Source organism: Micromonospora arida, assembly GCF_042873195.1.
In the GTDB taxonomy this organism is placed as follows: Bacteria; Actinomycetota; Actinomycetes; order Mycobacteriales; family Micromonosporaceae; genus Micromonospora; species Micromonospora arida.
On sequence record NZ_JBIALC010000015.1, the window covers coordinates 13,182 to 174,724 of the forward strand.

The following is a 161,543-nucleotide window of genomic DNA, read 5'->3' on the forward strand; positions in this document are numbered from 1 at the left end:
GGGGGGGCGCCCACCAGGTGGGGGCTGGCACCGCCGGGGCCGCGGGCCCCCCCGGCCCCCCCCCCCCCCCCCCCCCCCCCCCGGGCGGGGGGGGGGGGGGGGCCCGCCCCCCCCCCCCCCCGCCGGCCAGGGCGAGCAGGCCGACGGTGAGCAGGTGCAGGCACCAGGTCAGCGTGCGGGTGGCGGGCGTCAGCACCGCAGCGGTGGTCTTCACAGTTCTTCCAGCCTAAGCGGCGATTCCCGCGCGATGCCTCCATCGAAAGTTAGAGCCGGCGTGCAGCCTTTCGACCCGCCACATGCTGTCCTGCGCCAGAAGCAGACCCAGGGGGTCAGCGGCGACGGTAGAGGCCTACCGAAGTTCACCTTCACAAAGGCGGGTCAAAGCGATGTTCGTCGCCTGGAGAGATCTGAAGTTCGCCAAAGGGCGCTTCGCCCTGATGGGGACCGTTATCGTGCTGATCACTCTGTTGGTCGGGCTGCTGTCCGGGTTGACCGCCGGCCTCGGTCAGCAGAATGTCTCAGCGATCACCGGCCTACCGGCCGACATGATCGCGTTCGCAGCGCCCGGCAAGGGCGAGAAGCCGTCATTCGCCAACTCCACCATCGCGGAGAAGCAATGGCAGCAGTGGGCGACTACCCCGGGCGTGAAGCGGGCGCAGCCGCTGGGCATCACCACCACCAAGGCCACCGCCGGCACCAGAAGCACCGCGGTGTCCGCCTTCGGCGTCCAGCCGGGGTCGACCCTCGCAACGGCCACCGACCAGATCGGCGAGCACGCGGCCGTGCTGTCCGTGACCGCCGCCGAGAATCTTGGTGTCGCCCGGGGCGACACCTTCACCCTGGCAGGGCAGCAGGTGAGCGTCGCCGCCGTCAGCGGTGACGCCTCCTACAGCCACACCCCCGTCATCTGGACCAGCCTGGACCTGTGGCAGAAGCTCGCCCCGGCGACCGACGCCAACGACGGCCCCACCGCCACCGTCATCGCCCTGAACATCACCTCCGGCGCCGATGTTCAGGCCGCCGACGCCGCCGCGGGCACCAGGACGGTCTCCACGGCTGACTCACTGTCCGCAATCGGCTCCTACACCTCCGAAAACGGCTCACTGCAGCTCATGCGCGGCTTCCTGTTCGCGATTTCCGCCCTGGTCATCGGCGCCTTCTTCACCGTCTGGACCATCCAGCGCAGCGGCGACGTCGCCGTCCTCAAGGCGCTGGGTGCATCCACCGCGAACCTGCTCAAGGACGCCCTCGGCCAAGCCGTGGTCCTGCTGACCGGCGGAACCCTGCTCGGCACCGCCCTGGCCGCCGGCCTCGGCGCGCTTGTCGCCGGCGCGGCCGTGCCGTTCCTGCTCACTCCCACCACCATCCTCGTCCCGGCCGCCGTGATGATCGCGCTCGGCGCGCTCGGCGCCGCCCTGTCCATCCGCCGCATCACCTCCGTCGACCCACTGACCGCCCTGGGGAGCGCCCGATGAGCCTGCACCTGCACGACGTCACCCTCACCTACCCCGACGGCGATACCCGCCTGACCGCCCTCGACCAGGTAACCCTGACCGTGCCCAAGGGCAGCCTGACCGCCGTCGTCGGACCGTCCGGATCCGGCAAGTCCAGCCTGCTCGCCGTCGCCGCCACCCTCATCACTCCGGACTCCGGCACCGTTACCATCGACGGCACCACCACCAGCGGCATGACCCACGGCGAACTCACCACCCTGCGCCGCAACAAGATCGGCATCGTGTTCCAGCAGCCCAATCTGCTGCCATCGCTCACCGCGGCCGAACAGCTCCAGGTCATGGCACAACTCGACGGCCGCTCCCCGGCCAAGGCCCGCAGCCGGGCGATGCAACTCCTCGACTCCGTCGGCCTCGCCGCACAGGCAGCCCGGCGCCCCCACCAGTTGTCCGGCGGCCAACGACAACGCATCAACATCGCCCGCGCACTGATGAACGACCCCACCGTGCTGCTGGTCGACGAACCCACCAGCGCTCTGGACCACGAACGAGGCGCCACCATCATCGACCTCATCACCCGCCTCACCCACCAGCAGGCCACCGCCACCGTTCTCGTCACCCACGACCGGACCCACCTCACCGCGGTCGACCAGATCACCAAGGTCCAGGACGGCCGACTCACCATGTCGGCGCTGACGCGGGGAGCGCGCGCTTAGACAGCCACGCGGACGGTAAGAACTGGTGGGAACCATCCGTTGTCGCTCCGCTATCGCGTTATTCCGTAGGCCACCGAACCGGTCCTCACGGTGAGCCGACCCTTGAAGCACGACGAGCCTCGAGTCGTACGCCTCAACCCGGCGGACCGGCCTGGCATCCTCCGCGGTCAATGGCTCACTGTTGGGTCCCCAAGCCGACCCGGCCTCGTCTCGAACTCGTTGCAACCCGCGGGGTTCGAATACTCAGGAGGGCTGAGTATTCGTCATCAGGTGGCCGGCTCGACCGACCCCTAGTGTTGCCGCGTGGTGACATTCCTGCGTCGGTGGACCCTGCGGGCCGCGAGCTTCGCCCTGACCTGGCTCTACACCCTCTACCGGATCCATCCGGCGGTGTGGCGGCTCACGGCACGTCAGTACCGTCCCTACATGGGCCGCTTCGCCCGGCTACACGCCTGGATGACCTGCCAGTTCGCCGCGATCGACGTGCCCGCGTACGGCGCCTTTCTCCGCCGCCACCACTGGCGGTTCCGCTGGTTCGATCTGTCGTCCTACCCGCCCACCGACAAGCGGTCGTACGTGCAGGCGTACCCGGAGGCGCAGCGTTGTCGGCACGGGCAGATCGAGATCGCCGGCAGCGTGGTCGACGAGTCGTCGGGCTCGTCCGGCCAGCCGTTCAACTGGATCCGCAGCCGCCGCGAGCTGCGCTCGGTGCACAAGAACCTGGCCGGCTACGCGACAATGGTGTTCCCGTCCGAGCGGCGCTTCGTCATCAACGCGTACTCGATGGGCGCCTGGGCCACCGGGACCAATACCGGCATCGCCATGTCGGCGATCGCGATGGTCAAGAACACGGGGCCCGACCTGCGGAAGATCGTCGACACTCTGTTGTACTTCGGCCCCGGCTTCGACTACATCGTCACCGCCTACCCACCGTTCCTCAAGCACCTGCGCGACAAGCTCGACGCCGATGACTTCCCCTGGGCCGAATACCGCATCAGCGGACTGGTCGGCGGTGAGGGGATGACCGAAGCGCTGCGCGACTACCTGGAGGAGCGCTTCGTCAAGGTGCGTTCCGGCTACGGGGCCAGCGACCTCACCATCGGCATGGCCGGGGAGAGCGACTTCAGCGTCTGGGTCCGCCGACAGCTGCGTACCGACGCCGCGCTGCGGACCGCGCTGCTCGGCGCCGACGAGCACCGGCTGCCGATGGTCTTCCAGTACAACCCGCTGGAGACCTACCTGGAGACCACAGCGGACCACGAGGTGCTCTGCACGATCAACTCCACGGCGGTGCTCAATCCCCGAGTCCGCTACAACATCGGCGACGAGGGCCGGCTGATCTCGTACCCGGATGTCCTGGCCGCGATCGCCGACCCCGCGGCGCGGGCCGCCGCGGACCGTGCCTGGCAAGTCGACCGGATGCGTCTACCACTGCTGTTCCTCTACGGCCGCAAGGACAGCACAATCTCCTATATGGGCGCCAACATCTACCCGCAGGACGTCGAATACGGGCTCTACGCGGGCAATCCCCAGGCGCACCTGCTGCAGAGCTTCTGCCTGGCGGTGACCGAGCAGGCCGACCTGGAGAGCCGGCCGGTGGTCAACCTACAACTCCGCGAGGGCCTGGCGCTCGACCCGGTGCAGCGGCGAACCCTCACCGACACCTGCCGCGCGGGGGTGTTGCGCCACCTCGCCGAGGTCAGCCGGGACTTCGCCGAATCCCTCGCCGAGGACCCGTCCGCGGCGGACCTGCGGGTGGAGGTCCACGAGTACGGCACCGGCCCGTTCGCCGACGCGGCGTCCAGAATCAAGAACGTCTACCTGGTGAAGGGCGCGCCGGCATGAGGACCACCGACTTCTCCGCCGCGCCCGCAGTGGGCCAGGCGACAGCCATGTTCGTCGGCGCCACCCGTTACCGGGGGCCGCGCTCGATCATCACGCTCACCCGGACCTGGATCCGAATGGTCCGGCAGATGAGACGGATGGACGGATACCGCTGGCACACCGTCTACTACCAGTTCCCGTTCACGCTCGGCACCATCGCCTTCTTCAGCGACCGTGACGCGCTCCTGACGTTCGCCCGCAGCCGCCATCACCGGGACCTCATGTGCTGGGTGACCGATCACGGCACGAAGAACGCGACAGGCGGCTACATCCGCCTCTACAACGCCGAGCCCGAGGGCTACAGCAACGGCATCTGGCGCGCCGAGTCCGACGTCATGGCACACATACCTACGTTCACGCCGCTCTCGCGTGAGACGTCCGGGCCGCCGGTGCACCGCGCATGAGAGTGGACCCCGTTCAGTCGCGGGCTGACCTGCGCGCATTCGTCGACTTTCCGCTCCGGCTCCACCCGACCGACCGGTACGTACCCCTGGTGTCCTCGGTCATCGCGGCCCACCGGGACGCCGCCGAGCTGTTCGTGGTCCGCGACCGACGCGGCGAGGTCGTGGGACGCACCAGCATGCACCGCAGCTCGCCCCTCGACGACAAGATCGGCCCACGACAACTGTTCGGGCACACCGAGTTCGTCGACGACGACGATGTCTTCACCGCCATCATGGACGCGGTTGCGACCCAGGCCGGCGGTCGACACCTGTTCGGGCCGGTGGCCCTGCTGCCCAACCAGACCGGCGGGGTGATCACCTCCGGCTTCGCCGACCGTGGCTTCGTGGACTCGGCGTGGAACCCCCCCTACTACCCCAAAATGTACGAGCGGCACGGCTTCCACCGTCGCTTCGAGGCCGACACCTGGCTGGTCGACCTCGACGGTACGGCCCCGGCTGCTCGGCCCGCAGCCGGTGCTCCGGCCGGAACCGACCACGGTTTCACCTTCGACGATGCTCGGATGGCCGCCGAACGGCTCGTCATCCGGCACGGCTCCCGGTGGCACCTGCGCAGCCAACTGCCGATCCTGCGCCGGATGCTCAACGCGAGCTTCGCGCAGTTGGGCTACTACACCGAGATCTCCGCCGAGCAACTGGCGGAGCAGACCGACGGCCTGGCGTTCCTACTCGACGAGGCGCTGCTGCTCTGGCTGGAGAAGGCCGGCCGACCCGTCGCGTTCGTCGTCACCGTGCCGGACATCTCCGACTACCTGATGAGCGTCGGCGGTCGGCTCGGCGTACTCAATCAGCTCCGGCTTCTCGCCACCCGCGGCCGGTACCGGCGGGACGCGGTCCTCATCATCAAGGGCACCGTTCCCGATGAGCAGGGCAACGGGTACCTGACGCTGCTGTCCCGGGAGTTGCATCGCAACCTCGCCCGCAACGGCTACCGGACGCTGCGCAGCACCTTCGTCGAGCGGGCGAACGTCGCTTCGGCCGCTCAGTACCGGCGCGCGGGTGGGCGGCCACTGCACGGGTACACCTTCTACGAGCGAGGAACAGCGGTGTGAGTTGGGTCGAGCAGTTGCGGGCTACCGAGGCGATCTGCCGCCGGGCACCAAGCGCACACAACACGCAGCCGTGGCGACCGGAATACCACACCGATGAGATCACCATCGACGTTGATCCCGCGCGCCGCCTTCCCGACTCCGACCCGACCGGGCGTGACCTGACCCTCGGTATCGGCGCGTTCGTCGAGACATGCCTCATCGTCTCCGCCGAACTCGGCCTCACCGTCACCGTGGCACCCGGTCCACGACTGGTCCCCGCGGCGGACAGGTACGCGACTCCGTTCACGATCGCCGACATCGAGGTCCGCCGGGTCGCCCGTGGTCCATATGCACCCGGGTACGTCGACGACGCCGTCCTCGCCGATCTCGAGCCGGGTATCGCGCACGTCCCGACCCGAGATCTCGTATCGGACCTGGCCGTCGCCGACCGGTGGATGTTCCGCACACCTGCCGTCGCCGTCGAGTTGCGGGACTGGCTGCGTCTCAGTCCACGCCATCCGCGATATCACCTCGACGGACTCACGGACCGGGCGCTCAGCCTGTCCCGGACCGAGGCGCGTGTCCTGTCCGCCGCGCTGCGCGCGTACCCGGTCACCCGCCGACTGGGCCTGCCGGCGCTGCTGGCCGCCAGCGGCCGCGGCCTGTTGCGCTACGACGGCAGCGTCCTGGTCCTCCTCGCCGCCGACGGCGACGACCAGATCACCTCAGGCCGACGTCTGCTGCGTACGTGGCTGGCTCTCGCCCGGCACGGCCTGGCGGTCCATCCGCTCAGCCAGCTCATCGACTGCCCCGCGACCGCCGGTCGGCTCGCCGAGCGGGTCGCCGGCCAACCGCTCGCCGTGTTTCGCGTCGGCCGACCCCGCATCGCCCCGGTCCGGTCGGCCCGCCGCGGCGAGCGATAGATCACTACGATCGCTAGCCTCGCGCGAGCTTCAAAATCGTGCCGAGTGTCATCGACGGTGGGACAAAGGGTCGTGTTGCCCCTCGGGCACGAATGATTTGCCCACGGTGTGCGCTGAGATCGACTGCAGCGCGCACCGTTTGCGTTTCGGTCTGGTAGGTGAGTCGGAGTCCGAGTTGCCGGTAGACCTCGGCTTTGTCGCCGTGGCGGCCTGCCGGCACCGCGCCGGACGCGCCCGGTTCTCAGCCGGTCTGATGCGAGAGCGTCACGGCGATCGCTGGACCGAACGCGACACTGAGCAGATAGGCAAGGTTGAACAGGCCCAGGGCTTCGGCCTTGTGAGAGCCGGGCACGACGCCGGTCGCTCGCAGGGCGAGTACGCCCTGGCCGGTCGCGGCGGCAAGGGACGCGAGTGCCATTGCCACCAGCAGTAGCGGCACGGCGGAGGCGACCGCAGCCAGCAGCGGTGCGGCGACGGCTCCGCCGAGCAGTGCGGCGGCCGTCACGCGGTGTGGCACCCGCACGGACGCCGCGATCAGGAACCCCGAGCAGAGGCCACCGAGCAGGTACGGCGCCAGCAGCACGACCCCGCTCCGCGTGCTGTCCCAGCCCGCGTGCTCTCGCAGCAGATCTGGGGCGGCGTAGAGCAGGGTGAAGTTCACCAGGCCCACAGTGAAAACCAGCACGCACGCCGTGAGGAACCGGCCGTTACGCGCCACTGCGGCGGGCAGAAAGCCGTCAGGGCGAACGTTCGTCCGGACCACGAGCAACACCAGCAGCGCGACGGTGACCGGGCCGGCCACCAGCGGACGGTGCGGAGTGAGAACTGCCGCGGTGACCAGCATGGCAAGGAGAGCCATGCCGAGCGCATCGAACGACGCCGGCACCGCGTCCGACGGTGTGGCGTCGCGGCGGGCCGCAGGCACGGCGGCCACCGCCAGCAAAGGCAACGCCAGCACCGCCTGCCACGAAAGGAGTTCGGCTACCAGTGCACCGGTCAGCGGACCGGTGGCCCCCACGACCGCCAGCGACGCGGCGACCACCCCCATCCGCCGAGGGGAGTCGGCCAGTTTCATGGCCGTCACACTGAGGCCGGCGGACCCCAGTGCCTGCACCGCCGCGCCAGCCACCAACGCCGGCAGTGTCGGCACCAGCACGAGGAGGATCGTCCCTGCGGCCAGCAGCGCGGCCGAGGCGGTCAGGGCCGTCCGTACGCCGCGGCGGGCCAGTAGCGCCGCCAGCAGTGGCGTACCCAACGCGATCCCCCAGCCGAAGGCGGTCACGCCGGCCGCCGCGGCCCGTTCCCCGGTGCCCGTCGCGCGTGCCAGCTCGTCGAGCAGCAGGGCCGGCGCGGCGATCCCGTACGACAGCGGACCGGCCAGCAGGGCCAGCCAGGGCGTGGCCACCCGTCGTGGTGCGACCTGCCCGTGACCGTTGGCGGTTCGGGGCCGCTGTAGGTAATCCATGTCATTCCTCCGGTGTCGGCTCGGTTCAGCCTCGCCGGGGTCGCTTACCGCCGACTGCTCGTCGACTGACGTTCGCCTCCGTGGCGTCGGCGCCGCGTCCCGGTGAGCGGGCCGACTGTCGTTCGACGTTTCGCGGGTGGGACAGCCGACTGGCTAGTGTGAAGCGGTGAGGTTCGGGGTGCTGGGCGAGATCGCGGTGTGGACGCCCGACGGCGAACCCGTCGCCGTACCCGGCCTGAAGGTTCGGGCTCTCCTGGCTGACCTGCTGGTCCATGAGGGGCATCCGGTGTCCTCCGATCGGCTCATCGAGGATCTCTGGGGTGACCGGGCGCCGGGCAACCCGCTCGGTGCGCTCCAGGCCAAGGTGTCGCAGTTGCGTCGCGCGCTGGAGTCGGGTGAGGCGGGTGGCCGTGCGCTTGTCGAGTCCGGTGATGCCGGCTACCGGCTGCGTACTTCGCCGGAATCGGTCGACGCTGGCCGCTTCGCGGCTCTGTTGGCGCGTTCGCGGGCGCAGCGGGAGCCAGTTGGCCGGGCCGCGGAGCTGACGGAGGCCCTGTCGCTGTGGCGTGGCTCCCCGTACGCCGACTTTGGTGACGAGCGATTCGTCCGTCAGGCGGTCGAGCGGCTCGACGACCAGCGCCTGGCGGCGTTGGAGGAGTTGGCCGAGGCCCGGCTCGATCTCGGTGAGCATCACCTGCTCGCCGGTGAGCTGGCCGACCTGGTCACCCGTCACCCGTGGCGCGAGCGGCTACGGGCCGCGCACCTGCGCGCCCTGTACGGCTCGGGACGCCAGCGTGAAGCCCTGTCCGCCTACGAGCAGTTCCGTCGGCAGATGCGTGATGAACTCGGCATCGATCCCGGCCAGGAGTTGGCCGAGCTGCATCGGGCGATTCTGCGCCAGGACCGCGCGCTGCAGCCGCCGGCACCGCCGTCGTCTCCGGTCCGAACCAACCTGCCGGCGCCTCTGTCACCTGGTCCGTACGGCGGATTGATCGGGCGTGACGAGGCCGTCGAGGCGGTACGGGAGCGGCTGACGAACGGGCGGCTGGTGACCCTTACCGGAATGGGTGGGGTGGGTAAGAGCAGGTTGGCGCTCGAGGCCGCTCGTCTGCTGGCCGACACGTTCCCCGCCGGAGTGTGGCTCGTCGAGCTGGCGGGCCAGCCGCACCGCGACGGCCAAGCGACCTCTACAGAGGTTGTCGACGTGGTGGCGGCGACTCTTGAGATCCGCGACGACGCCCCGGCCGGTCTGCCCGGTGATCGGCCAGGTGAGCCGATGGATCGGCTGCTCGCCGCACTGCGGGACCGGCGGATGCTGCTGCTGCTCGATAACTGCGACCATGCGGTGACGCCCATCGCTGAATTGACCGAGAGTCTTCTCGGCGCTGCGGCCGACCTGCGCATCCTGGCGACGAGCCGTGAACCGCTCGGGATCCCAGGCGAGGTCGTCTTGCCGGTGCCGCCGCTGGAGCTGCCGGAGCCGGGAGCGACCGCGGAACAGATCGCCGGTGCCCCGGCGGTTCGGCTCTTCGAGATCCGTGCCCGCGCCGTTGAGCCGGGCTTCATCGTCGATCAGCGGAACACGGACACGATCGCCACCATCTGCCGGCGTCTCGATGGCGTACCGCTGGCATTGGAACTGGCCGCGTCCCGGCTGCCCGTTCTCGACCCGGGCGAGTTGGCGGCACGGCTCGACGATCGCTTCCGACTGCTGTCATCCGGTCGGCGTACCGCGCCTCCTCGTCAACAGGGGCTTCGCGCCATGATCGACTGGAGTTGGGAGTTGCTGTCGCCCGGCGAACGGACGGTGCTGCGCCGGCTGGCGGTCTTCGCCGACGGCGCCACCCTGGCTACCGCCGAGCAGGTATGCGCGGGCGGACAGGTGGCGTCCGACGAGGTCCTCGATGCGCTGGCACGATTGATCGACCGATCGCTGGTCCTGACGCGCCACGGCGAGAGTCCACGACGCTATCGGCTCCCGGAGACGGTGGCTGCCTACGGTCTCGAACAGCTCGACAGCGCCGGCGAACTCCTGGCGACCCGTCGCCGTCACGCCGCGTGTTTCGTCCGTCTCGCCGAGCAGGCCGCAGGGCGGCTACGGGGTCATGACCAGAGTCGCGCGCTACGGGAACTCGATGCCGAAAATGCCAACCTGCGGGCGGCACTCGACGTCGCCGCCACCGACGGTCAGCCTCGCGTGGGCCTGACGCTCGCGACCTCGTTGGCCTGGTACCGGCTGCTCCGGGGTCGGCTCGGAGAGATGCGCCGGTCGCTGCGAACGGCGTTGGACATCGTCCCCAGAAGTGCGGACGACGTCGCACCGGACGCCCTGCGGCGACGTGCGGATATGTGGCTGACCGCCCTGGCCACCCGTGACGGCGACCCGAACGCTCCCCGGCAACGGATCCTGGAATGCCATCAGGACGCCGACGGGCCGGAGAAGGCGTTCGTGCAGTGGTTGTTCGCCTCCATGATGCTCGGTTCCGGAGACCCGGGTGAGGCTGCCGCCCTGGTCGACGCGGCGCTGACGACGTTCCGCGCCAACGGCGACCAGTGGGGCATCGCGGCCGCCTGCGCCACTCGGGCGGACCTCGCGCTCGTACACCGCAGCGACCTGCCCGGTGTGCTGCGTGACTGCGAGACCAGCCGGACGTTGTTCGTGCAACTGGGCGACTGCTGGGGGCAGGTGCATCCGACGAGCCTGTTGGGCACCCTGGCCGAGATCAACGGCGACTACGACAGCGCAGCCATGCGGTACCGGGAGGCGTTGCGCATCGCCGAACATCTGCGGCTGTGGACGTCGGTGTCCCGGCAGCTGGCGTGCATCGGACGGATCGCCCTGTTGCGCGGCGACCTCGACGAGGCGGCCGCCTGCCACGACCGCGCGCTACAGGTCGCGCGGGAACAGTCGAGCCGGTCCGCCGCCGCCTTCGCCGGCACAGGCCTGGCGATGATCGCTCGCCGCCGGGGTGACCTCGACGCCGCCGAGACCCAGCAGCGGGACCTACTCGACTGGAACCGGCACGCCGGTTACCTGCCCGGCTACGCGCTTGCGCTTGCCGAGTTGGGATTCATCGCGGAGCACCGCGACGATGCGGTCCTCGCCGAGCGCCACCACCGCGAGTCGCTCGACGCGGCCCACGCCACCGGGGATCCCAGGGCTGTCGCCCTGGCCCTTGAGGGCCTGGCCGGGGCGACCAGCCTCGGCGGTGACCATCGACTCGCCGCACGGCTGCTCGGCGCGGCCCGCACGCTTCGCGCGGGCGCCGGAACGCCGTTGCCCCCCCGGTGAGCAGCATGACGTCCAGCGCATCACCTCTCGCCTCCGCACGGCGCTCGGCAGCGAGGAACTCGCTGCCGAGATGAGCCACGGCGCACAGCTCGACCTGGGCAAAGAGGATTTCAGCGGCATCGGTAAGGGGATGGTCAGCGAACGGTAAGCCTGCTCGGCACGGTTGACCGAGAACCGAGCCGACCCAGGAGGTAACCGTGCAGACCGCTGCCAGGATCGCCGTCATCTACTACTCCGCCACCGGCACTGTGCACCGGCTCGCGCAGGCATTCAGCGACGGAGCGGCCGACGCCGGCGCGGAGGTCCGCTTGCGCCGGGTGGCGGAGTTGGCACCGGATCAGGTCGTCGATGCCAGGCCGCAGTGGCGGGCCCACCTCGACGCCACCGCCGATGTTGCGCTCGCCACCCTGGACGACCTGCGGTGGGCGGACGGGTACGCCTTCGGCACACCGACACGTTTTGGCAACGTCTGCTCTCAACTGCGCCAATTCATCGACACCACGACCGCCCCCTGGCAGGCAGAGGAACTGGCCGACAAACCGGCGACCGGCTTCACGGCCAGTTACGAGGAGCACGGCGGCCAAGAGTCGACCCTGCTCAGCCTTTACCAGACGTTCCACCATTGGGGGGCGGTCATCCTGCCCACGGGCTACCTGAACTACGACACCGCGCACGCCGCCGGCGGGAACCCGTACGGCGTCAGCCTCGTGGAGAGCCGCGCCGGCCGGGATCCGGAGTACGCCAGAGCGGTCCTCGAGACGGCCCGCTTCCAGGGCGCACGCCTCACCCGCCTGACAGCCGCCGTCCGCGCGGAGAGCCCACCTCGGGTAGAAGCCCGGCGACGAGCGGTACGGCATCCGGGGCGAGATCACGAGTAGTCGCCTCCGGGCGACGGATGCCCGTTTCCCGCCACCTGACGCATCGAATCACCGAGTAGAAACGAGAGAAATCATGCTGACAACAACCACCGCGGATCCGACCGAACAGGCCGGCCGGGTGACAGTGCTCGGTCTCGGCGAGATGGGCTCGGCGATCGCCAAGACGTTCATCGATCGTGGATACCGTACGACGGTCTGGAACCGGACCGTGAGCAAGGCCCTGCCGATGGTCGACTCCGGCGCCACGGCTGCCGCGAGCGCTGCGGAGGCTGCGGCGGCCAGCCCGCTCGTCGTGGTGTGTCTGCTCGACGGCGCGGCGGTCGACGAGGTGCTCGCTTCCGTGGACGCCGCAGTCGCGGGCAAGGTCTTGGTCAACCTGACCAGTGGCTCTCCCCACCAGGCACGGGCCAACGATCGCTGGGCGAGAGATCGCGGGGCCACGTACCTCGATGGCAAGATCATGGGAGATGCGGCAGACGTCGGTACGCCGCACGTCATGTTGTCGTTCAGTGGTCCCCGCAAGGCCTTCGATGCGCACGGGTCGACGCTGGGGGAGTTGGGCACGGTCACCTACCACGGGGAAGAAGCCGGCTTGGCCGCCGTTGAGTTCATGGCGCAGGTCGCGATGGGCTACGAGATCCTCATCGGGTTCCTGCACACCCTGAGGCTGGTGCAGGCAGAAGGAGTCGACGTAGCGGAGTTCGCCGAGCGTGCCGCCAGCTCCGTCGCCGCGCTGCCCCCGCTGTTGGCCTCGATCGGCAACGCGGTCAAGGCCGGCGAATACCCGCCGGATCTCGGCCCGCTCAACGTCCAGGCCGCCCTGATGGACGACATGATCAGCCATCGGGAATCCATTGGCGTGGAAGCCGTGCGGATGCGAGAGGTCAGGGACCTGATGAACCGCCGGATCGCTGACGGCTTCGGCGCTCAGGGGTTCTCGAGCTTGTTCGAGCTGCTGACAAAGCCCTGACGGCGGTCTCTCGGCACCCGTTCTGAGACGTTGACTGGAGTTGGGCGCGTGCCATCCGGCATGCGCCCAGCGCCCGGTCGTCACGAATGGCTCGACAAGGCCGTAGGCCTGCTGGAATGCGTCCGCCGGCCCAACCTCGGCCTTGCCTGAACCACCTTGCGGGCCTCATCCGCCGCCACCGTGACCAGCGCAGGTTCCGACGGCGGCGTCTCTTGTCCAGGCCGGTGAACCGCGCTCACACCCGCATCCGCGCCATCGGTGAAAGCGCCAATGCCACCCTCAAACCGGGAAGGTCCTGACGAAACTACGCTGCTGACCACGCCTCGCCACCGCGATCGTGCACTCCATCCTCGTCCTTTGTGAACGGACTCACTGGACCGGGACGAAGGTGGCGGCCAACACCCGCCAGTTGTCGTCCTCACGCACCCAGAGTCGGGTGTAGCGCAACCGCGCGGACACAGCGGCACCGCTCTTAACGGCATCCACCGCAGCGACCATGCGAGTCACCCCGGTCTGGCCGTCTTCCTGGATGTCGAGTGACTCCTCCACCAGGCTGGTGATTCGCAGTGCACCGGAGCGGTAGCCGGCCAGGTCGTCTTCCTTCGTAAAGACCGTGCCGTCCGGTCCGGCACCCACGACCTGCGGGTGCAGTAGCGCGTCGAGGGACTCGACGTCAGCGGCGCGCTGGGCGGCTTGAAGTTGCCGTTCCGCGGTGAGGAGATCCATCCACCGATCCTCCGCAGCTGGCCCCAACAAGACAAGCGGGTTCGCTCGCGGCAGAACGGCGACGTCAGCCCGGTAGTGGCGTGAGCCTCTCCTCAGATGCCCGAATCAGTGAAACCGCACGACTGGTCCGTGCACCGCAGTACCGGCCCACTCTCGTTGCAGATGTCGTCGGCGGTCGCGGCGCGCGGCCGCGCCGTCCGAGGACCGCCCGGACCGATGGGATGCGCTCAGGGCTCCTGCTTCGCTTCAGCCCGGTGGTGGCTCAGCAGTCGACTGAGCAGCCGCCGCAGCTCCGCGCGCTCGTTTCCGGACAATGGCGCAAGCAGATCGTTCTGGATGTCGAGGACCTGCTCGTCGAGCCAGCGCAGCCGCTGGCGGCCGGCTGGCGTGACGGTGATGACGTTGCGCCGCCGGTCGGCCTGGTCAGGCGTGCGCTCCACCAGTCCGGTCTGGGCCAGCTCATTGATCGTCGCCACGATGTCGCTGACGTGGATGCCGCTTCGCCGCCCCAGCGCGGCCTGGCTGGCCGGACCAAACTCGTCCAGCGAGGCCAGCACCCGGTAGTGGTAGCCCCGCGCGCCGGCCCGGGCGAACCCGTCCGCGACCAGCCGCCCCGCGTGAGCGGCGGTCTGCGTCATCAACCAGCTGGTGAGTCCGCTGAGTCGAGCCGGCGTCTCGTCCTGGACGGATGGATCCACGGACCCATCCTACCAGTCTGTTGGTGACACCTACGATTTGATACCGTTGGTCGACCAAACGTTGGGCTAACCAATGAATGAGCTGATCGCGAGGTGACGAACCATGAGCGAGGCCACCCACACCCTCGACATGACCATGATGTTCGCGGTGCACGACGCCCTGCGCCGAGACCTGGCCCAGCTGGCCCGGGTCTCCGCCACCACCGACGACGATCCACGGCAGATCCTGCGTGCGGCGGTCGGCTGGGAGATGTTCAAGTCGTTCCTCCGGGTGCACCACACCTCCGAGGACGTCGCGGTCTGGGGCCCGATGGAGACCCGGCTGGCCGACCAGCCGGACAGGGCACTGCTCGACGCCATGGAGGCGGAACACGCGGCAATCGATCCGCTGCTCGACGCCGTGGACGCCGCCATCGCCGACCGGGAGTCCGGGCCGCAGCGCCTCGGCGACGTCGTCGACGCCCTCTATCTGAGCGTCACCGGGCACCTGCGGCACGAGGAGGACGAGGGCCTGCGCCTCGTCGAGTCGGTGCTCACCCCGCGGCAGTGGGCGGCGTTCGGTCAGGACCACCGGAACCGCGTCGGCGCGGACTCCCCGCGTTACCTGCCCTGGCTGCTCCAGGGAGCGTCGCCGGAGACCGTCGCCGCCATCCTCGGCCGTATGCCGGAGGAGATCAAGAGGGCGTACGCCACCGAGTGGCGGGCCGAGTACCTCGACGTCCGCCCCTGGAACCCCCGCATTCGCTGATCCGCAAACGCCGACTCTGGAGAAAATCAATGCCTGTCTACGAAGAATCGAAGGCCTCGCTGGCGGTGGCGCCGGAAACGGGCCCACCACCACGACTCGGCCTCGCACTGCTGGTCATCGCGGCCGCCCAGCTGATGCTCGTGCTGGACAACACGATTACGAACGTGGCCCTGCCGAGCATTCAGCGGGCACTGGGGATGGCCACCGCCGACCTCAACTGGGTGATCACCGCGTACGCGCTCGCCTTCGGCGGTCTCCTGCTAGCCGGTGGCCGAGCCGGTGACCTGTTCGGTCGACGGCGGGTCTTCCGGATCGGCCTGGTCCTGTTCACCGTCGCCTCACTGCTGGGTGGCTTCGCCTGGTCCGGCACCGTCCTCATCGCCGCCCGGGTGCTGCAGGGCGTCGGCGCCGCCATCGCGGCGCCTACCGCGCTGTCGCTGCTGGCCACGACGTTCCCCGCCGGGCCGGCACGGAACAAGGCGCTGGGTGTCTACGGGGCGATGGGCGGCCTGGGCTCGGTGGTCGGCCTCCTGCTCGGCGGCGCCCTCACCCAGTACGTCAGCTGGCGGTGGGTCCTGTTCGTCAACGTGCCCATCGCCGTGCTCGTGCTGCTCGGCACGTCGGTGCTGCCACGAGGAGAGCGCGAGCGTGGTCGGGCGGACCTCTCCGGTGCCGCCACCGCCACCGCCGGGCTCGCCGCACTGGTGTTCGCCATCAACCACGCGGCCCTGCACGGCTGGCGTGACACCGTCACCCTGGGCTTTCTGATCGCTGCCGCGGTCCTGCTGATCGCTTTCGTCCTCGTCCAGCGCTCCGCAGCGGCGCCCATGCTGCCCGGCCGGATCCTCAGCGACCGGGCACGGACCGGCGCGTACGTCACCATGTTCCTGGTAGGCGGCGGCATGTTCGCCCTGTTCTATTTCCTCACTCTCTATATGCAGGTGGTCAAGGGCTACCCCCCGATGCGGACCGGCCTGGCCTACCTGCCGTTCACCGTCGGCATCGCGGTGGCGGCTGGCGGCGTCGGTCCCCAGTTGCTGTCCCGGCTGACGGCCCGCGCCCTGACGGTGGGCGGCCTGGTGCTGGCGGCCATCGGCATGGGCTGGTTCGGGGCGCTCAGCCCGACGTCGAGCGCCCTTGCCGCGCTGCTGCCAGCTCAGCTGGTCGCCGGCTTCGGATTGGGACTTACCTTCGTGGCCACCACAGTGGTCGCGATCAACGGGGTGACTCCGCAGGACACCGGTATCGCCTCTGGCGTGGTCAACACCAGTCAACAGATCGGCGGCGCACTCGGCCTTGCGCTGCTCAGCGGCGTGGCCGCCGCAGTGACCGCTGCCCAGCCCTCGGGCACCGCCCTCCCGGACGCACTGACCAGCGGGTACGTCGACGGGCTGCTGCTCGGCGGAGCGGTCTTCCTGGTGGCCGCGATCGTCGCGGCCGTGACGATGAACGCACGCGTGGTGGCATCGCACTGACACCACGCGGCTGCCGCCCGGTTTCCCTCTGCCGGGCGGCAGCTCCGCTGGTGAGGGCGGGCTCGCCCTTCTGCCGGTCAACATGTCACCCGGTGGTGGCCAACTCGTCTTCGGAGACCGTCGCACTGGTCGTCCGACGGATGGCGACGGTGACGAGCAACGCGGCGGTCGTCAGCGCCACACCGAACCAGAGGGCGCTGTCGACGCCAAGACTGTCGGCGAACCATCCACCAAACAGCGCGCCCAGCGCGATGGACGTGTTGTAGCCCATGGTGTTGATGGACATGGCTGCCTCGAACTTCCCGGGTGCGGCGCCGAGCATCAGGTTGATCTGGCACAGGTTCGCGGCGCCGAAGGACGCTCCCCAGAGGGCAACGGCGAGGATCAGTCCGGGCCGTGTGTGCCCGATGGTGAGCAGCAGCAACATCGCCGTCACGAGTCCTGCACAGGCAAGGACGAAGCTGACCCAGAGATTCTTGGTCACCGTGTGGCCGGCGATGAAGTTGCCGGCCGTACCGCCGATGCCGTAGATCACGAGCAACACGGTGATGAAGGCGGCCGACGCCGACGCCTGTTCCTCCGCGAAGGGCCGGATGTAGGTGTACGCGCCGAAATGGCCGAGCACGTACAGCGTCACGGCGACCATCACCAGGCGCAGTTGCGGGTACTGGAAAGGGAGTCGGAAGACATCCCGGACCGGGACGGCGTTCTGCGAGGGCAGCGAGGGAATGGCCACGGTGACCGCGAGGAACATCAGCGCGCTGAGGCCGGCCCAGATGAGGAATGTGGCTCGCCAGTTGGTGAGGCTTTCCAGGAAGGTGCCGAGTGGAATACCCACCACGGCGGCGATCGAGATGCCGGACAGCGCGACCGCCGAGGCTCGGGGGGCGAGACGTCCAGGTACGAGGCGCATCGCCATGCTCACACCGATGGCCCAGAAGACGCCATTGGCGAATCCCATGACGAGCCGGGTGGTGAGGACCAGGGCGAAGTTCGGTGCGGCGGCGGTGAGCAGGTTACCCAACGCCAGGATCGCCAGGAGTACCGACAGCAGGATGCGCCGGTTGATGCGCCTGGTCCACGCGACGATGAACGGCACGCCGAGCCCGGCGGAGATGCCGTACAGGGTGACCATCAATCCGGCGACGCCCGCGGACACATCCAGGTTCGCGCTCACCGGGGTGAGCAGGCCGACGGGCATCAGTTCGGTGGTGACGAAGGTGAACAGGCTGGCGGTGATGACGGCTACACCCAGCCATGACCTCAGGGTCGAGTACGGGTGCTCATCGATTGTGGTCATGTCTTCTTTCTTGTCGGGAGGGGACAGCGGTCGGCGATGGCGCGTGTGAAATCGGCCGGCTTCCGCTGATGGCTGGCGACGGCGAAGTTGGTCCGCGGTGCTGGAGGTTTCGGCCGGACAACGGCCGCGCCGTGCCGGTTCTACTCGAAGCTTCACCCGAATGGATCAATGAGTCCAACACATGCTTGTCACCTCATCGATCGTGAAAGAAGATGGATCTGTGGAGCTACAGCAGATGCGCTACGTGATCGCGGTCGCCGAGACGAGCAGCTTCACCCGGGCCGCCGAGCGCTGCCTGGTGGTGCAGTCCGCGCTCAGTCACCAGATCGCGCGCCTGGAACGGGAACTGGGCGCGAAGCTCTTCGAGCGCACCAGCCGACGTGTCCGGTTGACCCAAGCCGGCGCCGCGTTCCTGCCAGCCGCCCGTCAGTGCGTAGACGCCGCAGAGCGGGCTTCCGCCGAGGTCGCGGGGGTCGTCGGTGAGGTACGCGGACGGCTCGTGATCGGCCTGATCTCCACCGTCGCCGCAGTCGACCTTCCCGGCGTCCTGCGAGACTTCCGTCAGCGGTACCCCTCCGTACGCATCAACCTCTGTGCGGGTGCCAGCGAGGAACTCATCGAGCAGGTCAAGCAGGGCAGCGTCGAGGCGGCCTTTCTCGGCCTCCCCACCACCGCGCGACCCGAAGGCGTCAACGCTCGAGAGCTCGCCCGCGACCGGCTCGTCGCCGTGGTCGCCCCGGACCATCCCCTCGCCGCCGAGTCAGCGGTCAGCCTGCGTCGGCTCTCCACCGAAGTTTTCGTCGACCTGCCGGCCAAGACCGCCGGGCGAATCCAGTCCGATCAGGCATTCGCGGCCGCCGGTCTCAGCCGCGACGTCGCCTTCGAGGTGACCAACGCCTACCTCACGTCCCGGTTGGTCGAGCAGGGACTTGCCGTGGCGATGCTCCCGTCCGCCTATGCGCCGCAGCTCACCGGCGTCACCACCATCCAGGTCACGGACGCGCCGACCCGCGTCGAGCACGTCATTTGGAACCGGGCCGAACTCACGCCCGCGGCGAAGGCATTCCTCGCACTCCTCGACATCCACGTCAATGACACCGAAAGCCACGAGTGACGCTCGCTGGGCACCGCCGTAGGCGTTGCGATCGCCCACGCACCGAGCGCGACGGGTGCCAGCACGGGCCTGCGACGAAACGTCGGCCGCAACTCACCCTCGACCAGTTTCCGCGGCTCCGACTGGGGCGATCTTCATCGAGCTGCCCCGTCCGGTCCAACCTGCACGCCCGTCTGGCGTGGGCCGGCTGGCGTGGAGAGCTGTCCCGCGACGATTGCGGCGAGCGAGAGCCCGAGCCCGCAAAGCTGGACTGGGCCGAGCGTCTGATTGAGCAGGATGGCGCCGAGCAGCGCGGCGACCAGGGGCGAGAGTAAACCGAGAACCGCGACGGCGGTCACGGGCAGCGTGGTGACGCCGCGGAACCACAGGACATACGCAGCCAGGCCGCCGACCAGGCCCAGCCAGAGGTAGCCGAGTATGGCGGGCGGATCGATCACTGGTGGCGGCCCTTCGACGAGGAAGGTGATGGGCGTCAGGAAGAGACCGCCCGCGCCGAGCTGCCAGCCGGCGAAGGCCATCGGGCTCACCCCGGCGGGACGTCCCCAGCGCCTGGTGAGCGTCACCCCGAGCGCCATCGTGGCCGCGCCGACCAGGCCGGCCACGATCCCCACCAGGTCGAGCGCGGCATCTGGCCCGATCACCACGAGGCCGACGCCCAACACCCCGGTCGCGCCCCAGACGGCACGCCAGACGGAAAGTCGCTCCTGTAGGACCGCCGTGGCCATGACGGCGACGATGAGCGGCTGCACCGCGCCCAGGGTCGCCGCGACGCCCCCCGGTAGCCGCTCGGCCGCGACGAAGAGTAGCGGGAAGAAGAGTCCGATATTCAGTACGCCGAGCGCCCCCGCTCTTCCCCACCAGGCCCCTTTGGGCAGCGTGCGGGTGACCGCCAGCGCCACCAGGCCGGCGGGCAACGCGCGCAGGAGTCCCGCGAACAGCGGGTGGTTGGGCGGAAGAAGCTCGGTGGTGACGACGTAGGTGGTGCCCCAGGCCAGCGGGGCGAGCGCGGTCAGGGCAGTGCGCGGCAGGTTACTGGGCAACGTGCCGCCGCCAGCTCCGCGGAGGAGTCTCTCCGCTCCGGAACTTGTCATGTCGAAATTCTGATCACGTGCTTATCGATGACTCCAACACATGTTTGTCATCCGATCGATCGACAGGAAAGATGGATCAATGGAGTTCCATCAGCTGCGCTACGTTCTCGCCGTCGCCGAGACGAGCAGTTTCACCCGGGCCGCCGAACGGTGCCTGGTCGTCCAGTCCGCGTTGAGTCACCAAATTGCGCGCCTGGAACGGGAACTCGGCGCGAGGCTCTTCGAGCGGACCAGCCGCCGGGTGCGGCTGACCCCGGCGGGTGTGGCGTTCCTCCCTGCCGCCCGCCAGTGCCTGGACGCCGCCGAGCGCGCGGCCGCCGAGGTCGCGGCGGCGGTGGGGGAGGTGCGGGGACGAGTGACTGTGGGTCTGATCCCCACGGTTGCGGCCGTCGACATTCCGGCCACGCTCCGCGCGTTCCGGAAGCGGTACCCACACGTGCGCGTAAGACTGCGTGTCGGCGGGAGTGACGAACTCGTGGGGCACATCAAGCAGGGCGTCATCGACATCGCGTTCGTGGGACTGCCGGGAGGGGTTCCACCGAAGGGTGTTGACGTTCACGAACTCGCCCGGGACCGGCTCGTCGCCGTGATCGCCCCCGATCATCCGCTCGCGTGCGAACCGGCAGTCGACCTCCACCGGCTCGCTGCCGAGGTCTTCGTCGACTTTCCGGCCGGGAGCGCGGGGCGGGCCCAGACCGATCAGGCATTCGCTGCCGCCAACCTTGTCCGCGACGTCGCGTTCGAGGTGACCGCCGCTGACCTCATGGCTGAGCTCGTCGCTGCGGGTCTGGGCGTCGCCATGCTCCCCTCCGCCTACGTGCCACGGCTCAGCGGCGTGAGCACCGTTACGGTGGCCGATGCGCCGGCCCGTGTCGAGTACCTCGTCTGGAGCCACCTGGCTCGAACCCCCGCGGTAGAGGCTTTTCTCGCTGTTCTGAAGATCCCGACCGGGCCGCCCACCGGGGCGGCAGCGAACTGACCCGTGAGCCGAGCACGGCCTCCGGTCTCTCATGTGGCCCGCGCTGAGGGAGACGGTTGCGCTGCTACTGGGCGTACGTGGTGTCGGCACATCCGAATGCATCGGTTGCCGATCGGCCCGGCATCCCGGTCTGGGATGAAAGGTGTGCGGGCCAACTCATAGCGAACGCCACATCAGCGCGTGTCCCGGCGTCTCGACGACACTGTCGATGACGATGTCGACCATGCGCTCAGCGCCCGGGTGATCTGCCAGCCGGCCGGGGTTCCAGTCAATGGAGGCACTGCCCGTCACCTGTAGGGCAGGTCGGGAGCCGGTCCAGTCGATGAACAGCAGGCCGCAACGCGGCTGTACGTGGATATTGCCGAGGGTCATGTACATGGCGTTGCCGCGGTATTCCGGCCAGGACAGCGTCGTGGCGCTGCGGCCGAGGACAAACCCGGGGCTGCCGCCGCGGTGCGAGACATCCGCTCCATGGTCTTCGGCGCCGGTGGCGATGAAAAAGGTGTCGGCACCGGCCACGACGCGCAGTTGCTCGTCGGAAAGCCGGTCGCTGGGGGCCGCAAAGGTACCTGTGGTGACGTCACCGTGGGCTTCCCGGCGGGTGATGTGCCTCGGGCAGTTCGCAAAGATCTGGTCGGCCTTGATGATTAGCCGATCCCCTTGGACGTGACCTGTGCCGTTGATGCGCATGCGGTGGCGGGTGGCCGGCTCGATGGCGAGTGCACCGAGAGGAGCCGGGGCGGCGAACGCCGCTTCCAGTGGGTCGCCCGCGGCGGGCGCGGCGTCCGCGATCACACCGCGCTCGCCGCTGGCACGCAGGAAGCCGGGTGGCCCGTACAACGGGCTCGCCCATAACGCTCCGGCCGTGTCGTGTCCGCCGATCACCACCATGCGCTGCCGGATGAGGAACTGGCGCGCGATCTCCGGAAGGCGCACGCCGATGCTGGCCGAGCCGAGACCTTCGCGTGTGTAGCCGGACCTGCGTTGGACGTACACCTCGCCTGAGTGGATTCTCATGCCATACCCCTAGAAGAAGCCGCACGGCGGGCCGTCGCCGGTGGCGGTCGCCGGCCGGGGCGGACGCTGGAAGGCGTACACCTCAAGGCGGATGCCGTCAGGGTCGTAGAAGAACAGCTGCCCGGCGGCGGCTAGCTCACCCGGCACACCGTTGTCGTCGCGGATGTCGGCACCCAACCCGCGCAGCCGGCGCTCGACCTCGTTCAGGGCGGGGACGTCGGCGACCTGGAACGAGAGGTGATGCAGGCCGGCGCGGTCAGCCGCGAACGGCGAGCCACTCTGCTGCCAGAGTGTGATCATGAGCAGGTCGTGGCGGCCGAGGAAGCCGTAGCGCCGGCCGTCGACATCTGAGCGGCCGATGACCTCAATGTCGAGCGCCTGACTGTAGAAGTCGAGCGAGCGGTCAAGGTCGGTGACGTTCAACCCGACGTGGCCCGTGATGATGCTCTGATCGGTCATTCGCAGCCTTCCTAATGGTCGTTTCACCAGCGGCCGTTAGAAGCTAACAGGGGAAGCTAATGGCCACAAGGGGCAGGTATCATTAGTTCGTGCGTCTTGCGATCGAGCTCGCCAATACCGTCCGCACTCGTCGCGGGGAGGTCTGTGATGAGCTTCAGACACCTGCGGATCTCGCCGCTTGGCTTGGCCGCGTCAGCTTCCTGTGCGCCGTGCCGGTCGACAACGAGGCGCTGAACACCGTAGGTTCCGCCGAGCTGGCTGCCGCCCGAGGCATCCGAACTGTCATCCGTGCCATCGCTGGTGCCGTCTCGGCCAGCCAGATTCCCGCCGCAGCGGACGTCGAGAGCCTCAACGCCGCCGCCCGAATGGCACCGCGCTGGCAGGAGCTCGCCTTTGCCGATACGGAGCCACGACTGACGACGCGACACGGAGCAGCGGCCATGACCGGTGCCATCGCCGAGGTTGCCGCCGACGCTGTCGCCCTCGTCGCCGCCGGCCACCTGGGTACGTGTGCGGCGCCCGGATGCGTACTGCTGTTCCTCCGTGACCGGCCCAACCGCGAATGGTGCGGCAACTCCTGCGGAAACCGGGTGCGAGTGGCGCGCCACTACGACCGCCGTAAGCACGCCGCTTCGGATGGCGAGGCGGTCTGATACGCCAGGGCCTGCGAAATCGCGGTGCTGCAACGGGCCACGGGCGCGAGGGTCCCCCGCTCTCCACGTGCCGAACGGGCAGCTTGGGCCAGGTGTGGTGGCCTGCGGTCTACGTGCTCCCGCCGCGGCCGAAGGAGCGGCGGTAGGCGGTTGGTGTGGTGTTCACCGTGGTGCGGAAACGGCGGCGCAGGTTGGTGGCCGTGGACAGGCCGACTCTGGTCGCGATTGTCTCGACCGGCAGATCGGTCTCCTCCAACAGCGCTCGTGCAGCCGTGATCCGTTGCTGGAGCAGCCACTGTCCTGGGCTGATACCCAGTTGCGCGGTGAATCTTCGGGCGAACGTACGCGGTGACATTCTGGCCTGGTTGGCGAGGTCGGTGACGGTGAGCGGATCTTGCAATCTCTCCGTGGCCCAGTCGAGCACTGGACCCAGGGACACCGGAGTGTGCGCGGTCAGGGATGCTGCTGCGTACTGCAGCTGCCCGCCCTCGCGATGTGGCGGCATGACCATGTGCCGGGCGATCTGGTTGGCGTGAGCGGCGCCGTGGTCATTGCGAACCAGGTGCAGGCACAGGTCGATTCCGGCCGCAGTCCCCGCGCTTGTCGCGACGTCGCCGAGGTCGATGTACAGACTGTCGGCTTCGACATGCACGCCTGGAAATCGGGCGGCGAACTCGGCCGCCATCCGCCAGTGAGTCGTCGCCCTGCGCTGATCGAGCAGGCCGGCGTGGGCGAGCAGGAAAGCGCCGGAGCAAATGGCGACGATCCGGGCACCGCGCCGGTGAGCGCGCCGCAGCGCATCGATCACGGCGGACGGCGCGGCCTGCTCGCGGCGTTGCCAACCCGGAATCACCACAGTGTCCGCGGTCTCGAGCGCGTGCAGCCCGCTGGTGACCGCCATGTCGTAACCAGCCATGGTGGGCACGATGCCCGGCTGCTCGGCACACACGTCGAACCGGTAATTGACTGTTAGACCGGGGCGCCGCACGCCGAACACCTCAGCGGCACAGGCGAGTTCGAAGGTGGACTGCGGCGGCAGAACCAGGGCGACCACCCGATGAATGATCATGGCAGGAATGTACCTGTCAACGTCATTGCAGACACTGGCCGGTGCGGCGCGAACACGACGATCATGACTGCATGGCTAATGCATCTGATGATGTGCAGATCCTGCAGGTCGATGAGGTGGAACCCGTCGAGGTCGTGCCCGGCATCATCCGGCGGCGCCTGCCGGCGACCGAGCGGGCCCGTGGCTGGATGTACGACTTCGCCCCGGGCGCGGAGTGGCCAGAGGTGGACGTGCACGAGGGCGAGGAACGCTACTACGTGGTGTCGGGTGAGTTCATCGATCGAGGCCACCGTCTGGGCCCGGGCAGTTACGTGGTGTTTGCTCCGGGCAGCACGCACCGCCCGCGTACCGAGACCGGCGCACGAATGATCGGCATCAGCATCGTCGCGATGTAGCCGGCAACTCCGAACACGCCGTCGGAGAGCGGGCTCGTGATCTGCCGGCGACCCAAGGGTGGAGGATCGGTCTATATCGGGTCGAAACGGTCCACAGTGTCATACCAAGGCTCCCTCAATCCGCACGTGCAACTTGATACGTCCAACAACCTCCAAGCTAGGAGCGGTAGATGAGGAAGACCCTGGCTCTGGTCATAGCGACGGTAGTTCTGGCCGGGGCAGTGTCTACCAGCGGCGCTGCGCAGGCGGCACCCGACCCAGACACCGCGCGAGCCGCCAGCCGTGCCATTGGCGCCGCTCCAGCGCCGCACACCCCCGAGCCGGAACTGATCACCCCGCCGGTCCCGAGGCCCAAGCCGTTCGAGGAGGCCCCGCCCAGCATCGCGCCGCACAAGGCAGTCACTCCGCCCGACTTCGGACCGAACGAACGGATCCTCTCGGCGTACCACCGGGGCAAGCTCTCCCGGGACGACGCGGTGCGGTACGGACTCACCGCGCTTCGCTCACCCCGGGCGGTGCCCGCCCACCTACGGCAGACCGGTGCCATCCGCGACCCGCAGCGGTACCTGACCTACCTCTCGATGCTGGCGGCGGGCGTTGAGCCCGAGGCGGCGAGGATGATCGCGCCGGACGTCGCCGCCCCGGCTGCCGCCCCTGCGGCGGCCGGCTACGACGACTGCGCCGCCGACCCGTTCGACTATCTCGGTGTCACCTACCGCTGCCGGGCATCCGCCGGCGAGTTCCTCATCCTGTTCAACATCGCCGGAGCAGGCCGACCGGGCATCCCGGCGGACTACCATTCGAACGGCCGGGCCAAGGCCGTCCAGCACCTACTGAATTCGCTCGCGATCGCTGTCGACGAGTATCGCGAGATGGGTTATCCGCTGCCGGTGCGCGACGGCAAGCCGTGGGTGTTGGTCTACGGCGTTGACGAGATCCCTGTCGTCGGCGGGCTCGGCATCCCGATCGACGCGCCTTTCGTGTTGCCGTTCGGGCTCAATCAGCAGGCCACCATCCTGGTGCCGAACGGGCAGACCGACTGGGACTACCTGCCCCGGCATGAGCTGTTCCACGTCATGCAGTACCAGTACTGGGACAAGTCTGACATAGCCGTCGACTTCGTCTTCAATTATGTTGGCAGCAAGGAGTTCGGTTCGATGAACTGGTGGATGGAGGCCACCGCGGAGTGGGCCGCCCACCAGACCTACGTCCGAGAGCCGTACCTGCCCATCCCCGGCGAGGAAGAGCAGTATGCGCGCAACGTCTACGACGTGCTCAGCATGCCGGGCTCAGCGCTCAACTCGTGGGGTGGCCTGGGTGGCGGCCCGCAATACGGGGCGTTCCTGCTGCCCGCCTATCTCACGGAGCAGGTCGACCCGAGTTTCGTGCGGCGGACCTGGGAAAGCATCCGGGACCACGACCATCTGCCGATCGAGGCGATCCGGCACGCCGCGCAGGGCTATGGCCTGAACTTCAAGGACATGCTGCTGGGCTACCACATCGCCAACTATCGGCTGGCCAAGGCGAACGCCGCCCCCGCCCCGACGGTGGACGCGTGGCGCAGCTACGGGTATACGGACACCGATACGAAACTGTGGCGTGACAACATCTCCGCCCTGAACGGCACCGACAGCGACGTCCTTGGCAGTGCGAGACCCGCTCGCAAGAGCCACGCGACATCTGCTGGCACGCGTGTGGAGTATCAGGACATCCTGCGTAAGGGTGGTGCCGTCTATCACGACTTCCGGGCGGTGAAGAACTCCGGTGACCCGGCCTGCGGGTACTGCTCGACGCTGCTGATCGATACGAGCAAGGACACCAACCGCAGCTCCGCGGTCATCATCTGGTCACCGACCGGCAGCACCGGCACGCTGGCGAAGTACCCGAGCATTCAGACCGTGCTTTACCCCGACGCCGGTGGCCTGATCATGGTGCCCAACTTCGCCTTTCCCATGGTCGCTACCTTGGTGAGCACCTGGACCGAACTGGACATCCACTCCGCCGACGCGGACAGCAGCCCGAGGACGTTCTCCACACACGTGGAAAGCGTGCTGCCACTCACCGGCCGCTCGTGCGTGTTGCGCCCGCTGTCGGTGCGCAGCGTGGAGACCACCGTCGAGCCGGAGGGCACGTTCAACCGGTACGCCGCCAGCACGCGCGACGGCTGGACCGGCGGTGACTCCACGTACTCGGTGAAGCTGCCCGACGGTCGGATCGTCTGGCTGTTCTCCGACACCTGGATGGGACCGCTCAACGGCGACGGCACCCGACCGGTCAGCGCACCGCTGGTGAACAACACATTCGTGGTGCAGAGCGGTGGGACCCTGACCACCTACCAGGGCGGCACTGCCGGGGCTCCGCGAGCAGTGATGCCGCCCTCCGGGCCAGGTAAGTGGTACTGGGTCGGTGACGGTCACCTCTCCGGCGGGCAACTCCAGGTGGTGTACCAGGAATACGAGCGCTTCGGCTCCGGCGCCTGGGACTGGCGGTTCAACCGCAACGTGGTGGCGAACTTCGCCCTGTCCAACCTACGAACCCCGGTCAGCGTCCGACAGCTACCCTCGGCCAGCGGCGTCGCCTGGGGCTCGGCGCTCCTGCCGGCCAGCCGCAGCGGCGACGGCTACACCTACGTCTACGGCGTGGACGACTCGCCGATCAACAAGCAGATGCGCATCGCCCGCGTCTACGGCAGCGACCTCGCCACCGGTACCTGGCAGTACCACACACCGTGGGGCTGGACGATGCGTGAGCAGAACTCCCGCAACCTGCTGACCGGCATCGCCAACGAATACAGCGTCACCCCCTGGGGCGGACAGTTCCTGCTGCTCAGCCAGGACAGCACCCAGGCGTTCAGCGGCCAGATCAACGCCTGGACGTCCTGCTCACCCTACGGTCCCTTCACCCAGAAGACCCCGGTCTACCGAATGCCCGAACCCGGACCATACGGCAGCTACTGGAACCCGAACGTCATCTCGTACAACGCCCACGTGCACCCGGCGTTCAGCTCTGGCGACACGTTCATCGCGTCGTACAACGTCAACAGCATGGACACCAGCGTCTCGCCCGACGGTGACCACTACCGCGACCCCGGCATCTACCGCCCCCGCTTCTTCCGCTTCACACTCGGATAAACACCTCTGGTTCCGCCGGGCGTACCTCACGCCCGGCGGAACCAGCAAAAGGTCGGGGGGATCTCAAGGTGTTTCCGGCCTGACCCACCGGGCGTGGTGCCCGCTGAGGAGGGTGCCGTGATGACCGGGGCACTGAACGACCGAACCGGACGTAATAGCTGCACCACAGTCGCCTGACCGACCTGGCGAACGTCGGCGTCACGGCAATAGCGACGGCACCCTCGCCCTGCGTACCTGCGGATCTCCCGTACGTCGTCCGCCACCTGGGTCGTCCCGTCGGCAAAGAGGCGGTGTTGCGGTAGAAAGCCAGCGCCCGAGGGTTCGGACCGGCGACTGACAGCACCGCCGACTCCGCTGCGTCGATGACGGCCTGCATCTGGCACAGGTTCGCGGCGCGCCTCGGCACAACGGGCAGTGATGCGGTGATCACCACTACCAGTGTCGGCATCAGGAGCACCAGGGCGCTCCCGGGGAAGGACGGGGGATTTACGTTCGTGGCCGAGGGGCTGGAATCCGCCGTCAAGCGAGCCCAGTGACGCGGCCGAGGGCCGTGATGTGTTCCCGTCCGCTGGCGCCAGCATCGTCCAGCAAGACATCGCCGCAGGACTGCTCGACGAGCTGCGGCTGCACCAGGCACCGGTGTTGCTCGGCGCCGGGGTTCGGTTGGGGGATGGATCGGCACCGCCTGGATGGAACTCGCTCCCGTGTGAGTCAAAGCCGGCGACGGGGTGACCCACCTCTGTGGTCGTTCGTGCCGTTGCTGTCACCGGCCAGCCGCAACCGTAGACTTCCGGCTTTGTGATCAGGCTTGCTCCGTGGAAGCCGGCCATTCCTCGGTGAGCAGTCCATAAATCAGGGTGTCGGTCCATTCGCCCTTCGCCCACTCGTCGCGGCGCAGATGTGCCTCCCGGGTCATGCCCACCCGCTCGCAGAGCCGCGCCGATGCCTTGTTGCGCCCGTCGACGCGGGCGATGACGCGGTGCATGCCGTAGTGCGCGAACGCCACACCGATGACCGCGCGGACCGCCTCGGTGGCGAACCCATGACCGGCGACTGCCGGGTGAAAGGCCCAGCCCATTTCGCCGCGCGAGAGCGTGTCGTCGGCCGGCCAGAGGATCACGTCGCCGACGACCTTGCCCGCATGCTCCGCCACGACCGCAAAGCGGGCTTCCGGTCCGGTGATTGCGGTGCTGCCGAGCCGCCGGGTAACGATCTTGTCGGCGAACTCCCGCGACCACGGCTCCCACGGGATGTACCGGGCGACGAGCGGATCGCTGTAATACGCGAGCAGGGCGTCCACGTCGTCGGGCCGATACGCCCGCAGGACCAGTCGTTCGGTACGGATCGGCAGTGCCAGTTCGACCATGCCGCCCAGTATCAGTCTCCCGGTTCTGTGTCTCCCGAGGCCCCTACTGGCTTCGCGTCGGCGTTCGTGGAGCGGATGCACGGACCGGCGGCCCGCAGCCGACCTGCGCAGACGCTGCGCTGGTCGGCAGCGCCTGGCCATCCCGGGTGCTCGATCATCCGCAGGGCCGGAGGTGACCTCGATCCATACGCGACAGGCGGCGCCGGAAGGCGTTGTGGCCGGTCCGGAAGGCTTCCCGAGCGTCGCCGCTGGGACATGTCAGCGCTCAGCTACAAGAAAAGTTGATCACCGAACCGGTGATTATGCAAGGGCGTCGTGCTCGGCGTAGCGAGCCGATATGCCGAGTTCGTGGAATTCTGCCCGTCGCTGGCACATTTGGCACCTCCCCCGTGAGGCCATGACGTTGGGGTTGCATATCAACCACTGCGGTTCTTTTCAAACGACACGGGATGCTGATCATTTTTAGTTGTTTGTCCTTGACTCTGAGAGGTCCACTGTGGAAGTCCAGGATCTGTACCACGGCTTCGGAACAGTAGTGCCGCGAGCGCGGGAAGGGTGGCGGCGACGGCGATCGTCGCCCACGGCCCAGCGCCGGTGACCAGCACTCCGCCCGCGGCGTAGGCCAACGATCCGGCCAGCCCGTTCGCGGACGCCAGCCAGGCGAACGCGGTCAGCCGATGCCCGCCCGTCAGGTTCTCGCTCAGATCGGTCAGCAGGGCCGCTGCCGCCGGGGTGATGAATACTCCGGCGAGGAACGCCAGCGGGTACAGGGCCGGAGCGGACCGGGCGGCGAGCAGCAGGGCGAACCCGGCAGCGCTGCCGAGCAGCAGCAGCCGTACCTGCCGGCGCACCGGCGCGCGCCACGACCGCGACCCGTACCACAATCCACCCACAACACTGCCCGCCGCCCACGTTGCGAGCACTGCCCCGCTGGCGGCCGAGGAACTGAACGTGACCGCGACCGCGATCAGCGCGACCTCCACAAGACCGATCGCGGCCATCTGGACCGCCGCCACGCCCAGCCACGGGGAGAGCCGGATCAGCATCCGGCGGTCCGCAGCCTGCTCCGGCGCGTCCGGCGACGACTCCGGCGACGGGACGCGACGCTGCTGGATCAGCAGGGTGGTGGCACCGGCAACCGGGAGCAGAGCGGTCCCGGCCAGGGCAGCCGCTGGGCTGCTCAAGGCCACGACCAGCCCGACGAGGGCAGGCCCCAGTACGAACAGCACTTCAGTGCCCACAGTGTCCAGGCCGTACGCGGCGATGCGTTCCTGCGGGTCTTCGATGGTAGTCGCGATCGTGGCTCGCAGCGTTGCGCTCAGCGGCGGGATCGCCGCACCGGCCAACACGACACCGGCCCAGAAGTTCCACGACTGCCACGGCAGGACGATGACTAACAGGCCTGTGCTGCTCAGGATCCCGGCGATCAGTAGGACGAGGTTGCCGTAGCGCTCGGCCAGTCGGGCGATCAGCGGCCCGCTCAGGCTCGCGCAGAGTCCGTAGGTGGCGGCGGCCGCACCCGCAATGGCGAACCCGCCGTACCGCTGGTTGGCCAGCAGCAGGATGAGCAGCGGTGACATCGTCTGTGCGAGCCGTGCGACGAGTGCGCCGATCAGGGCCGCCAGAATCTGCCGGTTCGCGACCACTCCGGCGTAGCGGCGCAGGCCGGTCGTCTCGTTACCGGTCATTCCGCAGTCCCCGTCCCTGGTGCGGTCTGCGCGAAGCCACGCACGGCCAGCCGGACCGGGCCGCGCCCGTCGCGGCGGGTCCGGCTCGCCTTCTCCACGTGGCAGCGGGTGATGTCCTCGACCGCCTCACCCCAGGCTTTGAGTTCGGCGGGTGTCATGAGGACGGTCCGGGTGTGCACGGTGGTACTCGATGCCCAGTCGTCGCTCCCTGCCTGCGGTGACGCCAGAAAGCTCAGAAAGAGCCTGAGGTCGTGCCGGGCCGCCGCGCCCATCGCGTTCGTGCGGGCGTTGTCGGAGTCCGCGCCACCGGTCTTTCCGGGAAGGGGCATCCGTACCTCGTCGAAGCGGCGTTGCCAGGGTCGCTGCCGGGTGTCTTCGGCAAGTGGAGAGCCCTGCTCCACTAGGCCCTGTTTGGCGAGCACGTGCAAGTGGTAGGAGCAGGACTTGGGAGAGAGTCCGAGCTGCGCCGCGCATTCAGAGGCGGTCAGCCGGTCGTGGACGCGGAGCAGATCCAGGATCCGGAGCCGCGCGGGATGAGCCAGCGCACGCAGCCCTTCGACATCTGTGACAGATGTGGAAGACATGTTCCGAATCTACCCGCAGCACCGGACCCCCGCCACCGTTCGGCTGGGGCGACGGCAGGGCCAGCGAATGGGGTGAACAGGGCAGCCAACGGCGTGACGCCGATCCGGCGGCGGGCCTGGGCCAGAGCCGATGACGTCTGAGCGGCCACGGCGGGACCGCCGAGGCCAGAGACGAGTCTGGCCCAGACCTGGCGGACCGCAAGGTTGTTGGGCGGGGGATCTTGTGCGTTCTGCATACCGCGATCCCCTATGAGCACCTGCCCCAGGAGTTGGGGTTCGGCTCAGGCATGACCTGTTGGCGCAGGTTGCGGGACTGGAACGACGCCGGCGTCCGGCACCAACTGCACGAGGTCCTGCTGGGCAACTCCGGGCCGCCGGGCAGTGGGATATCTCCCGGCGGTGATCGACGGCACGTATGTTCGGGTGCTCAAGGGGCGGCCCAAAACAGGTCCGAGCCCGGTCAACCGCCGCAAGCCAGGCTCGAAACACCGCGTCATCACCGACGGGGGCGGCATCCCACTCGCCGTGTCCCTGACCGGCGGCAACCCCACGACGTCACCCAACTACTGCCCTGGTCGACAAGATCCCGCCGATCAAGGGCATCCGCGGCCGACCCAGACAGCGACCGAAACGCATCTACGCCGACCCTGGCTAACGGTGACTGCGGCGGACGGGTTCGGCCTGAACTGGCGCCAGGTGATGACCCGGGCGCGGTGGTGGCGGGCCGTCGGCCGAGCGCGATAGTCGCTCACCTGAGCTCTCGCCTGACATACGGCCGGGCGGCGGCGTGCCGCGCGCAGGGACCTGAGCGAGAATGGGCCAGTTCGAACTCTGCTCAACCCTGGAAGGACCCTCCCTTGGCCGGTGGACTCGTAGCCCTGCTGGATGACGTGGCGGTGCTGGCCCGGGCCGCTGCCGCGTCGATCGATGACGTCGGGGCGGCCGCCGCGAAGGCCGGCGCCAAGGCTGCGGGCGTCGTCGTCGACGATGCTGCCGTCACGCCGCAGTACGTGCGGAGCCTGGCGGCCGAGCGCGAGTTGCCGATTATCAAGCGCATTGCCGTGGGGTCGCTGCGCAACAAGTTCTTCATCATCCTGCCGGCGGTGCTGCTGCTCAGTCAGTTCGTGCCTTGGCTGCTCACTCCGATCCTCATGCTCGGCGGCGCCTACCTCTGTTACGAAGGCGCGGAGAAGGTGTGGGCCAAGATCGCCCATCACGGTGCCTCCGGCGCGGGCGAGGAGAAGGTGCAGGACGAGACGACACTGGTGTCCGGGGCGGTACGAACCGACCTGATCCTCTCGGCGGAGATCATGGTCATCAGCCTTAACGAGGTGATCGATCAGGCGTTCTGGTCCCGCCTGGTGATCCTGGCTGTCGTCGCCGTCGTCATAACCGTCCTGGTGTACGGCGTGGTGGCGTTGATCGTAAAGATGGACGACGCCGGGCTGCGCCTGTCGCAACGTTCCGGCGCCGTCGCCACGTTCGGCCGCGGTCTGGTGAGGGCGATGCCGGTGGTCCTCACCGTGCTGACGGTAGTCGGCACCGCGGCGATGCTGTGGGTGGGCGGGCACATCCTGCTGCTAGGCACGAACGAGCTGAACCTGCACTTCCTGTACGAGGCCGTGCACCACGTGGAGGTCGCCGCCCACGACGCCACGGGTGTTCTCGGCGGGCTCGTCGGCTGGCTCGTCAACACGGTGGCCAGCGCGATCCTCGGGCTGATCGTCGGAGCGCTGGTCGTGCTGGTCATGACTCTCACGCTCCACCGCCGCACATCCAAGGCTGCGGCAGCGACTGCGGCGGCCACGACTCGTGCTGACGGCACCATCCCCGCACCGCGGAGCCGTGCAGCTCGGCGTCGCGACGCTCCTGCGGACCAAGCGCCGCGCGGATGACCGCGAAATCGCCGCAACTCGACCACAGGCCTCATGCAGTCGTTGCCAGACACCGGCGTCGGCGTGCTCCAGATCTATGTGAAGCGTTGCGCGCGGGCAGGCCGGGGTCCGCAGCAGCTCCGTCATCTGAGACACCGATCCCACTGGCAGCGTCCTGACCGGGCACGGCAGGCTGGTGACCCGTTCGGCACCACCGAAGAGTTCCCAACGCGGACGTTCGATCTGATCACCTGTCTGCACGGACTGCACTACGTCGGAGACAAGCTCGCCGTCCTGACCCGGACGGCGGGCTGGCTGACTCCCGCCGGCCGGCTCGTGGCCGACCTGGGCCTGTCCAGCATTCGGCTTCCTGACGGGCGACCCGCTGGGCAGCGCCTCACCGCCCGACTCCGCGCCGCCGGGTTCTCCTACGACTCGCGTCGCCGCCGGATCAGCTGCACCGGCCGCCGCGACGCCCGCCTCCCGTACAGCTACCTCGGTGCCGACCAACCTGAAGAGGACGGCCTTCCTGTCAGGGACGAAGCCAGAAGACGTCCCGGAGGATTGCGTTGCCAACACGTTTGTCGGTGACCCAGGTGGCAACCTTGTGTTCGAAGGGCATGCCGGAGCGGTAGAACAGCACCATGGCCGGGACGAGTGTCACGCACCCGGCCGCCCAGGCGGCCATGAAGAGCGAGTCTGGCAGCGCGGGCACATTCGGCGCCCCGGAGGCGATGCCCCAGACAACCACCGGAAGCAGCGCGAGGTTGGCCGCGCGGGCCAGCCAGATCCCGGCGCGGTACGTCGAGCTTCTTCTCAAGTCCAGCAGGGCGTCATTCGTGACCGACGACATGCGGCCCATCGTAGAGCGCGCGCGCCTCGTCCAGTGGCCAGCGGAATAGGGTGACCGTGTTCCATGGGCTCAGCCGTGAGCTGGTGACCTTTTCGGCGAACCCGAAGATGTCAGCCATGGTGCTTCCGGTTATCACTCGGGTGACGTCCGCCCATGCCAAGATCGCTGCGTTCGTGAGGTCAGCCGGTCTGCCGAAGACGTCTCCGCGCCCCAAGTGATCACCGATGCCCGGACGGAGGCAACGGGCTTTGACCTGCGGTGATGGAGATTGAGCGGTGCGGTGTGGCCTCCCAGCGGATGCCGAAGTAGTCAGGGCTCGCCGCGCCGCACGAAGCCGGCCACCGAGGCCGGCAGTTCATCCTGCGGCCTGTCCTCGCAGCCGGGGCGGACGAAGTCGAACAGGAGCACAACGCGGTCACTACTGCCGTAGTTCCACGCCTCATGCGTGACGGTGTCGTCGAAGACGACGGTTTCACCCTCGCGCCACTGTCGAGTCTCGTCGCCCACTCGCAGCGCGCAGTCCTGGGGCACGACGAGTCCGAGATGCGCGCGGTAAACGGTGGTAACCCATCCTTGATGTGGCTTGATGTGGGTGCCAGGAGCCATCCGAGAGAACCCAGCGGTCGTCAGGTGAGGGATCTTCGTCAACGCGGAGGCAGTGTTCGGGCATGCCTCGAGCGCCTCCTCGATCCGCTCCCCGAAGGCGACAAGTCCATAGACACTCCAGCCCTGGCCGTACATCTCGCGCTGGACCCACGGCTGGTAGGTCTCACGCGGCAGAGCAAGGCATTCATCTCGAATGGCATCCCACCGTGCCCGAAGGTCGTGCCGAGACCGAGCGCGCGGGAGTTGTTGACCACCAGACGTCGGTCGGTCACCATGCTGCTCATGCCCCATCAGTCAGCTGAGTCGATCAGCTGCTCAGTCGTCGCGGTTCTGCCAGCGGAAGCGGGCTAGCTGCCGACGTCGAGGGCTTCAACTGGCGAGGACTTATCAACGAGCGCCGCGGCGTGAAGTCCATGCCGTGGATCAATGGCTTGCGGTGCTCGGCGACCTTCTCGTGATTCCGCGTCGACTCTGCTGATCCCGGGCACGGCCGACATTCGGCACCTAGACCGCGAGCGCGATCACCCTGGACCGGCGAGCCCATGGCCGCGCGCTCGACGTGATCCCGACGCCCGGAAACACCGCACCGGACCAGTGACCTCCCGGAGCCCTCGGTCGCACCTTGGAGGCGCCAGCTTCAAGACCACGAAGTCGATCACGATCTTCAGGGCTTCGCTCGCCGTCCGCACCCCTGCGGCGGTCAGGCGGAGGCCCGGCTTCATGAGAATCCGGGCCGCCCGCCGGGCGTACGCCCGTTGACCAAGCCGCTTACTCCGGCAGGCGGATTACCGGTGAAGTCAGGCGAAGAGCTTGCCGGTGATGTCGGCGTAGAAGTCGGCGGGATCGCGGGAGAGGGAGGCCTTGACGTTGGCGGTGGGCTTGTCAGCGATGACTTCGATCTTGCCTGCTTCCAGTCCGTCGAGGGCCTGGGCGACCACCTCGTGGGGCGCGAGCTTGGGGATGTCGACGCCAGCCATCATGTCCGTGTCGGCGATCGCCAGCGCCAGGGCGGTGACCAGAGTCTTCTGGTCGGCCAACTCGAGTCGGATGCCGTTCGTCAGCGACCACTCCGCTGCCTTCGAGGCGGCGTAGCCGTTGCTGCCGGGGCTGAAGGTGTACCAGCTCAGCGCCGAGATGACATTGAGGATGGCGCCACCGGCCAGCCTGGGCGCGAAGGCGCGGGTGACGTTGAGAGTGCCCCAGAAGTTGGTGTCGAGGTCGCGGCGGATGTTCTCCGTGGAGGGGCCGAGCAGCGGGGCTTCAGTGGAGGTGCCGGCGTTGTTGATGAGGATGTCGAGCTCGCCCACCTTGCCTGCGGCGGCCTCGATGGACGCGGGATCCGTGATGTCCAGCTGGAGCGCGATGGCGCCGGGGATGTCGATGCTTTCCAGGCGACGGGCGGTCGCATAGACGGTGGCGCCCCGGGCGAGGAGGGCCTCGGCGAAGGCCTTGCCGAGGCCGCGGTTAGCTCCGGTCACGAGAGCTGTTGAGCCGTTGATTTGCATATCGCCACGCTAAAACCTCACGTTGACGTCAGGGGCAAACGTGTGCGAGGTGAATCACGCTCGCCCGTGCCGGCAGCGCTCGGCTCAGGGCGACCCGGGGTGCGGCCGGTAACGCCCAGTCGGGCGGATCGGACGTCACCGACCGCGCGAACGGATCAAGAGCTGATGATTAAGATCCTCGGCCGGACGGCGGTACAGCGGGGAAGCGCGACCCAGCCGAGCTCCCGAGGCACGAAGGGATCGCGCTGCCGGTGAGCGAGCCGTTCGACCGGTGGCCCGACGGTGACTGCACTCGAACGGTGCCCCGGTCTAGGGCATGTGTTGAAGTCCGTCACAGCCATTCGTCGATGGCGGCGAGTTGGATGGGGCTTCGTAGCGGACGACCAGGTTGTCGGCACGCCATGGAGGGATGCCGCGTCACTGCATAGCGGTGGCCGGGGGATGGTCGATTGATTCGGGGCAGCAGAAGGTGTACAGCGAGTAGCCGCGCCCGATCTGCACTCCGACGGTGTCTGGGGACGCGGTCGGATTTTCCTCGGACGGGCGCCAGCTGCAATGCATGCCGTTCCAGTCGCTGGAGCCGACCGTGAGAATCAAGGTCATCGTGGTGCCGCAGGCAGCACAGTCCATCGGGTACGGATCGGTCAGTGACCAGTTCGCGTACCCGCCGACCTTCCATCCCGGCGCCAGCGACAAGTCGCTCTGATAGTGGGGACGGCTCTCGTCTTCGTCGTCATCCCACTCGTCGAGCCGCTCGCGTAGGTCATCGGGGAGCAGGTCGGCGTATTGGTACTCGCGGACCTGCTCCGGGTGCACCACGCACGGAAGCGGCAGGTACATGTCACTGATCACCGGCGGCACGGGAGGCGCTTCGAGCAGCGGGCCGACGGCGGAACTGTCGCGCCAGTAGAGAAATACGCGAGGGCTGTAGTGCCGGTCCGAGTGGTCCACAGGGCACCACAGCATCTGGAGCAAGTCGGTGCCGTCCGGACCGACGTAGTCCGGGATATCGCGTCGGTACAGCTGCGCGACTGGAACCAACGGGATGGAATCCTCGATCAGGTCGTCCAGGTCCAAAGCGTCGGCCGCATCGAGCTCGGCCCGCTCCTCCGCATTCAAGAAGTCTCCGCCCGGCAGCGGCTCCCGAGCTTCTGCGGTCGCGAGGATATTCCGCCTGCGGTGCAGGGCGGCCGGGGTCGTCAGGTTCCATGGCTCGTGCGCCCCGGCGTCGTCGCAGACCGGCCATACCTCGTCGGCCGGCCATAGCAGCGGTCCGCCGACCGAACTGTCCGTGATGGTCGGAGCGCCCGGTCGGGGATGCAGGCGGGTAGCGGTGATGGAATGTTCCCGCAGTTCAGGGAAGAGTGCCGCGATGTCCAGAGGACGCGGAGGTGTGGCGCGGACCATAGACGTGGATCTTATGGCCCACGTGCAGGTCCTGAGCTCCGGGATGGTCGTCGACCCTGGACAGTCGGGTGGGGGTCTGTGGATGACCCACGTGACCAACGTGCTGCCAGACCGGCAGTCGCGACCGGGTACGACCCGCCATCCTGGCGATCCAGGCCGGCCTTGCACACTGACCAGGACCAGCAGCGGTGCCGCCGGTTGAGCTCGTGGATTAGCGCAGCGCGCTGAAGAAGGCGCGCAGGTCGGCAGCGAGCAGGTCGGGCTCTTCCTGGGCGAAGAAGTGGCCGCCGACCCCGGGCTCGTGCCAGTGGGTGAGGTTGGCGTAGGTGCGTTCGGCGAACGACCGGGGCAGGCCGGCGTCCTCCACGCTGGCCGTGATACCGGCGGGCACGGCGACCATTGGCAGATGTGGGGCCAGGCGGTCGTCACGGTAAGGCCGGAAGGACGTGCCGATGCAGTTGGTGACCCAGTACAGCATCACGGTGGTCAGCAGCTCGTCGAAGCCGAACCGGCGGGAGATGTCGCCGCCACAGTCGCTCCAGCGCTGGTACTTCTCGATGATCCATGCGGCCAGTCCGGACGGCGAGTCGCTCAGCGCGGCCGCAAGGGTGTCGGGCCGTGTTTCCTGGAGGATTCCGTAGCCCCAGTCATCTTGGGCCTTCGCGTCGAGCATGGCGATGAACGCCTCCTCGGCTGGGCTGAGGTCGCCCCTGCGGTCCGCTGGCGGGAACTTGATGTGCTGCGAGAAGACCCCGATGACCCGATCTGCGTGGCGGGCGCCGAGCCACGTCGACACGCCGGACCCGATATCGCCACCGTAGGCGCCGAAGCGGTCGTAGCCCAAACGGGTCATCAGCTCAGCCCACACGTCCGCGACAGCCGCCTCGGTCGTCGGGCCCTCGGCGAGTGGACCGGAGAAGACGAAGCCGGGCAGGCTCGGTATGACGAGGTCGAAGTATGCGAGCCGGGGCACCAGGGGCAGCATCTCCGTGTACGTGCTGGGCCAGCCATGGGTCAGGATCAGCGCCGTGGCGTCGGGCGCCGCCGAGCGAACATGAACGAAGTGGACTGGCGTGCCTCGGACCGTGGTGACGAACTGAGGGTACCGATTGAGGGCACGCTCGACCGCACGCCAGTCGAATCCATCGAGCCAGTACCGCACCAGACCTGCCAGGTACCCAGGGTCGGTCCCGGCGGCCCACGGCTCTCCTGGGGCGGCTGGCGCGAGCCTTGTCCGCGACAGCCGAGCCCGCAGGTCGTCCAGGACGGCTTCGGGCACATCGATGTGGAAGGGCGTCATCCGATCATGATTCCATCGCAAGGAGTCGCTCGGCAGCCGCCCGAATGGGCAGGCGGGTGGCCTTTCTGCTTGTGTACAGCAACGGGGTCAGTGACCGAGTGAATCGCCGAGGCGTGCGGACACTCGGGGGACCGTCCACGGCTGGAGTGGGTCAGCCTTCCGGGTGCCCGTCGTAGACGCGGATCTTGTAGTCGGTGCTGTCGACCCGGTCGGTGAGTAGCTCCAGCTCTCGGCGTAGGACGAGCGCACCGAACCCGAGCAGCACGAGCCAGACCGCGGTGACGGCCAGCAGCGTCACCTCACCGATCGGCCGCTCGGCTTCCGTCGAGGGTGGTGCTCGCAAATGCCGCAGCGGGTCCAACACATCCGGTTCGTGAGACGCTGACCGCATGCCGTCCGCCGCCGTGATCGACCTGGACGCCACCGCCGACCCTGCCCCGCCCGGGACGAGGCGCTGGCTCCCGGCCCTGGTGGCCGTCGGCGTGCTGGCGTTCGCGGGCGGGGCCGAAGCTGCGCCACCGTTGAAGCCTCCGCTGGTCCTGCCGCCCGACGGTACCGCGGTGCACGTGCTGGGCCGGGCCGCCTCCCCGCCGACGAAATGCATCACGACCGCGACGCTCATGGCCTGTTGGAGCGGCCGGGTCTCGATCTGGAACCCGGCCGCCTGAGGAGAGAGGCAACGCTGTGCGAGCAATCCCGCTGTTCGTCGTGGCACTGGTGCTCTGCGGGTGTACTGCACCAGCCCCGCCCGCCGCCGGCCCGGCCTCGCCGGCCGGGTCGGCGGCGGTGCCGTCGTCGCCGGCCGCGTCGCCGCCGGTGCCGGCCTTCCAGCAGAGCCTGCCCGGCAGCGCCCGGCGCGAGTGCGTCGTGGTGCCCGGCGACGCCACGCTGGTGCGCTCGGGCGACTTCATCGCCGGGGACTTCGTCGAGTACCGCAGGCAATGGCATCCTGACCTCGGCCCCGACCTGGGCAAGCTGTTCTGGCTGCCGGCCAGCCCCCAGCTCAACGCCGCGCTCACCGTGACCGCGACCTCCGGCGGCCGCACCGAGACCTACAGCGCCGGCTCTCTGGCGACCAACGACGCCGGGCAGGCGATGTACCCCAGCGGCATCCCGTTGCCGGCCGCCGGAACGTGGAAGCTCGTCGCGCAGGCCGGCGACGGGTGGGGGTGCTTCGAGCTGACACTGCTCTGACCGGCGTTCGGCGCGCGACCGGGCCCATCTCAGCGGACAACACCAACGCCAGTCGGCTCCGATCCCAAATCGCGGACTACCCCTACGACGAGTACCACCGCCGGTTTGGCCGCGATGGCGCCTTGGTCGAGGTCACCGTTCTGGGCGCGGTCCCTGACATCCTCGATTTGACCGACAAGATTGAAGGCGCCATCAACTGGGCCTTCACCCTTCGCGGCCAGGCCACCGGATAGGGGTGCACTCGGCAGTTGCGAGATTCAGACCCGGGTGATCCGCACCGCGTCGGCGACCACGAGTCCGGTGCCGCTGGTCCAGCGACTCACGCCGACCTTGTTGCCCGTGCCCGCAGCCAGGGTGAAGACGCCGATCGAGACCCACCTACCGCCATTGACCCGCTGATTGACGGAGACGGACCTGCTGCCTGTGGTGGTCTCCACAAGGTATGGCGTCTGGTTGTTGTAGCCCGGGTCGGCCGGGTACCAAACTGAGATCTCATAGCTTCCGGTCGCCGGGATGGTCGACCGGAACCAGGCGACGTCGCTGGACGACACCGGACTGGTAAACCGGTAGTCGGTGCCGAACCGTTGGCCGGAGTAGGCCGACGTGCCCCATGCAGTGCTCGCGGTGAACCCGCCCGAGGCGCTGTTGTCGATGGTCGTGGTCCACTGCTGCGGCGGGGTTTGCGTGACCCTCACGTCGAGGTAGTTGCGGTCGATCTTCATCGTGACGCCACCCCACGTCTCGGTGACCTCCCCGGCGTACTGGTGCACGCGCTGCTGGTCCGCGTAGTAGGCATCGGCGCAGTAACTTCCGGCGTCCGTGTCAGCCACCCCGTTCCACCAGGCGATCCAGATCTGGTCGAGTCGCGCGTAGCTCGGGTTGTCGTATGCCTCGCAGACGTCCTTGATGCCGGACGAACCGCTGGAGTACATGCCGGCGAGGTAGCCCCGTACGTGCAACTGCTCGGTCCAACCGGACAGGAACGACAGCACGGCGGCGCGGCACGACGCGTTCGACGGGTACTGCTCGATGTCGTTGTAGATGGTGCTCGCAGTGCCGATGCCCAGTGCCTGGGCGGCATTCGCGGCGCTGTTGGCCGCGGAGACGCCTTGCGACCGGGCGGTGGTGGGATCGGCGGACATCTTCGGCGTGCGGGTGCCGCACGGTGCCTGGTAACCCAGTTCGATGGGGATCAGCCGCCATCCGTTGCTGGTCTGGTTGGCCACCCAGCTTGCGGTGAGGTTCGGCTGGGAACAGGAGCGGCTCGCCCCGCTGATGTAGATGCCGACCGCGCCGTAGGGCGAACTGGTCCGCCACGCGTTCATCGTGGTCTGTGACGGAGCGGCGCAGGTATCGAATCCCCGGCCGGTGAAGGTGCCGGGTTGCGGGCCGGTGGCCAGCGGCACCACTGCAGTCGATGCTTGTGTGGGTGTCGCGGCCACAGCAATCGACTCGGCGGGCGCCACGATTACTGCGGCAACGGTGAGACTCGCCAGCCACCCAGCAGTGACTCTCACATTGCCTCCGTCTGAAGAAATTATTGCCTGGGAACGGGCAGTGCGAAAGATTTCTACCACGAATCGATGAGTAGCAATAGAGGGCCGCCGCAGAGCCGGCGCCGAGGTCAGCTGAGGGGCGGGCCCACGTAGTTCTCGGCCAGACTGGTGGCGTACGCGCGGGAGCTGGCATGCTGCGCGAACGTGGCGACGACGACTTCTGACGCCCCGATACCGACTTGCGGGCGTTGCCCGACGAGACGGCTCTACGCCGATCGTTTGAGCCGGGACGTCCATCCCCTCGACCTCAGCCGCAGCCGGTCCGAGCGCCCGACCTTCACGCCGGACTGCAGAACACGCCGTCCAGCAGCAGGTCCACCGAACGTTCGGCTGCAACGCCGGCCTCGGTCGCGCCGTGCACCATCGCGAACAACAACGCCAGGTCGGCCGGTGTGAGGTCGGCGCGTACATGCCCGCAGGCCTGCGCGCGGCGCAGCGGCCCGGTGAGCGCGGCGATGACTCGGTGCTGGAGGCGGTTACGGCTGCCCTGCTCAAGCTTGAGGGCGAGCGGCACGAGCGAACGCATCGCAACTTGCCTGCGCAGCACCTCCAGCAGCAGCGCGCGGAACGCCGCCGGATGATCGACGGTCGCTGCGACGATCTCGAGCCGGTCGACCTGGTAGGTGACCACCGCCTCGGCGAGGGCGCGCCGGTCAGGGAAGTGTCGGTAAATGGTGGCCTGTCCCACGCCCGCCCGGCGGGCGATCTCGGGCATCGGCGGTCCCGAACGGACGCCGGTCATCAGGTCGCTCGCGGCCTGGACGATGGCGGCACGGTTACGCAGGGCGTCTCGGCGACGTGACGGCGGCGATCCGTACAGCACCAACATGCTCCTCGAAGCGGCTCATGTTACCGATCGGTAATGATGATGTCACACGATTTGGCTTGTCGGTACCAGTTTCTGCGCTGCTGGTTGCGCCCGCGCCTGCCGGACAACCCCACGCGCCCGGGGCGCCGAGGTGCCCGCAGTCGGCTGGCTGTGATGTTGGTGCCGCTCAACCCGACCGCCTCGAGGCGGTGGACGCCGACTGGGTGTCCGCACTCGACGCCGCGTTCGATGACGGCCGCCTGGCACGAGGCGCCGCGACGGTGACCACCATCCTGCGCACTGCCCACGACGCCGACGGGTTGCAGCCGCTCCGGGCAGAGCCGGCGGCTGCGTCGTCCAGTCACACCGGAGCACACACTGCTCCGGGTTGCATGCCCACGTGAGTGAGCCCTCCGGAACATGGCTCGAATCGTGGACGCCGTAGTGATAAGCCGCCCCTCTGGAGGTTCTCGGTTCTCCCGCCTACCGTCCGGTAACCGCCGCTCGCATCGATGCAGCCAAGTCCGCGGTGACACGAGAAAGGGCGCACATGTCGTTACGCACCCGCGTTTCCGCCACGCTGCTCGCCGGAACCCTCGCCAGCGTCGGCCTCGGGGCGATCCCCGCTCAGGCCGATACCTCGCGCGGCATCACCATCCCCGCCTTCTACACGCCGCCGGCCAACCTACCGGCAGCCAACGGAGGACTGATCCGCACCGAACCGCTCGCACTGGCCCTGAACCTGCCGGGTATCAACTCCAGCATGCCGGGCAGCGCCATCCGGATCATGTACAAGTCCACCGACTCCACCGGCAGCCCCGTCGCCGTCACTGGCGCCTACCTCGAACCCGCCGCACCCTGGCTGGGGGTGGGACCGAGACCGCTGGTGGTCCTCGCGCCGGGCACGATGGGCCAGGGCGACCAGTGCTCCACATCACTGGCCCTGCAGCGGGGTCTCGTCCTGGGGATCGGCAAGGAACAGAGCACCGTCTCGGTCGGCTACGAGATCCTCGCCATGTACCGGCTCCTCGCCAAGGGCATCGCGGTCGTGCAGACCGACTACGTCGGACTCGGCACGACCGACCGACTGCATACCTACGTCAACCGGATCGACAGCGGCCACGCCGTACTCGACGCCGCGCGGGCGGCCAAGGCGCTCCCGAACACCAAAATCACCGCACAGGCGCCCGTAGGCCTCTACGGCTACAGCCAGGGCGGCGGTGCAGTCGCCTCAGCAGCCGAACTCCAGGCGACCTACGCGCCCGACGTCGCACTCAAGGCCACCTACGCGGGTGCCCCGCCGGCCAACCTGGCCGACGTGACCGCCGCAATCGACGGCAGTGAACTACTGGGTGCGCTCGGTTGGTCGGTGAACGGCTTCCTGCAGGCGAAGCCGGAAATTCGCCCACTGATCGACCGGTACTTCAGCGACAACGGCCGCGCCGCGCTCCACGACATGTCAACCATGTGCGTCGGCGACGCGATCATCACGTACGCCGGAACACGCTCCTCGACCTGGACCACCAACGGCGAGTCCCTGGCCGAGATCATCGGAGCCGAACCCGTCCTGCGTGCGTTCATCAACGACCAACTCATCGGCACGCGTAAGCCCACCGGCATCGTGCGCGTCGCCACCGGTGTCAACGACAACCTCGTGCCGCACGCACAGGCACGCACGATGGCCGTCGACTGGTGCGGCCTCGGCGGCAAGGTCGTCTATGACCCGATCAACCTGCCCAAGGGCAGCAGCGCGCTGCTCAACCACTTCGGGCCTTTGCTCACCGACCAGTCCACGGCCGTGGACTGGCTTACCCACCGCCTGGCCGGCTGGCCGGCTGTCTCCAACTGCTCCATCCTGCCCCTGCTGCCGTAGCGGGGCGATCGACGCCCCAGCGCCGGAAATCCGACGCGGGGGTGCTCGACGGCCACGAACGCGAGCAGGACCATAGTCGCGGTTCTGCTCGCGTTCCGTACCGCGAGATCGTGACCGACCGAACCACGGCGGCCGGCCTGCGGAGGTGCCCGGCTGGGAGCGTGACCTGCTGCTGACGCCGCCGCGCACCAGCGCGGATGGATGGTGGTCCTGCCGACGGTGTAGGCCCACGGCGAAGAGGGACAGCGAGCCGACTGGCCAGGCCACGATGACCGCGTCCTCAGGCGAACTCGCGCGCGTGGATTCCAGCTTCTCGCGGTAGGTGGCCAACGCCGGTGTGCTGTCAGCTGTTGGTTCGTGCTCCCTTGAAAAAAGAAGTGCGGCGGGTTCGAAGCCGAACCGGCCGAACCCGCCGCTCGACGGGTGGAGGCGTCGAGAGCAGCTGGCGACCTGCGCTGCCCGCATGTGGGGGACGGCGATGCCCTGTCTGGACCGCACCGGTCGCCCGTCCACTACGGCTGGGCTCGTACAAGCCCACCTGGGTGCGCCAAGTCAATCCGGCCACCGTCGTTCCTCTCACCTCGTCCTTCCGACAACGAGCACATCGCGTAGGGGGTGTGCGCCACAAGGATCTTCACACCGCTGATACGGAGGCCGGCCGGAAATTGACGCCGCCGATACGCCAGCTTGCCGTCAGAAACCGCAAGTCCCGCAACGAATCGTGCTTGCGGAGGCTCGTGTCTGCCGATACGCGCATCCTGGCGCCGGCGCCGACCGGCTCGTATGACTGCGTAGGCCGCACCCGTAGCGTCGCAACACCGCCAGCGAGGCGAGCACGTAGGGATGCCATGTGTCCGAGCGGTGAGGATCGCCGCCGCCCGGTTCTCGTCAGTCAAGACCGATGCCGAACAGGCTTTCCCGGCGCTCAGGACCAACCGCGCCTGCGAGGTGTGCCTACCTCGGAGAAGCCGCGTGGCCGAGTGGCTGCCGTTATGGCCGTGTCAAGAATCGGCGGGTAGTCGTAACGGGTGCGTAAAAGCCGTCGACGGTGGCCGGCCAGCGGAATGAGATGGCGGAAAGTGGACCCGATGCGCGGGTCCGCACGGTCGCCGGAGGACTGCCATGGCGGTGGATCGCAGTCTGTGGGAAGCACGGGGCGCGCAGCAGACGCCGACGGGCGTCAGCGTTGCGATCGGCTGGACGGCGATGATGGCCGCGTGCCTTGCGGCGGCGGCGATGTTCTCGCGGTCGGAGATGCCAGGGCGGGTACTCGTTGTCGCTGTGGCAGCTGGTGCCTTTGCGGCGGTGGTCCCCGACCTGCGCGCCGTGGCCGCGGTTACCGGTTTGGCCATGGCCACGTTCGTCGGATTCCTGGCGAACCAATTCGGCGAGCTGACCGGGGGCGACGGTGCCTGGTCGTACGCGGTGGTGATCGGCTTCGGTGGGGTTCTCGGGATCGGCTACCGGTTCATGCGGCAGGTCCGGCAGGTGCGACGCGAGCATTCAGTACCGCTGCAGGTAGTGGCGGAATGCCCCTTGCCTGGTGGACGTGATGTGACGGTCGTACCACCGGACAACGCCTTCGACGGCCGCCGTGCGGCTTGAGGCGTTCGTCGTACCGCAGCGCCTGGCGGTTCGACGGCGCGGATCTCCTCGCCGTCCATGCAACCCGAAGCGACGGCCTCGCCGTTTCTGGCCCGACCCACCGCGCCCGCAGCCCCGTCGAGAACCAGATCCAGCCCTGAGACGGCCGGGAGACTGCCGATGTGGGCTGGCAGCCTCGCTGCCGCGACGCTGCCTCTACCTCTCGATTTCGACCCCCGCCCCTGGCCTGGGCGCCACACTTGGGCCCAACGCTGACCGCGCCGCAGCCGCTCATGACGCGACGAGAGGTCGCTCTTGGGCGACCGCTTGCCGTCGGACCTCGGCGCCTGAACACTTTCCCGCCTGATCGGCAATGTCAGGGTGAAGCGCGGACTTTGCCGAGGAGGGCCATGGCTTCGGATGCGGATTTGATTGGCCGGTCGCTGGATGGCGATGTCGACGCCTTCGTGGAGGTGGTCGAGCGTCATGAGGCCGCCGTCGGTTCGTACCTCGTTCGCCGGGCTGGACGGGATGCGGCTGAGGACCTCCTGGGCGAGGTTTGGGTTGCGGCGTTCGAGTCGCGGCGATCGTACGACCGGTCGTACAGCGATGCGCGGCCGTGGCTGTACGGGGTGGCATTGAATCGTCTGCGGCGCTACTGGCGGTCCCGGCCGGCCGAGGACCTGGTCGCGGACGTGCCGGACGTGGCTACTGGATGGGATCCGTGGTCGGCGGTGGACCTCGGCGTGGACGCCCGGGCGGTGCTCCGGTCGGCCCTGACGCGGCTCAAACCCGAAGAGCGGGAGGTCCTGAGGCTCGTCGCCTGGGAGGACCTGACCGCGGCCGACGCCGCGCGGGCACTCGGCATACCGGCCGGCACCGCGCGGCGGCTGCTGAGCCAGGCCAGGGCGGCATTGCGCGACGCCCCGGGGGTGTCCGCGCTTCTGAAGGACCGCAACAGCGCGAAGGAGAGACACCGATGACCGACGAGCTCGATCTGGTCGGTTCGTTGGGCAGCGCAGAACCACTGCGCCCGGAGGCGTATCAGCGGGCGCGGGCGGTGCTGCGGGCGGCTATGGCCGACCCCGGAACCGTGCGGCTGCTGGGCGCGATATCACCGGAGGAAACGACTATGGAGGCGACTTCAACCATGGAAACGACAACAACCACGCGGGACCACGAATCCAGCCCGGCGCTTCAGCGCCGCCGCCGGATCGGTATCGCGGGCCGATTGGGCATCGGCGCCGGGGTGGGGGTTGCCGCCGCGGCGGCAGTCGTCGCTGTGGTGCTCAACTCACCGGCGACCGGGGGCATCGAGGCCAGCAAGGATTCGTCAGCCGCCACCTCGGGCTCGACCGCCGTCGACGGCTCCGCCGAGCGCGCACCGCTGATGACCCTGGCCGGGTCCATCAAGACGGTCACCCCGGCGGCGGGCGACGCGTGGCTGGTGAAGGCGACGCAGGTCAACGGCACCAAGACCATGCAGGTCGTCTACACGCTGTACACCGACGGTCACGCGATCTATACGGGCAACAGCGTGAAGGACATCAAGCGTGCGATCGCCCGTCACCAGGACCAGATGACCGACGGCGGCTACGCTCCGCTCCTCAAGGCAGCCGTCGCCGCGGCGGACAGCAGCCCGGCCGACGGCCGGACTCAGATGCTCAAGGCAGCCAAGGATCCGCTGGTGGGCCTCGACCCCGCGGCGCAGAAGGCGGTGTGGGACAAGCAGCAGGCGGACGCCCAGGTGATCATCAAGCAGAAGGGCGGCAACGCCGAGCCGAAGCCGTACAGCCCCCAGGCCGTTCAGCGACACTTCGACAACGCCCTGTGGACGTACAGCACCCAAGCGCTGTCCGCTGGCGACGGCAACACGCAGGTCCGGTCCGGTGTGCTGCGTCTGCTGTCCACCATCTCCGCGGTCAGCGTCAAGAACTCGACCACCCACGGCAAGGCCACCCTGACGATCACCGCCGGCCCCGAGGTGTTCGGCGGCGTCAGCAGCGAGGTGCTGACCATCGACGCCACGACCGGCATGCTGGTCAAGGACGTCTCCACCGTGCCGGGCCTCCCCACGGCCTCCACGACGTACGAATCCTCCCGCGTGACAAAGGCCGACCTGTAGGCCGGGAACTCCCACCCACCAGCATTGCGGCAGACGGGGCGTAACGCGCCCGGCGTTCGATAACGGTGCGGGCCGCCCAGAGGCGGCCCGCACCGTCGTCTTGTGTTCGCGCGGCCCGCGGCTGGTAGCCGGTCCGGTCAGCGCGGCAGCGAGCGCAGCGCCTCCACCACGGCGTCGGGTGCCCGCAGCGGCACGAAGTGGTCGGCGCCGGGTATTCGCACAAGGCGGCAGCCGGGAATGCGCCGCGCGGCCTCGACGCAGGTCGGGACGAACGACCGGCGTTCGAGATCGCCGAGCAGCAGCACGCAGGGAGTAGCAACGTCCTCCAGTCGGGACCACGCGTCGCCGTCATCGACGAAGGTATCGCCCCAGTTGAGCCAGAACCGGACCGCCGAACGCAGCAGATCGACGACGAGCGGGTCGCGGCCGGCCCGGGCCCACCGGGCGACACCCTGCTCGACGAAGGTCTCTGGGTCGACGCTGTCCGGCTCGTCGTCGGGATCGTGCGAGGGCGGGGCGCCGGAGATGCCGGGGCATGCCAGCACCATCCCGCGAACCCGATCCGGCTCGGCGAGGGCGAGGTCGAGCGCGGTACCGCCGCCCATGCTGCAACCGACGAACAATGCCGGCCCGACGCCGAGCAGGTCAAGAACCCGACGCAGGTCGTCCACCCGGGAGAATTGCCCGGCCGGCGGCGCGGAGCGGCCGAAGCCCCGCGTGTCGTACCGGATCAGCCGGTGTTGCCCGGCGAGTCGCTCCCAGACGGGGTTCCAGATGCGAGAGTCGCCCACGCCTGGGTGCAGTAGCACGACCGGCGGCAGGCCGCCCCCGGTGTCCTCGGCCCAGACGGAGCCGTCCCTCACATTGATCAACTGCCCCATGGCGACGAGCCTCCCACACGGGGCGGCGCCCAGGCGTGGGGATATCGACTCGAGAGTCACACGCCCAGTGATCGATAACAGAAAGATGCCTCCGGTGTTTGGTGCTGCGACCAAGCAAGCCACGCCGTGACCTCGACGCTGCCGGCCTGACTCAAGAAACACGCCTTAGGCGGACCCGACGGCGTCATCGCTGGCGCTCCCGCGGGTGGTCGTGGCTCGTGGCTGTTCGCCGGATCGCCGTGACCACGGTCGCCCGGGCCCGCAGCCGGTGGGTGCCTGCCCGCTCTGAGTGCTGAGTAGCGCCGAGAGTCAGCGTCCCCGTGGGTGTTGCCGCACTCACGGGAACAGACACGCCCGACCGCGAAGTGTCGGCCCGGCGGCTCAGGCCGGGCTGAACTGGATGAGGACCGATGCGGTCGGCAGCTCGTCCGGAGCGGGTGGCGCCTCGGTGCGCCAGGCCAGCCGTACGCTCCATCGGCGGCCCGGCGGAAGGCGGTACGCGTCGGTGATGCCGCCGGCCGTGCCGCTGGAGAACCCGAGGATGCCCGACTCGAAGACCACCTCGAGGACGTCGCTGCGGTCCCAGCCGGCCGGATCGAAGTCGGCCGGCCCGTCCCAGGTCTCCAGCCGGGTGTCGCTACCCAGCACCACGGCGTCGTCGATGTTCTCGACCACCACGTAGCCCGGCGTCGAGCTGACCCATTGATCGAGTTCGTGCGGCGGGGGCGGCACGTTGCGCCGGTCGTTGCTGTCGTCGATCATCGCGAACAGTCGATAGTCAACATCGACGTACAGCTCGGTGCGCTCGACCAGCGCCGCCATGCTGACCCCTTCCCCGCTCGGTCGACTACGAGAGTAGCGATCTCCCGCCGACCGTGAATGCCTGCTTACTTACTCACCCTTGCATCGGCAGGTGCCGTTGGCTGAACTACTCCTGCCACCAGCTGTCCAACGGGGGAGTTGCGCTGATGCGACGATGTTCCTGCCTGTCACAATCCTGATGTCGATGCTCGTGGGCCTGATCAAGGCGATGGGATGCTGCGGTCCACCGTGCGTCCCGACCTTTTAATCCTGGCCTCAGGTTGATCGGGGACCATGAGCGGCAAAAGCATCGACTGGAAGGGGGCGCGTCGGCGTGCGGATCATGATCGCGGATGATGACGCGGCCATCCGTGAGTCGCTGGAGCGGGTTCTCCAGGTCGAGGGTTACGACACCAGCACCGTCGCCAACGGTCTCGCCGTGCTCGACGGGGTCGGTGGGGCCGGCGGTGACACGCTGGATCTGCTGATCCTCGACGTGATGATGCCCCGCCTCGGCGGGTTGGAGACCTGCCGGCGGTTGCGGGCGGCGGGTCGGGATCTGCCGGTGCTGATGCTGACCGCTCGTGACCAGGTCTCGGACCGGGTCGCAGGGCTGGACGCGGGCGCCGACGACTACCTTCCCAAGCCGTTCGCCACCGAGGAGTTGCTGGCCCGGGTGCGGGCCTTGCTGCGCCGGCGAACCTCGGGCGACGGGGAGTCGCAGGTCCTGTCGTTCGCCGACGTCCGGCTCGATCCCGACAGATTCGAGGCGTGGCGTGGCGGGCGGCCGCTGCGCCTGACCCGGACCGAGTTCTCCCTCCTGGAGGTCCTCGTGCGTAACGCGACCCGGGTGTTGACCCGCGACGCGCTGTTCGAGGCGATCTGGGGCTTCGACATGAGCGCCACCGCCAACAACCTCCAGGTGTATGTGAGCTACCTGCGCCGCAAGATGGAGGCCGAGGGTGAGCCGCGATTGATCTACACGCTGCGCGGCCTGGGATACACGTTGCGGGAGAATCCTCCGTGAGCAGGCCGGCAGGCCGGGAACCGCGCCGGCTGACCCGATGGTGGCGGCGGCGGTCGCTGCGGACCAGGCTGACGGTGATCGCGGCGACGGCCATCGCGGTCAGCGTGTTCATGGCCTTCCAGGTGGCCAGCGAGCTGCTGGACTGGGAGCTGCGGGACACCGCCGAGGATCAGCTGCGCGCCGACTCCCGCGTCCTGGCGACGGACGCGACGCGCGCCGGTCTGGCCCAGGTCCAGCTACCGCCGTATCCCGGATCCGGTCGACTGGTGCGGGTCATCCTGCCCGACGGTTCGACCCGGACGCCGGCCGGCCAACCCGCGCTGCCCCCGGTCAGCGAGCACGCCGGGCGCGTGGCGCAGGGCGCGTCGGCCGACCTGATGGAGTCGAACGACATCGACGAGGACGGCTACCTCATCTACACGCTGCGGGCGGGCGACGGCGCGGTCCAGGTGGCCCGCGTCGCCAACGACAGCCCGATCAACCGGTTCGGGTTCGGCATGCTGCTGATCGGGCTGCTCTGCGTGGTCGGCGGCGCCCTTGTCGGACGGACCGTGGCGCGGGCCGGGCTGGCACCGATCGACCGGCTGACCGCCGCCGCGGTACGCGTCGCGCACACCCAGGACCTCGACGCCGACATCCCGGATGAAGGCGGCGGGGAGATCCGGCGGCTGATCCAGTCGATCAACGACATGCTCGCCGCGCTCCGGGACTCCCGGCGGGCCCAGCGGCTGCTCGCCGAAGACGCCGCCCACGAGCTCAAAACCCCGCTCACCAGCCTGCGCCTCAACGTCGAACTGCTGATCCGGCTCGATCGGCGCGGCACCCTGGACAGCGCGCTGCCGGCGGAGAGCCGGACCCGGCTGCTCAACGACCTCGGTGCCCAGGTAGCCGAGTTGAGCACCCTCGCCGCCGAACTGACCGACCTGGCGCGCGGTGACGTCACCGACGAGAGCACCGACCTCCTCGACCTCGCCGACGTGGTGGTGGCCGCCGCGACCCGGGCGCGTTCCCGCGTGCCCGACATCGAGGTCGCGCTCGACGTCACCTCCGTGTGGGTGAGCGGGCGTCCCGCTGCGCTCCAACGGGCGGTGCTCAACCTCATCGACAACGCCGGCAAGTGGTCCCCCGCGGACCAGCCGGTCCAGGTTCGGCTCCGTGCCGAGGGCGCGACGGCGGTGCTCGAGGTCGACGACGCCGGGCCGGGCATCGACGCCGCCGACGTACCGCGGGTGTTCGACCGGTTCTACCGTGCCGACAGCGCCCGGGCGTTGCCAGGATCCGGTCTGGGGCTGTCGATCGTGCAGCGGGTCGCCGGCGCCCACGGCGGCCGGGCCACCGTCGCCCGCTCCGCACGCGGTGGCGCGCTGCTTCGGGTCGACCTTCCCGCCGCGGCCCCGCCCGGTCGAATCACGCGGCCCACAGCCGGGTCATGAAAAAGATCCGGGACGGGCCTGAGGCTCCGTCCCGGATCTCGCCCGTGCCGCCGCGCTCACCGTTGCAGCGCGGGGTCCTCGTCGTCGGCGAGCGACTGTCGCCCGTCCGGCGGCTCCACCGGTCGGGACAGCCGGCTCGGCCACCACATCCGCCGGCCGATCAGCAGGGTGAGGGCGGGCACCAGGATCGATCGCACCAGCAGGGCGTCGAGCAGCACGCCGAAGGCGACCAGGAACCCGACCTCGATCAGCATCACCAGCGGAAGTGAGACGAGGACCGCGAACGTGGCCGCCAGGACCAGGCCTGCCGAGGTGATGACGCCACCGGTGGCGGAGAGGGCTTTGAGCATGCCCTCTCTGGTGCCGAGACGCACGGCCTCCTCCCGGGCACGGCTGGCCAGGAAGATGTTGTAGTCGACGCCGAGCGCCACCAGGAACAGGAATGCCAGCAGCGGCACCGAATAGTCGATGCCCTTGAACCCGAGGATCGTGTCGAAGACGAACACGCTCCCGCCGAAGGCTGCGGCGAATGAGACGACCACGGTGGCCATCAGGATCAACGGGGCGACGACCGCGCGCAGCAGCAGCCCGAGCACGATCAGGACGACGGCGAGCACCAGCGGGATCACCAGCTTCTCGTCGCGGCTGGTGGTCACCTCGGTGTCGAGGTTCTCCGCACTGGGCCCGCCGACGATCGCCTCCGCCCCGCTCACCGCGTGCACGGCGGTGCGTACCCGCTTGATCGTGTCGTACTCTGCGACGGTGTCCGGCGCGTCCGTCGGGAACACGGAGATGTCGGCCCAGCCACCCTTGGTCTGACCCGGGATGGCCATGGCCACACCGCTGGTGCCCTTGACGATGTCGAGCACCCCCTCCTGGTACGCCGGCCGCGTGAAGATCGTCATCGGCTGGCCGCCGAGCTCCGGGAAGTGCTGGCGGAGAACGGTGAAGCCGGTGACCGACTCCGGCGCGGACAGGAACTGGTCCTGCTCCCGCAGGGCGCCGGTGTTGCCCGCCAGCCCGACGGCGAGCACGCCGAGGACTCCGAGCGAGCCGAGCGTCGCCACCCACCGGCGGCGGCTGATGGCGGTGCCAAGCCGTCCCCACAGCCCCGGCTTCTGCTCCACGGTCGTGCTGAACCGCGGGATGGCCGGCCAGAAGATCCGCCTGCCAAGCGCCACGAGCACCGCCGGGAACAGCGTCAACATGGCCACCAGCGCGCACAGAATGCCGGCCGCACCGATCGGGCCCAACCCGCTGGTGCTGTTCAGGTCCGCGACGAGCAGGCAGAGCAGGCCGGCGACCACGGTGGCCGCGGACGCGACGATCGCCGGCGCCGCGCCGCGCAACGCGTGGACCATCGCAACCCGGACGTTCTCGTGGTGGTGCAGTGCCTCCCGATATCGAGCGATGAGCAACAGCGCGTAGTCCGTGCCAACGCCGAATACCAGGATCGTCAGCAGCGCCGAGTTCTGGTCGTTGACCACGATGCCGAAGCCTTTGACGAGCAGGTAGACGGTTGCCATCGCGGTCAGTGCGGCCGCGCTCACGACCACCAGCGGGATCAACCACAACACCGGGCTGCGGTAGGTGAGGATGAGTAGGAGCGTTACGACGACGACGGTGGTGAGGAAGACCTGCAGGTCGATGCCGTCGAAGACGGCGTCCATGTCGCCGTCGACCGCGGCCGGGCCGGTCACGTCGAGTTCCAGGCCGGCGGGGCGGTCCTTCGCGGCGTCACGCAACGGCCCGACGATGGCCTCCGGTGCGCCGTAGGTCGTGCTCACGTCGAGGGTGAACATCATCGCCTTGCCGTTGGTGGAGAGTCTCGTCGGTGGGCCCTCGTCATCCTCGCCGGCCGGGGCCGCCACCTTCGGCGGGTACCGCTTGGCAAGGGTGTTGTAGTGGCGCTCGGCCGTCGCGCGGTCGGCGGCGGTCATGCCGCCGGCGCGGTGGTACACGAATACGAACGTGTTGTCCTCACCGCCCGGGAGACTGTCCTCCAGCACCGCCACCTTGGTGGACTCGGCACCGGCCGGCAGGGTGTCCACGGCTCTGTCGGTAGTGACCGAGCTCAGCTTTCCGCTCAACGGCACCATGACCGCCGCCAGCGCCACCCACAGGCCGATCACCAACCACGGCACCCACCGACCGGCCAACCGACCGGCCGGCGCTTCCCCGGACGGCGCTGCGTTGACTGCCATCACTAGCCTCCTACAGACGGGTCACATCGCTTATCTGATGGCGACTTCGTACCGAGCGAATCTGAGACGACTGTTAAAACGGTGCTCAGGCCGGTTGGCCGAACCAGGTGCCCAGCGCCCGTCACCGTGGTGGCGTCGAGGTCCTGCCCTGTGTAGGCAAGGCCCAGGCGACAGCCGTCGGGCCGGATGAGCCACGCGTCGACGTCCACCCGGTCCGTGCGGATAGCCTGCCGCTGTCAACCCGGTCACGAGTACGCAGCATCGCTGACGCCATCGGCCGCGACATCCGCGGTATCGACATGACGGCCGCCGAAAGTCGCGCAGTCTGGCAACGCAACGGCTGGCCCGAGGGTGCCATCGATGTAACGCTGTACGCCCTACAGGAGTACGGTGCGCGCCTAGCCGAACTGACCGAGTGGACCCTCGCGCAACGCCCCTCCGTTGCCGAGATCATCGGCCGCCCACCACGCACATACGACGACTGGGCCGTCGAGAACGCCCACCTGTTCCGCTGACTGAGAGGCCGAACGCCAGAAACGTGAGTGCCGCTCAAGCTTCTGGTGCTGCCACGCCGCTGCCAAGGCTGCGAGCGCCGCACGCGTGATCGTCGGCGGAGCCTGCACCCACCGACTACAGGATCGCCGCCGGCCGCACCGGGACGCCTGATAACCGCTGTAATTGTGACGGCGTATTGGGGCAGGATCATCAGTCGTGACACTTGTCCTGCCGCCGCGCCTGACGGCCTCGGCTCGGAGCCTGCGCGACGCCGCTCATCGCCGCGGACTACGTACCGTCCAGCTCGGCTCTTCCGAAGTGCCCGCTGGACTGCGTGCTGATCACCTTCACTCGGGACCGAGCTTCGCCGACGTCGTCGCACCGCTGCTCGGGATCGCGCCGCTGGAAGCTGAACCTGGCTGGCTGACTGGCCTTCCTCGTGAACTTACCCGCCGCGAAATCACCCTGGTCGCCATCGGCGAGGCCTACGAACTCCGTCGACCGGCGTTCATCAAGTCGCCCAATGACAAGACCATCCCGGCGATGATCTACACGGATGGCTCCCGCCTGCCCGGCCCGGATGCTGTCGACCGGCGGACTCCAGTGCTCGTTAGCGACATCGTCGACTTCACCGCCGAGTACCGGCTACACGTGCTCGACGCTGTTGTCTACGCAGGCAGCCAGTACGCCGTTCACGGCCGGTTGCACCTCGGGCCTCCGTCAACCGAAGCGCTAGCCTTCGGCGCCGATCTCATCGCCGGTTACGGGCACACGTTGCCCTCCGCCATCGTCGTAGACGTAGGACTGGTCGAGGGTTATTGGGCCGTGATCGAGGCAAATGCCGCATGGGCCAGCGGCGCCTACGTAGCGGATCCAGACCTGGTCCTTGATGTCGTCCTTCGAGCGGCCAGCCCAACGGCTTCGGTGACCGCCCGCGACCGACAGTTCGTCCGACGGCCTCAGCGGACCGCTGCGCTTCAAGCCGGCAGGTCCAAGCCGGTGTACTGATCTGTCGATGTCAGTACGTTCGATCAGGCCTGTGAGGACCCCGAACTATTGGAGGAACGCCCGGTCGTCGGAGCCGACGTCGCTGTTCGATGGGCGGGCCGAGGTCAACCGATCCGCTGATTCTGGCGACGATGCCGTCTGCGGTGTATGTCGCGTTGGCGAAGACCGATGATGGGCTTTGGTGCGTGTCACCCTGGTGGATTTCGATTGCGCCGTTGCCGGATGTGTCGAGCAGGTGAGCGGCGAGGCAGCCGACACTGTTGGCGTTCGCGATGTCCTCGTCGACGCCGATCGCTGGGGCGAACATCCGGGCGGTGCCCGTTCTTGCGGTCGGCTGCAGCGCGTAGGTGAAGCAGCCGAGATACCCGAGTCGCCGACACTCGGTTGCCAGCCGATCGAAGTCGGGCTGCATGGACAGCAGCGTCCGGCGATCCCGGACGGGGACGAGGAGTCGTGGCATGCCGGGTGAGGCGACCCGTAGGTCGGCGGCGATGTCCGCTCGTTCCAGGCCGAGGGCCGCGATGATGCCACTGCCGGTCGCGTCAGCGTCGTCCGGTAGGGCGATGACGCCTTGGTCGAACCAGACCTCGATGCCGTCCTGGCGCCGGATGGCGGTCGTGGCGAAGGTGCGGCCTCCGCTGCACTGGCGGCCGTGGTGCTCGTTGGCGCCGCTGCGGTCCAGCAGGACGGCCTGCGCGGCGATGGTGCCATGCCCGCAGTTCGTGAGCTCCCCGGCGCTGGTGAAGAACCGCACCCTGGGTGCATCCGCTGTGCTGGTGTCGATGAACGCGGTGTGGGAGGTGTCGGCTCCACGGGCGATCGCATGCCGTTCGTCGTCGATGAGCATGGCATCGTCGATCACGACTGTGGTGGGGCTACCGCCTCCCCCATAGCGGGTGCAGGCGTTCACCACTACCACTGGTGGGCCGACCATCAGGCGGCCGTGACGTCGGCGAAGCGGGGAGCACCGGGCTCGAGGTCGGTGCGAGCGGTGCGGGCGGCGAAGCGGATCGCGTGGTACCACCCGTCCCGCTCGCGAAGTGCCAGGGACAGTTGACGGTCGAGTTCATACCGGCCCCAATGGCTCGTCGCGAGGGTCATCGGCAGGTTCTTGGCGAACGTCCGGAACAAGCCGATGGGAGGAATGCCGGGCGGCATCATCGTGGCGAGTTGTGCCTCCACGTTGGGCGTGAACTGGGGTTCGAGCGCTGGGATGCGAGCCATGGCCAGACTCCGGATGCTTCCGATTTAGAAGCACGGTAGCGATTTTGCCTCCGAAACGCCAGGGCAGGCGTTTGGCGGGTTCAGGCCTTGTCGTCCACGCTCAAGGTCGAGGCCCATGCGTCGGACCAGCGAACAAGCGGGCGCAAGGCCTGGTAGGCGCCCCGGCCGAGGTCGGTGAGCGCATAGGCCGTGTCCGCCTGCTGAGCGACGAGGTGGGCGTCGAGCAGTTCGGTCAGCCGCTGCCGCAGAACACTGGATGACATGTTGTCGCAGCGCTGCTGCAGCGCGCGGAAGCCGACCGGCCCATGCTGCAACTCCCAGATGATGCGCAGGTTCCAGCGGCGCCCGAACAGGTCGAGGGCGGCCATGAGGGGTCGTCCGGTACTCGATCCGCGTACCGGCTTGCCCGGCCTGGGTGCCGTCATCGCCTGCGCCGCCCCTCTTGATGCTTCGATATTCGATACAGTACCGTCTGGAGCGTTGATTCGATTTCCGAAGCGATCGGGGCTGCTTCGTGAGGCGATTGCGCACTGCATTGTGTGACCGGTTGGGCATCGATCTGCCAATCGTTCAGGCGCCCGTAGGTTCCGCGGCGGTACCGGAACTGGTGGCGGCGGTGTCCGAGGCCGGAGGTCTTGGCATGCTCGCGTTGACGTGGCAGACCCCCGATCAGGCACGGCGGAGCATCCGGCGTACCCGGGAGCTCACGACCCGGCCGTTCGGGGCAAACCTGGTTCTCGACTTCCCGGTGGACGATCTGCTCACCGTGTGCCTGGAGGAGAAGCTGCGGATCATTTCCACCTTCTGGGGCGACCCGTCGCCGGTGCACGGCCGGATTCACCGGGCCGGCGCGCTGCACCTGCACACTGTCGGTGACATCGCCGAGGCCGTGCACGCCGTCGCGGCCGGGGTGGACGTCGTCGTGGCCCAAGACTGGGAGGCAGGCGGTCACGTCCGCGGCGGCACGACCACGATGTCCCTGGTGCCGGCGGTCGTCGACGCGGTCGGGCCGGTACCGGTGGTGGCTGCGGGAGGGATCGCGGACGGGCGTGGCGTCGCGGCGGTGCTCGCGCTCGGCGCCCAGGGCGCCATGCTGGGCACCCGCTTCCTGGCCGCTGCCGAAGCCGCCACCCACGAGGTGTACCGGCAGCACTTGATCGCGGCCACCGGAGCGGACACCGTGCACACCCTCTGCTTCGACGGCGGATGGCCGAACGCCGCGCATCGCGCGCTGCGCAACACGACCCTCCAGCGTTGGCAGGCGGCCGGCTCGCCGCCTGCCCCGCTGCGGCCCGGCGAGGGTGATGTCGTCGCCATCGACGCGTCTGGCGAGAACCGACCTCGATACGAGGACCTGATGCCGCTGCCCGGGATGACCGGTGACCTGGCAGCCATGGCCCTGTACGCGGGCCAGTCCGTGAGCCTCGTCCACGACGTCCGGCCTGCTGCCCGCCTGCTCCACGACATCGCCGGTCAGGCCGCCGCCACCGTCGACCTGCTGCAAAGCCCGGCGACGTGATGGCCACCGCGGTGTTGTTCGATGTCGACGGCGTGCTGGTCGACTCCTATCCGGCATACCGCCGGATCTGGAGTCGGTGGGCGACACTGCGCCACCTCGACCCGGACCTGGTCTGGTCCCATACCCACGGCCGCCGGCCAGTCGACACCATCACGGTGGTGGCCCCGCACCTCGACGTTGACGCCGAGTACCGGCTCGTCCGAGAAATTATGGCCGCCGAAGGCGACGCCTTCCCCGTCTACCCCGAAGCCGCCGCCGTGTTGAGCCTGCTCGATGGTTACCCGTGGGGTGTGGTCACGTCGGGCCGAATGCCGACCGTGAAGCAGCGGCTGCGCGCCGGCGGGCTGCCGGATCCTCCCGTCATGGTCGACAGCAGCCAGGTCCGGCGCGGCAAGCCGAGCCCCGAGGGCTATCTGCGCGCTGCGCACCTTCTCGACACCCCCGCAGCGAACTGCCTCGTGATCGAGGACGCTCCCGCCGGGATCGAAGCAGCCCGGGTTGCCGGCATGACGGTCATCGCCGTCCGCACCACACACCCTGCCGACGAACTGACTGGCGCCCACCACGGTGTCGACACCCTCAGGGACACGATCCCCCTCCTCACAGAGTGGCTGAACAGGACTCGACCATCAACGAGGTGACCGAACAGTTCGATCTGGTGGTCCTCGGGGCAGGCTTGGGCGTCTGCCTCAACGTGGGCCGCATCCCCTCCGAAGCGCAGCTGCAACGCAACGCCGAACTCGCGTCGAGCACCGGCGTGGGCTTACCGAGTTGCTGCATGCCAACCCGGGTCTGCGGGACCTGTTGCTGTGGCGGCTGCCCGGATGCGAAGCAGACCGAAAACCGGCCGTCGCTGGTTCTGGAGGTGGTTGGCCCAGCGACAGAAGGGTCCTCGCGCTGTGCCGAACCGCAGGCAGCCCGCCCGCTACCATCCACGCGTGATACGAAACCGTCGATGGATACGGTGGATCTTTCTCGTCAGCGGTGCGGTCTTTTTGCTGATCGGCGGGTACTGGCTCTTCACCACGACCCGGGCGCAGGCCAACGGGCAGGCGGGTTGGACCGGTGGGTTCATCGCGGTAGCTGGGTTGGCGTTCGGGATGGCCCAGGTTGTTCTCGGCGCCCTGGCGCTGCGCCGACAGCAGCCGGCCCGCGGCGTAGCGCCGACCGTGGCGGCACCCCCGGGCACACCAGGGATGATCTCGCTTGCCGTGCCGGAGCCGGCAGCATTCACGCGGGGCCGTGACGAACTGGTCGGCGAACTCGCGGGGCTCGTGCGCCGGCGGTACCAGCCAGCGGCGCGGGTACGGGTGCTGCACGGCATGGGCGGTGCAGGCAAGAGCACTGTGGCCCAGTTGGTGGCCAGGCGATTCGCCGATCGCAAGGGAAAAGTCTGGTGGGTCTCGGCGGCGAACGCCACCGCCCTGCAGACCGGAATGCGGCAGCTCGTCGCCGATCTCGGCGCCTCCGATCACGACATTCAGCGAGCCTGGTCCGGGCTCACCGGCGCTCCGGATCTGCTATGGAGGCTGCTGGCCGCCGTTCCCGGACGATGGCTGCTGGTCATCGACAACGCCGACGACACCCGGTTGCTGGGACTGGACGGTGAGCCGGTCACGTCCGCCCGGGGGTGGGTCCGGCCGGTACCGAACCGTCGGGGCTTCCTACTGGTTACGACTCGCGACGGTGACCCCGAGTTGTGGAACACCTCCTGGTGCCGAATGCACCGGATCACGATGCTGTCCGCCTCTGACGGTGCGGCTGTACTGCTCGAACATGCCGGGAACCACGCGGGCGGCGTACGGGAGGCCGTCGCCCTGTCGCAGCGTCTCGGCGGCCTGCCGCTGGCTCTCGGCCTGGCCGGCCGAGCCCTGGCCGACGCACAGCTATTGCGGCTACCCGGCATCGCGACCACCTTCGCGGCCTACCAGGCCGCGATCGATCCGCTCGGCGAGTCCACCATCGGCGAGGCCGTAAGCCGTACCTGGGAAATGTCGCTCGACCTGCTCGACAGTCGTGGCCTGCGTGAAGCCCGGTCGCTGATGTGGCTCCTCGCAACCTTCGCCGACGCCCCGATTCCGACCGGGCTGCTGGGATCACCTTTGAATCCTCGCGATACGCAGGAGTTACTGCGCGCCCTGGCCACACTTGGCCTGATCACCGTCGAGGATGGTGAGCAGGACGCGGCGAGCCTGCGCATCCATCCGCTTATCCGCGCCGCCGCTGATCCGGTGGCTCAGTTGAGCCTGGCGGTCACACTGCTGGCCGGATTCGCCGACGGCGACCCGGACGACTCCGGGCAGTGGCCGAAGTGGCAGGCAGCTGCCCCGCATGCCTTCCACCTGCTGAACCAGGCAGCCCGCACCACCGACACCGACCTGATCATCCGTGCCGCTCGCATTGCCGAAGACGCCGCCCGTCACCTCAATGCCACTGGGCTGTACGCCGTAGCCCTCGACCACCTAAGCGCCCTGCGGTCGATCCGAGAACGGGAGCAGGGCGCATCCCATCCCGACACCCTCACCATCCGGTACCGCCTGGCATACACAACCGGATTCGCCGGCGATCCGGTGGCCGCCCGCGATCAGTTCGCCGCGCTATTGTCCGCTCAGGAACGGGCGCTGGGCGCCGACCACCCGGACACCCTTGACACCCGCAACCAGTTGGCCCGCTGGACCGGAGAGACTGGCGACATCGTGGCGGCGCGTGATCAGTACGCGGCACTGCTGCCCGTCCAGAAGCGCATCCTCGGCCCAGAACATCCGGCCACCCTCGCGTCGTGGCAGGGGCTCGCCCAATGGACTGGCTGGACCGGCGACTCAGCCGCTGCCCGCGATCAGTTCGCCGCGCTGCTACCGGTGCGGGAACGGGTACTGGGCGACGAACACCCGGACACGCTGGCCACCCGGCATCGGCTGGCCCAGTGGACCGGCTGGTCAGGCGATGCCGGAGCGGCCCGCGACCTGCTCATCGGCGTGGCCGACAGTTGCCGCCGGGTACTCGGTGCGGAGCACCCGGATTGTCTGCACGCCCAGCATGACCTGGCGCGCTGGATCGGATACGCGGGCGATGCCGCCACTGCTCGCGACCAGTTTGCCGCGCTGCTGCCCATCCGTGAGCACGTCCTCGGCCCGGAACATCCCCAGACCCTGGCCACCCGCCACGGCCTTGCCTTCTGGATCGGCGCCGCGGGTGACGCCGCCGCCGCACGAGATCTGTTCGCCGCACTCGTCCCCGTCCGCGAACGCGTCAAAGGCCCGGAACACCCGGACACCCTGGGCAGCAAACACGAACTTGCCTATTGGACGGGGAAAGCGGGCGACGCCGAAGGCTCCCGGGCCCAATTCGCCGCGCTGCTACCGCTTTGCGAACGGGTGCTGGGCGTCGACCATCCCGACACCACCGCCACCCGTCGCAGACTCATCGAGCCTCTGGACGTAACCACTATGCCCGCCCCGCGTTGGTCTCAGCTCAGGCGAGGGGAGGAGGCTCGTTGGTCAGGGCCGCCAGAGCGGCAGCAACCTCCCGAAGGCTCGCGCGGACATACGTAGTGGTGGTGCCGACCCGGCAGCGGGCCTGGCACGATCTCGTCTCTTGCTGGGAGAGGTCTCCGGTATTACCGAGCCCTCTACACCCAATAGGCCGAGCCGCCCGACGGTACGACGATCCAGACTCATATACACCTGTCGATCTCTCGTATATCGTCCTTCGGATATATGTCAGCCTCTCAACCCCCTCTGGAGAGGACATGATCATTAGTCGACGCTGGATCGGTACCGCCACGGCGGCCCTGCTCGTTGCCACCATGACCAGCACCGTCCCGGGCGGCGCCCACGCCGCACCGGCCAACGACGTCACCACCGCCGTACAGCAGAAGCTGCTCGCGGAGGCCGCAGTCGCTGCGGACCAGGCGTTCCGGACCGCCGATGTGGCGGACACCCGGGTGGACGTCACCCGCAAGGACGGCCGGGCCTGGGCCTTCGGCACCGCCGTGCTCGTCGCCCCGCAGGGAGAGGATCTCCACCCCTCCGGTTGGCTCTTCGTCGCCCGTCAGCACCGCGGCGGCTGGCAGGTCGCCTTCGAGGGCGAAGCCACCTTCGCCGAACTGACTGCGGCCGCGCCCGTCTCCGTCGTCACTGAGCAGGAGAGGGACACCTTCACCGCCCCCAGGACGATGGCCGCCAACGGGGACTTCCGCACCGGCATGCGCCTGCCGTTCACCGTTGGCCAGTCCTGGATCCTCCGGGGCGGCCCACACGGCTGGTCCGGCTCCCCGCGACCGTTCAGTTCCATCGACCTCTACGGCGGTGACGAGCGGGTGCTGGCCGTGCGTGCCGGCACCGCGTACACGATGTGCAAGGGCTGGATCCGGGTGGTCCACGACCGGGGGTACGCCACGGACTACTACCACCTCTGGAACAACATCAACGTTGACGGTGCCTCCGTCTCGGCGGGCACCTTCCTCGGCAATACCGGCACCGACATCACCTGCGGCGGCTCCGCCAGCAGCCGGCACGTGCACCTGGGGCTGCGGCAGAACAGCGCGTACGTGGCGGTCGCCACCCACAACCTGGGCAAGTGGGTGCCGCGAGAGGGCAGTGTGGCCTACGAGGGCTCCGCGCTGCACGGCTCGAAGCGCGTGAACGTCAAGGGCACGCTCTACAACTACGGCGCGCTCGGCTTCACCGAGGGCATCGTCGACAGCAACGGCGGCACGTCGGTCAGCCGGCGGTCCGGGCCAGGCACCGGGTACGGCGTGGTCGGTTCGGTCGCGGACGGTGCCACGGCGGCAGTGGCCTGCTCGTCGAACGGCACCTCCCAGACCGGCCGCTGGGGCACCACCGCCCTGTGGAACCGGCTCACCGACGGCACCTGGATCCCCGACGCGTACCTGTACACCGGATCGGCCAACCCGGTCAACGGCTGGTGCTGACGCCCTTCAGCGACCGCTTCCCAGCTGCCGAAACCTACTAACCAAGATCGCCGGAAACCCTTAGCGAGACAGGCCCGGGTCCGCAGCCGTTCAGGCTCCTACCAGGCCGGCTCGCTCGGCGGGTCTAAGACTGGGTTTCCAGTGGTTGGTGGGTCGGTGCGTTGATGGTTTCCCGGTCCGAGTGCGGGGGAGCGGGGCTGCGCCATTCGACGAGCAGGACGGTGGCGTCGTCCTGAAGGCGGTCGTCCTGATGGTCGAGAATGGCGTGCACGAGCCGGCGGGCGGTCTCGGGCAGGGGCAGTTGATCGGCGACCGCTCTGGTGGCGAACTCAACGAGCCGCTCCATGCCGAACGTCTCGCCGTCGGATGTGCGGGCTTCGATGATGCCGTCGGTGTACAGCAGCACCTGGTCGCCGGGTTCGAGGGCTTCCTCGACGACCACCGGCGGGCGCCGGTCGCCGAGGGTGACCGGAAGGGCGGTCGGGGTGGGCAGCACCTTGACGACCTTGCCCTCGCGCAAAACGATCCCACTCGGGTGACCGGCGGAGATGACCTGCAGGATTCCGGTGCGCTGGTCGAGCTCGGCGAGCACCGCGGTGATCATCCCGTACCGGTCGTGGTCGCGGACCGCGACATCGATGTGATGGTAGGTGGCGGTCAGGTCCAGGCCGGTGCGCCGGGCGTTGCGGTAGGCAGCGAGGGCGATGGAGGCGAGCACCACGGCCCGCATTCCGCCACTGGAGCCATGACCTGCCGCGTCGAACAACGCCAGGTGCGCCGTGTCACCGTTGACCGCGTAGTCGAACGCGTCGCCGCCCACGTCGTAGCACGGTTCGAGGATACCGCTGATGATCAGGTGCCCGGTCGAGAAGGTCAGCGGCGGTAGCTGCGCGCGCAGCATCTCCGCGGCCAGTTGCATCGGTGCCCGGCGCCGGAGCCGCTCGATCGTGTCGCTGTATGAACTTCGCGTCACGACCAGCTCGGCGAGCAGGGACGCGACCGCGGCGCAGTCGTCAACGCTGCGATCGGCCAGCGGGCCGTCGGTGACGACTTCCAGCACGCCCATGCGTTCGCTGCCGTCGAGCACCGGCACCCATACCCGCACACCGTCATCGCCGCTGGAGCTGACGCAGGTCGACGCAGTGCTGAACGCTCGACCGGCGAGGGTGCCGTCAATGTCGATCGGGTCGCGGGCCGGCGCGCTGCCACCCAGCAGCGGGAGCAGCAGCCGCTGCTGATGGTCCACCAGGTAGATCACCAGGGCACGCGCGTCCAGCAGCGGCGCCGCCCGCATCGCCATCTCCGGCAGATCATCCGGACGCGCGTGGTGCGACTGCTGCAGCAACTGCCGCAGCGATTCCAAACTACTCACAAGCATCCTCCCATGGACCAGCCCGTAGATTGTCACTCAGCGCCGGCCTGGAGGCTCTCGCTGCGGAGCCACGTCACACGAGGGGCCAACCTCCGCTACCTGGTGCCGCCGTGCACGTATTCAGCCACTGCTGCTGCCCGGCCGGTGTTGTCGAACCGCTTCGTCGGGGCGTCCCATCCTCACGCCGTCATCCGTCCCGGCTAGATCAACTCACGCGTGCCGTCCGACCGGCTGAGGCCTGTCGCACGATGAGGAGCGCCCCGTGCGTGAGTGGTTGCCGTCCGCCGGGTGATCGTGCGGCGGGCCAGCGCGGCAGACGTGGCGATGCGCGCGTCAACTGGGCGGCATCGACGGGAACAAGCTCGGCGCGTAGACCGACCTGGTGGGCGCTCACGCTGGAACACACCTGCCGTTTGTCGCCTGGGTGGACGGGCACGTGGTCGGCGTCGCGTCTAATCGGCGACTTGCATGGGGGTGAACGGTGCTTGCGCCGTGGTTGCCGTGAGCTGTCGTTTCCTCCTGAGAGAGGCGGCTGTGAGGAAGACTGGAACCATCAAGCGGGCGGTTCGCTCGTTTCGATGACTGCCGCACTCGAATGGGTCGCGTGCGTGCCCGCTCGTGGCTGCTGGCTGACCCCTAGCCTGAATGGGCGGTCGTACAGGAGGGGCAACAGTGAGTAATGCGGATCTTGGCACCCGTAGTGACCGTGGCAGTGCGTACGCCGAGCTGTCTCGCCTGGTCCGAAGCGCGGGTCTTCTCGACCGTCACCCGCGGCGCTACGCGGCCCGGGTGACGGTTCTGCTGGGTTGTCTCGTGCTGATGGGCGTGGTGTTCGTTCGACTCGGGTCGTCGTGGTGGCAGACCGCCACTGCGGTCGGGGTCGCGGTGCTGCTCGCGCAACTGGCGTTTCTCGGTCACGACGCCGGGCATCGACAGATCTTCCGATCCCGACAGGCGAACGACGTGCTCGGCATGATCTGTGCAAACCTGATGACCGGGATCAGCTACGGGTGGTGGGTCGACAAGCACAACCGCCACCACGCCCATCCGAACACCGAAGGCCGCGACCCCGACATCGCGGTGGCTCCGCTGTCCTTCACCGCAGGTCAGGCCGCGACGCAGCGCGGCCTGCGGGCGCTGTTCGTCCGGCACCAAGCGACGCTGTTCTTCCCCCTGCTGATGGCGGAGGGTCTGCATCTGCACGCCGCCAGCGTCCGGGCGGTCGTCAGCCGTTCCGGGCTCCGGCACCGACCTGCGGAGGCCGGCCTGCTCGTCCTGCATTTCGCTGGCTACCTCGCAGCCGTGTTCCTGGTTCTGAGCGTTCCGCAGGCGATCGTGTTCATCCTGGTCAACCAGGCCCTCTTCGGCCTCTACCTGGGTAGCTCCTTCGCCCCTAACCACAAGGGGATGCCCATCCTGACCGAGGCCGACGACCTCGACTACCTACGCCGACAGGTCCTCACCTCCCGCAACGTACGCGGCGGCCGGCTCCTCGACGCAGTCCTCGGTGGGCTCAACTACCAGATCGAACACCACCTCTTCCCCAGCATGCCCCGACCGAACCTGCGCCACGCCCAGCCACTGATCCGTCAGTTCTGCACCGAACACGGCATCGCCTACCACGAGACCACCCTGATCCAGTCCTGGTCGCAGGGGCTGACCCACCTGCGCGCGATCGGGACCGGCGCGAACCGCCCGGGCAACGACTGAGTCTGGTCCGCGCACGCTCTGGTCACCGACCATCGCCGCCGGACACCGGGACGGCAGGTGCGGGGCGGAGGACGTGATGGGCGCCTCGGTACCGGGCAGGCCACCGCCGAGAGACGGCTGCTCGGGTACTGGGAACACCAACAGGATTCCCGGCTGCGACGGCGACAGCGGTGGTGGTTGCACCTAGCCGAGGGCGGGGGAATCGCCTGCGGCAACGCCAGCCGCGTGACCTATCCGAGGTCCGACGGTGCGAGAGGAAGCGAAGCGACCGTGCTGTAGAAGCGGTGGATGTCACGGATGACGCGCTCGAAGGTGGGAAGGTCGACGGGTTTCGTGACGTAGGCGTTGGCGTGGGCGGCGTAGCTGCTCAGCACATCCGCGTCGACGGCGGAGGTCGTGAACACCACGATGGGAATCGCCTTCAGCTGGTCGTCGGCTTTGACCGCCGACAGGACCTCCCCACCGTTCATCCGTGGCATGTTCAAGTCGAGGATGATCAGATCGGGGCGTGGTGCGTCGGTGTGGGTGCCCGTACGGTTCAGGAACGTCATAGCTTCCTCGCCGTCGCCGACCAGGTGTAGCTCGGTGGGCAGGTCGCACGCCGCGATAGCGCTTTCGATGAGTGCGACGTCGGCCGGGTCGTCCTCGACCAGCAGGATGCGCAGTGCGGCAGCCAGGGTGCCGTTGGCATTGGCGACAGCGTTCACGCGCCCGAGCCTACGACCGAAATGCATCAGCCGCCATGACCGACCGTCTGTCCTGCTGGCTGGTGGTCTCGACCATCGCCCCTACCCGCTCCCGCGTGCTGTCAGCTTCCGGTAGCCGCAGTTGCCGGCCGTTGCGGTGGCGGCCAGCCGCCCGGGGGAATCGAGGTGACCCCTCGTGGTGGGCGGGCTCGTCCGTCCGACCGGATCGGCCCGAAGCGTGGGGTGCTCTCGACCCGCGCCCGCCGGCTCGTTCGACGATCTCGTCGCGGCCGCTGGGCCTACCGGTCAGCGGGCGGGTGCTGCGCGGGCTTCGGTGAGGTGTTTGGTGATGCGAAGCAGCACCTGGCCCGGAGCTTTGTTGACGAAGGCGGCCGTGTCGGCGAGGGCGCCGATCAGGGGCAGTCCACGTCCGCCGATGGTGAGCGGGGTGGGGAGGTCGGCGTCGAGTCTGGTGTTGTCGGGGCTGCGGCCGCGGTTGCCGACCTCGATCCGGCAGACGTGGTCGTCGATGCTGATGGTGATGTCGACGTCGCTGTCGGAGTCGGCGTGGATCACCGCGTTGGCGCATGCCTCGCTGATCAATACGGCCAGGTTGGCGCGGGTGTCCTCGCTGACGTCGGTGAGGCTCAGCAGGGTGGTGAGTACATGGCGAGCGCGGGTCGCCGAAGACGGTTGGCGAGGGAGTGACAGCGTCATACTCACCCGCATCTGCTCACTCCTCCCGGCCCGTGCCTGACCCGCCGGACCACTGTTCACACCCTAAGGCGGGATGCGCAGGTTCTGATCAGCGCTACCCGACGTCTCATGGCTACCCCGGCCCAGCTGAGGTAAAACGGGCGAGTTGTCCGCTCGATGTGCACCGGCGTCGGCGGTTTCGTCCGCCGGCGAAATAGGGTAAGCGGGGATCATCGGCGTGGGGAGGTTGTGGTGGATCTGCAGTTGTCGGTCCGGGCTGGCCGGGGTTGCACCGTGCTCGAGGTGCGCGGCGAGCTGGACATGGCGACGTCCCCACAGTTGCGTGAGGGTCTGCAACGGTTGGTCGACGCCGGTGACCGTCAGGTGGTGGTGGACCTGGCCGGGGTGGGTTTCATGGACTCCAGCGGGCTGGGCGCGTTGGTGGTGATGTTCAAGGCATGGCGCGATGTCGGGGGTCGGATGTGCCTGGCCGCGGTGCAGCCCGCCGTGCGCAGCGTCCTGTCGGTCACGTCGGTGGATCAAGCTATCGACGTGTACGACAGCGTGCCGGAGGCTGAAGCCGACATGCGTCCCACCGATATGCCAGCCGGCTAGTCAGCCGGGCGACACGGCGCTGGCGCGCGCCTGGTCCGCGCCGGCACTGGTGCCTCCGGAGCGCCGCCCCCGTATTCCGGCGCGGGCCGCCCCAACCTGCCCGCCGCCTACCACCGTTGCTCCTCGGCCCTGTCAGTCCACCTGTCGGCGTACGGATGAAGGTGTCCAGCTCGGTACGAATGAACGGGACCAGGTGCTGCTGCTGCGGTTGTAGGTTGCGGCTATGGATCTTGAGAGCTTGAGGCTGAGGGCCGTTGCGATCGCTGAGTTGTATGACCGGCACAACGTCGCCGCGGGTCGCGGGGCGTGGAGCACCGGCGATCTGGCGTTGGGGTTCGTCGGTGACGTCGGGGATCTCGCGAAGCTCGTGATGGCTGTCGACGGGCGCCGTGAGATCACCGATGCTCGTGAGCGGCTCGGTCATGAGTTGGCTGACTGTCTCTGGTCGATTTTGGTTCTTGCTGACCGGTATGGCGTCGACTTGGCTGCGGAGTTCGCGCGAATGACCGCAGGGATTGAGGAACATCTCGAAGCGCGTGGCCTGCACGAGGCCGGGTAGCTGCCGGCCCGCCCAAACAACCCTGACCGATCAGGCAGGAGTGACCGTCATCAGGTCGCCGAGGCCTGCGATGGTCAGGACGGGAGCCAGGAGTGGGCTGGTGATGAGGTGGATCCGTTCGACGTGGGGGAACAGGACGGCGAGGCCCGCGCTGTCGAGGTATTGCAGTGCGGTCAGGTTGACCGTCAGTTGGCCGGGGGCGGCTTCTACGGCGCGGGTGAGGGCGGCCGCGAAGTCGGCGGCGTTGCTCATGTCGACCTCGCCGGTCGCGGTCAGTACGGGAGTGCCGTCGGGTCGGTGGCTGGTGGTGAGGGTCAGCGCGGTGCTCATGGAATCCTCGCCTGCATGTCGATGGTGGTGCCGGTGGTGCCGGGCGTGACGGTGATGGCGTCCATCAGGGCACGCATGAGGACCAGGCCTCGTCCCCGGTGGGTGTCCACGTCCGGTTGAGGTGTCTTCCAGCGTCCGCTGTCGGTGACGCTGAGGTGCAGGCCGGTGGCGGTGGCGGTGGCCCGCAGCCGGATCCGTCCGCCGGGGTCGTCGCGGTGGCCGTGCTCGACGGCGTTGGCGCAGGCTTCGCCGGCGGCCACCAGGACGTTGTAGGCGTTGGTGGGATCGAGTCCGCAGCGCTCGAGCCAGCTCCGCAGGGCGGTGCGTACGGGTGCGAGACCGGCGCGCTCGGCGGCGAAGTTGAGTTCCAACGGGCCGGGGTGGCGGTAGAGCAGGACCGCGACGTCGTCGTCGTATCCACCCGGCGGACTGAGTTGGTTCATGACGTCGGTGGCGAGCGTCTCGATGGGGTGGGCGCGTCCGTTCTGGATCACCGTCACGACGCGGTCGATGCCCGCGGTGAGTGGTTGGCGGCGGCGTTCGACGAGCCCGTCGGTGTAGAGCATCAAGGTCGCCCGCGCCGGCACGAATTCCTCAGCTTCGGGCCGTTCGGCGCTGCCCCGAACTCCGAGGGGACGGGAGTGGCCCTGGTCGAGCAGTCGGGTGGTGCCGTCGGGAGAGGTGACGATGGCGGGAGGATGCCCGGCGCTGGCATAGCGCAGCTGTCCGGTCGTCGGGTCGAGGACGCCGCAGAAGACCGTCGCGCACAGGGCCCCGGGTAACTGGGCGGCGAAGCGGTCGAGTGCGGTGAGGGTGCGGGACGGGCTGGAGTCCTGTAGCAGCAGGGCGCGGCAGGCGCTGCGTAGTTGTCCCATGACGGTGGCGGCCTGCAGTCCGTGACCGACGCAGTCTCCGACGACGATGCCGATCTGCCCGTCGACGAGCGCGATGGTGTCGTACCAGTCACCGCCGACCTTCAGCGGTCGCGTGGCGGGTGCGTACCGCACGGCGAAGCCGCTGGGCAGCTGCGCGGGGCCGAGGATGGCCCGTTGCAACGCGAGGGCTGTTTCCCGCTGCTGATCGATCTGCTGTACGCGGTGCAGTCCCTGACCGAGGTGACCGGCCAGCAGGGCCAGCAGGGTCTCGTCCTGCTCGGTGACGGGGCGCCTCTCGCCGAGGTCGATCCACAGGGCCATCCTGCCGTAGGGGTGCTCGACGGCGATTCCGACGCCAGTGGTCTGGTCCGCGACCGTGGTGAGCAGGGGCCGATCCCGCAGGGCGGTGAGAGTTCGCCGGCGCTGGTCGGTGAGGGTGTCCCAGTGTTGGTGTGGGTCGGTCGTGGCGAAGGTTGGGGTGTGGGAGCCGTCGAAGACAGCTGCGAGGACGCGGGTGGCGCGCCACAGCCCCTGTAGCTCATCGAGGACGCCGTGCAGGGCGTCGGTGAGGTTGTCCGCCTGCGACAGCCGGATGCTCAGGGCCGCCAGTGCGCTTTCCCGTTGCACGGCGTAGTGCTCCGCCGTGACATCGCGGAAGGTGCCGACGATGACCCGTCGGCCGGTGTCGGGGTCCTGCACCTGGTTGAATGCGGCGGCGACCCACAGACGATGCCCGTCGCGGTGAGTCACCGGGATGGTGTACGTGCCGCTGGTCTGACCGATGAGCAGGGTGAGGGCATCGGCGACTTGCTGGTGTGCCTCCGGCTCCGTCTCCCGGCTCGGCCACCAGGGGTGCGTGGACGCGTAGGGGAGCCCTTCGGGGCCGTAGCCGAGGATGTCGGTGAAGGTGGTGTTGATCTCGATGACGGCACCGCTGTCGTCGCAGACGAAGAACGCCTCCTGCAGCGAGTCGACCAGCGCGGTGCGCCACCGGGCGTGGTGATTGCGCAGGCGGGCCAACTTCACGTTCGTCCGCACCCGGGCCAGCAGCTCGGCGGCGGCGAACGGCTTGACCAGGTAGTCGTCCGCCCCCGCCTCCAACCCCTCGATGGAGGCCTCCTGCCCTGCCCGCGCCGACAGCAGCAGGACAGGCGTTCCCGTCGTACGGGGGTCGGCGCGCAGTGCGGCTAGCAGCTGCAGACCGTCCAAGTGGGGCATCATCACGTCACTGACGACCAGATCGGGATGGTGGACGCGTGCCGCTAGCAGTGCGGCTTGACCGTCGTTGACCGCCTCAACCCGATAACCAGCCATGCGCAGCATGCGGGTGAGGTACTCCCGCATGTCCGCGTTGTCGTCGGCGACCAGGATGTGAGCCGGGCTTGCGCTCACGCCTGGCGTCGTCTCCTTCACGCTCGAAGCGACATCCTCTTCGAAGAGCACGGCTGGATCCCCGCTCGCTGCCGACTGTGCTGGCAGCCATCGCAGCGCCTCCTGGACGAACGGCTCGGCGGTGGTGGAGATGTCGTAGTCACCCGCGCGGGCGACGCTGCCAGGCGGCAGGTGAACGCTGCCAAAGGGCAGCCCGATGGTGAAGGCCGTGCCGTGTCCGATGGTGCTGTCGGCGGTGATGTCGCCGCCCTGCAGCCCGACGAGTTCCCTCACCAGCGCCAAGCCGATGCCGCTGCCCTCGTTCGAGCGTGAGCGGACGTTCTCGATGCGGTGGAACCGCTCGAACAGCCGCGGCATCTCCTCGGCCGGCACGCCGATCCCCGTGTCGGCGACGGTCACCACGGCCCGGCCGGCCTCGGCCCGCAGCCTCACTCGGATCGAACCGTCGAACGTGAACTTCAGGGCGTTGCTGAGGAGATTCAGGATGATCTTTTCCCACATGCCCCGGTCGACGTACACCGGCTCGGGTAGCGGGGGGCAGTCCACCTCGAAGGTGAGACCCGCGCGTTCGACGGCGGAGCGGAACACGCTGGCGAGGTCCGCGGTGACCGCGGCGAGGTCCACCGGTTCGTAGCGGGCCTGCATCCGTCCGGCCTCGATCCGGGAGAAGTCCAGCAGCGCGTTGACCAACTTGCCGAGCCGCAGCCCGTTGCGGTGCATGACCTGCAACTCCTCGCGCACCCCCTCGTCGGTGTCGCCGACACGGGAACGCAGCTCCTCCAACGGTCCCATGATCAACGTCAGTGGAGTGCGGAACTCATGGCTGATGTTCGAGAAGAATGCCGTCTTGGCGCGGTCGATCTCGGCGAGTTCCTCGGCCCGCTGCTGCTGCGCCTGGTAGCTGCGCGCGCTCGCGATCCCGGCCGCGACGTGGCCCGCGGCCAGTTCGATGAACCCTCGGTAACCGTCATCGAGTGGCCGGTACCGATTCAAGCCGGCCACCAGGAAGCCGTACGGCGTGTCGCCCTGTTGCAGCAGCGGTACCAGGAGAGCCTGCGTGGGCGGCTGTGACCAGGCACCGGTCGGCAGTCCTCCGAACGGGGCGCCATCGAGCGGAACACGTCGCGATTCCCCCCGCGTCAGTGCCGCCACCGGCCACACCGGGGTCGACTCGTTGGCCGGAATCGTGCTGGGCGCTGCGGAGTGACCTGCGGGGATGCCCGCAGCCGCGGCCAGGCGGGCACTGCCGTCACTGTCGAGAAGGTAGATCGCCGTGAACGGCAGGTCGAGGTCGTTGCGGCCGAGTTGCCGGCCGGCGAAGGTCAACATCTCCTCTTCGGTACGCACAACGCTGGGATCGGACCCGAGATCACGCAACGTGGCCATCCGCCGTTCGCCGACGACCCGCTCGGTGTCCTCGCTGACCACGCACAACATGCCGACGAGGACGTTGTCGTCGTCGCGCAGCGGGCTGTAGGAGAAGGTGTGGTAGGTCTCCTCCCGGTAACCGGACCGCTCCAGGAACAGCAGCAACGCCTTGTCCCACGTCGCCACCCCGGTGGTCAGCACCCGATCGATCCGGGGGCCGATGTCCGGCCAGATTTCCGCCCACACCTCACTGGCCGGCCGACCCAAAGCCCACGGATACTTGCGGCCGAGGGTGTCGCGCCGGTACGCGGCGTTGCAGAAGAACGTCAGCTGAGGACCCCAGGCCATCCACATCGGGAAGCGCGACGACAGCAGGATGCTCACCGCCGTCCGCAAACTCTGCGGCCAGCCCGCAGGGTTCCCCAGCGGAGTCGAGGCCCAGTCCACCTTCGCGAGGTCACGGCCGATCTCGCCGTCGCCGGCGAACACGTCAGCCCTGGTAAACGGCCGCTGTTCAGCGCTGCTCATCGTTGCGACACTCCCTCGAACCGCAGGCCTGACCCGGCGGCCACCAGTCGGGCCGTCCAGGGTCGGTGCCGCCCTCAGCGCCGACTCGCCAACGGCACAGACGCCTCGCGGCATCGTAGAACAAGGCCAGACTGCCGGCCCAGGCGGCGGAATAGGGTGAGCGGGATAATCGGCGTGGGGAGTGTGTTGTGCAACTGCTGTTGTCGGTGCGGCCGGGCCGGGGTTGCACCGTGCTCGAGGTGCGGGGCGAGTTGGACATGGCGACGTCCCCGCAATTGCGGGAGGCTCTGCAAGGGCTGATCAACGCCGGTGACCGTCAGGTGGTGGTCGATCTGGCGGGGGTGAGATTCATGGACTCCAGCGCGCTCGGTGCCCTGGTGGTGATGTTCAAGGCGTTCGGTGCTGGCGGCGGTCGGTTGAGCCTCGCCGCGGTGCAACCCGCCGTGCACCGCGTCCTGACCATCACGTCGGTGGATCGAGTCGTTGACGTCTATGACACTGTGCGGGCGGCCGAAGCCGATGTGCTCTCCTCGGAAGGCGCAACCGGCCGGTAGTCAGTCGGGCAGCGCGCTGCTGGCACGCGTCTGGTCGGCGCCAGCGCTCGTACGCCGGTTCTCGCGGTGCCCACCGTGCCAGTCGAGGATGAAAAGGGTGGCGTCATCGGTCAGGTCCGGTCCGTTGACCTCGATTACGGCGTCGGCCAATGCCCGGGCAGCCTCGCGCGGGTGCAGACCAGCGATCGACCGCAGCATGGCCGGCAGATCCAGGCTGGCGGCGCTGCGCTCCTGCACCCCGTCGGTGACCAACACCAGACGGTCGCCCGGTCGCAGCGTGATCTCACCGGCGCGGTAGTCGGCCTCGGCGAACATGCCCAACGGGTAGCCGGCCGGTAGCGGCACCGTCCGGGTGTTCCCGTCCCGTACGAGCATCGGCGGCAGGTGCCCTGCGTTGAGCAGGGCGCACACCCCGGTGCGAAGATTCAGGCGGCCGAGGACCGCGGTGATGTAGCTGCCCGGCACGGCGGTGTGTCCGGCCACGTCGGCGTTCGCGGCAGCGGCCTGCTCCACCAGACCCACCCCGCGGCGGCGGCTGTTGCGCAGGCTGCCCACACCGAGGGTGGCCGTCAGCGCGCTGGCCACCCCGTGACCCATTGCATCGGTCACGCTGAAGTGCAGGAGGTCGCGGGCGAGGCTGTAGTCAAAGGTGTCCCCGCCGATGCTCGCGGCGGGTTCCAGCCACCCGGAGAGGGTGAACGCGCTGGCCTCACAGGTGAACGAGGCGGGCAGCAGGCGGCGCTGGATCTCCCCGGACAGGGTGAACGGGGTCGTGCGTTGCCCCCATTCGAACAGGTCGGTATACCGCCGGTTGGCGATCACCACGAACGCCAACACGTGCGCCGTGCGGGCGATCTCCTCCAACGCCGGCGTGGTGGGCTCGTCCGGCAGGGTCATCTCCAGCAGGCCGATCGCCTCACCGCGGTCGGTCACCGGTGCCAACACCGTCCACCGGTCAGACTGTGCGACAACCTGCACCGTCTGCGTGCGGAGCGCCTGCTCGGCGGGCCCGCCGTCGAACGGCATCACCGTGGCGACCTCGGCGCCGTCCCGGCGTCCCGTCGCGGTGTCGTCAAGCGGCACGTGAGCCAACCGGACCAACGCCCGACCGCTGAGGTCGGCGATCAGGAACGCGACGGTACGTGCCCCCAGCGCCACACCGAGTTCCCGGGTGACCGCCTCGACTGCGTCGACCGGCGAGGCGTTTTCCGTCGCGTCCAACATCTGAGCCACGATCCGTCCTCGACTAGTTTCCACGGTCTCAGCCTACGAGACCGGCGGGTCAGCCCCGAGCACGAGGATCCTCACCGCCCGGGATGGCCGGCCGTCGACTCGATGACCGGTTCACTGAGATGACCGCGCTGCGCGTCGATGGTGAGACCAAGCGTTCGGGCTCAGCAGCGCGGTGCCACTCGTTGTGGGAGGGTCACGCGGAGTTGCGCCACTTGCGGCCGTGCCGGCCGATGAGCCGGTCGGCGTCGGTCGGGCCCCAGGAGGCGGCCTCGTAGGTGGGGATCGGCGAGTTGTCCTTCTCCCAGTTGTCGATGATCGGGTCGACGATCCGCCAGCACTGCTGCACCTCGTCGCTGCGGATGAACAGCGACGCGTCACCGATCAGCGCGTCCAGGAGCAGACGCTCGTACGCCTCCGGGGATTCCTCGACGAACGTCTGGTCGTAGGAGAATTCCATTGTGGCGGTGCGGACCCGGAAGGAGTGGCCCGGCACTTTGGCACCGAAGCGCAGGGAGATGCCCTCGTTCGGCTGGATCCGCAGGATCAGCGCGTCAGCATCGAGGCCGGTGAGCTGGTCGGTCGGAATCGGCAGGTGCGGCGGCCGCTGGAACTGCAGTGCCACCTCAGTGAGCCGGGCCGGCAGGCGCTTGCCGGTGCGTACGTAGAACGGCACCCCGGCCCAGCGCCAGTTGTCCACGTTGAGCCGCATAGCCGCATAGGTCTCGGTCCGCGACAGGGGATCGACGCCGGCCTCCTCGCGGTAGCCGGCCATCAAATCCTCACGGGTGCCGCCCCGGGTGTACTGTCCCCGGACCGCGGCCTCGGCGATGTCCCGGTCGGTGGGAAGCCGGATCGCCTGCAGGAGCTTCACCTTCTCGTTGCGTAGGCCCTCAGCCTCGAATGAGGCCGGCGGCTCCATCAGTGCCAGCGCGAGGACCTGGAGCACGTGGTTCTGCACGATGTCCCGCATCGCGCCGGCGTCTTCGTAGAAGCCGCCGCGGCTGCCGACGCCCAGGGTCTCGGCGACGGTGATCTGCACGTGGTCGACCCAGGAGCGATCCCAGATGGGCTGGAAGATCGAGTTCGCGAAGCGCAGCGCGAGCACGTTCTGGACGGTGTCCTTGCCCAGATAGTGATCGATACGAAAGACCTGGTGCTCGTCGAACGCGCTGTGCACGACGCCGTCGAGCTCGCGGGCCGTGAGCAGGTCGCGCCCGTACGGCTTCTCGATGACCAGGCGGGAGAAGGAGCCTTCGCGTGGCTGGTTGAGCCCGGCACCGGCCAGTCCGTTGATCACCGGCTCGAAGGCCCCGGCCGGGGTGGACAGGTAGAAGAGCCGGTTGCCGGACGTTCCCCGCTGTGCGTCCAACTCGTTGAGGGTCTCCACGAGCCGCTTGTAGGTCTCCGGGTCGTCGTAGCCGCCGGCCACGTACCGCACGCCGCCCTGGAGCTGGCGCTTGCTGGCGAGGGTACGTTCGCCGAGGGCGCTCTCGGCGAACTGCTCGTCGGTCATCGACGTGCGCGCGACGCCGACCACCGCGAACTGGTCCGGGAGCCGCTCGTGCCGAGCCAGGCTCTCGACTGCGGGCAGCAGCTTACGCCGGGTCAGGTCACCGGAGGCACCGAAGATCACCAGCGTGGCCGGCGGGGCACTCCGCTCCTGGATGAGCTGAGATGCGTGGTCCATGTTCTGCTTCCTCCGGGCACAAGGGGTGTGGGGTTTGGGGGTGCCGTGCTGTCATGCCAGGAATTGTGGCTGTGGCGGTAGTGTCCGGGGGCCACCCGGCGTGGCCCGTTGGTCGCGGAGCTTGAGCGTCGCATGCCGGGCTACCGGATAGGCGATTCGGTGGCCTCCCCATCACCGCCGCAGGCGACATATGGAAATGCCTACAGGTCCTGCGTCCGACTGACAATCTCAGACAAGGCCAAGGAGCACCGCCTGGCACTGGGCCGCCGTCGAGCGGTAGAAGCGGCAGAGCTCCGCGAAGACCGGCGCCAGGAAGCTGTCGAAGTCGTCAGCGCCGCTAACCCATCCACCTGAACGAATGTCTGCGGCCCTGAGGGCGCCTTGGTCGAAAGCGGTCGCGCGACGCGTCGACGTCCAGCATGTCGAGCGCGATGGCGACGACGCGGACCGTTTTCCACATCGGGTCGGGAGCAACAGGGTGCCCTGAACGGTCTTGAACCGCACCCAACGGCGCGTACTGCGTCGACCCCGCCTGCGGCTCCAGGTTTCCCTAGGACCCGTCCTCTGTAATGACCTCCTCGGCGTATCCGAACGCGGTGTCCGCGCCCTCGGTCTCGGCCAACCGGTCGGCCGGCGCCTGCGCCACCGGGTGACCGGTGTCGTCGACCAGCCCCGGCGCCATGCTGCCACCGTGGGCGTCCTGTACCGCCCGGGTGCCGCGGGCCGCCTCGTCCTGCGGCACCCCGGTCTGATCCTCGTCGCGCTGCTGTTCCCGCTCGGCCATGGGCGTCCCTTCCTCGGTCCTGACCAGCGGCGGTACCCGCACGAGTGGCCGGGAAACCGATCAATTACGCCTACGCCGGTACTACCTGCGAATCGCCGGCGGCGTCATGAGTGACCATCGTCTCCTGCCGGAGAGGTTCCTCTCTCAAGATGGCGCAGTGCAGCCAGGAGTCCGGGATGGCGAAGCCGTCCACGAGCGTCCGCATGTGCGGGCGTAGCTCTTTGAGTAGAGCATTGACCACTCCGGTGATCGCCTTCGAGCGGGCCGGAGTGAGTCGGCCGTGTTCCAGGAACCAGCCCTTGTTGGCCTCGATGACGCTGAGCGCGTACAGGTCGCAAACGCGGGAGAGCAGCGCCCGGACCGCGGTGTCGGCGGTGTCTTCGATGCCGGCGACGAACGCCTCCAGGGTGATCCGGTCGGTGTGCGCGGCGGCGACGGCGAGGACGTGGTCCTGGACGTCGTTGAAGATGTCGAAGGGCTGGTTCTTCTTAGTGGCCGCGCCGTTGCGCAGGCGGCGGACCGCGCCGTCGAGGAGGTGCCTCTCGCGGTCTTCGAAGGCCTTGAGCTGCCAGCCGCGGTCGGTGACGGCGACCTCGTCGTCGCGACCGGGTACGGCGCTGATCAGCCGCTCGATGAGCGACCGCGCGGCGGTGCGTTCGAGCACCATCTCGCGGACCTGCTCGGCGACGAAGGAGGCGCGCCCCCAACCGTCCAGCGAGCCGAACTCGTCCCGGTAGCCGGTGAGCAGCCCTTTGGCCACCAGCTGCGACAGCACCGTGTTGTCGCCCTCGAAGGTGGTGAAGACGTCGGTGTCGGCCTTGAGGCTGGGTAGCCGGTTCTCGGCCAGGTAGCCGGCACCGCCGCACGCCTCGCGGCACATCTGGATGGTGCGGGTCGCATGCCAGGTCTGCGCGGCCTTGAGACCGGCGGCCCGGGACTCCAGCTCCCGCTGCCGGTGCTCGTCGACCGGCCCGTCGCCGCCCTGCACCTCGCTGAGCGCGGCTACCAGCTCGGTCTGGGCGAAGTGCAGCGCGTACGTGGTGGCCAGGGCGGGCAGCAGCTTGCGCTGGTGGGCCAGGTAGTCGTTGAGCAGCACCTCCCGGTCCGCGTCGGGCGTGCCGAACTGGCGGCGGATGTCGCCGTAGCGCACCGCGATGGTCAGCGCCGACTTGGTGGCCGCCGACGCGGCGCCACCCACGCTCACCCGGCCGCGGACCAGGGTGCCGAGCATGGTGAAGAAGCGTCGGGAGTCGTTCTCGATCGGGCTGGAGTATGTCCCGTCCGGTGCGACCTGACCGTAGCGGTCAAGCAGCATGTCCCTCGGCACCTGTACGTGGTCGAAGGTGAGCCGCCCGTTGTCCACGCCGAGCAGGCCGGCCTTGGGCCCGGCGTCGCCGATGCGCACGCCAGGCAGCGGGTTGCCCTGCGCGTCGCGGATCGGCACCAACCACGCGTGTACGCCGTGCCGTCGGCCGTTCGTGATCAGCTGCGCGAAGACCACCGCCATCCGCCCGTCCCGCGCGGCGTTGCCGATGTAGTCCTTGCGGGCCGCCTCGTGCGGGGTGTGCAGGTCGAAGGTCTGCGTCTGCGGGTCGTACGTGCAGGTGGTGCGCAGCTGCTGGACGTCGGAGCCGTGCCCGGTCTCGGTCATGGCGAAGCAGCCGAAGATCGTGCCCGAGACGATGTCCCGGAGATAGGCGTCATGGTGCCGGCGGGTGCCGAGGGCTGCGACTGCGCCGCCGAACAGGCCCCACTGCACTCCGGCCTTTACCATCAGTGACAGGTCGACCTGCGCCAGCATCTCGCTGGCGATGATCGAGCCGCCGACATCGGAGCTGCCGCCGTACTCGGTGGGGAAGGCCGACGCCATACCCAGCTCGGCGGGGAGTTCGGTGAGCAACCGGGTGATCCGCTCCCGTGCCTGGTCACCGGTCTCGCCGTAGACCGGGAGGAAACGCGCGTCGAGGTGCTCCCGGTGCGCGTTGCGGACTGCGGCCCACGGTCCGTCGAGCACGTCCCGCAGGCGAGCGAGGTCGATCTGATCGGGCACGGTTCCCCCTCAGCTGGCGGACATATGCGTACAGGTCGTACTCGATCAAGGATAGCGGCGACCGTGAGCACCGACAGCGACCGTGCCACAGTCGCCGCGCCACCCCCTCCGGCGTTGGTGATCTGCTCGCCGCCGCTTCGTCGTCTGTGGGCCGCGTGCAGACGGAGGGGCCATTCGCGCCTTGCCTGTGGCCCTGAGCCGGAGTCACCGATGATCGTCGGTCACCAGTGGCTTCGCCGCGGGCCGCTGAGCCGCAGTGTGTTGCAGAGGTCGAAGACGCCCGGCACGTCGTAGGCGAGGTCCGCCGCGACCTGCCGCGCGTTCGCGTCACTCACCACGCCGGCGAGGATGACGACCCGGTTCTGCACGGAAACGGTGATCTGCTGGCGCCTCGTGGTCCAGTCGATGCTCAGTCGTTGCGCGACCAGCGCCTCAAGTCTCAGGTCCTCGGGGTCCGGCTCGGGCTGGTGGGAGGTGTCGGCGAACCAGTTCTCATCGGGCAACGGCCATGGCATGTACACGGTCAGCTCCTTGATTGTGATGAGGCCGCGCGGGATAGCGGACGGTGAGCCGGCCTGACCGTGCTCGTGGCTGGCTCCTGGTGCTGGCGCTGCGTCGTCTCCGGTTCAGGGGGAGTCGGATGGGTCGGGCCTGGCGGTGGCCACGACGAGTACGACGCCGATGCCGGCGAGGCCGGCCTGGATGACCAGGGCCAAGAGGTTGAGGGTGCTGGTGTCGACGCCCGCGAGACGGGCGACGATGCTGCCCGCCAGCGCGGCGACCACCCCGACGGACACTGTCAGCCAGATCGGGGCCTCCTGGCGTCCTGGGACGACGAGCCTGCCGAGCAGGCCGACAGCGACGCCGACGAGGAGCGCGGTGACGAGGCCAGCGATGCTCATGGGCTCCTCGGATGTCCTTCGAGTACGAGTGCTACGACAGAGTGGGGTTGGTTCTGGAAAATTGGCCGTGCACCAGCGGCCATTCGAACGGCCTTGGCTCCTTGTGATCCGATCCCTGGGTGCCGGTTGTCGCTACCGGCGGCGAGGATTCCCTCGGTCCGGGACCGATTTCGATCAGGAAGGGGTGGCCGTGGCGGCGGTGGCGGTTGACCGCTCCGACACCGACCCCTCGGACAGTTGGGCGAGGGCGTCCTCGCGGCTGTCAAAAGTGGGAAAGGCGCCGTCCAGGCGCATCGTGTGCAGGACGGTGCGGATGAACCGCGACGGCGCGGCCAGGCAGAGGGTGGCCCCACGGTCTCGGGCCTCGCGGTGGGCACGGACGAGGTGACCGAGGCCGGTGGAGTCGATGAGGTGTACTCGGCTCAGGTCGACCACGACGTGTCCGCCCATGTCGGCCGCGTGCCGCAGGGCGGTGCGCAGGGTGTCCCCGCTGTCGAGATCGACGTCACCGCCGGCGGCGACAACGGTCACATCGTCGAGGTGGTCGATGCCGAGGATGCCACCAGGACCGTGATCGCCGCACGACGCGTGGCCGCCACCAGATGGCGGCAGCAGGCTGCAGTGCGGGCAGCGGTGCGGGCCGGTGGCGAACGGGGAACCGCTCCAGCCCTGTTCGGACACCAGGGTCCAGACGACCTCCGCGTCGGGGAGCACGCACGCGGTGGCTTTGACGGTGTCGCCGCAGGTGTCGCAGATCAGGGTCATGAGGTGGTCGTCCGGGACAACTGTCATTCTTCTGGTCCTTCCTGGGTCCATGTCTCTCCAAGCGGTGGGACACGGCATTCGTGCAGTGCCGAAGCGGCTTGGCTTCCGAGCCAGGTGTTTCCGTGCCGGGCGGCGGTCCAGCCCGATGGTGGGAAGGTGAGACCGTTGGCGCTCGTCAATGCCGGGCTCTCACCGGGGCGCGGCCATGAGCGACCAACGCCGGTGGTGCGGAGGCGGGTTCCTGTCCCGTCCCGGGCGTGCAGGACGGCAACGATGAGGCACCGTCGACGACCGGCAGGATCTGGTCCAGATGGGCGGTGTGCAGGATGCGCCGGATGCGCGGGTTCGGGTTGCGGATGGTGAGGACCCCGTCGGCACGGGCCAGCCGCCGGTGCACGTCGAGGAGGAGGCCGATGGCAGCGGCGTCGATGTGCCGGCACCCAGACAGGTCGACCACCACCTGTGCGGGGTGTAAGGCCAACAGTCGGTCGAACACTGCTCCGGTCGCCGGCAGGCAGGCCAGGGCGAACTCGGTGATGCACACCTCGACCAGCGGCAGCGTGCACGTCGTGTTTGCCAGCGGTCCTGTCACGGGCACACTCCTCTCCTTCACCGACGCGGTCGTCTAGGACCCTGCCGTGCTGGCTTGGCGATCACCACGCGGATCTGTGACAGTTCCGTGACAAATCAGCCAACCGGCTGCCACGGTTGGCCGCCGAGCCGGTCGTCTGGGGATGATGCCCGGTATGACGGCCGTACTGGTGATCGAGGACGACGACCGCATCCGTCTGGCGTTGTTGCTCGCGCTCGAAGAGGAGGGCTACGACGCTCTCGGGACGGCCACGGCCGAGGAGGGCCTGCGCGTGCAGCGCCGCGACCCGGCCGACTACGTGCTGGTCGACTTGATGCTGCCCGGCCTCGACGGTTTCGAGTGCATCCGGCAGTTGCGCCGTCACGACGACGTACCGATCGTGGTGGTCAGCGCCCGCGACGACACGCACGACATCGTCACCGCTCTCGAAGCCGGCGCCGACGACTATGTCGTCAAGCCGGTGGCGATCAAGGAATTGACCGCGCGGCTACGCGCCCTGCGCCGCCGCGCCCGTACCAGCGTCGCAGGGCACGTGCCGGAGCCCGTGCCTGTGCTCGTGGTCGGCGAGCTGGAGATCATCCCTGACGGGGGAGAGGTGCGCCGAGCCGGCCAACCTGTACCGGTCACTCGTACCGAGTTCCGGCTGCTGTGCGAGCTGGCCGAACATGCCGGCAGGGTGCTGTCCCGCCAGCAACTGCTCGAACGGGTCTGGGGGTATGACAGCGGCGACGAACGGCTGGTCGACGTGCACGTGGGACGGCTGCGGCAGAAGATCGAGCCGGACCCGGCGAACCCGCGGCACCTGGTCACCCTGCGGGGCCTGGGCTACAAGCTGCAACGATGAGACGCCTCGGACTGCGCACCCGGGTCACTGCCGTGTTCGCCGTCGGGGCGCTTCTGCTCTCGGCGTCGATGGCCCTGGTCTCCTACGAGTTGACCCGCCGATCCCTGCTCGACGAGCGGGAACGCACCGCCCTGCGCGCGGCCTACTTCGACGCTACCGTCGTTCGCGCCGGGCTCGACACCGACACCCCCGATGTGGTGGAGGTGCTCCGGTCGCTGGACACGGGCGGGATTCGACGGCCGGTGCTGCACCTGGACGGCGAGTGGTATGCCCGTACCGCCGACCCCACCACCACCGCTGCCGTTCCCGTTGAGCTGCGTCGGGTCGTCGCGGCCGGCGAGCCCGCGGTGCAGCGGGTACGCGTCGACGGCCAATCTGTCCTGGTCGTCGGGGTGCCCCTGTCGGCGTCGGCGACGTACTTCGAGATCAACTCGCTCCGGGAGCTGGAACAGACGTTCCAGGTTCTGGCGCTCGCGCTGACCACCGTCGCGATCATGGTGGCCGGCTCTGGCGCGGCGCTCGGCTGGTACGCCACCCGGCACGGGCTACGCCCGCTGACGGCGGTCGCCGACGCGGCCGAGAAGATCGCTGCCGGTGACTTCACCGCCCGCCTCGACCCGGCCACCGACCCCGATCTGACCCGCCTCTCTTCGTCGTTCAATCAGATGGTCGACCGGTTGGCCCGCCGCATCGAGCGGGACCGGCGCTTCGCCGCCGATGTCAGCCACGAGCTGCGTTCCCCGTTGCAGACCCTCGCTGCGGCGGCCAGCGTCCTTGCCCGCCGTCGGCAACACCAGGACGAACGAACCGCCATCGCGGCCGGGCTCGTCGCCGACGAGATCGACCGTTTCCAACGGCTCGTCAACGACCTGATCGACCTGGCCCGCAGTGACCAGCCAGCCCACCGGGACCCTGTGGACGTCGTGACGCTGGCCCGCGATGCCTGCCGGGCCCTCGACCTGCCCACGACCCTCGTCCATCTCGCACCCGACGTGCCGGCGGTGTGGCTGGTCGAGCGGCGCCGTGTCGCGCAGGTCCTGGCGAACCTGCTCGACAACGCGGTGACCTACGGGGGCGGTCCCGCAAGCGTCCGACTGGGCCGCGACGGTAGCGCCGGCATCATCGAAGTCGACGACGACGGACCCGGGGTGTCCGTCGAGGATCGTGAAGCGATCTTCGACCGTTTCGTCCGGGGGCGGGCAGCTCACACCCGCGGCACCGGCGACGGCACAGGGCTAGGACTCGCGCTCGTCGCACAGCACGCCGCAGCACACGCCGGTCAGGTCACCGTCGGGGACCGGCCCGGCGGAGGCGCCTGCTTCCGTGTCACCCTGCCGGAGAGCCTGCCATGAACCGCCGTCATCTCGTCGTGCTGGCGCTTGCCGCACTGCTGACCGGCTGCAGCATCCCCACCGACGATGCCCCCCGCGTAGTGCAGGCCCCGCAAGGACCATTTCAGAGCTCCGCGCCCGCCGACACCACCGCACCAGCCGGCCCTGCCGCCGAAACACTCTGCTTTGTCCGCGACAACCGCATCATCTCTTTCGTCCGGCGCGTCGACCGGCTGCCAGGGATCGAGGACCAACTGCGGCATCTGCTGGCCGGACCGACCGCAGCCGAACGGGACACCGACCTGACCAGCGCGCTGCCGGGAGCGGTCAACGCCGCCGGCGTCACCGTGATCGGCGGCCAGGCCCGCGTCGTGGTCGACAAACCCGGCGACGACGCCGGCCGCAGCGACGAGGTCCTCGCCTTCGGGCAGATCGTGTGCACCCTGACCAGCCGCGACGACGTCGCCACCGTCACGTTTTTCCGTGATGGCCGACCTCTCAGAGTGCCTCGGTCCGACGGTTCACTGTCCGACCAGCCCCTCACCCGCGCCGATTTCGCACCACTGATCACCCCTCGTTGATCTTCATCCCTACCGCCCGCTGAGCCTCGATCCCTGCTCCAAGGGGGGATCTGCGGCTTGCCGGGAACAGCGCGCCGCTCTTAGCGGTGGCTCGCTGGGCGTCGCGCAGGCTGACCGTGGGGTGCTCCGAGGCCGCTGGCCCAGGTGGCGCAGGCCGCACGGATATGCGAATCGGCGGTGACCGTCCGAGTGACGGTCACCGCCGATTGCGTGGTCGAACCGGTCAGGCGGCCGAGCAGGCGGTGTCCAGTTCCTTGATGGCGGCTTCCAGGGCCTTCTTGCTGGGCTTGGCCTTGGCGGACTTGTTGTACGCGTCGCTCAGGCCCATCATCTCGTTCTGGATTTTCTCGGAGGCGGCGGTGACTGCCTCGTTGGCGCTTATCGAGTGCGCCAGGATCGCGACCGAGCCGGCGGCCCACTGGGCACTGACCGCGAAGTGCCCGGCTGGCGGGCCGATCTTCTCGGCCTCGGTGACCTTGGCCGCGTTGTCCTTGATGTCCTTCTTGATGTCGGCGCAGGCCTTCACTGTGGCCGCGTCGTTGGCCGCGGTGCTGGTCGCGGTGGTGGTCGGGGCGGCGGGTGTCTTTTATGGACGCGACCGCGAAGCAAGGGACGCCGCGACGCCTACTCCCTCACACCGATGTTGTCGATCGGAGGTGCGCTGAGCAGCCGTCGGACGGGCCACACCGTGGTCGCCAACGCTAGCAGTGTCGTGCCGCCGAGCACCGCCACCCAACCGAGCGGCGGGACGTACGGGATCGGGCTGCCGGTCAGTCCGTTGACGATCGCGCTCAGGCTCAGTGCCGCGATCGTCGCGCCGATCAGTACCGCGGTGCCGAGCAGCCCGGCCTGTTCGGCCTGGACCATTCTCCGAATCTGCCGGCGGGTGACCCCGACCAGTTGGAGCAACGCCAACTCGCGGCGGCGGGCCAGCGCGGCCATGACCATCGTGGTGGCCGCCGCCAGCGCCGCGTACCCCACCATCACGCCGATCAGCAGCCGGTTCAGCCACGCGCCGATCGCCAGATCGGTGCTGATCAGACGCGTTCGGGTGGCGGCGTCGAGAACCTCGGTGCCCGGTCGCCCAGCCGCCCAGGTGGCCAACGCGGTGCCGGCCTGCGGGCCGGCGCTGACCAGGATCTCGTCGCCGGTATCCGTGGCCGTGTGCCCGGCGACCGTCTCGGCGGCCAGCGTGACGTCGCCGAAGCCGAGGCCACGGCCGTAGATCGCGATGACGTCCAACGTGACCGGGGTGCCGTCACCCAGCCAGAGTTCCGCCTGATCGCCGACGTCCCAGCCGGACGAGGACGCCTGCGTCGCGGACAGGGCGACAGTGCCCGCGCGCAGGTCGGCCAGGTTGCCCTCGCGCACGTCGAGGTCCATCGTCGACGTGATGCCCGCCGGGTCGACCGACTGCGCGTTGACCGGCTCGATTCCGCCGAGCACCCGCATCAGCACCTGGGTACGGTGCACACCGGTGGCCGCCCGCACCCCCGCCAACTCGCGGATTTCCCGCGCCGCGTCCGCCGGCAGCCCACCCGGAGCGACGAGCACCCGCTCGGCGAGGGTTCCCGCGCTGCTCTGCGTGGTGGTCTGCCGTTCCAGGTTGTTCTGCAGGAACCAGACCGAGCCGCCGAGCCCCACGGACAGTACGAGGGCGGTCAGGACGGTCGCCATGCCCTGCGCGTTGGCCCGCAGATTGGCCGCAGCCAGGTAGCCGCTGACCCTCCACATCCGCGGCAACAGCGGTGTCAGCAGGCGTGCCGCGTACGCGTTGATCCTCGGTGCGAGCAGCGCCACCGCGATGACGAACAGGTACAGCATGCCGACCGCGCCGGCCAGCGCCCCGGTCGACCCGGCGGCACCGAGCGTGAACGCCCCGGAGGTGCCGGCCGCCGCCAGCGTCAGCACGCCGGCGATCAGCCGCACCCGGCCGCTACGCCGAGGCTCGACAGCGATCTCGCCGAGCGCCTCGATCGGCTTGATCGCGGTGACCCGGCGTCCGGCGACCAACGCGGCGAGCACGGCCACGAGGACCGCCGTACCGACTGCGGCCGGCACCGCGAACAGGCCGCCGGCCAGCGGGAAGCTGGCCGGCACGAACCCCCGTTCGACCAGTTCGCCGTGCACCCAACGGGCCGCCAGCAGGCCGGCCGGGCCGCCGATCGCAGAGCCGACCAGGGCGAGCAGCGCCGCCTCGGCGATCAGCATGCGGCGGACCTGCCCCGGCGTGGCCGCGACCGCGCGTAGTAACGCCAGATCACGTCGACGGTGCCGGACGGACAGCCCGATGGTGCCGGCCACCACGAAGACGATCAGCAGGACGACGTACCCCCCGAAAGCCGATCCGGCCGTGACCAGCAACGTCTGGGCGGCCTGGTTCTCCGACTGCTCGACGTTGCCACGGTCTTTCCCGGCGTACGTCGTGGCGCCGGCCTCCGACGCGATCTCGCGTACCGCGCCGAGGTCGGCGCCGGGCGCCATCCGCACGCCGATCGCATCCACCCGGCCTGGGTGGGCGGACAACCGGGCGGCCTGCGCGTCGGTGAAGAACACCTCCGCCGAACCGGTCTCGGCGGTTCCGCTCACCCGGTACGACCGGCTGACCCCGCCGACGACCAGGTCGATGCGGTTGCCGGGTGCCACGCCGAACCGGGTGTCGACAAGCGCCTCGTCGTCGGCCCGTGGCGCGGCACCCGCGGCGATGGGACGACCGGTGAAGGCGTACGTGTCCCAGCCGTGTCCCACGGCGGCGGGTGAGCCGATGACCACCTTTTCGTCGCCGGTGACGGCCGTGACCCCCGGCACCTGGCGGATCCGGTCCACCACTGCCGCGTCCACAGTGCCGCCCTCGGGCAGTATGACGGTGCTCGTGGTGGTGTCGCCGCCGAACTCCTTGAACGTGTGACTGACCGTGCGGTTGGCGACGACCACGTCGGCCGCGGCCCAGAGCCGTGGCTCCGCGCGGAAACGCAAACCGGACTCGACGAGCGTGCCCATCGCTACCAGGATCAGCACGCCGGCCATCAGGGCCAGCAGGGTCGCGGCGGCGGGGCCGGCGCGGTGCCGCAGCAGGCGGGCGGCGAGGCCGGTCATCGGAGGACCCGGCGATCCAGCGATGCCAGGTGCTCGGCGATACCGGCGGCTCCGAGCTGCGGAAGGTCGGCGACGATCGCACCGTCGGCCAACACGAGCACGCGGTCCGCGTACGACGCGGCGATCGGATCGTGGGTCACCATCACCACGGTCAGCCCGTGTTCGTCCACGACCGCGCGCAGCAGCGTCAGCACCTCCGCCGCGGTCCGCGAGTCGAGGGCGCCGGTGGGCTCGTCTGAGAAGATCACCTCGGGGCGGGTGGCCAGCGCCCGGGCGATCGCCACCCGCTGCTGCTGGCCGCCGGAGAGCGCGGCCGGCCGGTGGTGCAGTCGGTCGGTGAGGCCGACCCGCTCGACCACCCGGGTCAGCCAGGCCCGGTCCGGCCGGACGCCGGCCAGGCGCAGGGGCAGCACGATGTTCTCCTCGACGGTGAGCGCGCCGATCAGGTTGAACGCCTGGAAGACGAACCCGATCCGGGTACGACGCAGCTCGGTCAGGCGGGTCTCGGACAGGCCGGACAGGTCGGTGCCTCCGATGACCACCCGACCGGAGGTGGGCCGGTCGAGCCCGGCGGCGGTCTGCAGCAGCGTGCTCTTGCCGGAGCCCGAGGGCCCCATCACCGCGGTGAAGGTGCCCCGGTCGAACCCGACATCGATGCCGGCAAGCGCAGTCACCTGATCAGGGCCGGTGTCGTACACGCGGGTGAGTTGTTCGACGCGTACCGCCGGTTCGATTGTCTGTCCCGGATACTCCGGCATTCTGGTGGCCTCTCTCCGTTTGATCGGCAAGAACTGCGCGCACCAGAAACGCTATTGACGTGGGAGAACGGCGACCATCCCGCGGGCTGCCAGGTCCGGGTACAGCAGGCGCTACCGCCGATCGCCGTTCAGGTAGCGCAGCACGGCGGTGACCCGCCGGTCGGCGCGGTCGTCCGGTGGAAGCTGAAGCTTCGCGAAGATGCTGCGGATGTGCTTGTGCACCGCGCCGTCGGTGACGAACAGCCGCTCGGCGATCGCGCTGTTGCCGAGCCCTTCGGCCATCAGCCCCAGCACCTCACGCTCACGCGGCGACAGCTCGCTCAGTGCCGTGTCCGTCCGGCGGTTGCGGGCGAGCAACTGCGCCACCACCTCCGGGTCGATCACGCTGCCGCCGCCCGCGACCCGGTGCAGCGCGGCGAGGAACTCCTCGACCCGGCCCACCCGCTCCTTCAACAGGTAGCCCAGCCCGACGGCGCCGACCGAGAACAGGTCGGTGGCGAACGCCTGCTCCACGTACGCCGACAGGACCAGCACCGCGAGGCCGGGGCGACGCCGCCGGGCCTCCACAGCGGCCACGATGCCCTCGTCGGTGTGGGTCGGCGGCATCCGTACGTCCACGATCGCGACGTCCGGCGCATGTTCGTCGACGGCGACCAGGAACTCGCCCGGAGTGCCGGCGGTGGCGACCACGTCCAGATCCTCCGCCCGCAGCAACAGGGCCAACCCCTCACGCAGCAGCGGGTCGTCCTCGGCGATCACGATCCGCATGGCAGCTCCACGTCCATTCTCGTCGGCCCTCCCGGTGGGCTCGTCAGTGTCATCCGGCCGTCGTACGCCTCGACCCGCCGGCGGATACCGGTCAGCCCTGAGCCACGTGTCTCGTCCGCGTCGCCGTGCCCGTCGTCCTCGATGCACACCAGCAGTCGGCCGCGCTCGCGGCGTACGGCCACGTCCACCTGGCTCGCGCCGCTGTGCCGGACGACGTTGGTCAGCGCCTCGGCCACCACGAAGTACGCGGTGGCCTCGACCGAGGCCGCGCACCGCACGGTCACGTCCACCTCAAGTCGGCAGGGCACCACGCAACTGCCGGCCAGGCCCGCCAGAGCGCCGGCGAGACCCCGGTCGTCCAGCACGGGCGGCAGGATCCCGCGCACCACCGTACGCAGCTCGCCGAGTGCCTGTTCCGCGGCGTCCTGCGCCTGCCCGAGGATCTCGTCGGCGCGGTCCGGATTGCGGCGCACGGCCCGTCGCGCGGCACCCAGCAACACGTTGACCGCGACCAACCGGTTCTGCGTGCCGTCGTGCAGCGACCGCTCGATCCGGCGCAGTTCGACAGCGTGGGCGTCCAGCGCCGCAGCGCGGGTGGCGGTCAGCTCGGCCACCCGCAGCGACAGGTCGACGCCCGGCGGCGGAGGCAACAGCAACCGGCCCGGCCACGCCTGGAGACGGGCCAGGACCGGGCTGAACCAGAACGCGGCGGCCAGGCAGCCGACCCCGAGCACCCCGACCCAGAGCGCGTCGGACAGGCCATCGATGCGCCACCAGACGATCCCCGGCGCGGCGTCGGGGGGGACCAGCCGGTACCACAGCGGGAAGGTGCCGTCCTGCACCGCGTAGAGCGGCAGCGCGATGCCGACCAGCCCGGTCACCAGGCCGACGAGCGAGTACAGCGCGACCCAGCCCAGCTCCCGGCGTACGAAGGGATCGCGCGTCGCCGTCCGCAACCCGGCGGGCACCGGCCCCGGCGTGGGGATCGGCTCGCCCCAGCGCGACAGCCGGGTCCGCTCGCGGTCGCTCACCCAGCGCACCGCCCGCAACGCACCGGGTGCCGCCAGCAACCCCACCCCGACCAGGCAGGTCACCGCCACGATCGCCGCCCAGAGCAGCGCGCCCAGCGCCAGCGTGGCGGTGCCCAGCCCTCCGACCAGGTGCTCCAGAGCGTCGACCGAGGCGCGAACCCGGCCCCGCACGTACGCCATCGACCCACCTCCCCCGCCAACATAGGCCACCGCAGGCCGCGCCCGGCAACGCTCGGCGCGGAAGGTACAGCCTGCTGTACCACGGTCGTCGAGCTGGCGGGATCGTCCCCGCCGCGCCCCGCGCCTAGCGTTGACGGCATCGAGGAACGCTCGCTCAAGGAGGCAGTCATGACCGATCCGTACCGCATCACCGAGGCTCCGGTCGCCGCACCGAAGAAGCCGGGCGGCCTGCTACGCCCGCTGCTGTGGCTGGTGCTCTTCATCAGCGCGGCGGCCAACGTGGTGCTGTCGACCGCAGCGGACAACCAGTGGATCAGCTCGGCGTTCGGCCTGGTGGCGGTGCTCTGCGCGGTCGCGCTGATCGTCCATCACCGCCGTAACCGCGCGCGAGAGTCGTAGGGGTCAGGCGGATGTCGGGCAGGGGGAGGGTGGCGTCGGATGCGTCGGCGGGACGGCCTGACAGCAGCGGCGCTTCTCTTCTGGGCCGTGCGGCGTCCCCAGCTGACGGACCTACCCGAGCAGCGCCGCCGCCGTGGCCAGGGTTGCCAGCGACAGCGTCGTGGTCACCACCACCGCCCGGTTGGCCACCGCCTCGCCGACACCGTACTCCTGGCCGTAGATGAACGTGTTCTGCGCTGTCGGCAGGCCCGCGCACACCACCACGGCGAGCAACTGCGGCGCGGACAGATGCAAGGCCAGCCCGGCCGCGTACGCGATGACGGGCTGTGCGACGAGCTTCAGCGCGGTGATCACGGCCAGTCCGGCCAGCTCGGCCGACTCGGCCCGCGACGGCACCGTGCGGTACAGCGACGCGCCGAGCGCGACCAGGGCGGCCGGAACCGCGGCGCCCGACAGCAGGGTGAGCGACGCGTCGGCCGTCGACGGCAGACGCAGGCCGGCAGCCGAGCACGCGACACCGAGCAGTGACGCCAGGATCACAGGGTTGCGTACCGGCAGGGAGGCGATGCGGCGGACTCGTATCCGCCCGGCCGGGTCGGTGTGCCGGTCCAGGGCGACCAGGATCACGGGCGTCACCACCAGCACCTGCAGCAGCACCACCTCCGCCAGGAACGACACGCTGCCGAGAACCTGCGTTGCGATCGGGATGCCGAGGTTCGCCGAGTTTACGTACCCGGCGGCCATGCCCCAGATCGGCCGTTCGCCGGCCTCGCGACCGAACAGCCAGCTCGCTCCGACCCACCCGAACCCGAGGACCGCGGCCGTGCTGACCGCAAAGGCGAGCAGCGAGCGGCCGGCGAACCCGGAAAGCGGCATCCGGGACAGGGCCAGGAACAGGGCGGACGGCATCGCAAGATGGAACACGAATCGGCCGAGCACCGACGCCACCGCCTCGCCCAGCAGGCCCCAACGGCAGGCCGCGTAGCCGACCGCGGTAAGGATCCAGATCGGTGCGAACGCCGACACCAGGCTCATGCGGGCATCACCGGCGGGCGGTGATCGTTTGTTCGATGTGGCGGGGTGCGAAGGCGGAGGCCAGCCAGGTGTCGATCGGGTCGGTGCGGACGTGTTGTCGGCATCCGGTCACCGTCCTGTCGTCGTCATTCCCGGCGGATGGTGAAGTTCCTACACTTGTGAGCCAACACCACCTCCGATACATAATGGGCAGTGCTCTGAGCGCCGCTTCAGCGACCAATGTGATTCGCCGACCCGATGGAGGCCCGTCCATGGCGTTGACCCCGGCGACTGGGGGCGGTTGCGGCGAGTCGACGCCACACTCGCCGATTCAGTCGCCGAGGCCGGTCAATTCCGACGTCGAGTGGGACAGCTTCGACCCGCAGGCTTATGTCCGGCACAACTACGCGGATCTGCGGTCCGACGATCGGGAGATCCTCTGCCGCATCCGAGACTTCTTCGCCGAGGCGAAGCTCTCCGACGCGCGGTGCGTCGACGTGGGGTCTGGAGCGAACCTGTACCCGGCGCTGTCGCTTCTGCCGTTCGCGAAGGCCGTCGACCTGTGTGAATGGTCGACGGCGAACGTGAACTGGCTGCGCACGCAGGTCGACAGCTACGACGAGCTCTGGGACCCGTACTGGCAGGTGTGCGCGGAGCACCCGGCGTACGCGGCACTGGCGGACCCGCGCCGGCGCCTGGCGCAGGTGGGCCAGGTGGTGCGGGCCAGCGTTTTCACTCTGCCGAGGCACGCCTGGAGCGCCGGCACGATGTTCTTCGTGGCCTGCTCCATCTCGGCGGACCGGGCCGAGGCCGAGCACGCGATCGGTCGGTTTCTGGACGCGCTGCGGCCCGGGTCGCCCTTCGCCGTGACGGTCATGCTCGGGTCCCTCGGCTACAGCGTCGGTCGGCGGATGTTCCCGGCGGTGGCACTGCAGCGCGCCGACGTGGTGGCCAGCATCGCGACGGGCGCGTACAACCTGGACGTCCACGAGGTGCGGCCCAAGCCGCCGCTGCGGGACGGGTATTTGAGCATGCTGCTGGCCACCGGCCGTACCCGCGGATAGCGCCGATGCGTGCCTGTGGGATGCGCCGATGTGGCGCTGTCGGCGCAGCGTGGCGGCGTGGCATTCCATCGCGCCCGATTGGCCGGAGTGCCGACACGCGGCCATCGACGCCTTTCAAGTGGCACTCGACTGGCCCGCTACGATGATGCTGTACGTCATAGTGGACCATCGTGGGCACGGCAATACCAGAGGTTCCGAGTCGACGACTACAACAGACGGCGGTGGATCATGCGGATGCAGCCGCGCCAGGAGATCCTCGACATCTGGCGGGCTACGGTTCGCAGTTGCTGGGCGAACGGTGAATGGCACTGGGGCAGCCGAAGTGGTAGCAACTCGATCAGCGACGCAGAGCAACTGCTGACCCTGTTGCTCCCCGCGGCCAAGGTCCCCGTGTTGTCGCTGGACGACCCGGACCGCGCCGACGAAGAGGTGATCGAGGCGCTCAGCCCGATCGGCGGTGCGATCGAGATTCCCCGCCGGCTGGTCAGCGTGATGATCGACTATTTTCGGCGGTACACCGACGACGCCGGCGCTCCGATCTTCGGCGGGGGCAGTTACCTCACCCCGCTGGAGGGCGGTCCGGAGCTCACCGACGAGCAGCGTTCCCTGGACATCGTCGACTCGTTCGCGGTGTCGGTCACACTGACGCTGGCGACGATCGGTTTCGTGAAGGTCTACCGGGGCTCCACCCAGCGGCGCGACCTGTTGGCGCATCTGGACGAACTGGAGGAGATGGCGGGCGTGCGCCTCACGGCGGCGATGGTCGGCCTGCTCCGCAGCTTCAGCACCTTCGTCTTCACCTCCACCGACGAGTACGGCACCCGTCTGTGCGACATGGTCAACCAGGACGAGCTACCGCGCCGCGAGCTGGTGGCGGCGCTGCGCGAGCAGTTGCGGGACACGATGGCGAGCCTGCGTAGCGTGATCATCGGGTCGGGTCGGGTGACCGAGGACCTGGACAACAGCGAGATGCTGTTCGAGTGCGGTTGGTCGTGGGGGATCATCTCCGGGGCCGAGGAGGTTCCGACCACAGAGCCGATCGGCCTGCAGCGTGAGGGCTCTGCGGAGAACGCCCCCTACCTCTACTTCACCGTGATCGCGATGGACGCCATCGAGGACCTGAACTCCGAACGCACCCGACTGCTCGGGTTGCTCAACGAGGAGCAGCAGCGGCTGTCCCGGGCGCTGCAACTGCGCTGGGAGCTCACCCGGACGTACTGGGCGACGGTGGCGACCTTCGGCAACCGACGGCGGTGGCCCATCGAAGACATCCCCTGGCGGACGACCGACGGCGACCGGACCGACTACTACACCCTCCAGACCACGTCGCTGGCGGTGAAGGGCCTGATCGCCGTCGGGCGCGGCGGTGACGAGGAGCTCGGGCGGATCGCCTCGGTGCTGGTGGAGTTGGCGCAGCGGGCGAGGATCACCCGGCGGGCGTCGCCCGGCGAGCCGGCGCTGTTCGTGCACGCGCCAGGCAAGCGGGTGACCTTGAACGACGACACGTCAAAGCCGATCATGACGTGGAACGTGAACGAATTCTCCACGGTGCTGCTGCAGCGGGCGACCACCGTCGCCGGTCTGCTGAGCAACGCCCGACGGCGCAGTGAACTGCTCGAGCTGGCCGACGAGGTGTGGGACCACCTGCTGCTGCGGCGCATCCCGGACGGCCGGCACCAGGGGCTGTGGGACCACGCCGGTGGCGCTTTTCCCGGCCTGGCACCGAAGCCGGACGCACCCTCCTGGTATCTGACCGAGCGGGTGGTGCAGGCTCTGGTCACCTCCGGTCAGCTGCTGTGGGAGAGGCCGTTCCCACGAGCCGGCCGGCTGGCCGACTACGCGCAGGACCTCATCGACGAGGCCGAATACCTGTTCGACCGTGAGTTGATGCGCGGCACCTTCGACGGTGAGGCGATGCAGCGCAGCATGCGCAGCATCCGAGCCAGCCTGGGCCAGGCGCAGCTGTTGGTTGACGAGCGTCCCGGCACGGCGGCCGCTCTGGCGAACACTCTCCTGTTGCTGCTCAACGACGTCGCCACCGGGCAGCAGAAGGCCAGCGAGGGGATCTGAATGCTGGTCTTCGTCACGTCGCACAAGGGCGGCACCGGGCGGTCGGTGACCGCGGCGAACATCGCCTACCGCAGCGCGTTGTCCGGTCGCCCCACCTGCTACCTGGATTACGACTTCGGCTCGCCGACCGCCGGCATCACGTTCCAGATTCCGCAGGCCGTCAATGGCGTCGAGGGCGCCGGACCCAACGGTGGCGGCCTGCACCGATACTTGCGCGGGGAGATCCCGTCTCCGGAGCAGTTGGACGTGTGGGGCACCTCCGAACGTGCCAGCCTGCGTCAGAGGCCCATCGGGTCCGGTTCGCTGGTGCTCCTGCCGGGGCAACGCAACGGCAGCGAGTTCGGTTTCACCAACGACATCGCCAAGCGCTGCGCTGAGCTCTTCCTCCGGCTGGAGGAGGAGTTCGACCTGACCCTGGTGGACCTCAGCGCCGGCCGGTCGTACGCCAGTCAGATCGCGCTGGCCGCCACCGCGACCTCGACCCTGCGCAAGGTCGCCGTGCGCTGGTTGGTCTTCCACCGGTGGACTCCCCAGCACGTCACCGCAGCGGCGGACCTGGCCTTCGAGGCGGGCGGGATCGTGGCCATGGGCAAGGAGTACGGCCACGAGCCGGACAGGCTACGGGAGTCGCTGCGCTTCATCCGTACGGCGGTGATCGACTCCCGTGGCCCGGAGGTCGGCCACCTCGGCCTCGCGCAGCAGGCCTTCCTGCGCAAGTGCGACGCGGAGCTGTCGGAGCTGGCCCGACGGCGAGGTGTCGGGCGTACGACGCTGCTCGGCATGGTGCCGCTGGATCCTCTGCTGCAGTGGCGGGAGCAGCTGATCTCCGATCACGACGTGCAATCCAAGATTGCCAACGTCAAAACGGTGGACGCCTTCGTTGACCTGACCGAGAAGCTTTTCGACGAGACGGCATGGGACACCGCGTGATCGGCATGGATGTCAGGTTCCAGGAGGCAGCTGCGGTGCGTCGTACAGAGAGCGTGGCGTACTCGCACCTGTCCGTAGAGCTGGGGCACTTCTACGCGGAGGACTTCGGCGACGGCTGTGAGGAGCTGAGGCGCAAGTTCGAGCGGATCGCGGACTGGTCGGCCGCGATCCCGGCTCTGGCCCGACGAGGGCTGCCCGCACACCGGGAGCCCCGGATCAGCACCTGCTTCATGTTGGACGACTACTTCCACCGCTTCGGTACCCCCCGTGAGGTGATCCCGCAGGTGCAGAGCGCCGCGGCGGAGCACGGCCTGATCTTGGACTACGTGGCCCGGGAGTCCAGCTTCGCCCGGCACGACGGTGCCGAGCTGGCCCGTCTGGTGGTCGACACACTGGTGGTGGAACCCCCTCGGCACACCACCGGGAGTCGACCACCGTTGAGCGAGTCGGGCTGGCTGTCCAACGGTAAGCGGTCCCCCGGGCACGTCGACGCGCCGGCGATGACCCTGCCGCGTCCGTGGTCTCCGCCGTTGCAGTCCGGCGATCCCCGGCACTCCATCTTCGTCGACATCGAGCTCTGGTCCGACGAGCCGGACGCCCGGGTGTGGGCGTGCGCCCTGCTCGCCTCGGTCTGGCAGATGACCCGACTCGGCGTGCTACGGCATCGGGGCGAGACGATGACGCAGCCGTGTCGGCTAGCCGGCGAGCTGCCGACGGACTGGGACGAGCTGCCGGCGATCGTCCAGCTGAACCCGACGGCCGCGCCGTTCTGCGCGTATCGCACGCTGACCCTGATGGGCACCCAGTACCTGCCGGTGGAGCTGGCCGTACGGACCATCCTCGGCCAGGTGGCGGTGCCGCCGGCGGTCGCGCAGCAGGTCGCCAAACGGGCCGGCGGCGAGGGTCTGCACCTGCCCAGCGAGCTGGTCGACCGGCTGAGCTACGTGTTCATCAGCGACTGAGCGTGCTCAGCGTCGGCACGGCTCGTCGACGGCAACCCGACCGGCCAGGTCGCGCAGCAGAGCCATGTTGCTCACGCTGATCTGATCCCGGATCCAGTTGACCGACGAGTTCCACTGACGGCTGAACCCGGGTACCTGCTCCAACTGGTCCCAGATCGGCCGCAGCCGCGGGTGCACCCGCGCGCCGGGCAGCCACAGGTGCAGCAGGTGCTCCAGCACCGGCCGCAGCCGCTCGACGTGCTCCTGCCCGGAGGCCGATCGGGTGACCACGGACTCCACCAGCGAGGACAGCATGGTCAGCAGCCAGTCGTGCAACGCGAGATCTTCGCAGAGCCCGGCCACGGCGGCCGGCACGTCCTGCGGGTCGAGCACGAGTTCGACCGTACGCAGGGTGGGCGAGTCCACGGTGACCACCGCCGAGACGTCCCGGTTCGGACGCTCGGCGGTCTGCGCGGTCCAGCGCAGCCGTGTGCGGGCGGTGCGCAGTGGCGGGCGCCTGTCCAGCAGGTCGGACATCTGCACACCGTCGAGCACCCTGCCGGTGATCGCCTCCAGGTTCAGCACGTCGGCGTTGTTGCCGTGCAGGAAGCCCGCGCCCAGGTCGGCTACGTCGAGCTTGCCGACCGTCTCCAGGACGCCGGGGTTGGCCAGATAGTGCGACCACGGCTGGCGGCGCTCGCCGGCGACGACGTGGATGACCGAGGAGGCCTGCACGATCCGGCCGCCGGTGATGATGGCCCGGGTGACGACGGCCCCCACCCCACGTAACTGGCGCTGTCTGGCGCTCGGGAGCCAGCAGTCGACACCGGTGCGGACATCGGGTGACACCGCGTACAGCGATGGACGCCGAGAGGTCAGCACGGCCTCGCCCTCGATCAGGCTGAGTACTTCGGCGCTCTGCTCCTGGGCCAGCGCCGTGCTGTGCTGCAGAAGGCTGGTGTGCACCTCACCGACCGTGAGCATGGCTTCCTCCGCAACGCTGCCACCGATCCGCGCTCATCCCGCGGAATGCGGCTCATGCTGATTGACGTACACACCTCGCGACCGGCACCGACACGGATCCGCGTCGGACAACCGAAACTCCACGAGTACGAGATTCGACCGCCGGATCCGTATCTGTTGATGGCCATCATAAGCCCGGGGTCGGCGGGAATCCCATGCACGGCCGGCGTTCGGAGTGTTCGCGGGTCGGACGGACGTGACAACTGCTGATATTTTCAATGGTGCGGTCGCCAGCCACCCCCTGGAGTTTGCCGTTCATGAAGGTCTACATTTCGGCCACACAAAAGGACCTGCTGGAATACCGCGCTGCCGTGCACGCCGTGGCTCGCCGTCTGGAGATCGACGACGTGGCCATGGAGGCGTACGGCGCCGACATCCGGCCGCCGCTGGAACGCTGCCTCGCCGACGTGCGCCGGTGCGACCTCTACGTGGGGCTGTTCGCCTGGCGGTACGGGTTCCGGCCGCCCGGCCAGGAGTCCTCCATCACCGAGTTGGAATACCGGGAGGCGCTCGCGGCGGGAAAGCCCTGCCTGGTCTTCCTGCTCGCGGAGGACACGCCCTGGCCGGTCGACATGATCGATCGGGATGCCGACTGGCAGCAGATCGTCGCGTTGCGCCGTGAGCTCAAGGAGCGTCACCTCTGCGCCTTCTTCTCCGGCGTGGACGACCTCACCGCCAAGGTGACCGCCGCACTGGCCGACGTACGCAGTGGCAGGTCGCCGGCGCGCGAGCCCGCCGACCCGGACACCCACCTGCCGACGGCCGTTCGCAACCAGTACTACAAGCAGTTGTCGCTGAGATACCAGGCCGTCTCGGTGGACGCGGTCTCACCGCGTCCCACCATCGGCTACCTCACCGTCGGGCTGCCCAAGGTGTTCGTTGAACCCCGCGTCCACGAGGACGCGCGACCGGAGATGCCGCTGGCGTGGTGGCGTTGGGCCGGGTCCACGCCGGGCGACGACGTCGGCGGGCTGCCCGGGGTGGTCAACCCGGAGGAGGTGGAGCGGCTCTGGGAGGAGTACGCGGCCAAGGACGAGTTGTCATTGTTCGACGTGGTGTCCGACCCGGGCCGGCGCACGATCGTGCTGCTCGGCGACCCCGGTTCCGGCAAGTCCGCCGCCGCGCGGTACCTGGCGCTGACGCTGGCCGAGGTCTGCGTCGAGCCTCGACTGAGTGCGCTGGACCGGTACCTACCCGTCCTGATCGAGCTGCGCTCCTACGCCACCCATCACGGGGACGGCAGGTGCGACGGCTTGCTCGACTACGTCGGCCACCGCCACCAGCAGGGGCTGGCCGGTATCGACCAGAACGTGCTGGAGGCGTACCTGCGCCAGGGCGGCCAGGCGCTGTTCCTGTTCGACGGCCTGGACGAGGTGTTCGACCCGGCGCAGCGGGAAGAGGTGGCCGCGCAGATCGCCACGTTCGCCAACGAGTACCCGGGGGTGCTGACCGTGGTCACTTCGCGGGCGGCCGGCTACCAGCGGCACACCTTTGCCAACGCAGGCTTCGACCACTTCACGCTGGAGGATCTCGACGACGAGCAGATCGCGAGGTTTCTCGGCAACTGGTACCGCTATGTGATGCCCACGCCGGCTGCGGAGGCAGAGCGGCAGCGGCGGCAGATCCTCGACGTGGTGGGCAGTTCTCGAGCGATGCGCGAGATCGCCGGCAACCCCCTGCTGCTGATGCTCATGGCGATCGTCGGCCGGGGTCACCCGCTGCCCCGCAACCGACGCCGGCTCTACGCGCACGTGACCGACGTCCTGATCTCCGAGTGGGATGTGACCAAGCAACTGCGCGAGAGCCACGGCGACGTGCCGTCGCTGGACCTGCAGGCGAAGCGTCGGCTGCTGCGTCACCTGGCGTATTGGATGCAGTTCCGCGAGTCCGGCCCCGCCGGAAACTACATTGAGTCCGACGAACTGGCGCGCATCTTCCGGGACCACCTCGTCGCGTTCTACGGTTTTGAGAATGAGCGGGCGCTCGCCATGGCCTACTCGATGATCGACAAATTGCGGCAGCGAAGCTTCATCCTGGAACGTTACGGACTGCGACTGTTCGGGTTCGTGCACCGCGCGTTCCTGGAGTTTTTCTGTGCCGAAGAGATCGTGGACAGATGCGAGCACGATCCGACCTGGGGCCTCGATCGTCTGCGTTCGCTGTTTCGCGAGCACTGGGCCGATCCGTCGTGGCGGGAGGTGCTTCGACTGGTCGCCAGCGCCCTGCCCGCCCAGATCGCCAACGAACTGGTCACCCTGCTCGCCACCGAGGCCACTCAACCGTGGCCGCCGCTGAACCTGACCGGGCCGCCGTGGAACCTGGTGCTGGCGGCGCAGTGCGTGGCCGAGGCGCCGCAGCCCGCCGAACTGGCCGGCGCGGGCGACGCCGTGCTGCGCCAGGTCGTGCGTCTCATCGAGCATGGCATCTCCGCCGACGACCCGAACCTGGTGGATCTCACCGAGCAGGAGCTGCTGTCCTCGATCCGGGCGCTCGGCCCCAGCTGGCCCGGCCGGGAGATCTTCCTGCACTGGTACCGCCGCCGCGGGGTCCGGACCAGTTGGCGATCGGGCTCTCCCTTCGCCACCCGGATCGCGGCGGTGCTGTCCACCGCCGAGGAGCAGATGGAGGACCTGCTCGTCCGGGAGTTGGGGCAGGGCCGCGAGCGGCAGGCCCACCTCACCCTGGTCGCCGGGCTGGCCGAGGCCGCCGGCCGCCTCGAGGCCACCGGCGGCAGCAGTCGCCGATGCCGGGACGTCCTGCTCGCCCAGGCGCAGGCCGAGGTCTCCACCGCGGTGCGGCAGGCCGCCGTCCGCGCACTGGTCGCCCACTTCGGCGCCGACCTCGACCTTGTGGACCTGCTGCGCAGCCTCGCCAACTCTCCCGATCTCGCAGTGCGGGCGCTGGCCGTGCAGTCCCTCGGCACCCGGCCCGAACTCTCCGACGACGTCCGTCAGGTATTGGCCAGGGCCACCGGGGACACCGCCGTCGCGGTGCGGCGAGCCGCCGCCGGAGTGCTCACCGCGCGTTGCGCCGACCTGCCGGACGCACCCGAGACGATGCAGCGACTGCTGGCCACCGACACCGACCCCGGTGTGGTGCAGTGCGTGCTGAAGGGTCTGCTGGTTCTGCCGGAGTACGCCGAGACCGCACGAACCACAGCGTTGCAGCGGGTCACCGGCGATTCCCCGGACGAGGTCCGACGCTGCATTCTGACCCAGCTGCTGCCCGAGCGACCCAGCCCGGAGAGCACTGAGCTGTTGCTGAAGCTGGCCTGCTCGGACACGTCGGCGCGGGTCCGCGCGGTGGCTGTGCAGCGGTTGGCGCTCGTGCCCGACCCGGAGGGGCGCTGTCGGGCCCGGCTGATCGACCAGATCGAGCAGGACGAGGAGTCCTCCGTGCGGGCCGCCGCGGTCACCGCTCTGATCGACCAGGACCGCGCCGACGACACCGGGTGGACCGTGGTGGCCCGCTCGGCTCACGTCGACGAGGACGCGACGGTACGCCTCGCCGCGGTGCGCGCGCTGGCCGAGGCCTACCCCGACCACCGCACCGGGGAACTGCTGTTGGAGAGCGCTCGACGCGATCCGACCGCGAGCGTCCGGCTCGCCGCGGTCGAATTGCTCACCGGGCGACCGCTGTTCGGCCACGCGACCCGGGATCTGCTCATCAGCCGCGCCTCCCAGGAACGGGACCCGATCGTACGGCTGCGGGTCACCCGTAGCCTGGCCCGTCTCGCCGACCCACCGGACCTTGAGGTGCGGGAGTGCCTTGCCGAGCAGGTCAGTCGGGACCCCGACCCGAACGTGCTGTGCGCCGCCGCCCAGGCGCTCGCCCGTCACGGCGACGCCCCGGGCCTGATGGAGACACTGTGCCGGCGGGCTCGCCGAGACAGCTACGTCGGCATCCGGTTGGCCGCCGTACAGACCCTCTGCGCGTACGGGAGCCCGGAACTGGTGACCGACGTGCTGCTGGAATGCGTCGAGTCCGACACCGACCCGACCGTGTTCGATGCGGCCGTGCGCTGTCTGACCGAGCAGGGCTCGGCGTCCATGGCGGTGACGCTGCGGCTCATGCGCCGACTGTCGGACCAGGACCCGGCGATCCGCGCCCGCATCGCCGCCGCGCTCGGCGAGCACTTCGGCGCCGACCCGGAGGTTCAGGTGCTGCTGGTCGGGCTGGTCCGCGACGATCCGGCCCTGGAGGTTCGCCGCCGGGCCGTGGAGCAACTGGGCGCCAGCCTGGCCGGCCGCACGGGGGTACGGGACCTGCTGCTGCGGCTGGCTGACGACGATGACTGGGAGATCCGCCGGACCGCGCTGCTCGCGTTGACCCGTCACTACGACAGGGACACCCGGACCCGGGAGGTGCTCGTGCGGTTCGCGCATCAGGAGGATGACGGCGCGGTGCGGCGGCTGGCCGGGCAACTGCTGGCCACGCTGCCCGACACCCGACCCGACGACTTTCCGTGATCGACCCGGAGCCGTAGGTGCCCGCGCGTGCGCGTCGAGCGACGATCCGATCGACCTCGTCAAATACCATGACCTCATGACGGATCCGGTCGCCGGCTCGTCCCGCTCGGCCGGCTGGAGTCTGCGAGTCCTCTTCGGAGTGATCGGGCTGGCCGCTCTCGTCCTCGGCTATGTCGGCTTCGAGCGCCTGCTCCAGGCCCGACCGGACGTCGCCCACGATCCGTACGACGTGCTCTACTACGACCTGCAACTCTTCGTCTTCGGCGCCGAACCCTTCCAGGACGCCGGCCCCTACCCGTGGCAGCTGCAGGTCGCCCGGTTCGCCGCTCCGCTGTTCACGCTCCTCGCCGTGGCCGAGGCCAGCCGGCTGCTGCTGGCCGCCGAGAGTCGCCGCCTGCGTGCCCGGCGGGCACGTGGTCACGTCCTGGTCTGCGGCGACTCCCAGTTCGCCCATATGCTCGCTGACCGGCTCTTCGCCGACGGTGAACGTGTGGTGGTGGTGCGCTCCGAACCGTTCGGGCCGCTGGAGTACCGGTGGCGCCGGTACCTCGGCGTGGTCGGCGACCCGACCAGCCCCGAGGTGTTGCGCGGCGCCGGTCTGCCCCGAGCCCACACCATCTACGCCTGCAGCGAGGACGACGACCGCAACCACGCGATCGCCAACACCGCCAACCGGCTCATCCAGGACCGACGACAACCACCGCGGGTCTACATCCTGGTTCACGACTCGGAGATGTGTCTGTCCCTGCAGGCCCGACGACTCGGTGCCGCCGGGTCCAGCCGGCTGCGGCTGGACTACTTCCACGTCGACGACGTCGCCGCACGCGCACTGCACCGGCACCACCCGCTGCCCAGCGGGGGAGACCAACCAACCAGGATCCTCATCGCGGGCACCGGCACATTCCGCCGGGCTCTCCTGGTGGAGACCGCCCGGCACTGGCGCGCATCCCGAGCCGACACCCCGGGTGGCCACGCCGTGCCACCCCTGCGGGTGGACGTCGTGGCACCGGATGCCGGCACCGAGATCGCTCTGGCGTCGTCGCGTTACCCGTTCCTGGCCACCGTCTGCCAGTTGACCGCGTACGACCTGGATCTCGACGGTGTCGTCGGTCTCGGCCGTGACCGCTACGACCGCATCTACGTCTGCGCACCGGACGAGACCAGCGGCCTGCAGTTCGTGCTGGACACGCCCGCCCTGTGGCAGGGCGCCGAGAGTGCCGTGTTCGTGCCGGTCTACCGGCAGGCGGCGCTCGCCGCGGCCTTCCACGGCGACTCCCGTCACGACCTGCTCGACGAGGTGCACGGCAAGCTCCGCCTCTATCCGGTGCTCACCCACGCCTGCGACGCCCGGCTGATCGCCGAGGACCTCACCGAGCGGCTGGCCCGGCTGATCCACGAGCGGTACGTCCAGGCCCAGCAGCGCGCCGGGGTACGGCTCGGCGATGCCCCGGCAATGGTGGACTGGTCACGACTGCCCGAGTCGTTGCGGCGGGCCAACCGGGCCCACGTGCAGGACATCGCCGCCAAGCTGTTGGATCTCGGTTGCGTCGTGGCGCCCCGGCACGGTGGCACGGGTGACGCCTCGGCCGCCGGGCAGGCCATCGACGACCGGATCGAGGAACTCGCCCGCACGGAGCACGACCGGTGGTGCCGGGAACGGCGCGGGGACGGTTGGACGTACGGCGACCCGCGTGATGACGTCCAGCGGCGGCATCCCGCCCTGCGGCCGTGGGAGGAGCTGCCGTCCGACGTGCAGGAGCAGAATCGCGAGGGGATCCGGGCGCTGCCCGACGTGCTGTCCGACAGCGGGTTCGAGCTGATCCGGCTGGCACCCCCGGTGCCCGCGCAGCGGAGAGGCCCGAGGGATGCCGCCTGACCTGGGCCCGGTCCGCGTCGGCGTGACCGGGCACATCAACCTGACCCGCGAAACCGAGCTGCTCGTCGCCGACGCTCTCCGCGTCGAGTTGGGCCGGATCAGCGACCGGCCCGTGCACGGCGTGACCTGCCTGGCGGCCGGCGCGGACCAGGTCTTCGCGCGCACGATCCTCGATCTGGGCGGCACCTACGAGGTGATCCTGCCGGCCCGCGACTACCGGGTCGCGGTGATCAGGCCGGAGAATCGGCCGGCCTTCGACGAGTTGCTCGACCGGGCGGCAGCGGTCGTCCACACCGGCTACGACCGCTCGGACACCACCGCCTACGTGTTTGCCAACCGGGAGCTGGTCCGACGGGTGCAGCGACTCGTGGCGGTGTGGGACGGCAAACCTGGCCGTCACCCCGCGTCGACGGACCGGACCATCGACTGGGCGCGGCACCACGGCGTTCCGACCACGATCCTCTGGCCTGTCGGTGCCCTCCGGACACCCATCGAGGGCTGACGGGCCGGTCCTGCTGTCGGTGGCGAAGCACCCGGCCAGGGCGCCTGACCCCGACACATGCGTTCGTACGGTGAGTCACCGTAGTGCTGCTGCGAGTTCGGCGGCGTTGTCGAACGCGGGTGCCGCCCTTTCGGATTCGTCTTCCGTGAGCGTGACGGACTGGGCGCGGGCCAGCATCTCGGCCGCAGTGTTCGGATCGTGCAACACCATCGCGAGTTCGGCGCGGTAGACCAGTACCTCTACCTGATCGACCGGGTCGTCGTCGGCTTGCGGGCGGGCCAACGCGCTGTCGAGGATCCGAACCGCCTGTCCGACGCTTCCCCTGGAATCGGCCTGCACGACAGCATTCGCCAGGGCTTTGGCCAGCCGCCCGACAGTCGTGGCGGCCGGCATGGGCGCGGTGGCGGCCTCCCGAAAGACGCGGATCCAGTTGCCGCCCGGGTCGATGACGGTGAAGCCGCCCAACCCGTCGGCGTTCTTCCGCGCCCTGGGCCGGGTCATCCGCGGCGTTCCGGACACCAGCACCTTGCCGTACGCGGCCCGCATGCCGGCCGCGAATGCCCGATGCAGTCCCTCGATGTCCGCGCTGAGTACGAGACAGGAGCCATAGGACTGCTCGGGGTCGAATCCGGCGATCTCGAAGAACTGCAGATGCAGGTCTTCGCGCTGCACCCCCACACACGCGTTGGGCTTGCGTTGCTTGTAGGTGGTGCGGAAACCGAGAACTCCGTAGAAGGTTTCGATGTCGTCGATGGATGCGCACGGCAGCAGGGGAACGGTCCGCTCGTTGGCCATGCCTCCTTCCTAAGCGTCGCAGGGCGCCCGTCGCACATGGAAATAGCCGATCATCGCCTTCGGCCGTCCGATCGGCTGATGACCCAGAAACCTGACGCTACCCAGCCGAGCCGTCGGCGGTGCCTTCCTGCCGGCCAGACGTCTCGCCAAGATCAGGCGCCCGGATCTGCCGCTGACAAGGCGCGGCGATCGTGGGCGTGCTCCCCGGTCGACCGATGCGGCTGCGGGCGTCGACGTTGTCGGCAGCTATGACATAGATGGGATTACATGTCTTGCGTGATCTCAGGTATGAAGACCGAAGGCACGTCTCGGTGCTGATTCCTGAGAAGGAGCGACAGATGAAACATGCCCTGCGCCGCCTACGAACGGGGGCGGTTGCGCTCGCTGCCTGCACACTCGGGCTGAGCCTACTGTCGGTACCCGCCGCCGAGGCGTACTCGGTTGCCCCTCTCGCGCCACAGTCCGAACGGGCACCGGAAGCGACCCAGTTCTCGGCAGAGGGTGTGACCACGATCGGTGAACTCCGCACCGTCGACAGCTCCCTGTCCTACGCCCCCAACGGCGGAACACAGATCATTCAGCATCCCGGTGCCACCTACGTGAAGGTGCACTTCAACTCACTGCGACTGGCCGAAGGCGACTACGTCACCGTGTCGAGCCGCGACGGCAAGGAGAGCTACCGGTACGACCGCCACCTGAACCGGGCGACCGGTTCGGACTACACCACCGACGGACAGCCGGGTTTCTGGGCGATGTCGGTGGAGGGCGACACCGCCGTGGTGACACTGCACAGCAGCCGTCCCTCACGTGGTAGCGCCGCCATCATCGACCGGTTCTGGCGTGGATACGACCGCACGGAAATCGCCGCGCACAACTTCTCCACCCAGTCCGTGTGCAGCACCGACGCCCGCCGGGACGTGGTCTGCTACCAGAACAGCCACCCCACCGAGTACGCCCGCGGCAGGGCGGTGGCGCGGCTGCTGATCAGCGGCGGTGGACTGTGCACCACCTGGCGGGTCGGCAACACCAACCGGATGCTGACGAACAAGCACTGCTTCTCGACGCAGTCCGCCGTGAGCGGCAGCGAGATGCAGTTCAACTACCAGTGCGCCACGTGCGGCGGCGCGAATCCCGGCGCCGGCACCAAGGTCAGCGGTGCCACCCTCTACCGGGTGAGCAGCGGCGGCTCCAGCCAGCTGGACTACGCCCTGTTCTCGGTCAACAACTTCGCCGCCATCCAGGGTTTCGGCACGCTGTACCTGGCAACTACCGCCACCAGCAACGGCACCCGGATCTATGTCCCCGGCCACGGCGACGGCACTGCGAAGCGGCTGTCGATCTTCGAGGACACCCAGAACGGCGCGACCTGCGCCGTCCGGAACGCGAACTACAACACCTGGAACATCAGTTACAGCTGTGACACCTCCGGCGGCAACTCGGGTTCACCCGTGCTGAACGCCAGTCACCGTGTGATCGCCCTGCACCACCTCGGCGGTTGTCCGTCGAACCAGGGCGCGAAGGCGCACCTCATCTACAACGAGATCGCCAGTCTGATCGACAACGGCTGAGAGCCCGCATCGCCCGCACCGGCCACGTCCACGAAACTCGCGATGACCGTCGCCGACCTGCTGTGATCTCTGGGTCGTAGTCGAGGAACAGGATGAACCCTGTTCAGGCGTTGTTTTGCAGGTGGATCACCGCCGGCCACCGGTCGCCCGGCCCGACTGCGTGCCAGGGCCCGCCGAACGGCGGGCCCTGGCACCCGGAAGAAGATCAGCGCAGGGTGTCGATGTCGATGACGAACCGGTACCGCACGTCCGAGGCGAGCACCCGCTCGTACGCGTCGTTGACTGCCTCGGCGCCGATGACCTCGACCTCGGGAGCGATGCCGCGCTCGGCGCAGAAGTCCAGCATCTCCTGCGTCTCGGCGATGCTGCCGATGCTGGAGCCGGCGAACGAACGTCGATTGCCGAACAACGCGAAGACGGGCACCGGGAGCGGCTCCGGCGGGGCACCCACGCTGACAAGCGTGCCGTCCAGACGCAGCAGACCGAGGTAGCTGGCCATGTCGATAGGCGCGCTGACCGTGTTGATGATCAGGTCGAAGCTGTTCTTGAGCGACTCGAACGTCGCCGGGTCCTTGGTGGCGTAGTAGTGCTCGGCTCCGAAGCGCAGGCCGTCGTCCTTCTTGCCCAGCGTCTGTGACAGCACGGTCACCTCGGCGCCCATCGCTGCGGCGATCTTGACGGCCATGTGGCCCAGACCACCCAGGCCCACCACGGCGACCTTCTTGCCGGGACCGGCGTTCCAGTGCGCCAACGGAGAGTACGTGGTGATGCCCGCGCACAGCATCGGCGCGGCCGCCTCGTACGGGATGCTTTCCGGCACCCGCAGCACGAAGTCCTCGTTCACGACGACATGGGTCGAGTACCCGCCCTGGGTCACGGTGCCGTCCCGGTCGACGCCCGCGTACGTCTGGGTGTTGCCCTTGAGGCAATACTGCTCGTTTCCGGTGCGGCAGTTCTCGCACTCGCGACACGAGTTGACCATGCAGCCCACACCAGCACGGTCGCCGACAGCGTGCCGGGTGACGTCGGCGCCGACCTCGGTGATCCGGCCGACGATTTCGTGGCCGACGGTGAGCGGGTAGGGAACGCTGCCCCAGTCGCCGCGCACGGTGTGGATGTCGGAGTGGCAGATGCCGGCGTAGCGGATTTCGATGAGAACATCGTGCGGGCCCAGGTCCCGCCGTTCGATCGTGGTACGCACGAGCGGTTCGGTGGCAGAAGGCGCGGCGATGGCGTTGACGGTGAAGATGATGTCCTCCGGTGACGTGATGCTGACCTACCCGCAGCTCACCACAGCCGTGGCGGCGCTGCGAGTCTCTGTCGGGCGCGTACTGCTGGTACCCCTCAGGCGCGCCGGGTGGTCGCTCCGGCTGACCAGGCTACTTCTTTTGCTGCGCCCACTTCCCTGGCAGCACCTGCTGGCAGGCAGTGAGCGGTGATGCCGGCTACAGCGCCGCCATCGCCGACAGCGATGTGAGTGTTCGTGCGGCTGGCGATCTCGACGTCCCTTGCTGGCCGGCGACGAGGCGCAGGCGACCTCACCGACGACCCGGTGAGGTGTCATCCGGGCATTCCACCCGACCGGACAGTTCGGTGGCTTATGGTGAAAAGCCGGCGCGTCCAGGGCCGTGCGACGTCCGGATCCGGACCACAGACCTTCACGTTGTCCACCGAAGGGCGGACCGATGACCGAGAAAACGTCGCGGTGCCGCGTGTCGACCGGCACCGCCGCCGCGCGCGACGTCCAGCACGGCTGAGATGGACTGGGCCGGATGGGCGTTGTTCGGGTTGGTCGCCACCGCGGTGCTGACCGCAGCGCTGATCACCGCTCAACTGGCCGGCCTCACCCGCCTCGACTTTCCCCTGGTGCTCGGGACATTCGTCACCGAGGACCCCGACCGGGCCCGAGTCGTCGGGTTTTTCATCCACCTCTGCGCCGGTCAGGGCTTCGCTCTCGGCTACGCGGCCACGTTCGCCCTGCTGCACCGCGCCACCTGGTGGATCGGTGCCCTGCTCGGGACCGTCCACGTCGGAATCGCGCTGACGGTCCTCCTGCCGCTGCTTCCGGGGGTCCACCCGCGCATGGCCTCCCAACGGGCAGGTCCGGCCAGCACGGCCGTGCTGGAGCCGCCCGGCCTGTTCGGCGTCAACTACGGCATCCAGACTCCAGCGGTCGTGGCTGTCGTGCACGTCTTCTACGGGGTGGTCCTCGGGCTGCTCCTTCGGGCCCACTGACCCGCGTCCCGCCACTCGTCAGGAAGCGATCACCATGACCGGTGGATACGACAGGACGCGTCCCCGGCCCCCGGCGCCGATCAGTGACTACGGGCTGCTGAGTGACACCCGCACCGCGGCTCTCGTCGACGGTGACGGCGGGATCGACTGGCTCTGCGTACCCCGCTTCGACGGCGAGCCCCTGTTCGGCCGGCTGGTCGGTGGCCCCGATGCGGGGACGTTCCGGCTCGGCCCGGCCCGACCGGCCACGGTCGTCGAACGGCGCTACCGGCGGCACACCGCCACCCTGGAGACGACGTGGGAGGTACGCGGCGGACGGCTCACCCTCACCGAGGGGATGGTGGCCGAGGTCAGCGGTCGCCTGCTGCCCACGACACTGATCGTGCGGCGCCTGTCGACCGATGATTCGGCGGTCGACGCCGTCGTCGAGTTCGACCCCCGGTTCGGTGTGCGGCACCGCCGGCCACGGGTCCAGCACCGCCGCCAGGCGCTGGTGTGTCAGTGGGGGTCGCTGGCGGTCTCCCTGGGCAGCGCGCCGCGGCTCTCCATCGAGCCAGGCCGCCCCACCTCGATCACGGTCAGCCCGGACCGTCCGGTCACCCTCGTGCTTGCCGTGGCGCACCGCGAACCGCTGATCCACGTCGACCCGGCAGCGGCCTGGGACCTCCTGACCGAGGACGAGGACCGCTGGCGGGACTGGACTGCGGAGATCGACCTGTCACTGCCTTTCCGGGAACACGTCGTTCGAAGCCTGCTGACCCTGCGGCTACTGACCTACTCGCCCTCACGAGCCCCGGTGGCCGCACCCACCACGTCTCTGCCGGAGGATCCCGGTGGGGTACGGAACTGGGACTACCGCTATGTCTGGCCCCGTGACGCCAGCATCGGCGTCAGCGCCTTCCTCAGCGTCGGCAAGCCCGAGGAGGCACAGGGTTTCCTCGCCTGGCTGCTGCACGCCAGCCGGCTACAGCGGCCACGCCTACCGGCGCTGCTCACCCTCCACGGCCGCCGGGTGCCCGCCGAACGGGAACTGCCCGGCTGGCCGGGCTATCTCGGCAGCGTCCCGGTACGGGTCGGCAACGGCGCCGCCGGGCAACACCAACTCGACGGCTACGGCTGGGTGATCGACGCCGCCTGGGCGTTCGTGCGGGCCGGGCACCGTCTCTATACCGAGACATGGCGGGCGATACGCGGCTTCGCCGACATCGTCGCCCGTTACTGGCAGGAGCCCGACGCCGGAATCTGGGAGGTACGCGAACCTGCCCAACACGTGCATTCCAAGCTCATGGGGTGGCTCGCCCTGGATCGAGCCCTGCGCATCGCCGACACCCACCCCCTGTCCGGCCGCCGACGTCGACGTTGGCAGGAAGCACGAGATGCCATCGCCGCCGAGGTACGGACATCCGGCTTCAACCCGACGGCGGGCAGTTACGTCCGCAGCTACGGCTCCGATGCCTTCGACGCGGCTCTGCTCGTCCTGCCGCTGCTGGACATGGACAGCGTCGAGTCGCCCCGGGTACAGGGCACCATCAACGCCATTCGGGACCAGCTCTCCGCCGGCGGTCCGCTGCTCTACCGCTATCCGCCGGGAAGTGACGGCTTCCACGGCACCGAGGGCGCATTCCTGCCGTGCTCGTTCTGGCTGGTGCAGGCCCTCGCCCGCACCGGGCGCCGCACCGAGGCGGTCGAACTGTTCCAGTCCATGCTCGACCACGCCAGCCCACTCGGGCTCTACGCCGAAGAGTTGGACCCGGCGACCGGCGCTCACCTCGGCAACTACCCCCAGACACTGACCCACGCGGCGCTCGTCCAGGCCGCGCTCGCCATTCGCGACGCCTCCGCTGGCTAGGTTGCTCCGATGTCGGCTGCTGCGGCCACCGACCCTCCCAGCGCGTCATCCATTCACTGACGGCTCTCCCTTACCTTCGGCAATAGTGTGCCGTCGTCACACCGCGCCTTGATCTCGCTCTTGTTGTCTGCGGACAGCAGCACCACCTGGATCTCCTTGACGGGTCCGGCGTTGTAATCCTTGAGGCGGTAGCTGGGGGCAGGAGCGACGTCTACGACGCGAGCCTGATCGCCGGTGCAGAGCACAGTCACCACGCCACCGAGTGCCCGAACGGGTGTACCTGGCTTCGAGGAGGTCGGCGCCGACGCGGCACTGGACGGCCGCGTCGGCTGTTCGGCGCTGGGTGAGGTTGCAGGGCCAGGGCCGGCCGTCGGACCGGCTCTGGCGGTCGGTTCAGCCGGCCCAGCCGGAACGGTCACCGTGCGGCTTGGTCTCGAGACTGGTGCGGGCTCCGCGGACGTCTGCCGGGGAGCAGATGCCTCAGTGGCAGACACATCGAAGGCGGCGCCGGGCGGGGTGGCACCGTCACCTGTGGCGACCCCGCCCGATCTGCCATCGACAGGTATGAACTGGGGGAGCAGGAGCGAAACGGTCCCTGCCGTCACCACGAGAACGGGTATCAACACGGCGTTTGGGATGCGGCGACGCCGACCGGCGGCGGTCGGGGCCGACACGGGCGAGTCGGGTGCTCGCTGCGTCGCCTGTGTCACCCGCCGATCGGCGTCATCGGTCAGACCGTGCAGGGCCGTGGCCACCTCCGCGGCGTCCGGCCGATCCGCGGGATCCCTGGCGAGGCAACGGTCGAGGAGGTGGTGAACCTCGGGTGACACTCCCTCGATGTCAGGCAGCGGTGCCGGATCGACGTACACGTGAGCGGTCAACATCTGCGTGGGGGTCTCCGCCGACCAAGGCAGCTCATTGGTCAGCGTTCGGTACAGCAACAGTCCGAGCGCGTAGACGTCGGAGGCAGGCAGGACATTGCCACCGGCGAGCCGTTCGGGCGCGAGGTATGCCGCGGTGCCCAGCAGCTGTCCGTCCGCCTCCAGCTCCGGCCGACCGACAGTGGTGGCGATACCGAAATCGACCACCTTCACCCCGGCCGGTGTCAGCATCACGTTGGACGGCTTGATGTCCCGGTGCACCAGCTGACGTTCGTGCGCGGCGGCGAGCGCCTCGGCGACCTGCGCGCACGTCCGCATCGCGGCGGCCGGCGGCAGTGGACCGGCGGCAAGTCGCTGGGACAGGGTCTGGCCGGGCAGCAGTTCCATCACCACATACGAGACCTGGCGACCGGCGGCATCGGTGTGCTCGCCATAGTCGTACACACTCGTCACGTGCGGGTGCCAGAGGCCGGCTGCGGCCCGGGCCTCTGCCTGGATGCGGTGTCGTGCGCCCCGGGCGGTAGCTTGCTCGCCGGCCAGGACCTTGACGGCCACCGCGCGTTCGAGGACCCGGTCCCACGCCCGCCAAACGGCCGACATGCCACCAGTACCGAGACGGCTCTCGACCTGATACCTGTCGTCCAATAGATCACCGGCCATCACTGGGACAGCTTGCCAGAATGGACCCGCAGCGGCATGGCGGTCTGATCCGATGCTGGTCACCGGCCGTCCCCTCGGCTCTACCCGCCTCATCGCCCAGCGCACCTGACCGGACCGATGAGAGCGGCGGTAAGGGCCGGCCGTGCTCGGCCGGCACTTAGGTGCGCGGTGGGGGAGAATCGAATCATGTTTGTCATCAAGGAGCGGTTCTTCTCGATCGGCGACGACTTCGATGTGCTCGACGAGCACGGCACCAAGGTCTTCCATGTCGACGGCAAGGTGTTCAGCGTCCGCAACAAGGTCGTCATCGAGGACGCGTCCGGCCGTGAGGTCGCCACGCTGCACCGGCACCTGGTGGCGCTGCGTCCCACGTACGAGATCCGGATCGGCGGCGAGAAGGCCGCAGAGGTCCGCAAGAAGCTGCTCACGCCGTTCCGCGACAAGTTCACCATCGACGTGCCGGGGCCCGACGACCTGGAGATGAAGGGTGACCTGCTCGACCACGAGTACGTGATCGAACGCGGCGGCACCGAGGTGGCCTCGGTCTCCAAGCGGTGGCTGACGATCCGGGACACCTACGCCGTGCAGGTCACCGCCGGCGTCGACCCGCTGCTCATCATCGGCAGCGTCCTCGCCCTCGACCTGGCCATGAACCGCGACAAGAAGAAGGCCGACGACGAGTGATCCTCTGGACGGCAACCGCATTGCTCGGGCTCGTGGCCAGGACGGTCCGACCCGTTCCTACGCCGCGAACAGTCCGTAACCAGGCTGGGGCAGGAGCAGCCGGCTGCGTTACTGGCTGTGGGGCCGGATGTTGTGGTTGAGGTGGAACACGTTGCGCGGGTCCCAGATCGTCTTGAGCGCGGTGAGCCTGGCGAGCTTGGCGGTCGGGTATGCGCGGCGTACCCCGCGTTGCCCCTCGTCGGCGGCGAGCGAGTTGACGTAGACGCCGTCGGCGTACGGGTCGAGCACGGCTGCGGCACTGCGAGCCGCCGCCGTCCGGATGTCGTCTTCGGATGGCTCGGTCCAGCGGGAGCCGGCGCCGAACTCGAACATGGTGCGGCGGTGGCTGAACGAGGCGTCGGCGTCCGCGACGTCGGCGATGGCGCCGCCGTGCGCCTGTAGGCCGACGTTGGCCAGGTGGGCGCCGGTGTGCAGGTCCGACGCGCCGCGCAGCAGGAACGCCTCGATCGCGGCGGTGGGGAACTGCCGCAGATAGTGCGCACTGGAGTACCGGCGGTAGGCGTGGCCGCCGACGGTGTCGTCGCGTTGCTGCAGTTCCAGGTACGACGGCGTGCTGACCCGTTCGGCGACCGGGCGGCCGAGCGCGCGCAGTGCCGGCAGCAACCGGTGACCCTGTGCCGGGTCGCCGACCCATACGAAGCCGACGGTGGCGAGAGGGCCCCTGGCCGTGCTGTGGACGTCGGCGGTGAAGGTCGCCTGCCGTGGTGCGACGGCGTTGAGGTCCCGCCAGCCTTCGAGCACCGGTACGGCGTCCTCGGCGCGGAAGTCGAACTCGGCGACCAGGGTCCGCGTTCCGGTGTGGTGCAGTCGAAATTCGAAGTCGGTGACGATGCCGAAGTTGCCGCCCCCACCGCGCAGGCCCCAGTAGAGGTCGGGGTTCTCGGTTCGGCTCGCGGTCACCACCTCCCCGTCCGCGGTGACCATCGTGTAGGAGACGACGTTGTCACAGGCCAACCCGTGTTGGCGGGCGAGCCAGCCCATACCGCCGCCGAGGGTCAGGCCGCCGACCCCGGTGTGCGAGACGTTGCCGGCGGTCGTGGCGAGGCCGTATGGCTGCGACGCCCGGTCGAGTGCGCCGAGCAGCGCGCCGCCCTGGACCCGGGCCCGTCGCCGGATCGGGTCGACCCGAACGCCGTTCAACGGGGTCAGGTCGATCATCAGGCCGTTCGCGGGGACGGCGAGGCCGGCCACGTTGTGCCCGCCGCAGCGCACCCCGATCTCCAGGTCGAGCTCGCGGGCCAGGCGCACCGCGGCCACCACGTCGGCGAGGCTCGCGACCTGCACGATCATCCGCGGGCGCCGGTCGATCATGGCGTTCCAGACGGTGCGGGCCGCGTCGTAACCCGGATCACCCGGGGTGAGGAGGCGGCCGTCGAAGCGGGGATTGATCGTCGTCATACGTCTGAGCCTGACGTAAATCGGTACACCCGGTAAGGTCCGATTTCATGGGCCGTACCAGGACCAATTCGAGCACGGCGGGGGACCTGCTCATCCATGTCGACCGGTCCTCGGCCGAACCGCTGCACCGGCAGATTGCCGCCTCGATCCGGGGCAGCATCCGGGCCGGCCGGTTGCGTCTCGGGACGTCCCTGCCGCCCACCCGCACCATCGCAGCCGATCTGGGAGTCTCACGCGGCGTCGTGGTCGAGGCCTACCAGCAACTCGTCGCCGAGGGCTACCTCACCAGTCGGGCGGGCGGCTACACCCAGGTCGCTGTCGAGTCGGCTCCTCCGTCGGCGGGTCGGCGCGGCGGGGATCGGCCGGCGGCCCGGATCGACTTTGGGTACGGCCGCACCGACGTGTCGTCATTCCCCCGGGCCGCCTGGCTGCGTTCGGTGCGAACGGTCCTCACGACCACGCCGAACGAACGTTTCGCCTACCTCGACGGCCGTGGCGTACCCGAACTGCACGCAGCCCTGATCGACTACCTCAGCCGGGTCCGCGGCACATCGGCCCGCCCGGAGAACGTCGTGATCTGCAGTGGCTACGGTCAAGGCGTCGCGCTGATACTCCAGGTGCTCGCTGCGCGCGGCGCCCGCAGGGTGGCCGTTGAGGACCCATCTGCGGACGACGACGCCCGCCTCGTCGCGGCCGCCCTCGGCCTGGACGTGATCGGCATCCCGGTCGGGCCGGACGGCATCCTCGTCGAGAAGCTCGAACGGGCTGACCCGGACGCCGTCGTGCTGACGCCCTCGCACCAGTGGCCCACCGGCGGCGTCCTGTCGGCCACGGCGCGGGCCCGGATCATCGGCTGGGCGCAGCGTCGCGGCGCCGTGGTGATCGAGGACGACTACGACGCGGAGTACCGTTACGACCGCTCGCCGGTCGGCGCCATGCAGGGGCTGGCACCCGACTCCGTCGTCTACTGCGGCACAGCAAGCAAGACCCTGGCGCCAGGGCTGCGTCTCGGGTGGCTGCTTGCGCCGTCACACCTGGTCGACGACATCACGGCCGCCAAGGTACGGGCCGACCGCGGTTCTGCCGTCATCGACCAGTTGACCTTTGCCGACTTCCTCACCCGCGGCGAATTCGACCGACACCTACGGCGCATGCGCCCGGTCTACCGCCGCCGCCGCGACGCACTCCTGGCCGCGCTGCGCGCACGCCTGCCCGACCTGGAACCGGTCGGTGTCGCGGCGGGCCAACACGTCGTCACCTGGCTCCCGCACGACCTCGACGAGGCTCTGGTCGTGGCTGCCGCCGCCCGGCGCGGACTGGGCGTGCAAGGCGTCTCCCGGTACCGACTGAGCCCTGCCGGACCCGGCGGGCTGATCTTCGGCTACGCGACCCTCACCGAACGCTTGATCACCGAGGGAGTGGAAGCCCTTGCCGACGCGGTCGCAGAGGTCCGAGCGCAGATCTGCCGCTGATGGCACCCGAGCACGCCACGGGTCTGGCCCGGACGGCTGCTCGAGGCCGGAGGGGGCCGGGGTGCCGTTGCGCCCCGGCCCCCTCCGGCCTACTCCGTCGGTACGGAGTAGGGATCTCTCAGGTCACCCGCAGCGTTGACCGTTGAGGTTGAAGGTGGTTGGCGCCGGATTGGTGCCGCTCCACGTGCCGTTGAAGCCGATGCTGGTCGACGCGCCGGGGGCGAGTTTGCCGTTCCAACTCATGTTGTCTGCGGTGACGCTCGTTCCGTTCTGTTTCCAGGTGGCCGACCAGCCCTGACTGACCTTCTGGCCGGTGGTGGGGAAGTCGAATGCGAGTTTCCAGCCGTCGATCGCGGTGGTGCCGGTGTTCTTGACCGTCACGGTCGCGGTGAAGCCGCCCGGCCAACTGTTCGCCGTGTAGCCGACCGTGCAGCCGACGGTCGGGGCGGTGGGCGCGGTCCGTACGGTCAGGCCGGGGGAGGCCGCCGAGACGTTGCCCGCCGCGTCGCGGGCGGTTACCACGAAGGTGTACGGGGTGTCCGGCGTCAACCCGTTCACGGTGTACGTGGTGCCGGTGGCGCTGCCCACTTTCACGGTGCCGGTGGTGTCGACCCGGTGCACGTCGTAGCCGGTGACGGCGGTGTCGTCGGTGGACGGCGTCCAGGACAGCGCGACGCTGTCGCCGGTGATCGTGCCGGCGGTCGGCTTGCCCGGGGAGGTCGGCGCCTGGGTGTCGCCGGGCGTGGTGTCGCGCGGCAGCACCAGGTGGGTGATCGAGTTGGCCGGGAAGGTGGCCGTGAGGCCGCCGGTGGTCACCGGCTGGTCGGCCTCCCGGACGACGCCGGCGAGGTCTGCCCCGCTGTAACGGTAGACCTGGGCGGTGCTGGCGGAGGCGCCGGTGAGGGCGATCGGGCTGGTCAGGTCGTCGCCGGTCTTGTTGACGACGACCAGGGTGAGTGCCTTGTCGGCGCTCCGCTCGGCGGCGTACACGGCCAGCTTGCCCTGGTCGGCGCTTGTCGCCTGGACGGAGGTCTCGCCGAACGCGCCGCCCTTGCCGTCGTAGTTGCGGTAGACGCGGAAGGCGTTGGCCACTGGTTGGTCGGCCGTGGGTGCGGTCCAGAGGGTGGCCAGGTCGAGCCCTTCGCGGCCGAAGATGCCGAGTACGTCAGCCTGGGCGAGCGCGCCGTTGAGCGACCCGAAGCCGCCCCAGTTGTACTCGGTCATCGCGACCTTCGTGCCCGGGTAGTGCTGGTCGACCAGCTCGCGCAGGCGCGGGATGAAGCGGACCGGACTGTTGATCCAGCTCTCGTCCACGTAGGTCGGGTCCCAGAGCTGGCGGGTCGAGCGCAGCCGCAGCGCCTGGGTGTCGGCGTCGCCGGCCGCGTCGCCGAGCACGCCGGACTGCTGCGGGTAGAGGTGGACGTCGAAGTAGTCGAGGATGCGGGTGCCGTGCTGCTGCTCGTACTCGCGCATCCGGTCCAGGTACCACGGGCCGAGGTCCTGGCCGCCGTGCGCGGCCTTGTCCGGTGGGTTCGACCAGCAGCCGGTGCGCGAGCAGGTGTCCTGGTCGAGGCCCGAATAGAGGATCGAGTTCAGGCCCCAGCCGACGGGACCGAGCGTCTTCGCGCCGGGGTCGGCAGCCTTGATCGCGGCGGCGTACCCGTAGGTGCGGTCGCGTAGCTCGTCGTAGCCCATCCCGGTGGGGCGGACGTCGCGGTGGGTGGATTGCCAGAGGTCCGGCTCGTTGTCCAGGTTGTAGAACTGGACCCCGCCGTTGGCGGCGGCGCCGAACTGCCCCTTGAGGTGGTTGACGAAATCGGTGACGTACTCCGGACCGACGGCGACGCTGGTGTCCTTCGGATCGTTGCCGGTGACCAGTGAACCGTCCGGCTTCTTACCGTTGCCGCAGTCCGGTGCCCAGGTGTCGGTGGACTCCTGCGGGCCGTACTTGGCGACGCTGAAGCCACACGCCCGCGACCGGTCCTTGGCGATCCAGCCGAGCATCGGCACGGTCATGACCGTGGCGGCGCCGGTGGCCTTGTTCTGCTGCACGAACCGGTCGGTCTCCGAACCGCTGGGAAGGTCGCCCGGACTCGGGTTGTCGTTGGGGATGTTCTCGAAGTACCAGTCCGACGCACGGTTGGTGGTGTCGGCACGGAAGTTGTAGCGGGTGGTGGCGTTGCCGCCGTAGCGGTGCACCGGCAGCCGCAGGTCGCGGGCGAGGGCCTGGTCGGCGAAGTTCATGCCGTAGACGTACGGGCTGATCTGGTGCCGGGCGGCAGTGGTGTCCACGGCCAGCGCCGGGCCGGTCGCGGCCTGGGCGGGCTCCGGCAGGGCCAGACCGCCGAGGGCCGTGGCGAGCACGACGGGGAGTAGAGCTGTGGTGGGTCGCACGAGCATTCCTTTCGCATAGGAGCTCGACGATGGGAGCGCTTCCACAGCGTTGCGCTTTCCTGGCTCCGAGTCAACGCCGGAAGGCCCATTGTTGATCATGTAGATCCACTCGGCCTGTGCAGGGAGTTGGCACGTCGGGCCGTACCGATGCTCGTGGTTGCACCCGCCCGGCTTCAGGCCCGACCTCCTCTGGCCCGCCGAAGTCAACCTCTTCACATATGATGACGTTCATCGATGTGGTCGTAGCTGAAGCGGCATGCCGGAATAGCTCGGATCGCCGCAGCGCGGAGGCAACCGCGCCGCAACGGTGCAGGCGGGAGCACCTCAGCGTCGCACGGCCGGAAAGTTCCTGCTGGCCCAGCCCTGGTGGCCGGGGACCAGCCGTCTTGGAGGATGACAATGCGCAGATTTCTCGCGGTGTTCAGCGCCGCCCTGATCCTCGGCGCCGCAGTCGGGAGCGTTCCGGCCGGCGCGTCGGGGGCCTCCCCTCCCTCGTGCCCCCGCGGCCTGCTCTTCTGTGAGGACTTCGAGCGACTGCCTCCCGGGGGGCCCAGCACGTTGAACTGGGGCGTCGACACCCGCCACGGCACGCTCACCGTCGAACGTGCCCGCCGTGGCAACCAGGTGCTGCACATCCACACCGTTGACAACGGACGCGCCTTCCTGCGCGTCGACGACTTCGCCGCGCCGGGCAACCGCTTCTACGGCCGTATGCGTCTGCGCGTCGACGCCTTCCCCACGGCCCCGGACTGGGCGCATTTCACGCTGGTGGAAGCGACCGGCACCGGCAGCGCGGAGGTCGTCCGTCCGGTCGGTGGGCAGTACGCGCCCACGGTCCCCGGAACCTTCTGGGGGGTCGGCGCCGACGGCGGTCCGACCGGCGACTGGACCAACTGGCGGGAGTCCGCCCCGGTCACTGAGGACACCTGGCAGTGCTTCGAGTGGAAGATCGACGCGGCGGACAACCGCGTCGCGGTGTGGATCGATGGCGTGGCGAACCCGGAGCTGACAGCCTCCACGAGCGACCACGGTGGCAACGACGTTCCCTTCGTCCTGCCGACGGTCGACACGGTGAAGATCGGCTGGCAGCTTTACCAGGGCGGCACGACGCCGGGCGAGTTTGACCTCTGGATTGACGACATCGCCCTTTCGGGCAAGCGGCTGGGCTGCTGACCTGGAGCTGGGTGGCTCGGCGGCTCTCGACACATGTGGTCGTGATGTCAGTCCCGATTGGTGTCCCTGCCGGGGTGCGGCTTTGCTGCCGCACCCCGGCGGCGGCTGCGACCTGCGCTACGTCGCTGCAACCGAGGCGTACGGATGCGGAACCAACCTCCATGGCGATCATCGACATCTATCGCTACGATCCGACATCGACGGATTACTGAGCGTTGATGTGTGCTGTCCGCAAGCCCTGGACGCTGGCAATCCGGCGCCGCCACGAACTGGTGCCGGCCTGAGGATCACGCCGTCTCGACGAAGGGAATCCGGATGACGGAGAGCGCGCAGACCACCGAGAGCCGAAGCGTTCCGCCCGCGCGGCCGTACCCGTTCAGTGTGCCCGACCGCCTCGTCGTCGACCCGACCTATGGCGAGCTGCGCGAGAACGAGCCGATGACCCGGGTGAAGCTCCCCTACGGCGAGGAGGCGTGGCTCGCCACCCGTTACGAGGACGTCCGTACGGTCCTCGGCGACGTGCGGTTCGGCCGCGCCCCGGCCGTCCAGCGCGACGAGCCCCGGCTCACCCCGCGCCAGCAGTACAGCGGCATGCTGACCATGGACCCGCCCGATCACACCCGGCTGCGCCGGCTGGTGGCGAAGGCGTTCACGGCACGTCGGGTAGAGGCGCTGCGACCCCGCACCCAGGAGATCGCCGACGGGCTGGTCGACAACATGGTCCGGCTCGGTCCTCCGGCCGACCTGGTGGAGCACGTCGCCACGCCGCTGCCGATCCAGGTGATCTGCGAGCTGCTCGGGGTCCCGTACGCCGACCGCGACCGCTTCCACATCTGGTCCGAGGCGATCGTCTCGACCACATCCCTGCCCATGGAAACGATCCAGGAGTACCTGAACAATCTCTGGGGCTACATCGGTGCTCTGGTCGCCGAGCGCCGCCGCGAGCCGGGAATCGACGACCTGCTCGGCGCGTTGGTGCGGGCCCGCGACGAGAATCAGGATCGGCTCAGCGAGACCGAGCTGGTGGAGCTGGCCGGAGGGCTGCTCGCGGCCGGCCACGAGACCACGGTGACCCAGATCCCCAACTTCATCTACGTCCTGCTGCACAATCCGGACCAGCTCGCTCGGCTACGGACCGACCCGTCGCTGGTGCCGGCCGCGGTCGAGGAACTGCTGCGGTACGTGCCGCTCGGCGTCGGCTCCTCCTTCGCCCGGTACTCCAAGGAGGACGTCGAGGTCGGCGGGGTGCTGGTCCGGGCAGGTGAGCCGGTCCTCGGCTCCCTGTCGTCGGCGAATCGGGACGGTACCGTCTTCGCCGACCCGGACCGCTTGGATCTCGAGCGCGAGCAGAACCCGCACATGGGCTTCGGGCACGGCGTACACCACTGCGTCGGCGCGCAACTGGCCCGCATGGAGTTGCAGGTCGCCGTCGCCACCCTCGTGACTCGCCTGCCCGGATTGCGGCTCGCCGTGCCGGAAGCCGAACTGCAGTGGAAGCGGGGCATGTTGGTGCGGGGCCTGCTCGGCATGCCGGTGGCCTGGTGAGTACCGCCTGGCGGATCGGGGTGGACACGAGCCGCTGCATCGGCACGAGCATCTGCGCCGGTACCGCGCCCGAGCACTTCCGCCTGGTCGGCGGCTTGTCCGCGCCGCTGGCGGACGTGGTCGCCCCGGCCGATGTCATCCTCGACGCCGCCGACTCGTGCCCGGTGGAGGCGATCACGGTCCACGACGCCGCGGACGACCAGCTGATCGCGCCGCAGGAGTGACCCGAAGTTCGGCAGGGCAACACTGGCGTCGGCACCACGCGCTCGTGGTGGAACTCGGTAGACACACACGGCTCAGACCCGTGTGCCGAGAGGCGTGGGGGTTCGACACTTGCGGGGTAGAGGAGTGTCAGCGGGCCCGCTGAAGTTCCCGATCGCGTCGGTCGGCGACGCTGGAACCGGACTCGCGGCGGGCCATCTGGCGCAGCACCACCGGGGCGATCAGCAGCCCCGCCACTGCCCAGGCGCCCAGCACGGCGACCGTCTCCAGGTGCCGCCAGGAGTGACCGATTTCGACGACGACCGCCGAGGGTGGGAGCAGCGCTGAACGCATGCCCAGGCCCAGCCAGTAGATCGGGAACACCTGTGCCGCGGTCTGGAGCCACTGCGGCAGCACGGTGATCGGGTAGAAGATGCCGGAGATGGCGATCACCGCGAGAATCGGTAGGGTCAATATGCCCTGGCTGCGTGCGCTGGTGAAGATGGAGCCGAGCACGGCACCGGCCGGCAAGGTGGCGATCAGGCCCAGCATGAGCACTGCGAGCAGGGTCATCCAGGCGGTGGGCCGGGCCGTGCTCAGCCCATCCACCAGCAGCAGTGCGGGTAGAAGGAAAATTGCGAGTTCGATGAGCAGGCCACCGGAGACCGATATCAGTTTGCCGGTCAGGTAGCCGAGCATGCCGTTCGGTATGGCCTTCGCGCGAAGCAGCGTGCCGTCTTCGCGGTCGGCGGTCAGCTGCTGGCTCATGCTCACCATGGCCATGGCCGTGTTCATGCCGAGGATGCTCGGCAGGGCCAGGGCGCCGAGCGGGAACCCGCTCGGCCCGAACTGTCGGTCCCGCAGGAACCACAGCGTGATCAGCATGAGTACCGGCCAGAAGACGTGGTTGAACAGGTCGCCGCCGTTGGTGACCGACTGCCGTAACTCGACCAGGCCGCGGGAGCGGCCGGCTCGCAGGGCGATCCGTACCGGGTTCATCGCAGTCCTCTATCCGCCGGTGCGCCCTGGTGCGCCTGTTCCGCCCGGCGCATGAGGGTCAGGTACGTGTTCTCGAGCGACGCCCGGCGCACGTCGAGGTCGTGCAGGTCGTCGCCGTGCTCGCGGTACAGCTCGTAGACCAGCCGCGCCGGGTGGTCGGTGGGTTGGCTAAATCGTTCGCCGTCAAGGGACCAGTGCACTTCGTCCCGGCCTGCGATCCGGCGGGACAGTTGCTGGGCGGTGCCGTCGCCGATGATCCGGCCGTTGTCGAGCACCAGGATGCGTGCGGCGAGTCGCTCGGCCTCGTCCAGGTCGTGCGTGGTGAGCAGGATGGTGGTGCGGTGCTCGGTGGCGAGAGCGCGAATGAGGTCGTGAAAATCGTGGCGGGCCGCCGGGTCAAAGCCCACGGTCGGCTCGTCGAGGAAGAGCACCTCTGGGCGACCCACGATGCCGATGGCCACGTCGAGGCGGCGGCGCTGGCCACCGGAGAGCGTGCGGATCTTTTGGTCAGCCTGCCCATCGAGACCGACCGCGGCGAGCAGGTCGTCGGGATCCCAGGGCGTCGTGTAGCCGGTGTAGTAGGCGGCGAACTGCGTCAGCAGTTCGCGGACCCGCCACTTGCCATGGTCGCGCCAGGACTGCAGGACGACGCCTACCCGGGCGCGCCAGTCCTCGCCCGCCCGCGCCGGGTCGGTGCCCAGCACGTGGACGTGTCCGGCCGACCGGGTGCGGAAGCCCTCCAGGATCTCGATCGTGGAGGTCTTGCCGGCCCCGTTCGGCCCGAGCAGCGCCAGCACCTCGCCGCGGCGGGCCTGGAAGGTGACGTCGTGCAGTACCTCGGTCGTCCCGTACCGCATCCGGAGGGCCGCCACGTCGACCACGAGGGTGTCGTCAGCGGCCATCGCCGCCGCCGGCGATCTCACGGCGTACGTCCTCGGCAAGTCCGTCCCGGTCGGCCGCCGCCAGCTCGAGCGCCCGGGGCACCGTGCCGACCGGGGTGAGCAGGACTCCGAGCAGTACGTGCCCGGGTCGGCAGTCGCGCTTGCGGTGGGCCGCCGCGAAGCCCCGCTCCAGCGCGGCCTTCGCCGTGGCACCCAACTGCGGCGAACCCTCTGCCAACGGGGTCGCCAGCGGGAGCCCGCCGTCGACGCGCACGCCGGCGGCGGCCAGGCTCCGCTCGAACTCGCGGTCCAGCGCTCCGCGAACTGCCGCGTGATCGAGGCCAGCCGAGGCCAGCACGGGCGAGCCGTCCCGGGCGATCGCGAGCAGCAGATGGTGGGCCTCGATCACGGTAGAGCCCTCGGCGCGAGCCTCGGACCCGGCCGCGACGAGGATCCTGTTGAGGTAGTGGTCGAAACTGCTCATCCCGCACGCCTCCTCAGCGCGACGCCGGCGGCGATGAGCCGCTTGGCATGCTTCTTGTAAACCGCCTGGCGGGTCACGCCCAGCGCCTCGGCCACCTGCGGCCAGCCCCAGCCGGACCGCATCGCTTCCTCGACGGCGGCATCCTCGACCCGGTCAGCCAACCGCCGAAGCGCGCCGACTGACGCGAGGCGGTCGGCGACTTCTCCAGAGGCGGAAATCTCCACGGACATATAAGCAACCGTAGTTGCTTATATGTGGATAGTCAACCTGGGTTGCTTCAGGTTCGTGGGGTCTCACAGACTCAGGCCCCACGAGCGTCCATGCCGGTGATCCCGCCTCCGCGGATGTGCAACGCCGGACAGCCGTTGGGGCTCGACATGCCCGTCCGTCCGTCCGCCCGGGCAGGCGAGCCGCAGCGTCCAATTCCGCGTCGACGTCGTCCAGCGTCTGCCAGGTGTCGCGTAGCCAGGTGTGCTCCTCGACGTTCCGCTCGAGGCTCCTGCGGACCAGGCCGGCTCCGTACGCGTGGTGGTCGACATCCAGCGAGAGGTCTCAGGCTGTCACGGTCGCTCGCGACTGACGCAGCCAGCTCGGCCCCAGGGGTTCGCCAATGTGCTCTTCGAGGCGTACGCCGCCGCGGTGCAGGCCGCCCTCGAATTGGCGGCGCTCCTCCGTCTGAAGACGGAGGAGAAAGGCCCTGAAGCGCCGGCTCAGGAACCGCTGGAAGCCGGAGCACTCCTCGGGTCGCAGTTCACGTCCCGTCTCGCGCAACGCACGATTGGCCTGCTCGCGCACGGGGGAGTCGCCGCCTCAGGAAGTCCAGACTCGGCAGCTTGAGGCGTTCATGCCTGCTGCCCTGCTGCATTCGCCCGCGGCCTTCTGCGGTCAATGCTGTCCGTAGTGCACCCACCAGGGCAAGATAGAAACACGGTACGTGAATGACCAAGATCCGTGGGACCCCGGCCGTTTGCCTGAACCCTCTCGGTTGGCTTGAGTCGGGTATTCGACTGTCCGTCCAAATGTCATCTCGGGCCACCGCGCCTGGCTCTGCGTCGGGAGTTGCGTCTCTCGGGCATGGACAGTACTGGCGTAGCCGAGGCCCCGCCGTGGCACCGGCAGCTGGGAATTCTTTTGTACGCTTGGAGGGCATAAGCTTTCGTGAATAGACGGTGCGGTGCTACGCACGTCGGGAAGGGAAGACCGTGGCAGACCTGACATCCCCTGCGGAGTCCGACAGCACCTCCGGCTCCCTGGTGGTCTCCTTCCGACTGGAGTTGGCCGGCGCGGATCAGCCCGGCACACCCGCTCGTGATCCAGAACCTGACGACCTGCGATCGTTGCGGGCATGGCTGCGCGACGACTCGCACGTCGGCCGGCACGCGATCGCACAGCCGGTAGACGAGGTGCCAGACCCGGGCCAGATGGGGATCGTCGGTGATGTCGTGCAGTTTGTCGCCGACACGGGCTTGGACGCGGCGGCACTCGTGATCGCGATTCTCGCCTGGCGGGACAGCCGTCCTGCCAGCCTGCAGCAGAAAGTCACGATCATCCGAAACGGAAAGAGGTTGGAGATCACCGGCGACCCCGCAACGATCGACCGGATCGTGCGGCTATTCGAGGACGAGGAAGAGTAGACGTGTCGGTTCCTGACCCTGCCGAATCTCGAGTGCTACTCGTCGGGACAGCCTCCTATCAGGACGAAAGCTACAGGGCTCTGCCTGCGGTCGAGAACAATCTGATCGACCTGAAGGTGGCCATCATCGACTCCAGCATCTGGGGGCTCCCTCCCGATAATGTGAAGGCCGTCCTCGACCCGTGGGACCCCAAGAGGATCATCGCTCCGCTTCAGAAGGCAGCCCGAGAGGCAACCGACACGCTGCTCTTTTACTACGCGGGACATGGTTATTTGAGCCCAAAAGACTCGGCTCTCTACCTGACGTGCAACGACTCCTCCGGGGACAATCACTCGAGCGCCTTGGAATACAAGCACATAAGGGAGGTGGTGCTGGACAGCCGCGCGAGACGGAAGGTTGTCATCCTCGACTGTTGTTTCTCGGGGAATGTGCACGCGCAGATGGGCGTCGAGAGCAACCTCCAGAGTATTGAGGGTGCCTACGTGTTGACCTCCACGGGACGGAACCAGGCCAGTACCGCACCCCCGGGACTACGGAACACCGCATTCACCGATGCTCTGCTGATCTTGCTGAAGGACGGGATCAGTAGTCTGTCCAACCAGGGTTTCTTGACTCTCGACAACATCTACCGCGAACTGCACGCCGGGTTGCCCAGAAAGTCGTACCCGAGACCGGATCGCCGTGACCACGGCAACCTCAGTGACCTGCCCCTGGTCCGCAATCGCGCCTATCAGCGGTCGGATCGGCAGGTGGCCGGAGGTCGCTCACACTCGGTGGCGCCTGAGGTATCGCCGGCAACGGATGAGACGGTGCCTGCGCCTCAAATAGTCGTCACCAGAGACAAGACCCGCGGCCTCCGATTTTGGCGGTCCGGACCGGCGGTGGTGTCCGGTCTGCTCGGCACCCTCGGTGGGGGTGTTGTGACGGCCGTGGCCGGCGGAGTGGCCGGTGTGATCGCTGGTACAACCGCGGCCCTGCTCTGCTACGTGACCACCGTGATCGCTGAGGGTCAGGACGACGGCTTCCGTTCCCGCTGATTAGAAGTTGCTGATCACCTCAAGCAGGACCTCCCGAATTGTCGAACGGTCCACTGCGGGGTAGCTCCCCCCGCCACTGACCGAAGCGATGGTACCCAATTGTTCCAACATTTCCCCCTTCGCGTCGACACCGTAGGCGATCGGGAAGACCCGCACCGGGTCCCTGGCGGCGCCTGAGGCGCTGATCGCCTGCGTGAGCTGGCTCTGCTTGTAGGCACCGCCCTTATAGGAGTCAGCGCCATCGGTCAGTACGATGACGGCCTTGATGTACGACCCGGTGGTGGACTTCTCCAGCCAGTCGTGGGCGGCTGCGATCGTGACGTACAGCGCGGTCGCACCGCTGGGTCGCATCCGGTTGATTCCGCTGGCAAGTTCCTCTCTTTTCGTGTCGATCAACCCTGGTGCCACCACCTCCCGATACGGCTTGTCGGAACTGGAACTGTCGCCGGAGAACGTCCACAGCCCCACCTCATCACGCCGGCTGAAGTCCGCGAGGGAACTGGTCAACGCGTCCTTGGCGCGATCGAGCCGGCTCTCCTCACCCGTCTCGGCCGGGACGTTGTCGATCATGCTGTACTTCATCGACAGCGACGTGTCGACGACCAGCAGAACCCGGGCGGGCTTTCGGATGTTCTCCCAGGAGTCCAGCACTGCGTCGATGACCGGGCCGTCCGGCAGCTGCGTGAACTTGGTGAGAGGCGTCTTCGTCACTCCGAGTTCCTTGGCCACAGCCTCGTCCAGGGTGCCGTCGAGATGGCGGAAACCAGCCTCTGTGAATGTCTTTTGCTGATCTTGCTCGCCAAGCCAAGCGTGGAACTGGTGAGCCAGGGCGACCTGGTCGGGTGTCGCACGGGCTAGCACTGCGAACGGCGAGTCGGACATGATCGTCCCGTCAGCCAGAGCCACCGGCACAAGCGGAACCTTCGGCTCAAGTTTGTGTTCGCACCAGTCCCGGTTGCCACTGTTGTAGTCGTAGACCGACTTCTCCTCGACTGGGACGGCACTCACATACCTGAGCGCGTTTACGGCACTGTCCTTGTCCGCGGCCGCCAACTTGCACAGATAGTCCAGGGTGGTCTTGCCGTAGTGGATGGTGGCGAGCTCCAGCGTCTTGAGCTTCTCCTGCAGGATGCTGTCGCGGGTGTCGGGCTCGCTAACGGCACCCGGGTTGGCGGTGGAAAGTGCCGCGTACTCGGTCAGGAGCGAAGTCAACCCGGCCGTGGAGAAATTGGGGTTGGTCTTGCCGAGGGTGAAAGGCCCCCATTGGTCCTTGCTCAACTCCTTCCATGCGGCGGGGTCGTTCGCCAGCCCCAAAATCCGGTCCCAGGTGAGTGGCCCCGTCTTTGTCAGCTCCTCGGCGATTGGCTTAGGGAGGGCGATGACCAGCGGAGTCTGGGTGATCGGAGCGAGGACCTCGTCGAACAGCGCCTTCCCGCTCTTGTCCGTGCGTCTCTCAAGCAGCCGGTACCAGACGCTCGATGCGGGGCTCCACACCTCTGGAAGGTCCGCCGCGGAGCCAGTGCCCGCCTGTAGCCCTCCTGCCAGAGCAGTCAGCGCGGCACCGGAACCTGTCGCTGTGATCTCCACCTGGTAACAGCCGGCAGGCGTCTGTACAAATTCTTCGGCCAGAGCCTTCAGCAGCACGGCCTTCTCGGTCGACGACATCACGGTGATCTTCGTGCCGCATGCGGCCTTCTTCGGCGGAGCCGGTGGCTCCGGTGAACCGTCGGGCCACAGAAGAAGGCACGCGATGAGGATCGGCGCCAGACCGGCTCCGATGCCGATCGCGTAGGCACGCTGCCTTCGGCGGGCGTGCGGCAATGGGACCGCGCCGGCATTTTTTGAGCGGAACACGCGTCACCACACTTCCACGCGGGAGCAGACGATTAGCTCGGGTGAATGCGATTGTCACGGCAACTACCGAAGCGGTAATCCTGCCACGCTCGGCGCGACTCCAACAGCAGCAGCGTTGTCGACATCACGTCCAGCCAGGGCTCCAACCCCGTTCGGATCGCGCTGACTCGGGTCTACCGGGTCGGCTGACACCTCGATACCCGGATCGGTCCGCGAATCCGGCACCGGCCGTGCTCGTCGGCCGGGCGCAGCTACCAGGCGCCGGGCGGTACGCACTTGACGTACCAGCAGCTGTGGGACCTGACCGCCAAGTGCCCTTCCTGCCGGCGCTGGTGTGGCTGGTAGCCGGGCTGGTGGCAGCCGCTGGTTGCGGCAGCGTTGAGGGCGAGTGCAGGAGCGGGCGGATTTCTGCCGGGTGGCGCGTCTATCTCGGCGTCGTGAGGCGACGGTTGAGTTCCGCCCGGACGGCGGGCCACTCGCTTGCGATGATCGAGTAGACGACGGTGTCGCGCACCGTTCCATCGGGCATGATCGTGTGGCTGCGCAGGATTCCGTCTTGTTTGGCTCCGAGGCGTTCGATCGCCTTCCGCGAGCGGTGGTTGAGCCAGTGTGTGCGGAATTCGACCGCAATACAGCCCATGTCGTCGAAGGCGCGTGTCAGCAACAGGAGCTTGCAGGCTGCGTTGATGCCGGTTCCTTGCTGGGAGGCTGCGTACCAGGTGTAGCCGATCTCAGCGCGGCGGTTGGCCGCGTCGATGTGGCACAAGCTGGTCACCCCCACCGCTTGGCCGGTGCCGGAAAGGCACACGGCGAAGGGCTGCATCGTGCCCGCGGACCGCTCGACGATGAATCGCCCAACGGTCTCGCCCATGGTGTCGGGGGTGGGAACGCTCGTGAAGAACAGTTCCCAGAGGTCTCCGTCGCTGGCCGCGTCGACCAGGCTGTGCACGTGAGACTCCTCCAGTGGCTGTAGCTCCACCCCGTGGCCGCGCAGTCCTGCCTCAGCAGGCGCCACGACACGCCTCCCACATCGCGCGCGTCATCTCGTACTCGACCTCCACTCCCGACAGCGGATCATCTCAGAGTGGCGGTAGGTGCGCACGTACCGCATGCCGGTGGCTTCCATCACGGACACCGACCGGCCGACTCCTGTCGGGAGTCAGCACGGAGTTCGATCGAGATCAGTCACCTGTCGGGCTTGTTCCGGGGACGGCTGGTCTCGTTCCGGAGAGACCCGGCTCCGCCACCGGCCGTAGCGGCAGTGCCCGCTGCCGATCAGCCAGACGGGAAGGCGGATCTTGGACAGTGCGATGCTGGCGGGCTCCTCTGATCCGCAGGATGCCAGGTAGCTCCCGGTCGCACCGGCGTCAGACCGCCGCCGTCGCCGGCTGTCGGACGATCGGAGATGCTCATGACCACCCCGATGGGCTCGCGCCGGCACCGCCCCAGCGATGACGTCCGGCGGCTGCACACCGCGCTGCTGCGGATGCCCGCCGACATTGCCACCGACGAACTGGTCGACGCCCGATACGGGCCGACCACCCGTCGTGGGGTGGCTGAGTTCCAACGGGCGCACAAGCTCCCGGTGACCGGCACGGTGGACGGGGCGACCCGGGACGCGGTGCAGATGGTGCTGGCCGAGCCGCCGTCCCGGTTCGTGGTGGTGGGTCGGGTGCGTTGGGTCGACGGGCAGCCGGCGAACGCTCTGACGGTCGGCGCGTTCGACCGGGATCTGCGCGACGCCGAGCAGCTCGGCGAGGCGACCACCGGGGACGACGGGCTGTATCGCGTCGACTATTCGCGGGACCGGTTCACCCGCTCCGAGAAGCAGTCCGCTGACCTGTTCGTCCGGGTGTCCGCTGGTGATCGCCTCCTGTCCGACCCGCCGCTGAGCGCGGTGCTGTTCAACGCCCCCGAGCTGGCCGTGCTCACCGTGGATCTGTCCGGTGGCGGGGACCGGGAACGCAGTGAGTACGAGCGGATCCTCGCCACGATTGTCCCGCTGCTCGGCCAGGTCCCGCTGTACGAGCTGCGGCAGGACGACGAGGCCGAGGACGTGACGTTCCTGGCCGCCGAGACCGGGCTGCCCGCGACGGCGTTGGCGCACTTCGGTGTGGCGCAGAAACTGGCCGCGTCCTACAAGTTGCCAGCGGTGTTCGGTTACGCGCTGTTCGCCGAGCGGACGCTGTTGACCACGAGCCGCACCGGCGCCGCGCTGGCCCGGTTCGACGTCGATCTGAACACCGAGCTGCGGCCGCTGTACTACGACATCGCCCTGCTCGACGAGCAGACCGTCCGGAACGCCGTCGCCGACGCCGTGCGCCATCGGTACGTTCCCGAGGACCTGCTCGGCGAGCTGGACCGGATCCTCGACATGCTGGCCCGGGTACGGCCGGAGGCCAAGGAGTACGTCGCGCAGGAACGGCCGAAGGTGTTGTACGCGCGGGTGGAGCGGTTCCTCGCCGACGGCGCGCACGAGCGGGTCCAGAATCTCCTCGCCGTCGACGCTGCCGGTGACCTGCCCGGGCTGATCGCCCAGCTGGCCGACGCGGCGGCGTTTCCCGACCGGTCGGCCGCCGAGGCGGCCGGTGCGGCGAGCGTGCTGGCCGACGTGCTGGGCTACGACGAGACGATTGTCGACCGGGTCCTCGACCGCGAGGGGATCGAGGGGGCCGCCGACGTACGCCGGCTGGCCCGGCTGGCCCCGGCGGACTGGCGGCGCGTGTTGCGGGACAGCACCACGGATGTCCGGGTCGCCGGTCAGCCGGTCCGGCCGGAGCTGATCGACCTGCACGCCGGCGCTCTGGCCCGCAAGCTGGAGAGGCGCTATCCCACCACGGCCTTCACCGCGCAGCTCGAACGAGACGCGGGCGCCGTGGCCGGCACCGCAGCGAACGCCGCAGCCGACGCCGACACCGCAGGCGAACGATCCGACGGCGGCGGCGATCGGCCCGGCCACGGTCGACGGGCTGATCCCTCCGAACAGCCCGGCAACGACGAGCGGGCCAGCGCCGTCGAGCGCGCCTTCGGTGGGCACCGGGACGCGGTGCTCGAACTGCTCACCGCGAATCCGGACTTCGACCTCGCGACCGGCAACGTGGAACGGCTGCTGCGGGACCACCCGGAGCGGCTGCGGACCGGGCGGCCGGCGCTCAAGGCCGCGCAGCGGATCTTCAAGCTGGCGCCGACCTATCGGCAGACGACGGCGTTGCTGGCGGCGGAAGTGCCGTCGGCGGCACGGATCCACGCCCTCGGCGAGACGAGGTTCGTGGCCACCGCCGTGAACACCGGCCGGTTCACCGACGAGCAGGCCCGGTCGGTGTATCGCCGGGCCGTGGACGTGCACGTCGCGAGCGGACTGCTGGCCGGCGAACTCCAGAGCGCGGCGCGGGCGCTGCCGGTCCGGGCCCTGGGCGGCTCGGCGGCCCCGGACCTCACCCCCGTCAGCGCCGACTTTCCCAACCTGAGCAGCCTGTTCCAGCTCGCCGACTCCAGCTACTGCGAGCCGTGCCGCAGCGTGCACAGCGCCGCCGCGTACCTGGTGGACGTCCTTCAGTTCCTCGGCAACCGGCTGGTCACCGACGCCGACACGCCGGGTCCGGCCACCAAGGTTGCCCGGGACGTCCTGTACGGGCGCCGGCCGGACCTCGGTGACCTGGATCTGAGCTGCGAGAACACTGACCTTCCGCTGCCCTACCTGGACCTGGTGTGCGAGCTGCTGGAGGAGGCGGTGGCGCCGGACGTGGGCCTCGCGTTCGGCGGCCCGCTGAGCGGCGGCGTCGATCCGGTGGAGGCGCCGTCGGCCGGGCTGCTGGGCCTGTTGCAGGGCCAGGGATGGCCGTTCACCGACCGTTCCCTCGTGTATGAACCGGACCTGGCTGGGGCCCGGGTGGTCCGGGACATCGGCGTGGTGGCCAAGGCGACCCCGGACGGGGCCGGCGGGTGGTTCGTGCGCCGACTGCGCCAGACCACCGGCACCGCGCTGGAGTTGGCGGCCGCGCCGCAGTACGTGAATGCCGCCGCCTACACCCTGCTGGCGGGCAGCCGGTACGCGTTCGCCCTGCCGTTCGACCTGGCGCACGAGGAGACCCGCAGCTACTTCGCCCAGTTCGACATCGCACGGGCCGACGTGATGCGGGCGCTGCGCCGGTCGGCGGGCCCGAGCGGCGAGGCCATCGCGGCCGAGGAACTGGGGATCAGCGACGCGCAGCGGCAGTTGGTGGTCACAGCCGACCCGGCCGCTCAGGACGACATCTGGAACACCGCGCCGCTCGGCGCTCTGGGCGGCATCGCCCGGGTGGACAACTTCCTCGCTCGGGCGCGCCTGGACTATCGGGAGTTGACCGAACTGCTGGCGCTGGCCTGGGTCAATCCCGGGAACGCCATGTTCGTCAAGCACCTGGACACCGGGTCCGACCTCAGCGCAAAGCGGATCCAGCAGCTCACCGACGCTCGCCTGGACCGGATCCACCGGTTCCTGCGCCTGCTACGCGCGCCGGCCTGCACCGGTTGGACGCCGCCGTTGCTGGACCGGACGATCCGGGCCGACGCGCTGGGCGGCGGCGCCCTGGACGACGACCTCCTGGTCACGGTGGCGGCGCTGCACCGGCTGGCCGCGCGGCTCGGGCTGCCGTTGCCGGAGGTGGTCGACCTGTTCGCCCCGCTGGACGAGTCGCGGTACGCCGAGGTGTACCGCAACTCGGCCAACGGCCCGGTCCTCGAAGCGTTCGAGCCGGCCAACGTGCTCGCCAACGAGCAGGCGGAGCTGACCACACCCGGCTCGGGTGCTCCGCTGTCGGCGCACGAGGCGTACCTGGCGACCTGCCTGGGGGCCACGACGGCGGACACCGCCCTGCTGGTGGCCGACCTTCCGGCCCCGGCGATCGTCAGCAACGTCGGCCTGCACGCGGTGTACGCCGGGACGCTGCTGGCCCGGGCGCTCGGGCTCACCGCCACCGAGTATCTGATCATGAAGGGTCTGATCGGGTCGGATCCGCTCACCGCACCAGCCACCGCGCTGGCCTTCGTCGAGCGGTTCGACGCCGCCCGATCCGGTACCGGCATCCGCCCGGCCGACCTGCGCTACCTGCTCCGACACGAAGCCGACGACCTGGCCGCGCGGGACCTGCCGGACGAGACGCTGACCGCGGTGCTCACCGGGTTGCAGGCCGCCTACCAGAGCGGGTACGCGGCGACCCGACCCGCTGTCGATCCGGCGGCGCCCCCCGAGGAGAACCTGCCGGGCATGCGTGCCCTGCTGGCCACCGTGCCCGGGATGACCGAGGCGGACCTGGCCGGCTTCGCCTCGATCGTGGACGGTGGTTGGACCGACGCGGTGACCACCCCGGCGCAGTTCGTCGACGCCAAGCTCGCCGCCCTGGTGGACACCACACCGATAACGGCCGCGATCGTGGCCAGCCCCACCGAGGCCCAGCAGACCACGCTGCTGCTGGCCATCACCACGGCCCTGTCCAGCTACGCGTACACCCGTACCAAGCAGGAGCTGGCGGTGGCGGCGGTGGCCGACACCTTCGGGTTCTCGGCGGATGCCGCCGCCACCGTGCTGGCCGGCGCGGAGCTGACCCGGCCGCTGCTCGCGGTGCTCACCGACGACGCGCTGGTGGACCTGGTGAACGAGCCACCGGCGCCGCCGGCGGTCACCCCGGCCGGGTTCGACGAGCAGTACCGGGCACTGCGCCTGCTGCACGTGCTGAGCCGGCTCGTCGAGCACCTGACGGTGCCCGACGCGGACCTCGGCTGGCTGCTGGCGAACGCCGGGTCACTCGGCTGGCTGGCCCCGGACCGGGTGCCCTACCAGACCGGCCGCCCTCCGGCCCCGTTGGCCGACTGGATCCGGTTGGCCGCCGGGGTCGAGCTGGCCTGCACCTACCCCCCGGTGGCGAACCCGCTGGACGCGGCCGCGCCGTGGACGGTGTACGGACTGTTCGACCTGGTCCTGGCAGCCGGCACGACCGCCACGCAGGTCCACACCCATCTGGCGCAGCTCGGTGGCTGGGACGCCACAGTGCTGGCCGACCTGGACACACACCTCGAACTGTCGGCGGTGGACCTCACCGCGTACCGGTCGCCGGTCACGATCCAGCGGCTGGTCGATGCGCTCACCCTGCTGCGCCGGCTGGGACTACCGGTGGCGGCGGCGGTGCCGCTGGGCCAGCCGGTCACCACGGCGGCGGGGGCGGCCACCATGCGGCAGGCCCTGAAGGCGCGCTACGCCGAGGCCGAGTGGTTCGGGGTGCTCCAAGGGGTGCAGGACCGGCTGCGGGTGGCCAAGCGGGACGCGCTGGTCGCGTACCTGTTGGCCGAGAACCCGGGGCTGCGCGACACCAACGACCTGTACGACCACTTCCTCATCGATGTCGAGATGGGCGCCTGCATGGCGACATCGCGCATCGTGCAGGCACACGCCACCGTCCAGTTGTTCGTGCAGCGCTGCCTGCTGGGCCTGGAGCCGGACAGCGTCGCGGCGGTCACCGAGGATCCGGGTTGGGACCAGTGGAACTGGATGGCCAACTACCGGGTGTGGGAGGCCAACCGGAAGATCTTCCTGTATCCGGAGAACTGGATCCTGCCGGAGTTGCGGGACGACAAGTCGGAGCTGTTCACCGAGCTGGACGACCAGTTGCAGCAGGACGAACTGACCGACCTGGCGGTGGAGAACGCCACCATCACGTACCTGGAGAAGCTGGACGACCTGGCGCACCTGGACGTGATGGCCTGCTACTACCAGCACGACCGGCATCTCATGCACGTGTTCGCCCGCACCCGGGGCGGCGACCCGACGGTGTACTACCACCGGCAGTTCGAGCGGGAGCGGTACTGGACGCCGTGGCGGCGGGTGCCGCTGGACATCGCGGGCGACCACCTGCTCGCCTTCGACCGCAACAGCCGGCTCACGCTGGCCTGGCCGGTCTTCACGCAGGAGACCGACACGGCGCAGACCTCCCAGATTCCGGACCCGGACGGCATCCCGCCGGGCGGCACGGAGACGGAGCGGCCGCGCCGACGGTGGCGGATCCAACTGGCCATCGGCGAGCGGACGCAGGACCGCTGGCAGCCGAAAAAGATCTCCAAGGACGCGCTGTACTACCCGGCCAGCGGCTACCGGGAGGACCTCCCCGCGGCGGACGAGTTCACCTGCTTCGCGTACGCGGCCGGAGCGGCCGGCCAGGCGATCAGCGTGCTCACCGGCACCGAGTTCGTCGGCTCGTTCGCGTTGACCGGCTGCCGGGGCTTTCCGGAGCCGGTGCCGGGCGGCGGTTCCGGCAACCTGCTGCTGTCGCCGGTGTTCAAGGACACCGAGCTGCTGGCCGAACGGTTCACCGAACTGGTCTCCCGGACGCAGAACGACCTGGCGATCAGCACCCCGCTGATGGGCGCGTTCCAGACGCTGGTGGCGCAGACGCCCGGCCGGTTCCGGGTGACGTACCCCATGCAGATGTCGTTGCTCGACTGGATCATCATGCTGCTGGGGCTGGCGCAGAGCGTCCGAGGCACCCACGACCGCCGGCCGGTGCTGCCACTGGGCACCCTGATGCCGTACTTCTACGGCGACTACGACCGTGGTTACGTGATCATCCCGGGCTTCTACGACCGACGTGCCGAGGACCCGGCGGACCGGATCGAGAAGACGTACAGCGACGTGGACGAGTTCGCCCGCGACGTGCTGGCGCTGCTCACCGAGTACCTACGTCGATACGCCGAGGATCCGGCGCACGACCTCGCGGCCGCCGTGCAGGCGATGACCGAGGACGCGGAGTACCACCGGCTGGTCGCCGAGTTCGAGGTCTACGGCACCCTGTCGTACGGGGTGAGGTTCGCGAACTTCTACCACCCGCTGCTGTGTTTCCTACGGGCCACTGTCTACCGGTCTGGCGTGCCGGCGTTGCTGAGTCGGACCACCCAGCTCACCAACACGGGGTTCGACTTCGCCGCCACCTACCAGCCGGCGCCGGTGGTCGTGTCGCCGTACCCGGTGGAGGACCTGGACTTCGCCGCGGACGGCGCGTACGCGGGCTACAACTGGGAGCTGTTCTACCACCTTCCGTTCGACATCGCGCTGCGGCTCAACCGGGACCAGCGGTTCGCCGAGGCGCGGAACTGGTTCCACCACATCTTCAACCCGGTCGGCACCGCCGACGGTGCTGCCGCCCCGCAGAAGTACTGGGTCACCAAGCCGTTCTTCCAGACCGGAGTGCCCGAGCTGCTCAACCAGCGGATCGGCGACATTCTCACGGCGATCGCGGCCGACCCGTCCGGGGCCAGCATCACCGACCTCAAGTTCGCTGTGGAGCAGTGGCGGGCGAAGCCGTTCAACCCGCACGTGGTGGCCCGCAGCCGGCCGGTCGCCTACCAGCTCGCCGTGGTGGTCAGCTACATCAAGAACCTGGTCGACTGGGGTGACCAGTTGTTCCGGCAGTTCACCCGGGAGTCCGTGACCCAGGCCACCCAGCTCTACATCCTGGCCGACAAACTGCTCGGGCCGAAGCCGAGCGTGGTGCCGCCGCTGGTCAGCCCGGCTCCGGCCACCGTCAACCAACTCCAGGCCAAGGTGGACCTGTTCGGCAACGCGCTGCTGGACCTGGAGAACCTGATCCCCGACCTGGATCTGCTGCCGCACGGCGGGGCGGAACTGCCCAGCCCGCTGAGCTACTCGGCGCTGTACTTCTGCGTCCCGCCCAACGAGGAGATGCTTCGGCTGTGGGACCTGATCGCCGATCGGCTGTTCAAGATCCGCAACTGCCAGAACATCGACGGGGTGGAGAGCATGCTCGCCCTGTTCTCACCGCCGATCGACCCGGGGGCACTGGTCCGGGCCGCCGCCGCCGGCATGTCCGTCTCGTCGTTCCTGGCCGGGCTCGGCGCACCGCTGCCGAACTACCGGTTCCGGGTGCTGGCCCAGAAGGCCACCGAACTCGTCGGGTACGTCGGTGAGCTGGGCGGCGGGCTGCTCGCGGCCATGGAGAAGCGGGACGCCGAGCAGCTCACCCGGCTGCGCGCCGGCCAGGAGATCGCCCTGCTCGACGCGGTACGGGCGGTGAAGGTCGCCACCATCGCGGAGGCCGAGGGCAACGTCGCGGCGCTGGAACTGAGCCGCAAGGTGGTGGAGGAGCGGCAACGCTACTACGCCGGCCGGCCGTACATGAACGCCTGGGAGATCACCGCCACCGCGTTGTCCGGGGTGTCGCTGCTCGGCGAGACCGCGATCGCGGTGGGCTACATCCTGTCCGGCGGGCTGAAGCTGATTCCCAACTTCACCGCCGGCGGCGCCGGCTTCGGTGGCTCACCCACGGTGACCCTCACCCTCGGCGGGGACAAGGCCGGTGCCGCCGCCGACTCGGCGGTGATGACCCTGGAGGCGATCGCCCGGGCCCTGGACAAGGCCGCCGGGATGGCCGCCAACCAGGGCGGCTACCGCCGCCGGATGGACGACTGGGAACACCAGGCGGCGCTGGCCGGTCTCGAACTGACCCAGCTCGACCAGCAGCTCCTCACCGGGCGGCTGCACGTGTCCATGCTCACCGACGAGTTGGCGGCGCACGACCGGGAGGCCGACAACGCCCGGGCCACCGAGGAGTACCTGCGCGGCAAGTACACCAACACCGAGCTGTACCAGTGGATGGTGAGCCGGGCCAGCTCCGTCTACTTCGGGGCGTACCAGCTCGCCTTCGACGTGGCGAAGAAGGCCGAGCGGTGCTTCGCCCACGAGCTGGGCAGCGAGGCCACGTTCCTGCAACCCGGCTACTGGGACAGCCTGCGCAAGGGGCTGACCGTGGCGGACGCGCTGCGCCACGACCTGAAGCGGATGGAGGTGGCCTACCTCGATCAGCACAGCCGCGAGCGCGAGCTGACCCGGCACGTCTCGCTGGCACAGCTCGACCCGGCGGCGTTGATCGAGCTGCGGGCCACCGGCAGTTGCGTGGTCAACGTGCCGGAGGCGCTGTTCGACCTTGACCACCCCGGGCACTACTTCCGGCGGCTCCGCACGGTCAGCCTGTCCATCCCGTGCGTGGCTGGCCCGTACACCCCGGTCACGGCGAAGCTCTCCCTGATCGGCAACCGGTACCGGACCGCCACCGCGGCCCGGCAGGGCGCCACCAGTGCCAAGGACAAGTACGCCGAGGCGCCCGGCGACGAGCGGTTCGCGTACAACGTGGGCGGGATCGAGTCGATCTCGACCAGCAGCGGCCTCAGCGACAGCGGCATGTTCGAGCTGAACTTCGCCGACGACCGCTACCTGCCGTTCGAGGGCAAGGGCGCGATCGGCACCTGGCGGCTGGAACTGCCGACGGCAGTCCGCCAATTCGACTACGACAGCATCAGCGACGTCATCCTGCACCTGCGGTACACGGCCCGCGACGGTGGCTCGACGCTGCGCGGCCTGGTCGAGGACTCCCTGCGGGAGGTGCTCAACGAGATGCTCGTCGACGCCGACCGGACGGGGCTGTACCAGGCATACAGCCTGCGCCACCACTTCCCGGACGAGTGGTGGCAGCTCACCCAGCAGCAGAGCACCGAGCTGGCCATCGGGCCGGAGCACCTGCCGTACCTCGCCCGCGACCACCAGCCGGTGGTGGACCAGGTGACCTGGTACGCCCGGGTGGACGGTGATCCCGGGACGTACGACCTCACGGTGGCCGGTGACCCCGTGACGTTGAACCGGGACGCCGACCTGCGGCAGTGCGTGGGTCAGTCCGATCCGCTGGTTCTCGGCACCCCGGTCACGCTGGCGGCCGACCCGGACGGCCTGACCGACCTGGTCGTCCTGCTGCACTACCGGCTCGACGGCTGAGGGGGCGCGGTGACGACCAGCTACCCGGTCGGCGGCGGATCGTGGGGGCCGGGGCCTGGCTCCCGGTGGCGCGGCTCCGCCGACCCGACCGGCGCCGGCGCTCCCGGCGGAGCGGGCGGGGCATTCGGACCGGGCGGGCCGCCGACCGACGCGACCGGCGCCGCGCCGCCGTCGGCGGGTCGGGGCACGACCGGGCCGGGACTCGGTGGACCGGCGATCAGCCTGCCAACCGGCGGCGGCGCGATCCGGGCCATCGGCGAGACGTTCGCCGCCCACCCGGTCACCGGGACCGGCGGCATGTCCGTTCCCATCCCGGTCAGCGGCGGCCGGTCCGGGTTCCAACCCGACCTGACGCTCGGCTACGACTCGGGAGCCGGGAACGGCCCGTTCGGCCTCGGCTGGCAGCTGCCCGTGCCGGCCATCAGCCGGCGCACCGACCGTGGCCTGCCCCGCTACGACAACACCGACACCTTCCTGCTGTCCGGGGAGGACGACCTGATCCCGGTGCCCGGCGGCGCTCCTGTCGCCGGGCACACGGTGCAGCGGTTCCGGCCACGGATCGAGGGGGCGTTCGCCCGCATCGAGCGGTGGACCCGGGACTCCGACGGTGACGTGCACTGGCGCACCCTGTCCGGGTCGAACCTGCTGGCCGTGTACGGCCGCGACGGCAGCTCCCGCATCGGCCTGGGCGGGCGGGTGCACACCTGGCTGCTCTGCGAGACCCGCGACGATCGGGGCAACGCGGTCATCTACACCTACAAGGCCGAGGACGCCACCGGCCTGGACCTGGACCGGCCACACGAACGACACCGCACCGACCGGAACGCCAACCGCTACCTCAAGTCGGTGCGTTACGGGAACACGGTGCCGTTGCTCGACTCCGACGGCCGACGCCCGGTGGACCTGACGCCGGCCCAGATCGCCGATGCCGGTTGGCTGTTCGAGGTGGTGCTCGACTACGGCGAGCACCACCCGGACAACCCGTTACCTGCTGACACCGGAAACTGGACCTGCCGGCCGGACCCGTTCTCCACCTACCGCGCGGGATTCGAGGTCCGCACCTACCGGCTGTGCCGCCGGATCCTGATGTTCCACCACTTCCCGGACGAGCCAGAGGTGGGCGCGGACTGCCTGGTCCGCGCGGTGGAGCTGGAATACGCCGCCGGGCCGGTGCTGTCCACCCTGGTCGAGGTGACCCAGCGCGGCTACGCCCCGGCCGCCGGTGGCGGGCACACCAGCGCCGCGCTGCCCCCGGTGACCTTCGAATACACACCGGCCAGCATCGCGGCGACCACCCGGGAACTGGAGCGGGGCAGCCTGGAGAACCTGCCGGCCGGCGTGGACGGGCGGACCGAGCTGTGGGTGGACCTGGACGGGGAAGGGCTCGCCGGGGTGCTGACCGGGCACGAGGGCGCCCTCTACTACCGGCCGAACCTCGGCGCCGGCCGGATCGGCCCGGTCGCCGCGCTGCCCACCGTGCCGTCACTGACCGACCTGGCCGGCGGACGCCAGCAACTGGTCGACGTGAACGGTGACGGGCGGATCGAGCTGGTCCAGCTCGGTACCGTACCGGCGGGTTTCGTCCGCCGCACCGACGACGCCAGCTGGTCCGGCTTCCAGCCGTTCCGCGAGCTGCCCGCCGTCGACTGGGCCAGCCCCGACCTGCTGCTGCTGGATCTCACCGGGGACGGCCGGGCCGACCTGCTGATCACTGGTGACACCGTGCTGGCCTGGCACGAGTCGCTGGCCGAGGCGGGGTACGGCCCGGCGCGACCCGCGCTCTGGCCTGCGGACGAGGACCGTGGGCCGCGGCTGCTGCGCTCCGATGACCGGCAGAGCATCTTCCTCGCCGACATGTCCGGCGACGGGCTCACCGACCTGGTTCGGGTCCGCGACGGCTCCGTCTGCTACTGGCCCAACGTCGGTTACGGACGATTCGGCGCCAAGGTCGAAATGGACGACGCGCCGTGGTTCACCGGGCTGGACGAGTTCGACCCGGCCCGGGTGCTCCTCACCGACGTGGACGGCACCGGCGTGATGGACCTGTGCTACCTGGGCCGGCGGGAGATCCGGCTCTGGTACAACCAGTCCGGCAACGGCTGGTCGGCCCCCGTCGAGCTGCCCGACCTGCCGCATGTCACGCCCGATTCGACGGTGACAGTGACCGACCTGCTGGGTGCCGGCACCGGCTGCCTGGTGTGGTCGTCACCGCTGCCGGGCGACGCCGCCGGCCCGGTGCGCTACCTGAATCTGGCCGCCGACGGCAAGCCGCACCTGCTCACCCGGGTGGTCAACAACCTGGGCGGCGAGACCATCATCCGGTACGCCGCGTCCACCGCCTTCCAACTGGCCGACCGGCTCGCCGGCCAGCCGTGGGTGACCAGGCTGCCGTTCCCGGTGCAGGTCGTCGAGCGGGTGGAACAGGTGGACCGGATCACCGGGACCCGGCTGGTCACCGCCTACCGCTACCACCACGGGCACTATGACGGCGTCGAGCGGGAGTTCGCCGGCTTCGGCATGGTCGAGCAGATCGACGGCGAGTCGTTCGTGGACCACGTGTTGGGCGTCGAGGCGGTCGACGGAAACCAGGACACCTCGCCCGAGCTGTGCCAGCCACCGGTCACCACGAAGACCTGGTACCACACCGGCGCCCCGGTCGACCTGTCCGCCGAGTGGTACGCCGGCCGGCACCTGCCCACCCCGGAGCTGCCGGCCGGAATCTCCGCCACGGAGCTGCGGGAGAGCCGGCGGGCGTTGCGCGGCCTGCCGTTGCGGCAGGAGGTGTACTCGTACGACGGCAGCGCCGCGCAGGAGCACCCGTACGGGGTGGTCGAGCAGACGTACCAGGTGCAGCGGCTGGACCCGCGGGTGTTCGTCGCCGTCGAGCGGGAGGCGGTCAGCCTCTCCTACGACCGGGAGCCGGACGAGCCCCGGATCAGCCACCGGCTCAACCTGGTCCTCGGCCCGTACGGCACCGTCGTCCAGGCTGCCGCGGTGGTCTACGGCCGCACCACGCCCGACCCGGAGCTGCCCGCCGAGGTGACCGCCGAACAGCGGCGCCGTCACGTCACGTACGGCGAGCAGCGGTACACCCCGGACATCGACGAGACGCTCCCGGTGCCGGCGTACCGGATCCGCGCCGCGTACGAGGCGGTCGGGCACGAACTGACCGGGCTGGACCCGGCCGGCCCGCTGTTCACCCGCGCCGAACTGCTCGCCGGGTTCACCGCGGCCACCCCGATCGGGTACGAGGTGGTGGCCGACGAGGTCGGCGCGCAGCGGCGGTTGCTGTCCCGGTCACAGGTGCGGTTCCGGGACAACGCGCTGACGCCGCTGCCGGCCGGTCAGTGGGACAGCCTGGGGCTGGGGCACCAGACGTACCAGCTTGCCTTCACCCCGGCCGCGCTGGCCGCCGGCTACGGCACGGCGGTGACCGACGCGGACCTTGCCGCCGCCGGCTACGTGCACCTCGACGGCGGCCCGGACTGGTGGATACCCTCCGGCGAGCTGCGCTATCCAGCTGATCCGGCCGCGCACTTCTACCTGTCCAACGGGGCCCAAGACGCGCTGGGCCTGGCGACGGCGGTCACCTTCGACGGCTACCACCTGCTCACCGAGCGGATGACCATCGACCAGGCGGCCTGGTCGGTCACCACAGCGGTCAACGACTACCGGGTGCTCGGCCCGAGTCTCGTCACCGACCCGAACGGGCAGCGCCGCGCGGTGCGCTACGACGAGTTGGGCCGGGTGGTGGCCTCGGCGCTGCTCGGCCGGCCCGGTGCCGGGGACGGCGACACGCTCGACGATCCGACGTTGACGTTCACCTACGACCCGTTCAACTGGGTGGCCAACGGCCAGCCCGCGTACAGCCGGGGCCGGCACCGGGAACGACACGGCCCGACCAACCCGCGCTGGCTGGAGAGCTACGAGTACAGCACCGGCACCGGTGGTGTGGCGATCACCAAGTCGCGGGTACATCCGGGCCGGGCCCTGGAGGTGGGTGAGGACGGGGTGGCCGTCGAGGTGGACGCCGACCCGCGCTGGGTCGGCACCGGCCGCACGGTGGTCAACAACAAGGGCAACCCGGTGAAGCGGTACCAGCCCTACTTCAGCACCACCCACGAGTACGAGGACGCGGCGGCGCTGCGCGAGATCGGCGCCACCGCGATCCGCTACTACGACCCGCTGGGCCGGGCCGTGCTGACCCGGTATCCGGACGGCACCCTCAGCCGGGTCGAGTCCACGGCCTGGTCGCACCGGTTGTTCGACGCCAACGACACGGTGCTCGACAGCCAGTGGTACGCCGAGCGGGGCAGCCCCGCGGTGTCCGATCCGGAACCGGCCGACCCGGCCACCCGCGCCGCGTGGCTCGCCGCCGGGCACGCCGACACGCCCTCCGTGATCCACTTCGACAGCCTGGGCCGGGCCGTCTACACGCTGGCCGACCGGGGCGCCGGCCAGCGGTTCGGCGTACGCACCAGGGGAGACCTCACCGGCCGGTCCTCGGACGGGTACGACGCGCTGGGCCGGCACATCGCCAACGCGGTTACCGCCATGCACGGCGCGGGAGTGCGGTCGTGGAGCGCGGAGAAGGGCGAGCGGTGGGTGTTCCAGGACGTTCTCGGCGGGGTGCGCCGGATCTGGGACGAACACGGCCGGACCTTCCGCACCACGTACGACGCCCTGCACCGGCCCATCGGCCTGTACGTCAGCGAGTCCGCCGGCGCGGAGCGCTGCGTGCAGTACGTGGTCTTCGGCGACCGCCATCCGGACGCGGCGACGCTGGGCCTGCACGGCGTGCCGTACCTGGTGTTCGACCCGGCGGGCCAGGTGCGGGTGCCCGAGGTGGACTTCAAGGGCAACCCGCGCCGCGCCGAACGGAGACTCGCCACCGATCACGTCGACGGCCCGGACTGGTCGCCGGTGGCCGCCGCGCCCGACCACGCCGCGCTGCTGGCCGCCGCGGCGCCACTGCTGGAGAGCGAGGTCTTCGGCACCGCCGCCGAGTACGACGCGGTGAACCGCCCGACCCTGGTCACCCTGCCCGACGCCACCGAGCTACGACCGACCTACCTCGAGGGCGGCATGCTGGGCCGGCTCACCGCGCGGCTGCGCGGCCAGGGCGCGGAGGTGGAGTTCCTGTCCGAGCAGGACTACGACGTGCTGGGTCGGCGGCGGTTCGCCCGGCACGGCAACGGGCTGGTCACCGAGTACTTCTACGACCCGATGACGTTCCGGTTGGAACGTCTGCTCACCGCTGGCGTGCGCGACCTGCGCTACACCTACGACCCGGTGGGCAACCTCACCCGGGTGGCCGAGCCGGGCGCGCCCACCTTCTTCGGCAACGCGGCGGTGCCAGCCGCCAGCGACTACGCGTACGACCCGCTCTACCAGTTGATCCGGGCGAGTGGGCGGGAGTTGGCCGGGGCGCCGAACGACGCGATCCGCGACCAGACCGACGTGCCGCCGGCCGGAAGCCTCACCGATGCCGGCGCGGTCCGTGCCTACACCGAGGAGTACGAGTACGACCCGCTGGGCAACCTGACAGTGCTCCGGCACCGGTTCCGGACGCAGGCCGGGGTGGGTGCCGGCTGGACCCGGCACCACCGGTACGCGTACCAGGACGACCCGGCCGACGCCACGAACCGGCTGGCCGCCACGAGCCTGCCCGGCGACGCGGACGGCGGCCCCTACTCGCCCCTGTACGCGCACGACGCCGTCGGCAACCTGACCGTCATGCCGCACCTGCCGGCCCTGGAATGGAACGTCCACGACCAACTCCGCCGGGTCGACCTCGGCGGCGGTGGCGAAGCCCGGTTCGTCTACGCCGCGAGCGGGCAGCGGCTGCGCAAGGTCGTGGACCGGCCGGGCAGCGTCCAACTGGAATGGATCTTCCTGGGTGCGGTCACCGTGTTCCGCCGTCGCAACCGGGTCACCGGCACCCTCCAGCACGAACGGTGGACCACCACGATCGCCGACGACACCGGCCCGGTCGCCCAGGTGGACGTCAAGACCGTCGACGTCGGCGGCTTCGACCCGGCCAACCCGCTCGGCGTTCCGCTGATCCGTTACCAGCTCACCAACCACCTCGGCTCGGCCACGCTGGAGACCGACGCGGCCGGGCTCCTCATCTCCTACGAGGAGTACCACCCGTACGGCACGACCGCGTACCGGTACGGCCGGCCGGGCGCCGACCTCAGCCTGAAGCGGTACCGCTTCGGCGGACACGAGGTGGACGACGAGACCGGCTTCTGCTACGCCGGGGCCCGGTACTACGTGCCGTGGCTGGGCAGGTGGGCGAGCAGCGATCCGGGCGGCTTCGCCGACGGGGGCAACCTGTTCCGGTACTGCCGCAACAATCCGGTGGGAATGGTCGATCCGGCCGGGTTCAAGCCCACCACGGTCAAGGGGCCGGAGACCCACAACATCTCCATCACGGAGTCCCACTTCACCGGGTCGGAAAACCCCACAGTGGAGGACTTCCGCCGCTATCTCAGCAGCCATGGCGCGACCCTCGATCCACGGATCAACAACAAGAACTCGGTCATCTACTACCAGGCCAACGTCACCCTCAACCTGGAGGGAGGCAACTGGTCCGAGCATCCGGGCGGCACCTGGGTGCTGCACGCCGTACTGCCGCCCCCGGCACCGCCGAAGCCGAAGCCGGCGCCGCCTCCGCCGCCACCGGAGCCGCCACCTGCCGAGCCGCCGCCGCCCGCGCCGGCCCCGCCACCCGAACCGCCGCCGGCCGCGCCGCCGGCCGACTCCGGCGGCGGCAAGGCTCCGGCCGCACCCGGCGCCGTCGGCGGGGCCGCCGCGCACACCGCGCCCGCCGCCGAGAAGTTCATCTGGAACTTCAAGTTCAAGGGCGGCCGGGGGACGTTCCGCGGCAACATCCTCGAATGGCTGTACGGCATGCCGTGGCGCGACAACACGGCGAACTACGACCTGGAGACCAGCACCGCGGTCAAGCAGATCAAGTCGACCGACGTGTACGACAAGGTCGGTAACATCGCCCGGTCGGCGACCCGGGATGCGAACACCGCGATCCGGGCCAACCCGAGCGGCACCATGGCCGGCAAGCGATCCCAGGCCGTCATCATCACCGAGACCGACGCTCCGGCCAGCGCCGGAAACGCGATCCGCACGGCCACCAACCCAGGACGCGGGCGGAAGATCCCGGCCACCGCCACGGCGCCGGAGCACGTACGCGGACTGCCGGGCCGGACCGGCATACTCGGCAAGGGGCTCGGTGTCGTCGGGTTCGGCCTGTCGGCGTTCGCCCTGTGGGGCGACTACCAGCACGGCGACTGGGAGATGGGCGTCGGTGACGCGCTCGGCGCGGTCGGCGGTGGCCTGGAGTTGTACGCCATCGCCGTGCCGGGCGCCACGGTCGCCACCGTCAGCGCGATGACCGCTGGGCTGGTGATCGGTGGCATCGGTCTGGCCGCCGTCTCGTACGTCAGCATGAACCGGGCCGCCGAGGCCGGCGACACGCCCGGGGTGGTGGCCGGCGGCGTCGGCATCGGGGCGGGTCTGGCCATCGCCGCGGGTGCCATCGGCATCGCGGCCGGCAGCGTGGTGATCGCTCCGGTCGTGCTCGTCGTCGGCATCGTCGCCGCCATCGGCGTGGGGATCTTCCACGCAGGCCGCTACTTCGACTGGTGGTGACCCAGGTTTCCCGGGGTCACGTCGGCGATACTGTCGGCGTGGAGTACGTGTCCAGAGTGCCGCGACCGCCGCTGGACGGGCTGATCGACGACCTTTACTACCTGGAGGGCGCACCGCCGTACGCCCGGCTGACGCTGCCGGCAAGTCCGGCGGCGTTCCTCATCGTCAACCTCGGGGCACCGTTTCGCATTCGTGCCGGCACCGACGTCGAGACGGCCGAGTACGCCGACGGCTGCGTGGTCACCACGCCCACCCGCGCGTTCGAGTTCGGCTACCCACTCGGGACCCGGTCCGTCGGCGTGCACTTCAAGCCGTGGGGGCCGGCACCGTTCCTGCCGATGCCCGCAGCGGAGCTGTGTGACCGGCCGGTGACGATTGAGCAGGTCTGGGGCCGACCCGCCGTCGCTGAGCTGCGAGACCGGCTGGCTACGGCCGAGGGACCTCACGAGATGCTGACGCTGCTCGAGGAGGAGCTGATGCGACGGCTGGGCGACGCGGCCGGCCTGGGGCTGGTCCGCCATACGAGCCGCATCATCGCCGCGGCCAGTGGGGCGGTGGCGATCGACGACCTGAGAGTTTCCGCCGGTGTCAGCAGCACTCACCTGGCACAGCGGTTCAAGGAGCTCATCGGTGTCACGCCGAAGCGGTTGGCCCGCACCTACCGCTTCGCCGCCACCGTGCTCTCGATCAACCCCGCCGAACCGATCGACTGGGCCGACCTCGCCGGTGGCGCAGGCTACTTCGATCAGGCCCACTTCGGCCACGAGTTCCGGGCCTTCACCGGGCTCACACCGACACGGTACGTCGAAGTCAGGCGCCGCTTCCTGCGCGAACATCCCGGCCACGTGCTGGACGGCTGGCCGCTACCGACCGATTGATTTCTTACAAGAGTGACAGCCCACGAAAATCTAGCCTGAGGGCATCCCAAGCAGAGGAGCGCGCCGATGGGCAAAGTAGTCATGTACAGCTCGGTGTCGGCGGACGGCTTCATCGCGGACGAGAACGACCAGCCCGGACCGCTGTTCGACTGGTTGACCAGCGGTGACGTCCCGTTGGACGAGAGCGGCACGTTGAAGGTGTCACAGACGTCCTACGACTACACCCGGCCGTACTGGGACCACATCGGGGTGACAATCGCCGGCCGTCACGTCTTCGACATGACGGACGGCTGGGACGGGAAGCCTCCGAGCGGAATCGACCACGTGGTCGTCGTGACGCACCGGCCGAAGCCCGAGGGCTGGGACCCGAAGGCGCCGTTTCACTTCGTCGACGGCGTCAAGGCAGCCGTGGCCAAGGCGCAGGAGCTCGCGGGCGACCGCATCGTCGAGGTCGCCGCTGGCGACGTCGGCGGCCAGGTGCTTGCCGCGGGCCTGGTCGACGAGGTGCGCATGGACGTCGTACCCGTGGTGTTCGGGTCCGGCAAGCGCTACTTCGGCTCGGTCCACGCGCAGCACCTGTTGGAGGATCCTGACGTGGTGATTCAGGGCAACCGGGTGCTTCACCTGCGCTATCCGGTGCGCCGTTGACCGATCTCAGCGGCCCGGCGGTCGTTGAGCAGGCCGCCGTCCAGATGGAAGACGCTGTGACCGGGGCGGGGTGCGTCGCCGCAACCCGCCCCGGATCAGATCAGAGTTCCCGGTAGTAGACGGCCACCGGCAGCGGCGTGCAGCCCAGTGCTTCGTACAGGGCTCGGGCGGGCGCATGGAATCCGTCCCCGCCCGTGCCGATCATGACGACGTCGGCGCCCAGTTCCCGCATCGCGGCGAACGCATGCTCGCACAGCACGGTGCCCGCGCCGAGCCGGCGGTGCTCCGCGGACACGGCGAGGATGGTGACGCTGGCATTTCGGCGCTCAGGCTCTACCGCCCAGGCCACGTAGCCGGCGATGGCGCCGTTGATCTCGGCGACCGCAACGTACCGGTGCTCGGCCGGGTCGTGGAGCTCGGCAACCTGCTTGACGTAGTCGTCGCGCCACTTGCCGTGCTGGTTGGCGAAGACGACCTCGCCCACGAGAGGGCGGAAGGAGTCTTCGTAGAACGGTCCGAACGTCTCGATGGTCAGTTCGGTGAGCCGGGCCAGGTCATGCTGAAGAAACGAGCGGATACGCATGTGAGTGTGCCTCTCGAGCTGAGGTTCTGAAAACCAACAAACGGGCATCAGATGGCCAGCCGGCGGCCGGAACGGCGGCGAGCCGACCCTCAGTGGCGGGTACGCCAGGCGGCGAAGCAACTCATGACAGGAATCCTACGGGGCGCTGCACCGCATTCGTGGCACGGAGTATCCGCCAAAGCTGCGTACAGCCGTGCCGCTCATGACCAGGCATGGCTACAGGCTCCCGGACTCCGGCCAGTTGGACCAGTGCGTGTTGGGCCGCATGTCTGGTGCGTATCGTTTCACGTCTCCTGTCGCCAGCACGTCGGCGAGCTGGCGGAAGGTCTCTGACTGACTGGGAAGCGTGTCCTGGAGAAGGTATGGATGGTGCCACTGATCCAAGCGAATGATCTCTGGGATGTCGGCCGGGATGCGCCGCCGTAGCTCGACTTCGTCGGCGAGCAGCAGCTCCCGGTGGTCCGGGACGAGCCGGCGAAGCACGTCGACCAGTTCCTCGCCCCGCTCGGCGGCGACCGTGATCCGCCGCCCACGTACCACGATCGACCCTCCGTCATAGATCTCAGGCTCGTCAACGTCCTCGATCTCGTCCCAGTTGTCGATCCGGTCGAGGAAGTCCTCGCTGGTGTAGCCGGACTCGCCCTCGGTCAGACAGTTACCGAAGACGTGAAGGACGTCGGTGAGGTTGCCGGCCCTGGGGGAGTATCCCAACACCTCGACGATGAGCGCCCACCGCTGCGCGTCACGGTAGGCGTGAAGCCGGGCATCGACCGCGTAGTAGTAGCCGTGGCCCAGGTCCGGAAACTTGAAGTCTGCGGCCGCGGTGTCGAGCTGGTCGAGGATCTCGGCGGAACGCATGGTCGTGCAGTGTAGAGCCACGGCTTCTCCACCAGGTTCGGTGCGCGTATCTGCCGCGAATCCGGCGTCACTTCTCAGCGTTCAGCGACGGACCGGCCGGCTGTGCCGAGCGGTAGGCGCGTGCGACCGTTGACGATGTGGCGGCCAGGTGCGGACGGGACGGCACCCAGACGGTCTGCATGCCGAGTCGCTCGTTCATAGCAGCGAGTTGGTACTCGTAGCGGAAGTCCGCAGCCGTGCGCACGCCACGGACGATGACCGTGGCACCGCGGCGCAGGCAATAGGCAGTGGTCAGGCCGGTCACCCAACCATGGGTTTGTCATCGTCGACGCGGGCTGGGCGGCCCAGGACCGGGGAGCAGGCAAGCAGGGCCTGGTCCCAGATACGCTGCCAGGGTGCAGATCGACTTGGTTGCCCTGATTGTCGACGAGTACGACCCCGCAATCGCGTTCTTCACCGACGTACTCGGCTTCGACCTCGTCGAGGACTCCCCATCGCTGACCAATGACGGTCGACCCAAGCGGTGGGTGGTCGTTCGGCCGCCGGGTGCCCAGACCGGGATCCTGCTCGCTCGCGCCGACGGAGAGGGCCAACGCGCCGCAATCGGTAACCAGCTGGCTGGCCGAGTGGGCTTTTTCCTCCGCGTCGACGACTTCGACGCCACCTACCGGCGGATGGTCGAGGCCGATGTCACCTTCGTTCGGGAGCCGCGGACGGAGCCCTATGGTCGGGTCGCGGTCTTCCTCGACATAGCCGGCAACCGGTGGGACCTGCTCGGGGCCAGCTGACGTAGCGCACCTCCGTCTGGTCCCGTCCGGTCAGGCTGGGCCGTTGACCAGCGGGTCGTGGACCCGGCCGAGGAACAGCGGTACGCCGGTGAGCCGGTCGTGGATGACGTACAGGAATGGCCGGTTGACGAAGAACTGCGGCCCTTGCGGGATCGACGGCGGCCGGACGATGACGGCCGACGCGGCTGCGGCCTCGGTACCCTTCTCGTCCACCGCGATGAACGTCTCGTGCACCACGTCGTCGATGCACAGGGCCGGTTCGGTGCTCATGCCGGTGAAATCGGCCTGTGACGTGAATGCCGTGGGCATGCCGAGGCTGCTCAGCGCGGCGCCCAGCTCAGCCGGCAGGCGGAACGTCCACCGGGGCAGGCGCAGTTCGACGTCGGTGATCCGGAATCCGGTCAGCAACGCGCCCAGCCAGGTCGCATCGAGGCTCGCCTCGACCGCGGCGAGGTCGTCCCGGGTCGGCATGACGATGGCCATGGCAAGCCCGTCGCCCGCGTACGGCACGTCGACTGCGCGCCACCCGTCCCCCTCGAGGTAACCCATTCGGTCGAACGGCCCGCGCATCATCGGGACGTCGACAATGGTCCCGTCATCCCTTGTGAACGGTGCCACCGCGGTGGCCGCCACGGTGAACGGGTACTTCCAGGCCGCCTTGAGGTAGATCGCGTTGGTCAGTATCAGGCTGGTGTTGGGGCTGACGGCGTCGGGTTGCAACAGCTCCGGAATCTTCGCGTTTGTCCGATCGGACACCCAGGTGTTGATCTCCTGGCGGGCCACCTCCGGCGCGCGGCGAAAGTCGACCGGTCGCGGCGTGGCGCCGTAATAGCCGGCCAGGGCGTCCCGGAACCCGGGTCGCAGACAAAGATCGAGTCGTGTCCACAGCGCGTTGGCCGTGGTCAGCCGAGGCTGCTTGACACCGTCACCGTCCTGGTAGCGGCCGGCGAGCGTCTGCTCGACGGTGTTGAGCCCGCTGTCGAGCGCGCGGGGGCGCGGATGCGGCGCATGGAGCACCGCGTCCATCTCATCCGCCGTGGTCGAGCGGGCGCCGGCCCTGGTCATCGCGAGCGCGAGCCCGACCGAGTACGGCGCGCACACCACATTGCCGCCTGCCCGGGTCGCCGCCACCGTGCGGTAGAGGTCGGCCGTGAAGCCGCTGACGGCGGTAGCGGCGGCCTGCATCGTGGCCGGGTCGGCTGGTACGCGGTCCACAGCCGTCGAGGTGGACGGCGGACCGAGCCAATGGGGACCACCTGGGGCGGCGGTAAGGGCAGCGGCCGCAAGCGGGACCGCCCGCAGAACGGATCGACGCGAAACCATGTATCGAGGTTAGAGCAGTCCCACGGAAACCCACCAGGCACAAACCCAAATTCATCGAAACTCGGCAATGTCTGTCACTCGTTCGTTGAAAAGCGCGAGACACCACAACGATCGCTGTCCGGCTTGCTACTCGTACCGGTACTTCAGTGAGTCTGCCTCGGCCTTCTCGATGTCGGCGATCGTCAGCTCGGGCATTCGTAGCTGGGCCAGCGTCACCTCGGCCGAGGTCGGCTGGGCGTCCGCCGGCAGCCACTGCTCGGGCTTCCAAGCCCCGCTGCGCAGCAGCGCCTTGGGGCAGTGCGGGTAGACCTCATCGATCCCCAGCACCAGGGCACTGGCCGGTGGCTTGCCCACGGCGGTCAGCTGCGACAGCAGCTCCGGGCGAGTGGAGACGCAGGCCCGGCCGTTCACCCTGAGCGTCGTGGTGCGCCCTGGGATGATGAACAGCAGCCCGGCCCGCCCGGTCGCGACGACGTTCTGCAGGCTGTCCAGACGCTTGTTGCCGGTGGCGTCCGGTATTGCCACCGTTCGTGCGTCCAGGACGGCGACGAAGCCGGCAGGGCCGCCGCGTGGGGAGACGTCGCAGTTGCCCTTGGTGTCCACGGTGGCGACCAGGACCAGCGACGAGCAGCCGATCAACCGCCGGGTCTGTTCGGTGAGCTCGGTCATCTGCTTTCGCACGGCCGCGTCGCTGGGGAGTTCGTAGGCCCGGCGCAGCGCCTCCTGGTCGGGCACGGCGTCGAGGCGCAGCGAGTCGAAGGCACTGGCGGCAAGGACTGGCGTCATGCATCGACACTAATTCACCCCCGCCGGGCGGCTTGGCGGGCCGCGGTGTGGCATGCCGGCGGCCTTGCCCAAATCATCTTAGTCATTAAGATATCCCTGTGAGTATATCGACGGACTTCTCGGTGGCGATCGCCGGCGCCGGCCTCTCCGGCCTCTGCCTCGCCCAGTACCTGATGCGCGCCGGCATCGATGTGCACGTCTACGAGCGGGATTCGGGCCCCTTCGTCCGGCGGCAGGGCTACCGGATCATTCTCGACCGGTACGGCATCGAGGCGCTGCGCGAGAGCCTGCCCCGCTCGCTGTACAACCTGGCGCTGACCACCGGCGACGAGCCCGGCGGGCACCTGCGCTTCACCGACGGCCGGCTGCGGGACGCATTCACCATCACCTTCAAGGACGAGCCGCACGCGACCCGCCAGGTCGACCGGCTGACCCTGCGGTCGATCCTGCAGTCCGGGCTGAACGGGCGCATCCACTACGGCAAGGACGCCGTCGCGGTGGACAGCGGCGACCCGGCAGGGCCGCGGCTGCTGTTCTCCGACGGCGGGGCCGCCTCGGCAAGCGTCGTCGTGGGCGCGGACGGCGTCGGCTCGGCGCTGCGCGCACAGATCATGCCGGACGCGAACCCGGCGAACACCCCGATGGCGGGCATCTACGGCCGGTCGCCCCTTTGGCGCAACGGCGAGAGCATCATCCCGGACGCGCTGCGTACCAGCGGGGTCCTGGCCATCGCCGACCGGCCGGGCCGCGCCTTCTTCTTCACCTCCATGCGGTTCGGCGAGAGCCCGCCGGAGGCGTTCGCCCGCCTGGCCCCGGGCAGCTATGCGCCCACCGGCGACGACTACGTCATGTGGGGACTGCTGCTCCGGCAGGAGGAGGTGCCCACGGGCATCCGGGGCGACCTGCTGGCGCTGTGGAGACTGGCCTCCGGGATGAGCATGGATTTCCACCCGGTCATCCGGCGACTGGTCGGCACGGCCGAGCTGGACGCCACGGTGCTCAACCTCTTCGCCACCGGCCAGCGCCCGCGCCGGTGGGCGGTGCCCCGGGCGACGATGATGGGCGACGCCGTGCACGTCATGCCGCCGTTCGGCGCGCACGGCGGCAACACCGCGCTGCGTGACGCCGCCCTGCTCGGCCACAAGCTGGTCGAGGCCCGGGCCAGCGGCACACCGGTGGAGGAGGCGATCGCCAGCTACCAGGACGAAATGGTGCCCTACGCCTTCCGTGCCGTCGACACCGCCGCCAGGCTGATGCGCCGACTCACCGGGGGAGCGGCCGCACCCCACTGGGTGCTGACCCGCGTGTTACCTCGGCTGCATCGGGTCACCGTGCCGGAGGGATGATTGCTGGCATGTCCCACGAGCCGGCCCGTGCGTCCGCGATCGCCGACCTCATGCGCGCCGGGCGGGAGATGTCGCGGCTGTCCATGGTGTTCCGGTACGCCATCGCGGAGCGGCTGGGCCTCACCGTGAGCGACCTGGAGTGCCTGGACTACCTGGCCGACGTCGGATCCGCCACCGCGGGGCAGGTCGCCGAGCGGACGAACCTCACCACCGGTGCGGTGACCAGCATGCTCCGCCGACTCCAGCAGGCGGGCTACGTGACCGCCGAGCGCGATCCGGCGGACCGGCGGCGGCTGATCGTCACCCTGCGGCCGGAGCGGACCGCCGAGTTGAAGCAACCGTACGAGCAGTTCGCCGAAGGGGCCGAGCGACTCATCGAGGGCTACAGCGTTGAGGAGGTCCGGCTGCTGGTCCGGCACTACGACCGCATGCAGGCGATGTACCTCGCCGAGTTGGACCGCCTGCGCGGCGGCGAGACCGCGCAGCGGTCTGCCTGAGCTGTTGTCGGCCTGGTGGGGCATTATCCGGGCAAGGCAGGCACAATGCGGCGGTGTCAGATTTCGCAGAGCCGCTCGGCTACCGCCTCATCACCGGACCCGATGACGCCGAGTTCTGCAAACGCGTGAGCCTCCTACTCGACCAGGGTTATCAGCTGCACGGGTCGCCGGCGCTGACCTTCGACGGCGAACGCGTCATCGCCGCTCAAGCGTTGGTGCTGCCGCACTCCATCGGCTCCGCGCGACCGTCAGCGGAAGGCGTCGATGTTGCGCGTGGCCCAGGCGGCGAAGGGGCGTGGTGATCGGCCCAGGACCTCGGAAACGTCCGGGCTGATCCGCTGTTCGGCTTCGGTCGGCGTACCGAGGATCGCCAGCGTCCCCTCGACAACCGGCGGCGGCATGAACCGCAGCATCTGCTCGCGGGCTTCGTCGGGCGTCTGGTCCACGAACTCGATCGGCTCGCCGAGCGCGGCGGCGAGATCGGCGACCCGTTCGCGTGGCGTGCGCAGGACCGGGCCGGTCAGTTCGTAGGTACGGCCATCGTGCGAGCGGTCGAGGAGCACGGCGGCCGCCACTTCGGCGATGTCGGCCGGGTCGATCACGGGCAAACCGACGTCGCCGAACGGTGCGGACACGGTCCGCCTGCCCCGGACCGGTCCGGTCCAGGCAAAGGAGTTGGAGGCGAAACCGCCGGGGCGAAGGATCGTCCAGTCGAATTCGGATCGGCGGACGAGGTCCTCGATGGCGCGCAGCGGCGCGTGTGACGGCGAGTCCGGTCGTGTGGCGACCGCCTGCGAGGACTGGAGCACAACGCGCTTCACGCCGCCGGCTGCGGCGACCCGCAGGATTTCGCGCATGTCGAGGTGGGCTCCGGCGCCCTCCACGAGCAGGTACAGCGCCTCGGCGCCGGCGAGCGCCGGGCGCAGGCTCTCCGGCTGCTCGAGGTCCGCGCGATGGTGGCGGATGCCCTCTGGTACGGCGCCCGGACGTTGCCCCCGGGACACCGCCGTCACCGCGGCACCCGAGGCCGCGAGGGCGCCAGCCTCGGAGAGGTCGAACGCGCACGGCGCGCCTACGACGCCCAGCGATGAGGCCGCGGAGGACATGCTGCGGGCCGGTCGCTCCGAGGCCGTCGCGCAGGGCATGCTCGACATGGGCGTGGCCATGACGCCATTCCGGTCGGCGTGCCGATGCGGACGGCCCGCGTCCGGCTTCGCCTGATGGCGGTCGCGCGGAGCGCGGGCCGAGGGTCCGCACCCGGGCGGTCACCTCCTCCGTCGGTATCGGGCCGGTCCTGACGTTCGTTCGCGCGTCAGGAGCGACCTCGCGCGGACCGAGGCCTGATGCAGCCACGGGCGGGGCCAGCGATGCTCTCGCCCCAACGGCGGCCGACGACCCGAGGACCTGCCGGAGTGGCCCGTCACGAGGATCGGGTGCGCATGCTGGCCCGGGAAGCCGGCGCCGTAGGCGACCAGGGGTCTGTTGTGGACGAGCCCGCCGTCGACCGTGATGCGGAACGGCCGGTCGCCGATGCCGGAATCGCAGTGGACGCAGCCGAGTGCGAGCAGGGGAAGCCCGGTGCGCCCGACGGGCCAGGGCAGCGCGGTATGAGGACGCGTAGACATGATCTCTCCAAAGACCTGACGGAAGGCATGGGAACGAACCGACGGCGACGTCGGCAACCCAGGCGCGGGGAACGTGTCAGGTCTAGAGAGCAGGCGGTGTCACGCGGGGTGAGGTCCTCTCGTGAATGCGTCGGAGATGGATACCTCGTTGCACGGTAGATCGGATCGGGTCGGTGAGGCCATTCATTTCGGTGCGGTGTCGGGGCAGTCGCCGGTCACCACCAAAGCCGCGATCCGGGAAGTCGGTGAGGGGAAATCGGCGAAACGTCGGCATTGGCGCGTGGTGAACGACGGCTATCCCGGGCGGGGGTCCTGCGTCGATCATTGCCGAAGATAGATGTGAGTCACTCTCACCTCCTGGTGGAACGCCCGGGCGCGGAGGGCGAGACGTCGGCACCGGAAGCCGGGCGTGACCGAACGGCCCGACTCCGCGTCCCCGGAGGATCGCCATGCCCCGTCCCGCTTTCCGTAACCGCCTCGCGGCGTTCACCGCCGCCGTCCTGACCGCGAGCGTCCTGACGGTGACCCCGCCGTCACCGGCGCTGGCCGCCGCGACGTTCGCCGCCAACGACTACTGCCTCGGCCAGTGTGCCGACATCCTGCCCCCCGGGCAGAACGGCAACGCCACGCTGGTCGCCATCCTGGCGCACCAGGCGCTCGGCACCCGCCCGGCGCACTCGAGCGACCAGCTCGACGAGTACGCGAACCTGGTCTACAACTACGCCGGGCTGACCGACGAGCAGATCGCCCACTTCTACAACGACGCCTCGTTCGGTGTTCCGGCCGCACAGGTGGAGAGCACCGTCTCGCCCCGATCGGACGTCACCATCGTGCGGGACAAGGCCACCGGCGTCCCGCACGTCACCGGCACCACCCGCGCCGGCACCATGTTCGGCGCCGGCTACGCCGGAGCCCAGGACCGGCTCTGGGTGATGGATCTGCTGCGGCACGTCGGTCGTGGCAACGTCACCTCGTTCGCCGGCGGCGCGCCGGGCAACCGGGAGCTGGAGCAGAGCGTCTGGGCCAACTCGCCCTACACCGAGGCGGACCTCCAGGCCCAGGTGGACGCGCTGCGCCTCAAGGGCGCCCGGGGCCAGCAGCTCTACACCGACGTGGTCGACTACATCGCCGGCATCAACGCCTACATCGACAAGTCGATCGCCGACGACAACTACCCGGGCGAGTACGTGCTCGCGGGCGCGGGTAAGCCGAAGCACTTCACCATGACCGACCTCATCGCCACAGCCGGCGTGATCGGCGGGCTCTTCGGCGGGGGCGGCGGCAGCGAGATCCAGTCCGCGCTGGTCCGGGTGGCCGCCCGCGCCAAGTACGGCGTCACCGAGGGCGACCGGGTGTGGGCGGCGTTCCGCTCGCAGAACGACCCGGAGACCGTGCTCACCCTGCACGACGGACAGAGCTTCCCGTACGGGGCCACGCCGCCCGGCGCGAGCAGCGCGGTGCTCCCCGACGCCGGCTCGGTGGTCGCCGAACCCCTCGCGTACGACGCCACCGGCGGGGCCGCCGCCCGCACCGGTGCCAGCACCGCCACCCAGGGGCTGATCGGCGGCCTGGCCAACCTGCGTGCGCACGGCATGTCCAACGCGGTGGTGGTCTCCGGACAGCACACCACCACCGGCAACCCGGTCGCCGTATTCGGGCCGCAGACCGGCTACTTCGCGCCGCAGCTGCTGATGATTCAGGAGTTGCAGGGGCCGGGCATCAGCGCTCGCGGCGCCGCGTTCGCCGGGCTCAACCTCTACGTGCTGCTCGGCCGGGGCCAGGACTACGCGTGGAGCGCCACCTCGGCCTCGCAGGACCTCACCGACACGTACGCGGTGCCGCTGTGCACCACCGACGGCAGCGCCCCGACGCTGCGCACCAACCGCTACCTCTACCACGGGCAGTGCCTCGCCATGGAGGCGCTGGAGCAGCGCAACTCCTGGTCGCCGACGCTGGCCGACTCCACCCCGGCCGGCTCGTACACGCTGCGCGCGCTGCGCACGAAGTACGGGCTGGTTTCCTACCGGGGCCTGGTGAACGGGCAGCCGACCGCCTTCACCAAGCTGCGCTCGACCTACCGGCACGAGGCCGACTCGGCGATCGGCTTCCAGGCCTTCAACGACCCGTCGGCGATGGGCAGCGCGGCGGCGTTCCAGGCGTCCGCGGCCAGCGTCGGGTACGCGTTCAACTGGTTCTACGTCAACTCGACCGAGGCGGCGTACGTCAACTCCGGCTCGAACCCGGTCCGTCCGGCCACCGCCGACCCGAACCTGCCTACGAAGGCCGAACCGGCGTACGAGTGGGCCGGCTGGAACCCGGACACCAACGACGCCACCTACACCCCGGCGTCGACGCATCCGCAGTCGGTCAACCAGGACTACTACGTCAGCTGGAACAACAAGCAGGCGCGGGACTTCGGGGCGGCGGACGGCAACTTCAGCTTCGGTTCCGTACACCGGGCTCAGCTGCTCGACGGCCCGGTGCGCGCCGCGATCGCCCAGCGCAGGCTCGGCCGCGCCGACGTCGTCAAGATCATGGCGGATGCGGCGGTGACCGACCTGCGCGGCCAGCAGGTTCTCGGCGACCTGCTGCGGGTGCTGGACAGCACGCCGGTCACGGATCCGACGCTGGCCGACGCGGTGGGCAAGCTGCGCGCCTGGCAGCAGGCCGGGGCCCGCCGGGTGGAGACGTCCCCCGGCTCCAAGGTCTACCAGCACGCCGACGCCATCCGGATCTTCGACGCCTGGTGGCCGCTGCTGGCCTCGGCGCAGTTCCGTCCCGGCCTCGGGCCAGACCTCTACGCCGCGCTGGTCGACGCCATCGAGGTGAACGAGGCGCCGTCGGGCGGCCAGAACGGCGGACGCGACGGCGCCGCAAGTTGGGCGTTGCAGGGGCAGGCGCACAAGGGCTCGTCGTTCCAGTACGGCTGGTGGGGCTACGTCGACAAGGACCTGCGGACCGTACTCGGCGACCCGGTGGCGGGTGGGCTGGGCCGCTCGTACTGCGGCAACGGCAACCTCGGCGCGTGCCGGCAGGCCCTGCTCGACGCGCTCGGCCAGGCCGCCGCGGTGCCGGTCACCACTGTCTACCCCGGAGACAAGTCCTGCGGCGCAGGCGACCAGTGGTGTGCCGACTCGATCGCCCAGTCCGGGCTCGGCGGCATCACCCACCCGGTGATCGCCTGGCAGAACCGCCCCACCTACCAGCAGGTCGTCTCGTTCCCGGCGCGCCGGGGCGACGACGTCACCAACCTGGCGCAGGGCCGTCCGACCACCGCATCGAGCACGCAGTTCCTGACCAGCCACACGCCGGACAAGGCGGTCGACGGCAGCCTCGGCAGCCGGTGGGCCAGCAGTTACAACGACAACCAGTGGCTCCGGGTCGACCTCGGGGCGGCCCGCAGCGTCAGCCGGGCCGTGCTGCGCTGGGAAGCCGCGCACGGCACCTCGTACCGGATCGAGGTCTCCGGCGACGGCAGCTCCTGGACGCCGGTGTTCGCCACCACCACCGGCAACGGCGGCGTCGACAACGCCACCTTCGCCCCCGTCACCGCCCGCTACGTGCGGGTGTACGGGGTCAAGCGGGCCACCTCGTACGGGTTCTCGCTCTACGAATTCGAGCTGTACGGCAAGTGACCGTGCCCGGAGGGGTTGGCGGGAATCACGCCAGCCCCTCCGGTGCGCGGTGCGTCGTGGCCGATGCGGGGCCCAGTCAGCGGGTCGGCTCCTCGGACGGCTGCACGAGGAACGACTTGATGTGTTCCAGCGCCATGTCCAGAGCGACTTCCATGGGTGCGACGTCGTGCGCGGCGTTTGCCAGCAGGTAGCCGCCCTGCAAAGCGGCCATCAATCCCGTGGCCAACTTCTCCGGGTTGGCATCCTGGCGCAGTAGGCCGCTGTCGCGCATCCGGTGCAGGCCATCACTGATCAGCCTTTCCCATGCCGCGAACGTCTCCGACAGGGCCGATCGAGCCTGCTCATCCTGATCAGACAGTTCGAGAGTCATCGACCCGAGGCCGCAGCCGTATTTGCCGTTGTTCAGCGAGTTGGCCTGGACCAGAGCGTTACGCCACCGGACGAGTCCTGAGAACGATCTGAGTCGTTCGAGCCCTGCGCGTTCACGCTGAAGCACAAGCGCGCCTCGATAACTGACCAAGGCGCGCACGAGTTCCTGCTTGTCGGCGAAGTGGTGGTAGAGCTGAGACTTGCTCGTCTGGCTTGCCTCGCGGATGTCGTCAAGCGTTGTCGCGTTGACTCCGCGCACGAGCATCAGCCGGTTCGCTGCATCGAGGATCCGGTCTCGCGTCGCGATGCCCCGTTGACTGATCCTCCGCCTATTCGTCGGCGCAGCCACCTGCTCGTCGCTCATCTGTCAAGTGTATCCAGCGAACCAGATTGTCCCGGGGGAACGGGACCTTGGAGTCCATTCGGCGACACGACGCATTCACGTGATGGGCGGCCCGGACCGGCGGGGGGGCCCCCGGGGCCCGCGCCCGGGGGGGGGGGGGGGCCCCCCCGGGGGGCGCCCCCCCCCCCGGGGGGGGGCGGGGGGGGGGGTTAACGCGGGGGGGGGGTGGC

At 69.2% G+C, this 161,543-nt stretch carries 134 protein-coding genes and 2 pseudogenes (1 of these 136 only partly in view); 69 read left to right on the plus strand and 67 right to left on the minus strand.

Annotated elements, in window-relative coordinates; translation table 11 throughout:
- Positions 1-257 carry the 5' end (the start) of a sensor histidine kinase gene (locus tag ACFYP0_RS29660; RefSeq protein WP_449289057.1) on the minus strand. The gene continues 931 nt to the left of window position 1, outside the view, so 257 of the gene's 1,188 nt are visible here — the first part of the coding sequence; its start codon is at positions 255-257; its stop codon lies off the left edge, out of view.
- A gap of 195 nt (positions 258-452) precedes the next feature.
- Here ACFYP0_RS29660 and ACFYP0_RS29665 point away from each other — a divergent pair, with 195 nt between their 5' ends.
- The 6 genes from ACFYP0_RS29665 to ACFYP0_RS29690 all read left to right on the plus strand — a co-directional run bounded on the left by ACFYP0_RS29665 (position 453) and on the right by ACFYP0_RS29690 (position 6,466).
- Entirely contained in the window at positions 453-1,475 is a 1,023-nt protein-coding gene (locus ACFYP0_RS29665; protein WP_386998304.1) for an ABC transporter permease, read from the plus strand.
- The gene (locus tag ACFYP0_RS29670; protein ID WP_386998305.1) at positions 1,472-2,167 is read left to right on the plus strand and encodes an ABC transporter ATP-binding protein; all 696 of its coding nucleotides are present in this window, start codon (positions 1,472-1,474) and stop codon (positions 2,165-2,167) included. The genes ACFYP0_RS29665 and ACFYP0_RS29670 overlap by 4 nt, the downstream gene beginning before the upstream one ends.
- Before the next feature lie 303 nt (positions 2,168-2,470).
- The gene (locus tag ACFYP0_RS29675) at positions 2,471-4,012 is read left to right on the plus strand and encodes a phenylacetate--CoA ligase family protein (RefSeq protein WP_386998306.1); all 1,542 of its coding nucleotides are present in this window, start codon (positions 2,471-2,473) and stop codon (positions 4,010-4,012) included.
- Entirely contained in the window at positions 4,009-4,455 is a 447-nt protein-coding gene (locus ACFYP0_RS29680) for a DUF4188 domain-containing protein (protein WP_357194291.1), read from the plus strand. Before ACFYP0_RS29675 ends, ACFYP0_RS29680 begins: the two co-directional genes overlap by 4 nt.
- Positions 4,452-5,564 carry a hypothetical protein gene (locus ACFYP0_RS29685; protein ID WP_386998307.1) on the plus strand — a complete coding sequence of 371 codons (1,113 nt, stop codon included), beginning with the start codon at positions 4,452-4,454 and terminating at the stop codon, positions 5,562-5,564. Before ACFYP0_RS29680 ends, ACFYP0_RS29685 begins: the two co-directional genes overlap by 4 nt.
- Positions 5,561-6,466, plus strand: a complete 906-nt coding sequence (locus tag ACFYP0_RS29690; protein ID WP_386998308.1) for a hypothetical protein — start codon at positions 5,561-5,563, stop codon at positions 6,464-6,466. The genes ACFYP0_RS29685 and ACFYP0_RS29690 overlap by 4 nt, the downstream gene beginning before the upstream one ends.
- Before the next feature lie 241 nt (positions 6,467-6,707).
- Here ACFYP0_RS29690 and ACFYP0_RS29695 read toward each other — a convergent pair whose 3' ends face one another.
- Positions 6,708-7,931, minus strand: a complete 1,224-nt coding sequence (locus ACFYP0_RS29695) for an MFS transporter (RefSeq protein WP_386998309.1) — start codon at positions 7,929-7,931, stop codon at positions 6,708-6,710.
- A 166-nt stretch (positions 7,932-8,097) separates the two neighbouring features.
- Between ACFYP0_RS29695 and ACFYP0_RS29700 the strand changes: the two genes are divergently transcribed.
- The 4 genes and pseudogenes from ACFYP0_RS29700 to ACFYP0_RS29715 form a co-directional block, all read left to right on the plus strand.
- Positions 8,098-11,223 carry a BTAD domain-containing putative transcriptional regulator gene (locus ACFYP0_RS29700; RefSeq protein ID WP_386998310.1) on the plus strand — a complete coding sequence of 1,042 codons (3,126 nt, stop codon included), beginning with the start codon at positions 8,098-8,100 and terminating at the stop codon, positions 11,221-11,223.
- Positions 11,224-11,420: 197 nt separating this feature from the next.
- Complete coding sequence (gene wrbA, locus ACFYP0_RS29705; protein ID WP_386998311.1) at positions 11,421-12,101, plus strand: NAD(P)H:quinone oxidoreductase; 681 nt, start codon at positions 11,421-11,423, stop codon at positions 12,099-12,101.
- Between the two features lie 73 nt (positions 12,102-12,174).
- Positions 12,175-13,071 (plus strand): NAD(P)-dependent oxidoreductase, encoded by an 897-nt coding sequence (locus ACFYP0_RS29710; protein ID WP_386998312.1) that lies wholly within the window; start codon positions 12,175-12,177, stop codon positions 13,069-13,071.
- A gap of 221 nt (positions 13,072-13,292) precedes the next feature.
- Positions 13,293-13,384: pseudogene (locus ACFYP0_RS29715) on the plus strand (IS5/IS1182 family transposase); the annotation flags it as partial.
- Positions 13,385-13,440: 56 nt separating this feature from the next.
- Here the strand turns inward: ACFYP0_RS29715 and ACFYP0_RS29720 are convergent.
- Both ACFYP0_RS29720 and ACFYP0_RS29725 read right to left on the minus strand, forming a co-directional pair.
- Positions 13,441-13,797 carry a nuclear transport factor 2 family protein gene (locus ACFYP0_RS29720; protein ID WP_386998313.1) on the minus strand — a complete coding sequence of 119 codons (357 nt, stop codon included), beginning with the start codon at positions 13,795-13,797 and terminating at the stop codon, positions 13,441-13,443.
- Positions 13,798-14,024: 227 nt separating this feature from the next.
- Complete coding sequence (locus ACFYP0_RS29725; protein ID WP_386998314.1) at positions 14,025-14,495, minus strand: MarR family winged helix-turn-helix transcriptional regulator; 471 nt, start codon at positions 14,493-14,495, stop codon at positions 14,025-14,027.
- Positions 14,496-14,598: 103 nt separating this feature from the next.
- On the opposite strand from ACFYP0_RS29725, the gene ACFYP0_RS29730 reads away from it, so the two are divergent.
- Together ACFYP0_RS29730 and ACFYP0_RS29735 are read left to right on the plus strand one after the other, a co-directional pair.
- A complete protein-coding gene (locus ACFYP0_RS29730; RefSeq protein WP_386998315.1) occupies positions 14,599-15,243 on the plus strand; it encodes a hemerythrin domain-containing protein in 645 nt (214 codons plus the stop codon).
- Between the two features lie 29 nt (positions 15,244-15,272).
- Positions 15,273-16,718, plus strand: a complete 1,446-nt coding sequence (locus tag ACFYP0_RS29735) for an MFS transporter (protein WP_386998316.1) — start codon at positions 15,273-15,275, stop codon at positions 16,716-16,718.
- Positions 16,719-16,803: 85 nt separating this feature from the next.
- On the opposite strand, the gene ACFYP0_RS29740 is transcribed toward ACFYP0_RS29735, so the two are convergent.
- On the minus strand, positions 16,804-18,174 hold the full coding sequence (locus ACFYP0_RS29740) for an MFS transporter (RefSeq protein WP_355498340.1): 1,371 nt from the start codon (positions 18,172-18,174) through the stop codon (positions 16,804-16,806).
- 64 nt (positions 18,175-18,238) lie between these two features.
- Between ACFYP0_RS29740 and ACFYP0_RS29745 the strand changes: the two genes are divergently transcribed.
- On the plus strand, positions 18,239-19,132 hold the full coding sequence (locus ACFYP0_RS29745) for a LysR substrate-binding domain-containing protein (RefSeq protein WP_355498337.1): 894 nt from the start codon (positions 18,239-18,241) through the stop codon (positions 19,130-19,132).
- Between the two features lie 134 nt (positions 19,133-19,266).
- Here ACFYP0_RS29745 and ACFYP0_RS29750 read toward each other — a convergent pair whose 3' ends face one another.
- Positions 19,267-20,223 carry an EamA family transporter gene (locus tag ACFYP0_RS29750; RefSeq protein WP_386998317.1) on the minus strand — a complete coding sequence of 319 codons (957 nt, stop codon included), beginning with the start codon at positions 20,221-20,223 and terminating at the stop codon, positions 19,267-19,269.
- A gap of 79 nt (positions 20,224-20,302) precedes the next feature.
- Here ACFYP0_RS29750 and ACFYP0_RS29755 point away from each other — a divergent pair, with 79 nt between their 5' ends.
- Complete coding sequence (locus ACFYP0_RS29755; protein ID WP_355498331.1) at positions 20,303-21,202, plus strand: LysR family transcriptional regulator; 900 nt, start codon at positions 20,303-20,305, stop codon at positions 21,200-21,202.
- A 156-nt stretch (positions 21,203-21,358) separates the two neighbouring features.
- On the opposite strand, the gene ACFYP0_RS29760 is transcribed toward ACFYP0_RS29755, so the two are convergent.
- Positions 21,359-22,219 carry a pyridoxamine 5'-phosphate oxidase family protein gene (locus ACFYP0_RS29760; protein ID WP_355498328.1) on the minus strand — a complete coding sequence of 287 codons (861 nt, stop codon included), beginning with the start codon at positions 22,217-22,219 and terminating at the stop codon, positions 21,359-21,361.
- A gap of 9 nt (positions 22,220-22,228) precedes the next feature.
- A complete protein-coding gene (locus tag ACFYP0_RS29765; protein WP_355498325.1) occupies positions 22,229-22,678 on the minus strand; it encodes a VOC family protein in 450 nt (149 codons plus the stop codon).
- Between the two features lie 89 nt (positions 22,679-22,767).
- Between ACFYP0_RS29765 and ACFYP0_RS29770 the strand changes: the two genes are divergently transcribed.
- Complete coding sequence (locus ACFYP0_RS29770) at positions 22,768-23,331, plus strand: CGNR zinc finger domain-containing protein (protein ID WP_386998318.1); 564 nt, start codon at positions 22,768-22,770, stop codon at positions 23,329-23,331.
- A gap of 109 nt (positions 23,332-23,440) precedes the next feature.
- Here ACFYP0_RS29770 and ACFYP0_RS29775 read toward each other — a convergent pair whose 3' ends face one another.
- Positions 23,441-24,400, minus strand: a complete 960-nt coding sequence (locus tag ACFYP0_RS29775; protein WP_386998319.1) for a helix-turn-helix domain-containing protein — start codon at positions 24,398-24,400, stop codon at positions 23,441-23,443.
- 71 nt (positions 24,401-24,471) lie between these two features.
- Between ACFYP0_RS29775 and ACFYP0_RS29780 the strand changes: the two genes are divergently transcribed.
- The 3 genes from ACFYP0_RS29780 (at position 24,472) to ACFYP0_RS29790 (ending at position 28,658) form a co-directional block, all read left to right on the plus strand.
- Positions 24,472-24,795, plus strand: coding sequence for a cupin domain-containing protein (locus ACFYP0_RS29780; RefSeq protein WP_386998320.1), 324 nt, complete (start codon positions 24,472-24,474; stop codon positions 24,793-24,795).
- A gap of 170 nt (positions 24,796-24,965) precedes the next feature.
- The gene (locus ACFYP0_RS29785) at positions 24,966-27,926 is read left to right on the plus strand and encodes a hypothetical protein (RefSeq protein ID WP_386998321.1); all 2,961 of its coding nucleotides are present in this window, start codon (positions 24,966-24,968) and stop codon (positions 27,924-27,926) included.
- Between the two features lie 555 nt (positions 27,927-28,481).
- A complete protein-coding gene (locus ACFYP0_RS29790; RefSeq protein WP_386998322.1) occupies positions 28,482-28,658 on the plus strand; it encodes a dihydrofolate reductase family protein in 177 nt (58 codons plus the stop codon).
- Between the two features lie 70 nt (positions 28,659-28,728).
- Here ACFYP0_RS29790 and ACFYP0_RS29795 read toward each other — a convergent pair whose 3' ends face one another.
- From ACFYP0_RS29795 to ACFYP0_RS29810, 4 genes are all read right to left on the minus strand, one after another.
- On the minus strand, positions 28,729-29,292 hold the full coding sequence (locus tag ACFYP0_RS29795) for a GNAT family N-acetyltransferase (RefSeq protein ID WP_386998323.1): 564 nt from the start codon (positions 29,290-29,292) through the stop codon (positions 28,729-28,731).
- Between the two features lie 416 nt (positions 29,293-29,708).
- The gene (locus ACFYP0_RS29800; RefSeq protein ID WP_386998324.1) at positions 29,709-30,980 is read right to left on the minus strand and encodes an MFS transporter; all 1,272 of its coding nucleotides are present in this window, start codon (positions 30,978-30,980) and stop codon (positions 29,709-29,711) included.
- Positions 30,977-31,564 (minus strand): ArsR/SmtB family transcription factor, encoded by a 588-nt coding sequence (locus ACFYP0_RS29805; protein ID WP_386998325.1) that lies wholly within the window; start codon positions 31,562-31,564, stop codon positions 30,977-30,979. The genes ACFYP0_RS29800 and ACFYP0_RS29805 overlap by 4 nt, the downstream gene beginning before the upstream one ends.
- Positions 31,465-31,800, minus strand: a complete 336-nt coding sequence (locus ACFYP0_RS29810) for a transposase domain-containing protein (RefSeq protein WP_386998326.1) — start codon at positions 31,798-31,800, stop codon at positions 31,465-31,467. The genes ACFYP0_RS29805 and ACFYP0_RS29810 overlap by 100 nt, the downstream gene beginning before the upstream one ends.
- Here ACFYP0_RS29810 and ACFYP0_RS29815 point away from each other — a divergent pair.
- A pseudogene (locus ACFYP0_RS29815) lies at positions 31,753-31,899 on the plus strand (transposase); the annotation flags it as partial. The gene ACFYP0_RS29810 and the pseudogene ACFYP0_RS29815 overlap by 48 nt on opposite strands.
- Positions 31,900-32,421: 522 nt before the next feature.
- Positions 32,422-33,459 (plus strand): DUF808 domain-containing protein, encoded by a 1,038-nt coding sequence (locus tag ACFYP0_RS29820; RefSeq protein ID WP_386998327.1) that lies wholly within the window; start codon positions 32,422-32,424, stop codon positions 33,457-33,459.
- A gap of 511 nt (positions 33,460-33,970) precedes the next feature.
- Here the strand turns inward: ACFYP0_RS29820 and ACFYP0_RS29825 are convergent.
- The 7 genes from ACFYP0_RS29825 to ACFYP0_RS29855 all read right to left on the minus strand — a co-directional run bounded on the left by ACFYP0_RS29825 (position 33,971) and on the right by ACFYP0_RS29855 (position 39,500).
- The gene (locus tag ACFYP0_RS29825; protein ID WP_386998328.1) at positions 33,971-34,291 is read right to left on the minus strand and encodes a hypothetical protein; all 321 of its coding nucleotides are present in this window, start codon (positions 34,289-34,291) and stop codon (positions 33,971-33,973) included.
- Positions 34,272-34,409 carry a hypothetical protein gene (locus tag ACFYP0_RS29830; RefSeq protein ID WP_386998329.1) on the minus strand — a complete coding sequence of 46 codons (138 nt, stop codon included), beginning with the start codon at positions 34,407-34,409 and terminating at the stop codon, positions 34,272-34,274. Before ACFYP0_RS29830 ends, ACFYP0_RS29825 begins: the two co-directional genes overlap by 20 nt.
- A 191-nt stretch (positions 34,410-34,600) precedes the next feature.
- Positions 34,601-35,188: an aspartyl/asparaginyl beta-hydroxylase domain-containing protein gene (locus tag ACFYP0_RS29835; RefSeq protein WP_386998330.1), complete on the minus strand. Its 588-nt coding sequence runs from the start codon at positions 35,186-35,188 to the stop codon at positions 34,601-34,603.
- A gap of 506 nt (positions 35,189-35,694) precedes the next feature.
- Positions 35,695-36,402, minus strand: a complete 708-nt coding sequence (locus ACFYP0_RS29840) for an SDR family oxidoreductase (RefSeq protein ID WP_386998331.1) — start codon at positions 36,400-36,402, stop codon at positions 35,695-35,697.
- A gap of 417 nt (positions 36,403-36,819) precedes the next feature.
- Positions 36,820-37,809, minus strand: a complete 990-nt coding sequence (locus ACFYP0_RS29845; RefSeq protein WP_386998332.1) for a hypothetical protein — start codon at positions 37,807-37,809, stop codon at positions 36,820-36,822.
- A 211-nt stretch (positions 37,810-38,020) separates the two neighbouring features.
- Positions 38,021-39,109: an epoxide hydrolase family protein gene (locus ACFYP0_RS29850; RefSeq protein WP_386998333.1), complete on the minus strand. Its 1,089-nt coding sequence runs from the start codon at positions 39,107-39,109 to the stop codon at positions 38,021-38,023.
- 151 nt (positions 39,110-39,260) lie between these two features.
- The gene (locus ACFYP0_RS29855; protein WP_124858728.1) at positions 39,261-39,500 is read right to left on the minus strand and encodes a hypothetical protein; all 240 of its coding nucleotides are present in this window, start codon (positions 39,498-39,500) and stop codon (positions 39,261-39,263) included.
- Here ACFYP0_RS29855 and ACFYP0_RS29860 point away from each other — a divergent pair.
- Positions 39,499-39,777, plus strand: coding sequence for a hypothetical protein (locus tag ACFYP0_RS29860; protein WP_386998334.1), 279 nt, complete (start codon positions 39,499-39,501; stop codon positions 39,775-39,777). The genes ACFYP0_RS29855 and ACFYP0_RS29860 overlap by 2 nt on opposite strands.
- 16 nt (positions 39,778-39,793) lie before the next feature.
- Positions 39,794-40,303, plus strand: a complete 510-nt coding sequence (locus ACFYP0_RS29865; RefSeq protein ID WP_124858726.1) for a hypothetical protein — start codon at positions 39,794-39,796, stop codon at positions 40,301-40,303.
- Positions 40,304-40,560: 257 nt separating this feature from the next.
- On the opposite strand, the gene ACFYP0_RS29870 is transcribed toward ACFYP0_RS29865, so the two are convergent.
- Positions 40,561-41,709, minus strand: a complete 1,149-nt coding sequence (locus tag ACFYP0_RS29870; RefSeq protein ID WP_356979796.1) for a glycoside hydrolase domain-containing protein — start codon at positions 41,707-41,709, stop codon at positions 40,561-40,563.
- Between the two features lie 427 nt (positions 41,710-42,136).
- Positions 42,137-42,688, minus strand: coding sequence for a TetR/AcrR family transcriptional regulator (locus tag ACFYP0_RS29875; RefSeq protein WP_357009615.1), 552 nt, complete (start codon positions 42,686-42,688; stop codon positions 42,137-42,139).
- A 529-nt stretch (positions 42,689-43,217) separates the two neighbouring features.
- Here ACFYP0_RS29875 and ACFYP0_RS29880 point away from each other — a divergent pair.
- The 4 genes from ACFYP0_RS29880 to ACFYP0_RS29895 all read left to right on the plus strand — a co-directional run bounded on the left by ACFYP0_RS29880 (position 43,218) and on the right by ACFYP0_RS29895 (position 48,249).
- On the plus strand, positions 43,218-44,540 hold the full coding sequence (locus tag ACFYP0_RS29880; RefSeq protein ID WP_356979792.1) for a lipase family protein: 1,323 nt from the start codon (positions 43,218-43,220) through the stop codon (positions 44,538-44,540).
- Positions 44,541-45,662: 1,122 nt separating this feature from the next.
- On the plus strand, positions 45,663-46,145 hold the full coding sequence (locus ACFYP0_RS29885; protein WP_124858722.1) for a hypothetical protein: 483 nt from the start codon (positions 45,663-45,665) through the stop codon (positions 46,143-46,145).
- A 389-nt stretch (positions 46,146-46,534) separates the two neighbouring features.
- Positions 46,535-47,107, plus strand: coding sequence for an RNA polymerase sigma factor (locus ACFYP0_RS29890; RefSeq protein WP_124858721.1), 573 nt, complete (start codon positions 46,535-46,537; stop codon positions 47,105-47,107).
- Positions 47,104-48,249: a hypothetical protein gene (locus ACFYP0_RS29895; protein WP_386998335.1), complete on the plus strand. Its 1,146-nt coding sequence runs from the start codon at positions 47,104-47,106 to the stop codon at positions 48,247-48,249. Before ACFYP0_RS29890 ends, ACFYP0_RS29895 begins: the two co-directional genes overlap by 4 nt.
- Positions 48,250-48,386: 137 nt before the next feature.
- On the opposite strand, the gene ACFYP0_RS29900 is transcribed toward ACFYP0_RS29895, so the two are convergent.
- Positions 48,387-49,130 (minus strand): alpha/beta fold hydrolase, encoded by a 744-nt coding sequence (locus ACFYP0_RS29900; RefSeq protein WP_124858719.1) that lies wholly within the window; start codon positions 49,128-49,130, stop codon positions 48,387-48,389.
- Positions 49,131-49,511: 381 nt separating this feature from the next.
- Positions 49,512-49,952, minus strand: coding sequence for a hypothetical protein (locus ACFYP0_RS29905; RefSeq protein ID WP_124858718.1), 441 nt, complete (start codon positions 49,950-49,952; stop codon positions 49,512-49,514).
- Between the two features lie 322 nt (positions 49,953-50,274).
- Between ACFYP0_RS29905 and ACFYP0_RS29910 the strand changes: the two genes are divergently transcribed.
- Together ACFYP0_RS29910 and ACFYP0_RS29915 are read left to right on the plus strand one after the other, a co-directional pair.
- The gene (locus ACFYP0_RS29910; RefSeq protein ID WP_386998336.1) at positions 50,275-50,958 is read left to right on the plus strand and encodes a response regulator transcription factor; all 684 of its coding nucleotides are present in this window, start codon (positions 50,275-50,277) and stop codon (positions 50,956-50,958) included.
- Positions 50,955-52,391: a HAMP domain-containing sensor histidine kinase gene (locus ACFYP0_RS29915; RefSeq protein ID WP_386998337.1), complete on the plus strand. Its 1,437-nt coding sequence runs from the start codon at positions 50,955-50,957 to the stop codon at positions 52,389-52,391. Before ACFYP0_RS29910 ends, ACFYP0_RS29915 begins: the two co-directional genes overlap by 4 nt.
- Positions 52,392-52,447: 56 nt before the next feature.
- On the opposite strand, the gene ACFYP0_RS29920 is transcribed toward ACFYP0_RS29915, so the two are convergent.
- On the minus strand, positions 52,448-54,595 hold the full coding sequence (locus tag ACFYP0_RS29920) for an MMPL family transporter (protein ID WP_386998338.1): 2,148 nt from the start codon (positions 54,593-54,595) through the stop codon (positions 52,448-52,450).
- A 107-nt stretch (positions 54,596-54,702) separates the two neighbouring features.
- Between ACFYP0_RS29920 and ACFYP0_RS29925 the strand changes: the two genes are divergently transcribed.
- Together ACFYP0_RS29925 and ACFYP0_RS29930 are read left to right on the plus strand one after the other, a co-directional pair.
- The gene (locus tag ACFYP0_RS29925) at positions 54,703-55,110 is read left to right on the plus strand and encodes a hypothetical protein (RefSeq protein WP_386998339.1); all 408 of its coding nucleotides are present in this window, start codon (positions 54,703-54,705) and stop codon (positions 55,108-55,110) included.
- A gap of 196 nt (positions 55,111-55,306) precedes the next feature.
- Positions 55,307-56,098 (plus strand): ATP-grasp domain-containing protein, encoded by a 792-nt coding sequence (locus ACFYP0_RS29930; protein WP_386998340.1) that lies wholly within the window; start codon positions 55,307-55,309, stop codon positions 56,096-56,098.
- A gap of 10 nt (positions 56,099-56,108) precedes the next feature.
- On the opposite strand, the gene ACFYP0_RS29935 is transcribed toward ACFYP0_RS29930, so the two are convergent.
- From ACFYP0_RS29935 to ACFYP0_RS29945, 3 genes are all read right to left on the minus strand, one after another.
- Positions 56,109-57,032, minus strand: a complete 924-nt coding sequence (locus tag ACFYP0_RS29935; RefSeq protein WP_386998341.1) for a PhzF family phenazine biosynthesis protein — start codon at positions 57,030-57,032, stop codon at positions 56,109-56,111.
- Positions 57,032-57,322, minus strand: coding sequence for a hypothetical protein (locus ACFYP0_RS29940; protein ID WP_386998342.1), 291 nt, complete (start codon positions 57,320-57,322; stop codon positions 57,032-57,034). The genes ACFYP0_RS29935 and ACFYP0_RS29940 overlap by 1 nt, the downstream gene beginning before the upstream one ends.
- Before the next feature lie 80 nt (positions 57,323-57,402).
- Entirely contained in the window at positions 57,403-57,690 is a 288-nt protein-coding gene (locus ACFYP0_RS29945; protein ID WP_124855833.1) for a winged helix-turn-helix transcriptional regulator, read from the minus strand.
- Positions 57,691-57,836: 146 nt separating this feature from the next.
- On the opposite strand from ACFYP0_RS29945, the gene ACFYP0_RS29950 reads away from it, so the two are divergent.
- From ACFYP0_RS29950 to ACFYP0_RS29965, 4 genes are all read left to right on the plus strand, one after another.
- Positions 57,837-58,841 (plus strand): NAD(P)H-dependent flavin oxidoreductase, encoded by a 1,005-nt coding sequence (locus ACFYP0_RS29950; protein ID WP_386998343.1) that lies wholly within the window; start codon positions 57,837-57,839, stop codon positions 58,839-58,841.
- The gene (locus ACFYP0_RS29955; protein ID WP_386998344.1) at positions 58,841-59,482 is read left to right on the plus strand and encodes an HAD family hydrolase; all 642 of its coding nucleotides are present in this window, start codon (positions 58,841-58,843) and stop codon (positions 59,480-59,482) included. The genes ACFYP0_RS29950 and ACFYP0_RS29955 overlap by 1 nt, the downstream gene beginning before the upstream one ends.
- Before the next feature lie 297 nt (positions 59,483-59,779).
- Entirely contained in the window at positions 59,780-62,392 is a 2,613-nt protein-coding gene (locus ACFYP0_RS29960; RefSeq protein WP_386998345.1) for a tetratricopeptide repeat protein, read from the plus strand.
- A gap of 197 nt (positions 62,393-62,589) precedes the next feature.
- On the plus strand, positions 62,590-63,774 hold the full coding sequence (locus ACFYP0_RS29965) for a peptidase M23 (protein WP_386998346.1): 1,185 nt from the start codon (positions 62,590-62,592) through the stop codon (positions 63,772-63,774).
- A gap of 124 nt (positions 63,775-63,898) precedes the next feature.
- Here the strand turns inward: ACFYP0_RS29965 and ACFYP0_RS29970 are convergent, their stop codons facing one another.
- Positions 63,899-65,146, minus strand: a complete 1,248-nt coding sequence (locus tag ACFYP0_RS29970; protein WP_386998347.1) for a PP2C family protein-serine/threonine phosphatase — start codon at positions 65,144-65,146, stop codon at positions 63,899-63,901.
- Positions 65,147-65,791: 645 nt separating this feature from the next.
- Here ACFYP0_RS29970 and ACFYP0_RS29975 point away from each other — a divergent pair.
- Positions 65,792-66,856 (plus strand): fatty acid desaturase family protein, encoded by a 1,065-nt coding sequence (locus ACFYP0_RS29975; protein ID WP_386998348.1) that lies wholly within the window; start codon positions 65,792-65,794, stop codon positions 66,854-66,856.
- 230 nt (positions 66,857-67,086) lie between these two features.
- On the opposite strand, the gene ACFYP0_RS29980 is transcribed toward ACFYP0_RS29975, so the two are convergent.
- On the minus strand, positions 67,087-67,563 hold the full coding sequence (locus ACFYP0_RS29980) for a response regulator (RefSeq protein WP_386998349.1): 477 nt from the start codon (positions 67,561-67,563) through the stop codon (positions 67,087-67,089).
- A 285-nt stretch (positions 67,564-67,848) separates the two neighbouring features.
- Positions 67,849-68,271, minus strand: coding sequence for an ATP-binding protein (locus tag ACFYP0_RS29985; RefSeq protein ID WP_386998350.1), 423 nt, complete (start codon positions 68,269-68,271; stop codon positions 67,849-67,851).
- A 219-nt stretch (positions 68,272-68,490) separates the two neighbouring features.
- Between ACFYP0_RS29985 and ACFYP0_RS29990 the strand changes: the two genes are divergently transcribed.
- On the plus strand, positions 68,491-68,853 hold the full coding sequence (locus ACFYP0_RS29990) for an STAS domain-containing protein (RefSeq protein ID WP_386998351.1): 363 nt from the start codon (positions 68,491-68,493) through the stop codon (positions 68,851-68,853).
- Between the two features lie 223 nt (positions 68,854-69,076).
- Positions 69,077-69,412 carry a nucleotide pyrophosphohydrolase gene (locus ACFYP0_RS29995; protein ID WP_386998352.1) on the plus strand — a complete coding sequence of 112 codons (336 nt, stop codon included), beginning with the start codon at positions 69,077-69,079 and terminating at the stop codon, positions 69,410-69,412.
- 30 nt (positions 69,413-69,442) lie between these two features.
- Here ACFYP0_RS29995 and ACFYP0_RS30000 read toward each other — a convergent pair whose 3' ends face one another.
- Complete coding sequence (locus tag ACFYP0_RS30000) at positions 69,443-69,742, minus strand: STAS domain-containing protein (protein WP_124855855.1); 300 nt, start codon at positions 69,740-69,742, stop codon at positions 69,443-69,445.
- Positions 69,739-73,905 (minus strand): SpoIIE family protein phosphatase, encoded by a 4,167-nt coding sequence (locus tag ACFYP0_RS30005; RefSeq protein WP_386998353.1) that lies wholly within the window; start codon positions 73,903-73,905, stop codon positions 69,739-69,741. Before ACFYP0_RS30005 ends, ACFYP0_RS30000 begins: the two co-directional genes overlap by 4 nt.
- A gap of 188 nt (positions 73,906-74,093) precedes the next feature.
- Here ACFYP0_RS30005 and ACFYP0_RS30010 point away from each other — a divergent pair, with 188 nt between their 5' ends.
- On the plus strand, positions 74,094-74,459 hold the full coding sequence (locus ACFYP0_RS30010) for an STAS domain-containing protein (protein ID WP_386998354.1): 366 nt from the start codon (positions 74,094-74,096) through the stop codon (positions 74,457-74,459).
- Here ACFYP0_RS30010 and ACFYP0_RS30015 read toward each other — a convergent pair whose 3' ends face one another.
- The 8 genes from ACFYP0_RS30015 to ACFYP0_RS30050 all read right to left on the minus strand — a co-directional run bounded on the left by ACFYP0_RS30015 (position 74,460) and on the right by ACFYP0_RS30050 (position 82,478).
- Entirely contained in the window at positions 74,460-75,683 is a 1,224-nt protein-coding gene (locus tag ACFYP0_RS30015) for a PP2C family protein-serine/threonine phosphatase (RefSeq protein WP_386998386.1), read from the minus strand. It abuts the gene before it with no gap.
- 202 nt (positions 75,684-75,885) lie between these two features.
- Positions 75,886-77,379 (minus strand): glucose-6-phosphate dehydrogenase, encoded by a 1,494-nt coding sequence (zwf, locus tag ACFYP0_RS30020; protein WP_386998355.1) that lies wholly within the window; start codon positions 77,377-77,379, stop codon positions 75,886-75,888.
- A 550-nt stretch (positions 77,380-77,929) separates the two neighbouring features.
- Complete coding sequence (locus ACFYP0_RS30025) at positions 77,930-78,163, minus strand: hypothetical protein (RefSeq protein ID WP_386998356.1); 234 nt, start codon at positions 78,161-78,163, stop codon at positions 77,930-77,932.
- Between the two features lie 70 nt (positions 78,164-78,233).
- Complete coding sequence (locus ACFYP0_RS30030; RefSeq protein ID WP_386998357.1) at positions 78,234-80,213, minus strand: acyl-CoA dehydrogenase family protein; 1,980 nt, start codon at positions 80,211-80,213, stop codon at positions 78,234-78,236.
- 221 nt (positions 80,214-80,434) lie between these two features.
- On the minus strand, positions 80,435-80,728 hold the full coding sequence (locus ACFYP0_RS30035) for a BON domain-containing protein (protein ID WP_386998387.1): 294 nt from the start codon (positions 80,726-80,728) through the stop codon (positions 80,435-80,437).
- A gap of 111 nt (positions 80,729-80,839) precedes the next feature.
- Positions 80,840-81,115, minus strand: a complete 276-nt coding sequence (locus ACFYP0_RS30040; RefSeq protein WP_355427273.1) for a GlsB/YeaQ/YmgE family stress response membrane protein — start codon at positions 81,113-81,115, stop codon at positions 80,840-80,842.
- A gap of 174 nt (positions 81,116-81,289) precedes the next feature.
- Positions 81,290-81,907 carry an STAS domain-containing protein gene (locus tag ACFYP0_RS30045; RefSeq protein WP_355498166.1) on the minus strand — a complete coding sequence of 206 codons (618 nt, stop codon included), beginning with the start codon at positions 81,905-81,907 and terminating at the stop codon, positions 81,290-81,292.
- Positions 81,908-82,055: 148 nt separating this feature from the next.
- Positions 82,056-82,478 (minus strand): STAS domain-containing protein, encoded by a 423-nt coding sequence (locus ACFYP0_RS30050; RefSeq protein ID WP_386998358.1) that lies wholly within the window; start codon positions 82,476-82,478, stop codon positions 82,056-82,058.
- A gap of 148 nt (positions 82,479-82,626) precedes the next feature.
- On the opposite strand from ACFYP0_RS30050, the gene ACFYP0_RS30055 reads away from it, so the two are divergent.
- Genes ACFYP0_RS30055 through ACFYP0_RS30065 form a run of 3 tightly spaced genes read left to right on the plus strand, consistent with a single transcriptional unit; the run spans position 82,627 to position 85,228 of the window.
- Entirely contained in the window at positions 82,627-83,316 is a 690-nt protein-coding gene (locus ACFYP0_RS30055; protein ID WP_386998359.1) for a response regulator transcription factor, read from the plus strand.
- The gene (locus tag ACFYP0_RS30060; RefSeq protein WP_386998360.1) at positions 83,313-84,668 is read left to right on the plus strand and encodes a sensor histidine kinase; all 1,356 of its coding nucleotides are present in this window, start codon (positions 83,313-83,315) and stop codon (positions 84,666-84,668) included. Before ACFYP0_RS30055 ends, ACFYP0_RS30060 begins: the two co-directional genes overlap by 4 nt.
- Positions 84,665-85,228, plus strand: coding sequence for a GerMN domain-containing protein (locus tag ACFYP0_RS30065; protein WP_386998361.1), 564 nt, complete (start codon positions 84,665-84,667; stop codon positions 85,226-85,228). Before ACFYP0_RS30060 ends, ACFYP0_RS30065 begins: the two co-directional genes overlap by 4 nt.
- 223 nt (positions 85,229-85,451) lie before the next feature.
- Here the strand turns inward: ACFYP0_RS30065 and ACFYP0_RS30070 are convergent, their stop codons facing one another.
- From ACFYP0_RS30070 to ACFYP0_RS30090, 5 genes are all read right to left on the minus strand, one after another.
- A complete protein-coding gene (locus ACFYP0_RS30070) occupies positions 85,452-85,754 on the minus strand; it encodes a hypothetical protein (RefSeq protein ID WP_386998362.1) in 303 nt (100 codons plus the stop codon).
- A gap of 98 nt (positions 85,755-85,852) precedes the next feature.
- A complete protein-coding gene (locus tag ACFYP0_RS30075) occupies positions 85,853-88,324 on the minus strand; it encodes an ABC transporter permease (RefSeq protein ID WP_386998363.1) in 2,472 nt (823 codons plus the stop codon).
- On the minus strand, positions 88,321-89,082 hold the full coding sequence (locus ACFYP0_RS30080; RefSeq protein ID WP_386998364.1) for an ABC transporter ATP-binding protein: 762 nt from the start codon (positions 89,080-89,082) through the stop codon (positions 88,321-88,323). The genes ACFYP0_RS30075 and ACFYP0_RS30080 overlap by 4 nt, the downstream gene beginning before the upstream one ends.
- A gap of 111 nt (positions 89,083-89,193) precedes the next feature.
- Complete coding sequence (locus ACFYP0_RS30085; RefSeq protein WP_386998365.1) at positions 89,194-89,850, minus strand: response regulator; 657 nt, start codon at positions 89,848-89,850, stop codon at positions 89,194-89,196.
- A complete protein-coding gene (locus ACFYP0_RS30090) occupies positions 89,838-91,061 on the minus strand; it encodes a sensor histidine kinase (RefSeq protein ID WP_386998366.1) in 1,224 nt (407 codons plus the stop codon). Before ACFYP0_RS30090 ends, ACFYP0_RS30085 begins: the two co-directional genes overlap by 13 nt.
- Before the next feature lie 168 nt (positions 91,062-91,229).
- Between ACFYP0_RS30090 and ACFYP0_RS30095 the strand changes: the two genes are divergently transcribed.
- Complete coding sequence (locus ACFYP0_RS30095; protein ID WP_124855906.1) at positions 91,230-91,460, plus strand: hypothetical protein; 231 nt, start codon at positions 91,230-91,232, stop codon at positions 91,458-91,460.
- A 111-nt stretch (positions 91,461-91,571) separates the two neighbouring features.
- On the opposite strand, the gene ACFYP0_RS30100 is transcribed toward ACFYP0_RS30095, so the two are convergent.
- A complete protein-coding gene (locus ACFYP0_RS30100; protein ID WP_386998367.1) occupies positions 91,572-92,495 on the minus strand; it encodes an AEC family transporter in 924 nt (307 codons plus the stop codon).
- Between the two features lie 251 nt (positions 92,496-92,746).
- Between ACFYP0_RS30100 and ACFYP0_RS30105 the strand changes: the two genes are divergently transcribed.
- From ACFYP0_RS30105 to ACFYP0_RS30120, 4 genes are all read left to right on the plus strand, one after another.
- On the plus strand, positions 92,747-93,538 hold the full coding sequence (locus ACFYP0_RS30105; RefSeq protein ID WP_386998368.1) for an SCO2525 family SAM-dependent methyltransferase: 792 nt from the start codon (positions 92,747-92,749) through the stop codon (positions 93,536-93,538).
- Positions 93,539-93,766: 228 nt separating this feature from the next.
- Positions 93,767-95,608, plus strand: a complete 1,842-nt coding sequence (locus tag ACFYP0_RS30110) for an SCO2524 family protein (protein ID WP_124855912.1) — start codon at positions 93,767-93,769, stop codon at positions 95,606-95,608.
- On the plus strand, positions 95,609-96,538 hold the full coding sequence (locus ACFYP0_RS30115; protein ID WP_124855914.1) for an SCO2523 family variant P-loop protein: 930 nt from the start codon (positions 95,609-95,611) through the stop codon (positions 96,536-96,538).
- Between the two features lie 5 nt (positions 96,539-96,543).
- On the plus strand, positions 96,544-97,500 hold the full coding sequence (locus tag ACFYP0_RS30120) for an SCO2522 family protein (protein ID WP_386998369.1): 957 nt from the start codon (positions 96,544-96,546) through the stop codon (positions 97,498-97,500).
- A gap of 6 nt (positions 97,501-97,506) precedes the next feature.
- Here ACFYP0_RS30120 and ACFYP0_RS30125 read toward each other — a convergent pair whose 3' ends face one another.
- Entirely contained in the window at positions 97,507-98,463 is a 957-nt protein-coding gene (locus ACFYP0_RS30125) for an SCO2521 family protein (protein WP_356979728.1), read from the minus strand.
- 296 nt (positions 98,464-98,759) lie between these two features.
- Here ACFYP0_RS30125 and ACFYP0_RS30130 point away from each other — a divergent pair, with 296 nt between their 5' ends.
- The 3 genes from ACFYP0_RS30130 (at position 98,760) to ACFYP0_RS30140 (ending at position 105,349) form a co-directional block, all read left to right on the plus strand.
- Entirely contained in the window at positions 98,760-102,971 is a 4,212-nt protein-coding gene (locus ACFYP0_RS30130) for a HEAT repeat domain-containing protein (RefSeq protein ID WP_356979726.1), read from the plus strand.
- A gap of 76 nt (positions 102,972-103,047) precedes the next feature.
- Complete coding sequence (locus tag ACFYP0_RS30135; RefSeq protein WP_356979724.1) at positions 103,048-104,847, plus strand: RyR domain-containing protein; 1,800 nt, start codon at positions 103,048-103,050, stop codon at positions 104,845-104,847.
- Positions 104,837-105,349, plus strand: a complete 513-nt coding sequence (locus ACFYP0_RS30140; RefSeq protein ID WP_124855922.1) for a hypothetical protein — start codon at positions 104,837-104,839, stop codon at positions 105,347-105,349. The genes ACFYP0_RS30135 and ACFYP0_RS30140 overlap by 11 nt, the downstream gene beginning before the upstream one ends.
- Positions 105,350-105,424: 75 nt before the next feature.
- On the opposite strand, the gene ACFYP0_RS30145 is transcribed toward ACFYP0_RS30140, so the two are convergent.
- The gene (locus ACFYP0_RS30145) at positions 105,425-106,144 is read right to left on the minus strand and encodes a VOC family protein (RefSeq protein WP_356979721.1); all 720 of its coding nucleotides are present in this window, start codon (positions 106,142-106,144) and stop codon (positions 105,425-105,427) included.
- A 338-nt stretch (positions 106,145-106,482) separates the two neighbouring features.
- Between ACFYP0_RS30145 and ACFYP0_RS30150 the strand changes: the two genes are divergently transcribed.
- A complete protein-coding gene (locus tag ACFYP0_RS30150; RefSeq protein ID WP_356979719.1) occupies positions 106,483-107,712 on the plus strand; it encodes a trypsin-like serine peptidase in 1,230 nt (409 codons plus the stop codon).
- A gap of 205 nt (positions 107,713-107,917) precedes the next feature.
- Here ACFYP0_RS30150 and ACFYP0_RS30155 read toward each other — a convergent pair whose 3' ends face one another.
- Positions 107,918-108,961, minus strand: a complete 1,044-nt coding sequence (locus ACFYP0_RS30155) for an NAD(P)-dependent alcohol dehydrogenase (RefSeq protein ID WP_356979808.1) — start codon at positions 108,959-108,961, stop codon at positions 107,918-107,920.
- Here ACFYP0_RS30155 and ACFYP0_RS30160 point away from each other — a divergent pair.
- From ACFYP0_RS30160 to ACFYP0_RS30170, 3 genes are all read left to right on the plus strand, one after another.
- Positions 108,942-109,151 (plus strand): hypothetical protein, encoded by a 210-nt coding sequence (locus tag ACFYP0_RS30160; protein WP_356979717.1) that lies wholly within the window; start codon positions 108,942-108,944, stop codon positions 109,149-109,151. The two genes, ACFYP0_RS30155 and ACFYP0_RS30160, sit on opposite strands and share 20 nt — an antisense overlap.
- A gap of 319 nt (positions 109,152-109,470) precedes the next feature.
- On the plus strand, positions 109,471-109,947 hold the full coding sequence (locus tag ACFYP0_RS30165; protein WP_124855929.1) for a hypothetical protein: 477 nt from the start codon (positions 109,471-109,473) through the stop codon (positions 109,945-109,947).
- Between the two features lie 34 nt (positions 109,948-109,981).
- Positions 109,982-111,796, plus strand: coding sequence for a glycoside hydrolase family 15 protein (locus ACFYP0_RS30170; RefSeq protein WP_356979715.1), 1,815 nt, complete (start codon positions 109,982-109,984; stop codon positions 111,794-111,796).
- Positions 111,797-111,849: 53 nt separating this feature from the next.
- Here the strand turns inward: ACFYP0_RS30170 and ACFYP0_RS30175 are convergent, their stop codons facing one another.
- Positions 111,850-113,400 carry a serine/threonine-protein kinase gene (locus tag ACFYP0_RS30175; protein WP_356979713.1) on the minus strand — a complete coding sequence of 517 codons (1,551 nt, stop codon included), beginning with the start codon at positions 113,398-113,400 and terminating at the stop codon, positions 111,850-111,852.
- Between the two features lie 123 nt (positions 113,401-113,523).
- Here ACFYP0_RS30175 and ACFYP0_RS30180 point away from each other — a divergent pair, with 123 nt between their 5' ends.
- Entirely contained in the window at positions 113,524-114,021 is a 498-nt protein-coding gene (locus ACFYP0_RS30180; protein WP_356979711.1) for an LURP-one-related/scramblase family protein, read from the plus strand.
- Positions 114,022-114,129: 108 nt separating this feature from the next.
- Here ACFYP0_RS30180 and ACFYP0_RS30185 read toward each other — a convergent pair whose 3' ends face one another.
- On the minus strand, positions 114,130-115,479 hold the full coding sequence (locus ACFYP0_RS30185; protein ID WP_356979709.1) for an FAD-binding oxidoreductase: 1,350 nt from the start codon (positions 115,477-115,479) through the stop codon (positions 114,130-114,132).
- Between the two features lie 47 nt (positions 115,480-115,526).
- On the opposite strand from ACFYP0_RS30185, the gene pdxR reads away from it, so the two are divergent.
- Positions 115,527-116,951 carry a MocR-like pyridoxine biosynthesis transcription factor PdxR gene (gene pdxR / locus ACFYP0_RS30190; RefSeq protein ID WP_356979707.1) on the plus strand — a complete coding sequence of 475 codons (1,425 nt, stop codon included), beginning with the start codon at positions 115,527-115,529 and terminating at the stop codon, positions 116,949-116,951.
- 123 nt (positions 116,952-117,074) lie between these two features.
- Here the strand turns inward: pdxR and ACFYP0_RS30195 are convergent, their stop codons facing one another.
- Entirely contained in the window at positions 117,075-119,345 is a 2,271-nt protein-coding gene (locus ACFYP0_RS30195; RefSeq protein ID WP_386998370.1) for a glycoside hydrolase family 44 protein, read from the minus strand.
- Between the two features lie 558 nt (positions 119,346-119,903).
- Between ACFYP0_RS30195 and ACFYP0_RS30200 the strand changes: the two genes are divergently transcribed.
- The 3 genes from ACFYP0_RS30200 to ACFYP0_RS30210 all read left to right on the plus strand — a co-directional run bounded on the left by ACFYP0_RS30200 (position 119,904) and on the right by ACFYP0_RS30210 (position 122,287).
- Positions 119,904-120,518 carry a hypothetical protein gene (locus ACFYP0_RS30200; RefSeq protein WP_356979703.1) on the plus strand — a complete coding sequence of 205 codons (615 nt, stop codon included), beginning with the start codon at positions 119,904-119,906 and terminating at the stop codon, positions 120,516-120,518.
- Positions 120,519-120,833: 315 nt separating this feature from the next.
- Positions 120,834-122,063 (plus strand): cytochrome P450, encoded by a 1,230-nt coding sequence (locus ACFYP0_RS30205; RefSeq protein ID WP_355498098.1) that lies wholly within the window; start codon positions 120,834-120,836, stop codon positions 122,061-122,063.
- Positions 122,060-122,287, plus strand: coding sequence for a ferredoxin (locus tag ACFYP0_RS30210; protein ID WP_355498096.1), 228 nt, complete (start codon positions 122,060-122,062; stop codon positions 122,285-122,287). Before ACFYP0_RS30205 ends, ACFYP0_RS30210 begins: the two co-directional genes overlap by 4 nt.
- Before the next feature lie 127 nt (positions 122,288-122,414).
- On the opposite strand, the gene ACFYP0_RS30215 is transcribed toward ACFYP0_RS30210, so the two are convergent.
- The 5 genes from ACFYP0_RS30215 to ACFYP0_RS30235 form a co-directional block, all read right to left on the minus strand.
- Positions 122,415-123,263, minus strand: coding sequence for an ABC transporter permease (locus tag ACFYP0_RS30215; protein WP_356979701.1), 849 nt, complete (start codon positions 123,261-123,263; stop codon positions 122,415-122,417).
- The gene (locus ACFYP0_RS30220; RefSeq protein WP_356979806.1) at positions 123,260-124,165 is read right to left on the minus strand and encodes an ABC transporter ATP-binding protein; all 906 of its coding nucleotides are present in this window, start codon (positions 124,163-124,165) and stop codon (positions 123,260-123,262) included. Before ACFYP0_RS30220 ends, ACFYP0_RS30215 begins: the two co-directional genes overlap by 4 nt.
- Positions 124,155-124,628 (minus strand): Clp protease N-terminal domain-containing protein, encoded by a 474-nt coding sequence (locus ACFYP0_RS30225; protein ID WP_356979699.1) that lies wholly within the window; start codon positions 124,626-124,628, stop codon positions 124,155-124,157. Before ACFYP0_RS30225 ends, ACFYP0_RS30220 begins: the two co-directional genes overlap by 11 nt.
- Positions 124,625-124,858 (minus strand): hypothetical protein, encoded by a 234-nt coding sequence (locus ACFYP0_RS30230; protein ID WP_356979697.1) that lies wholly within the window; start codon positions 124,856-124,858, stop codon positions 124,625-124,627. The genes ACFYP0_RS30225 and ACFYP0_RS30230 overlap by 4 nt, the downstream gene beginning before the upstream one ends.
- 322 nt (positions 124,859-125,180) lie before the next feature.
- Positions 125,181-125,423 (minus strand): hypothetical protein, encoded by a 243-nt coding sequence (locus tag ACFYP0_RS30235; RefSeq protein ID WP_356979695.1) that lies wholly within the window; start codon positions 125,421-125,423, stop codon positions 125,181-125,183.
- 407 nt (positions 125,424-125,830) lie between these two features.
- Here ACFYP0_RS30235 and ACFYP0_RS30240 point away from each other — a divergent pair, with 407 nt between their 5' ends.
- Positions 125,831-126,262 carry an effector-associated constant component EACC1 gene (locus ACFYP0_RS30240; protein ID WP_356979693.1) on the plus strand — a complete coding sequence of 144 codons (432 nt, stop codon included), beginning with the start codon at positions 125,831-125,833 and terminating at the stop codon, positions 126,260-126,262.
- Positions 126,263-126,264: 2 nt separating this feature from the next.
- Positions 126,265-127,299 carry a caspase family protein gene (locus ACFYP0_RS30245; RefSeq protein ID WP_356979691.1) on the plus strand — a complete coding sequence of 345 codons (1,035 nt, stop codon included), beginning with the start codon at positions 126,265-126,267 and terminating at the stop codon, positions 127,297-127,299.
- Here the strand turns inward: ACFYP0_RS30245 and ACFYP0_RS30250 are convergent, their stop codons facing one another.
- Both ACFYP0_RS30250 and ACFYP0_RS30255 read right to left on the minus strand, forming a co-directional pair.
- Complete coding sequence (locus ACFYP0_RS30250; protein WP_356979689.1) at positions 127,300-129,153, minus strand: vWA domain-containing protein; 1,854 nt, start codon at positions 129,151-129,153, stop codon at positions 127,300-127,302.
- Positions 129,154-129,577: 424 nt separating this feature from the next.
- Positions 129,578-130,168: a GNAT family N-acetyltransferase gene (locus ACFYP0_RS30255; RefSeq protein WP_386998371.1), complete on the minus strand. Its 591-nt coding sequence runs from the start codon at positions 130,166-130,168 to the stop codon at positions 129,578-129,580.
- A 396-nt stretch (positions 130,169-130,564) separates the two neighbouring features.
- Here ACFYP0_RS30255 and ACFYP0_RS30260 point away from each other — a divergent pair, with 396 nt between their 5' ends.
- From ACFYP0_RS30260 to ACFYP0_RS30275, 4 genes are all read left to right on the plus strand, one after another.
- Positions 130,565-139,963 (plus strand): Tc toxin subunit A-related protein, encoded by a 9,399-nt coding sequence (locus tag ACFYP0_RS30260; RefSeq protein ID WP_356979687.1) that lies wholly within the window; start codon positions 130,565-130,567, stop codon positions 139,961-139,963.
- 9 nt (positions 139,964-139,972) lie between these two features.
- The gene (locus tag ACFYP0_RS30265) at positions 139,973-147,634 is read left to right on the plus strand and encodes a SpvB/TcaC N-terminal domain-containing protein (RefSeq protein WP_386998372.1); all 7,662 of its coding nucleotides are present in this window, start codon (positions 139,973-139,975) and stop codon (positions 147,632-147,634) included.
- Between the two features lie 38 nt (positions 147,635-147,672).
- Positions 147,673-148,512 carry a helix-turn-helix domain-containing protein gene (locus ACFYP0_RS30270; protein WP_386998373.1) on the plus strand — a complete coding sequence of 280 codons (840 nt, stop codon included), beginning with the start codon at positions 147,673-147,675 and terminating at the stop codon, positions 148,510-148,512.
- 66 nt (positions 148,513-148,578) lie between these two features.
- Complete coding sequence (locus ACFYP0_RS30275) at positions 148,579-149,160, plus strand: dihydrofolate reductase family protein (RefSeq protein ID WP_386998374.1); 582 nt, start codon at positions 148,579-148,581, stop codon at positions 149,158-149,160.
- 100 nt (positions 149,161-149,260) lie between these two features.
- Here ACFYP0_RS30275 and ACFYP0_RS30280 read toward each other — a convergent pair whose 3' ends face one another.
- The 3 genes from ACFYP0_RS30280 to ACFYP0_RS30290 all read right to left on the minus strand — a co-directional run bounded on the left by ACFYP0_RS30280 (position 149,261) and on the right by ACFYP0_RS30290 (position 150,905).
- Complete coding sequence (locus tag ACFYP0_RS30280; protein WP_386998375.1) at positions 149,261-149,743, minus strand: GNAT family N-acetyltransferase; 483 nt, start codon at positions 149,741-149,743, stop codon at positions 149,261-149,263.
- A 216-nt stretch (positions 149,744-149,959) separates the two neighbouring features.
- On the minus strand, positions 149,960-150,601 hold the full coding sequence (locus tag ACFYP0_RS30285) for a DUF7003 family protein (protein ID WP_386998376.1): 642 nt from the start codon (positions 150,599-150,601) through the stop codon (positions 149,960-149,962).
- A 67-nt stretch (positions 150,602-150,668) separates the two neighbouring features.
- The gene (locus ACFYP0_RS30290; protein WP_386998377.1) at positions 150,669-150,905 is read right to left on the minus strand and encodes a hypothetical protein; all 237 of its coding nucleotides are present in this window, start codon (positions 150,903-150,905) and stop codon (positions 150,669-150,671) included.
- Between the two features lie 91 nt (positions 150,906-150,996).
- Between ACFYP0_RS30290 and ACFYP0_RS30295 the strand changes: the two genes are divergently transcribed.
- A complete protein-coding gene (locus tag ACFYP0_RS30295) occupies positions 150,997-151,389 on the plus strand; it encodes a VOC family protein (protein WP_386998378.1) in 393 nt (130 codons plus the stop codon).
- A gap of 30 nt (positions 151,390-151,419) precedes the next feature.
- On the opposite strand, the gene ACFYP0_RS30300 is transcribed toward ACFYP0_RS30295, so the two are convergent.
- Positions 151,420-152,604, minus strand: coding sequence for a serpin family protein (locus ACFYP0_RS30300; RefSeq protein WP_386998379.1), 1,185 nt, complete (start codon positions 152,602-152,604; stop codon positions 151,420-151,422).
- A 234-nt stretch (positions 152,605-152,838) separates the two neighbouring features.
- Complete coding sequence (locus ACFYP0_RS30305; RefSeq protein ID WP_386998380.1) at positions 152,839-153,498, minus strand: MSMEG_1061 family FMN-dependent PPOX-type flavoprotein; 660 nt, start codon at positions 153,496-153,498, stop codon at positions 152,839-152,841.
- Positions 153,499-153,596: 98 nt separating this feature from the next.
- Here ACFYP0_RS30305 and ACFYP0_RS30310 point away from each other — a divergent pair, with 98 nt between their 5' ends.
- Genes ACFYP0_RS30310 through ACFYP0_RS30320 form a run of 3 tightly spaced genes read left to right on the plus strand, consistent with a single transcriptional unit; the run spans position 153,597 to position 155,643 of the window.
- Positions 153,597-154,844 carry an FAD-dependent oxidoreductase gene (locus ACFYP0_RS30310; RefSeq protein ID WP_386998381.1) on the plus strand — a complete coding sequence of 416 codons (1,248 nt, stop codon included), beginning with the start codon at positions 153,597-153,599 and terminating at the stop codon, positions 154,842-154,844.
- Positions 154,845-154,852: 8 nt separating this feature from the next.
- Positions 154,853-155,341, plus strand: a complete 489-nt coding sequence (locus ACFYP0_RS30315) for a MarR family winged helix-turn-helix transcriptional regulator (protein WP_386998382.1) — start codon at positions 154,853-154,855, stop codon at positions 155,339-155,341.
- Positions 155,342-155,394: 53 nt separating this feature from the next.
- Entirely contained in the window at positions 155,395-155,643 is a 249-nt protein-coding gene (locus ACFYP0_RS30320; RefSeq protein ID WP_386998383.1) for a DUF1737 domain-containing protein, read from the plus strand.
- On the opposite strand, the gene ACFYP0_RS30325 is transcribed toward ACFYP0_RS30320, so the two are convergent.
- Positions 155,590-156,507: an NAD(P)H-binding protein gene (locus ACFYP0_RS30325; protein WP_386998384.1), complete on the minus strand. Its 918-nt coding sequence runs from the start codon at positions 156,505-156,507 to the stop codon at positions 155,590-155,592. The genes ACFYP0_RS30320 and ACFYP0_RS30325 overlap by 54 nt on opposite strands.
- Positions 156,508-157,415: 908 nt before the next feature.
- On the opposite strand from ACFYP0_RS30325, the gene ACFYP0_RS30330 reads away from it, so the two are divergent.
- The gene (locus ACFYP0_RS30330; protein ID WP_386998385.1) at positions 157,416-160,601 is read left to right on the plus strand and encodes a penicillin acylase family protein; all 3,186 of its coding nucleotides are present in this window, start codon (positions 157,416-157,418) and stop codon (positions 160,599-160,601) included.
- A gap of 76 nt (positions 160,602-160,677) precedes the next feature.
- Here ACFYP0_RS30330 and ACFYP0_RS30335 read toward each other — a convergent pair whose 3' ends face one another.
- A complete protein-coding gene (locus tag ACFYP0_RS30335) occupies positions 160,678-161,334 on the minus strand; it encodes a TetR/AcrR family transcriptional regulator (protein ID WP_356974634.1) in 657 nt (218 codons plus the stop codon).
- Positions 161,335-161,543 lie beyond the last annotated feature (209 nt).

What these genes read in the sequence shown, in the direction of transcription:
- ACFYP0_RS29855 (WP_124858728.1), bottom strand. Translation starts at nt 39,500, where the DNA reads ATGCGGTCAGCGTCTCACGAACCGGATGTGTTGGACCCGCTGCGGCAT.
- ACFYP0_RS30015 (WP_386998386.1), bottom strand. Translation starts at nt 75,683, where the DNA reads ATGTTGGACGCGACGGAAAACGCCTCGCCGGTCGACGCAGTCGAGGCG.
- ACFYP0_RS29830 (WP_386998329.1), bottom strand. Translation starts at nt 34,409, where the DNA reads ATGGCTGACATCTTCGGGTTCGCCGAAAAGGTCACCAGCTCACGGCTG.
- ACFYP0_RS30180 (WP_356979711.1), top strand. Translation starts at nt 113,524, where the DNA reads ATGTTTGTCATCAAGGAGCGGTTCTTCTCGATCGGCGACGACTTCGAT.
- ACFYP0_RS29710 (WP_386998312.1), top strand. Translation starts at nt 12,175, where the DNA reads ATGCTGACAACAACCACCGCGGATCCGACCGAACAGGCCGGCCGGGTG.
- pdxR (WP_356979707.1), top strand. Translation starts at nt 115,527, where the DNA reads ATGGGCCGTACCAGGACCAATTCGAGCACGGCGGGGGACCTGCTCATC.
- ACFYP0_RS30305 (WP_386998380.1), bottom strand. Translation starts at nt 153,498, where the DNA reads ATGACGCCAGTCCTTGCCGCCAGTGCCTTCGACTCGCTGCGCCTCGAC.
- ACFYP0_RS30325 (WP_386998384.1), bottom strand. Translation starts at nt 156,507, where the DNA reads ATGGCCACGCCCATGTCGAGCATGCCCTGCGCGACGGCCTCGGAGCGA.
- ACFYP0_RS29785 (WP_386998321.1), top strand. Translation starts at nt 24,966, where the DNA reads ATGAGGAAGACCCTGGCTCTGGTCATAGCGACGGTAGTTCTGGCCGGG.
- ACFYP0_RS30275 (WP_386998374.1), top strand. Translation starts at nt 148,579, where the DNA reads ATGGGCAAAGTAGTCATGTACAGCTCGGTGTCGGCGGACGGCTTCATC.
- ACFYP0_RS29800 (WP_386998324.1), bottom strand. Translation starts at nt 30,980, where the DNA reads ATGACCGGTAACGAGACGACCGGCCTGCGCCGCTACGCCGGAGTGGTC.
- ACFYP0_RS29995 (WP_386998352.1), top strand. Translation starts at nt 69,077, where the DNA reads ATGGATCTTGAGAGCTTGAGGCTGAGGGCCGTTGCGATCGCTGAGTTG.
- ACFYP0_RS30000 (WP_124855855.1), bottom strand. Translation starts at nt 69,742, where the DNA reads ATGAGCACCGCGCTGACCCTCACCACCAGCCACCGACCCGACGGCACT.
- ACFYP0_RS29910 (WP_386998336.1), top strand. Translation starts at nt 50,275, where the DNA reads ATGATCGCGGATGATGACGCGGCCATCCGTGAGTCGCTGGAGCGGGTT.
- ACFYP0_RS29975 (WP_386998348.1), top strand. Translation starts at nt 65,792, where the DNA reads ATGGGCGGTCGTACAGGAGGGGCAACAGTGAGTAATGCGGATCTTGGC.
- ACFYP0_RS29755 (WP_355498331.1), top strand. Translation starts at nt 20,303, where the DNA reads ATGGAGTTCCATCAGCTGCGCTACGTTCTCGCCGTCGCCGAGACGAGC.
- ACFYP0_RS30330 (WP_386998385.1), top strand. Translation starts at nt 157,416, where the DNA reads ATGCCCCGTCCCGCTTTCCGTAACCGCCTCGCGGCGTTCACCGCCGCC.
- ACFYP0_RS30130 (WP_356979726.1), top strand. Translation starts at nt 98,760, where the DNA reads ATGAAGGTCTACATTTCGGCCACACAAAAGGACCTGCTGGAATACCGC.
- ACFYP0_RS29735 (WP_386998316.1), top strand. Translation starts at nt 15,273, where the DNA reads ATGCCTGTCTACGAAGAATCGAAGGCCTCGCTGGCGGTGGCGCCGGAA.
- ACFYP0_RS30065 (WP_386998361.1), top strand. Translation starts at nt 84,665, where the DNA reads ATGAACCGCCGTCATCTCGTCGTGCTGGCGCTTGCCGCACTGCTGACC.
- ACFYP0_RS29920 (WP_386998338.1), bottom strand. Translation starts at nt 54,595, where the DNA reads ATGGCAGTCAACGCAGCGCCGTCCGGGGAAGCGCCGGCCGGTCGGTTG.
- ACFYP0_RS30110 (WP_124855912.1), top strand. Translation starts at nt 93,767, where the DNA reads ATGCGGATGCAGCCGCGCCAGGAGATCCTCGACATCTGGCGGGCTACG.
- ACFYP0_RS30150 (WP_356979719.1), top strand. Translation starts at nt 106,483, where the DNA reads ATGAAACATGCCCTGCGCCGCCTACGAACGGGGGCGGTTGCGCTCGCT.
- ACFYP0_RS30280 (WP_386998375.1), bottom strand. Translation starts at nt 149,743, where the DNA reads ATGCGTATCCGCTCGTTTCTTCAGCATGACCTGGCCCGGCTCACCGAA.
- ACFYP0_RS29900 (WP_124858719.1), bottom strand. Translation starts at nt 49,130, where the DNA reads ATGGGGCAGTTGATCAATGTGAGGGACGGCTCCGTCTGGGCCGAGGAC.
- ACFYP0_RS29780 (WP_386998320.1), top strand. Translation starts at nt 24,472, where the DNA reads ATGGCTAATGCATCTGATGATGTGCAGATCCTGCAGGTCGATGAGGTG.
- ACFYP0_RS30335 (WP_356974634.1), bottom strand. Translation starts at nt 161,334, where the DNA reads ATGAGCGACGAGCAGGTGGCTGCGCCGACGAATAGGCGGAGGATCAGT.
- ACFYP0_RS30045 (WP_355498166.1), bottom strand. Translation starts at nt 81,907, where the DNA reads ATGACAGTTGTCCCGGACGACCACCTCATGACCCTGATCTGCGACACC.
- ACFYP0_RS30105 (WP_386998368.1), top strand. Translation starts at nt 92,747, where the DNA reads ATGGCGTTGACCCCGGCGACTGGGGGCGGTTGCGGCGAGTCGACGCCA.
- ACFYP0_RS30035 (WP_386998387.1), bottom strand. Translation starts at nt 80,728, where the DNA reads ATGCCATGGCCGTTGCCCGATGAGAACTGGTTCGCCGACACCTCCCAC.
- ACFYP0_RS30115 (WP_124855914.1), top strand. Translation starts at nt 95,609, where the DNA reads ATGCTGGTCTTCGTCACGTCGCACAAGGGCGGCACCGGGCGGTCGGTG.
- ACFYP0_RS29760 (WP_355498328.1), bottom strand. Translation starts at nt 22,219, where the DNA reads ATGAGAATCCACTCAGGCGAGGTGTACGTCCAACGCAGGTCCGGCTAC.
- ACFYP0_RS29720 (WP_386998313.1), bottom strand. Translation starts at nt 13,797, where the DNA reads ATGGATCTCCTCACCGCGGAACGGCAACTTCAAGCCGCCCAGCGCGCC.
- zwf (WP_386998355.1), bottom strand. Translation starts at nt 77,379, where the DNA reads ATGGACCACGCATCTCAGCTCATCCAGGAGCGGAGTGCCCCGCCGGCC.
- ACFYP0_RS30145 (WP_356979721.1), bottom strand. Translation starts at nt 106,144, where the DNA reads ATGGCCAACGAGCGGACCGTTCCCCTGCTGCCGTGCGCATCCATCGAC.
- ACFYP0_RS30140 (WP_124855922.1), top strand. Translation starts at nt 104,837, where the DNA reads ATGCCGCCTGACCTGGGCCCGGTCCGCGTCGGCGTGACCGGGCACATC.
- ACFYP0_RS30220 (WP_356979806.1), bottom strand. Translation starts at nt 124,165, where the DNA reads ATGGCCGCTGACGACACCCTCGTGGTCGACGTGGCGGCCCTCCGGATG.
- ACFYP0_RS30315 (WP_386998382.1), top strand. Translation starts at nt 154,853, where the DNA reads ATGTCCCACGAGCCGGCCCGTGCGTCCGCGATCGCCGACCTCATGCGC.
- ACFYP0_RS29880 (WP_356979792.1), top strand. Translation starts at nt 43,218, where the DNA reads ATGTCGTTACGCACCCGCGTTTCCGCCACGCTGCTCGCCGGAACCCTC.
- ACFYP0_RS30160 (WP_356979717.1), top strand. Translation starts at nt 108,942, where the DNA reads ATGGCGTTGACGGTGAAGATGATGTCCTCCGGTGACGTGATGCTGACC.
- ACFYP0_RS29750 (WP_386998317.1), bottom strand. Translation starts at nt 20,223, where the DNA reads ATGACAAGTTCCGGAGCGGAGAGACTCCTCCGCGGAGCTGGCGGCGGC.
- ACFYP0_RS29895 (WP_386998335.1), top strand. Translation starts at nt 47,104, where the DNA reads ATGACCGACGAGCTCGATCTGGTCGGTTCGTTGGGCAGCGCAGAACCA.
- ACFYP0_RS30090 (WP_386998366.1), bottom strand. Translation starts at nt 91,061, where the DNA reads ATGGCGTACGTGCGGGGCCGGGTTCGCGCCTCGGTCGACGCTCTGGAG.
- ACFYP0_RS29940 (WP_386998342.1), bottom strand. Translation starts at nt 57,322, where the DNA reads ATGGCTCGCATCCCAGCGCTCGAACCCCAGTTCACGCCCAACGTGGAG.
- ACFYP0_RS30205 (WP_355498098.1), top strand. Translation starts at nt 120,834, where the DNA reads ATGACGGAGAGCGCGCAGACCACCGAGAGCCGAAGCGTTCCGCCCGCG.
- ACFYP0_RS30100 (WP_386998367.1), bottom strand. Translation starts at nt 92,495, where the DNA reads ATGAGCCTGGTGTCGGCGTTCGCACCGATCTGGATCCTTACCGCGGTC.
- ACFYP0_RS29965 (WP_386998346.1), top strand. Translation starts at nt 62,590, where the DNA reads ATGATCATTAGTCGACGCTGGATCGGTACCGCCACGGCGGCCCTGCTC.
- ACFYP0_RS30165 (WP_124855929.1), top strand. Translation starts at nt 109,471, where the DNA reads ATGGACTGGGCCGGATGGGCGTTGTTCGGGTTGGTCGCCACCGCGGTG.
- ACFYP0_RS29945 (WP_124855833.1), bottom strand. Translation starts at nt 57,690, where the DNA reads ATGGCCGCCCTCGACCTGTTCGGGCGCCGCTGGAACCTGCGCATCATC.
- ACFYP0_RS30005 (WP_386998353.1), bottom strand. Translation starts at nt 73,905, where the DNA reads ATGAGCAGCGCTGAACAGCGGCCGTTTACCAGGGCTGACGTGTTCGCC.
- ACFYP0_RS30170 (WP_356979715.1), top strand. Translation starts at nt 109,982, where the DNA reads ATGACCGGTGGATACGACAGGACGCGTCCCCGGCCCCCGGCGCCGATC.
- ACFYP0_RS29845 (WP_386998332.1), bottom strand. Translation starts at nt 37,809, where the DNA reads ATGGTCCGCGCCACACCTCCGCGTCCTCTGGACATCGCGGCACTCTTC.
- ACFYP0_RS30260 (WP_356979687.1), top strand. Translation starts at nt 130,565, where the DNA reads ATGACCACCCCGATGGGCTCGCGCCGGCACCGCCCCAGCGATGACGTC.
- ACFYP0_RS29775 (WP_386998319.1), bottom strand. Translation starts at nt 24,400, where the DNA reads ATGATCATTCATCGGGTGGTCGCCCTGGTTCTGCCGCCGCAGTCCACC.
- ACFYP0_RS30080 (WP_386998364.1), bottom strand. Translation starts at nt 89,082, where the DNA reads ATGCCGGAGTATCCGGGACAGACAATCGAACCGGCGGTACGCGTCGAA.
- ACFYP0_RS29905 (WP_124858718.1), bottom strand. Translation starts at nt 49,952, where the DNA reads ATGGCGGCGCTGGTCGAGCGCACCGAGCTGTACGTCGATGTTGACTAT.
- ACFYP0_RS29860 (WP_386998334.1), top strand. Translation starts at nt 39,499, where the DNA reads ATGCCGTCCGCCGCCGTGATCGACCTGGACGCCACCGCCGACCCTGCC.
- ACFYP0_RS30040 (WP_355427273.1), bottom strand. Translation starts at nt 81,115, where the DNA reads ATGAGCATCGCTGGCCTCGTCACCGCGCTCCTCGTCGGCGTCGCTGTC.
- ACFYP0_RS29695 (WP_386998309.1), bottom strand. Translation starts at nt 7,931, where the DNA reads ATGGATTACCTACAGCGGCCCCGAACCGCCAACGGTCACGGGCAGGTC.
- ACFYP0_RS29875 (WP_357009615.1), bottom strand. Translation starts at nt 42,688, where the DNA reads ATGTTGGTGCTGTACGGATCGCCGCCGTCACGTCGCCGAGACGCCCTG.
- ACFYP0_RS30075 (WP_386998363.1), bottom strand. Translation starts at nt 88,324, where the DNA reads ATGACCGGCCTCGCCGCCCGCCTGCTGCGGCACCGCGCCGGCCCCGCC.
- ACFYP0_RS29885 (WP_124858722.1), top strand. Translation starts at nt 45,663, where the DNA reads ATGGCGGTGGATCGCAGTCTGTGGGAAGCACGGGGCGCGCAGCAGACG.
- ACFYP0_RS29795 (WP_386998323.1), bottom strand. Translation starts at nt 29,292, where the DNA reads ATGGTCGAACTGGCACTGCCGATCCGTACCGAACGACTGGTCCTGCGG.
- ACFYP0_RS29835 (WP_386998330.1), bottom strand. Translation starts at nt 35,188, where the DNA reads ATGGGGCATGAGCAGCATGGTGACCGACCGACGTCTGGTGGTCAACAA.
- ACFYP0_RS29890 (WP_124858721.1), top strand. Translation starts at nt 46,535, where the DNA reads ATGGCTTCGGATGCGGATTTGATTGGCCGGTCGCTGGATGGCGATGTC.
- ACFYP0_RS29935 (WP_386998341.1), bottom strand. Translation starts at nt 57,032, where the DNA reads ATGGTCGGCCCACCAGTGGTAGTGGTGAACGCCTGCACCCGCTATGGG.
- ACFYP0_RS30285 (WP_386998376.1), bottom strand. Translation starts at nt 150,601, where the DNA reads ATGCGTTCCGCCGAGATCCTCGACCAGCTCGACACCGCGGCCGCAGAC.
- ACFYP0_RS30095 (WP_124855906.1), top strand. Translation starts at nt 91,230, where the DNA reads ATGACCGATCCGTACCGCATCACCGAGGCTCCGGTCGCCGCACCGAAG.
- ACFYP0_RS30135 (WP_356979724.1), top strand. Translation starts at nt 103,048, where the DNA reads ATGACGGATCCGGTCGCCGGCTCGTCCCGCTCGGCCGGCTGGAGTCTG.
- ACFYP0_RS30025 (WP_386998356.1), bottom strand. Translation starts at nt 78,163, where the DNA reads ATGGCCGAGCGGGAACAGCAGCGCGACGAGGATCAGACCGGGGTGCCG.
- ACFYP0_RS30125 (WP_356979728.1), bottom strand. Translation starts at nt 98,463, where the DNA reads ATGCTCACGGTCGGTGAGGTGCACACCAGCCTTCTGCAGCACAGCACG.
- ACFYP0_RS29850 (WP_386998333.1), bottom strand. Translation starts at nt 39,109, where the DNA reads ATGACGCCCTTCCACATCGATGTGCCCGAAGCCGTCCTGGACGACCTG.
- ACFYP0_RS29730 (WP_386998315.1), top strand. Translation starts at nt 14,599, where the DNA reads ATGAGCGAGGCCACCCACACCCTCGACATGACCATGATGTTCGCGGTG.
- ACFYP0_RS29670 (WP_386998305.1), top strand. Translation starts at nt 1,472, where the DNA reads ATGAGCCTGCACCTGCACGACGTCACCCTCACCTACCCCGACGGCGAT.
- ACFYP0_RS29765 (WP_355498325.1), bottom strand. Translation starts at nt 22,678, where the DNA reads ATGACCGATCAGAGCATCATCACGGGCCACGTCGGGTTGAACGTCACC.
- ACFYP0_RS30055 (WP_386998359.1), top strand. Translation starts at nt 82,627, where the DNA reads ATGACGGCCGTACTGGTGATCGAGGACGACGACCGCATCCGTCTGGCG.
- ACFYP0_RS29825 (WP_386998328.1), bottom strand. Translation starts at nt 34,291, where the DNA reads ATGTCGTCGGTCACGAATGACGCCCTGCTGGACTTGAGAAGAAGCTCG.
- ACFYP0_RS29685 (WP_386998307.1), top strand. Translation starts at nt 4,452, where the DNA reads ATGAGAGTGGACCCCGTTCAGTCGCGGGCTGACCTGCGCGCATTCGTC.
- ACFYP0_RS29810 (WP_386998326.1), bottom strand. Translation starts at nt 31,800, where the DNA reads ATGCAGAACGCACAAGATCCCCCGCCCAACAACCTTGCGGTCCGCCAG.
- ACFYP0_RS30120 (WP_386998369.1), top strand. Translation starts at nt 96,544, where the DNA reads ATGGATGTCAGGTTCCAGGAGGCAGCTGCGGTGCGTCGTACAGAGAGC.
- ACFYP0_RS29805 (WP_386998325.1), bottom strand. Translation starts at nt 31,564, where the DNA reads ATGTCTTCCACATCTGTCACAGATGTCGAAGGGCTGCGTGCGCTGGCT.
- ACFYP0_RS29840 (WP_386998331.1), bottom strand. Translation starts at nt 36,402, where the DNA reads ATGCAAATCAACGGCTCAACAGCTCTCGTGACCGGAGCTAACCGCGGC.
- ACFYP0_RS30185 (WP_356979709.1), bottom strand. Translation starts at nt 115,479, where the DNA reads ATGACGACGATCAATCCCCGCTTCGACGGCCGCCTCCTCACCCCGGGT.
- ACFYP0_RS29955 (WP_386998344.1), top strand. Translation starts at nt 58,841, where the DNA reads ATGGCCACCGCGGTGTTGTTCGATGTCGACGGCGTGCTGGTCGACTCC.
- ACFYP0_RS30225 (WP_356979699.1), bottom strand. Translation starts at nt 124,628, where the DNA reads ATGAGCAGTTTCGACCACTACCTCAACAGGATCCTCGTCGCGGCCGGG.
- ACFYP0_RS30215 (WP_356979701.1), bottom strand. Translation starts at nt 123,263, where the DNA reads ATGAACCCGGTACGGATCGCCCTGCGAGCCGGCCGCTCCCGCGGCCTG.
- ACFYP0_RS30085 (WP_386998365.1), bottom strand. Translation starts at nt 89,850, where the DNA reads ATGCGGATCGTGATCGCCGAGGACGACCCGCTGCTGCGTGAGGGGTTG.
- ACFYP0_RS30230 (WP_356979697.1), bottom strand. Translation starts at nt 124,858, where the DNA reads ATGTCCGTGGAGATTTCCGCCTCTGGAGAAGTCGCCGACCGCCTCGCG.
- ACFYP0_RS29680 (WP_357194291.1), top strand. Translation starts at nt 4,009, where the DNA reads ATGAGGACCACCGACTTCTCCGCCGCGCCCGCAGTGGGCCAGGCGACA.
- ACFYP0_RS30060 (WP_386998360.1), top strand. Translation starts at nt 83,313, where the DNA reads ATGAGACGCCTCGGACTGCGCACCCGGGTCACTGCCGTGTTCGCCGTC.
- ACFYP0_RS29985 (WP_386998350.1), bottom strand. Translation starts at nt 68,271, where the DNA reads ATGCGGGTGAGTATGACGCTGTCACTCCCTCGCCAACCGTCTTCGGCG.